This is a genomic window from Hymenobacter yonginensis (assembly GCF_027625995.1).
In the GTDB taxonomy this organism is placed as follows: Bacteria; Bacteroidota; Bacteroidia; order Cytophagales; family Hymenobacteraceae; genus Hymenobacter; species Hymenobacter yonginensis.
Map to the genome: position 1 here is coordinate 2,109,314 of NZ_CP115396.1, position 230,686 is coordinate 2,339,999.

Annotated in this window: 175 protein-coding genes, 4 tRNA genes and 1 riboswitch (2 of these 180 cut by a window edge); of the genes, 112 read left to right on the top strand and 67 right to left on the bottom strand. The window is 63.0% G+C overall.

Annotation, left to right across the window (positions count from 1 at the left end; translation table 11 throughout):
- The 6 genes from O9Z63_RS09255 to O9Z63_RS09280 form a co-directional block, all read left to right on the top strand.
- Positions 1 to 538 carry the 3' portion of a bacteriorhodopsin-like gene (locus O9Z63_RS09255; RefSeq protein WP_270129030.1) on the top strand. The gene continues 236 nt to the left of window position 1, outside the view, so the window shows 538 of its 774 coding nt (coding positions 237-774); the start codon falls outside the window, past its left edge; its stop codon occupies positions 536 to 538.
- A gap of 108 nt (positions 539 to 646) precedes the next feature.
- Complete coding sequence (locus O9Z63_RS09260; protein WP_270129031.1) at positions 647 to 1,672, top strand: Brp/Blh family beta-carotene 15,15'-dioxygenase; 1,026 nt, start codon at positions 647 to 649, stop codon at positions 1,670 to 1,672.
- A gap of 145 nt (positions 1,673 to 1,817) precedes the next feature.
- Entirely contained in the window at positions 1,818 to 2,846 is a 1,029-nt protein-coding gene (gene murB / locus O9Z63_RS09265) for a UDP-N-acetylmuramate dehydrogenase (protein ID WP_270129032.1), read from the top strand.
- Positions 2,847 to 2,940: 94 nt separating this feature from the next.
- The gene (locus O9Z63_RS09270; protein ID WP_270129033.1) at positions 2,941 to 3,963 is read left to right on the top strand and encodes a hypothetical protein; all 1,023 of its coding nucleotides are present in this window, start codon (positions 2,941 to 2,943) and stop codon (positions 3,961 to 3,963) included.
- 360 nt (positions 3,964 to 4,323) lie between these two features.
- The gene (locus O9Z63_RS09275; protein WP_270129035.1) at positions 4,324 to 5,307 is read left to right on the top strand and encodes a fibronectin type III domain-containing protein; all 984 of its coding nucleotides are present in this window, start codon (positions 4,324 to 4,326) and stop codon (positions 5,305 to 5,307) included.
- 118 nt (positions 5,308 to 5,425) lie between these two features.
- Positions 5,426 to 7,744, top strand: coding sequence for a phospholipase D-like domain-containing protein (locus O9Z63_RS09280; RefSeq protein ID WP_270129036.1), 2,319 nt, complete (start codon positions 5,426 to 5,428; stop codon positions 7,742 to 7,744).
- A 447-nt stretch (positions 7,745 to 8,191) separates the two neighbouring features.
- On the opposite strand, the gene rlmF is transcribed toward O9Z63_RS09280, so the two are convergent.
- The 3 genes from rlmF to O9Z63_RS09295 form a co-directional block, all read right to left on the bottom strand.
- Positions 8,192 to 9,115, bottom strand: a complete 924-nt coding sequence (gene rlmF / locus O9Z63_RS09285; protein WP_270129037.1) for a 23S rRNA (adenine(1618)-N(6))-methyltransferase RlmF — start codon at positions 9,113 to 9,115, stop codon at positions 8,192 to 8,194.
- 43 nt (positions 9,116 to 9,158) lie between these two features.
- Positions 9,159 to 9,797, bottom strand: coding sequence for a Pr6Pr family membrane protein (locus tag O9Z63_RS09290; protein WP_270129038.1), 639 nt, complete (start codon positions 9,795 to 9,797; stop codon positions 9,159 to 9,161).
- A 226-nt stretch (positions 9,798 to 10,023) separates the two neighbouring features.
- Entirely contained in the window at positions 10,024 to 12,441 is a 2,418-nt protein-coding gene (locus O9Z63_RS09295) for an endonuclease MutS2 (RefSeq protein WP_270129040.1), read from the bottom strand.
- A 470-nt stretch (positions 12,442 to 12,911) separates the two neighbouring features.
- On the opposite strand from O9Z63_RS09295, the gene O9Z63_RS09300 reads away from it, so the two are divergent.
- Positions 12,912 to 14,546 carry a S1C family serine protease gene (locus tag O9Z63_RS09300; RefSeq protein ID WP_270129041.1) on the top strand — a complete coding sequence of 545 codons (1,635 nt, stop codon included), beginning with the start codon at positions 12,912 to 12,914 and terminating at the stop codon, positions 14,544 to 14,546.
- Positions 14,547 to 14,648: 102 nt separating this feature from the next.
- Here O9Z63_RS09300 and O9Z63_RS09305 read toward each other — a convergent pair whose 3' ends face one another.
- Both O9Z63_RS09305 and O9Z63_RS09310 read right to left on the bottom strand, forming a co-directional pair.
- Positions 14,649 to 15,407 (bottom strand): TIGR02757 family protein, encoded by a 759-nt coding sequence (locus tag O9Z63_RS09305; RefSeq protein WP_408613894.1) that lies wholly within the window; start codon positions 15,405 to 15,407, stop codon positions 14,649 to 14,651.
- Positions 15,408 to 15,532: 125 nt separating this feature from the next.
- Positions 15,533 to 16,525, bottom strand: coding sequence for a LysM peptidoglycan-binding domain-containing protein (locus tag O9Z63_RS09310; RefSeq protein ID WP_270129043.1), 993 nt, complete (start codon positions 16,523 to 16,525; stop codon positions 15,533 to 15,535).
- 310 nt (positions 16,526 to 16,835) lie between these two features.
- Here O9Z63_RS09310 and kdsB point away from each other — a divergent pair, with 310 nt between their 5' ends.
- On the top strand, positions 16,836 to 17,585 hold the full coding sequence (gene kdsB, locus O9Z63_RS09315) for a 3-deoxy-manno-octulosonate cytidylyltransferase (protein ID WP_270129045.1): 750 nt from the start codon (positions 16,836 to 16,838) through the stop codon (positions 17,583 to 17,585).
- A gap of 158 nt (positions 17,586 to 17,743) precedes the next feature.
- On the opposite strand, the gene O9Z63_RS09320 is transcribed toward kdsB, so the two are convergent.
- Positions 17,744 to 19,879: a glycoside hydrolase family 97 protein gene (locus O9Z63_RS09320; RefSeq protein WP_270129046.1), complete on the bottom strand. Its 2,136-nt coding sequence runs from the start codon at positions 19,877 to 19,879 to the stop codon at positions 17,744 to 17,746.
- 275 nt (positions 19,880 to 20,154) lie between these two features.
- Here O9Z63_RS09320 and O9Z63_RS09325 point away from each other — a divergent pair, with 275 nt between their 5' ends.
- The 4 genes from O9Z63_RS09325 (at position 20,155) to O9Z63_RS09340 (ending at position 27,017) form a co-directional block, all read left to right on the top strand.
- Positions 20,155 to 21,057 carry an ADP-ribosylglycohydrolase family protein gene (locus O9Z63_RS09325; protein ID WP_270129047.1) on the top strand — a complete coding sequence of 301 codons (903 nt, stop codon included), beginning with the start codon at positions 20,155 to 20,157 and terminating at the stop codon, positions 21,055 to 21,057.
- A gap of 87 nt (positions 21,058 to 21,144) precedes the next feature.
- Positions 21,145 to 22,233, top strand: coding sequence for an efflux RND transporter periplasmic adaptor subunit (locus tag O9Z63_RS09330; protein WP_270129048.1), 1,089 nt, complete (start codon positions 21,145 to 21,147; stop codon positions 22,231 to 22,233).
- A gap of 157 nt (positions 22,234 to 22,390) precedes the next feature.
- Entirely contained in the window at positions 22,391 to 25,588 is a 3,198-nt protein-coding gene (locus O9Z63_RS09335; RefSeq protein ID WP_270129050.1) for an efflux RND transporter permease subunit, read from the top strand.
- Positions 25,581 to 27,017 carry a TolC family protein gene (locus O9Z63_RS09340; protein WP_270129051.1) on the top strand — a complete coding sequence of 479 codons (1,437 nt, stop codon included), beginning with the start codon at positions 25,581 to 25,583 and terminating at the stop codon, positions 27,015 to 27,017. Before O9Z63_RS09335 ends, O9Z63_RS09340 begins: the two co-directional genes overlap by 8 nt.
- Positions 27,018 to 27,475: 458 nt before the next feature.
- Here the strand turns inward: O9Z63_RS09340 and O9Z63_RS09345 are convergent, their stop codons facing one another.
- Positions 27,476 to 27,820, bottom strand: coding sequence for a translation initiation factor (locus O9Z63_RS09345; protein WP_269561443.1), 345 nt, complete (start codon positions 27,818 to 27,820; stop codon positions 27,476 to 27,478).
- A 263-nt stretch (positions 27,821 to 28,083) separates the two neighbouring features.
- Between O9Z63_RS09345 and O9Z63_RS09350 the strand changes: the two genes are divergently transcribed.
- Positions 28,084 to 29,487: a sensor histidine kinase gene (locus O9Z63_RS09350; RefSeq protein WP_270129052.1), complete on the top strand. Its 1,404-nt coding sequence runs from the start codon at positions 28,084 to 28,086 to the stop codon at positions 29,485 to 29,487.
- A 4-nt stretch (positions 29,488 to 29,491) separates the two neighbouring features.
- Here the strand turns inward: O9Z63_RS09350 and O9Z63_RS09355 are convergent, their stop codons facing one another.
- Both O9Z63_RS09355 and gap read right to left on the bottom strand, forming a co-directional pair.
- Positions 29,492 to 30,361, bottom strand: a complete 870-nt coding sequence (locus tag O9Z63_RS09355; RefSeq protein WP_270129054.1) for a diacylglycerol/lipid kinase family protein — start codon at positions 30,359 to 30,361, stop codon at positions 29,492 to 29,494.
- A 294-nt stretch (positions 30,362 to 30,655) separates the two neighbouring features.
- The gene (gene gap / locus O9Z63_RS09360; RefSeq protein ID WP_270129055.1) at positions 30,656 to 31,663 is read right to left on the bottom strand and encodes a type I glyceraldehyde-3-phosphate dehydrogenase; all 1,008 of its coding nucleotides are present in this window, start codon (positions 31,661 to 31,663) and stop codon (positions 30,656 to 30,658) included.
- Between the two features lie 251 nt (positions 31,664 to 31,914).
- Between gap and O9Z63_RS09365 the strand changes: the two genes are divergently transcribed.
- The 5 genes from O9Z63_RS09365 to O9Z63_RS09385 all read left to right on the top strand — a co-directional run bounded on the left by O9Z63_RS09365 (position 31,915) and on the right by O9Z63_RS09385 (position 36,370).
- Positions 31,915 to 31,986 (top strand) — tRNA-Glu (locus O9Z63_RS09365).
- Positions 31,987 to 32,070: 84 nt separating this feature from the next.
- Positions 32,071 to 32,664, top strand: a complete 594-nt coding sequence (locus O9Z63_RS09370; protein ID WP_270129056.1) for a Crp/Fnr family transcriptional regulator — start codon at positions 32,071 to 32,073, stop codon at positions 32,662 to 32,664.
- Positions 32,665 to 32,734: 70 nt separating this feature from the next.
- Complete coding sequence (locus O9Z63_RS09375) at positions 32,735 to 33,151, top strand: DUF4260 domain-containing protein (RefSeq protein ID WP_270129058.1); 417 nt, start codon at positions 32,735 to 32,737, stop codon at positions 33,149 to 33,151.
- 77 nt (positions 33,152 to 33,228) lie between these two features.
- Complete coding sequence (locus O9Z63_RS09380) at positions 33,229 to 35,403, top strand: bifunctional alpha,alpha-trehalose-phosphate synthase (UDP-forming)/trehalose-phosphatase (protein WP_270129059.1); 2,175 nt, start codon at positions 33,229 to 33,231, stop codon at positions 35,401 to 35,403.
- 250 nt (positions 35,404 to 35,653) lie between these two features.
- Positions 35,654 to 36,370, top strand: a complete 717-nt coding sequence (locus O9Z63_RS09385; protein ID WP_270129060.1) for a M48 family metallopeptidase — start codon at positions 35,654 to 35,656, stop codon at positions 36,368 to 36,370.
- 77 nt (positions 36,371 to 36,447) lie between these two features.
- Here the strand turns inward: O9Z63_RS09385 and O9Z63_RS09390 are convergent, their stop codons facing one another.
- The gene (locus O9Z63_RS09390; RefSeq protein ID WP_270129252.1) at positions 36,448 to 38,235 is read right to left on the bottom strand and encodes a glycoside hydrolase family 15 protein; all 1,788 of its coding nucleotides are present in this window, start codon (positions 38,233 to 38,235) and stop codon (positions 36,448 to 36,450) included.
- Between the two features lie 248 nt (positions 38,236 to 38,483).
- Between O9Z63_RS09390 and O9Z63_RS09395 the strand changes: the two genes are divergently transcribed.
- Together O9Z63_RS09395 and O9Z63_RS09400 are read left to right on the top strand one after the other, a co-directional pair.
- Positions 38,484 to 39,185: a TVP38/TMEM64 family protein gene (locus O9Z63_RS09395; RefSeq protein ID WP_270129061.1), complete on the top strand. Its 702-nt coding sequence runs from the start codon at positions 38,484 to 38,486 to the stop codon at positions 39,183 to 39,185.
- 78 nt (positions 39,186 to 39,263) lie between these two features.
- Positions 39,264 to 39,335 (top strand) — tRNA-Glu (locus tag O9Z63_RS09400).
- 139 nt (positions 39,336 to 39,474) lie between these two features.
- On the opposite strand, the gene O9Z63_RS09405 is transcribed toward O9Z63_RS09400, so the two are convergent.
- Positions 39,475 to 40,401: an alpha/beta fold hydrolase gene (locus O9Z63_RS09405; protein WP_270129063.1), complete on the bottom strand. Its 927-nt coding sequence runs from the start codon at positions 40,399 to 40,401 to the stop codon at positions 39,475 to 39,477.
- A gap of 333 nt (positions 40,402 to 40,734) precedes the next feature.
- Between O9Z63_RS09405 and O9Z63_RS09410 the strand changes: the two genes are divergently transcribed.
- The gene (locus tag O9Z63_RS09410; protein WP_270129064.1) at positions 40,735 to 42,906 is read left to right on the top strand and encodes a hypothetical protein; all 2,172 of its coding nucleotides are present in this window, start codon (positions 40,735 to 40,737) and stop codon (positions 42,904 to 42,906) included.
- 150 nt (positions 42,907 to 43,056) lie between these two features.
- Here the strand turns inward: O9Z63_RS09410 and O9Z63_RS09415 are convergent, their stop codons facing one another.
- The gene (locus tag O9Z63_RS09415; protein WP_270129065.1) at positions 43,057 to 44,598 is read right to left on the bottom strand and encodes a PAS domain-containing sensor histidine kinase; all 1,542 of its coding nucleotides are present in this window, start codon (positions 44,596 to 44,598) and stop codon (positions 43,057 to 43,059) included.
- A 220-nt stretch (positions 44,599 to 44,818) separates the two neighbouring features.
- Between O9Z63_RS09415 and O9Z63_RS09420 the strand changes: the two genes are divergently transcribed.
- From O9Z63_RS09420 to O9Z63_RS09445, 6 genes are all read left to right on the top strand, one after another.
- Positions 44,819 to 46,507 carry an MFS transporter gene (locus tag O9Z63_RS09420; protein ID WP_270129066.1) on the top strand — a complete coding sequence of 563 codons (1,689 nt, stop codon included), beginning with the start codon at positions 44,819 to 44,821 and terminating at the stop codon, positions 46,505 to 46,507.
- A gap of 96 nt (positions 46,508 to 46,603) precedes the next feature.
- Positions 46,604 to 48,394 carry an ABC transporter ATP-binding protein gene (locus tag O9Z63_RS09425; RefSeq protein WP_270129068.1) on the top strand — a complete coding sequence of 597 codons (1,791 nt, stop codon included), beginning with the start codon at positions 46,604 to 46,606 and terminating at the stop codon, positions 48,392 to 48,394.
- A 119-nt stretch (positions 48,395 to 48,513) separates the two neighbouring features.
- Positions 48,514 to 49,410, top strand: a complete 897-nt coding sequence (locus tag O9Z63_RS09430) for a M48 family metalloprotease (RefSeq protein ID WP_270129069.1) — start codon at positions 48,514 to 48,516, stop codon at positions 49,408 to 49,410.
- Positions 49,411 to 49,531: 121 nt separating this feature from the next.
- Positions 49,532 to 50,428 carry a PhzF family phenazine biosynthesis protein gene (locus O9Z63_RS09435; RefSeq protein ID WP_270129070.1) on the top strand — a complete coding sequence of 299 codons (897 nt, stop codon included), beginning with the start codon at positions 49,532 to 49,534 and terminating at the stop codon, positions 50,426 to 50,428.
- 99 nt (positions 50,429 to 50,527) lie between these two features.
- Positions 50,528 to 51,358: a DNA-formamidopyrimidine glycosylase gene (gene mutM, locus O9Z63_RS09440; RefSeq protein ID WP_270129071.1), complete on the top strand. Its 831-nt coding sequence runs from the start codon at positions 50,528 to 50,530 to the stop codon at positions 51,356 to 51,358.
- A gap of 319 nt (positions 51,359 to 51,677) precedes the next feature.
- The gene (locus tag O9Z63_RS09445) at positions 51,678 to 52,181 is read left to right on the top strand and encodes a hypothetical protein (RefSeq protein ID WP_270129073.1); all 504 of its coding nucleotides are present in this window, start codon (positions 51,678 to 51,680) and stop codon (positions 52,179 to 52,181) included.
- Positions 52,182 to 52,286: 105 nt separating this feature from the next.
- On the opposite strand, the gene O9Z63_RS09450 is transcribed toward O9Z63_RS09445, so the two are convergent.
- Positions 52,287 to 53,315 carry an SDR family NAD(P)-dependent oxidoreductase gene (locus tag O9Z63_RS09450; RefSeq protein ID WP_270129074.1) on the bottom strand — a complete coding sequence of 343 codons (1,029 nt, stop codon included), beginning with the start codon at positions 53,313 to 53,315 and terminating at the stop codon, positions 52,287 to 52,289.
- Positions 53,316 to 53,552: 237 nt separating this feature from the next.
- Here O9Z63_RS09450 and O9Z63_RS09455 point away from each other — a divergent pair, with 237 nt between their 5' ends.
- On the top strand, positions 53,553 to 54,071 hold the full coding sequence (locus tag O9Z63_RS09455) for a hypothetical protein (RefSeq protein ID WP_270129075.1): 519 nt from the start codon (positions 53,553 to 53,555) through the stop codon (positions 54,069 to 54,071).
- Between the two features lie 269 nt (positions 54,072 to 54,340).
- Here the strand turns inward: O9Z63_RS09455 and O9Z63_RS09460 are convergent, their stop codons facing one another.
- Positions 54,341 to 55,108, bottom strand: coding sequence for a sulfite exporter TauE/SafE family protein (locus O9Z63_RS09460; protein WP_333490340.1), 768 nt, complete (start codon positions 55,106 to 55,108; stop codon positions 54,341 to 54,343).
- Positions 55,109 to 55,207: 99 nt separating this feature from the next.
- Between O9Z63_RS09460 and O9Z63_RS09465 the strand changes: the two genes are divergently transcribed.
- The 6 genes from O9Z63_RS09465 (at position 55,208) to O9Z63_RS09490 (ending at position 62,769) form a co-directional block, all read left to right on the top strand.
- On the top strand, positions 55,208 to 55,849 hold the full coding sequence (locus O9Z63_RS09465) for a CatB-related O-acetyltransferase (RefSeq protein ID WP_270129077.1): 642 nt from the start codon (positions 55,208 to 55,210) through the stop codon (positions 55,847 to 55,849).
- A gap of 71 nt (positions 55,850 to 55,920) precedes the next feature.
- The gene (locus tag O9Z63_RS09470) at positions 55,921 to 56,994 is read left to right on the top strand and encodes an LLM class flavin-dependent oxidoreductase (protein WP_270129078.1); all 1,074 of its coding nucleotides are present in this window, start codon (positions 55,921 to 55,923) and stop codon (positions 56,992 to 56,994) included.
- A gap of 201 nt (positions 56,995 to 57,195) precedes the next feature.
- Positions 57,196 to 59,784: a TonB-dependent receptor gene (locus tag O9Z63_RS09475; protein ID WP_270129079.1), complete on the top strand. Its 2,589-nt coding sequence runs from the start codon at positions 57,196 to 57,198 to the stop codon at positions 59,782 to 59,784.
- A 164-nt stretch (positions 59,785 to 59,948) separates the two neighbouring features.
- A complete protein-coding gene (locus tag O9Z63_RS09480; protein ID WP_270129080.1) occupies positions 59,949 to 61,259 on the top strand; it encodes a PepSY-associated TM helix domain-containing protein in 1,311 nt (436 codons plus the stop codon).
- 95 nt (positions 61,260 to 61,354) lie between these two features.
- Entirely contained in the window at positions 61,355 to 62,425 is a 1,071-nt protein-coding gene (locus O9Z63_RS09485; RefSeq protein WP_270129082.1) for a bile acid:sodium symporter family protein, read from the top strand.
- Positions 62,426 to 62,532: 107 nt separating this feature from the next.
- Positions 62,533 to 62,769: a hypothetical protein gene (locus tag O9Z63_RS09490; protein WP_270129083.1), complete on the top strand. Its 237-nt coding sequence runs from the start codon at positions 62,533 to 62,535 to the stop codon at positions 62,767 to 62,769.
- A 119-nt stretch (positions 62,770 to 62,888) separates the two neighbouring features.
- Here the strand turns inward: O9Z63_RS09490 and O9Z63_RS09495 are convergent, their stop codons facing one another.
- From O9Z63_RS09495 to ygiD, 3 genes are all read right to left on the bottom strand, one after another.
- On the bottom strand, positions 62,889 to 65,534 hold the full coding sequence (locus O9Z63_RS09495) for an MGH1-like glycoside hydrolase domain-containing protein (RefSeq protein ID WP_270129084.1): 2,646 nt from the start codon (positions 65,532 to 65,534) through the stop codon (positions 62,889 to 62,891).
- 565 nt (positions 65,535 to 66,099) lie between these two features.
- Positions 66,100 to 68,571: a M1 family metallopeptidase gene (locus tag O9Z63_RS09500; protein WP_270129085.1), complete on the bottom strand. Its 2,472-nt coding sequence runs from the start codon at positions 68,569 to 68,571 to the stop codon at positions 66,100 to 66,102.
- Positions 68,572 to 68,682: 111 nt separating this feature from the next.
- Positions 68,683 to 69,516: a 4,5-DOPA-extradiol-dioxygenase gene (ygiD, locus tag O9Z63_RS09505; protein WP_270129087.1), complete on the bottom strand. Its 834-nt coding sequence runs from the start codon at positions 69,514 to 69,516 to the stop codon at positions 68,683 to 68,685.
- Between the two features lie 362 nt (positions 69,517 to 69,878).
- Between ygiD and O9Z63_RS09510 the strand changes: the two genes are divergently transcribed.
- From O9Z63_RS09510 to O9Z63_RS09535, 6 genes are all read left to right on the top strand, one after another.
- Positions 69,879 to 70,958: a hypothetical protein gene (locus O9Z63_RS09510; RefSeq protein ID WP_270129088.1), complete on the top strand. Its 1,080-nt coding sequence runs from the start codon at positions 69,879 to 69,881 to the stop codon at positions 70,956 to 70,958.
- A 45-nt stretch (positions 70,959 to 71,003) separates the two neighbouring features.
- Complete coding sequence (locus O9Z63_RS09515) at positions 71,004 to 74,765, top strand: T9SS type B sorting domain-containing protein (protein ID WP_270129089.1); 3,762 nt, start codon at positions 71,004 to 71,006, stop codon at positions 74,763 to 74,765.
- 77 nt (positions 74,766 to 74,842) lie between these two features.
- Positions 74,843 to 75,808: a PorP/SprF family type IX secretion system membrane protein gene (locus O9Z63_RS09520; RefSeq protein WP_270129090.1), complete on the top strand. Its 966-nt coding sequence runs from the start codon at positions 74,843 to 74,845 to the stop codon at positions 75,806 to 75,808.
- 341 nt (positions 75,809 to 76,149) lie between these two features.
- Entirely contained in the window at positions 76,150 to 77,319 is a 1,170-nt protein-coding gene (locus tag O9Z63_RS09525) for an MFS transporter (RefSeq protein WP_270129092.1), read from the top strand.
- Between the two features lie 142 nt (positions 77,320 to 77,461).
- The gene (locus O9Z63_RS09530) at positions 77,462 to 78,334 is read left to right on the top strand and encodes an SMODS domain-containing nucleotidyltransferase (protein WP_270129093.1); all 873 of its coding nucleotides are present in this window, start codon (positions 77,462 to 77,464) and stop codon (positions 78,332 to 78,334) included.
- On the top strand, positions 78,312 to 78,881 hold the full coding sequence (locus tag O9Z63_RS09535) for an SLATT domain-containing protein (RefSeq protein WP_270129094.1): 570 nt from the start codon (positions 78,312 to 78,314) through the stop codon (positions 78,879 to 78,881). Before O9Z63_RS09530 ends, O9Z63_RS09535 begins: the two co-directional genes overlap by 23 nt.
- Positions 78,882 to 79,106: 225 nt before the next feature.
- Here O9Z63_RS09535 and O9Z63_RS09540 read toward each other — a convergent pair whose 3' ends face one another.
- The 6 genes from O9Z63_RS09540 to dnaB all read right to left on the bottom strand — a co-directional run bounded on the left by O9Z63_RS09540 (position 79,107) and on the right by dnaB (position 89,357).
- Positions 79,107 to 81,338: a xanthine dehydrogenase family protein molybdopterin-binding subunit gene (locus O9Z63_RS09540; protein WP_044017341.1), complete on the bottom strand. Its 2,232-nt coding sequence runs from the start codon at positions 81,336 to 81,338 to the stop codon at positions 79,107 to 79,109.
- A gap of 5 nt (positions 81,339 to 81,343) precedes the next feature.
- Positions 81,344 to 82,366, bottom strand: a complete 1,023-nt coding sequence (locus O9Z63_RS09545; RefSeq protein WP_270129096.1) for an FAD binding domain-containing protein — start codon at positions 82,364 to 82,366, stop codon at positions 81,344 to 81,346.
- Positions 82,367 to 82,466: 100 nt separating this feature from the next.
- Positions 82,467 to 83,006 carry a (2Fe-2S)-binding protein gene (locus O9Z63_RS09550; RefSeq protein ID WP_270129097.1) on the bottom strand — a complete coding sequence of 180 codons (540 nt, stop codon included), beginning with the start codon at positions 83,004 to 83,006 and terminating at the stop codon, positions 82,467 to 82,469.
- 556 nt (positions 83,007 to 83,562) lie between these two features.
- Complete coding sequence (locus tag O9Z63_RS09555; protein WP_270129098.1) at positions 83,563 to 86,133, bottom strand: TonB-dependent receptor; 2,571 nt, start codon at positions 86,131 to 86,133, stop codon at positions 83,563 to 83,565.
- Between the two features lie 123 nt (positions 86,134 to 86,256).
- Positions 86,257 to 86,613 carry a winged helix-turn-helix domain-containing protein gene (locus O9Z63_RS09560; RefSeq protein WP_270129099.1) on the bottom strand — a complete coding sequence of 119 codons (357 nt, stop codon included), beginning with the start codon at positions 86,611 to 86,613 and terminating at the stop codon, positions 86,257 to 86,259.
- A 188-nt stretch (positions 86,614 to 86,801) separates the two neighbouring features.
- Positions 86,802 to 89,357, bottom strand: coding sequence for a replicative DNA helicase (gene dnaB, locus O9Z63_RS09565; RefSeq protein ID WP_270129254.1), 2,556 nt, complete (start codon positions 89,355 to 89,357; stop codon positions 86,802 to 86,804).
- Between the two features lie 420 nt (positions 89,358 to 89,777).
- Here dnaB and O9Z63_RS09570 point away from each other — a divergent pair, with 420 nt between their 5' ends.
- Complete coding sequence (locus O9Z63_RS09570; RefSeq protein ID WP_270129101.1) at positions 89,778 to 91,163, top strand: UDP-N-acetylmuramate--L-alanine ligase; 1,386 nt, start codon at positions 89,778 to 89,780, stop codon at positions 91,161 to 91,163.
- Positions 91,164 to 91,165: 2 nt separating this feature from the next.
- Positions 91,166 to 91,888, top strand: a complete 723-nt coding sequence (locus tag O9Z63_RS09575) for an alpha/beta fold hydrolase (protein WP_270129102.1) — start codon at positions 91,166 to 91,168, stop codon at positions 91,886 to 91,888.
- 188 nt (positions 91,889 to 92,076) lie between these two features.
- Here the strand turns inward: O9Z63_RS09575 and O9Z63_RS09580 are convergent, their stop codons facing one another.
- Entirely contained in the window at positions 92,077 to 92,649 is a 573-nt protein-coding gene (locus O9Z63_RS09580) for a hypothetical protein (protein ID WP_270129103.1), read from the bottom strand.
- 24 nt (positions 92,650 to 92,673) lie between these two features.
- The gene (locus O9Z63_RS09585; RefSeq protein WP_270129104.1) at positions 92,674 to 93,468 is read right to left on the bottom strand and encodes a M48 family metallopeptidase; all 795 of its coding nucleotides are present in this window, start codon (positions 93,466 to 93,468) and stop codon (positions 92,674 to 92,676) included.
- A gap of 286 nt (positions 93,469 to 93,754) precedes the next feature.
- Between O9Z63_RS09585 and O9Z63_RS09590 the strand changes: the two genes are divergently transcribed.
- From O9Z63_RS09590 to O9Z63_RS09625, 8 genes are all read left to right on the top strand, one after another.
- Positions 93,755 to 94,369, top strand: a complete 615-nt coding sequence (locus O9Z63_RS09590) for a fumarylacetoacetate hydrolase family protein (RefSeq protein ID WP_270129106.1) — start codon at positions 93,755 to 93,757, stop codon at positions 94,367 to 94,369.
- Positions 94,370 to 94,531: 162 nt separating this feature from the next.
- Positions 94,532 to 96,544: a M23 family metallopeptidase gene (locus O9Z63_RS09595; protein ID WP_270129107.1), complete on the top strand. Its 2,013-nt coding sequence runs from the start codon at positions 94,532 to 94,534 to the stop codon at positions 96,542 to 96,544.
- 188 nt (positions 96,545 to 96,732) lie between these two features.
- Positions 96,733 to 98,439: a T9SS type A sorting domain-containing protein gene (locus tag O9Z63_RS09600; RefSeq protein ID WP_270129108.1), complete on the top strand. Its 1,707-nt coding sequence runs from the start codon at positions 96,733 to 96,735 to the stop codon at positions 98,437 to 98,439.
- Positions 98,440 to 98,566: 127 nt separating this feature from the next.
- Positions 98,567 to 99,151 (top strand): lipocalin family protein, encoded by a 585-nt coding sequence (locus tag O9Z63_RS09605; protein ID WP_270129110.1) that lies wholly within the window; start codon positions 98,567 to 98,569, stop codon positions 99,149 to 99,151.
- Positions 99,152 to 99,201: 50 nt separating this feature from the next.
- Positions 99,202 to 99,651: a thioredoxin-dependent thiol peroxidase gene (gene bcp, locus O9Z63_RS09610; protein ID WP_270129111.1), complete on the top strand. Its 450-nt coding sequence runs from the start codon at positions 99,202 to 99,204 to the stop codon at positions 99,649 to 99,651.
- 91 nt (positions 99,652 to 99,742) lie between these two features.
- Positions 99,743 to 100,648 carry a transketolase gene (locus O9Z63_RS09615; protein ID WP_081910843.1) on the top strand — a complete coding sequence of 302 codons (906 nt, stop codon included), beginning with the start codon at positions 99,743 to 99,745 and terminating at the stop codon, positions 100,646 to 100,648.
- 212 nt (positions 100,649 to 100,860) lie between these two features.
- Positions 100,861 to 102,264, top strand: coding sequence for a vWA domain-containing protein (locus O9Z63_RS09620; RefSeq protein WP_270129112.1), 1,404 nt, complete (start codon positions 100,861 to 100,863; stop codon positions 102,262 to 102,264).
- 117 nt (positions 102,265 to 102,381) lie between these two features.
- Positions 102,382 to 103,338: a transketolase family protein gene (locus tag O9Z63_RS09625; RefSeq protein ID WP_270129114.1), complete on the top strand. Its 957-nt coding sequence runs from the start codon at positions 102,382 to 102,384 to the stop codon at positions 103,336 to 103,338.
- A 249-nt stretch (positions 103,339 to 103,587) separates the two neighbouring features.
- On the opposite strand, the gene O9Z63_RS09630 is transcribed toward O9Z63_RS09625, so the two are convergent.
- From O9Z63_RS09630 to O9Z63_RS09640, 3 genes are all read right to left on the bottom strand, one after another.
- Positions 103,588 to 104,055: a DinB family protein gene (locus tag O9Z63_RS09630; RefSeq protein WP_270129115.1), complete on the bottom strand. Its 468-nt coding sequence runs from the start codon at positions 104,053 to 104,055 to the stop codon at positions 103,588 to 103,590.
- 118 nt (positions 104,056 to 104,173) lie between these two features.
- A complete protein-coding gene (locus tag O9Z63_RS09635; protein ID WP_270129116.1) occupies positions 104,174 to 104,824 on the bottom strand; it encodes a zinc ribbon domain-containing protein in 651 nt (216 codons plus the stop codon).
- 96 nt (positions 104,825 to 104,920) lie between these two features.
- The gene (locus O9Z63_RS09640; protein WP_270129117.1) at positions 104,921 to 107,209 is read right to left on the bottom strand and encodes a DUF5060 domain-containing protein; all 2,289 of its coding nucleotides are present in this window, start codon (positions 107,207 to 107,209) and stop codon (positions 104,921 to 104,923) included.
- Between the two features lie 102 nt (positions 107,210 to 107,311).
- Here O9Z63_RS09640 and O9Z63_RS09645 point away from each other — a divergent pair, with 102 nt between their 5' ends.
- The 5 genes from O9Z63_RS09645 to O9Z63_RS09665 all read left to right on the top strand — a co-directional run bounded on the left by O9Z63_RS09645 (position 107,312) and on the right by O9Z63_RS09665 (position 111,103).
- Positions 107,312 to 108,052 (top strand): DUF481 domain-containing protein, encoded by a 741-nt coding sequence (locus O9Z63_RS09645; RefSeq protein ID WP_270129118.1) that lies wholly within the window; start codon positions 107,312 to 107,314, stop codon positions 108,050 to 108,052.
- Between the two features lie 136 nt (positions 108,053 to 108,188).
- Entirely contained in the window at positions 108,189 to 108,731 is a 543-nt protein-coding gene (locus O9Z63_RS09650; RefSeq protein ID WP_044017305.1) for an RNA polymerase sigma factor, read from the top strand.
- Between the two features lie 92 nt (positions 108,732 to 108,823).
- On the top strand, positions 108,824 to 109,288 hold the full coding sequence (locus O9Z63_RS09655) for a hypothetical protein (protein WP_270129120.1): 465 nt from the start codon (positions 108,824 to 108,826) through the stop codon (positions 109,286 to 109,288).
- Positions 109,289 to 109,321: 33 nt separating this feature from the next.
- Positions 109,322 to 109,801, top strand: a complete 480-nt coding sequence (locus O9Z63_RS09660; protein WP_270129121.1) for a hypothetical protein — start codon at positions 109,322 to 109,324, stop codon at positions 109,799 to 109,801.
- Positions 109,802 to 109,912: 111 nt separating this feature from the next.
- Positions 109,913 to 111,103 carry an aspartate aminotransferase family protein gene (locus O9Z63_RS09665; RefSeq protein ID WP_270129122.1) on the top strand — a complete coding sequence of 397 codons (1,191 nt, stop codon included), beginning with the start codon at positions 109,913 to 109,915 and terminating at the stop codon, positions 111,101 to 111,103.
- 86 nt (positions 111,104 to 111,189) lie between these two features.
- Here O9Z63_RS09665 and O9Z63_RS09670 read toward each other — a convergent pair whose 3' ends face one another.
- Entirely contained in the window at positions 111,190 to 111,615 is a 426-nt protein-coding gene (locus O9Z63_RS09670; RefSeq protein ID WP_044017299.1) for a tellurite resistance TerB family protein, read from the bottom strand.
- 260 nt (positions 111,616 to 111,875) lie between these two features.
- Between O9Z63_RS09670 and pfkA the strand changes: the two genes are divergently transcribed.
- Entirely contained in the window at positions 111,876 to 112,847 is a 972-nt protein-coding gene (gene pfkA, locus O9Z63_RS09675; RefSeq protein ID WP_044018907.1) for a 6-phosphofructokinase, read from the top strand.
- Positions 112,848 to 113,071: 224 nt separating this feature from the next.
- On the opposite strand, the gene miaA is transcribed toward pfkA, so the two are convergent.
- The gene (gene miaA / locus O9Z63_RS09680; RefSeq protein ID WP_270129124.1) at positions 113,072 to 113,995 is read right to left on the bottom strand and encodes a tRNA (adenosine(37)-N6)-dimethylallyltransferase MiaA; all 924 of its coding nucleotides are present in this window, start codon (positions 113,993 to 113,995) and stop codon (positions 113,072 to 113,074) included.
- Positions 113,992 to 115,134, bottom strand: coding sequence for a glycosyltransferase (locus O9Z63_RS09685; protein WP_270129125.1), 1,143 nt, complete (start codon positions 115,132 to 115,134; stop codon positions 113,992 to 113,994). Before O9Z63_RS09685 ends, miaA begins: the two co-directional genes overlap by 4 nt.
- A 140-nt stretch (positions 115,135 to 115,274) precedes the next feature.
- Between O9Z63_RS09685 and O9Z63_RS09690 the strand changes: the two genes are divergently transcribed.
- The 5 genes from O9Z63_RS09690 (at position 115,275) to O9Z63_RS09710 (ending at position 122,789) form a co-directional block, all read left to right on the top strand.
- Positions 115,275 to 119,363: a PAS domain S-box protein gene (locus tag O9Z63_RS09690; protein WP_270129126.1), complete on the top strand. Its 4,089-nt coding sequence runs from the start codon at positions 115,275 to 115,277 to the stop codon at positions 119,361 to 119,363.
- Positions 119,364 to 119,432: 69 nt separating this feature from the next.
- The gene (locus O9Z63_RS09695) at positions 119,433 to 119,810 is read left to right on the top strand and encodes a response regulator (protein ID WP_044017296.1); all 378 of its coding nucleotides are present in this window, start codon (positions 119,433 to 119,435) and stop codon (positions 119,808 to 119,810) included.
- Positions 119,811 to 119,903: 93 nt separating this feature from the next.
- Positions 119,904 to 120,677, top strand: a complete 774-nt coding sequence (locus O9Z63_RS09700) for an MBL fold metallo-hydrolase (protein WP_270129127.1) — start codon at positions 119,904 to 119,906, stop codon at positions 120,675 to 120,677.
- The gene (locus O9Z63_RS09705; protein WP_270129129.1) at positions 120,677 to 121,183 is read left to right on the top strand and encodes a hypothetical protein; all 507 of its coding nucleotides are present in this window, start codon (positions 120,677 to 120,679) and stop codon (positions 121,181 to 121,183) included. Before O9Z63_RS09700 ends, O9Z63_RS09705 begins: the two co-directional genes overlap by 1 nt.
- Positions 121,184 to 121,205: 22 nt before the next feature.
- Positions 121,206 to 122,789, top strand: coding sequence for an NFACT RNA binding domain-containing protein (locus O9Z63_RS09710; RefSeq protein WP_270129130.1), 1,584 nt, complete (start codon positions 121,206 to 121,208; stop codon positions 122,787 to 122,789).
- 75 nt (positions 122,790 to 122,864) lie between these two features.
- On the opposite strand, the gene O9Z63_RS09715 is transcribed toward O9Z63_RS09710, so the two are convergent.
- A tRNA-Leu gene (locus tag O9Z63_RS09715) sits at positions 122,865 to 122,946 on the bottom strand.
- A 280-nt stretch (positions 122,947 to 123,226) separates the two neighbouring features.
- Between O9Z63_RS09715 and O9Z63_RS09720 the strand changes: the two genes are divergently transcribed.
- The gene (locus O9Z63_RS09720) at positions 123,227 to 123,703 is read left to right on the top strand and encodes a low affinity iron permease family protein (protein WP_270129131.1); all 477 of its coding nucleotides are present in this window, start codon (positions 123,227 to 123,229) and stop codon (positions 123,701 to 123,703) included.
- A gap of 68 nt (positions 123,704 to 123,771) precedes the next feature.
- Here the strand turns inward: O9Z63_RS09720 and O9Z63_RS09725 are convergent, their stop codons facing one another.
- Positions 123,772 to 124,449: a Dps family protein gene (locus tag O9Z63_RS09725; RefSeq protein ID WP_270129132.1), complete on the bottom strand. Its 678-nt coding sequence runs from the start codon at positions 124,447 to 124,449 to the stop codon at positions 123,772 to 123,774.
- A gap of 117 nt (positions 124,450 to 124,566) precedes the next feature.
- Between O9Z63_RS09725 and O9Z63_RS09730 the strand changes: the two genes are divergently transcribed.
- Together O9Z63_RS09730 and O9Z63_RS09735 are read left to right on the top strand one after the other, a co-directional pair.
- Positions 124,567 to 125,274 (top strand): VIT1/CCC1 transporter family protein, encoded by a 708-nt coding sequence (locus O9Z63_RS09730; protein ID WP_270129133.1) that lies wholly within the window; start codon positions 124,567 to 124,569, stop codon positions 125,272 to 125,274.
- 129 nt (positions 125,275 to 125,403) lie between these two features.
- Entirely contained in the window at positions 125,404 to 125,946 is a 543-nt protein-coding gene (locus tag O9Z63_RS09735) for an MOSC domain-containing protein (RefSeq protein WP_270129135.1), read from the top strand.
- Between the two features lie 12 nt (positions 125,947 to 125,958).
- On the opposite strand, the gene O9Z63_RS09740 is transcribed toward O9Z63_RS09735, so the two are convergent.
- Positions 125,959 to 126,381 carry an OsmC family peroxiredoxin gene (locus O9Z63_RS09740; RefSeq protein WP_270129136.1) on the bottom strand — a complete coding sequence of 141 codons (423 nt, stop codon included), beginning with the start codon at positions 126,379 to 126,381 and terminating at the stop codon, positions 125,959 to 125,961.
- Between the two features lie 509 nt (positions 126,382 to 126,890).
- Here O9Z63_RS09740 and O9Z63_RS09745 point away from each other — a divergent pair.
- Complete coding sequence (locus O9Z63_RS09745; protein WP_270129137.1) at positions 126,891 to 131,243, top strand: DUF4394 domain-containing protein; 4,353 nt, start codon at positions 126,891 to 126,893, stop codon at positions 131,241 to 131,243.
- Positions 131,244 to 131,336: 93 nt separating this feature from the next.
- Positions 131,337 to 131,552, top strand: a complete 216-nt coding sequence (locus O9Z63_RS09750) for a PID-CTERM protein-sorting domain-containing protein (protein WP_270129138.1) — start codon at positions 131,337 to 131,339, stop codon at positions 131,550 to 131,552.
- Positions 131,553 to 132,382: 830 nt separating this feature from the next.
- On the opposite strand, the gene O9Z63_RS09755 is transcribed toward O9Z63_RS09750, so the two are convergent.
- Together O9Z63_RS09755 and O9Z63_RS09760 are read right to left on the bottom strand one after the other, a co-directional pair.
- Positions 132,383 to 133,783, bottom strand: coding sequence for an RtcB family protein (locus O9Z63_RS09755; protein ID WP_270129140.1), 1,401 nt, complete (start codon positions 133,781 to 133,783; stop codon positions 132,383 to 132,385).
- 1,066 nt (positions 133,784 to 134,849) lie between these two features.
- Positions 134,850 to 136,376: a TROVE domain-containing protein gene (locus tag O9Z63_RS09760; RefSeq protein WP_270129141.1), complete on the bottom strand. Its 1,527-nt coding sequence runs from the start codon at positions 136,374 to 136,376 to the stop codon at positions 134,850 to 134,852.
- 797 nt (positions 136,377 to 137,173) lie between these two features.
- Between O9Z63_RS09760 and O9Z63_RS09765 the strand changes: the two genes are divergently transcribed.
- Both O9Z63_RS09765 and O9Z63_RS09770 read left to right on the top strand, forming a co-directional pair.
- On the top strand, positions 137,174 to 138,079 hold the full coding sequence (locus tag O9Z63_RS09765; protein ID WP_270129142.1) for a histone deacetylase family protein: 906 nt from the start codon (positions 137,174 to 137,176) through the stop codon (positions 138,077 to 138,079).
- 226 nt (positions 138,080 to 138,305) lie between these two features.
- Positions 138,306 to 139,361 carry a hypothetical protein gene (locus O9Z63_RS09770; RefSeq protein ID WP_270129143.1) on the top strand — a complete coding sequence of 352 codons (1,056 nt, stop codon included), beginning with the start codon at positions 138,306 to 138,308 and terminating at the stop codon, positions 139,359 to 139,361.
- A gap of 117 nt (positions 139,362 to 139,478) precedes the next feature.
- On the opposite strand, the gene O9Z63_RS09775 is transcribed toward O9Z63_RS09770, so the two are convergent.
- The 3 genes from O9Z63_RS09775 to O9Z63_RS09785 are packed head-to-tail and all read right to left on the bottom strand — an operon-like array spanning position 139,479 to position 142,332.
- Positions 139,479 to 140,363 (bottom strand): alpha/beta hydrolase, encoded by an 885-nt coding sequence (locus O9Z63_RS09775; RefSeq protein ID WP_270129145.1) that lies wholly within the window; start codon positions 140,361 to 140,363, stop codon positions 139,479 to 139,481.
- A 29-nt stretch (positions 140,364 to 140,392) separates the two neighbouring features.
- A complete protein-coding gene (locus tag O9Z63_RS09780) occupies positions 140,393 to 141,535 on the bottom strand; it encodes a hypothetical protein (RefSeq protein ID WP_270129146.1) in 1,143 nt (380 codons plus the stop codon).
- A gap of 11 nt (positions 141,536 to 141,546) precedes the next feature.
- Positions 141,547 to 142,332, bottom strand: a complete 786-nt coding sequence (locus O9Z63_RS09785) for an XRE family transcriptional regulator (RefSeq protein ID WP_270129147.1) — start codon at positions 142,330 to 142,332, stop codon at positions 141,547 to 141,549.
- 213 nt (positions 142,333 to 142,545) lie between these two features.
- On the opposite strand from O9Z63_RS09785, the gene O9Z63_RS09790 reads away from it, so the two are divergent.
- From O9Z63_RS09790 to O9Z63_RS09820, 8 genes are all read left to right on the top strand, one after another.
- A complete protein-coding gene (locus tag O9Z63_RS09790; protein ID WP_270129149.1) occupies positions 142,546 to 142,959 on the top strand; it encodes a type III secretion system chaperone family protein in 414 nt (137 codons plus the stop codon).
- Positions 142,960 to 143,172: 213 nt separating this feature from the next.
- Positions 143,173 to 143,877 carry a PspA/IM30 family protein gene (locus O9Z63_RS09795; RefSeq protein WP_044017265.1) on the top strand — a complete coding sequence of 235 codons (705 nt, stop codon included), beginning with the start codon at positions 143,173 to 143,175 and terminating at the stop codon, positions 143,875 to 143,877.
- Positions 143,878 to 143,931: 54 nt separating this feature from the next.
- Complete coding sequence (locus tag O9Z63_RS09800; RefSeq protein ID WP_270129150.1) at positions 143,932 to 144,591, top strand: OB-fold-containig protein; 660 nt, start codon at positions 143,932 to 143,934, stop codon at positions 144,589 to 144,591.
- 224 nt (positions 144,592 to 144,815) lie between these two features.
- A complete protein-coding gene (locus tag O9Z63_RS09805) occupies positions 144,816 to 146,975 on the top strand; it encodes a flotillin family protein (protein WP_270129151.1) in 2,160 nt (719 codons plus the stop codon).
- A 109-nt stretch (positions 146,976 to 147,084) separates the two neighbouring features.
- A complete protein-coding gene (locus O9Z63_RS09810) occupies positions 147,085 to 147,483 on the top strand; it encodes a hypothetical protein (protein ID WP_270129153.1) in 399 nt (132 codons plus the stop codon).
- Positions 147,484 to 147,615: 132 nt separating this feature from the next.
- On the top strand, positions 147,616 to 147,960 hold the full coding sequence (locus tag O9Z63_RS21240; protein WP_456298821.1) for a DUF3592 domain-containing protein: 345 nt from the start codon (positions 147,616 to 147,618) through the stop codon (positions 147,958 to 147,960).
- Between the two features lie 44 nt (positions 147,961 to 148,004).
- The gene (locus O9Z63_RS09815; protein ID WP_270129154.1) at positions 148,005 to 153,026 is read left to right on the top strand and encodes a DNA repair ATPase; all 5,022 of its coding nucleotides are present in this window, start codon (positions 148,005 to 148,007) and stop codon (positions 153,024 to 153,026) included.
- A 239-nt stretch (positions 153,027 to 153,265) separates the two neighbouring features.
- Positions 153,266 to 153,562: a GIY-YIG nuclease family protein gene (locus tag O9Z63_RS09820; RefSeq protein WP_270129155.1), complete on the top strand. Its 297-nt coding sequence runs from the start codon at positions 153,266 to 153,268 to the stop codon at positions 153,560 to 153,562.
- Positions 153,563 to 153,832: 270 nt separating this feature from the next.
- Here the strand turns inward: O9Z63_RS09820 and O9Z63_RS09825 are convergent, their stop codons facing one another.
- Entirely contained in the window at positions 153,833 to 154,966 is a 1,134-nt protein-coding gene (locus O9Z63_RS09825) for a PAS domain-containing sensor histidine kinase (protein WP_270129156.1), read from the bottom strand.
- Between the two features lie 200 nt (positions 154,967 to 155,166).
- Between O9Z63_RS09825 and O9Z63_RS09830 the strand changes: the two genes are divergently transcribed.
- Positions 155,167 to 155,703, top strand: coding sequence for a pyridoxamine 5'-phosphate oxidase family protein (locus O9Z63_RS09830; RefSeq protein ID WP_270129158.1), 537 nt, complete (start codon positions 155,167 to 155,169; stop codon positions 155,701 to 155,703).
- Between the two features lie 234 nt (positions 155,704 to 155,937).
- Here O9Z63_RS09830 and O9Z63_RS09835 read toward each other — a convergent pair whose 3' ends face one another.
- The 3 genes from O9Z63_RS09835 to O9Z63_RS09845 all read right to left on the bottom strand — a co-directional run bounded on the left by O9Z63_RS09835 (position 155,938) and on the right by O9Z63_RS09845 (position 158,714).
- On the bottom strand, positions 155,938 to 157,269 hold the full coding sequence (locus O9Z63_RS09835; RefSeq protein WP_270129159.1) for a PIN domain-containing protein: 1,332 nt from the start codon (positions 157,267 to 157,269) through the stop codon (positions 155,938 to 155,940).
- A 334-nt stretch (positions 157,270 to 157,603) separates the two neighbouring features.
- A complete protein-coding gene (locus tag O9Z63_RS09840) occupies positions 157,604 to 158,392 on the bottom strand; it encodes a hypothetical protein (protein WP_270129160.1) in 789 nt (262 codons plus the stop codon).
- A gap of 157 nt (positions 158,393 to 158,549) precedes the next feature.
- Positions 158,550 to 158,714 carry a hypothetical protein gene (locus O9Z63_RS09845; RefSeq protein ID WP_270129161.1) on the bottom strand — a complete coding sequence of 55 codons (165 nt, stop codon included), beginning with the start codon at positions 158,712 to 158,714 and terminating at the stop codon, positions 158,550 to 158,552.
- 143 nt (positions 158,715 to 158,857) lie between these two features.
- On the opposite strand from O9Z63_RS09845, the gene O9Z63_RS09850 reads away from it, so the two are divergent.
- Complete coding sequence (locus O9Z63_RS09850) at positions 158,858 to 159,349, top strand: hypothetical protein (protein WP_270129162.1); 492 nt, start codon at positions 158,858 to 158,860, stop codon at positions 159,347 to 159,349.
- 228 nt (positions 159,350 to 159,577) lie between these two features.
- Here the strand turns inward: O9Z63_RS09850 and O9Z63_RS09855 are convergent, their stop codons facing one another.
- The gene (locus tag O9Z63_RS09855; RefSeq protein WP_270129163.1) at positions 159,578 to 159,847 is read right to left on the bottom strand and encodes a hypothetical protein; all 270 of its coding nucleotides are present in this window, start codon (positions 159,845 to 159,847) and stop codon (positions 159,578 to 159,580) included.
- 332 nt (positions 159,848 to 160,179) lie between these two features.
- Between O9Z63_RS09855 and purU the strand changes: the two genes are divergently transcribed.
- Both purU and O9Z63_RS09865 read left to right on the top strand, forming a co-directional pair.
- On the top strand, positions 160,180 to 161,010 hold the full coding sequence (gene purU, locus O9Z63_RS09860; protein WP_270129164.1) for a formyltetrahydrofolate deformylase: 831 nt from the start codon (positions 160,180 to 160,182) through the stop codon (positions 161,008 to 161,010).
- Positions 161,011 to 161,203: 193 nt separating this feature from the next.
- Entirely contained in the window at positions 161,204 to 161,554 is a 351-nt protein-coding gene (locus O9Z63_RS09865; protein ID WP_270129165.1) for a DUF3592 domain-containing protein, read from the top strand.
- 90 nt (positions 161,555 to 161,644) lie between these two features.
- On the opposite strand, the gene O9Z63_RS09870 is transcribed toward O9Z63_RS09865, so the two are convergent.
- Together O9Z63_RS09870 and O9Z63_RS09875 are read right to left on the bottom strand one after the other, a co-directional pair.
- On the bottom strand, positions 161,645 to 161,986 hold the full coding sequence (locus O9Z63_RS09870) for a hypothetical protein (RefSeq protein ID WP_270129166.1): 342 nt from the start codon (positions 161,984 to 161,986) through the stop codon (positions 161,645 to 161,647).
- 140 nt (positions 161,987 to 162,126) lie between these two features.
- Complete coding sequence (locus O9Z63_RS09875; protein ID WP_270129167.1) at positions 162,127 to 162,384, bottom strand: hypothetical protein; 258 nt, start codon at positions 162,382 to 162,384, stop codon at positions 162,127 to 162,129.
- Positions 162,385 to 162,732: 348 nt separating this feature from the next.
- Between O9Z63_RS09875 and O9Z63_RS09880 the strand changes: the two genes are divergently transcribed.
- The 3 genes from O9Z63_RS09880 to O9Z63_RS09890 all read left to right on the top strand — a co-directional run bounded on the left by O9Z63_RS09880 (position 162,733) and on the right by O9Z63_RS09890 (position 168,712).
- Complete coding sequence (locus O9Z63_RS09880) at positions 162,733 to 164,268, top strand: SulP family inorganic anion transporter (RefSeq protein ID WP_270129168.1); 1,536 nt, start codon at positions 162,733 to 162,735, stop codon at positions 164,266 to 164,268.
- An 86-nt stretch (positions 164,269 to 164,354) separates the two neighbouring features.
- Positions 164,355 to 166,400: a HelD family protein gene (locus O9Z63_RS09885; RefSeq protein ID WP_270129169.1), complete on the top strand. Its 2,046-nt coding sequence runs from the start codon at positions 164,355 to 164,357 to the stop codon at positions 166,398 to 166,400.
- Positions 166,401 to 166,627: 227 nt separating this feature from the next.
- Positions 166,628 to 168,712 carry an ExeM/NucH family extracellular endonuclease gene (locus O9Z63_RS09890; protein WP_270129170.1) on the top strand — a complete coding sequence of 695 codons (2,085 nt, stop codon included), beginning with the start codon at positions 166,628 to 166,630 and terminating at the stop codon, positions 168,710 to 168,712.
- Positions 168,713 to 168,834: 122 nt separating this feature from the next.
- Here the strand turns inward: O9Z63_RS09890 and O9Z63_RS09895 are convergent, their stop codons facing one another.
- The 14 genes from O9Z63_RS09895 to O9Z63_RS09960 all read right to left on the bottom strand — a co-directional run bounded on the left by O9Z63_RS09895 (position 168,835) and on the right by O9Z63_RS09960 (position 183,703).
- Positions 168,835 to 169,221, bottom strand: a complete 387-nt coding sequence (locus O9Z63_RS09895; protein WP_270129256.1) for a DUF3037 domain-containing protein — start codon at positions 169,219 to 169,221, stop codon at positions 168,835 to 168,837.
- Complete coding sequence (locus O9Z63_RS09900) at positions 169,199 to 169,993, bottom strand: HipA family kinase (protein ID WP_270129171.1); 795 nt, start codon at positions 169,991 to 169,993, stop codon at positions 169,199 to 169,201. The genes O9Z63_RS09895 and O9Z63_RS09900 overlap by 23 nt, the downstream gene beginning before the upstream one ends.
- Positions 169,994 to 170,068: 75 nt before the next feature.
- Positions 170,069 to 170,548 (bottom strand): peptide-methionine (R)-S-oxide reductase MsrB, encoded by a 480-nt coding sequence (gene msrB, locus O9Z63_RS09905; RefSeq protein WP_270129173.1) that lies wholly within the window; start codon positions 170,546 to 170,548, stop codon positions 170,069 to 170,071.
- Positions 170,549 to 170,860: 312 nt separating this feature from the next.
- Positions 170,861 to 172,189, bottom strand: a complete 1,329-nt coding sequence (locus O9Z63_RS09910) for a leucine-rich repeat-containing protein kinase family protein (protein WP_270129174.1) — start codon at positions 172,187 to 172,189, stop codon at positions 170,861 to 170,863.
- Between the two features lie 271 nt (positions 172,190 to 172,460).
- Positions 172,461 to 174,062: a protein adenylyltransferase SelO gene (locus tag O9Z63_RS09915; protein WP_456298820.1), complete on the bottom strand. Its 1,602-nt coding sequence runs from the start codon at positions 174,060 to 174,062 to the stop codon at positions 172,461 to 172,463.
- A 158-nt stretch (positions 174,063 to 174,220) separates the two neighbouring features.
- Entirely contained in the window at positions 174,221 to 174,565 is a 345-nt protein-coding gene (locus tag O9Z63_RS09920) for a DUF3140 domain-containing protein (protein ID WP_270129177.1), read from the bottom strand.
- 111 nt (positions 174,566 to 174,676) lie between these two features.
- Positions 174,677 to 175,033 carry a cupin domain-containing protein gene (locus O9Z63_RS09925; RefSeq protein WP_270129178.1) on the bottom strand — a complete coding sequence of 119 codons (357 nt, stop codon included), beginning with the start codon at positions 175,031 to 175,033 and terminating at the stop codon, positions 174,677 to 174,679.
- Between the two features lie 253 nt (positions 175,034 to 175,286).
- Entirely contained in the window at positions 175,287 to 175,610 is a 324-nt protein-coding gene (locus O9Z63_RS09930) for a hypothetical protein (protein ID WP_270129179.1), read from the bottom strand.
- A gap of 357 nt (positions 175,611 to 175,967) precedes the next feature.
- Positions 175,968 to 176,975 carry an aspartate--ammonia ligase gene (gene asnA / locus O9Z63_RS09935; protein WP_270129180.1) on the bottom strand — a complete coding sequence of 336 codons (1,008 nt, stop codon included), beginning with the start codon at positions 176,973 to 176,975 and terminating at the stop codon, positions 175,968 to 175,970.
- Between the two features lie 448 nt (positions 176,976 to 177,423).
- Positions 177,424 to 178,134, bottom strand: coding sequence for a PD-(D/E)XK nuclease-like domain-containing protein (locus O9Z63_RS09940; protein WP_052381605.1), 711 nt, complete (start codon positions 178,132 to 178,134; stop codon positions 177,424 to 177,426).
- Between the two features lie 213 nt (positions 178,135 to 178,347).
- Positions 178,348 to 179,331, bottom strand: a complete 984-nt coding sequence (locus O9Z63_RS09945) for an NADP-dependent phosphogluconate dehydrogenase (RefSeq protein WP_270129182.1) — start codon at positions 179,329 to 179,331, stop codon at positions 178,348 to 178,350.
- Positions 179,332 to 179,454: 123 nt separating this feature from the next.
- A complete protein-coding gene (locus tag O9Z63_RS09950) occupies positions 179,455 to 180,069 on the bottom strand; it encodes a cyclase family protein (RefSeq protein ID WP_270129183.1) in 615 nt (204 codons plus the stop codon).
- Positions 180,070 to 180,105: 36 nt separating this feature from the next.
- The gene (locus tag O9Z63_RS09955; protein WP_270129184.1) at positions 180,106 to 182,751 is read right to left on the bottom strand and encodes an MGH1-like glycoside hydrolase domain-containing protein; all 2,646 of its coding nucleotides are present in this window, start codon (positions 182,749 to 182,751) and stop codon (positions 180,106 to 180,108) included.
- Positions 182,752 to 182,884: 133 nt separating this feature from the next.
- Complete coding sequence (locus O9Z63_RS09960; RefSeq protein ID WP_270129185.1) at positions 182,885 to 183,703, bottom strand: SDR family oxidoreductase; 819 nt, start codon at positions 183,701 to 183,703, stop codon at positions 182,885 to 182,887.
- Positions 183,704 to 184,129: 426 nt separating this feature from the next.
- A riboswitch (SAM riboswitch) is annotated at positions 184,130 to 184,221 on the top strand.
- Between the two features lie 312 nt (positions 184,222 to 184,533).
- Here O9Z63_RS09960 and O9Z63_RS09965 point away from each other — a divergent pair.
- The 10 genes from O9Z63_RS09965 (at position 184,534) to O9Z63_RS10015 (ending at position 199,071) form a co-directional block, all read left to right on the top strand.
- Complete coding sequence (locus O9Z63_RS09965) at positions 184,534 to 185,310, top strand: phosphoadenylyl-sulfate reductase (protein WP_270129187.1); 777 nt, start codon at positions 184,534 to 184,536, stop codon at positions 185,308 to 185,310.
- Positions 185,311 to 185,446: 136 nt separating this feature from the next.
- The gene (gene cysD / locus O9Z63_RS09970) at positions 185,447 to 186,355 is read left to right on the top strand and encodes a sulfate adenylyltransferase subunit CysD (RefSeq protein WP_270129188.1); all 909 of its coding nucleotides are present in this window, start codon (positions 185,447 to 185,449) and stop codon (positions 186,353 to 186,355) included.
- Positions 186,356 to 186,473: 118 nt separating this feature from the next.
- The gene (locus O9Z63_RS09975) at positions 186,474 to 187,763 is read left to right on the top strand and encodes a sulfate adenylyltransferase subunit 1 (protein WP_270129189.1); all 1,290 of its coding nucleotides are present in this window, start codon (positions 186,474 to 186,476) and stop codon (positions 187,761 to 187,763) included.
- A gap of 84 nt (positions 187,764 to 187,847) precedes the next feature.
- On the top strand, positions 187,848 to 188,615 hold the full coding sequence (cobA, locus tag O9Z63_RS09980) for a uroporphyrinogen-III C-methyltransferase (protein WP_270129191.1): 768 nt from the start codon (positions 187,848 to 187,850) through the stop codon (positions 188,613 to 188,615).
- 216 nt (positions 188,616 to 188,831) lie between these two features.
- A complete protein-coding gene (locus O9Z63_RS09985; RefSeq protein WP_270129192.1) occupies positions 188,832 to 190,688 on the top strand; it encodes an assimilatory sulfite reductase (NADPH) flavoprotein subunit in 1,857 nt (618 codons plus the stop codon).
- Between the two features lie 289 nt (positions 190,689 to 190,977).
- Positions 190,978 to 193,881: a TonB-dependent receptor gene (locus O9Z63_RS09990; RefSeq protein ID WP_270129193.1), complete on the top strand. Its 2,904-nt coding sequence runs from the start codon at positions 190,978 to 190,980 to the stop codon at positions 193,879 to 193,881.
- A 32-nt stretch (positions 193,882 to 193,913) separates the two neighbouring features.
- Entirely contained in the window at positions 193,914 to 194,654 is a 741-nt protein-coding gene (locus tag O9Z63_RS09995) for a DUF2490 domain-containing protein (RefSeq protein WP_270129194.1), read from the top strand.
- A 5-nt stretch (positions 194,655 to 194,659) separates the two neighbouring features.
- Positions 194,660 to 196,378 carry an NADPH-dependent assimilatory sulfite reductase hemoprotein subunit gene (locus tag O9Z63_RS10000; RefSeq protein WP_270129195.1) on the top strand — a complete coding sequence of 573 codons (1,719 nt, stop codon included), beginning with the start codon at positions 194,660 to 194,662 and terminating at the stop codon, positions 196,376 to 196,378.
- Positions 196,379 to 196,568: 190 nt separating this feature from the next.
- Entirely contained in the window at positions 196,569 to 198,083 is a 1,515-nt protein-coding gene (locus tag O9Z63_RS21115; RefSeq protein ID WP_333490341.1) for a TSUP family transporter, read from the top strand.
- Positions 198,084 to 198,342: 259 nt separating this feature from the next.
- The gene (locus O9Z63_RS10015; protein ID WP_270129196.1) at positions 198,343 to 199,071 is read left to right on the top strand and encodes a hypothetical protein; all 729 of its coding nucleotides are present in this window, start codon (positions 198,343 to 198,345) and stop codon (positions 199,069 to 199,071) included.
- A gap of 25 nt (positions 199,072 to 199,096) precedes the next feature.
- On the opposite strand, the gene O9Z63_RS10020 is transcribed toward O9Z63_RS10015, so the two are convergent.
- On the bottom strand, positions 199,097 to 199,738 hold the full coding sequence (locus O9Z63_RS10020) for a DUF6134 family protein (RefSeq protein WP_270129197.1): 642 nt from the start codon (positions 199,736 to 199,738) through the stop codon (positions 199,097 to 199,099).
- A 33-nt stretch (positions 199,739 to 199,771) separates the two neighbouring features.
- Entirely contained in the window at positions 199,772 to 200,566 is a 795-nt protein-coding gene (locus O9Z63_RS10025; RefSeq protein ID WP_270129198.1) for a DUF547 domain-containing protein, read from the bottom strand.
- A 114-nt stretch (positions 200,567 to 200,680) separates the two neighbouring features.
- On the opposite strand from O9Z63_RS10025, the gene O9Z63_RS10030 reads away from it, so the two are divergent.
- The 11 genes from O9Z63_RS10030 to O9Z63_RS10080 all read left to right on the top strand — a co-directional run bounded on the left by O9Z63_RS10030 (position 200,681) and on the right by O9Z63_RS10080 (position 214,107).
- Positions 200,681 to 201,772 (top strand): BamA/TamA family outer membrane protein, encoded by a 1,092-nt coding sequence (locus tag O9Z63_RS10030; RefSeq protein ID WP_270129200.1) that lies wholly within the window; start codon positions 200,681 to 200,683, stop codon positions 201,770 to 201,772.
- A 223-nt stretch (positions 201,773 to 201,995) separates the two neighbouring features.
- A complete protein-coding gene (locus tag O9Z63_RS10035) occupies positions 201,996 to 202,688 on the top strand; it encodes a TIGR04283 family arsenosugar biosynthesis glycosyltransferase (RefSeq protein ID WP_270129201.1) in 693 nt (230 codons plus the stop codon).
- A complete protein-coding gene (locus O9Z63_RS10040) occupies positions 202,688 to 203,677 on the top strand; it encodes an NAD-dependent epimerase/dehydratase family protein (protein ID WP_270129202.1) in 990 nt (329 codons plus the stop codon). The genes O9Z63_RS10035 and O9Z63_RS10040 overlap by 1 nt, the downstream gene beginning before the upstream one ends.
- Positions 203,670 to 204,575 carry an SDR family oxidoreductase gene (locus O9Z63_RS10045; RefSeq protein WP_270129203.1) on the top strand — a complete coding sequence of 302 codons (906 nt, stop codon included), beginning with the start codon at positions 203,670 to 203,672 and terminating at the stop codon, positions 204,573 to 204,575. Before O9Z63_RS10040 ends, O9Z63_RS10045 begins: the two co-directional genes overlap by 8 nt.
- Positions 204,576 to 204,725: 150 nt before the next feature.
- The gene (locus O9Z63_RS10050; protein WP_270129205.1) at positions 204,726 to 205,418 is read left to right on the top strand and encodes a TIGR04282 family arsenosugar biosynthesis glycosyltransferase; all 693 of its coding nucleotides are present in this window, start codon (positions 204,726 to 204,728) and stop codon (positions 205,416 to 205,418) included.
- A gap of 105 nt (positions 205,419 to 205,523) precedes the next feature.
- A complete protein-coding gene (locus O9Z63_RS10055) occupies positions 205,524 to 208,550 on the top strand; it encodes a TonB-dependent receptor (protein ID WP_270129206.1) in 3,027 nt (1,008 codons plus the stop codon).
- A 138-nt stretch (positions 208,551 to 208,688) separates the two neighbouring features.
- A complete protein-coding gene (locus O9Z63_RS10060; protein ID WP_270129207.1) occupies positions 208,689 to 209,915 on the top strand; it encodes an ABC transporter substrate-binding protein in 1,227 nt (408 codons plus the stop codon).
- Between the two features lie 241 nt (positions 209,916 to 210,156).
- Positions 210,157 to 211,014, top strand: a complete 858-nt coding sequence (locus O9Z63_RS10065; protein WP_270129208.1) for an ABC transporter permease subunit — start codon at positions 210,157 to 210,159, stop codon at positions 211,012 to 211,014.
- A gap of 102 nt (positions 211,015 to 211,116) precedes the next feature.
- Positions 211,117 to 211,878 carry an ABC transporter permease gene (locus tag O9Z63_RS10070; protein ID WP_270129210.1) on the top strand — a complete coding sequence of 254 codons (762 nt, stop codon included), beginning with the start codon at positions 211,117 to 211,119 and terminating at the stop codon, positions 211,876 to 211,878.
- A 481-nt stretch (positions 211,879 to 212,359) separates the two neighbouring features.
- The gene (locus O9Z63_RS10075) at positions 212,360 to 213,094 is read left to right on the top strand and encodes an ABC transporter ATP-binding protein (protein ID WP_270129211.1); all 735 of its coding nucleotides are present in this window, start codon (positions 212,360 to 212,362) and stop codon (positions 213,092 to 213,094) included.
- Between the two features lie 77 nt (positions 213,095 to 213,171).
- Positions 213,172 to 214,107, top strand: a complete 936-nt coding sequence (locus O9Z63_RS10080) for a radical SAM protein (protein ID WP_044017187.1) — start codon at positions 213,172 to 213,174, stop codon at positions 214,105 to 214,107.
- Positions 214,108 to 214,390: 283 nt separating this feature from the next.
- On the opposite strand, the gene O9Z63_RS10085 is transcribed toward O9Z63_RS10080, so the two are convergent.
- Positions 214,391 to 214,466, bottom strand: a tRNA-Lys gene (locus tag O9Z63_RS10085).
- 80 nt (positions 214,467 to 214,546) lie between these two features.
- Here O9Z63_RS10085 and O9Z63_RS10090 point away from each other — a divergent pair.
- Complete coding sequence (locus O9Z63_RS10090; RefSeq protein ID WP_270129212.1) at positions 214,547 to 215,263, top strand: SH3 domain-containing protein; 717 nt, start codon at positions 214,547 to 214,549, stop codon at positions 215,261 to 215,263.
- A 201-nt stretch (positions 215,264 to 215,464) separates the two neighbouring features.
- On the opposite strand, the gene O9Z63_RS10095 is transcribed toward O9Z63_RS10090, so the two are convergent.
- The gene (locus tag O9Z63_RS10095; protein WP_270129214.1) at positions 215,465 to 216,271 is read right to left on the bottom strand and encodes an SDR family oxidoreductase; all 807 of its coding nucleotides are present in this window, start codon (positions 216,269 to 216,271) and stop codon (positions 215,465 to 215,467) included.
- Between the two features lie 217 nt (positions 216,272 to 216,488).
- Between O9Z63_RS10095 and O9Z63_RS10100 the strand changes: the two genes are divergently transcribed.
- The 6 genes from O9Z63_RS10100 to O9Z63_RS10125 all read left to right on the top strand — a co-directional run bounded on the left by O9Z63_RS10100 (position 216,489) and on the right by O9Z63_RS10125 (position 226,558).
- Positions 216,489 to 218,717, top strand: coding sequence for a GEVED domain-containing protein (locus O9Z63_RS10100; RefSeq protein WP_270129215.1), 2,229 nt, complete (start codon positions 216,489 to 216,491; stop codon positions 218,715 to 218,717).
- 245 nt (positions 218,718 to 218,962) lie between these two features.
- Positions 218,963 to 223,681: a T9SS type B sorting domain-containing protein gene (locus tag O9Z63_RS10105; RefSeq protein ID WP_270129216.1), complete on the top strand. Its 4,719-nt coding sequence runs from the start codon at positions 218,963 to 218,965 to the stop codon at positions 223,679 to 223,681.
- Between the two features lie 240 nt (positions 223,682 to 223,921).
- On the top strand, positions 223,922 to 225,331 hold the full coding sequence (gene rlmD, locus O9Z63_RS10110; RefSeq protein WP_333490342.1) for a 23S rRNA (uracil(1939)-C(5))-methyltransferase RlmD: 1,410 nt from the start codon (positions 223,922 to 223,924) through the stop codon (positions 225,329 to 225,331).
- 22 nt (positions 225,332 to 225,353) lie between these two features.
- Positions 225,354 to 225,716, top strand: a complete 363-nt coding sequence (locus O9Z63_RS10115; RefSeq protein ID WP_270129218.1) for a hypothetical protein — start codon at positions 225,354 to 225,356, stop codon at positions 225,714 to 225,716.
- Between the two features lie 72 nt (positions 225,717 to 225,788).
- Complete coding sequence (locus O9Z63_RS10120; RefSeq protein ID WP_270129219.1) at positions 225,789 to 226,172, top strand: hypothetical protein; 384 nt, start codon at positions 225,789 to 225,791, stop codon at positions 226,170 to 226,172.
- Between the two features lie 11 nt (positions 226,173 to 226,183).
- Positions 226,184 to 226,558 (top strand): hypothetical protein, encoded by a 375-nt coding sequence (locus tag O9Z63_RS10125; RefSeq protein WP_270129259.1) that lies wholly within the window; start codon positions 226,184 to 226,186, stop codon positions 226,556 to 226,558.
- 179 nt (positions 226,559 to 226,737) lie between these two features.
- On the opposite strand, the gene thiL is transcribed toward O9Z63_RS10125, so the two are convergent.
- Together thiL and O9Z63_RS10135 are read right to left on the bottom strand one after the other, a co-directional pair.
- Complete coding sequence (gene thiL, locus O9Z63_RS10130; protein ID WP_270129220.1) at positions 226,738 to 227,766, bottom strand: thiamine-phosphate kinase; 1,029 nt, start codon at positions 227,764 to 227,766, stop codon at positions 226,738 to 226,740.
- Positions 227,767 to 228,020: 254 nt separating this feature from the next.
- On the bottom strand, positions 228,021 to 229,121 hold the full coding sequence (locus O9Z63_RS10135; RefSeq protein ID WP_270129221.1) for a T9SS type A sorting domain-containing protein: 1,101 nt from the start codon (positions 229,119 to 229,121) through the stop codon (positions 228,021 to 228,023).
- Positions 229,122 to 229,431: 310 nt separating this feature from the next.
- On the opposite strand from O9Z63_RS10135, the gene O9Z63_RS10140 reads away from it, so the two are divergent.
- Complete coding sequence (locus tag O9Z63_RS10140) at positions 229,432 to 230,001, top strand: hypothetical protein (RefSeq protein ID WP_270129223.1); 570 nt, start codon at positions 229,432 to 229,434, stop codon at positions 229,999 to 230,001.
- A 341-nt stretch (positions 230,002 to 230,342) separates the two neighbouring features.
- Here O9Z63_RS10140 and O9Z63_RS10145 read toward each other — a convergent pair whose 3' ends face one another.
- Positions 230,343 to 230,686: the final stretch of a M3 family oligoendopeptidase gene (locus tag O9Z63_RS10145; RefSeq protein ID WP_270129224.1), read on the bottom strand. Its footprint extends 1,399 nt past the window's final position; 344 of the gene's 1,743 nt are visible here — the last part of the coding sequence; its start codon lies beyond the right edge, outside the window — the gene reads right to left on this strand; its stop codon occupies positions 230,343 to 230,345.

Consider the following 230,686-nt stretch of genomic DNA (forward strand, 5'->3'; position numbering starts at 1 on the left):
TGCCCTGCGCTACATCGACTGGACCCTGACCGTGCCGCTGATGGTGGTGGAATTCTACCTGCTGGTGCGGGCGGCGGGGGCCAAGGCGTCACTGCTCTGGAAGCTGATTCTGGCGGCCGTCATTATGCTGGTCTTCGGCTACATCGGCGAGGCCTTTACGGATGGCTCCATGGGCCACTCGGTGCTGTGGGGCTCCCTTTCCACGCTGGGCTACGTGTACATTCTGTACTCGGCCTGGATGGGCGAAGTAGCGCAGCTGGCGGCGGCCTCCAACTCGGTGGCCGTGCAGAAGGGCGTACGGGCGCTGGCCTGGTTTATCCTGGTCGGGTGGGCCATCTACCCCATCGGCTACATGGCCATGCCCGGCGGCTGGCTCGGTCCGGACGGAGCCGGCCTGCTCCGCCCCCACGACCTCGACCTGCTCTATAACATTGCCGATGCCATCAACAAAATCGGCTTCGGCTTGGTGGTCTACGGCATTGCCCGCAGCGAATCGGCGGTGAAAGTGGCGCCGGCCAACGCCGCTTCGGTGGTGTAGCTCCGGCAGGCCTTCCCGGCAAATCCCGCTTTTTGGAATTCACCGGCCGGCAGGCTGAGTTGCCCGACCCCGGCCAGCTCAGCCTGTTTGCCTTTCCACCCGTTTCCTATGCGTCCTTTCCTTCGTGCCAGCACCGCCGCCCCCGCCTGGCCTCCACGCTATTATTCCTACGCGGCCGTGCTGCTGTTCATTGCGCTGGGGCGGCTGTTTCCGGCGCACGCCGGGCTGGTGCTGGGTTTGCCGCTGGCCGTGGGCATGGTGGCGCTGGGCGTAGCCCACGGCGCCTGCGACCAGCTGGTGGTGCCGGCCCTCGTCCCAACTGGCAACGCCCTGCGCACCTGGCGCTACTGGGGGCGGTTTCTGGGCGGCTACTTGGGGCTGGCAGCGGTGGTAGGGCTGCTCTGGTGGCAATGGCCCGCCGCTACTGTGGCTCTGTTTTTCCTGCTGACTATGTGGCACTGGGGCTCGGCCGATGCGCCTGGCCCCACGCAGGTGCCCGTGGCCCAATGGCTGAGCCACAGCCTGCTGCGGGGCATGCTGCTGTTTGCCGTGCCCGCCATCTGGTGGCCCACCGAAACGGCCGGCATCGTAAATGATTTGCTGCGTTTCACGGGGGCGCGTCCCGTTGCCTTGCCACAGTTTGGAGCGGTAGCGGGCGTGCTGGGCACGGTGGTAGCGGTCGGGCACGGGCTGCTCTGGCTCTGGTATGCCCGGCACCGGCGCTGGGCGCTGCTGCAACGCGAGCTAACGGAGCTGCTGGTCCTGGGAATGTTGCTGCTGCTGCTGCCGCCGCGCTGGTCGGTGGTGGTGTACTTTGTGTTCTGGCACAGCTTGCAGCACGTGCTGCGCCTCACGGGCTGGCTGGGCTACGGCAGCTCCGCCCTCCGTTCCCGCCAAGCGCTGCTGTCGCAGCTCTGGTTTTTCCTGCGCCAAGCTGCGCCCCTGCTGCTGCTTAGCTGCGCCGCGCTGCTGGTAGTGGGCCGCCTGCTGGCCAGCCGCCTGCCCGACGCGCCGGCCTGGTTTAGTTTGGCGCTGGTAGTGGCCTCTATCGTGACACTGCCGCACGCGCTGCTCGTGACGCTGGTGATGGATGCCCCCCAGCGGATGCGCGCTGCGGCCCGCCCCGCCGCCTGATCTGCCCCGGGCTCCGCTGACGTGCCGCCCCCTTCCCACAAGGCCCCGCCGGGCCCCGAGGGAGTGGGGCGGCATTTGTGTGGGCAGGAGCCGGCCACAACCCGTTACCTTTGCCCGGCAACCCTTTCCGCTTACTGCTACCGCTATGGCCCCGGCTCCCGTTCTGGAACACCACGTTTCGCTTCGCCCCTACAACACGTTTGGCCTCGATGTGCAGGCGCGCCTGTTTGCCCGCTTCCACTCCGTAGACGAGCTGCGCGCGCTGCTGGCGCTACCCGAGGTGCAGGCCGCCGAAAAGCTGGTACTGGGCGGTGGCTCCAACCTGCTCTTCACCCAGGATTTCGACGGCGTAGTGCTCAAAAACGAAATCCGCGGCCTGGAAATCATCAGCCAGGACGATGAATCGGCATTGGTGCGCTCCGGGGCCGGCGAGAGCTGGCACGGCCTCGTGCAGTACGCCCTCGACCAGGATTTGAGCGGCATCGAAAACCTATCGTTGATTCCGGGTACGGTGGGCGCTGCGCCGCTGCAGAACATCGGGGCCTACGGGGCCGAGCTCAAGGACACGTTTGAGCAGCTAGAGGCGTTGGAAACGGCCACCGGCCAGTTGCGCACGTTTTCGGCCCAGGAGTGCGGCTTCGGCTACCGCGAAAGTGTGTTCAAGGGGGCGCTGAAAAACCAGTACATCGTGACCGGCGTGCTGCTGCGCCTGCACCGCCGCGCCCAGCCCAACGTGCGCTACGGCGACATTCAGACCACCCTGCAGGACATGGGCGTGGCCGACGAGCCCACGCCGCGCCAGGTGAGCGAGGCCGTGAGCAGCATCCGGCGCAGCAAGCTCCCCGACCCGGCCCAGATCGGCAATGCCGGCTCGTTCTTCAAAAACCCAGAAATCTCGCAGGCCCGCTTCGATGAGCTGAAAGCCCGCTACGAAGGCCTGCCCGGCTACCCCGTGCCCGGCGGCGTGAAAGTGCCGGCCGCCTGGCTAATAGAGCAATGCGGCTGGAAAGGCCTGCGCCGCGGCCCCCACGGCGTGCACGACCGGCAGGCGCTGGTGCTCGTCAACCACGGCGGCGCGCAGGGCCAGGACATCCGCGACCTGGCTTACGAAATCATTGCCTCAGTTCGGGAAAAGTTCGGCATCGAGCTGCATCCCGAAGTAAATATTATGTAAGCTTTATATAATCTATTGGCGACCTAGTCAGGAATTTGCAGCTTTGCGGCCAACGACGCACCTTGCGTCCCATTCTGCAACTCCCGCTTCCTGCATGTTTCTGCGCCGGCCCGCCCTGTTTCTTTGCTTCCTGCTTTTATCACTGACTGTTTCACCGGCCTGGGCGCAGGCGCCGCAGTTTCTGCGGCTGGGGCAGGCCCGGCGGGCCGCGCTGGGGTCGGTGCTCCTTGTGCGCGGCGTGGTGGCCAACGGGCCCGAACTGGGCGGCGTGCGTTACCTGCTCGACCAGACCGCCGGCCTAGCGGCCTATTCCAACGTCCCGGCCTTTGTGGCGCTGCAGCCCGGCGACAGTGTGGAGCTGCAGGGCACGCTGCGCAACTACAACGGGCTGCTGGAGCTCACCACCATCACCCGGGCCCGGCGGCTGGCCCAGCACCGCCCGCTGCCACTGCACGAGGTAGCCTTCGAAGACCTAGCCAGCGTCTACGACGAAGCCTTTGAGAGCCGCCTGGTGCGTATCACCGGCGTACCGTTTCTGACCACCATGGCCGGGGTAACGGCGCGCACCCTGACGGCCAGCACCAGCTACCTGCTGGGTGGCCAGCACGGGGCCGTGCTGCGGGTGCAGGCCACGGCCGGCGGGGTGCAGGGCCTGGTAGGGGCCCCAGCGCCCAGCGGCGAGTTTTCGGTGATGGGCCTGATGGGGCAGTACGCGCCCGGCGGGGGCCGTGGCTTCTACCAACTGCTGCCCCGCTCCTACGCCGATCTGGAAGTAGGCTTCGGCAAGCCGGTGGTGGTGGGTGTGCCCGTAGCCCTCGAAACCAGCCCGCAAACCGTGAAGCTGCAGTTCACCACCCTCAACCCCGGCGACACCCGCATCGATTTTGGCCGCACCGGCGAGCTGGAATCGGTGGTCACCAACGCGGCCCTCACCACCACGCACGTCATCACGCTCACGGGCCTGCGGCCGGGCACCACCTACCACGTACGGGCCTCCTCCACCAATGAGGCCGGCAACTCCCTGAGCCCGGTGGTACTCATTGCCACCGACTCGCGCCGCCGCAGTGCCGCCAGCGCCGGCGAGCCCACCGATCCGGCCCAGGCCCCCAAAGACTAGCCGCAGGTGCTTCGAGGTGTTGCCTCCGCCCGGCTTCCATCCGCCGCACATGCTGGCGGCGCCGATACGCAGCGGCAGCCAGCAAAATTGCATCCTAATGTTACCGTTATGTAATCATTCTGGACCAACCGGTACCATTCCGGCGTTGCTGGCGGCGGCACGAATGCTTTTAACTGAATCGTTTAGGCTTCTGCCCGCTTCTTCTGCCTGACTTCCGGGACGCAAAAAAGGCGCCGGCCGGGCATGAGGCTTTGCCGGGCTTATTGTATTTTTACCGAAACCTCTTTCCGGCATTTTTCCATCTGCCGGCCCGCTCTGCCGCTCTCCGCTCCTCCCCAACCCAACCGCTCACGCTCCCTCATGAAAATTCTGCTACTCCCTGCTCTGGTAATCAGCGCCTTGTCGTCGGCGCACGCCCAGCCCGGCCACGCGCCGGCGGCCTCCTCGCTCAGCACCATCCAGGCGGCTCGTCTGGCTGGGCCCGGCGCTACCGTTACCGTGCGCGGCATTGTCAGCAACGGCTCCGAACTGGGGCAGCTGCGCTTTGTGCAGGACAAGCACGCCGGCCTGGCGGCTTTCTCGCTCAACAACCCCAACTTTTCCGCTCTGCAGCCCGGCGACAGTGTGCTGCTGACGGGCACGCTCAAAAACTACAGCGGCCTGCTGGAAATGGACCCCGTGACGAGCGTGCAGAAGCTGGCCGGTGGCCGCCGCATCCCCATGCTGGAAACCACGGCTGCCGCAGCTACCACCCTGTTCACTGAAACCAACGAAGGCCGCCTGATCCGCATCAAAGGCCTGAGCAGCCTCACGGCCCCCGACGGCACCCCGGCCGAGGCCCTCAAAGGCAACACCAACTACCTGCTCGACGGGCAGAAGGCCACCCCAATCCGCGTCAACATTGCCTCTACCGGCGAAACCGGGCTGGTGGGCAAAACCATCCCGGCCGGCAGCTACGATCTGCTGGGCGTGCTCAGCCAGTTCACCAACACCGGTACCGGCGGCTACCAGCTGCTGCCCCGCCTCAGCACCGACTTTGTAGTGGGCGGCGGCCTGCCAATGATTGTGGCCGAGCCCATTCCCACGGCCATCAGCCGCTCGGGCTTCACGGTGCAGTTTGCCACCCGCAACCCCGCCACCGCCACCGTGGAGTATGGCAAAACCAGCGAGTTGGGCCAGAAAGTGCAGCTCAACACGCCCGGCCTCTCGCACGCCATCACCCTCACCGACCTGGAGCCCGGCACCGTGTACTACGTGCGGGTTTCGGCCACCAACGCCGTGGGCACCTCGGCGGCCCCGGCCGTGCCCATGATTACGGATACCAAGAAGCGCGCCATCCGGTAGCAGCACCGTTTTTTTGCGAGCTGCCGCCGCCCCGGCAAGCGGTTTTCTGCCTGAAAGTCAGGATATTTGCAGCCGCTTTTGGTTTCAGCCTTTCGCATTCCCTTTTCTTTTTTCCTGCATGAAGAAATTTACTCTGCTGGCCTTGCTTTGCGGCATGGCTGCTTTCCGGCCTGCCCAGGCCCAGACGGCCATTACGATTGCCGCAGCCCGGGCCCAGGCGCCGGCCTTCAACACGTCGGGTGCCACCGTCACGGTGCGCGGCATCGTCACGAACGGGCCCGAGCTGGGGGCCATCCGCTACATTCAGGACGGCACGGCCGGCATCGGGGTGTACTCCACCACGCTCACCACGGGCGTTGTGCCCGGCGACTCTATCATCGTGACGGGCACGCTCAAGGATTTCCGCGGTTTGCTGGAGCTGGACCCGGTGTCGTCGTTGACGGTGCTGGCCGGCAACCGGCCGCTGCCGGCGCCGGTGCAGTTTCCAGCCGGGGGCTTCACGGCCGCCTACGCTGAGCAATATGAAGGCCGCCTGGTGCAGCTCACCGGCGCCACGTCCATCAACACGTCCACTGGCGCGGCTGTCACGTCGTTCAGCAGCACCACGTTCCGCATCAACAACAACGCCGCTACGGTGCTGTATGTGAATGCGGCCTCCACCGGCCCGTACGGCCTCATCGGCAAACCCTCGCCTACCGGCACGTTTGATGCTGTGGGCATCATGAGCCAGTTCACGACCACGGCCCCGACGCCAACGGCCGCCGGCTATCAACTGCTGCCGCGCCTCTACGAGGACTTCCGCCAGGGCAACACGCCCAACGTGGTGAACACGCCCTTCCCGACCAACATCACCACCTCGGGCTTCACGGTGAACTTCCTCACCCAAAACGCCGGCAACACCAAGCTGGAGTACGCCACCAGCGCTACCGGCCCGTTCACGGCCGTGACCAGCGCCGCCAGCACCACCAGCCACAGCCTGGCCATCACGGGCCTGCAGCCTGCCACGGTGTACTTCGTGAAAGCCAGCTCCACCAACGCCACCGGCCTGTCGGAGTCGCGCGTGGTGCCCATGATTACGGCCTCGCTTTCCAGCGGCAAGATGCGCGCCTACTTCACCAACCCGGTGAACAACACGCTGGCCCTGCCCGGCAACAACGCCCTGTTCCTGCCCAGCGGCACCGTGGCCGACACGCTGGCCCGCTACATCGGCCGCGCCACTACCACGCTCGATATTGCCATCTACAACTGGAACAGCCCCACCATTCTGGCGGCCGTGAATGCCGCCCAGGCCCGCGGCGTGCGGGTGCGCGTGATTTATGAGGACGACAACGCCAACGTGAGCGTACCGGGCCTGAACGCCGGCGTAAACCGCACCGGCCGCACCCAGACCGGCACCGGCACCATCCAGGGCATCATGCACAACAAGTTTGTGATTATCGATGCCGAGGACCCCAACCCCAACGTACCGTGGGTGTGGACCGGCTCTACCAACTGGACCGGCGCGCAGCTGTCCACGGACCGCAACAACGTGATTGTGGTGCAGGACCAGGCCCTGGCCCGCGTGTACAAGATGGAGTTCGAGGAAATGTGGGGCGGCAGCGGCGCTGCCACGGGCGCCGTGAAATTCGGCTCGCGCAAAACCGACAACACCCCGCACTACCTCAACATCGGCGGCAAGCTGGTGGAGTCGTGGTTCTCGCCCACCGACAACGTGAACGGCCGCCTCATCGACGCCATCCGCACGGCCGACTTCGACCTGCACATTGCCACCATGCTCAACACCCAGACCGACATCGGGCGCGCCATCCGCGACCAGGTGCTGCTGCGTAACATGGCGGCCTGCACCGAGGTGCTCAACAACGACACCAGCTCCACCAACTCGGGTGCCGTGCTGCGCACCATCCGGCAGGCCATCGGGGCCCGCGGCATGGTGAAAAACACCAGCGGCATCATGCACCACAAGTATGCCATCATCGACGCCGGCGCCTCACAGTCGGACCCGCAGGTGTTTGTGGGCTCGCACAACTGGAGCCTCTCGGCCAACACCGAGAATGACGAAAACACGCTCATCGTGCACGAGCCGCGCATCGTGAACCAGTACTACCAGGAGTTCGCGGCCCGCATTGCCGAGCAGAACCGCGGCGTGCAGGTCTGCAACTTGGTGCTGAGCAACCGGAACGCCACCGTGCAGCAAAGCAGCGTGCAGGTGTACCCCAACCCGACGCGCGGCCAGTTTGCCGTGCGCCTGCAGGCTGGCAAGGCCCGCACCGCCACCATCACCCTGCGCGACGCCACCGGCCGCGTGGTGCTCAACCAAACCAGCACCCTCTCCGGCCAGGACGTGGCCGTGGACGCCTCGCAGCTGCCCGCCGGCCTATACATGGTGCAAATCGTGACGCCCGAAGCCACGCAGATGAGCCGCGTGGTGGTTGAGTAGGCTTCTCGCAGTACGCCCATAAAAAAAGGCGGCTCCCAGATTTGGGAGCCGCCTTTTTTTATGAAGCTATTGTGTTGTCTTTCTCTTCAAAACAGTCAATAGCTAGTCCTATACCATTTGCCCCCAATCGAAGCATTTCCTGCGCATTGAAGCCTATTCCGCATTGTAACGTGTAGCAGTAAGTGAGATTAAGGCTGATACTTTCTTTCCCAACACCGATTCTATGCAAGGCCTCGAACTTTGGTTCTAACAAGTCTAAAAAGACATTAATGAAGTCGAAGTTTGGATCCTCATCACTTGTGACAACCAAGTACGACCATGACTGAGGCTTATCTGTGTCAAGCAATATCCGCTTCCACGGTTCCGGGTTCACACCGATGATTTGTGTGATACTATCAAAGGTTTTGAAGCTAGGCTTATCGAAACTGATATGCAGCCGATGATATTTCATTTCCAGCGGCGCGTGGCCCAGGCCTGCTGCTGCTCGGGCGTCTGAAAGGTCCAGGCGACCACGCGGGTGGCTTTCTGGCCGTGGGTCATGTCGATGGTTTTCACCTCCAGCGCCCCCGCCTTCTTGAGGAAGTGGTAGATGCTGGGCAGGGTTTCCTTCTTGGAAATGAGCGTGCTGAACCACAGCACCCGCGGCCCCAGCGGCACGCTCTGCTCCACCAGGTTGCGCACGAAGGCTTCTTCGCCGCCCGTGTACCAGAGCTCGGTGTTGCGGCCGCCGAAGTTGAGGACCGGCTCGGCGGTGCGGGGCTGGCCCAGGTTGCGGGTTTTGCGCTGGTTGGCAGCCAGGGCCTCTTCCTCCGAAGCGTGGAATGGCGGGTTGCACACCGTCAGGTCGAACTCCTCGCGGGGCTTCACTATGCCGTCGAAGATGTAGTTGGCGTGGGTTTGCTGGCGCACTTCCACCCGGCCCGATAAGCCGGGGTTGGCCGCTACCAGCATCTTCACCGATTTCAGCGCCACCAAGTCAATATCGGAGCCGACGAAGCGCCAGCCGTAGTCGTGGGTGCCGATGATGGGATACACGCAGTTGGCCCCGATACCGATGTCGAGCACGTGCACCTGCTTGCCGCGGGGCACGGTGCCGCCGTGCAGGGTTGCCAGCAGGTCGGCGGCGTGGTGCAGGTAGTCGGCGCGGCCCGGGATGGGCGGGCATAGGTAGCCGGCCGGAATATCCCAGAGCTGAACGCCGTAGAACTGCTTCAGCAGGGCTTGGTTGAGGGCCTTCACCGCGGCCGGATTGGCGAAATCAATGGTTTGGTCGCCGTGGGGGCTAGCCGTTACGAACGGCGCCAGCGCCGGGCTGGCGGCAATCAGCTGCGGAAAATCGTAGCGGTCGGCGTGGGGGTTGCGGGGATGCAAAATGAGAAGGGGTAAAAAGGTAAAAGCCCAACGGCTTTAATAATCAGGCCAAGGAGCGGCGGTGCCGCCAGTTGGAAAACGTGGCCAGCAGCACCGAAATAGCCAGCATGACCACCAGCACCAGCAGGCAGTTGCACAGCACCGGCCCGTAGCCCAGCGCCGCCACATCCACGAACGGATACGGGTAGAAGCCGGCAGAAGGCCCGCGCAGCAGCGTGTAGGCCAAGTACGCGGCCGGATAAAGCAGCCAGTACGGCAACGTGCGCCAGCGCACCGGCTGCCCGGCAATGCGCAGCAGCCAGAAGTCCAGCATGTACAAAGGTACGAGGCCGTGGAGGATGTTGTCGGCGAGGATGCCCCAGCCGGCCAGTGGCACCAGCCCGCGCAGCACTGCCTGGTACACCACGCCCACCACCAGAATGTACACCGTGAGGGCCGTACCCACCTCCGCCCGGGCCGCCCAGCGCCCGGCCACCGACTTCGGCCGCAGGCTGCGCACCAGAAAATAGCCGGCTACGAGCGTGTTGGTCAGGATGGTGAAGAAGCTGAAGAAGCGCACGACGGTTTGCAGCGGCGGCAGCTGCCGGCTACTGAACGTGACGTAGATCTGCGCCAGCAGCCCCGTTAGCGCCAGCAGCGCCCCGGCTATTGCCGGCCAGAAAATTCGACGGGAATCTTGCATAGTGCTCAGCACGGAAAGCAGGTGCAACGGTGGCCGAAAAATCAATCCTGCCGAATATAGCACAATCGTTTCAGAGCCGGTGGACGGCCCGCGCATCCTGCCGGGCCTCGGCTCCCACACGAAAAAGGGTCTGGCGAAGCCGCTCACGCGTTTCGCCAGACCCTTTGTATTGCAGCCGTTCACAAAATCCGTGAAATCCGTGGACAATCCGGGCTAATCCGTGATCCTACTTCAGCACGGCGATGGTGGCGCCGTCGCCGCCGCGGTCGGCGTGCTCGTCGGCTACGCTGGCCACCTGGCGGGTGCGGTGCAGGTAGTCGCGCACCACCTGGCGCAGCACGCCATTGCCGCGGCCGTGTAGGATCTTGATTTCGGGCACGCCCAGCATCACGGCATCGTCCACGTAGGCCGTGATTTTGGTGAGGGCGTCCTCGGCCCGCTCGCCGCGCAAGTCCAGCGTGGGGCTGAAGCTCGACATCTTACCGGTGGTGTCGAAGCCGGCGTACTGGGCCGGGGCCCGGCGCGCCGATTCCTTTTCCCGCTCCCGGATTTCGGAGCGCGTCAGCTTTTCGAGCTGGCTGATCTTGACGATGGTTTTCATGCCGCCAAAGCTCACTTCGGCGGTTTTGCCCTTCACGCTCATCAGCTCGCCGTAGCCTTCCTGCCCAATCAGCGCCACTTTGTCGCCGGCTTTCAGCGTGCCGGCTTCGGCCAGCTCGCGGGTAGCTTTGGGCTTGGGCGGCTCAATCTGCAGCTTCTCGCGCACGAAGGTGTCGAGCTTGCCGCGGGCCTCCTTGGTGCGGTCCTTGTCGGCTTGGCCGAGGCGGATTTCCTGGATGGTGGCCTCAATCTGCTGGTTGGTGTCGCGCAGCAGCAGCTTGGCTTTCTGCTTGGCCTCGCGCAGCACCTCCAGCGTGGTATCGTCGAGGTACTTCTTGAGGTCCTGGTATTCCTGGGCGGCTTTTTTCAGGCGGCGCTCAGCTTTGGCGGCTTCGGCGGTACGGGCCTCCAGGTCCGACTTTTCCTTTTCCAGGCCTTCCAGCAACCGGTCGTAGCGGATTTTATCTTTGCCGACGAGCTGGGTGGCGCGCTCCACCAGCTGCTTGGGCAAACCGATTTTGCGGGCAATTTCGATGGCAAACGACGAGCCGGGCTTCCCGATTTCGAGGCGGTAGAGCGGCTGCAGCTGCTCGGGGTCGTAGCGCATGGCCCCGTTCACGATGCCGGGCGTGCGCTCGGCGTAGTTCTTGAGGTTGGTGTAGTGGGTGGTGATGACGCCGAAGCTGCGGGCCCGGTTGAGCTGCTCCAACACGGCCTCGGCAATGGCGCCGCCCAGCGCCGGCTCGGTGCCGGTGCCAAACTCGTCAATCAGCACCAGGCTGCGCTTGCCGGCCAGCGTCACGAACTGCTTCATGCTCAGCAAGTGCGACGAGTACGTGCTCAAATCGTTTTCCAGGCTCTGCTCGTCGCCGATGTCCAGGAAAATATCATCGAACATGCCGGCTTCCGAGCCCTCGCCGGCCGGAATCAGCAGGCCGCACTGCAGCATGTACTGCACCAGCCCCACCGTCTTCATACTCACCGACTTACCGCCGGCATTCGGCCCCGAAATCAGCAGGATGCGCTGCTCCGGCGTCAGCTCGATATCCAGCGGCACCACCTCGCGCGGGTCGTCTTTGGCGTGGCCCAAAAAGGTGAGATACAGCAGCGGGTGGCGCACCTGCTTCCAGAGCATCTGGGGGCGCGGGTGCAGGATGGGCAGCGTGGCCTCCAGGCGCAGCGCCAGGCGCGCCTTGGCCCGGATAAAGTCGATCAGGCCGAGGTACTGGTAGGCTTTGCGCAGATCCGGAATGTGGGGCCGGAGCTGGTCGGTGAGGGCCGTGAGGATGCGGATCAGCTCGCGCTGGTAGGCGTTTTCGAGGTCCTTGATGTCGTTGTTGAGCTCGAACACGGCTTCCGGCTCGATGTACACCGTCTGGCCCGAGGCCGACTCGTCGTGGATCAACCCTTTCACGCGGCGCTTGTGCTCGGCCACCACGGGCAGCACCAGGCGCCCGCCCCGGATGGTGGGCTCGGCGTCGCCGGGAATCCAGCCTTCGTGTTTGGCGTGGCGCAGGATGCCCGCAATCTGCTTGCGCAGCAAACCCTGGCGCGTAATTAGCTCCTGGCGCAGCTGGCGCAGCAGCGGCGAGGCGTCGTCGCGCACGAGGCCTTCGTCGTCCACCACCTTATCGAGGGCGGCCAGCAGGTTGCGGTCGACCTGCACGCCGATGCCGAGCAGGCGCAGCGTGGGGTACAGGTCTTCGGCGGCCTGGGTGAAGAAGGTGAGGGCCTGCCGGATGGTGCGCAAGCTCATCTTAACGGCGAAGAAGGCGGCCACGTCGAGGTAGGCGCCGGGCAGGCTGGCGCGCACCAGCTGCGGGTTTACGTCGTGGTAGTGCTGGCTGGGGAAGTCGGCCCCGCTATGCAGCAGGAAGCGGAACTCGTCGGTCTGGAGCAGCAGCTTGTGCAGCTGGTCGTGCTTGGTCTGGAACACCATTTTGGCCACAAACTGGCGGCCGAGCGGGCTCAGGCACATACTTTCCAGCATTTCACGCAGCTGCGCGAAGCCTATTTTCTGCTCGAAGTTCTGAGGTAAAATCAAATCGGGTGGTCTTGGAAATCGGGATGGAATGTAAAGGTAAACAGCATTTGCTGGCGGAAAGATTCAGGTTTTCAGCATCCTCGCCAGCGTCCGGGTTTTTGCATGATCTTTTAATAGTGAATATTGAATAAAAATAGGCGCGGGCCTTTTTTTCCAGCATCTGAACCCACTACTTTTGAAAGCTGCCGCTTCGGGCGCAGCGCCCTCCTATACTAATACTAGGCAATCTGACGCGTTATTTCGCTTCCATTCATTACCAGTGCCACCTACCATCCCGCTAGCCTATCCTACTCGGAAGCCGGAGCCCCGCTATAAGGGCTCAGTTGCACTCCCGGCCCGCCGCTACTTCGGCGCCTCCCCTTTGCTTTCTCTGTAATGCCGTCTACCTGCGCGCCACCTGCTGCCAGGTATGTGCGGGCATACGCCTATCTCCTTTGCCGTTTTTTCTTTCTTCTCACTTAGGTGCCTTTATGAAACAAAAGTCTACTCAGCTTATCAGCGGTTTACTGCTCAGCTCATTGCTGCTGCCCAGCTGCGCCACCATCATATCCGGCTCTCGCCAGACGGTACGCCTAACAGGGACACCGAGCGGCAGCACGTACTACATCAACGACAAGCCCGTAGAGGCAAAACCTGTAGACGGCCAGTCCAATGCCGTAAGCGTACGGGTGCCGCGCAAGCGCAGCTCCGAGCTGAAGGTGAAGCACGAGGGCTATAAAGAATATACTGAGGTGCTGTATCCGGAAAAATCCACCGGCTTGCAGTACCTGAACTACGTACCCTTCTTCTACGGCGCTGCCACCAGCCTGTCGATGTCGACGGACGACAACGGCGATATGAAGTACACGGGGCTGCCGGGGCTGATGATTATGACCGGCGGCCTGGCCGGCCTGCTGACCGACCGGATGACCGGCGCCAACAGCCGCCTCAATAAAAAAGAAGTGCAGGCTTCCATGACCAAGCTGCCCAAAGCCGTAGCCGGCAGCCAGTCGGTGCAGTGCACGCTCATGAACGTGCGGGTAAAAGGCGGCGACAAGCTGGGCAATTACTTTGTGGAGAAAGAGCCGACCGAGATTCTGTATTTCGGTAAATCCCTCGACACCGATGCCGAACACCTGAAATCGTCCATCAACGGAGCCCTCAAGGACATCGGCTACACAGTGCCCGATGGCGAATCAAAAAGCATTTTTTCGGCCGGCACAAACTCCCGCTACACGCTGCAGGGTGAAATGCGCGACGTGAAATACAACGTGCACGCGTCGTCACCCTACCGGTCGGCACACTACGAAACCGACTGCACGGTCGAGGTGACGTGGAAGCTGCTCAACCAGTCCCGCCAGACGGTGGTGGAGCAAAAAACGACCGGCGCGAGCGTCAAGTTTGAACAGGGCGGCAGCGCCGCCTTTGAGGATGCCTTCGAAAACTCGTTTTACGCCTTCTTCTCGAATCCGGAAGTAGCCAAAGCCCTGGCGAAAGGCCCCGACACCAAAATCGAAGCTGCCGCTGCTACCACGCCCGTGAGCATGCGGCGCGGCGCGCCCATGGCCGCCGACAAAGGCCTGAGCCTGGCGGCGCGCAGCGTGGTTATCGTGGAAACCAGCAACGGCCACGGCAGTGGCTGCATTGTATCGCCCGACGGCTACATCGTAACCAATGCGCACGTGGTAGACGAGCAGCAGGAAGTGAATATTCAGCTGGCCGATGGCATGAGCACCACAGCTAAAGTGGTGCGCCTGAACGCCGAAATGGACCTGGCTCTGCTGAAAGTGGACGCCGAGGGCCTGACGGCTTTCCAGCTGCCCACCAGCAGCCTGGCTGAAATCGGGGGAGATGTATTTGCCATTGGTACCCCGGCCGATAAAGAACTGGGCCAGACTGTTACGAAAGGCATCATCAGCGGCCGCCGCAAAGTGGATGGCCGGTCCTTCCTGCAAACCGACGTGAGCATCAACGGCGGCAACAGCGGCGGCGCACTGGTGGCCCGCAGCGGCCAGCTGCTGGGCATCGTGAATGCCAAGCTGGTCGGCCGCGGCATTGAAGGCATCGGCTTTGCCATTCCGGCCGAGCAGGTAGCCGAAGCGCTGAATCTCAAGTTCACCAACTAATTCAGCGGCGGTTAGCAAACCGTTCTGAACGCACAACGGCGGGCCGCTCTTGGTGAGTGGCCCGCCGTTGTGCGTTCAGAAAAGCCCCAAGGCTAGCCCGCGCTACATCTCCCCTTCCACGCCCAGCCCAAAGAGGGCAAAATCGTACTTCACGGGGTCCAGCGGGTCGAAGGTGCGCAGGTGGGCGGTGAGGTCTTCTGCGGCCAGCCAGTCCATCTGTTTGCGCTCCAGCAAACCCAGGCGGCGCGCCACGCGCTCCACGTGCACGTCGCAGGGGCAGACGAGGTCGGCCATGGGCAGGCGGGTCCAGAGGCCGAAGTCCACGCCGTGCGCGTCCTGGCGCACCATCCAGCGCAGGTACATGTTCACGCGCTTGCAGGCCGAGCCGCGGGCCGGCGTGGCCACGTGCTTGCGGGTGCGGTGGGGCGCATCCTCCAAGCTGAAGAACAGATTGTGGAAGTTTTCCAGTCGCTCCTTCTGGGTGTTGCCTACCAGAAACGCATCTTCCAGCGTGCTGTGGCGGGTGTAGAACCAGCGCAGCCAGTGCACAAAGTAGAGCAGGTCGGTGTCGCAGAAGGTGCGGTGGCAGAAACCCAGCAGGCGCTTCAGGTCCTCATCCTGATGCTGCAGGATGAACTGGTGGGGCGCGTTGTCCATGCGCTGCAGTAGCTCGGTTACTTTGCTGATGATGGTGGGCCGCCGCCCCCAGGCCAGCAGCGCCGCAAACAGCCCACTGATTTCCACATCCTGCCGCTGCGTGAAGCGGTGCGGAATCTGGATGGGGTCATTCTGGATAAACGCCGGCTGGTTGTAGCGGGCGTAATTCTCTTCGAGGATGGTGCGGACCTGGGCGTGGTTCATGGAGGAGGGGTTCACAAAACCGTCATGCAGAGCGGAGCGAAGCATCTCGCCAGTTTAGTATAATATACTACCCTGGCGAGATGCTTCGCTCCGCTCTGCATGACGTTCGACTATAGCAATGCCGCCTACGGCACGTAGCTGGTTTCCACGCGGAAGCGGGCGTCGGGGGTGGCCAAGCGCTGCACGGCGCGGGGCGAGAGGCGCACCAGGATGTTGCTGTTTTCGCCGGTATCCGGCAGCTTCCCGATAACGCGCACGTACACCGACTGCCCGTTCATGATGTTGCGCACCTGCATGATGGTGCCCACTTCGGCCGTTTTGTGCAGGGCCAGATACTTGTCGGTGGTGCTGTTGGGGATGCTGGTGGCCAGGCCGGCTTCCGTCACGCGGCGCACGATTTCGCTGGCCCGGGTGGGGGCGCGCTCCTCAGGCTTCTCACGGGTAGTGGTGGGCGCAGCAGTGGAAGTGGCCGAGTCGGCAGGGCGCGGCACGGCGGTTTCCGGGCGGGGGGCCGGGGCCGCGGGGGGCGTTTCGCGGACGGGCGCAGTAGCCACGGCCGGCTCACGCGTAGCCGGTTCGCGGGTGGCCGGGGCGGCGGGCGTTTCGCGGCGGGCGGGGGCGGCAGTGCCGGCCGCCACGATGAGCGTCTGGCCCTGACGCACGTTGTAGTTGGGCGCGAAGTTGTTTAGCTCGGCCAGAGCCTGGGGCGTGGTGTTGAACTTGCGGGCAATAGCAAACAGGGTCTGGCCGGCTTCCACTTTGTACACGCGGTTGCCGCGGGCATCGGTGGGCAGGCTGCGGGTAGCGGCGGCGGGCGCGGCGGGGCGGGGGTTGTCGGAGGCGTTCATCACCACGCGCTGGCGCGGCACCAGCACAATCTGGCCGGTGGTGAGGGCGCCTTTCTGGCCGTTGTTGGCTTCCACAATCTGCTCGACGGGCACGCGGTAGCGGCGGGCCAGGCCGTAGAGGGTTTCGCCGGGCGCTACGCGGTGCCGGATAAGCATTTTGCCGCTCCGGTATTCCACCCCGATGGAATCGGGCAGGGCCACCAGGCCGGCGGCGGAAGCAGTGAACCCAGAGAAAACCAGCGCGGCGGACAGCAACGAGAATCGGAACATAGAAACAACAGGCAAAAGCAGCTACGGCCGGTAAACGGCAAAAAGCCGGGGCCGTGCATAAATTCTGCCGAAAGTTAGGCATTCGGGCGTAGTAGCCGAGCTTTGCGGTATCAGTGCCGCATTTTATTGTTTGTTTTGAAGATGGAAGCGCCAGATTTCGGCTGTGTGCGTCGTTGCTGACTGCCGCCATGAGGCCTGCCCGCAATCCGCAAAGTCGACGCTGCGCGCTACTTCTGCCGTTGCCTGACGCGCAACGATACCTGTTCCACGATACGCGAAGCAAAGGCTTCGCGCTACACCTACTCGCCTAATGCTTGCCATCGGTATCATTCCCGCCCGTTTTGCCTCCACCCGCCTGCCCGGCAAACCCCTCGTGGACCTGGGCGGCCAGTCCATGATTGAGCGAGTGGTGCGCCGGGCGCAGCAGTCGGGCCTGAGCCGGGTGGTGGTAGCCACCGACGACCAGCGCATCCTAGAGCACGTGCGGGGCTTCGGCGGCGAGGCCGTGCTCACTCACCCCGACCACCCCAGCGGCACCGACCGAGTGCGCGACGCCTACGAGCAGCTGGGCGTGCAGGCCGACTGCATCGTCAACATCCAGGGCGACGAGCCCTTCATCTACCCCAGCCAGATTGACGCGCTGGTGCAGCTGTTTGCAGTGCCCGAGCCGCCGCAGCTGGCTACGTTGGTGAAGCCCGTAATCAGCGAGGAAGAGCTGTTCAGCCCCCACCTGCCCAAAGTGGTGCTCAACACCCAGGGCGAGGCGCTGTACTTCAGCCGCCATCCCCTGCCCTACCAGCGCCAGCATCCGCAGGCCGAGTGGCTGCAGCACCACCGCTACCTGCGCCACATCGGCCTCTACGCCTACCGCCCCGACGTGCTGCGCGAAATCACGCAGCTGCCGCCCTCGCCGTTGGAGCTGGCCGAGAGCCTGGAGCAGCTGCGCTGGCTGGAAGCCGGCTACCGCATCCAGACCGCCGAAACCACCCTGGAAACCATCGGCATCGACACGCCGGAAGACGTGGAGCGGGCGTTGCGGCATCTGGCAGAAGCGAAGTAAAAGGTCAAAGAGAAAAAGCAAAAGCCCCCTGTCATCCTGAGCGGAGCGAAGGACCTTGTCACGTCAAAACGAGTCGTTGTTACGATGGTCGTTCAACTGTATAAGGTCCTTCGCTCCGCTCAGGATGACAGGGGGCTTTTGCTTTTTCCTTTAGCTCCTTACTTGGCTTCCACCACGCTGATGGCGTAGCCGCCGCCTGGCGCGCAGTATTGCGTGAGCTTGGATTTGCGCGTCACGTTGACTTTGCGGATGGTGTAGGCTTTCGGGTTCTTCTCGTAGTGCGCGTCCTTGGCGTCGGCGTAGATGGTGGCTACGTACTTCTTGCCGGCATCCAGGAAGCTCAGGTCGATTTTGGAGGTGCGGCCCTGCTCGTCGCAGGTGCTGCCGATAAACCAGCTGCTTTTGCCTTTGGCCTTGCGGGCGTAGGTGATGTAGTCGCCGGGCTCGGCTTCCAGCACTTTGGTGTCGTCCCAGTCCACGGCCACGTCCTTGATGAACTGGAAGGCGTCGAGGTGCTGGTTGTAGTGCTCGGGCAGGTCGGCGGCCATCTGCAGCGGGCTGTACATGGTCACGTACAGGGCCAGCTGCCGGGCCAACGTGCTATGCACAAACGAATTGTTGCTGGGGTTGAGCTTGCTGACTTTCGTTTCGAAGATGCCCGGCGTGTAGTCCATCGGGCCGCCGATGAGGCGGGTGAAGGGCAGAATGGTGGTGTGGTCGGCGTTGTTGCCGCCAAACGACTCGTACTCGGTGCCGCGGGCGGCCTCGTTGCCGATGAGGTTGGGGAAGGTGCGCGCCAGGCCGGTGGGGCGCACGGCCTCGTGGCCGTTCACCATGATTTTGTGCTCGGCGGCTTTTTCCAGCACGTACTGGTAGTGGTTGATCAGCCACTGGCTGTAGTGATGCTCGCCCAGGGGCAGCACGTCGCCCACGTAGCCGGTTTTCACGGCGTTGTAGCCGTTGTCGTTCATGAACTGGAAGGCCTGCTCCAGGTGCCGCTCGTAATTGCGCACCGAGCCCGAGGTTTCGTGGTGCATCATCATCTTCACGCCCTTGCTCTCGGCGTAGCGGTGCAGCTCTTGCACGTCGAAGTCGGGGTACGGCGTCACGAAGTCGAACACGTAGTCTTTGTGCTTGCCGAACCAGTCTTCCCAGCCGGTGTTCCAGCCTTCCACCAGCACGGCGTCAAACCCGTGCTTGGCGGCAAAGTCGATGTACTCCTTCACGTGGGCCGTGTTGGCGCCATGGGTGCCGTTGGGCTTCACAGTTTTGTAGTCGATGGAGTCGAGCTTGATGTTGTCCTGGTTGGTGTACGACCACGTGCTTTTGCCCGTAATCATCTCCCACCACACGCCCACGTATTTCACGGGCTTGATCCAGGACACGTCCTTGAACTTGGTAGGCTCGTTGAGGTTGAGCACCAACTTAGACTGCAGGATGTCGGCCGCTTTGTCGCTCACAATCACCGTGCGCCACGGCGACTGGCAGGGCGTCTGCAGGTAGCCCTTGTTGCCCACTGCGTCGGGCGTCAGGTGCGACTCCAGCACAAACGTCTTGTCGTCGAGTTCCAGGTGCATGGCCGAGTAGTCGATCAGGCTGGCTTCGTGGATGTTCACGTAGAGGCCATCAGGGCGCTTGAGCATGAGCGGCGTCTGCAGGCCGGTGGGCGAAAACGTGGTCTGGGAGGCGTTGGGCGTGACAGCCGCCTTCATCAGCCCGCGCACCTGCGACAGGTTCGAGGTAACAGTGCTGTACTCCTGGGTGTCGTAGTCGCCGGGCAGCCAGAAGGCTTTGTGGTCGCCGTTGAGGGCAAACTGGGTTTTCTCTTCCTTCACTACGAAGTAGGCCAGCTCGGGCTGGCGCGGAAACTCGTAGCGGAAGCCCAGGCCATCGTCGAACAGGCGGAACCGCACGCGCATCTCGCGCTTGGTAGCGGGCTGGGTGAGCGTCACGGCCAGCTCATTGTAGTGGTTGCGGATGGTTTTCACCTCGCCCCACACCGGGTTCCAGCTCTCATCCACCGAGCGGCGGGTGGCAGCCGTCTGGGTGAAGCCGCTGGTGAGGGCCACCGCGTTTTGCAGCTCCAGGCCCAGCTTGCTGGTGTTGAGCACCGGCCGGCCTTTGTAGCTGAGGCTGTAGGTGGGCACGCCGTTGGCCTGCACGTTCACGCTCAGCGTCAGCTGCTTGTTCGGCGACTGGAGGTCTTCGGCCTGGGCCGTGGCGCCCCACGCCAGCAGCGCCAGCAGCAGGCCCCGGCGAGCGGCGGGCAAAAAGGGAATACGGGGTAGGTTCATGCAGAGGAGGAGATAATACGCGTGGGTTCGGCCCATCGGGCCAAGGGTCGGGGAATGAAGGCTGCAAGTTGCGTTGCTCTGTGGGGTTATGCTAGCGTTGTGTTGCCCGGTTTGCCTGCGGTATTGATTTTTGGCGCGCCCGACAGCTGGCCGTAGCGCGAACTTTGTAGTTCGCGCCCCTGCGCCGTTCAAACGATTCTATCGGCGCTGAGACGCGAACTACAAAGTTAGCGTTACTACTCGCCAGCCGGGCCGGAACAACTACTTTTACCTGTATGCTAAGTGAAAAATTCGAAGCCTGCCTGTTGGCCGGGGCCATTGGCGACGCCTGGGGCAGCAGCTTCGAAAACGAGCCCACTGCCCCAGCCGCCACTACCTTTTACCTCGGCGGCAAGCCGGCCCCTGTGCGGCGCTGGGCCATTACAGATGATACGCAGCTGACGCTGGCCACCTGCGAAGCGCTGGCGGCCGGCCCCTTCGACCCCACCCGGTTGGGGCAGCAGTTTGTGGCCTACTACCAGCAGGGCCGCCTTACCGGTCTTGGGGCCAGTACGCTGCAAGCCATTCGCAACGCAGAGGCGGGAATACACTGGACGCAAACCAGCCGCCGGGGGCAGTACGCGGCGGGCAACGGGGCCGCCATGCGCATCGCGCCTTTCGCTTTTTATCCCGCTACCACCCGGCATACCATTTACGACGCCTGCCGCCTTACTCACCAGAACGAAGATGCTTACGCCGGCGCATTAGCCGTGTACCTGGCCATTCGGGCAGCCTTGCGCCACACCTGGACCGGCCGCAACAACCTCCTGGCCCTGCTCCTGCCGGACCTGCCGGATACCAACCTCACGGACCGGCTGCGGGAGCTAAGCTCGTATCCGCCCGACGCCACTATTGCCGAGGCGGCCCGGCTTGGCAATAATGGGCACGTAGTCAACTCGGTGCCGTTTGCCCTGTTCTGCGCCACCAAAATCCGGAGCCTGGGTCTGGCGCGGTTGCTGCAGCAGCTCATTGCCACCGGCGGCGACACCGATACCAACGCCTCCCTGGCGGGTCAGGTGGCCGGGGCACTGATGGGGCCGTCGGGCCTGCCGCCGGAGCTGCTGCAACGATTGGCGCAACTACCGGAATATCCGTGGATCACAGAAATTATAGAGCGCACCAAGCGTACCGTTTTGTAGCACAATAGAATTTTCCGCTTCACACGGCCTTCATGAAGACGGCGGTTGCTTTGTCCCATTCAAATCAGGATGGCACGCAATACGCATATGAAAAGAAGGTTTTTGCTGACGCTCATGGGTGTGGGCGTACTGTACGGCGGCACCAGCTGCTCCAAGGAACATAAGGAGAAAGAGGAGAAAATCAAGTTCCTCGTCACCAGCCCGCTCCAGAAAGACACGACCATCACCAAGGAGTACGTGTCGCAGATTCATGCCTACCAGCACATTGAGGTGCGGGCGCTGGAAAAAGGCTACCTCCAGAAGATCTACGTGGATGAAGGCCAGCGCGTGCAGCAGGGGCAGCTGATGTTCCAGATCATGCCCATGGTGTATAAGGCTGAGCTGCAGAAGTCGAAGGCCGAGGCCAACTACGTGAGCCTGGAGTACCAGAACACCAAGAAGCTGGCCGACAAGAACATCGTATCGGGCAGTGAGCTGGCCCTGGCCCAGGCCAAGCTCGACAAGGCCAACGCCGAAGTCGGGCTGGCCAAAACCCACCTCGATTTCACCACCATCAAAGCCCCGTTCAGCGGCATGATGGACCATTTCCAGGCCCGACTGGGCAGCCTGGTGGATGAGGGCGACCTGCTGACCACCCTCTCCGACAACAGCAAGATGTGGGTGTACTTCAACGTGCCGGAGGCCGAGTACTTGGCCTACAAAGCCCACGCCCGCACCGAAGCCGAAACCAAGGTGAAGCTGCGCATGGCCGACAACGAGGAGTTCAAGTACCCCGGCGTGGTGCAGACCATCGAGGCCGACTTCAACAACGAAACCGGCAACATTGCCTTCCGGGCCACCTTCCCCAACCCCGATGGCCTGCTGCGCAACGGCGAAACCGGCTCGGTGCTGATGACCGTGCCGCTGAAAAACGCCGTCATCATCCCGCAGAAAGCCACCTTCGAGGTGCTGGAGAAGAAGTTCGTGTACGTGGTGGATGCCAAGAACAAGGTGCACCAGACCGAGGTAACCGTGGCCTCCGAAATGCCCGACCTCTACATCATCTCGGCCGGCCTGAAAGCCACCGACAAAATCATGCTCGAAGGCATCCGCAAGGTGAAGGAAGGCGACAAAATCCGCTTCACCTACGCGGAGCCGAAGTCGGTGATTTCGCACCTGAAAGTGTATTCGGAATAGAGCTTCATTCTAGAATAGACTGTCATGCTGAGCGAAGGCGCAGCCGCAGTCGAAGCATCTCGCGTGCAGTCGTTGCGCTACTAATCCAACGAAGCGGGCGAGATGCTTCGACAAGCTCAGCATGACGCCCCAATAGTCACGAACAGCTCCCTATTTCATGTTCAGTAAATTCATTCGCCGACCCGTGTTTGCCATCGTCATATCGGTGGTAATCATGTTCCTGGGCATTCTGGCAATTAATACGTTGCCGACGTCCCAGTTCCCCGAGATTTCGCCGCCGATGGTGATGGTGAGCACGGCCTACCCCGGCGCCAGCGCCAAGGTGCTCACCGAATCGGTGCTGATTCCGCTGGAGCAGGCCATCAACGGCGTGCCCGGCATGAAGTACATGACCTCCGACGCCGTATCGGCCGGTGAGGCCAACATCCAGATTGTGTTCAACCTGGGCACCGACCCCGAGCAGGCCGTGGTGAACGTGAACACCCGCATTGCGCAGGTACTCAACCGCCTGCCGGTGCTGGTGCAGCGCGAGGGCGTGGTGGTGAACCGCGTGGTGCCCAACATGCTTATGTACGTCAACCTCTACAGCAAAGACAAGAATACCGACATGCGGTACCTCTTCAACTTTGCCGGGGTGAACATGCTGCCCGAAATCCAGCGCATCGATGGCGTGGGCCGGGCTAGCATCCTGGGTTCCCGCCAGTACGCCATGCGCGTGTGGCTGAAGCCGGACCGTATGCGGGCCTACAACCTGTCGGTGGATGATGTGATGGAAGCCCTCAACGACCAGAGCGTGATTGGCTCGCCGGGCCGCATCGGCCGCTCCGACGGCAAGGAGGCCTCAGCGCTGGAGTACGTGCTCACCTACAAAGGCCGCTTCAACGACGTGGAGGAGTACAAGAACGTCATCATCAAGGCCAACGCCAACGGCGAAACCCTGCGTCTCAAGGACGTGGCCAACGTGGAGCTGGGCTCGGAATTCTACGACATCTACTCCAACCTCGACGGCTACCCCTCGGCGGCCATCATGCTCAAGCAGACCTACGGCTCCAACGCTCTGGACGTGATTAAGAGCGTGAAAACCAAGCTGGAGGAACTGAAGAAAACCATGCCCCCCGGCATGGACTACAAGATCAGCTACGACGTGTCGAACTTCCTCGACGCCTCCACCGAAAACGTGATTCACACCCTGCGCGACGCCTTTATTCTGGTGGCCCTGGTGGTGTTCCTGTTCCTCGGCGACTGGCGCAGCACGCTGATTCCGATTATTGCGGTGCCGGTGTCGTTGGTGGGCGCGTTCATGGCCATGCAGGCCTTTGGGCTCACCATCAACATGATAACGCTGTTTGCGCTGGTACTGGCCATCGGGATTGTGGTGGATGACGCCATTGTGGTGGTGGAAGCCGTGCACGCCAAGATGGAGGAAAAGCACCTCTCGCCCTACGGCGCGGTGCGCGAGGTTATCGGCGAAATCAGCGGGGCCATCATTGCCATTACCATCCTGATGACGGCGGTGTTCGTGCCGGTGGCTTTCATGAGCGGGCCGGTAGGCATTTTCTACCGCCAGTTCTCCATCACCATGGCCGCCAGCATCGTCATTTCGGGCATTGTGGCCCTGACCTTGACGCCGGTGCTCTGCGCCATGATTCTGAAGAACAACCACGGCCAGCCCCGCAAGAAAACGCCCATCAACCGGTTTATCGACTGGTTTAACCGTGGCTTCGAGCGCCTGACCGGCCGCTACACCAACCTGCTGGAGCGGGTGGTAGACCGCCGCGTGCTCACCTTCGCGGTGCTCATTGCCTTCGGGCTGGGCATCTTCGGCATCTCCACTACCCTGCCCTCGGGCTTTATTCCGGCCGAAGACCAGGGCATGATTTACGCCGTGCTCCAGACGCCGCCCGGCTCCACCCTGGAGCGCACCAACGACCTGTCGCAACGCCTCCAAAAGCTGGCCGAAAAAGTGCCCGGCATTGAGAGCATTTCCACGCTGGCCGGCTACGAGATTCTGACCGAAGGCCGCGGCTCCAACGCCGGTACCTGCATCATCAGCCTCAAACCCTGGAATGAGCGCAAGGAATCGGTGCACGACGTGATTATGGCCCTCGAAGAAAAGGCCAAGGAAATTCCCGGCGCGACCATCGAGTTCTTCGAGCCACCAGCAGTACCCGGCTACGGCGCGGCGGGCGGCTTCCAGCTGCAGCTGCTCGACAAAACCGCCACCGGCGACTACAAGGCCCTGGAAAAAGTGAACGAGGAATTCATGACCGAGCTCAAGAAGCGCAAGGAGCTGGCCGGCTTGTTTACCTTTTTCTCGGCCAACTATCCGCAGTACGAGCTACAGATTGACAACCAGCTGGCTATGCAGAAGGGCGTGAGCATCGGCAACGCCATGAACACGCTCAGCATTATGGTGGGCTCCACCTACGAGCTGGGCTTCATTAAGTACCAGCGCTTCTTCAAGGTGTTTGTGCAGGCTTCGCCCGAGTACCGCCGCCTGCCCAAGGACATTCTGGACATGTGGGTGAAGAACGACAAGGGCGAAATGGTGCCGATGTCGGCCTTCATGAAGATTGTGAAGGGCCAGGGCGCCAACGAAATCAACCGCTATAATATGTACCCCACGGCCTCCATCCGCGGCGACGCGGCCCAGGGCTACAGCTCCGGCGAGGCCATCAAAGCAGTGCAGGAAGTGGCCGCCAAAACCCTGCCCCGCGGCTATGATATCGACTGGGGCGGCCTCTCAAAGGACGAAGTGGGCCGTGGCAACGAGGCCATCTACATCTTCCTGGTCGTGATTGTATTCGTGTACCTGGTGCTGGCCGCGCAGTATGAGAGCTTCCTGCTGCCGCTGTCAGTGATTCTGAGCTTGCCGGCCGGTATTTTCGGCTCCTTCCTGCTCATCAAAACCATGGGCCTGGCCAACAACATCTACGCCCAGGTGGGCCTCGTGATGCTGGTGGGTTTGCTGGGCAAAAACGCCGTGCTGATTGTGGAGTTTGCGGTGCAGAAGCACGAGGAAGGCATGACGGTGCGCGAAGCCGCCATTGAGGGCGCGAAAGTGCGTTTCCGGCCCATTCTGATGACCTCCTTCGCCTTCATTGCCGGCCTGATTCCGCTGGTTATTGCCCACGGCGCGGGCGCCATCGGCAACCGCACCATTGGTACGGCGGCGCTGGGCGGCATGCTGTTCGGCACCGTGTTCGGGGTGATTATCGTGCCCGGCCTGTACTACATCTTCGGCACCATGGCCGCCGGCCGCAAGCTGATTGATGATGAGAATGAGAACCCGCTGTCGGAGTTTGAGCCGCACGTATTAGTTGATGAAGAAGTTCCGAGCCATAGTCATGCTTAACAAACGCATTTATCAGGGGCTGAGCGCCGCGGTGTTGGCCCTGGCGGTGGGCGCGTGCAAAATGCCCGAGTTGGCCACCAAGGCCGCCGGCCGGCCGGTACCCGCCACCTACGCCACCACCACCCCGGACAGCACCAACACTGCCCGCAACCAGTGGCGGCAGTTCTTCACCGACCCCAACCTGGTAGGCCTCATCGACACGGCCCTGCAGCGCAACCAGGAGCTGAATATCTCGCTGCAGGAAATCCAGATTGCCCGCAACGAGGTGCAGATCCGCAAGGGTGAGTACCTGCCCTTCGTGGGCCTGGGTGCTAAGGCCGAAACGGCGCGGGCCAGCAAAAACACGCTGCAGGGCGCCACCGAGGAAGCCATCAACATCCGGCCCGAGCACCGCAACCCCGACCCGCTGCAGAACTACCAGATCGGGGCGTTTGCGAGCTGGGAGGTGGATATCTGGCACAAGCTGCGCAACGCCCGCAAGTCGGCCGCGCTGCGCTACCTGGCCACGGTGGAAGGCCGCAACTTCACGGTCACGAACCTGATTGGCGAAATTGCCACCTCCTACTACGAGCTGCTGGCCCTGGACAACCAGCTGGCCATCGTGCGCCAGAACATCGAGCTGCAGACTAACGCCCTGGAGCTGGTGAAGCTGCAGAAGGAATCGGCGCGCACCACCGAGCTGGCGGTGCAGCGCTTCGAGGCCCAGCTGCACAACACTCGCAGCCTGCAGTACGGCATCCAGCAGCGCATTACGGAAACCGAAAACCGCCTCAACTTCCTGGCCGGCCGCTACCCCCAGCCCATTGCCCGCAACTCGGCCGCGTTCAATGAGCTGCTGCCCACACCGGTGCAGGCCGGCGTGCCGGCCCAGCTGCTGCAAAACCGCCCCGATATCCGGCAGGCCGAGCAGCAGCTGGCCGCCGCCAAGCTGGACATCCAGATTGCGCGGGCCAACTTCTATCCGGCGCTGCGCATCACGGGCGGGGCCGGTTTCGGGGCCTTCAAGCCCGGGCTGCTGTTCACCACGCCCGAGAGTATGCTGTACTCGCTGGCCGGTGACCTAGTGGCCCCGCTGGTAAACCGCAACGGCATCAAGGCCCTGTACGGCAACGCCAACGCCGTGCAGATTCAGGCCGCCTACAACTACGAGCGCACCATCCTGAACGCCTACGTGGAAGTGGCCAACCAGCTGGCCAGCATCAACAACCTGCAGCAGAGCTACAACGAAAAGGCCAAGGCCGTACTGGCCCTCAACCAGTCCACCAGCATTTCCAACAGCCTGTTCCGCTCCGCCCGCGCCGACTACACCGAAGTCCTCTTTACCCAGCGCGACGCCCTGGAATCCAAGTTCGACCTCATCGAAACCAAGATGCAGCAGCTCAACGCCTCCGTAAACGTGTACCGCGCCCTGGGCGGCGGCTGGAAGTAAGATGAACGTCCCGGTCCGACGGCTCCTTCAAGCCGTCGGACCGGTCGCCGTCAGAACGATGTAGAGACGCGACACTTCGCGTCTCGTCGTTGCTGAGATTGTTTTAACCGGCGCAGGCCCGGCCGTTCAACGACGAGACGCGAAGTGTCGCGTCTCTACACCGCTACCTGCTCTTGCCACCCCAACAGCACACGTTGTCACGCTGCCACCAAGCGTTGCCATGCCGTCACAACGCGTTGCCACCTCGTCACAACGCGTTGCCACCTCGCCACCAGGCGTTGTCACCCCGCCACTAGGCGTTGCCACCTCATCACGGACCGTTGTCACCTCGCCATAGCTTAGTGACGCCTTATCAATTCGACTTGTCACTCCGCCAGCCCCCATTGCCACCCCGGCAATGGGGGCTGTCACGTTAGCAACGGTCATTGACGCGCCGCCAGGGCTCATTGTCGTGCCGGCTACCCACCCGCCTTCTTGGCTTTGTAGCCCTTTTCCAGCAGCACGGCCATCACCTTGTCGCGGAAGTCGCCCTGGATGATGATTTCGCCGTCTTTGGCGTTGCCGCCCACGGCGCACTTGGTTTTGAGCAGCTTGCCCAGCGTCTGCAGGTCGGCATCCTGGCCCACGAAGCCGGTGATGAGCGTGACCTGCTTGCCGCCACGCGCTTTTTTGTCGAGCTGCACGCGCAGATTCTGCTGCTGCGGGGGCAGCGTGGCGGCGGCGGGCTCGGTATTGTCCTGGTATTCGAAATCGGGGTTGGTGGAGTACACCACGCCTTCCCGGCGGTTCTTATCGGCTTTCATGGCCGAAATGTAGCAGAATACGCCCGCACCACCGCCCGCCAGCCTGTGGCCGGCATGACAGTGCTGGTTTCAGTAGCGCAGGGCCAAGCATAGTAAAACCCATTTATAATTGCATCTTTATGTAGTGCATTACTTCCGTTGGCTTACGTGCCCGCCTGTCGGCCATCGGCCGCCGGCCCGGCTGGCACGGGGTTGGAAATGAAGAGCGCGGCGTTGTCAGTTCGGCACTTCTGCCCATGATGGCGGCTCTTCTACTTGACTTAGTGAACATTGCTATTCAGTCTGACGCCGTGAATGCCAGCCTTATCGTTACCGTATTGATGGCCCTGCTGGCCGTGCGGGCGTTGCGGCGCTTCCTCGACCTGCCCACGCGCGTGCCGCACCTGAACCTGCTGCTGGGCTGGATTTGGGTGCCGGGCGCGGCGCTGCTGGTGTTCGGGCTGCTGCTCCACATCCCCGACGGGCAAGCCGATAAGCTCTATTCCGCCTTCGTGTATGCGGTGCTGACTGCCACCCTGCTGCGCACCTACTACTACCGGCCGGCGCGCACGCTGCTGCTGGCCCTGGCCCCGTTGCTGCTGCTTTCCGCCGCCGAGCAGCTGCTGGCCATGCTCAGCACTGGTTGGGCGAAAAGCTACTCTAACCTGCTGGAATCGGCGCACGGCTTTGCCATTATCTGGCTTATCACGTTCATCATCATTGCCCGCAACCAGAAAAAGCGCCTGGAGCAGGAGCGCCTGCTGCATGAAGAGGAAGAGAAGGCGCGCCGGCTGGTAGAAGCCCAGAACGCCGAGCTGGAGCGGCTGGTAGCCGAGCGCACCGCCACGCTCCGGCAGCAGACCGAGGAGCTGCAACAGGCCCTCACCGACCTCAAAAACACCCAGGCCCAGCTGATTCAGAGCGAGAAAATGGCCTCGCTGGGCGAGCTGACGGCCGGCATTGCCCACGAAATTCAGAACCCGCTCAACTTCGTCACTAACTTCGCCGATGTCAGTGCCGAGCTGGTGCAGGAGCTGGAGGCCGAGCAGCGCAACCCCATTCGAAACCCCGAGCTGGAGCCCCTGCTGCTACAGGATCTGCGCCAGAATCTGGAGAAAATCAACCACCACGGCCACCGGGCCGCCAGCATCGTGCGGGGCATGCTGGAGCACTCCCGCGCCCAAAGCACCGAGCGCCAGCCCATCGACCTCAACACCCTGGCCGACGAATACCTGCGCCTGGCCTACCACGGCCTGCGCGCCAAAGACAAGACCTTCAACGCCTCCCTCCTGACCGAGCTGGACCCCGCCATCGGGCCGGTGGAGGCCGTGGGCCAGGACCTGGGCCGGGTGCTGCTCAACCTGTTCACCAACGCCTTCTACGCCGTGCAGAAGCGCCAGCTGCGGCAGCCCGTGGGCTTCGAGCCAACCGTGCGCGTGTGCACCCGGCGCCTACCCACCGGCGCCGTGCAAATCTGCGTGCACGACAACGGCGACGGAATCCCGGAGGCCGTGCGCCAGAAGGTGTTCCAGCCGTTTTTCACCACCAAGCCCACCGGCGAAGGCACCGGCCTGGGCCTCTCGCTCAGCTATGACATCATCACCAACGGCCACAACGGCACCCTCACGTTTGACACCGAGGAAGGCCAGGGTACCGAGTTTGTGGTGACACTGCCGGGCGCCGCCTGAAACGCTACACGGCCACTTCCAGTGCCAACGGATGCAGCAGCACCTCAAAGTCGGTGGCATCCTCCACGTAGTCGCCATCCACGTGGAAGCCCAGCGGCGTGGCCGACTGCACCCGCACCTGCTGCGTGGTGTGGTACACCGCCCCGCCCGAGGTGGCCAGCGTGCCCAGCGCCAAACCCAGCCCCACCCGCACCGCCCGCGGCAACGACAGCCCGTCGATCAAACACACGTCCAGCAACCCGTCCTGAATGTTGGCGCGGGGCGCGATGTAGGCGTTGTTGCCGTATTGGGCCGCGTTGGCGAAGGCCAGCACGTAGCAATGCGTGTCGAACAGCTCGTGGCCCTGCAGCGTCACCTGCACGGGCACGGGGCGGTAGCGCCGGTACTCACGCAAAGCCACTTTCACATAGGTGCTCAGGCCGCGGGTGCCGGCCCGTGCAAACATCTTGCTCACGTGGGCATCAAACCCCAGCCCGGCCGTGCAGAAAAAGGGCCGCCCGTTAATTTCGCCGGCGTCGATGCGCTGGAAGGTGGGCTGGCAGACGCGGCGCACGGCTCCCGGCAAGTCCAGCGGAATGTGCAGGTGGCGCGCCAGCCCATTGCCGGAACCGCGCGGCACAATGCCCAGCGCCGCCGCCGTGCCCAGCAGGCCGCGGGCCACTTCGTTCACGGTGCCGTCGCCACCCACGGCCACCACCACCCGGCACCCCGCCGCGGCCGCCTGCCGGGCCAGCTGCTCGGCGTGGCCGGCGTAGGCTGTGGGCTGAATCTCGAACTCGGCCCCGGCGGCCGTGGCGTAGCGCGTAAGCAAAGCCGGCACATCCTCGGTGCGGTTGGTGCCGGAAGTCGGGTTCAGGATAAAGCAGATGCGCACGGGCGAGTAGCTGAGTAGTGGAGTAACTGCGTAGCGGAGTATGATATGGCTTGCCCGGTAAAGGTAGTTGGCATTCCGCACAGCTTGTCAGCGGCCCGATTATCTGCCGTGGCTTTCCGGCCACTGTGGGTTCCTTTGGCCCCGCTACTCTCATCTATTGACAGCCCGGGAAGCTCCGAAAACCAAGTACGCCCCCTACTCAGCTACTCCCTTACTCAGTTCCTCGTTCTGCTTCGGCAACAAAAAAAGGGCTCCATTGCTGGAGCCCTTTTTTTGTTGCCGAAGCAGAACAGCTTAGCCGTTCATTTTCTCGCCCAGCTTCTGGATGAGGTCGGCGGTGCGGGTGGAGTAGCCGGTTTCGTTGTCGTACCAGCCTACCACTTTCACCAGCGTACCGTTGGCCGAGGTCAGCTCCGAGTCGAAGATGCACGAGTGCGGGTTGCCCACGATGTCGATGCTCACCAGCGGATCGGTGCTGTATTCCAGGATGCCTTTCAGCGGACCCTCAGCGGCAGCCTTCACGGCCGCGTTGATTTCCTCCTTAGTCACCTCGCGCTTCAGAATCACGGTGAGGTCCGTGGTCGAACCGTCCGGAATAGGCACGCGCATGGCAATACCGTCGAGTTTGCCCTTCAGCTGGGGCAACACCAGGCCTACGGCTTTGGCGGCACCGGTGCTGGTGGGGATGATGCTGTAGGCAGCAGCGCGGGCGCGGCGCAGATCTTTGTGCGGCGCGTCTTGCAGGTTCTGGTCGGAGGTGTAGGCGTGCACCGTGGTGATATAGCCTTTCTCGATGCCGAACGCATCATCCAGCACCTTAGCCATCGGGGCCAGGCAGTTGGTGGTGCACGAAGCGTTGGAGAGGATGGTTTCCTCGCCGGTCAGGATGTCTTCGTTCACGCCCAGCACTACCGTCGGGATGTTGCCGGTAGCGGGAGCCGAAATAACCACCTTCTTGGCACCAGCGGTGAGGTGCTGGCCAGCGCCGGCTTCGTCAACGAAGCGGCCGGTGCTTTCCAGTACCACGTCCACGCCCATCTCGCCCCAGGGCAGCAGCTTGGGGTCGCGCTCGGCCAGAGCAGCAATGTGCTTGCCGTTTACGGTCAGGCTATTCTCGTCGTAGGCCACGGTGCCGTTGAAGCGGCCGTGTACGGAGTCAAATTTGAGCAGGTGCGCCAGCGTCTTGTTATCGGTCAGGTCGTTGATGGCCACGACTTCCACGTTGTCGCGCTCGAGCAGCGCTTTGAACGTCAGGCGGCCAATCCGGCCGAAACCGTTGATGGCAACTTTGATTTTAGCCATAGTTGTATGGGGAATGGGGAGTGTATCGGCCCGAGAGGGGCCGGTGAAAACGCGCAGCGAAGGTAACGGGCTCCGGGTACTTCGCCAAATCGGGCGCCTTCTACAGACTGGCGCCGGTTTTTTGAAAAAATTTACCCCTGACAATCAGGCGGTTTTCCCTGCTGAGGTAAAAATTTTATTACCCACCCCCTTGCCTGCTGGCAGGCGGCTCCTATCTTTGCACCACCAAAACGGAAAACGCCGTTTGAAATGGTCCGTTCGTCTAGGGGTTAGGACAGTAGATTTTCATTCTACCAACAGGGGTTCGATTCCCCTACGGACTACAAAAACACCCGCTCTGATTCACTTCAGGGCGGGTGTTTTGCTTTTCGGGCCACTGAAGGCGGGCGGCGGCGTATCTTGCCGGCATGCATCCGCTCCGCGCCTACATTCACCGCTTTGTGCCACTCACCGATGCCGAGTGGGAGCCGCTGGCCGCCACTCTGGTAACGCGACACTTGCGGCGCCGGCAGGATTTTTCCACGCAGGGCGCGGTATCTTCTGAACTGGCACTGGTGCTGTCCGGGGCATGCCGCTTGTACTATACCCGCCTCAACGGCGAGGAGCGCACTACGTATTTCTTCTTCGAAAACCATCTGATGGGCAGCTACCAGAGCTGCCTCACGGGCCAGCCCAGCCAGTTCAGTATCCAAGCCCTGGTGCCTACCGAGCTGGTGGCGCTGCCCTACGCTGTATTGCGGAGCCTCTATGATAAGTTTCCGGTGTACGAGCGGTTTGGCCGGCTGCTGGCTGAATACCATTTGCTGGGTACCGACGCCCGGCTGGCCGAGCTGCTGCTGCTCAGCCCCGAGGAGCGCTACCGAGCGCTGCTACGCAGCCACAAAACCAAGATTCCGGCCCGCATTCCGCAGCAGTACATTGCTTCCTATCTGGGCGTAACGCCGGTTTCGCTGAGCCGCATCCGGGCGCGAGTGCTGGCCGAGGATGGGCGCGTTTCTTAGCGTTTGTTAAGGATTTTTGGCGGGCAAGTGGCAGACCTTTGGCAGGTTGTTTCATTTCACTATCTGCCTGATGAAAACCCTGCTCAAACTCGAAGAACTGGCCGAATTGCTGGCCGCTACCGTTGTATTCGCTCACCTGCCCTACGCTTGGTGGTGGCTGCCGGCCCTGTTCCTGGTGCCCGACCTAAGTATGCTGGGCTACTTAGCCGGGCCGCGCGCCGGCGCCTTCTGCTACAACCTTGCGCACAATAAAGCCGTGGCGCTGGCCGTATGCGCGGCTGGCTGGTGGGTGGCGCAGCCGCTCTTGCTGCTGGCCGGCACCGTGCTACTGTTTCACGCCGCCTTCGACCGGCTGCTGGGCTACGGCCTGAAATACGGTACCAGCTTCCACGACACGCACTTAGGTCGCACCAGGCACGCAGGCACCGGCTCCCAGCCGCACACCGGTTCGGCGACAACCGGCCATCCGGTAGTAGCGGCGCAGTAAGAAAACTGAGCAGAAAAAATAATGGCTGAGCGCCGTCTTCTCCCGTAAACCTAGGGGTTCACCATTCCACACGGCCCATGTCCCGTATCCTTATTGTCTCGAACCGCCTGCCCACGAAAATCCTGCGGACTGAAGAAAGCCTCACGTTTCAGCCCAGCGAAGGCGGGCTGGCTACCGGCCTCGGCTCCATCTATCAGCAGGACGACAACGTGTGGGTGGGCTGGCCGGGGCTGTATGTGGAGGATGCCGCCGAAGAAGCCTACGTCTGCGAGCAGCTGGCCCAGAACAGCATGGTACCGGTGTTTCTCACCGAAACCGAAATCCGCGACTTTTACGAGGGCTTCAGCAACTCCACGCTCTGGCCTACTTTCCACTACTTCACGCAGTACGCCACCTACGAGCAAAGCCATTGGGAGGCCTACGTGGCCGTGAACGAGAAATTCTGCCGCGCCGTGCTGGAGCTGGCCGGCCCCGACGACACCATCTGGATCCACGACTACCAGCTGCTGCTGCTGCCGGCCCTGCTGCGCCAGGCCCGTCCCGACTGCACCATCGGCTTCTTCCTGCACATTCCGTTTCCATCGTACGAGCTGATTCGGGTGCTGCCGTGGCGCCGGGAGCTGCTGCAGGGCATGCTGGGCGCCGACCTGATCGGCTTCCACACCTTCGGGTATATGCGCCACTTCCTGAGCGCCGTGTCGCAGCTGCTGGGCATGTCGTCGCAGAACGGGCAGATTGAAACCGGCACCCGTACGGTGCTGGTGGATGCCTTCCCGATGGGCATCGACTACGAGCGGTTTGTGGCGGCGGCAGCGTCGGAGGCAGCCATTCGGCACGAGGCCAACTACCGCGAGGCCCTGCGCGACGTGCGCGTGATTCTGAGCATCGACCGCCTCGACTATTCCAAAGGCATTGCCCAGCGGCTGCGGGCCTTCGAGCTACTGCTGCAGCGCTACCCCGAGTGGCGCGAGCAGGCCAGCCTGCTGATGATAGTGGTGCCCTCCCGCGACCAAGTGGCCCAGTATGCCAGCCTGAAAGAGGAAATCGACGAGCTGGTGGGCCGCATCAACTCGCGGTACCGCACCATCTCCTGGACCCCGATTCACTACTTCTACCGCTCCTTCCCGCTGGAAGAGCTGGCTTCCTTCTACCGCCTGGCTGAAGTGGCGCTGGTGACGCCCATGCGCGACGGTATGAACCTGGTAGCCAAGGAATTCGTGGCCAGCAAAGCCGACCAGCGCGGCGTGCTGATTCTGAGCGAGCGGGCCGGGGCGGCCCGGGAGCTGTCGGATGCCCTCATCATCAACCCCACCGACACCGGCCAGCTAGCTGAGGCCATGCACGACGCGCTGGTGATGCCGGAGGAAGAGCAGATTCAGCGCATGAGCGCCATGCAGGCCCTGGTGCGCCAGTACAACGTCTTTGCCTGGACCCAGCTGTTTATGGATCGGCTGGCCTACACCAAGATCAAGCAGCACACGCTGGCCACCGAAACCCTCACGCCCACGGCCACGGCGAAGCTGCTCAGCGAGTACCACGCGGCCCCCTCGCGCCTGCTGCTGCTCGACTACGACGGTACGCTGGCCCCCTTCCATCCCGACCCACAACGCGCCCGCCCCGACCAGGAGCTGCTGCTGCTGCTCAAGGCCCTGGCCGACGTGCCGCAGAACCGGGTGGTGGTCATCAGTGGCCGCGACCGAACCACACTGCAAACCTGGCTGGGCCATCTGCCCATCGACTTCATTGCCGAGCATGGCGTGTGGCTGCGGCCGGCCGGCGAGGACTGGCAGCTGTTCCAAACCCTCAGCAACGACTGGAAACCCGAAATCCGCTCGATTCTGGCGCTGTACGTGGCCCGCACGGCCGGCTCGTTTATCGAAGACAAGGAATACTCGCTGGTGTGGCACTACCGCCGCGCCGATGCCGAGCTGGGGGCCGTACGTGCCCGCGACCTGCTCAACCACCTCACCTTCATGACCTCCAACGGCGACCTGCAGGTGATGGAAGGCAACAAGGTCATCGAAATCAAGACGGCCGGCATCCACAAGGGCTCGGCCGCCGCCCGCTGGCTGGCCACCTACCAGCCCGCTTTCACGCTGGTCATCGGCGACGACCGCACCGACGAGGACACGTTTCGGGCCATGCCGCCCGAAGCCTACACCGTGAAAGTAGGCACCGCCTCCCGCTCGTTGGCCCGCTACCACGTATCCGGTACCCCCGACGTGCGCCGCCTGCTGCGGCAACTGTTGTAGTAGCGCGAACTTTGTAGTTCGCGTCCCCGCACCGTAAAAACGCAATCGTCCGAGCGGCGCGGGGGCGCGAACTACAAAGTTCGCGCCCCCACCAAGCCCCGGCGGAGCGCCACCTTGCCCAAGCGGCCAGGGTGGCGCTCCGCCGGGGCTTATTATTGCCCGCGCTTGTAGCTTTGCTGCCAATAGTTCGCCCCCGGCACTGGAAAACCTGTTACCCCTTACCTGTCACTTGGCCCCTATCACCTCAAACTTGCTGCTGATTGACGACCTCCCGGTGGAAGTCGTGCGCAAGAATATCCGGACGCTGCGCCTGAGCGTGCACATGCCCGACGGGCGGGTGCGGGTAGCCGCGCCGCTGCGCACACCCGATGCCACCATTCGGGAGCTAGTGCTGGCCCGCCGAGCCTGGATTGAGAAGCACCAGACCCGCTTTGCGGCACGCGAGGTGGCGCCGGCCCTCACCTACGTTTCGGGCGAGCTGCATGCGTACCAGGGCCAAGCGTACGTGCTGCAGGTACAGGAAGCGGAGGGCGCGCCGAAAGTAGCGCTGCTGCCCAACGCCGAGCCCCCTACCCTGACGCTGCACATCCGGGCCGGCAGCACCGTGGAGCAGCGCCGCAAGGCGCTGGATGGCTGGTACCGGCAGCAGCTCCGCCAGCAGCTACCGGCGCTGCTGGCTGCCTGGCAGCCCGTGGTGGGGGCGCAGGCCAGCAGCTGGGGCATCAAGCAGATGAAGACCCGCTGGGGCACCTGCAACATTCAGGCGCGCCGCATCTGGCTGAATTTGGAGCTGATCAAGCGGCCCCTGCCCTGCCTGGAATACGTAGTGGTGCACGAGCTGACCCACCTGCACGAGCGGTACCACAACGCCCGCTTCTGGGGCCTGATGGACCAGTTCATGCCCGACTGGCGCCAGCACAAAGCCGAGCTCAACCGCGTGCACCTACGCGCCGCCGACGCCGACTAAAAGACACCGAGCAAACGTAAAATGACCGGCTTTTCTAAGCGAGAAGCTGGCCATTTTACGTTTATCGACAACTGTTACTACACGAAAGTCGGGCGGTCCAGCTTTTTGGAGATGCGGTAGGCGGCATTCACAAGGCCCACATGGCTGTAGGCCTGCGGGAAGTTGCCCCACTGCGAGCCGGTTTTGGCGTCCACGTCCTCTGAGAGCAAACCCAGGTGGTTGGTGTAGGTGATGAGCTTTTCGAACTCGCGCACGGCATCGTCGAGGCGGCCGACGCAGGCCAGCGTCTCGACATACCAGAAGGAGCAGATCAGGAACGTGGTTTCGGGCGTGCCGAAATCGTCGGGGTGGCGGTAGCGGTAGAACAGGCCTTCGGGCGTCATCAGCTCTTTTTCCAGGGCCTGCAGGTGGCGGTGGGCGCGCTCGGTGGTCGGGTCGAGGTAGCCCATCATGATCAGCTGCAGGGTGCTGGCGTCGAGGTGGGGCGAGCCGATGGCGTTGGCGTAGGCCTGGTGCTCCTCGCTGAAGCACTGCTCAATCCGCTCTTCGGCGGCGTGCATCAGGCGGGTGGCCAGGGCCTCCATTTCGGGGTTCTGGAGCGCCTGGGCCACCTTGCGGGCGGCGTGGCTGCCGGCCCAGTGGAACAGGTAGGTGTAGCAGTGATACTGCGCAATGTGGCGAAACTCCCACAGGCCAGCGTCGGGCTGGTCCATGGTCTTCTCGATCATGCGCAGCGTGTCGAACACCAGCTTTTCGGGGCTGTTGCGCTCTGGGCTCAGGAAGCGAGCATCTACATAAAGCGGCAGCAAGGCCACCAGAATCTGGCCGTACACGTCGTTCTGGATGTGCGTGAAGGCGTCGTTGCCAATGCGCACGGGCTGGTTGCCGAGGTAGCCGGCCAGCGGCAGCTCGTGCTCGGTCAGCTCCGAAGCGCCGCTGATGCCGTAGAGCGGCTGGTACTTGTCGCCGCTGACCTTGCTGGTGATGTTGGCGATGTAGTGGAAATACCGCTCCATTTCCTCGAAATGCCCGATGTTGTTGAAGGCCGTGAGCGTGTAGAACGTGTCACGCATCCAGCAGTAGCGGTAGTCCCAGTTGCGGGTGCTGCCGGGCGCTTCGGGCAGGCTGGTGGTGCTGGCCGCAATGATGGCGCCCGTGTCCTCGTACTGGTGCACCTTCAAAGCCAGCGCCGACCGAATCACGGCCTGCTGGTGGAAGTTGCTGATGGTGGTGCTTTTCACCCACTGGCGCCAGTAGTCGGTGGTGGCGCGCAGGAACCGCTCGGCGGTGCTGCCCAGCGCGGCTTCCAGCGGCGCGCCGTAGGTGAGCACCAGGTAGCGGGTTTCGCTGAGCACGAAGTCCTCGCCGTCGGTGATGTAGGTGAGCGGAATGTCGGTGGTGAGGCGGATTTCCTCTTCCAGACCCAGGTAGGCAATGTGGTTGGAGCTGCGGCGGCGCGTGAGGCGGGTTTCGCCGTAGTTGCCCACCGGGTTGCAGGTGACGCGGATGCGGGGCGTGCCGGCCAGCGGCTCCAGCTTCCGGATCAGCATCAGCGGCTTGTAGTAGCGCTCATACTGCGGAAAGCGCGGCGCGAAGTCCGTGACGCGGTAGCGCCCGTCCTCACTCTCGATTTCGGTGCACAGCACGTTGGTGTTCTGCTCGTAGTACTGGTGCGACTCGAACCGGCCGGGCGCGGCCGGTTTCACGCTGAACTCGCCGCCCTTCTGGCCGTCGAGCAGGTCGCCGAACACAAAGCTGCTGTCGAACCGGGGCCAGCACATCCAGGCCACCGAAGTATCCTTGCGGATGAGAGCCAGGAAGGCGCAGTTGCCGATCAGGCCCATGTCGTAGGTATGTTTGATCATGCTGGTTTTCAGTTGCTGGTTGTTGGTTTCGGAGCCCTGCGGCGGGCCGGCGGGCCCTGCCCCCGGCCGTGGCCGGCCTGTGGTAGTACCCCACATGGGCGGCCGGGGTTGTCCTGGCCATAGCTGCCGGAGTTGCGTACAGGCATCCTGTGGCCGGGAGTTGGCGGGCCGGTCTAGCCCCGTTTCTGCTAACCGTCGCCGCTTCCTGCCCGCCTTCAGCCGCCTGATCAACTGCCTGTTACCTGCATATGCCTGAGTCTTCTGCGCCGCGCCGCGGCACCCACTGGCCGCTCTATCTTTCGTTGAGTTTCCTGGCAGCCCTGGTGGCCGCCTATTTTTTCTGGCCGGCTTTTCAGGAAGTAGCCCAAGAAGGATTTCGGGTGCTGAAAAGCGGCGAGCAACGCCAGATTGCCGACTGGATGGCCCAGTTCGGCAACTGGGGCCCGGTGGTGCTGGTGGGGCTGATGGTGGTGCAGATGTTTTTGTTTGTGGTGAACGTGGTGGCCCTGATTCTGGTAGCCATTCTGGCGTACGGGCCATGGTGGGGCTCGCTGCTGGCGCTGGCGGGCGTGGTGGCCGCCTCCACGGTTGGCTACGGCCTGGGCCGCGCCCTCGGCGAATCGTTTGTGAGCCGCCTGCTGGGCCGCTCCACCGAGAAAAAGGTTATCGACATCGTGCACCGCTACGGCGTGTGGGCCATCGTCATTGCCCGCCTCTCCCCGGCCCTTTCCGACGACGCCATCAGCTTTGTGGCGGGGGTGGCGCGCATGGGATACTGGAAATTTATGGCCGCTACCGTGGCCGGCGTAGTGCCGCTGATTGCCCTGCTGGCCTACCTCGGCGAAGAAAGCAACCGCCTGAAAACCGGACTGCTATGGGTGTCTGGGGTGAGCCTGCTGCTGTTCGGTGGGTACGTGTGGTGGGACCGGCGCCGACAAAAATCTCACTAAATCATTGCCTGGGACTTGCAGGATACATTTTTAGTGCCTTATCTTTGCATCACCAAAACGGAAAACGCCGTTTGAAATGGTCCGTTCGTCTAGGGGTTAGGACAGTAGATTTTCATTCTACCAACAGGGGTTCGATTCCCCTACGGACTACAAAAACACCCGCTCTGATTCACTTCAGGGCGGGTGTTTTGCTTTTTGCGGTATTGCTATTGGCCGAAACAATCAGGGCCGGCCTCCCATCGGAAGGCCGGCCCTGATTTATTTCGGAGGCCATGAAACCCCGAGCCGGCTACCTGCGGCGCGAAGCCAGCAGCCAAACGCCACCGGCCAGCAGCGCCAGAATACCGCCTACTACGGCGGCGGTGGGCACTTTGGGCTGCGAGGGCTGCAACTGCCGCTGGTCGGCCGCAAACGCCTCAGGCAGGCCGTGGCCGCTGGTGGCGGCCAGAATGAGCCGGGTGGCTTCTTCGGGCTGGTCCCATTGCGGAAAGTGGCCGCAGTTGTCGAACCAGTACAGGCGGGCATCCGGGAACTTGGCCAGCGCCAGCTTGGCCTGGCTGGGCAGGCACACCCGGTCCTGCCGGCCCCAGCCAATCACCAGCGGCTCCGAGATGCTGCCTTTGGGCGCGGCCTGCTGCTTTTCGCCGTGGGCCAGCCGGTCGAGCAGTTCGTCGAATACGGGCGTGTTGGCGAAGGTGCGCATCTCCTCCTGGGCCTGCCGGGCATCCACGGCCCAGGGCCGGGCCGAAAACTGGGGCAGCAGCAGCGTCCGGCCCACAACTGAGCCGGCCAAGGCGGGCATTACCGGCTGCAGCGCCTTCACCAGCTTCACAGAAACCGACACGGAGTGATAGAAAAACGGAATTTCCCAGCCCTGCCAGAAGCCGCCGGGGTCCAGCGACACCACCGCCCCTACCACACCGCCGCGCCGGGCCAGCTCCAGCACGAGGCGGGCCCCCATGGAGCTGCCCACGGCATCAATCCCGAGCAGGTTGTGCTGGGTGAGGAAGGACGTGAGGGCGTCGGCGAAGGTGCGGATGGAGTTTTCGCCGGCAAGCGGGGGCGTTTCGCCGTGGCCGGGCAGGTCGACGGCCACGACGTCGCGCTCGGCGGCCAGGGCATCGATGACGGTGTTCCAGGAGCGCCAGCTCCCCCCAATACCGTGCACCAGCAGCAGCGGCCGGCCGGCTCCGCGCCGGATGTAATTCAGATCCATAAAAAAAACGAAAACAGATAAGAGCCCAAAGCAGCCGGCGCAGAAAATGGCCCGGCCGCCGGGCCTTCTTTGGGTTTACTGCAGATTCCACTATTTGTTCGGAACGCGGCGCCAGTCAACGGCCGCACCGTGCGCCGCACAGGGCAGGGCCGGCCGAGGCAGCAGCCTCGCCAGCCGCCACACCCCGAAATCAGGCAACTTTTCCTATTCGGTTCGGGGTGCGGGGGCTTACCTTTGCGGGCTTACGGGCAGCCGGCCATTGCCGGCGGCCCCGCTGATTGCTCATCTCTTTTACGCCGACCACCCGTGCGCCTTTCTCCGGGATTCCGCCTCTTGCGCCACCTAGCGCTGCTGTTGCTGCTGCTGTTCACCCCTTTTGCAGCGGCCGTGGCGCAAAGCGGCGCCGCCGAGCCGGGCCTACTCGTGCGCGACCTGGCACTGCGCACCGATACCACCCGCTACCTGCTCAGCCGTCACACGGTGCTGGTGCAGAACGAGCCCAGCCTGTATTTCTACTACCGCCAGGAAGACGAAACCGCCGAGCTGGAGGTGTACCCCGCCGGCCGCGGCAGCCGCCCGCTGCGGCTGGTGCGCTCCGCCGATTTTCTGCTGCTCGACTCGCTGACGGCCGCTACCGGTCCTGCCGGCCCCTACTACCGCGCCAAAGTGCGGTTCAAGGAGCTGACGGCGGCGCGGTTTCTGCGCCTCACGTTCTCGCAGGCCGCCGACTCGGTGGGCGCTCCGGTGCGCACCCAGACCGTGAGCTTGCTGCCCGTGACGCGCACCACGCTGGAGCTGCGGGCCGCCGACCAGGAGCTGTTTGTGGGCGAGGAAAAGGTGTTCGAGCTGAGCTCCAACAACCTCAAGAACATCCGCACCACCGCCGACTGGACCAAGGGGCGCGACATCGACTACCGCATTACGCAGGAGCAGGGCGGGCTGCGGCTGCACGTGCTGCCTAACGCCACCGGCACCCGCCTGCTCACGGTGCAGCCCCAGACCGAGCGGCCCTTCCTCACCGACAACAACCGCCGCGTGAGCTACGCGCTGCCGCCCATCCGGCAGGAATTCACGGTGAAGGCCTCGCGGCTACGCTTTCTGAGCGTCGATAAAAAGGAAATTACGCTCGACGAGGTGTCGCGGCGCAAGGGTGTGGAGCTGATTCTCGACAACGGCCGCACGTTTGACCTGAAGCGCACCTACCGCATTGAGGAGCAGGAAGAAGCCGGTGGCTCGCTGGTGGCCGAGCTGTTTACGCGCCAGTACCTCACCAACGACCGGGTGCTGTGCTGGCTGCGCGTCTACAACACCCACCGCCAGACCGACAGCTACCTCTACATCAAGGAAAACGACCAGGCCAAGTACATCACCAATTTCAACATCTCGCCCAAAACCACCATCACGGCCGTGAGCGTGCGGCACCGCGGCGGCGACTGGACCAGCAGCCCCAACGTGAACCCGGGCGAGACGGTGGACGTGCGCCTGGAAGGCGAGTCGCTGGCGCGGGCGCGCTTCCACTTCGAGGACGTGCAGGTGATTCCGTCGGACTCCAGCGTGCGCTCCGACGCGGCCGTGGTGTACCGCGTGCAGGTGCCGGTCACCATCGACAAAAAGCGCATCACCATCTTCAACGCCGGGCAGGCCACGGGCTACAGTTTGGCCGTGCGCGAGTTTCAGCGCCCCCACCCGCTGGATTTCGTGAGCGTGACCTTCGGCGAAGCGCCGCGGCCCGTCACGCGCCTCAACGGCCCGGTGCTGTATGACCGTACGGTGAGCGACGTGGTGTTTGGCTTCAACAGCGGCGGCATCGACTCCGACAAGCAGCTGTTTGGCAAGCAGTACCTGATTTTCGACATCCGGACCCAGAACGCCAAGGGCGAGCTGATTGAGCTGCGCACCGTGGATAACGTGGTGGTGTGCCCCGACGACAACTCGGTGCGGGCCGCCTTCTACCAGGACAAGCAGTGCCAGGTGGGCAACATCAGCCTCAACAGTTTGCTGGGCGCACGCAAAACCTACGCCCTCGACGATTGGAGCACCATCATTGTGACGGTGCGCCACAACCCGGCCCAGTACCAGGAGGCGGGCTTTTCGCAGAAGCTGGAGCTGGTGCTGCAGCGCCGCGTGAAGTTCGACATCGACATCAGCTTCCCAGCCGGTTTGCTCACCAAGCAGCTCAACGCCAAAAGCGGCGAAAGCAACAACTACACGGCCTTCAGCGGCATCAGCCTGGCTACGCTGGCGCAGTTCAGCTTCTACCACCCCACCAAAATCAACAAGCTGCGGCCCTATAAGGTGGGCGCCGGCTTCGTGGCCCTGAACGCCTTCAACCTTAACCCCAACAGCACCGCCGGCCGCGACTTGGGCATTGTGGTGCTGGGCTCCGTCTACCCCACCCGCTCCGACGCCAAGCTCACGTTCCCGCTCTACCTGGGCGGCGGCTACCTCGTGAGTACCGGCCGCCTATTCTTCCTCTTCGGCCCCGGCATTGGGGTGAGGCTGTAGGAACGTCATTCCGAGCGAAGCGGAGCGTAGTCGAGGAATCTCGCTAGTGTAGTAATTACCATTACAATGTCAGCACGCGAGATTCCTCGGCTGCGGCTCCGCACACTGGCTTGATGCGCCACATGCCCGGAATGACGTTCTACCATAATTCTACCGCACGGGCAGCTCGATGCTGATGATGGTGCCCTGGCCGGGGCGGGAAGCAATGTTGAGGGTGCCGCCCAGCAAGCCTACCCGGCTCCGGATACCGGGCAGCCCGATGCCGGGCAGCGCGTCGGGCAGAGGCTCGGGGTTGAAGCCGTGGCCGTTGTCTTCCACCGAAATAGAGAGCTGGTCGGCTTCGCGCACCACGTGAATAAAGGCCTCCTGCGCGCTGGCGTGCTTGATGATGTTGTTGAACAGCTCCTGCACCATGCGGTACACGGCCACCTCCAGCAGCTTCGGCAGCGACGCTTCCAGCCCCGAAACGTGCAGCGAGGCCTTCAGGCTGGCCTGCGGAATACGCCGGATCAGCTCACCCAGAGCGTATTCCAGCCCGAAGTCCTCCAGAATCCCGGGGGTCAGCTCGAAGGAGATGGTGCGCGTCATCCGGATGGCGTCTTCGAGCAGGGTCAGGCTCTTGTCGCGGTTGGCGTCGGTGGAGCGCTGCAGATGCAGCTTGGTGGCGTAGAGCAGCTGGCCCACGCCGTTGTGCAGGGCCTCGGCAATGCGCTTGCGCTCGGCTTCCTGAGTGGTGAGAATGGCCGACAGCACCTCCTGCTGCCGGGTCAGATGCAGGCGCGTGGTTTCTTCCTGCATCCGGTTGCGCTCCGTAATGTCGCGGACCACCACCAGCACCCCCGTAATGGCGGCCGGGGCTTCGCTGCGCAGCGGCACCATGTAGGCGTCGTACTGCCCGGGGTGGTTGACGTAGGGCACGTTCGCCCGCAGATTGCGGGTGCCGGTTTCCAGCACCTGCCGGAAAGCAGCGCGCCCGGTCTGGTCGCCGAAGTGCGGAAAAAGCTCGAAAAGGCTTTGCCCCAGCACCTGGGCTTCTGTTAGGCCGGAGTAGCGCTCGGCTTCGCGGTTCCAGGCCGTGATGACGCCTTCCCGGTCGAGGGCCACCACCACATCCACACTGTTATCGAGCAGACTCTTGGTGAACTCCTTTTCCACCCGCAGCTGCTCGCGCGCCGCCCGCTGCCCGGTGATGTCGCGCCACACCACATAGACCAGCTGCTCGCCGCTCACGTTGATGTTGGTCAGCACGATTTCCAGCCACATAGCCTGCCCCCGCAGGTTGTAGCGGTACCACTCGAAGCGGTGCGTGCCCTGGTCGCGCAGCGTCTGGTAGTGGCGCCGGATGGCCTCCGCCGACTGTTCGCCATCAGGCTGAAAATCGGGCACCAGGTACGTGACGGGCTTGTGCAGCAGCTGCTCCTTGGCGGTGGCGCCCACCATCCGCAGGGCCGCTTCGTTGCAGTCCACGATGTGCAGGTCGTGCACCAGCAGCACGGCGTCGGCGCTTTGCTCGAACAGGCGCCGGAACCGGGTTTCGCTGGCCGGCGGCGGCAGGGCAGCCACCTGCTGCTCCAGCTCGGCCTGCCGCGCCAGCAGCGCCTGCACCTGCTGCTCCAGCTCGGTTACGCGCCGGGCGTCCGGCGCCGGCAGGCGGGACGGGGCGGACTGGTCGGGGTCGGAAAGCTGGCTCATGGGTATCAGGGAGCAAAAAGCTGGAAGCAGCCGCCGGGCAGCGGCCGTTGGGCAAACCAGCGTTGTGGTCGTTGGCCGCTGGTCTTTGAGGGAGGAACCGCACGCGAAGTACGGCCCGCAGGCCCGAACTATCAACGCCGGGCGGCACCGGCTTGTTGGGCGAAGTTTACGCCTGCCTGGCCGCAATTACGTAGTAGGCTGGTCTACCGCTTCCGTTCGTATGCCTGCCTCCGCTCCGCCGCTCCTGCCCGCCGCCTCTTCGCCGTTTACACCGCTGCGCATCCCTATTTTCCGGATGCTCTGGATTGCGTCGTTTGTGAGCAACATCGGCACCTGGATGCAGAACGTGGGCGCCGTGGGGCTGATGACGCAGCTCACGCCCTCGCCGGTGCTGGTGGCCCTGCTCCAGACGGCCTCGGCGCTGCCCGTGTTTCTGCTGAGTCTGCCCGCCGGCGCCCTCGCCGACCTCGTGGACCGGCGCAAGATGCTGCTCACCACCCAGACCTGGATGGCCACGGTGGCGCTACTGCTGGCGGCCATCACGCTGCTGGGCTTCAACAATCCGTGGTTGCTGCTGCTGCTCACGTTTCTGCTGGGGCTGGGCGGCGCCCTCAACAACCCGGTGTGGCAAACCGTAACGCCCGAGCTGGTGCCACGCGCTGAGCTGCCCCAGGCCATTGCCCTCAACAGCGTCAGCTTCAATCTGGCTCGCGCTTTTGGGCCGGCGCTGGGCGGGCTCGTGATTGGGTACTTCTCGGCGGGGGCGGCGTTTCTGCTGAATGGGCTGTCGTTTCTGGCCACCATCTACATGGTGTACAGCTGGAAGCGGGCGCCGCAGGCTACCTCTGCGCTGGCCACCGAGCGGGTGGTGGCCGCCATCCGGGGCGGGGTGCGCTACGCCCGGTTCTCGCCGCCGGTGCAGCACATTCTGGTGCGGGGCGTGAGCTTCACGTTTGGGGCCAGCGCCCTGCTGGCCCTGATGCCGGCCGTGGTGATCCGGCAGCTGCAGCTGCCCACTTCGTTCTACTCCATTCTGCTCTCGTGCATGGGCGCCGGGGCGGTGCTGGGGGCGCTGCTGCTGCCGCGCCTCAACCAGCGCCTCAGTATCGACTGGCGCGTGACGCTGGCTACGGCCGCCTTTGCGCTAGGGCTACTGGGCTTGGCTTATTCGGGCAGCAAGCCGCTGCTGATGGCGCTGCTGGTGCTGGTGGGGCTGGCCTGGATGCTGGTGCTCAACTCGTTCAGCGTGGGCGTGCAGACGGTGGTGCCGCGCTGGGTGCAGGCCCGCACCATCAGCCTGTATTTGCTTACCATTCAGGGCGGTATGGCGTTGGGTAGCGTGGTGTGGGGCGCGGTGGCCAGCCGCTGGGGGCTGCCGGCGGCATTGGCCGGGGCCGCCAGCTGGCTTACGCTCAGCACGTTGCTGGGCCTGCGCTTCTCGCTCTACAACGCGCCCGAAACCCTCGACCACACGCCCGCCCGCCCCCGTCCCGAGCCGCAGCTGGCAGAGGCCCCCGTCCCCACCGCCGGCCCGGTCATCATCACCACCACCTACCACGTCGCGCCCGAAAACCGCCCCACCTTCACCTACCTGATGGACCAGCTGGCCGACATCCGGCGGCGCGAAGGGGCCATCGGCTGGGGCCTGTACGTGGACCTGGCCGAGCCCACGCGCCTGGTGGAATACTTCATGACCGAGTCGTGGGAGGAACACGCCCAGCAGCACGAGCGGGGCGTAAGCCGCGACGAGGCAGCGCTGAAAGCCCAGCTCCGGGAGTTGCACCAGGGGCCCGAGCCGCCGGCAGTGGCGCACCTGCTGGCGCAGACGTACACCGCTGCCACGCCGCCCCCGGTGATGGTACCCGGCAGCACCCGCCTGGTAGCCAGCACCGCCGGCGAGGCCACGTAACCGCGCGGCCGAAGCCCGGGAAATGTGACCTTTGCCCGAACTGAACATTTCGCCGGTCTCAGTGCTTATGTTCGTTCTCTCTCCTCACACTGCCTCATGCAATTACTCTACCGCTACCTGCGCCACTACTGGGGCCTGCTGGCCCTGGCTCTGCTGTTAGCCGCCATCAACCAGATATTTTCCCTGCTCGACCCTTTCATTCTGGGGCAGATTATCGACCGGTACGTATCGCCGGCCCTGAAAATCACCCAGCGCCCCACGTTTTGGGCGTTTGTTTCGGGTGGGGCCGGGCTGCTGATTCTCAAGGCCCTGGGCGTAGCCATGGTGTCGCGCATCGCCAAAAACTTCCAGGACTACTACACCAACGTCATCACCCAGCGGCTGGGCGCTGAGCTGTACTCCGACGGCCTGCGCCACTCGCTGGAGCTTCCCTACCAGGTGTTTGAGGATCAGCGCTCGGGCGAAACGCTGGGCAAGCTCCAGAAGGTGCGTACCGACGTGGAGAAGCTGATTCAGAGCTTCATCAACATCCTATTCATCTCGTTGGTAGGTATCATTTTCGTGACGTGGTACGCCCTGAGCGTGTACTGGCCCATTGCCTTGGTGTACTTCCTCACCATTCCGCTGCTGGGCGCGCTGAGCTTTTTCCTGAGCAAGCGCATCAAGGTGATTCAGAAAACCATTGTGGCCGAAACCACGGCGCTGGCCGGCTCCACCACCGAGAGTTTGCGCAACATTGAGCTGATCAAGAGCCTGGGGCTGGCCCAGCAGGAAACCCAGCGCCTGAACGCCACCACCGGCAAAATTCTGAAGCTGGAGCTGAAAAAGGTGCGCTACCTCCGCTCCCTCTCGTTTGTGCAGGGCACGTTTGTGAACCTGATGCGCAACGTGATTCTGCTGATGCTGGTGTTTCTGGTGGTGCAGGGCGTGATTCAGCCGGGCAAGTTCATCACGTTCTTCTTCTACTCCTTCGCCATTTTCGGGCCATTGCAGGAAATGGGCACCCTCATCAACATCTACCGCGAAACCGAGGCCTCGCTGGCCAACTACCAGCAAATCCTCGACACGCCCAAGGAAGTCAAGCCGGCCCACCCCAAAACCATCGACCAGATCGAAACCCTGGCCTTCGACAACGTGCACTTTCAGCACCTGACGGCCAGCGCCCCCGCCCTCGACGGCATCAGCTTCCAGACCAAGCTGGGCGAAACCATTGCCTTCGTGGGCCCCTCGGGCTCGGGCAAAACCACGCTCGTGAAGCTGCTGGTGGGCCTCTACCCGCCCGCCCAGGGCCGGATTCTCTACAACGGCATCCCCGGCCCTGAGCTGGACCTGGACACCCTGCGCGAGCAAATCGGCTTCGTGACCCAGGACACCCAGCTGTTTGCCGGCACCATCCGCGAAAACCTGCGCTTCGTGGCCCCCAATGCTACCGACGAGCAGTGCCTGCACGCCATGCACCAGGCCGCCGCCGACACCCTGCTGGCCCGCGCCCCGCTGGGCCTGGATACGGTGATTGGCGAAGGCGGCGTGAAGGTTTCGGGCGGCGAAAAGCAGCGCCTGAGCATCGCCCGGGCGTTGTTGCGCCGCCCCACCCTGCTGGTATTCGATGAAGCTACCTCGGCCCTTGACTCACTTACGGAAGAGGAAATCAGCCAGACTGTACGCGAGCTGTCGGGCTCGCGCCAGCACATCACCATCCTCATTGCCCACCGCCTGAGCACCATCCTGCACGCCGACCGCATCTTCGTGCTGGAGCGCGGCCACGTAGCCGAAGCCGGCCGCCACGAGGAGTTGCTGGAGCAGCGCGGCCTCTACTACGCCATGTGGCGCCAGCAGATCGGCGAGCGGCCCCAGGCCTCCATCCGCCCCCAGCGCCAGCCGGCGTAAGGCAGTAGCGCGTTTCGGAAAAACGCACTAAAACCGGCGCCCTCGCGTTATAGAAGCAGCCATTTCGGCACGATTACTGACTTCTCCTTCCTGTTAGTTTCGCTTCTAAACGACTTCTCATGACGCTTCACCCTCGCCTTATTCGTCGCTTTGCCGGCTCGCTGCTGGCTGGGTGGCTGCTGCTGGCTGGCACGGCCGGTGCCCAATCCTACTCCGCTCCGCAGCGCGATGTACTGCGCGAAATCACCGAAGTGGTAGGCCTCAAGCCCCGCTTCGAGCTGCTGGCCACCTCGCAAGTGCAGAATGCCGCCGCTGTGGTGTACAGCGGCAAGCGCTACCTGCTTTACAACCCACGGTTTGTGACGGCCGTGAACCAGGCCGGCCGCACCGACTGGGCCGGCATCAGCATCCTGGCCCACGAGATGGGCCACCACCTCAACGGCCATACCCTGCGCCCCGGCGGCTCCAACCCCGCCGACGAGCTGGAAGCCGATGAGTTTTCGGGGTTTGTGCTGCGCAAGATGGGTGCCAGTCTGGCGCAGGCACAGGCCGGCATGGCCGTGGTGTCCGACGAGCAGGCCTCGCCCACGCACCCCGGCCGCAGCACCCGCCTGAGCGCCATCAATGAGGGCTGGCAGCGCGCCACCCAGCAGATTGTGGCCAGCACCCGCGGCACCGCGCCTTCGGCCTCACCGGCTATGGTCGTGAGCCGGCCCATGCCCGCGCCGGTCGCCACGGTGGCCAGCCGCATCAGCCAGCCCAGCAACACCATCGGCAGAATCACGTTCCGCAGCAACCCCGCCGAGCTGTACTACCTCACCAGCCACCTCAACATCGTGCGCCTCAATCAGGAGGCCCGCACCACGCAGGTGGTGGGCCGCCTCACCCGCTCCGATTCGGTGTCGTATCCTTATATCATCGTCGATGGGCAGCAGCGCCGCCTGTTCGTGAGTGCCGCCGGGGGCGTGTTCGACGCCAACGGCCGCCAGGTCGCCATGCTCTCCGACCCGTCCTGAGAGGCGTAGGCTCTCATTCTGGTTTCTCTTCGGCAACGGCTGGCTCCTGCGTGCAGGGGCCGGCCGTTATCTTTAGGGCCGCCGGTGCCGGCTGCTTCTCTTCTCCTTCTCTTTGCTTTCGATGCCCGTTTATCCTTTTCTGCTGGTCGATGCCTTCACCGAAACCGCACTGGGCGGCAACTCCTGCGCCGTGGTGCTCGACGCCGACAACCTGACCACCGACCAGATGCAGCGCCTGGCCCAGGAATTCAACCAGCCCGAAACCGCCTTCGTGCGCCGCTCCACCACCGCCGACTTTGCCGTGCGCTACTTCACGCCGGCCGAGGAAATTCCGCTGGCCGGCCACCCCACTATTGCCACGCTCACGGCGCTGCTGCACACTGGCCGCCTGCCCCGCCCTACGCACGCCACGCCCCTTACGCTGGAGCTGCTGCACGGGCCCATTGCGGTGGCCGTGGAGCCCGCCGAGTCCGGCCGCCCGCACCTGGTGCACATGACGCAGCGCCGCCCCGTGTTCGGGCAGGTGCACGACGCCGCCGAGGTGCTGCCGATGTTCGGCCTCACGCCCGCCGACCTGCTACCCGGCGCCGTGGTACAGACCGTGAGCACCGGCACCCCGCAGCTGATGGTGCCCCTGCGCGACGCCGCCACCCTGCGCCGGGCGCACCTGGCCCAGCCCGAGGCGCTACTTGCCTACCGGCAGGCCACCGGCTTTTTCAGCTCCCACCTGTTTTGCCTGGAAGGTGCCACGCCGGCGGGCCGCACGTTTGCGCGCCACATCTGCACCCCACCCGATGTGCTCGAAGACCCCGTCACGGGCTCGGCTACCGGCGGCATGGGAGCCTACCTCTGGCACTACGGCCTGCTCGACTCGCCGGCGTTTCTGGCCGAACAAGGCCACTGGCTGGGCCGCCCCGGCACGGTGCAGGTGCTGGTACAGGGCCCGCCCACTGACATCGAGGCGGTCCGCATCAGCGGGACGGGCGTGGTGGTGCTCGAAGGACGCCTTACGCTGTAGCGCGGCGGTACTGGCCCCGGGGGCGCAACCCCAGCGGCCGGTTGGCGGTTATATCCCGACGCGGCCACCAGGCCGCGCGTATCCTTTTTTGCGCTGCTTATGCCCGAATTACCCGAGGTAGAAACCTACCGCCGCTTCCTCGACGACCTGGTGGTCGACCAGACCATCACGGCGCTGGAAGTGAAAGACCCGAAAGTGCTGGCCACCGACGAAGACACCCTGCGCCGCGCCCTCACCGGCCGCACCATCACGCGCACCAGCCGCCTGGGCAAAAACTGCTTTCTGCACCTCGATGACGACCGGGTACTGGTGCTGCACTTCGGCATGACCGGCGACGTGGGCGCCTACCGCGACGAGCCAGACGCCCCGCGCTTCACCCGCGTGGCCCTGCACCTGGCCAGCGGCCTGCGCGTGGCCTTCGTGGATGCCCGCAAGTTCGGCCGCATCCGGCTAGCCGAAGGCGTGGCGCAGTACCAGAAAGCCAAGAAGCTGGGCCCCGATGCCCTGGATATCACGGCCGCTCAGTTGCAGCAAGCCCTGGGCACGCGCAAGCCCATGATCAAGCCGCTGCTGCTGGATCAGAGCATCACGGCCGGCCTCGGAAATTGGATTGTAGACGAAGTTCTGTTCCAAGCGCGGATTCATCCGGAGCGGCGGGCCCACACACTCAGCACCGCCGAGTTTGAGGCCCTGCACGCGGCTATTCAGTTGGTGCTCAGTACGGCCATCCGGCACGAGGCCACCTACCGGTATTTCCCGGCTTCGTTCCTGATTCATGCCCGTGAGTGGGACGATTCAGCTACCCCAGGCACGAATAACCATATTTACTGTCCGCGTCATCCTAAAACTGAAATAGCAAAAAGCTACGTAGGTGGCCGCGCTACCTATTACTGCCCGCGGTGCCAGCCGCCGCCGACCGCTGCTGCATAGTGCTATCCAGCAAAACCAGAAGGCCTCTGAATCTGATTCGGGGGCCTTTTTTACTTTTCAGGGAATGATTAATCACAAAATCAAGATAATCAACACTCTAATGCACTCTTCCGATATAAAGTGGTAAAAATTGACCTTTTCCTATACAGCCTGAACCAAGTTGATAAACAGTTAGTTAGATTTGCACTAACGAAGCCCATCTGGGTGATTCGTCGAGAGGAGAAGTTGGACGCCTAGTGGAGAAGTACCGGCCCGGAGTGGCCATGCCGAAGTAAGACGTGTTGTTGAAGTAACTCAAAAATCACCCAAATCCCGTTTCATGAAGAAAGTAACCTTGTTCCTGAGCCTAGCTGCCACCGTTCTAAGCATGGCTTCCTGCGAGAAAGAATTGGACAATGTGAACACGCCTGACCAGGCTGCCACTGCCGCCGCTGCGCCTGTCACGCAATCAGTAGAAGAGAAAACTAGCCTCCTGACTACCGGCGATTGGAAGCTAACCAGCAGCGTAGCCACTACCGGCCAACTGACCACCAATCTGCTGGTGATGGAGAAAGCCGACAAGCGCGACAACCTCACTCAGTTCCGGGCTGAAGGCAAGCTTTTCCTGGATGAGGGCACCCTTAAGCGCGATGCTGAAGTTGCCCAGCAGTCGGAAGGTAGCTGGTCCTTCACCGAAGACGGCCAGTCGCTGTCGGTTACGCACACCGGCACCACCACTACCTACTCTATTGCCGAGCTGACGGCCTCTAAGCTACGCTTGGTGCAAACTGTACCCGGTACCGATGGTAAAACCACCACGGTAACCTCGGTGTACGGCCGCTAGAATTTTCGCCAGCCGCGCACCCAAGCATTTACCACCGTTCACAAAAAAAGCGCCTGGCTAATCAGTCAGGCGCTTTTTTGTGCTGGTAGCTGTGGCGCAAGCAGCTTAGGGCCGCTCGTTGTTGTCCTTCTCGGCCTTACGGGTCAGCGTCGTCAGCCACGACTGCGACAGTTCCGACTCGCTTTCGTGGCCGAAGTGGCGGGCGTCGCCCTGCTCGCCGGTGGGGGCCGGGAGCGTCCGGTTCACCCAGCTCAGCAGGTCGGCGGTGGTGCCGGGGGCCAGGCCGTGGAAGGCCGAGAGCAGCTTGGCGGGCAGGCCAATGATGATTTCGGCGTCGCCGCGGCGGCAGGCGTTCCAGATCTGGCGGGCCGCCGAGTCGGCCGCCACGGTGAGGGCGGGCAGCGAGTCGGCAATGGTGAACCAGGCGTATTCCTTGCGGTGCTGGCCTTTCACAATGGCATTGCGCGGGCTGCCCGTGCGCAGCAAGCCGGGGCAGACGGTGGTCACCTGAATGCCGTACTGGCGCAGCTCGGCCCGAAAGCCTTCCGACAAGCCCACCAGCGCAAATTTGCTGGCACTGTAGGGCACCAAGTGCGGCACGGCCACCTTGCCGCCCACCGAGGCAATATTGACGATGCGTCCTTCGCCGCGGAGGCGCATATCGGGCAGTACAGCCTGCATGGCGTGCAGCGGAGCCCAGAAGTGCGTATCCATCGACTCCTCGTACTCGCGCAGCTCCATGTGGTCGAGGGGGCCAGCCGTGATGATGCCGGCGTTGTTGACCAGCACATCAATGGGCCCCAGCTGCTGCTGCACCTCGGCCACCAGCGTGCGGACTTCCACGGCGTTGGTCAGGTCGCGCACCAGCGCCATCACCTGCGCGCCGTCGGCGGCCAGCTCCTGGCGGGCCCGCTCCAGCTCGTCGGCGTCGCGGGCGCAGATGGCTACTTTGGCGCCTTCAGCTACGGCCTGGCGGGCCAGAATAAGGCCCAGGCCGCGCGAGCCACCGGTTACCAGCACCACGCGGCCGCGCAGGTCGTAGGTGCCGCGGCGGTTGCTCCAGAGCGTGGCGGCGGCCAGCGCTAGGCCGGCGCCAGCGGCGGCCAGCCAGTTGTTTCGGGTAGTTGAAGTCATGGCTAGAGAGGGTTGCGGAAGGTGAGCCTGCCGCTTACATACTGCCGCAGGCCGTGGGAAGTTTGCTGGCCAAGCACCTTTGCCGAAATTCTGGCGCCGGGCCGACCAAAAAGGGAAAAGCCGGCGTTATAGCCCTGCCTTTTCTGAATTGGCATCATCTTTACATATCGGTTGGGGCGGCGGCGGCACCACCTACATCAGCCAGTTGCCGCCAGCTCCCATTTTCTTTGCCATTCCATGAAAAAACCACTCTTAGCCACCTTGCTGGTGCTTGGCGCGCCCGGCCTGCTGCTAGCCCAGACCACTACCAAAGTCAAAACCAAGTCGGAAACGGCTGGCGTTGATGCCAAAACCAAGACGCGGACGCCCGCCGCTACAGCCCGCCCGGCCACTCCGGCCGCCGCGTTGCCAGCCGCCGAGCCGGATGCGGCCAAGGTAGACGCCCGCGCCGCCTCGCTCACGGCCAACATGCAGAAAGCGCTGGGCCTGAACCCGCAACAGGTGGAGAAAGTAAGCCAGATAAACCTGGTGAGCGTGCGAGGCGTGGAAACGGCCCGCCTCACCTACCGCCAGAACGTGCGCAAGATGGCCACCGTCATCGACGACATCGGGCAGGCCCGGATGGGCGCCCTGAAGGACGTGCTGACTCCCGCCCAGTTCGACCGGTATCAGCGCAAGCGCGAAGAGAAAATGGGCGTCCCGAATGCCCAGGGCGCCCAAGGCAACCCCGCACCCGGCCTGCCGGGCAATGAGTGATTTTGGGTGGTTTTGGTGATGAGGTGATGAGGTAAATCGTGATGAGGTGACAGGTTAAGAACGTCATTCCGAGCTTGCGAGGAATCTCGCCAGTGTGGAAATCACCAAAAACCACATCATCAAAAAACTCGTCTGGCTCCCCCTCTCCACGGGAGAGGGGGCCGGGGGGTGAGGCCCACGTCAGCACGCAAGATTCCTCGCTTCACTCGGAATGACGTTCTGCCTTTTTCACCTCATCACTTCATCACGATTCACCTCATCACCCCAACTCACCCAAACACCTGCAGGCTCAGCTTCACGATGAAGCCGCTGACCACCACCAGAAACAGCACCCGCACGAAGCCGGTGCCGTGGCGCAGCGCCAAGCGGGCGCCCAGCGTGGAGCCCAGGATGTTGCAGAGCGCCATGGGCAGGGCTACGGCCCACAGAATCTGGCCGGTGTAGGCGAAGTACAGCAACGCCGCCAGGTTGGTGGCCACGTTCACCAGCTTGGCCGACGCCGACGAGGTGATGAAATCGTAGCCGAACAAACCCACGAAGGCAAACAGCAGAAACGAGCCAGTACCTGGCCCAAAGAAGCCGTCGTAGAAGCCGATGATAAGGCCAACCAGCGCCCCGTAGAGCGGCTCGCGCTGCGCCGACAGCCGCGGGGCGTGCAGGCTTCCGAAATCCTTGCGCCAGAACGTGTAGATGGCAATGGCCACCAGCAGCCCCAGCACCAGCGGCGGCAGCAGCTCCTGCGGCAGCTGGCTCACCACCCGCGCCCCCAGAAACGAAAACACGCCCGCCACAGCCGCCGCCGTACCCACGGCCCGCCACCGGATGGGCACCTTGCCGGCGTAGCTGCGCAGCGCCGCCGCCGTGCCCATCAAGGATGACACCTTGCCCGTACCCAGAATGGTGGGCACCGGCGTGCCCTTGAGCAGCAGCAGCATGGCCGGCAGTTGAATCAGGCCGCCGCCGCCCACAATGGAATCAATGAAACCGGCCAAAAAGGCAAAAAAACACAGCAGGCCGAGCGCCACGGGAGTTACCATGCCGCGAAAGTAGTGCGCAACCCTCTTGGTTTAGCACGCACTATGCAATTGGCGCCCGGTAGGCCTTATTTTGCGGCGCACCTTCCTTGCTCGTTTATTATGCACGGCCCCGACCCCGCTACGCTGTACCCGCTGCCGCACCACCGCAAGCTTGTGTTCCTCAAAAACCTGGTTACCCGCCCCAACATCATCGTCGGCGACTACACCTATTATGATGACCTGGAAGACCCGGCCAACTTTGAGCGCAACGTGCTCTACCATTTCGACTTTTTGGGCGACAGGCTGATTATTGGCCGGTTCTGCGCCCTGGCATCCGGCGTGAAGTTCATTATGAACGGCGGCAACCACGAAACCACGCCGGTTTCCACGTTTCCGTTTGCCATTTTTGGGGGTGGCTGGGAGACGTTGATGGACGACCAATCGGTGCAGGAGAAATACCCCTCCAAGGGCGACACCGTGGTGGGGCACGACGTCTGGATTGGCTACGAGGCCACCATCATGCCCGGCGTGCACATCGGCAACGGCGCGGTACTGGCGGCCAAAGCTGTGGTAACGCGCGACGTGCCCGCCTACGCCATAGTAGCCGGCAACCCGGCCCAGGTGGTGCGCTACCGCTTCGACGAGGCTGCCATAGCGCGGCTGCAGGCGCTGGCGTGGTGGCACTGGCCCGCCGATAAAATCACGCGCCATCTGGCCCTGCTCAATGCTGCCGACCTCGATGCGCTGGAAGCTGCCGAGTAATGCCCCTTGCTGCACCGTGCGGCTTTAGCTCGTCCGTAAACTAACCGCCGCTGATTGGTGTTGTAGCAGCTATGAATTCCCTGAACCTGACTTCCTCTTCTGCTTCCGCCCCTCTGCGCCTGAGCGTGCTTGACCAGTCGCCGGTGCCGCTGGGGCGCACGCCGCGCGAGGCGCTGCAGCACTCCATCGAGCTGGCGCGCCTCACCGACCGGCTGGGCTTCACCCGCTTTTGGGTGAGCGAGCATCATAACACCAACACGCTGGCCGGCTCGGCGCCGGAAGTGCTGCTGGCTCGCCTGGGCGCCGAAACCAGCCGCATCCGGCTGGGCTCGGGCGGCGTGATGCTGCCCCATTACTCATCCCTGAAAGTGGCCGAGAACTTCCGGATGCTGGAGGCCCTCTACCCCGGCCGCATCGACCTGGGCATCGGGCGGGCGCCCGGCACCGACCGCATAACGGCCCACGCCCTCAACCCCCACAACCAGTTCCGCGACGAAGACTTCGCCGAGCAGCTCATGGACCTGCGGGCCTACCTGCGCGACGAAACCGTGCCCGACACCATCCATGCCCGCGTGAAAGCCGCCCCGTTTGTGGACACCGTACCGGAGCTGTGGCTGCTGAGCAGCAGCGGGCAAAGCGGCCTGTTTGCGGCGCACGTGGGGGCCGCGTTTTCGTTTGCCCACTTCATCAACCCCAACGGCGGGCCGAAGATGGTGCAGATGTATCGTGAACGGTTCCGGCCGTCGCCGGAGCTGGCGGAGCCACAGGCCAACGTGGCCATCTTCGTGGCCTGCGCCGACACCGCCGGCCACGCTCAGGCCCTAGCCGATAACCTGGCGCTGCAGATGCTGAAGCTGGAAACCGGCCAGTTTACGCCCATCGAAGCCGTGGAAAAGGTGAACGTAGCCAGCCTGTCGGCCGACCTGCGGGCGCGCCTGGCCTACCACCACCAGCGCATCATCAGCGGCACGCCCGACAAGGTGAAAGCCGAGCTGACGGCCCTGGCTGCCAGCTACGGCGTGGACGAGGTATCGGCCGTGACCATCACCCACGACTACGACGACCGGCTGCGCTCCTACGAGCTGCTGGCCGATACCTTCGCCCTGAACGCACCGGTGCCGGAGCCGGCCGCCCTGGCCGTATAGCCCGGCCGCATCGCCGAATTTGCCCCCTAAAAGCGCCGGACCCGATTGGGTCCGGCGCTTTTTTGTGCCCGGCATCCAACTAAAGATCATCGGGTTGGCGAAGGATTCGAAAACTTTCCTTCTACACTATTTTGAATCTATCTAAATAGCATCGTGCTTTGCATTGTTTTTAATCAATCTAAATAATCAAACCACCGCGCCATGTCCCGACTGCTACCGCTGCTACTGACCGCCGCCCTGCCCCTCACGGCGGCGGCCCTTCCTGTTTCTGCGTTTGTTGTGCCTACAGGGGAGCCGGTTTCCAACCCGGGTGCCGATGATCCGGCGCGGCGCGGCTGGGTGGTAGGCCGCGTGACGGATGCCAGCGGGCAGGGTGTGGAAGGCGTGACGGTGGCGCTAAAAGGCACTTCGTACGGCGCCAGCACCACCGCCGACGGCCATTTCCGGCTGGCGGCGCAGCCTGGAGCTTACCAGCTGGTAGCCAGCAGCATCGGGTATGCCGCGCAGGAAGTGGCGGTGAGCGTGGTGAGCGGCGAAACCACGTCATTGCCGCCATTCGTGCTGGCGGCCAGCAGCCAGGCGCTGACGGAAGTGACCGTAACGGGGGCCAAGTCGATGAACCAGCGGGCGCTGAGCGTGGGCAAGCTGCCCGTAGCGGCCCTCGACCTGCCGCAGAGCGCCGTGACCGTGGAGCGCGAGGTGCTGGAACAGCAGCAGGTGCTGCGCCTGAGCGACGCGCTGGCCAACGTGAGCGGCCTATACGTGACCAGCACCACCGGCGGCACGCAGGAAGAGCTGGGCAGCCGGGGCTTCGCCTACGGCTCCAACAACACCTTTAAGAATGGCGTCCGGTTCAATAACGGCGTGATGCCCGAAGCCAGCTCCCTGGAGCGCATGGAAGTGCTGAAGGGCAGCGCGGCCATCCTGTACGGCAACGTGGCCGCGGGCGGCGTGCTCAACCTCGTCACCAAAAAGCCGCAGTTTGAGCGCGGCGGCTCGGTGGGGTTGCGGGTGGGCAGCTTCGGGTTCTGGAAGCCCACGGTGGACGTGTACGGCGCCGTCGGCAACAGCCAGAAAGCGGCATTCCGGCTGAACGGCACTTACGAGAAAGCCAACAGCTTCCGCGATGAGGTGCAGTCCCGGCGGGTGTATGTAAATCCGTCGCTGCTGTTCGAGCTGAGCCCCAATACTTCCCTAGTGCTGGAAGGCGATATTCTGCGCGACAACCGCACGCCCGACTTTGGCATCGGCAGCATCGACTATCAGATTCCGGAGTCGCGCAGCCGCTTTCTGAACGTGGCCGGCGCCCGCAACGCCACGGCCCAGACCAGCACCACGGCCACCCTCACCACGCACCTCACCGACGCCTGGCAACTGCGCGGCGTAGCCGGCTTCCAGCGCTACGACAATGAGTTGCGCTCGGCCTCGCGCCCGGTGGCCAGCGCCGCGCCGGCCACCTACGGCAACCTGACCCGCAGCCTGCAGCGCACCGAAACCCACGAAAACTACTTCCTGGCCCAGCTCGACCTGACCGGCAAGCTCCGCACCGGCCGCCTGGAGCACACCGTGCTGGTGGGCGCCGACGCCGACCAGTACCTGACCAACACGCTGGCCTACACCGGCCCGAACTCGCTTTCCCGGCCCGCCACGGAGGTAGTTACGGCCTTCGACGCCATCAACATCCTAGACCGTAGCAAGGTGGTGGCGCAGCCTACGGAGCGCATTGCCGGGTTTGAGGCACTGGTGCGCAACGCCTACACCCAGGCCAACACCCGCCGCGCAGGTTTCTACGCCCAGGACCTGTTGAGCGTGACGGAGAAGGTGAAGGTGCTGGCCGGCCTGCGCTGGAGCTACCAGGAAACGCCCAGCGACATCTACTACTACAACACGGCCGCCAACCGCAAAGCCACCAACGCCAGCGGCCCGCTGGCCGGCCAGGCGGTAGACAACCGCCGCTACGACAACGCGTTTTCGCCGCGCCTGGGCGTGGTGTATCAGCCGCTGAAGACGATGGCGCTGTTTGCTTCCTACTCCAACTCCTTCACGCCCCAGGGCAACACCGTGACGGACAACCAAGGCGCGGCCCTGCCCCCTTCCATCATCGACCAGTATGAGGTGGGCCTGAAAAACGACCTGTTCAAGGGTGCGCTGTCGGCCAACGTGACGGCCTACCGCATCGTGAACAGCAACCAGGCGCAGGTGATTCAGCAGTTCGTTGGCGGCAACCCCAATACCCCGAACCCGGCCTACAACGCGGCCTACCCCAGCGCCCAGGAACTGGCCGGCCAGGTGACCAGCAAAGGCGTGGAAGTGGACGTGCAAAGCAAGCCGATGATGGGCTGGAGCTTCATCACGGGCTACAGCTACAACAACACCGCTTACACCCGCAGCACCCTTTACCAGACCGGCAGCCGCCTGCGCTACAACCCGGCCCACACCGCCAACCTGAGTTTGTTCTACAACTTCGGGAGCCTGGCCCCGGAGCAGCGCCTGCTGCGCGGCCTCACGGCGGGCGTCACGGCCTACTACGTGGGCGACAAGCTAGCCGGCCGCAACCCACGCCTGCTCTACGATACCAATGGCAACCCCATTACCGATGTCAATAAGCTCATCAGCATCCCCAACTACACGCAGTTCGATGCCTCGCTGGGTTACGCCTACGAGCGGTTTTCGGTGCGGGTGAAGATGGCCAACATCCTCAACGAGCTGAGCTACAACCTGCACGACGACAACAGCATCAACCCCATTGCGCCGCGCAACTTCGCCGCGACGCTGGGCTACAAGCTCTAAGCCCGCACCCGGGCCTTCCCAACACGAGTGAGTGAGGCGTGAGCCGAAAGCCCGGCCGGCACCAGCTGCAACTGGTGTCGGCCCGGGTTTTCATCTGCGCCGAAGTTTCTGCTATTCAACAAAACCCTGGCAATGCCGGCTGCCGGCAGCCCAACCTACGCTTTATGAAAATCTTCTTCCGCAACCTTCACCTCTACCTCAGCCTCGTGTCGGGGTTGGTTGTTGCCGTGGTGTGCTTCACAGGCGGCGTGCTGGTGTTCGAGAAAGAGCTGGAGCAGGCCTGGCACCCGGAGCGCTACTTTGTGGCGCCCACCACTACCCCGCGCCAGCCGCTAACCCAGCTCACGGCGGCCGTACGAGTCTACAAGCCCGACGCCAGGATTACCGGCCTGAAAGTCTACGCCGACCCCACCCGCACCGTGGAAATCAACCTGGCCGGAGCGCCCGGCGGTGAGCGGAAATCCGAGGCCGCCCGCGCTGAACGGGGCGGCCAGCCAAACGAAGGCGCGCGTGCAAAGAGCGGCGCAGGCCGGGGAAAAGAAGGCAAGGGTGGCAAGGAAGGCGGCAAAGGCGGCGGCGAAGGCGGCCGGGGGCCGGTGGTGTTCGTGAACCCCTACACGGCCGCCGTGACGGGCGAGCTGAACTACCGCGAAACCTTCTTTTTCTCGATGATGGCCCTGCACCGCGGTATGGTGGGCGGCGCCATAGGCAAGCTGGTGGTGGGCGTGAGCACGCTGCTGTTTCTGGTGATTATTGGGACCGGACTGGTGCTGTGGTGGCCGGCCTCGCGCAAGGCGGTGCGGCAGCGGCTGCAGGTGAAGTGGAGCGGCGGCTGGAAACGCCTTAACCACGACCTGCACGTGGTGCTGGGCTTCTACTCGGCGCTGCTGCTGTTCGTGTTTGCCTTCACGGGTCTGGCGTGGTCGTTTGAGTGGTTCAACAAAGGCATCTACGCCGTCACGAACTCACCGATGGACCGGCCCGAGCCGCCTGTATCGGTGGTGCCGGCCGGCGCGGCTGCCTTGATGCCCGCCGCATCAGCCGCTTCGGCAGAATCAACCCCAGCCACCGCCACCGGCCTCACGGCCGATGCCACGCTGGTCCAGGCCCGGCAGCTGGCCCCGATGGCCGTGTACTACTCGCTGCAGTTGCCGAAAGACGCTGCGGGAAGCATCAAAGTGGCCACGCTGCGGCCGAATGCGGTGTATGACAACGCTACCGACGAGGTATACCTGGACCAATACTCCGGCAGCGTGCTCAAAAGCCAGACCTACGAGCAGCGCAACCTGGGCCAGCGCGTGCGGGGTCTGTTCAAGCCGGTGCACACGGGCGCCATCTTCGGCTGGCCCTCCAAAATCGTGAGTCTGGTGGTGTGTCTGCTGGGCGTCACGTTCCCGATTACGGGTACCATCATGTGGCTGAACCGGCTGCGCAAAGGCCGTAAAAAGCAGCGCAAGCTGGCCACGGCGGCCTGATGCGCTGGTAGCGGGCCCAACCCCTGACCCGGCCTCTGCGTATTGCCAGCAAGCGTCAGACTACAGTAGTCTGACGCTTTTCTTTTGCTTTGCCCATGCTGCAGCCCACCCCTCCGCCCCTCTCTCCCGCGCCGACTGCGCCGCCTGAAAACCGGCTGCTGGCGCTGCTCCGCCGCGCCGGCCTGCTCGACTGGTTTCTACTGGGCCTGGTGGGGGCCGTGGCGCTGGCGTATCTGGTGCCCGGAGTCGGGAGCAAGAGCAGCCCCATTCCCTGGAAAATAATCACCACGGCCGGCGTGGCCCTGATTTTCTTTTTCTACGGCCTGCTCCTGAGCGCCGAAAAGCTCACAGCCGGCCTGCGCAACTGGCGGCTGCACGTGGTGGTGCAGGGCATTACGTTTCTGGCGTTTCCGCTGCTGGCGCTGCTGGCCCGGCCGCTGTTTGAGGGCCTGAAAGGCGAGCAACTCTGGCAAAGCATTTTCTTCCTATGCACGCTGCCCAGCACGGTGTCCACGTCCGTCGTGATGGTGAGCATTGCGCGGGGCAACCTGCCGGCGGCCATCTTCAACGCCAGCATCAGCAGTCTGCTGGGCATTGTGCTCACGCCGCTCTGGACCAGCCTGTTCCTGAACACCAGCGCCGACGGCGGCCACCTCTGGAGCCTGGCCCTGAGCCTGGTGTGGCAGGTAATTCTGCCAGTAGTGGCCGGGGTGCTGCTCAACCGCCGCTACGGTGCTTTTGCCGAGCGCCACAAGGGTACCTTACGCATCTCCGATCAGATTGTGATTCTGCTGATCGTGTTTACCGCTTTCTGCGAGTCGTTTGCAGAAGGCATCTTCCGCAGCTACGCGCCCGCCGATGTGGCGCTGCTGGCCCTGGGCATGGTAGGATTGTACGCGGCCATTTTCGGGCTGGTGTGGGGTTTGAGCCGGCTGTTGGGCTTCTCGCGCGAGGACCGGATTACGGCTTTGTTCTGCGGCTCCAAGAAGTCGTTGGTGCATGGCAGCGTAATGGCTAGCCTGCTGTTTCCGGGTATGGCCGCTACGGGCTTGCTGCTGCTGCCGCTCATGCTTTACCATGCCCTGCAAATCATTCTGGCCAGCATGATGGCCCAGCAGATGAGCCGCCAGCCCGACGGCAGCCCGGCAGTGGCCGCCGGCAGCTGAAGCCGCCAGTTGCCGGCGGCCACTGGCGGTTTTATAAAAATTCTTTCACCCGAATGAAACTATCCAACACAACTACGCATTGGGCCCATGAAACCCACTTAGCTGAAATGCTTGATAAACAACTTACTAACGCTGGATTTTACGAAATAGCCTCCCCCGACAACTCCCCTACCGGCATCACGCTCATCCGGCCCGGCCGGCGTGAGTCGGTGCGGGTGTTTCTGCCCCACGATTCCACGGAGGTAGAGGTGTACACCGGCTCGCTGCGCGACGGGCGCCTCGTGTACCAAGGCCCGGCCGAAATGGCCGCCCAGCTCACGCTTCTCACCGACCGCAGCAACTAGCGGCGCACTTATCACCTTTCCTACGCAAAACAGCGGTCCGTTTGCCGCTAAGCAGCCAGCACGTGCGCCGGGATGCTTAGCGGCAAATGGGCCGCTGTTTTGCTGTAAAACCGGTGGGCTTACTGGCCGCTGAGCTGCAACAGGCGCACCACTAGGCCGGTCCAGCCGGTTTGGTGGCTGGCGCCGAGGCCGTGGCCGGCGTCGCCGTGGAAGTATTCGTGGAAGAGCAGGTTGTCCCGGAAGTGCGGGTCAGTTTGCAGCAGCTCGTTGTCGCCGAAGGCGGGGCGGCGGCCGGTTTCATCTTTGAGCAGCAGCCGGGTGAGGCGGCCGGCCAGGGCCTCCGATACCTGCTGCAGGTTGAGCAGCTTGCCGGAGCCGGTGGGGTACTCAATCTTAAAATTGTCGCCGTAGTAGTGGTGGTAGCGCTGCAACGACTCGATGATGAGGAAGTTGATGGGCAGCCAGATGGGGCCGCGCCAGTTGCTGTTGCCCCCAAACATGCTGCTTTCGGCCTCGCCGGGCACGTACTGCACCGTGAAATCGGTTTCGGGGGTGCTGTAGATGTAGGGGTGCTCCAGATGGTAGCGCGACATGGCCCGGATGCCGTAGTCGGACAGGAACTCAGTTTCGTCGAGCATGCGGGTGAGCAGCTTCTTGAGGCGCGGGCGGCGCAGCAGCCCCAGCAGGTGGCGGGCGCCCTTGCCGGGCTCCTGCCAGCGCGTGACGAGCTGCGCCAGGTGCGGCCGGTGCCGGATCAGCCAGGTGGCGCGGGCCGTAAACTCGGGCAACGCGTCCAGAATATCCTGCTCCACCACTTCCACCGCAAACAGCGGAATCAACCCCACAATGGAGCGCACCTTGAGCTTGGTGCGCACGCCGTCGGGGGTGTGCAGCACGTCGTAGTAGAAGCCGTCGGCGTCGTCCCAGAGGTTGAACTGGCCGTCGCCGCCGCGGGTCATGGCGTCGGCGATGTAAAGGAAGTGCTCGAAGAACTTGCCGGCCATTTCCTGGTACACGCGGTTGGACTTGGCCAGCTCCATGGCCATGCGCATCATGTTGAGGGCAAACATGGCCATCCAGCTGGTGCCGTCGCTCTGCTCGATGAAGCCGCCGGTGGGCAGCGGCGCGCTCCGGTCGAACACGCCGATGTTGTCGAGGCCCAAAAAGCCGCCCTCAAAGATGTTCCGCTCGCTCTTGTCCTTGCGGTTCACCCACCACGCGAAGTTCAGGGCCAGCTTATGAAACATCACCTCCAGAAACACGGTGTCGCCGAGGCCGTGGTGGAGCTTTTTGTCCATCTGGTACACGCGCCAGGTGGCCCAGGCGTGCACGGGCGGGTTCACGTCGGAGAAGTTCCACTCGTAGGCCGGCAGCTGGCCGTTGGGGTGCATGTACCGGTCTTTGGTGAACAGACGCAGCTGCAGCTTGGCAAACTCGGCGTCGACCATGGCCAGCGGGATGCAGTGGAACGCGAGGTCCCAGGCCGCGTACCACGGATATTCCCACTTGTCGGGCATCGAGATGATGTCGGCGTTGTAGAGGTGGTGCCAGGTGCTGTTGCGGCCGGCGCGGCGGCTGGCCGGGGCCTTGCTCATGGCCGGGTCGCCCTTCAGCCACTGGTTCACGTCGTAGTAGTAGAACTGCTTGCTCCAGAGCATACCCGCGAAGGCCTGGCGCTGCACGTTGCGCACGTCGGGGTCGGCGGGCAGGCTTTCCTGCAGGCAGTTGTAGAACTCGTCGGCCTCGGTCTGGCGCAGGTAGAACTGGTGGTCGAAGTCGTGGAAGGGCGCGTCCTGCCAGGGCTGGCTCAGGCGCAGCCGCACGGTGCGGGCCTCGCCGGCGGGCACGGTCAGCTGATACTGGGCGGCCACTTTGGTGCCAGCCTGCTCGTCGTTGATGGCCGCCGCCTCACCGTTCACCACGTAGTCGTTGATGCCGTCCTTGAAGTGGCGGCCCTCGGCGGGCAGGCTGTAGAGGCGGGCGCCGTTGGTGTCGTTTTCGCAGAACAGCAGGCGGGGCGGCTCGGCCGTGCCGTGCGGCTCGCAATAGAGGTGGTAGTGGCCCAGCTCGGGGTGCTGGGCGTGCACCGCGCCGGGCTGCGACTCGCGCATACTGGGTCGGGTGGACTTGCCGTCCCAACTCCAGGTGTTGCGGAACCAGAGCTGCGGCAGCAGCTGCACGCTGGCCTTTTTGGGGCCGCGGTTGTGCACCGTGAGCTTGATGAGCACGTCTTCGGGGCCGGCCTTGGCGTACTCCACGTACACGTCGAAGTAGCGGCTCTGGTCGAAGATGCCGGTGTCGAGCAGCTCGTATTCGGGCTCTAGGCGGGTGCGGCGGCCGTTTTCGCGCACCAGCTTGCCGTACGGAAACTTGCCCTGCGGATACTTGTAGAGCATCCGCATGTAGGAGTGCGTGGGCGTACTGTCGAGGTAGTAGTACTGCTCCTTCACGTCCTCGCCGTGGTTGCCCTGGCCGTTGGTGAGGCCGAACAGGCGCTCCTTCAGCATCTCGTCTTTGCCGTTCCAGAGGGCCACCGCAAAGCACAGCAGCTGCTGGTCGTCGGAGATGCCGCCGATGCCTTCCTCGCCCCAGCGGTAGGCCTTGCTACGGGCCATGTCGTGGGTGATGTAGTCCCAGGCGTTGCCTTCGGCCGAGTAGTCTTCACGCACCGTGCCCCACTGGCGCTCCGTGAGGTAGGGTCCGAACTTCTTCCATGGGGCTCGCCCGGCGTTGGCCGCGGCTAAGCGTAGTTGTTCCTGCGTCATAAACTTCAAGCTCAGGCCTGGCTGAGTATACGCGTCAGCGCAACTTCAGGTAGCCACCGGTTGGGGGCGCGCCGGGTGGCGGTTTCCCAAAGGTCGGGCCATTTCTGTTGGCAGGCCCCGCATACTGGCTGGGTGAAGGTCAGGCGTACTGCGTATCCGGGGCCAGGGTTGCCGCCGGGCGGCGATATTCCGGGCGGTTACCCGGTCCCAAATGGCCCGTTCTTCTGCCCCCGCAGCCCTCAGCAGCAGCGCGCCGCATCAGGACCGAGGGTTTTGTGGCCGCCTGCCGAGTGCATTGAGGGTTCTGAAACGGTGTAGAGACGCGTATTCGCGTCTCGTTGTTGAACGATCCGGAAGTGTGCGGTTTGAACAATGTCAGCAACGACGAGACGATGTAGAGACGCGACACTTCGCGTCTCGGCGTTGAACGGTTCGGAAGTAGGCAGCCTGAACAACATCAGCAACGACGAGACGCGAAGTGTCGCGTCTCTACACCGGTCAGGCTTGTCGTTGCCGGCATTGTTTGGGTGCCGGTCGTTCAACGACGAGACGCGAATACGCGTCTCTACTTGGCGGCTTCGATTTCGGCTACGGCAGCGGTTACTTGTTGCGCCACCAGGGCCGCGTTGGGGCGGGTGGCTTGCTGCTGCTCGATCTGGCGGAGCAGGCCGATGAGGCGGGAGGCATCGATATAGGCTTTGTAGCGCACGGTCAGGTCCTTGATGCGGGCGATGCCTTCGGTGAGGGCCGCGGCATCGTCGGTGCGGCCCATCATGCTGCCGACGCTGGCCAGCAGACTGAAGCGGCTGGGTGGGTCGGCCGCGTCGTACTTGGTGCGCATCAGGGGCCACTGGGCGGGGCTGCCGGCCTGGCCGTACACCTGCACCAGCGCCACGGTGAGGGCCCCTCGGTTGTCGGCTTCGAAAGCGGCGGCGCGGGCCAGGGCCTGTTCTGGCCGCAGCGGCAGCAGCCCCAGCAGCGCTGCGCCCTGCACCCGATACGAGGGGTTGGCCAGGGCCTGCGTGAACAGCGGCAGGTACTGCTTGTTCTTCAGGGAGCCCAGGGCCGTGAGGGCGGCGGCCCGCACCTGCACTGAGGCATCGGTGGTGGCCAGCCGGGCCAGCGCGGGGGCGGCGGCTTTGCGCTGGACGGGGTTCTGCAGGTCGAGGGCTTCGATGGCGAACTGGCGCAGTACCGGCGACTTGTCGGTGAGGCCAGCCGTCAGCAGCTGGCGGGCCAGCGCGTCGGTGGGCTGGGCTTTGAGCTGGGTTTGGGCGGCGGCCAAGACTTCGCGCCGGTCAAGGTAGCGCGGGGCGAGGCGGAGCTGGGCGGCGTACTCGGGGAGGGGCTTGTTGTCAGATTTTTGCCAGAGCAACACCTTGTCGGCGTCCACGTTCACCAACTCGGGCCGGGTGGCAGCTGGGAATCGGAAGGTTTCGGCGGCCTGGCGCACGGTAATCTGGTGGCGCTGCGGCTTGCCATTCAGGTACACATCCACCGCCAGCGGCAGCTGGTACGCGGGGCCGGATTGGGTTTGTTTGATGGTCACGGTTTGCTCCCGGCGGGCGGCGTCGTAGGCGTAGTCGATGCTGACCACGGGGTGGCCGGGGCGGTAGTACCACTGGTCGAAAAACCAGTTCAGATCCTGCCCCGACGCCTGCTCCAGCGCCAGCCGCAGCTGATGCGGCTCCCCGGTCCCGAAGGCGTTCTGGGTCAGGTAGGTTTTCAGGCCATTGAAGAAAACCGCCTCGCCCAGGTAGGCGCGCAGCATGTTCAGGATGCTGCCGCCCTTCTGGTAGCTCACGTTATCGAACATGTCCTCCTTGTCGGCGTACTGATAGCGGGCCAGGGGCTTGGTGTGGTTGCTGGGGTCGGCGAGGTAGGTACGCAGGCTGCGGTAGGCCTGGGCAGCGCCGGCGTCGGGGCCGTACTCATGCTCGGCCCAGAGCACCTCCGAGAAGTTGGCGAAGCTCTCGTTCACGGTCAGGTTGCTCCAGCTTTCGGCCGTCACGTAGTCGCCGAACCACTGATGGAACAGCTCGTGGGCCACTTCGCGCTCCACACCGGCGTACTCCCAATCGAGCAGCTCGCGGGCCGAGCCCTGGGCCTGGGGCCCGAACAACGAGGCCGAAGTATTTTCCATGGCCCCGGCCACGTAGTCGCGCACCACCACCTGGGCGTACTTGTTCCACGGAAACTCCACCCCGAGCCGGTTGGAGAAAAACTCCAGCATCCGCGGCGTCTTGCCGAAAACGGCCCGCGCCTGCCCGGCGTACTGCGGCTCCAGGTAGTAGCTGACCTCCCGACCCCGCCAGGTGTCGGTGGTTTTGCGGAAGTCGCCCACGGCCAGCATGAACAGGTAGGGCGCGTGCGGCTGGTCCATCTTCCAGGTGTCCGTGCGCAGACCCGCGCCGGCCGGCTTCTGGCTGACGAGGGCCCCGTTGCTGAGCGTGACGTACTTGGCGGGCACCGTCAGGCTGATTTCGGAGGTAGATTTCTGGTTGGGCTTGTCGATGGTGGGAAACCAGGCCGAGTTGGATTCCGTCTCGCCCTGCGTCCAGATCTGCACCGGCTTGCCCGCCACGGCGCTGTCGGGGTTCACGAAGTACAGGCCCTTGGCGTCGCCGATGGCGGCGCTGCCCTTGGCTCCCAGCTCATCGGGCTTGGCCACGTACTCCACGTACACCGTGTAGGCCTCCCCTGCCGGCACCACGCGGCCCAGTTGCACCAGCAGCTGCTGCCGGTTGTAGGTGAATTTCAGCGGCTGCGGCGCGCCGTTCTGCACCAAAATCACCTGCTTAATATCCATGCCCTTGGCATCGAGCCGCAGCGAGTCGGTGGCGTAGCCGTGAGGCTTCAGCGTCACCCAGGCCTGCCCGTAGGCGTAGCGCTTGGCGTAGTCGAAGCGCAGATCCAGTCGGGTGTGCACCAGGTCGTTGACTTTGCGCTCGGCGGCGCGGTAGGTGGTGGCGGGCGTCTGGGCGGTAGTGGCCGTGGCGGCGGTCAGGCTGAGCAGCAGCGGGAGGAGTTGGCGCATATGGAGGACAAGGTAGAAAACCTGTGCTTCGCCAGATGCCGCCTGTGGCGCAGGCGTTGCCTGAGACCTGAAGAACGTCAACTACAGACCCAAATCAACGCCTCTCACCTTCTACCCTACCACAAACGTGCGCATGCTCAGGCCGCCGTATTCCACGGCTTCGTAGGCGTGGCGGATGTCGTCGTCGGGTTCGGCCAGGGCTAGGCTGTAAAGCAGCGGGATGTAGTGGTCGGGGGTGGGTACGGCGAGGGGGCCACTGGCGCCGGCCTGCTGGTAGTGGGCCAGCGCGTGCAAGTCGCGCTGGTCGATTTTGCGCTTGGCCCACTCGTCGAATTCCGCGGCCCAGGCGTAGGGCGTGGGGTCGTCGGCCATGAGCTTGGGCATGCTCTGGCGCAGGTTGTGCACGATGTTGCCGCTGCCCAGAATCAGTACGCCGCGGCGGCGCAGAAACTGCAGCTGCCGGGCCAGCTCGGCGTGGTAGGTCATCGGCTGGTGGTAGTCGATGCTAAGCTGGAACACCGGAATGTCGGCCTCCGGAAACACATGGTGCAGCACCGTCCAGGTGCCGTGGTCGAGGCCCCACTCGTCGGTGGGGTGCGCGTCGGGCAGGGCCTGCAGCACCTCCTGGGCCACGTCGGGGGCACCGGGCGCGGGGTACTGCATATCGAATAATTCCTGGGGGAAGCCGCCGAAGTCGTGGATGGTTTCGGGCCGCTCGTTTACGGCCACGAAGGTGCCCCGCGTGAGCCAGTGCGCCGATACCACCAGTACCGCCCGGGGCGGCTGCCGGTTGCGGATATCCAGGCCCAGCTGGTGAAGGGTTTGGGTGAAGGGGTTATCGGCCAGCGCGTTCATCGGCGAACCGTGGCCCACGAACAGCACGGGCATTTTGGCGGTGGTCTGGAAGCTGCGGGCGGTGTTGTGGAAGTCTTGCAGGGAGTTCATGGCGAGGGCGATGGGTAGCGTGGCGGGCAGTTGCCGAAACGGGTGGCGTTACTTGGTTAACAGTGCAAGGACCCCAAAAGTACCGAAAGGCGCAGGACAGCGCCAGGAGTGGCCAGACACGGCTGCGGCCCAGGTCTGTGGCAGCCTGCTTTGAGCTATGCCTTCTTCGTCGGTGCCTTACCGCTGCTGCAATCTGCACTATACATATATTGCTTTGCACAAACCTGACAGCCAGGGCGTAGCTTTGAGATAACGGCTTTTCGGCAATAGGTTGACTTACTGCTTCGTTTACTATTTGCAGCCAACCGGCACTTTTTGTTTTGTCCGGGACTTGTCTGACTAGCACCCTCCCTCGCTCCTCTATGCTCACAGAGCTACTGTCTCCCGCCCTGCCCACCTCTTCTGCTCCCAACCCGAACGTTTCTCCGCCGGACCAATGGCGCCGCTGGCGGGCCCGCCCGGTAGCCGGATGGCTGCTCACGCTCCTGCTGCTACTGCTGAGCGGCGCGGCCACTACGGCCCTGGCCCAGGGCACGCCCCCTCCCACCTCGCCCGAGTGCGCGGCCGACGAGAAGTTTGCCAACACGTGGTATTTCGGCTTTAAGGCGGGGCTGGACTTCAACCAGGCCTCGGCCGACTCCCTGCCGACAGTGCTTACGGATGGCGCCATGGACGCCCCCGCCGGCTCGGGGGTGATGTCGGACCGGGACGGCCGGATTCTCTTCTACAGCAACGGCGAAACCGTATGGAACGGCGACGGCACCGTGATGACCAACGGCACGGGGCTGGCGGGCAACCGCTTCACCACCGACGGGCCCCTGCCTATCCGGCTGCCGGGCATACCCGGCACGGGCCAGCCGACGCGCTACCTGCTCTTCACCCTGAACAGCACCGTAGGCCTGAGCTACTCCGAAATACAGATTCCCGCGGGTGGCGGGCCGGGCACAGTCATTGCCGCCACCAAAAACACGCCCCTGGCCCGCGGCACGGCCGAGAAGCTAACGGGCGTATTTCATAAAAACGGCTGCGACATCTGGGTCATCACCCACGGCTGGGGCACTGCCACGGCCGGCAACGACAACCGGGGCGACGCCTTTCTGGCCTACCGCGTGCGACCAGCCACCGGCGGCTACTTGGGGCCGGTTCTGATTGAAACGCCTGTTGTTTCGGCCATCGGCAGCCTGCACGCGCCGAGCGTGGCGGCCCTGGGCTATAAGGGTCAGATGAAGGTAACGCCCGATGGCCAGCGGCTGGCCCTGGCCCGCTACAGCGAAGTGGTAGCGGCAGGCGATAGCAGCAGCACTGTTGAGCTGTTTGGGTTTGATACCGGCACGGGCAATGTTACCGCCAACCCGCAGGTTCCGTTCATCGTGGCCCGCGGCGAAGGGAAGTACTACGGGGTGAGCTTTTCGCCCGGCAGCTACCTCTACGCCACCGTGTAAAACCCACCCAAGCTGCTGCAGTTCAATATCAGCGGCAACGGGCCGGTGACCCGGGAAGAAATCCCGCTCAATCAGCAAACGCCCGCCGACCTGGGCTCCATGCAGGCCGCCCCCGATGGCAAGATTTACGTGGCCCGCAACAACCAGCCCGCCCTGGGCTTCATTGCCTACCCCGACTCGCTGGGCGCGGCGGTGGGCTACGCCGATGACAGCCTGCAGCTGGGCGGCAGCCGCCTGAGTGGGCTGGGCCTGGTCAACTTCAACCAAAGCTCTTTGCTGCGCGTGGGACCCAGCGCGGAGATTACGGGTTGCCGGCAGATTTCCTTCAAGTCCCCGCCCATTGACTTCGACGGGAAGACGTATGCCTGGACTTTTGGCGACGGTACTACCTCGACGCTGGAGAACCCAGTACATACCTACGCGACGCCCGGCACCTATACCGTAACGCTGCGCATCACCACCGAATGCTTCTGCCGCGAAAGCACGGGCCGCATTTTGGTGCCGGATTTACCCGTGCCGGGCAGCATTGCGGCTTCCCAGACGGTGTGCGCCGGCACCGCCCCAGCCGCCCTTACCAGCACCGCCCCGGCCACGAGCGACGGCGGCCTGCCAGTCACTTACCAATGGGAAACCTCAACGGATAACACCACCTGGACGAACGTTGCGGGCGCTACGGCGGCCACATACCAGCCTTCCGGCACGCTGCCAGCGGGCATCACCTATTTCCGGCGGCGCGTTCAGCTCCTGCTGCCCAACGCATCAGGTCCTTACTGCACACCTACTTTCACGGATCCGGTGGAAATAACGGTGGTGCCCGCGCTAACGGCCGGCACCATTGCCGCCGACCAGACCGTGTGCGCCGGCAGCCCCGCCGCGCTCCTCAGTAGCAGTGCCCCCGCCACCGGCGGCACCGGCACGGTCGCCTACCAGTGGCAATCATCGCCGGATGGCACCACCTGGAGCAATATTGGCGGGGCCACCGCCGAAACCTATGCCCCGGGCGCACTGGCCGCTACTACCCTATTCCGCCGCCTGGCTAGCTCCGGGCCCTGCACGGCCGTCTCGAACGCCGTGACCATTACGGTAGCGCCGGCGCTGGCCGCCGGCACCATTGCCGCCAACCAGACGCTGTGCAACGGTGCCGTGCCCGCTGCGCTTACCAGCACCGCCGCCGTGGGTGGGCCGGGTCCGGTGACGTATCAGTGGGAGTCGTCCGGGGATAATGCCACCTGGACGGCCATTGCGGGAGCCACCAACCCCGAGTACACGCCCGGCCCGCTGACGGCTACCACCTACTTCCGCCGCCGCGTCAGCTCCGGCAGCTGCGGCCCGGTCTACTCCAATGTGGTGACGCTGACCGTGGCCCCGGTGCTCACGGCCGGCACCATTGCCGCCGACCAGACCCTGTGCCCGGGCGCCGCTCCGGCCCCACTCACCAGTACCGCCGAAGCCGCCGGAGGCACAGGCCCGGTAGCGTATCAGTGGGAATCCTCACCTGACAATGCCACCTGGGTTGCCGTGCCAGGTGCCACCAGCGCCACTTACGCGCCGGCTTCCCTGGCGGCTACCACCTACTTCCGGCGCGCCGCGACGGCCGGAGCCTGCGGACCGGTGTACTCCAACGTGGTGACGCTGACCGTACTGCCCACCCTCACGGCTGGCAGCATTGCCGCCGACCAGACCCTCTGCAACGGCGCCACGCCCGCGCCGCTGACCAGCAGCGCCGGGGCCGCGGGGGGGACGGGCACATTTGCGTATCAATGGGAAGCCTCGCCGGATAACGTCACCTGGACGGCTATCAGCGGCGCTACGGCTGACACCTACGCGCCCGGCCCACTGACCATCACTACCTACTTCCGCCGCCGCGTGACCTCCGGTAGCTGCGGCCCCGAGTACACCGCCTCCGTGCTGATTACCGTGGCCCCGGTGCTGACCGCCGGCAGCGTTGGCGCCGACCAGACGCTGTGCCCCGGCGCCACGCCGGCCCCGCTGACCAGCGGCCAGCCAGCCACTGGCGGCCTTGGCGCGGTTGCTTATCAATGGGAAGTTTCGGCCGATAACGCCACCTGGACGGTCATTCCTGGCGCCACCAGCGCCACCTACGCGCCGGGTCCGCTCACGGCCACCACCTATTTCCGCCGCCAGGCCACGGCCGGGGCCTGCGGGCCGGTATCGTCGAACGTGGTAACGCTGACCGTGCTGCCGGCCCTCACGGCGGGCACCATTGCCGCCAACCAGACGGTATGCCCGGGCGCGGCCCCGGCCCCGCTTTCCAGTGCGACCAATGCTATCGGCGGCACGGGCACGTTTACCTATCAGTGGGAAACCTCGCCGGATAACGCCACTTGGACGGCCATCGGCGGGGCCACCGGACCTACCTTATCCCCCGGCCCGCTGACGGCTACCACCTACTTCCGCCGCCGCGTCAGCTCCGGCAGCTGCGGCCCGGAATTCTCCAACGTGGTAACCCTGAACGTGCTGCCCGCCGTCACGGCCGGCACCATTGCCGCCGACCAGGACATTTGCGCCGGCACGGCACCCAGCCCCCTGAGCGGCGGCAGCGCCACCGGTGGCACGGGCTCCTATATATACCAGTGGGAAGCCTCGCCGGACAACGCCACCTGGGCGGCCATCGGCGGGGCTACCGGCGCCACCTACGCGCCAGGCCCGCTCACGACCACCACCTACTTCCGCCGCCGCGTTACTTCGGGCACCTGCGCCACGGAGGTTTCCAACGTGGTAACGGTGCGGGTGCAGCCCCGCGTGACGCCTACCGTTACGCTGGCGGCGCCGCCCGTGGAGTGCCCCGGCACTCCGCTCACCTTCACGGCCGTAGCCACCAACGCGGGACCCACGCCCACCTACCAGTGGTTCGTCAACAACGTGGCCGTGGCCAGCGGGCCCACTTTCACCAGCAGCACCCTCGTCACCGGCGACCTGGTGCGGGTGGAAGTAACGCCTTCGGCGGGCCTGTGCAGCACGGGCCCGGCCGTGGCCTCGGTCACCGTTACGCGCACTCCTACGCCTGCGCCTACTCTCACCATTGCAGTGCAGCCGGGCGGACCGGTGTGCTTGGGCGCCCCGCTCACGTTCAGTGTTGCCAGCGTAACCGGGGCCGGGCCCGCGCCTCAGTACCAGTGGCAGGTGAACGGGACCGACGTGGCGGGCGCTACGGGCCCGGTGTTCACCAGCACCACCCTGCGCGAGGGGCAGTTGGTAACGCTACGTCTGCGCACCACCAACACCTGCGCCCAGCCCGTGACGGCCGTTTCCAACGCCATTACCGTGCGCATTCAGCCACCCGTGGACGTGGACGCCGGCCCCGACAAGGAGATTCTGGCTGGTACTTCCGTGACGCTGGAGGGCCGCGCCGATGGCCGCTACTCTGTCCGCTGGACACCTTCCCAGACGCTACGTTTCGTGGGCGACTCACTGCAGCCCGCGGCCTCGCCCCTCGTCACTACCACCTACACGCTGTCGGCTGGCAGCGGGGGCTGCGCCGATTCCGACGAGGTGACGGTGGTGGTGCGCCCGCCCATCCGGATTCCGAACGCCTTTACGCCCAACGGCGACGGCCGCGACGATACCTGGCAGATTGAGTTCATCGAGCAGTTCCCCGACAACACCGTGACGATATTCAACCGCTGGGGCAGTAAGATCTTCTCGGCCAACAACTACAGCCGGGCCAACGAGTGGCGCGGCGACATCAACGGCCAGCCCGCCCCGGTAGGCACCTACTACTACGTTGTCGTCACGAGGGGCCCGCTGGGCAGGTCCTATAGTGGGTCGATTACGATTCTGTACTAACTCCGGAAGCCGGCCGCGCCTCTTGCGCGGCCGGCTTCCGGCCATCCATCACCCACCGCACCATCCTCATGACGGGTATGAAACGAGCTTTACCACTGCTGCTGCCGCTGTTGCTGCTGGCCGCTCTGCCGGCCCTGGCCCAGCAGCAGGCCCAGTACAGCCAGTACATGAACAATAACTACATCCTCAACCCCGGCGCTACGGGCGTGGAAGACTACATCGACGTGAAAGCCAGCTACCGCACCCAGTGGGCGGGGCTGGAGGGCGCGCCCAAAACCTACTACCTCAGCGCCAGTTCCTCGCTGGGCAAGTGGCGCACCACCAGCAAACGCACTCTCAATGACCGGCGCCGGCCCTTCCACGCCATCGGCGGGCTGGTCTACAGCGACCAGACCGGCCCCACCAGCCGCCGGGGCGCCTATCTGTCCTACGCCTACAACCTGGTGCTGCGGCCCAACCTGCGGGCGGCCCTGGGCGCGTCGGTGGGCATGCAGCAGTTTGCGGTGGATGGGCAGCAGCTCCGGTTTTTTGACCCCACCACCGTGGCCGCCAGCGACGCTTCCCGGGTCCCTGATGCCTCCGTGGGCCTGTGGGTGTACAGCTCCGATTTTTACGTGGGCGTGTCCGGGGCGCAGCTGCTGGCCAACAAGCTCAACTTCTCCTATGGCCCCACTCTGGCCGAGGGCGCGGGCAACTTCCTGAAGCGCCACTACTTCGCCACGGCCGGGGTGCGCGTGCCCCTTTCCGACGACTGGTCCCTGGTGCCTTCGGTGCTGGTGAAGGCCGTGCAGCCGGCCCCTCTGTCCGTCGACCTCAACGCCAAGCTCAAGTACCAGGACCTGCTGTGGGGCGGGGTGTCGTGGCGAGCGTTTGACTCGTTTGTGGCGTTGGTGGGCCTGAACTACGAACAGTTTACGTTTGGCTACTCCTACGATGCGGGTACCTCGGAGCTGGCCGGCTACAACAGCGGCAGCCACGAGATACTGGTCGGCCTACGCCTCAAGAAAAAGGCCCAGGTGGTCTGCACCAACCGGTTCTGGTAAGGGCTACTTTTGAGGCCATTATGCAGAGGCGCAGCCGAAGCATCTCGCATACTGACGTTGTGGAAAGTAACCGTCATGCAGAGGCGCAGCCGAAGCATCTCGCGTGCTGACGTTGTGGAAAGTAATCCAGACATCAGCACGCGAGATGCTTCGGCTGCGCCTCTGCATGACGTTCAGGGGTGTTTGGTTGGTTTTCAACAAATGCCCTCCGGCTAAACAACCTCAGCAACGACGAGACTCCAGCTACTGCGCCTCTACCTTGTGCACTAAGGGGCTGGGGGAGCCGGCCAACCGGCCGATTTGGGTACTTTCGCGGCTCTCCCACTCTCTCGCCCGCTCTCATGTCCCGTACTCTTCCCACCATTGTGGGGGCGCAGTTTTGCTGCACCTCGCTGTGGTTTGCCGGCAATGCCGTGGCGCCCGAGCTGGCGGCGCGGTTTCAGCTGCCGGCCGGCTTTGTGGCCTCGCTCACCAGTGCCGTGCAGCTGGGCTTTATCAGCGGCACGCTGCTGTTTGCGCTGCTGGCCCTGGCCGACCGGTTTTCGCCCTCGCGGGTGTTTTTTGTGAGTGCGCTGGCGGCGGCCACGGCCAACCTGGGAGTGCACCTGAGCGGCCTCGGGGCCGAAGGGCTGCTGGCCTGCCGCTTCCTGACGGGCTTTTTCCTGGCTGGCATCTACCCGGTGGGCATGAAAATAGCCGCCGACTACTACCAGGAAGGGCTGGGCCGCTCGTTGGGCTGGCTGGTGGGGGCGCTGGTGCTGGGCACGGCGTTTCCGCATTTGCTGCGCAGCGTTACGGGGCACTTGCCGTGGTACTACGTCACGGGCGCTACCTCGGCGCTGGCGGTGCTGGGCGGGGTGGCGCTGCTGCTGCTGGTGCCCGATGGCCCTTTCCGCCGCCCCGGGCAGCGGCCCCAACTCACGGTGTTTCTGGCGGGGTTCCGGCAGCCGCAGTTTCGGGCGGCGGCGCTGGGCTACTTCGGGCACATGTGGGAGCTGTACGCGTTCTGGGCGTTTGTGCCGGTGGTGCTGGCGGCGTTTCAGGCGCGGCACCCGGCGGCGGCGCTGCCGGTGCCGCTGCTCTCGTTCGGCATTATTGGCGGGGGCAGCCTGGCCTGCGTGGGCGCGGGGCTGCTGGCCCGGCGGCTGGGCCCGGCGCGGGTAGCCACCACGGCGCTGGCGCTGTCGGGGGCGTGCTGTGTGGCTTCGGGGCTGGTGCTGGGCGGCGGCTCGGTGGTGGGACTGGTGGCGTTTCTGGCATTCTGGGGGCTGGTGGTGGTGGCCGACTCGCCCATGTTTTCCACCCTGGTGGCCCGGCACGCCCCCGCCGAATCGCGCGGCGCGGCCCTAACCATCGTCAACTGCCTGGGGTTTGCCCTCACCATCGGGAGCGTGCAGCTCACCGGCTGGCTGGCCCCGCGCCTGCCGCCTCAGCTGCTGCTGCTGCCCCTGGCCATCGGCCCGGCGCTGGGGCTGTGGGCGTTGTGGCGGGGAAGTAGGGTGGCAGGCTAGGGAGTTTCGCTTATATTGCCTACCTACGGTAGATATAGAAGAAAACCCCCACTCGCGGGATAAGCAGATATATACAGAATAAAACCACTGTTGCCGATTACAGCAATAGTAATACTTCGCATCATACTAAATCTAAAACCTCATGAGCGTATCAAATTGGTTTGAAACTTTTAATAACAATATTCAAATCTCAAACCCAACTGTCGAGACTATAGCTTATAGGTATAAGCGCATGACGAGACAATTGAACAGAGACTTTTGGATTACAGAATCTGAAACTGCACATAGCCTTTATGTGGGTTCTTATGGACGAGATACAGATATCCATGTTAGTGATATAGATATGTTATTCCAACTACCTTATTCGGTTTACGAAAGATACAATGCCTATACTAACAATGGACAATCTGCATTATTACAAGCAGTTAAAAATTCAATAGAAAAGACCTACAAGTCATATATGAAAGCTGATGGACAAGTAATTGTCATAAGTTTTGATGACGGAATAGTATTCGAACTGGTGCCAACATTTATTAATAAAGATGACTCTTATACATTTGCTGACTCAAACAACGGGGGAAGTTGGAGAATAACAAATCCTAAACCCGAAATAACTGAAATTAGAAAAAAGAATGATGAATGGAATAAAAATTTAAAAAGACTTGCAAGAATGGCTAAATCATGGAAGGATAAGTGGAGTGTGCCGATGGGTGGTCTTTTAATCGACACAATGGCTTATAATTTTTTGAGCACTTGGCCTTATAGAGATAAATCATATATGTACTATGATTGGATGAGCAGAGATTTTTTCAAGTACCTTTCTGGGTTAAATGACCAACAAGATTATTGGCTGAGTCCAGGAGCGAGACAGTATGTTTGGCGAAAAGGAAATTTCACAAGCAAGGCTAAACAATGCTATAATCTTGCATTAGAAGCCATTGAAAAAGAAACAACATATCCAACAACATCTAAAAGCAAGTGGAAAGAAATATATGGAACAAAATTCCCCTCATAACGAACTTGAAATACTAGAATCTCAACTTCGTGAAAACTACGGAAAGATTGTCTACTCCCACAAAACACAAGAGAAATGTGCAGATATTCTAACCAGCAGAAATAACAAAATAAAAAATTCTCAAATTATACTATCTGCATTAGTCACGACAGGTTTATTAGTTAGGGTATTCAAAGGACATGACTGGGCGTTGATTGTTAGCACAATACTATCCGCATTACAATTTGGCCTAACAAGTTTCCTCAAAGAATACAACTTGGGTGAAACGATTCAAAAACACGCCACAGCTGCACTAGAGTTATTAGACATTAGAGAAAAATATCTATCCTTGTTAACTGATGTAAAAGCCAAAATTATTACACCAGCTGAAATAGTTGTCAAACGAGAAGAGCTACAAGACAGTCTTTCAAAAACTTATAAAGGCTCACCAAGAACATTTAGCAATGCTTATTCTTCAGCCCAGAAAGCATTACAAAAAAATGAAGAATTAACCTTTAGTGACAAAGAAATTGACAATTTTCTTCCAAAACCTTTACGCAAGACGTAAGCACAAACGCATAATTAATACTTTGTAATAGTGTCACTTACAAGCAAAGACTAGGTATTAGAATCATATTTTGTTTTTTTTGCACGAGGTTTGGGCTGACGGAATTTTATTAATCACCATCACAAACCTCTCACCTGCTGCCAGTAGTAGATTGACCCACCCACACAAAGACGCCCCGCAACCTCACGGTTACGGGGCGTTTTGCGTTACGGAAAGCGGCAGCGGTTACAGCAGCTTGTCAATCGTAATTGGCAGGTCGCGGACGCGCTTGCCGGTGGCGTGGTGGATGGCGTTGGCCACGGCGGCGGCTACCCCCAGCATGCCTACTTCCCCAATGCCTTTGGCGCCCAGCGGGTTCACCACATCGTCTTCCTCATCCACGAAGATGACGTCGATGTCGTGAATGTCGGCGTTGACGGGCACGTGGTACTCGGCAAAGTTGTGGTTCATGTAGCGCCCGAACTTGTGGTCCATCACGGTTTCCTCCATCAGAGCCGCCCCAATGCCCCACACGACCGAGCCCAACACCTGCGAGCGGGCCGTTTTGAGGTTGATGATGCGGCCGGCGGCAATGGCATTCACCACCCGCGTCACGTGCACCGTGCCCAGGTCCTCGTCTACCTTCACTTCCACAAACACGGCGTTGTGGGCGTGCAGCGAGTACTGCTTCTGCTTGAGCATGTTGGGCATCGTAGAGCCATCGGCTTCCACTTTGGCCTCACCGCTGGCCTGCAGCACGTCGCGGATTACCACCGACTGGTTGTGGTCGGCGCGGAGGCGAATCTGGCCGTTGAGAAATTCCACATCCTCGAACTTGGCATCCTTGAGCGGGGAGTCGTCCTGCTTCTGGGCCAGCTTCAGGATTTTACCGGCCAGGTCCTGGCACACGCTCTGGATGGCCGTGCCCACGGAGGCCGCCGTCCAGGAGCCGCCTTGCAGCGGCGCTTCGGGCTGGTCGGTGTCGCCGAGCTTGAACGATACGGCCTCCAGGGGCAGGCCCAGGGTTTCGGCCGCAATCTGCGTCATGATGGTGTAGGTGCCGGCGCCGTTTTCGCCGGCGCCGCTCAGCACCGTCAACTTGCCATCGGCCGTGATAGAGGCTTTGGCGGCCGATTTCTGCTGGGTGGCATCCCAGACACCGCCGGCCATGCCCCAGCCCACCAGCATCTTGCCGTCGCGCATGGAGCGCGGCTCCTGGCTGCGCTGGTCCCAGCCGAACTTGGCGGCAGCCTGGTGGTAGCATTCGCGCAGCTTCTTGCTGGAGAAGGGCTTATCTACGTTCTGGTCGCGGTCAGCGTAGTTGCGGAGGCGGAACTCCAGCGGGTCGAGGCCGGCGGCGTAGGCCATTTCGTCCATGGCCACTTCCAGCGCAATGCTGCCCGAGGCGGCGCCGGGGGCGCGCATATCGAGAGGCGTAAACACGTCGAGCTTGGCAATCTGGTAGCCCAGCTTCACGTTTTCGCACTGGTAGAGCATGCCGCTCCAGTTCACCACATTCTCGGTGTAGTCCTCGAAGTGGGAGGTTTCGTGGAGGGCATGGTGCTGCAGGGCGGCCAGCGTGCCATCGGGGTTGGTGGCCAGCTTCACAGTCTGGAGCACGTGGGGCCGGTGGCCGAAGCTGAACATCTGCTGGCGCGTGAGCGTGAGGCGCACCGAGCGGCGCAGCTCCAGCGAGGCCAGCACGGCTAGGTACACCGAGTACTGCGGCCGCAGGCCCGCGCCGAAGCCGCCGCCCATGTATTCGTTCACCACGCGCACGTCGTCCTTCTTCAGGCCGAACACGCCTACCAGGTAGTTTTTCACGTTGAAAACGCCCTGGGTTTTGTCGTAGGCCGTAATCTGGCCTTCGCCGCGCCACTCCACCGTGGTGCTGAACAGCTCCATGGGGTTGTGGTGCTGGGTGCCGTGCACGTACTCGGCCTCCATGCGGTGCTCGGCGGCACCCCAGGCTTTGTCGGGGTTGCCGCGGGGCGGTGGCGGTGGCTGGAAGCCGGTTTTGCCGCTGCCCGGCTCGTAGCCTTTGGCGCGCTGGGTTTCGAGGTTGGTTTCGTGCTTTTCTTCGTCGTACTCGATGCGCAGCACCGAGGCCGCGTAGCGGGCCAGCTCAAAGGAGTCGGCCACCACGAGGGCCACCGGCTGCTGGCTGAACTGAATTTCGGGGTCTTGCAGAGCCCGAAACGGCGAGCCGCCGGGTGCTACCAGATCCTTGTGCTTCTTGTCGAGCCAGGCCACGGAGGGCACGTTCTCGTGCGAAAACACCTGGATAACGCCGGGCAGCGCCAGCACCTCGTCGGCGTGGATCTTCGTGATTTTGCCCTTGGCAATGGGGCTGCTCACCACGTAGGCATACGCCATGTTGGGCAGGTGGTACTCGGCGGCGTAGGTGGCCGTTCCCGTCACCTTGGCCGGCCCGTCGACGCGGCTGGTGGCGGTGCCGATATAGTTAGTGGTGCTCATGCGGGTTAGGGATTGGAGTTCTGAAATACGTCGGAAGCCTTCTGCGAGCCGTCGGCGGCCTGCTTGAGAGCCCGCACGATGGCGCGCTGGGCCAGCGCAATCTTGAAGTCGTTGGAGCCCTGGCCTTTGGCGTCGGCCACAACTTGGGCGGCCACGCGGCGGAAGGTATCCTCGGTGGCGGGCTGGCCTTTCAGCATGGCTTCGGCCTTCTGGTCGCGCCAGGGCTTGTGGGCTACGCCGCCCAGCGCCAGGCGGGCATCCTTGATGGTGCCACCTTCCAGCTCCAGCCCTACCGCCACCGAAATCAGGGCGAAGGCGTAGCTGTTCCGGTCGCGCAGCTTCAGGTAGCTGAAGTTCTTCTCAAAGCCTTTCTCCGGCAGGTCGAGGCTGATAATCAGCTCGCCGGAAGCCAAGGTGTTGTCTTTCTCGGGCTGATTTTCGGGCAGGCGGTGGAAGTCGTCGAAAGCAATGCTCCGCTCGCCGTTGGGTCCGCTCACGCGTACCGTAGGAGCCAGCGCCGCCAGGGCCACACACATATCCGACGGGTGGGTGGCAATGCAATGCTCACTGGCCCCAAAAATGGCATGAATCCGGTTGAAGCCCCCGATGGCCGAGCAGCCGGTGCCCGGCTCGCGCTTGTTGCAGGGCGTGGCCAAGTCGTAGAAATACAGGCAGCGGGTGCGCTGCATGAGGTTGCCGCCGTTGGTGGCCGCATTGCGCAGCTGGGGCGAGGCGCCGGCCAGGATGGCTTGGTTGAGCAGCGGGTAGCGGCTTTTCACGTCCTCGTTCCAGGCCGTGTCGGCGTTGGTAGCCATGGCGCCCAGGCGCAGGCCGCCGTCGGGCAGGCTTTCGATGGCAGCCAGCGGCAGCTTGGCCACGTTCACGAGGTGGGTGGGGCGCTCCACGTTTTCCTTCATCAGGTCGATGAGGTTGGTGCCGCCCCCGATGTAGGCCGAGCCCTGGTGGCTGGCCTGGTCCCGCACGGCATCCTCAACGGCCGTCGCGCGGTGGTAGGTAAATGAGTTCATGGTGTAGGGTGATGAGGTGATGAAGTGACTTGTGATGAGGTAGTACAGGAGAAGCAGTTGCTGTTCGCCGGGAGCAAACAGGGCCTTACTTCATTCCCAGTTACTTCCTCACCTCATTACTGCCTTTATCCACCACTTCCTTCACGGCATTCAGGATGCCTACGTAAGCGCCGCAGCGGCAGAGATTGCCGCTCATGTGCTCCCGGATTTCGTCTTCGGTGTGGGCTTTGCCTTCGTTAATGAGGCCCTGGGCCGAGCAGATCTGGCCGGGCGTGCAGTAGCCGCACTGGAAGGCGTCGTGGTCGACGAAAGCTTGCTGCAGCGGGTGCATGGCCTCCGGGGTGCCCAGGCCCTCGATGGTGGTGATGTCGTCGTCGTCGTGCATCACGGCCAGGGTCAGGCAGCTATTCACGCGCTTGCCGTTTACCAGCACCGTGCAGGCGCCGCACTGGCCATGGTCGCAGCCCTTTTTGGTGCCCGTGAGGCCGGCGTACTCGCGCAGGGCGTCGAGCAGGGTGGTCCAGGGCGCAATCTGGAGGGTGTGCTGCTGCCCGTTGATAGTAAGATGCACCGGGCTGGTGGGCGGCGGCGCAGCTACCCCACCGGCGCTGGCGGCTGAGGGAATCGGTTGCTGGATCATAGAAAGAGCATTGTGGTGTTGGAGTGGAAACGCGGGCAAGCCCAGCCTGACCGAATTAGCAAGGCAGACTTATTGGGTTACGCGAGCTTCCGCACCAGCGTTATGCTTTCGGCCGTATTTCTCCTGTACAAAATCCTATCCTTTTCCTCAGCCCGCACCTACCACTTGGTTTTTCAGCGGATTAACTCCATATCAAGACTTAATCTAAACAAACCCGCTCCTCGGAATGCCAGCAGCAAGGTCAGGATCTATCTTTCCTTATATTTTACAAAACACAACGCTCGGGGCCGGCTTCCGATTCTGCATCTAGCTCCCCGTTAACTCCCCCCGCCCCCGCTCGGCCCGGATGCGGCTCAGAGACTCGGGCGTGATGCCCAGATAAGCCGCAATATGCCGCTGCGGCAGACGCCGGGCCAGCGTGGGCATTACCATTGCAACGAAGCGGTTGAGATGCTTCGGCAAGCGGACGCCAGATGAAGCATGACGTTCTGTATGTGGCAACTAACTTTCCGACAACTCCAACATCAGCAACGATGAGACGCAACATATTGCGTCTCTACAGCCCGTACGTAACCTGCAGGTAGTACAGCCCGCCTACGCTGGGGCCGCCGAGGTAGCTTGCGTAGTAATGGTTGAGCACGTTGCTGGCGCCTAGTTTGAAGCGCAGGTTGGGCTCGGACAGGCGGTAGCTGAGCTGGGCGTCGAGGGTGCCGTAGGCGGGCACGTAGCCGGTTACCAGGAAGGTTTGGGAGTAGTAGCGCTGCTGCCAGCGGTAGTTGAGGCCGAAACCGAAGTTCTTCACCACGTTTTCGTTGCCCAGGCTCACGTTGGCGGCCCAGCGCGGGGTGTTGAAGCCATCCTCCAGTCCGTCGCCCAACTCAGTGCGGCGCAGGCGGGCGTAGGTGGCGCTGGCCCCGGCCAGATAGCCGCCGGCCACTTCGTAGCGCAGGCCCAGGGAGCCGCCGTAGTTGTACACCCGGCTGCGGGAGTTGGTCCAGAGGCGGTAGCGGGCCTGGCCGGCTCGGGCGCTCAGGGCGGTGGCGACGGCGTTCAGGTCGGAGCCGGCATTCAGCGGCTGGCCGGTGGCATCCAGGGGCACGTAGGCTTCTACCTGAGCAATAAAGTCGCGGTAGGTGTTGGAGTAGAAATCCACGTCGGCCAGCAGCCGCCCGCCCGGCAGCAGGGCCGCTTTGTAGCCCAGCTCGATGGAGTTGATGTGCTCGGGCCGCAGGTAGGTGTAAGGATTTTTCTGCAGCAGGCCCTGGTTCTGGCTGATGGCCTGGCTGCGCGAGAGGCCGCCGGTGTTCACGCCCCGCGTCACGGCCGCGTTGAAGGCATCAATGGAGCTGCGCAGGTAGCTGTTCTCAAACACTCCGTCCGACATCACCCGGAGCCCGCCGATGCGCTTCACCTGCCCGCTGTTCACGTTGGAAAACCCCTCAAACAAGCTCGGAAACCGGTAGCCGCTCTGGTAGCTCACCCGAAAGTTGTGGCGCTGGATGGGCGAATACACGGCCGTGAGGCGCGGGTTGAAGCGGGTGCTGAAATAGTGGTTCTTATCGGCCCGCAGCGTGGCCGTCAGGCGCACTTTCTCCTGCCACAGCCGCGCCCCGGCCTGCACGAAGCCGCCGGTTTTGCCGTAGGTGAGCGTGCTGTAGGGGTCCTCCCCCGCTTCGGGGTTGATGAAGTAGTTGCCGTCGGGTTGGATGAAATAGGTGCGGTGGTCGAGGCCCAGCAGCACGTCGGTCCAGGCGGGCAGGCGTTTGCCGCCACCCCGGCGCAGGGCTTCGCCGAGGTTCAGTTGGCCTTCCAGATGCAGCAAATCGGCCTGCACGCGCAGGGCCGCGCCCTGGTCCCAGTTGTTGATATCGGCCAGTTCGTGCAAGCGCTGCTGGAACTCCGGCGCGCCGGGCTGCAGGCGGCCGGCATCGGCGGCGGCGCGGGCCGTGGCGTGCGCCTGAGCTACCGTCTGCCTGTCGGCCACGGCCTGGTTCCAGGCGGCGGTGTAGTCCTGGTTCCAGCGGGCATCAGGCTTGAAGCTGCGGTCCAGGTTTTCAGCCATGCTGCGCAGGTTGTAGCTGCGGCCGGTGTTTTCCTGGGTGAAATAGGCTCGGGCCTGCACCACGGGGCCGGTGAGCTGCAACGCGTGCTGCTGCAGGTGGTAGTTGTCGAGCCGGAACCGGTTGCTGCGCTGGTACACGTTGTCGAAGTTGGCCCCGCGGTAGGTGTAGGCCAGCTCCGTTTTGTCGGTGAGCTTGTAGTGCAGGGCCGCGTCGTACTTGAGGGTTTGCAGCTGGTAGTCGGTCACGTCCTGCTCCCGGTAACCGGTGCGGGCCACCTGGTAGCTTTTGCCCCCCAGCGTCAGCGTCGAGCGGTTCGACGATTCGTTGCCGTAGCTGCTCACCGGGTCGCGGGCGGGGTTATCGACCCCCAGCAGGCCGGTGGTGGCATTGCCGTTGGGGTTGATGTCGGTCGGGTCGCGGGCAATCCAGTCGTAGCCGCGCAGGTAGGTGCCGTTCACCTTCACCGCCCACTTCGGGCCCAGCACCCGGGCGTAGCGCACACTGGTTTCGGAAAAGGCGTGCGCGCCGGTGGCCGGGTCGTTGAGGTGATTGACGCCCGTCTTCTGCTGCACGCTCAGGCCGGGGCTGCGGAACGGGTTGCGGGTGCTGAAGTTGGCCAGCCCGTTGATGGCGTTGAGCCCGTATAGCGCCGCGGCCGTGCCCGGCACCAGTTCCACGGCCTGAATATCCAGGTCGCTCGGCCCCAGTACGTTCCCGATGGGCCCGCCAATGTGCGGAGCCTGGTTGTCGATGCCGTCCACGAGTTGGGCGAAGCGCACGTTGGTGGTGTTGCTGAAGCCCCGGGCATTCAGCACCCGAAACCCCAGGCTGGGCGTTATCATCTGCACGCCCTTCAGGTGCTCGATGGCATCGAAAAACGAGGCCGCGGGCGTGAGCCGCAGCTGCCGGGCGTTGAGCTTCTCCACCGTTACGGGCGACTGCAGGATGCTTTCCTCCACCTTCGAGGCCGTTACCACCACCTCCCCCAGCCGCGTGGTGTCGGCGGGGGCCTGGGCGTGGGCCAGTATCGGAAGCAGCAACAGAGCGGGCGTAACGTGTTTCATGCGTTATATTTTTTCAAACATAACGAATAACCGGGCGAGAGGTTTTCGCGCAGTGGTTCGGGGTGGCCGTTCACTGCGAGACCCTGCGCAAACCACCTCGAGCCACTGCGTGAGAAACCAACGCTAGAACAGCCGCGCCGCCTCCGCCGCCAGAAACGCCTGAAACCGCGCCTGCAAAGCCTCAAACTCCTGAATGAGCTTCTCCCCTTCTGCCGTTACCACGGTGCCGCCGCCGCGCTTGCCGCCGGTTTGGGTCAGCACCAGCGGCCGGGCGCTCTGGGCATTCAGAGACGACACCAAATCCCAGGCCCGCTTGTACGACATGCCCATTTCCTGCGCCGCCTTTGAGATGGAGCCGTGCTGCTGAATCTGGCACAGCAGCTCCAGCCGCCCGATGCCCATGAACCGGTCGTCCGCGGATTCCACCCACAGGCGGCCGGTGAGGCGGAAGGTCAGGTCGGGGCGCAGCAGGTCTTTCATACGGGCAATTTTACGCAAAAGCCGCCGTATGGCTGTGGCGCGGACTTCAGTCCGCAGCCCCTGCAAACCGCGCCGCTTGCCCTGTCAATCGGGCGGCGGACTGAAGTCCGCGCCACAGCCATACGAAGCAGCCGGGGCACAAAAAAAGCGTCAGCCGTTGCCGACTGACGCTTTTGAAGCTTGAAGTTTTAGAATGGCGGCGGGCCGTCGTCGAAGTTGCTGCGGGGGAAGGCCTGGGCGGGCGGCGGGCTGTCGTTGTTGAGGCGCGAGCCCAGCCGGATGGTGTTGGGCGTGAAGCCGGTCTGCTCGTCGAAGCTGCTGGGCGGGAAGGCGCTGGGGTTGAAGCCCGCGTCGCCGAAGCCGCCTGCGCCGTCGAGGTCGGCGAACTTGGTGAACTTGCCGATGAACTTGAGCTGCACGGTTTCCAGGGAGCCGTTCCGGTGCTTGGCAATGATAACCTCGCCGGTGCCCTGCGTGGGGTTGCCCATCTCGTCCTCCGTAATCTTGTAGTACTCGGGGCGGTACAGGAAGATAACCATGTCGGCGTCCTGCTCGATGGAGCCGGATTCACGAAGGTCACTCAGCTGCGGCTTCTTGTCGCCGCCGCGGGTTTCCACGGAGCGCGAAAGCTGCGACAGGGCCAGCACCGGCACGTTCAGCTCCTTGGCAATGCCTTTGAGCGCCCGCGAAATCGAGGCAATTTCCTGTTCGCGGTTGCCGCCGCCTTTGCCATCGGTGTTGCCGGTCATCAGCTGCAGATAGTCGATGATGATCATCGAAATATCGTGGTGAGCCTTGAGGCGGCGGCACTTGGTGCGCAGCTCCCGGATGCTGAGGCCGGGCGTGTCGTCGATGTAAATCGGGGCCGACGACAAACTGGAAATCTTGTGGTTGAGCTGGGCCCACTCGTGGTCGGCGAGGTTGCCCTTCTTGATCTTCTCGGAGTCCAGCTCCGCCTCCGCCGAAATCAGACGATTCACGAGCTGCAGCGAGGACATTTCCAGCGAGAAAATGGCCACCGGCTTCTTGAACTCCACCGCCGCGTTGCGCATGGCGGATACCACGAAAGCCGTGTTGTGGGTCACGGTCATGTCCTGGAGCAGAAACAGGCGGTTGCCGTCGATGCTGAAGCCGTAGTAATTGTCCTCGCCGTCAAACTCCACCGAAATGCCGGTCATGCGCCAATCCACGGGGCTGCGCCAAGGCTGGGCCTGCTTGCGGGCCACGCGCACCGGCACCCGGTTGATATCGCCGTAGATGCGCACCCGGTACACCTCGCTTTCGTAGCCGATGGCACTGATGGCGGCCCGCTTCTTCTTCAGGGAAGTGCGGAAGCCCAGCGAGTCGGCCAGAAACTTGATTTGCCGGGCTAGGCGGTGGTTTTTCTGGGTGATTTCGTAGCCGTTGGACACCGGGTCGAGGTGGCCGTCGGAGTCGATGAGGCCGGCCAGCAGGCGCAGGCGGTTGTCGGTGCTGTTGCTCAGGTACGACTGCGGAATGTGCTTGTCGCCGAGCACGCCCAGCTGGCGCAACTCGTCCTGCAGCGAGTACTGGGCGATGCTGCTGCCCTGCCGGCCGCGCGTGATGCCGTAGCTGTTGCAGCGGTCCGCCACTACGCCTACGGTCACCTGCATGTCCAGCTCGGCAGCGTACTGGTGCAGATACTCGATAATTTCCGGGTCCTGGCCCGTGATGCGGCAGTTGTCGGAAGCACCGTCGCCGAGCCACACGCCCAGGAAATACGGATCAACCGGCACTTCCTGCGCGGCAAACTCTACGGGCACCTTGTAGCCCTTATAGTTGGAGCGGAACTTGGCCGACTTGCCGAGCCAGTCCTTCACCGTGATGTTGAGCACGTCGCCGTGGCGGTGCGGGCCCTCGGTGCGGCTGCGCTTCAGCGAGAGGATGTGGCTTTCGTTGACGCGGTAGGCCTCGCCCTTGTTCTGACGCACCCAGTACATGTTTTCGCGGCCCCGGGCAATGCTGAGCACCCGGCGCGGGGTGGAGTCGTCGCCCATCAGCAGCTCGCCGGCCTGTACGTCTTCCACGTTGCGCAGCGTGCCGTCGTACATCAGCACCTTGGTGCCTTTGCCAAGGCACTTACCCATGCCGGGCCGCGCCGCAATAATCACCAGGTCAGATGGTTGCCAACCTGACGTTACACGGTCCAGGGCCGAGAAGCCGGAGGGCACGCCGGTGAGACCGTCCTTCTGGTCTTTCTTTTCTTCCAGCTCCTTGATGGCCTTGCCCATCAGGCTGCGCATGTCGTCGAAGTTCTTGCGGATGTTCGACTCCGATACCTCAAACAGGGCCTGCTCGGTGCTGTCGAGGAGGTTGAACACATCGGTGGTGTCCTCGAAGGCGTCGCGCTGGATGGTGCTGGCAATGTTGATCAGCTCCCGCTTGATGGCGTTTTCGGTGATGATGCGGGAGTGGTACTCGATGTTGGCCGCCGAGTTGACCTTGAACGTGAGGTTGGCCACGTAGTGCGCACCGCCGGCGGGCTCCAGCTCGCCCATCTCGCGCAACTCGTGCGTAACCGTCAGAATATCAATTGGCTCCGACTTATCAAACAGATTCAGGATAGCCTTGAAGATGCGCTGGTGGCCGTCCTTGTAGAAGCTTTGGGGCTTCAGGATGTCGATAACCGTGGTGAGGGCATCTTTTTCCAGCATGAGGGCGCCCAGCACGGCGGCTTCCAGCTCCAGGGCCTGGGGCGGCAGCTTACCCGCGGGCCCGCCCATAGGCAGCTGCGCGGGGCGGCTGCTCCAGGCGGCTTTGGCGCGCGAGGCCGAGAGTTTCAGGCGGTCATCCATCCGGTCGTTCATCAATAGGGGGGCACTACAAGGTAAGCAGGTTGAGCCGGTCTGGCCAGAATTTCTTCCGTAGCGGCCCGTTTTTCTGGAAAGGGGTACAAAGCTAACGGCTGGGCTTCACAAGTGAGGGCTGGGCAAAAAGGTTTCTTTTGCGTAGAATGAGCAGGGGTAGCATCCGCTTCCGCCCGTGCCGTTTTGCCGATGAGCTGCAGGCCGTAAGTTGCACGCAGCTAGCAAAATGGCAGGAGTGAAAAAGCTTGCGGCTTACGGCTCTCAGCTCTCCAGCCGGCACAAGCCAAAGCTTAGGCACCATGCCCTACCTTTGCCGCCTGCTTACTTATTCTGTAAATGGCCGCTACTCCTTCTTCGCTCCAACGCCTGCACCTGATTGCCATCGGGGGCAGCATCATGCACAACCTGGCCCTGGCCCTGCACAAAAGCGGCGCCCACGTCACGGGCTCCGACGACGAAATATTTGAGCCCGCCAAAGGCCGGCTGGCCAAAGCCGAGCTGCTGCCTGCCGCCGAGGGCTGGTTTCCGGAAAAAGTAACCGCCGACCTCGACGCCGTGATTGTGGGCATGCACGCCCGCGCCGACAACCCCGAGCTGCTGCGCGCCCAGGAGCTGGGCTTGCGGGTGTACTCGTTTCCGGAGTTCATCTACGAGGCTTCCAAGGACAAGCAGCGGGTGGTAATTGGCGGCTCGCACGGCAAAACCAGCATCACCTCGCTGATTCTGCACGTGCTGCGCTACCATGGCCGCAAGTTCGACTACGCCGTGGGGGCCCAGCTGGAAGGCTTCGACCTCATGGTGCAGCTCACCGACGACGCGCCCATCATCATTATTGAGGGAGACGAGTATTTGTCGTCGCCGATTGACCGGCGGCCTAAATTCCACCTGTACCAGCACCACATCGGCGTGATTTCCGGCATCAGCTGGGACCATATCAACGTGTTTCCTACCGAGGAAATCTACCGCGAGCAGTTCAAGATCTTCGCCGACATGACGCCCAAGGCCGGCACGCTCATCTACGACCGCGACGACGAGCAGGTGCAGCTCGTGACCGTGCCCAGCAGCCCCGACGTGGCCTACGTGGGCTACGGCCCGCACGAGCACGTCATCCGGGACGGCAAAACCTATCTGCTCAACAAGAAGGACGAGGAAGTGCCGGTGCAGGTGTTCGGCGAGCACAACCTGCGCAACATTTCGGCGGCCAAGGAAGTGTGCAAGTGCCTGGGCATTAAGGGCAAGGATTTTTACGAGGCGCTGGGTTCCTTCAAGGGCGCGGCGCGGCGGCTGGAACTGGTGCGCGAAGGCGCAGGCTCGGTGGTGTACAAAGACTTCGCCCACGCCCCTAGCAAGCTCAAAGCCACGGCTACTTCCTTTAAAAAGCAGTTCCCACAGCGCAAGCTGGTGGCCTGCCTGGAGCTGCACACCTTCAGCTCGCTCAACCCGGCCTTCCTGCCGCAGTACGCCCACACCTTCGACGCGCCCGATGTGGCCGTGGTGTACTTCAACCCCCACGTGCTGGAGCACAAGCGCCTGCCGGCCCTCCCGCCGGAAGCCGTGCAGCAGGCCTTCCAGCGCCCCGACCTGCGCGTGTTTACGGATAGCCGCGAGCTGGCCGCCTTCCTGCATGCCCAGGACTGGCACGAAGCCAACCTGCTGATGATGTCGTCGGGCACGTTCGACGGGCTGGATCTGGCCGAGCTGGCCGAAAAAGTGGTCCGCTAACCATGCAGGCTCCACTCAAACACCCGGTTCTGCTGCTGCACGGCGCACTGGCCAGCGAAAAACAGCTGCGCCCCTTAGCCCGCGAGCTGGCCGCGCACTACACGGTGCGCACCTTCAGCTTCGACGGGCACGGCGGCCAGCCGCTGGAAACGAACGTGTTTTCCATGCGCCATTTTGCGGGGCAGGTGACGCAGTTTCTGGATGCGCAGGACTGGGAGTCGGCGCACGTGTTTGGCTATAGCATGGGCGGCTACGCGGCGCTGGCGGCGGCGGTGGCCGCCCCACACCGGTTCCGCAGCATCACTACGCTGGGCACCAAGCTCGACTGGTCGCCGGCCACGGCCGCGCTGGAAACCCGGTTTCTGGACGTAGAGAAGATGCGGGAGAAGATTCCGCAGTTTGCCGCGCAGCTGGAGCAGCAGCACGCCCCCACGCCCCTGCCGGCGCTGCTGGCCGCCACAGCCGGCCTCATGCGCGGCCTCGGCGACGTGCCGCTGCTCACGCCCCAGAACCTGTCGGGGCTGGAAGTGCCGGTGCAGGTGCTGGTGGGCGAGCTGGACAAAACGGCCGGCGTGGATGCCTCCCGCCACTTCGCCGACTTCATGCCCCGCGCCACCTTCGAAATCATCTTCAACACCCCGCACCCGCTGGACAAGGTGAACCCGGACTTGCTGACGAGCCGCATTGCGCGCTTTGTGGAGCAGACGGAAGACCAGCGCCGCTAGCCTAGCTAGATTTCCGGCCACAAAAAAGGCCCGCCTTACGAGGCGGGCCTTTGCGGTTTATTCCGGTTTCATATCCGGCTCTGGCGGCACGGGTGGCGCGGCGGCTGGCCGTCTGCGCCGGTCGGTGGTGACCAATAGGGCCAGGCCGGTGAGGGCCAGACGCAGCATCCATTTACGGCTCAGCATGGCTAGCGGTTGAGAAGCAGGGTGTTGGTTTCCTCGACGCGCAGGTCGCAGCTGCTGCCGCCGGTGTTTTCCTCGCAGCTCGTGCCCACAATGTCGTTGTTTTCAAAATTGAAGAAGCAGAACGTGCAGCCCACGCCGTTGATGATGTAGCGCGAGGCGCTGGTGCTCAGGTACAGGTCGTTGTCGGTGGTCAGGTTCAGGGGGAGGGCCATGCCGCGGAACATGCCATTGCGCAGCCCTAGGCCCACCAGGTAGTACATGGCCGGGTCTTTGGGCTTGCCCTGCACCTTACGCACCATGGTTTTGTCGATGCTGGTGCCGTCGCCGAACTGCCGGCTGAAGGCCAACGCCAGTTGCTCGCGGGGCACCTCATACTTAATCAGGCCCCGGTCGCCGACGGAAGCTACCAGCTTGCTGGTTGGTTCGCGGCGGCGGCGGCTGGCCTCGCTGGTTTCGCCGTCGGGCGAACTCATTTCCGGAAAGCCACGCTTGGTGGTTTCGCAGGCAGGCAAGGAAGCAGTGAGCAAGCCTGCGGCCAGCAGCAGGCGCCAGAATGGCCGGGGGGAACCTATCATAGGAAACAGAATAAAACGAGGAGATTAACGAGCGGTATAGTACTTGCGGGCTTCGGGCAGGTCGCGCTGAATGTCGGCGATACGCGTGCCGTTGGAGGGGTGGGTGGAGAGGAACTCGGGGGGCGAGGCCTGGCCGTCACGGGCGTCCATGCGCTGCCAGAACTGCACGGCCCCATCGGGGTTGTAGCCCGCCATGGCCATAAAGATAAGGCCCAGGCGGTCGGCTTCCGACTCCTGGCTGCGGCCATACTTCAGCAACCCCAGCTGCGAGCCGGCCCCTACCACCTGCAGAAACACGTTCTGTGTAGCCGTGGGGTTCTGGCCGGCCGAGGCCGATAGCACGCCGCCCAGGCCCTGCGCCGCCATCTGCTGGCTCATGCGCTCCGAGCTGTGCTTGGCTACGGCGTGGGCAATTTCGTGGCCCATTACCACGGCTAGGCCGTTTTCATCCTGCGTGATGGGCAGGATGCCGGTGTACACGGCCACTTTGCCGCCGGGCATGCACCAGGCGTTTTCCTGCTTATCGTTGATCAGGTTGAACTCCCAGGCGTAGCCCTCCAGCTGAGTTTGGGCGTTCTGCTGGCGGAAGTAGGTGTCTACGGCCTGCTGAATGCGCTGGCCCACGCGCTTCACCATGGCGGCCTGCTCGCCGCTGCTCACCACCTGGCTGGAGGCCAGCACCTTCTGGTATTCGGTGGCGGCCATTTGGTTCATTTCCGTGTCGGAAACGAGGCTAAGCTGGCGGCGGCCCGTGATGGGCACCGTGGAGCAGGCGGCAGTAATTAACAGGCAGCTGGCGAGGGCGAGGTTGCGAAGCATGGGAAAGAGAGGCTTGGGGAATGAGAGAGGGCGCGGGCCCGGCCTGTCGACAGAGTCGGCCCGAGGCTTCTATACGTTGCCGGGCAACAAAAATGTTTATTTCACCCCGATTGGGCGGCGGCGTACCCGTTTTTTGCCGTTTCTTCGTTCTGCCGCTACGAATTAGCGGTAGTTTTGACTTTTGGGCGGCGGCCAGCCGGCAGCGCCCGCCTGTACGTATCCCCTGTTTCTGCGCTCCGGCCGCCACCCGCCGCCGGGCCCTTTCCTCTCCCCTGCTTTTTACGCTATGAAAATCCTCTGCATTGGCCGCAACTACACCGAGCACATTGCCGAACTCCAGAACGAAACGCCCGACGCCCCCGTCATCTTCGCCAAGCCCGACACGGCGCTGCTACAGCGCAACCAGCCGTTCTTCGTGCCTGATTTCTCGCAGGACATTCACCACGAGATAGAGCTGGTGCTGCGCATCTGCAAAAACGGCAAGAACATCGAGGAAAAGTTTGCGCCCACCTACTTCGACGCCATCGGCCTGGGCATCGATTTCACGGCCCGCGACCTGCAGAGCAAGCTCAAGAGCAAAGGCCTGCCCTGGGAGCTGGCCAAAGGCTTCGACGGCTCGGCCCCGATTTCGCAGGAGTTCAAGCCCGTGGCCGACTTCCCCGACCTGAAGAACATCAACTTCCGGCTGGAAGTGAACGGGCAGGTGCGCCAGCAGGGAAACTCCAGCCTGATGCTGCACGACTTCAACAAAATCATCAGCTACATCTCGCAGTTCATCACCCTGAAAATGGGCGACCTGATCTTCACGGGCACGCCCAGCGGCGTAGGCCCGGTGCAGCCCGGCGACCAGCTCACGGGCTATATCGAAGACCAGCAGCTGCTGAACCTGGCCGTGAAGTAGCCCCTGTAGTACGGACTGTAGTCCGTAGCTCGCAGCAACCACGCTACTCGGCGTTTGGTGTTAAGAATTGTGGCCCACGGGCTGCACTCCGGTATTGTGCCCGTATAGTAGGCTACGGACTGAAGTCCGTGCCACAGACTGCCGCCTACATTTCCTTTTTGAATGCCCAATACATTGTTTATCGGCTTTTCGCGTCGGCTGCTGAGTGTGGCGGCGCTGCCGCTGCTGCTCACCTGGCCGCCCACGTCCTGCGAAGGTCAGGCGCCTGATTCGTCGGCCCCGAAACCAGCCCCGACGGCCACTACCGTTACCCGGCATCCGGCCGTGGCGGATGGCTACTTTCTGTTTCCTATTAAGCCTGGTGTGCAGAACTACCTGGCCGGCAGCATGGGCGAGCTGCGCCCCAACCACTTCCACGGCGGCCTCGACATCAAAACCGACGGCCGCGTGGATTTGCCGGTGTACGCCGCCGCCGACGGCTACATCTCGCGCATGAAGCAGAGCAGCTACGGCTACGGCAACGTGCTCTACATCACCCACCCCAACGGCCTGACGACGGTATACGGCCACCTCAACCACTTCAAGGGGCCGGTGGCCGCCGAGCTGCTGCGCCGCCAGTACGAGAAGCAGACCTACGAGCTGGAGCTGTTCTTTGACAAGGGCCAGTTTCCGGTGAAGCGCGGCGAGGTGGTGGCGCTGTCGGGCAACACGGGCGGCTCGGCGGGCCCGCACCTGCACTGGGAAGTGCGCACCCCCGACGACCACCAGCTGAACCCGCTGCAGTTTGGGGGCTTCACCGAAATCCAGGACCACGTGGCGCCGCAGCTGCAGGCGTTTGCCGTGGAGGCCCTGGGCATTGAGGCCCGCGTGCAGGGGCGTTTCGGCAAGAGCATATTCGTGCCGAAAGCGCCGATGCTGCCCAACGGCGGCGGCTACGTGTGGGCCGATACCATTGCCGCCTTCGGGCAAGTGGGGCTGCTGGTGCAGGGCTTTGATAGGTTCGACGGCGTGTGGAACAAGAACGGCCTGCAGCGCGTGGACGTGCGCGTGAACGGCCAGCCGCTTTACACCCACGTCGTGGACGATATTCCGTTTCCGGAAGGCTCGCGCCAGATCAACCGGCACGTGGACTACGAGTGGCGCGCCACCCAGGGCCGGCAGCTGGAGCGCCTGTTCGTGGACGACGGCAACGACCTGAGCATGTACAAAACCGGCCCCGCCAAGGGTAAGCTGCGCGTGGAAGCCGGCAAGCTCTACGCCGTGGAAATCATGCTAGCCGACTCCTACGGCAACCGCACGCCGCTGCGCTTCGTGCTGCGCGGCGAGCAGCCGGTGTACTACAAAACCCGCTCGGCACTGGTGAAAAAGCCCACCCTGCGCTACGACATCAGCCGCAACCTGCTGGTGGCCACGGCCGCCGACCCCGACACGGCCTCTGTAGGCGGGCCGCTCACGCTGTACAAAGGCAACCGCCGCCTCACGCTACGGCCCAGCTACACGGTGCAGAGCGAAAACACCTACCTCTACGACCTGCGCGCCGGCCTGCCCGACTCGCTCAGCTTCCAGGGCGTCACGCGCCGCTTCGACCGGCAGGGCAGCATTCCATCGGGCCGGGACTTTGCCTTTTCCACCAGCCACCTGCAGCTGGGCTTCGCGCCCAAAACGCTGTTTGACACGCTGTATGTGCAAACCAGCTACGCCGCCGGCCTCTGGACGGTGCACCTGCCGCGCACGCCGCTCTACGAAACCCTGCGCCTCACGCTCCGGCCCGAAACGCCCGTAGCCGACCCGCGCCGCACCGCCATCTACAGCATAGCGCCCAACGGCGGCAAAGGCTACGTGGGCGGCAAGTGGGCCGCCGACAACACCACCGTGTCGGCCCCCATCAAAACCTTCGGCCGCTTCCGCCTGCTCACCGACACCATTCCACCTTCGGGCCGCCTGCTCAGCAAAGGGGCCGGCGGCGTAGTGTTTAAGGTCGGCGACGACCTGTCGGGGCTGGCCAGCTACCGGCTGGAAGTGAACGGGCAGTTCCACCTGCTGCGCTTCGAGCACAAAAACAGCACCCTGTTCTCGGAGCGCGCCGATACGCTGGGCCCGGCCCTGCGCGGCCCCGCCACGCTCCGCCTCACCGACCAAGCCGGCAACGAGAAGGTACTGAACGTGGTGTTGTAAAGCCTTCGTCTTCTTCCTTCACTGTCTGGCAAAAACGGCCGGCAGCCCCAACAGCAGCGCCCTTGTGTGCCGCTTTTCAGGGGCTGCCGGCCGTCTTTGCTGCCGGGCTGGCACAGTGCTTGTTAGTATGCCGGCCGGCTGCGGCCGGTCATTTCCTTTTATTCACCTTTTCCTTACTGCATGTTGCTATGATTACTCGATTTATGCGTGTCTGCCTGCGGCCGTCGGGGTTCCTGACGGGCGCGGCCCTACTGGTATCGGCCCTGCTGCCCCGGGCCGCCGCGGCTCAAACCTGGCAAAAGACCCTGGCGGCCGGGTCCGCCAGCACCGGCTTCTCGGTGGCCCTGGAAACGGCGTCCGCTCCTGGTGGCGACGTGTACGTGGCCGGCGAGTTTTCAGGCTCGCTGCAGCTGGGCGCTACCACTCTGGTCAGCGCGGGCCTCAAGGATGTATTTGTGGCCCGGTGGAGCGCGGCCGACAACCGCTTTGTGTGGGCCCAGAGGGCCGGCGGCCCCGAGGATGAATTTTTCGGCGGAGTGGCCGCGGCCGGCACCAGCGTGTATCTGGCCGGCACCTTCGGCAGCAGCACCGCCAGTTTCGGCACCATCAGCCTGCAGAACGCCGGCGCCTACAACCTGTTTGTGGCCAAGCTCACCGATGCCGGCAGCGCCGCCTCGTTCACCTGGGCCCAGCGCGCCGGCGGCCTCCGCGACGACGAGGCCTTTGACGTGGCCGTGAGCGGCACCAGCGTGTACGTGTCGGGGGCGTTCAGCAGCTCCAGCGTGGCTTTCGGCGCCTCGCAACTCAACCTCAGCAGCTTCTACGACCTGTTTGTGGCCAAACTAACGGACGCCGGTAGCACCGGCAGTTTCGTGTGGGCGCAGCAGGCCACGGGCACCGGCTCCGAAGAAGGCGTGAGCCTGGCCGCCGAAGGCTCCGACGTGTACGTGTCGGGCGTGTTCAACGGCCTCACGGCCCGCTTCGGCAACACCTTGCTGACTAACAGCGGCGACACCGACGGCTTTCTGGCCCGCCTGACTGACAACGGCCCCACCGGCTCGTTTGTGTGGGCCCAGTCGCTGAACGGTATCGGGTCGGACTTTGCCGATGCGGTGGCCGTGAGCGGCGACAACGTGTACGTGGCCGGCTCCTTCGCCAGCCCCACCCTGGCGGTGGGCGCCGCCACGCTGACTTCCGCCGGACTCAGCGACGCTTTCGTGGCCAAGTTCACCCGCGGCGGCACGTTCGGCTGGGCGCGGCGCGCCGGCGGCTCCGGCGACGACCAGGCCTCCGGGATGGCCGTGCAGGGAAGCCGCGTGTACGTGACCGGTGTTTTTGAAAGTATCGACGCCGACTTTGGCAGCGCCACGCTGGCCTCAATCGGCAGCTACGACGTATTTGTGACCCGGCTGCAGGACGCCGGCAGCAGCAGCAGCTTCCAGTGGACGCAGCGGGCCGGCGGGCCCGCCGAAGAGTTTGCCAGTGGCCTGACCGTAGACGGCGCCAACGTAAGCATCAGTGGCGGCATCGGCGGGCCCGCCACCTTTGGCAGCCAGAGCATGGCGCTGCCCGCCGCCTCCGTAGCCGCCGCGTTTGTGGCCCGCCTCACTGACGCCGGGGCGCTGGCTATGGCGGAACCTGCCTGGGCGGCTGGCCTGCAGCTCTACCCCAACCCTGCTCCCACACAGGCCACCGTGCGCCTGGCCGGCGCCACCGGCCCGGTGCAGGTGCAATTGCTCGATGCCGTGGGCCGGGTGGTGCACACGGCCGCAGCCAGCCCCGCCCAGGCCGCTCAGGGCCTGACGCTGCCTCTCACCCATCTGGTCCCAGCCCTCTACCGCCTGAGCGTGCGCGCTGGCGGGCAGCAGGTGTTCCGGCAGCTGGCCGTGCAGTAGCGGGCAACGCCCCGCACCGCCACAACGCTTCCTTATCACTCCCGTATTTGGTAGCCCTGCTCCTGCCCCGCCGGTACGCGCCGGGGCGTGGGCAGGGCTGCTCTTTTTCCGCTTTTCCCCTACTCTCATGCCCAACAACCTGCTCAAGCGCCGCAAGCCGGTGCTGCTGGCCTCCGTAGCCGCGGCCGTAGCTACCGGCGTGGCCGCCTACGCCTTCGCCCGCCGCAAGCTGCACCCGCCCCTGCCCACCGTGGCCCACGTGGATCTGCACAAGTACATGGGCCTCTGGTACGAGGTGGCCCGGCTGCCCACGCGCTTCGAGAAAGGCTGCCAGCACGTGACGGCCGAGTACACGCTGCGGCCCGACGGCAAAGTAACCGTACGCAACACCTGCCACAAAGACGGCCTGAACGGCCCCGTGGAAACCGTGACGGGCACGGCCCGCGTGGTGGATGCCGCCACCAACGCCAAGCTGAAAGTGAGCTTCTTCTGGCCGTTTGAAGGCGACTATTGGATCATTGCCCTCGACCACTCCGACTACCGCCACGCCCTGGTAGCCGGCGGCCCCGACCGCACCAACCTGTGGCTGCTGAGCCGCACGTCGCACATGGAGCGCAACCTGCGCGACCAGTATCTGGCCAAGGCCCGCGAGCTGGGTTTTGACGTGGACCGCATCCTGTTCACGCCCCAGCCCATTGCCGGCAAGCCGTAACCGTGCCCGGCACGCGGCGGCGCGCTATATTTGCCGCAAATCCCAGCCTTATGCCCATTCCCCAGATCGGCGACGCCGCCCCCGCTTTTGAAGCGCCCGACCAGCACGGCACCCTGCACCGCCTCCAGGACTACGCCGGCCGCAAAGTGGCCCTCTACTTCTACCCCAAAGACGACACCAGCGGCTGCACCGCCCAGGCCTGCGACCTGCGCGACAACTACCAGAGCCTGCAGGCCGCCGACATTCAGGTGCTGGGCGTGAGCATCGACAGCGAGAAGTCGCACAAGAAGTTCGCCGACAAGTATGAACTGCCGTTTCCGCTGCTCGTGGATGAAGACAAAAAGCTGGTGGAAGCCTACGGCGTTTGGCAGGAGAAATCCATGTACGGCCGCAAATACATGGGCACCATGCGCTACACCTTCTTGATCGACGCCGACGGCCGCATCGAGAAGGTCATCACCAAAGTCGACACCAAAAACCACGCGGCCCAGTTGCTGTAGGCCCTGTTAGCCCCGCCAGTTTGGCGGGGCTTTTTTTTCGCGCGCCTCGCCCAAGTTCCTACCTTTGCTTTCCCTCAACTTCATAGAATTCATGTCGCACGACGCCTCTTCCTTCGCCGCTTCTTCCGAAACCCACGCCCCCGAAGCCACCAAGTCGGTGGCCGAGCTGCAGCAGATTGCCGCGCAGGTGCGCCGCGACATTGTGCGCATGGTGCACGCCGTGAACTCCGGCCACCCCGGCGGCTCGCTGGGCTGCACCGACCTGCTGGTAGCCCTGTACTTCAAGGTGATGAAGCACACGCCCCAGCCCTTCGACATGAACGGCACCGGCCAGGACCTGTTTTTCCTTTCTAACGGCCACATTTCGCCGGTATTCTACTCGGTGCTGGCCCGTTCCGGCTACTTTCCGGTGAGCGAGCTGGCTACGTTCCGCAAGCTCAACTCGCGGCTGCAGGGCCACCCCGCCACCCACGAGCACCTGCCCGGTGTCCGCATTGCGTCGGGCTCACTGGGCCAGGGGCTGAGCGTGGCCACGGGCGCGGCCCAGGCCAAAAAGCTCAACGGCGACGACCGCACGGTGTTCGTGCTCATGGGCGACGGCGAGCTGCAGGAAGGCCAGATCTGGGAAGCGGCCCTCTACGCCCCGCACCATAAAGTCGACAACCTGATTGCCTTCGTGGACCGCAACGGCCAGCAGATCGACGGCCCCACCGACAAGATCGGCGGCCTAGGCGACCTGCGCGCCAAGTTCGAGAGCTTTAACTGGCAGGTGCTGGAAACCAACGGCAACGACCTGACCACGCTGCTGGCTACCATCGAGGAAGCCCAAAGCCTGCTCGGCCAGGGCCGCCCCGTGATGGTGCTGATGGATACCCAGATGGGCTTCGGCGTCGACTTCATGATGGGCTCGCACAAGTGGCACGGCGTAGCGCCCAACGATGAGCAGCTGGAAAAAGCGCTGCAGCAGTTGCTGGTAGAAGAAGCCGGCGACTACTAAACCGCAGATGTTGCAGATAAAAAGGGGATTTTGCTGATCAAACCGCCGGTTTAATGTCTGGCTTGTGTTTGTAAGCGGAGGCCTTTTTATACAGGCATTAGTCTGTTGAGCGTTGCTGCTATGGGCCTCGCGGCAGGTTGCTGCTGCTGGTGCCGTACCCGCTGACATTTGGCTTCCCCGCGTTTTGTGGGGGAGCTGCTGTTTCCTTTCTTATGCGCCGCTTGGCCGTTTTTGTATGCGTGCTTGTGAGTCTGGCTACTTGGCCGGGCGCGGGGCTGCGTGCCCAGAACGCGCCGCCGGCCAAGCCGCGTGTCACGCGTATCCTGTTTCTGCTGGATGCCTCGGGCTCGATGCTGGCGCCCTGGGAAGGGCGGGCGCGCATGGAGGTGGCCAAGGGCCTGCTGGCCCGCATGGTCGATTCGCTGAACGCCTACCCTAACCTGGAGCTGGGCTTGCGCGCCTACGGCCACCTGCACGACAAGTCGGAAAACAACTGCGAGGACTCCAAGCTGGAAGTGGCTTTCGCGCCCAAAAACGCGGCAGCCATCAAGGCCAAACTCAAAACCATTGAGCCCCGCGGCAACACGCCCATCACCTTCTCGCTGCTGCAGTCGGCCGGCGACTTCCCGACCGACAAAACGGCCCGCAACGTGCTGATTCTGATTACCGACGGGCTGGAATCGTGCAAGGGCGACCCGTGCGCCACCTCGCTGGCGCTGCAGCGGAAGCGGGTGTTTCTCAAGCCCTTCGTGATTGGCATCGGGGCCGAGCGGGAGTTTGGCAAGCAGCTCGAATGCCTGGGGCAGTACTACAACGCCGCCGACGTGAAGACCTTCCGCACCATCCTCAACGACGTGGTGGCCCAGACGCTGGCCAAAACCACCGTGGCCGTCAACCTCACCGACGAGGCCGGCCGGGGCGTGGAAACGAACGTGAACCTGACGTTTCTCAACAACGTCACGGGCCTGTCCGAGTACAACTACGTACACTACCGCGACGCCAAAGGCCAGCCCGACGCCCTCGACATCGACGCGCTGCAGAGCTACGACCTGGTGATAAACACCGTGCCGCCGGTGCGCCAGGAAAACCTGCAGATCCGGCCGGGCAAGGCCAATGTGCTGACCTACAAAACGCCGCAGGGCACGCTCTGGCTGCAGAATCCCAACGTGACGCCCAACCCCTACGGCACGGTGCAGACCGTTATCCGGCAGCCCGGCAAAGACGGCACGCTGCTGGCCCTGCCCTTCGGGGCGCGGCAGAAGCTGCTGGCCGGCACCTACGACGTGGAGCTGCTGACGCTGCCCCGGCAGGTGCGGCGCATCAGCATCCGGCAGGGCCAGGAAACCACCGTTACGTACCCGGCGCCCGGCATCCTCAACATCGTGTCGGACCTGAAAGGCTACGGCAGCATCTACCGCCTCAACGACGACGAAACCCAGACCTGGCTCTATAACCTGCCCGACGGCGGCAGCAGCAAGATCAACGTGCCGATGCAGCCCGGCGCCTACCGCCTCATCTTCCGCACCAAAACCGCCACCGGCAGCCAGTTCACCGACGTGCGCAACTTCACCATCCGCTCGGGCCAGACCAGCTCGGTTAGCATCTTCGGCCGATGATCAGCACAGCAACTACCATGAACGGCCAGCCCTGGCAGCAAGCGCGCTACTGCGGTAGCACCTTTGCCTGACGCTTTTCTTACTTCTTCGAAACCTTACTTCCCTCTACCATACAGCATGAAAGACTTTCCCTACACCGAATCGAAGGACACCCGCAGCGGCTTTGGGGCCGGCCTGCACGAGCTGGGCAAAACCAACGCCAACGTGGTAGCGCTGTGCGCTGACCTGATTGGCTCGCTCAAGATGGATGCCTTCGTGAAGGACTTCCCCGAGCGGTTTTTCCAAGTGGGCATTGCCGAGGCCAACATGATGGGCCTGGCCGCTGGCCTCACCATTGGCGGTAAAATCCCGTTCACGGGCACGTTCGCCAACTTCAGCACCGGCCGCGTCTACGACCAAATCCGGCAGAGCATTGCCTACTCGGGCAAGAACGTGAAAATCTGCGCCTCGCACGCCGGCCTCACGCTGGGCGAAGACGGCGCCACTCACCAGATTCTGGAGGATATCGGGCTGATGAAGATGCTGCCCCACATGTGCGTCATCAACCCCTGCGACTACAACCAGACCAAAGCCGCCACCCTGGCCATTGCCGACTACGAGGGCCCCGTGTACCTGCGTTTTGGCCGCCCCGTGGTGCCCAACTTCACCCCCGCCGACCAGGAGTTTGAAATCGGCAAGGGCGTGGTGCTGAACGAAGGCACCGACGTGAGCATCTTCGCTACGGGCCACCTGGTATGGAAGGCCATTCTGGCGGGCAAGCTGCTGGCCGAGAAAGGCATCAACGCCGAAATCATCAACATCCACACCATCAAGCCACTGGATGCGCAGCTTATTCTGGAGTCGGCGCGCAAGACGCGCTGCGTGGTGACGGCCGAAGAGCACCAGATGAACGGCGGCCTCGGCGACTCCGTGGCCCAGCTGCTGGCCCGCGAGGAGCCCCTGCCGCTGGAAATGGTAGCCGTGAACGACTCATTCGGCGAATCGGGCACGCCCGACCAGCTGATGGAGAAGTACGAGCTCAACGAAGCCGCCATCGTGCGCGCCGTGGAGAGGGTAATGGCCCGCCGGAAGTAGGTTTCTGGTAGCTGCCCCCAAATGTCCAACGCCCCGGCCGCACGTGTTGCAGCCGGGGCGTTGTGGCGTTTTATGGACTAAGGATAGTTCCCCTCTTTGGAAAGGAGGGGCTAGGGGTGGTTGATGGACGTCAGAACGGTTTTTAGAAACTAACTCTAGTATCGTTCCAATGCAAGGTCAACCACCCCTAGTCCCTCCTTTCCAAAGAGGGGAATTAGCTTTCTAGTTCTAATCTGCCGCTCAGACTATTTAAGCAACCGTCGGGGCCAGAATATCGGTGATGATGGCGACATGGTGGCGGGTGTGGATTTCCAGAAACTGCAGGGATTGGTCGCGCCGTAGGTTGCCGAAGTAGGGATGGTGGAAGTAGCTGTCCGCTGGCAGGGCGGCCAACTGGGGCAACATAGCACGCGTGCGGGCCAAGTGTGCCGTCAGCTTTTCGGCTGAGATGGGGCCTTTGGGCAGCACCACTTCCGGCGACTTGGCCCGGCCGCGCGGAATCCGCTTGAACGTGAAAAACACCAGCCGCCTCAGGCTGAACCGCCACCGGTAGCGGGCGGGGTCGGAGGCGGCCAGTACCTGCTGGATGCCGTTGAGCGTGAGCAGCGTGTGCTCGATGTGCCAGCCTACCGAGGCCTGGGAAACTGCATGGTTCAGGGTTTCGTGGCGGACAATGCTTTCCTCAAGCTGGTGCAGTAAGGTTTCGAGCTGGATCATCTGATTTGTTCCATTGGCACATTACCGTTGCAGAGTTAGGCGCCGTATGCGGGCACTGAAATTGGTTTTCGAGCCGGCCAACGTATTCCCTGCGCGGCACCGAGCGGTACGACAGCTGCTATTGCTTGGCCCCACACCCAGCGCAGAACTTCTGGCCGGGCTTTACGGAGGCGCCACAGTCGCCGCAGAATTTCTCTTTGGGCGCGGCGGCGGCGCTGGCGGTGCCGCACTCGGGGCAGAACTTCTGGCCGGGCTGCAGGCGGGCCTGGCAGTTGGGGCACTGCTCTACCTTGGCTTGGCCCAGAAAATCGAGGTCCTGGGTGTAGTTGTGCTCCCGGGTTTTGGCCTGGATCTGCTCGCGGGCGGCTTGGCGTTGCTGGGCGGCCAGCTCCTCGTGCTCGTCGGGGGCGCAGTCTTCGCAGAGGCCGGCGGTGTGGTTCCAGCACACATCGGGGCATACCCAGTGGCCGCAACGGGTGCATTGCTTGAAATAGGTTTTACCTTCCTGCACGGCCGTTTCCAAGGCATCGTCGTGGGCCTTGCCGCCGATGGCGCGCTGCACGTGGTAGGCGGCGGTGCCGGCATCGTAGAAGCGCCCGCCGAACAGGCTGCCGGCGGCCCGCATCAGCTCCCCGGCAATCCCGATTTTGTTGGGCAGGAAGCGCGACATATGGCCGTTGCGGCACTTGTCGCAGTAGAACTTGAACTGGAAGCCCTTGTCGGTGCTAAGGTCGTCGTGGTTAGCCACGAAGTGAATCATGCTGCTCATAGCGGTAGTGGTATGTGCGAGGGCTGAAATTAGCGTTTTACTATATCTGCACCGCTTTTTTCTGCTCTTACCTTTCTGCGCTAGCCGGGCCCTGGCCTACCGCCCGGCCGGTTTGCGCACCGCTGGTCGGGTGGCCGGCTTGCGCACTGTCGGCTTCCCGGCCGCTGGCTTGGCCGCCGCCGGCCGGCCCAGCGGTTTCGGGGCTTCGTCTGGCAGCCAAGTGGCCCGAAACCCATAGTCGGGCGCGAAGGGCGGGCGGCCCAGCGGACGCAGCGGCGGCACCGTGAACGTGAGCTGGCCGGCCGCATCGGTGCGCACCTCGGTGGTAAACTGCGTGATGCGCCCGCCCTGCGCCACCGGGCCGCCGGCGCTGAGGGCGTAGAACGGGTATGTGCTGAAAAACTCCAGGCGGTAGCGGCCCGGGCGGGCCATGCCGGGCAGGCTTACGGTCTGGCCTACCAAAGACGGAATGCTGTCGGGGGTGCTGGGCTGGTTGTCGTTGAAAAGCAGGCAGGAAGTATCGGTGAACGAGCCGGCTTGGTGGGGCAGCTGGTACCAGTAGCTAGCCCGGTTGTGCACCCAGCCCAACACCCGCGCCGGGCTGCGTAGGGCAAACACTTCCAGGCGCGCATCAGACGTGAAAGCCCCGCCGGGCTCCAGCGAAACAGTGTCCTTGACGGGGCCGCCGCCGGCCCACACCGGCACGCAGTTCCCGGGCGTAGTGGGCGTGTGCGGGGTGTCTTTGGGGCCGGCTGTGCCGGGGCAGGCGCTGGCCAGTACCTCGTAGTCTTCACTGAAAATAGGGCTACCGGCCAGAAATAGCTGCAGCGGCTTGAAATAGTGGTACTGCCCGCCGTAGCAGAGCCCGAAAACCTGGTTGGCCCACCAGTACAGCGCCGCCCCGCCCGAGCCGTTGAACGCCGACGACCAGAGCGTGTTGTGCATCTCAATCAGGTCGTGGTAGCGGACGCCGGGCGGGTAGCGCGGGGCCGTGAAGTTGGAGCTGCCGTACCAGCACTGCTTTTCGATTCCCAAGCCAAATTCGGCCAGCTGGTAGGGCTTGCCGGGGAAATGCACACCCGCCCGCCGGGCCAGGTAGGCGCGCTGGTGCTCCACGTTCAGGTCGGAGCTGTAGTAGTGGTCCTGCACGAAATCCAGCTCCGGGGCCTGGTAGAGCGGCTTGCCATCGGGGCCCGGGTAGTCGCCGCTGAAGGCGTAGCCCAGGGAACTGGTGTAAAGGTACTGCGGGGCCAGGGTACGGGCGTAGGCTATCATCTCGCGCACCCAGCTGCCCACGCGGGCCGAGTTGCCGGGGTTCCAGAAGTTGTCGGCGCTGCCTCCGAACAGGTCGGCCTCGTTCATCATTTCCAGCCCGAAAATGGCCGGCGAGTAGCCCCAGCGGGCCACCACGTAGCGAATCCGCTGCCGGAACAGCTGCCGGCTCACGGAGTCGGTGAAGAAGCGGATGGGCGGCGCGTCCGAGCCCAGCCGCTGCCGGTACGGGTGCCGCTCCCAGGCCTGGCCTACTTCCCCATTGTCCGATATATCCGTGACCGAGGACAGGGCAATCTGCAGGTACACGCGGCGGCGGGCGGCCTGCTCCACCAGCGCGTCGAGGTCGTAGGCGCGGTTTTGGCGGGTATCGTAGCGGCCGGCGGGGCCATCGGAGCCCTCGGGGCTGAACTGGCCGGGCATCAGCATCAGGCGGGCGAAGTTGCCGCCGTTGTCGGCTATTTTGCGGATACCGTCGCGCACGTCCTGGTACGGCAGGCGGGTGTAGCGGTCCTCCACCCCGTTGTTCACTACGTTCATGCCCAACGGAAAGAATATGCGGCCATCGGCAAACGCGAAGTTGCGGCCGTTGGGGTGCACCCGCACGAAGCCGGGGTTGTCGGCGGCGGCTACGGTGAAGTAGGTAGGCGCGCTGACGGTGCTGGAATCGAGGTGGCGCACCAGCAGGCGGTAGCTCCAGCGACCGGCCTCGGGCGGCGCAAACCGGATGCGCCAGGGCAGGCGTGTGGGCACGGGCACAAGGTAGCGCGGGTCTTCGGGGCAGGTGGTGCAGTAGGTGCAGGTGTCGGTGACGCTCTGGCGCGGAAACGGGGCGCAGGTGGTGCAGCGCCGGAAATCCTGGTACCAGAAGCCCACCGCCCGGTGCACCACGCCGCTTGGGCTGGTAAACTCGGCGCCCACCGTTATTTCGGCGGGGTCGTAGGGGTTTTGCACCGGGGCCGTGGCCAGCGCCAACCCCAGCTCCAGCTTCTGCAGCCGCGTCGGCGGCGGCGCGCCCACGCGGCGGTGCTCGGTGATGCGCAGGGCCAAGGCCGGGCCGCTTGCCAGGCCACTCAGCCATACACACAGGATAAAATACAGCAGCAGCTTCATAGGCACGAAGGACGGCCGTAAGTTTGGGGCCGCCGGCAAAACGGGAAGAAACGGGTTTTTCCGCGGTTTTACGGTTTGCCGGCTGTGCTATTTCCTTTGCTTATGCGCCTATCTTTCCTCCTGCTCCTGCTCGTTGCGCTGCTGCCCGCCCGCCGGGCCCAGACCCAGAACCAGCAGCAGCCCGACACCACGCTCATCGTCTACAACACCCAGCTGACGGGCGCCTACAGCCGCGGCGGCGTCAACCGCACGCTGCTGTCCACCACCCAGAGCCTCACGTTCACGCGCGGCCAGCACTTCGGGTTGCCCCTGACTGGCAGCTTCATCTTTGGCCGGCAAGATAAGCGGCTGCGCGAGCGGGAGCTGCTGCTCAACGCCACGCCCTACTACTACAAAGGCCGGTTCCGGGCCTACGCCCTTGGCGGGTTCGAGCAAAGCAACCTGCGCGGCATCACCAGCCGCACGCAGGTGGGCGCCGGGCCCGGCTGGGCCTTCTACTCCGATACGCTGGGCCGCGAAGTGTCGGTCAGCAACCTCATCATCCGGGAGCAAACCAGCTTCCTCGACGGCCGCCGCCAGATAACTGCCCGCAACTCGGTGCGCCTGAAGGCCGCCTGGTCGGTGCGGATTCTGACGCTGGCCTCCACCACGTTCTACCAGCCTTCCCTGGCTGATTTCGGCAACTACCGCTTCAGCAACCTCACCACCGCCGCCCTCAAGCTCACGCGCCAGCTGGCCGTCAGCTTCTCCTACAACTACTCCTTCGAAAGCCAGTTCAGCGAAGGCCGGGTGCCGGAAAACACCAACGTCACGGTGGGTTTGTCGTACAGCACGCGCCGGTAGCGGCGCCGGCCAGTCAGGTGCCGGGCGCCTAGTACGGCTCAATTATTTTCTTTCGTCCCTGATTAAACCCCGGCCAGCCCGGCCACTCTAATCGGCCAACCGCTCGCTCTCCGCCCCGCCTAACCCCATCTTCTGCTTGGAAGACCAGGACATCCTCCGCAAGTTCGCAGACCCGGCCTCCCGCAACGTGGCCTTCAACCAGCTGGTGCGCAAGTACCAGACCAAGGTGTATTGGCACGTGCGCAAGATGGTCATCGACCACGACGACGCCGACGACCTGACGCAGGACGTGTTTGTGAAAGTGTGGAAGCACCTGGAAAACTTCCGGCAGGATGCCTCGCTCTACACCTGGATTTACCGCATTGCCACCAACGAGTGCCTGAACTTCCTGCAAAGCAAGCGCCGCAAGTTCTTCCTGCCCATCCACGATGTAGCGGCCGAGCTCACGGCCAAAGTGGAAGCCGATCCGGGCCTGGCCGGCGACGAAATCGAGCTGCGCCTGCAGAAAGCCATCCTCACGCTCCCCGACAAGCAGCGCCTCGTGTTCAACCTGCGCTACTACGACGAAATGCCCTACGAGCAGATGGCCGAAGTAACCGGCACCAGCGTAGGCGCCCTGAAAGCCTCCTACCACCACGCCGCCAAGAAAATCGAAGCCTACATCACGAATGCTGAATGAGTGGAGTAGTTGTTCGTTGTCAGTGTCGATATCCACCAACGAACAAATAATATCACGATTAAACCTTACTGCCTGAGTTGCTTCTAAGTGCCATGAAAACTCCTTTTCGTCTGGATGAACATCCGCGCCGGCCGCAGCCGCTGGCACCGCCGCCGGACGGCTATTTCGATAAGCTGCCGATGCGCGTGATGCAGCGCGTGGAGCCGCATGCCGCGGCTGCTGCTGGTCCGCTGGCCGTGCCGAGCTGGCTGGCGGCCCTCTCGGCGCCGCTGCGCACGGCCCTGGCCTCTACAGTGGTGCTGGGCGGCTTCGCGGCGTCGTTTCTGCTGAGTGGGCCCGGCGCGGTGCCCTCCGCGCCGGCCGCCGGCACGCTGGCCAGCGTGCCGCGCACCGAACTGGTAGAGTACCTGCTGGCCAACGAGCAGCGCATCACCCTCACCGACCTGGCCGAGCTGCCCGCCACAGCCCAGGCCCTGCCCGAAAGCTACCTGCAGGCCTCTTCCGCCGAGTTGCAGGACGTGCTCGATGCCCAGCCTACCGACGAAACCTATCTATAATTCGCCTTGTCTTCTCTCCCGACTTTCACTCCCATGAACTACCTCTTCCGCACGCTGCTGCTGCTGTGCCTGCTGGCCGCCGTGCCGGCCGCGGCCCAGAAAGGCGCCCGCCCGGGTGGCCGCCTGAGCCAGCTCGAAAACGCTAAAATCGCCTACCTCACCGAAAAAATAGCGCTTACCCAGGACCAGGCCCAGCGCTTCTGGCCCGTCTACAACGAATTCACGCAGAAGCGCCGCGACCTGAACCGCCGCATGCGCCTGCTCCGCACCGACGAGCCCGACGGCCTTTCCGACGCCCAGATCAAGGACAACCTGACCCAGGCCTTGGCCTTGCGCCAGCAGGAAGTGAACCTGGAGAAAGAGTACTTCGATAAGTTTCAGAAGGTGCTCACCATCCGGCAGGTCGGCAAGCTGTTCGTGGCCGAGCGGCAATTCACCCGCGACGTGCTCAAGCGCGTGGCCGACCGGCGCGGCGGCCTGCCCCCCGGCGGCGGCCCCGGCCTCGACGACTAACTTCTCCCACAAAAAAGGCTGCCGCGGCAGCCTTTTTTGTTGCCCGTTTGTTGCCTGCTACCTACCCGGGGCCGGCCGTTGGCCGCGGCCGGTGCCGTACCTTTGCCGCATATGCTTACCACTCGCCAGCTTTTTCTGCGCCACCAGGCCCAAACCTCCGATTTTCCGCTGCTGCTGGAAATTGAGCGGGCCGAAGGCGTATACATGTACGGTCCCGACGGCCGCCGCTACCTCGACCTGATTTCCGGCATCGGCGTGAGCAACGTCGGCCACCGCCACCCCCGCGTCATCGAGGCCATCAAAAACCAGCTCGACAAGTACCTGCACCTGATGGTGTACGGCGAGTTGGTGCAGGCCCCGCCGGCCCTGCTGGCCGAGGCCCTGCACGCCACCCTGCCCGCCAACCTCGACGCGGTGTACTTCACCAATTCCGGCACCGAGGCCATCGAAGGCGCCCTGAAGCTGGCCAAGCGCCACACCGGCCGCACCGGCTTCATCAGCTGCCACAATGCCTACCATGGCTCCACGCACGGCGCGCTCAGCATCACCGGCTCCGAGGGCTTCAAGAACTCCTACCGCCCGCTGCTGCCCGACGTGCAGCACTTCCGCTACAACCACTTAGAGGATCTGGCCCTGATAACCGAGCACACGGCCGCTGTCATCGTGGAAACGGTGCAGGGCGAGGCCGGCGTGCGCGTGGCCGAGCCCGGCTACCTGCCCGCTTTGCGCCAGCGCTGCACCGAGGTAGGCGCTCTGCTCATTCTCGACGAAATTCAGTGCGGCTTCGGGCGCACCGGCACGCTCTGGGCCTTCGAGCAGTTCGGCATCACGCCCGATATTCTGGTGTGTGCCAAAGGCATGGGCGGCGGTATGCCCATCGGGGCGTTCATCTCGTCGCAGGAAATCATGGCGGGCTTCAAAACCAACCCCATCCTGGGCCATTGCACCACGTTTGGCGGGCACCCGGTGTCGTGCGCGGCCTCGCTGGCTACGTTGCAGGCCATTCAGGAGGAAGGCATGCTGGCCGGCGTGGCCGAAAAGGCCGCCCGTTTCCGGCGGCAGCTGGTGCACCCGGCCATCCGGGCGGTGCGCGGCTGCGGCCTGCTGATGGCGGTGGAGTTCGACTCGTTCGAGGTCCTCAAGCCCATCATCGACCACGCCCTGGAGCACGAAGGCATCCTCACCGACTGGTTCCTGTTCTGCGACAATTCCCTGCGCCTGGCCCCGCCCCTCATCATCACCAACGAGCAAATCGACGAGGCCTGCGCCGCCCTACTCCGGGCTGTTTCGGCCATTGTATAGTAAGAATCAGGCATAAAAAATTGGCCGTTCAACGATTCCCAAACGGGGCGTTGAACGGCCAATTTTTTATACCTGATTCTTACTTTCTAATTAAGTAAAGCCTGCGTGTCAGTTTTGATGCTGTCCCGGTCCATGCCGTCTTTCACGCCTTGCGAAATCTGCTTGATGAGCAGGCCGACCACGTCTTTGCGGAAGCCCAGCTTCTCGGCCATGATGGTGCAGAAGTCCATTTCGTTATCATCCACGATGCCATCGGCCAGCATCATGTCCACCATGTCAAAAATCTGGTCGAAGCGCTCAGAGTCGTTGTCGGGCACGATCATGCGGCTGTTGGCGCTGTTGGCTACCAGCGTCCGGATTTCGTCGGCTCGGATACCGTTTTTCTTGCCCACGGCCACGATAAAGCTCATCTCCCGCTCGTCGATGTGGCCATCGGCCTTGGCCAGCGCCGCCAGGTTCTGAATATGGCTCTTGACTTTGCGGGTTTGCTCGTTTTCAAAAAAACCAAACATAGGTGGGTGCGGCTTAGGAAGGGCAGACGGGAAAGAAACAAAAAAACCGCCCGGCCGGGGGCGGCAAGTGGAAGTTACTAGGCTTGGCACAGGTTTGCAACTGCTGGGCATACGCAGCCCGAAAAAAAACAGATAGCCGGCTTTGCCATAATTTTGTTGCTGTTCCCAAATTCGGAGCGGCTTTTCGCTATTGATTTGCCACCTTTGCCCGTTCTGCCCTCCCGGGGAGGGCGGAACGGGCATTTTTGACAAGAAGTATGATGAAGCGTATTGCAGTTTTCACCAGCGGCGGCGACGCACCGGGCATGAACGCCTGCATTCGGGCCGTGGTGCGCACGGCCGTTTACCACGGCATTGAGGTGTATGGCATCATGCGCGGCTACAGCGGCATGATCAAGGGCGAATTCGTGCGCCTCGACTCGGCCTCGGTGGCCAACACCATCCAGAAGGGCGGCACCATTCTCAAGTCGGCCCGCAGCCAGAAGTTCATGACCAAGGAAGGCCGCCAGCAGGCGTTCGACCAGTTGGTTAACAACGGCATCGAAGGCCTAGTGGCCATTGGCGGCAACGGCACCTTCACCGGCGCCACCCTCTTCGAGCAGGAGTTCGGCATCCCAACCGTGGGCGCGCCTGGCACCATCGACAACGACCTGTTTGGCACCGACTACACCATCGGCTACGACACGGCCGTGAACACGGCCCTGGAAGCCATCGACAAGATCCGGGACACGGCCGACTCGCACGACCGCTGCTTCTTTGTGGAAGTGATGGGCCGCGACTCCGGCTACATTGCCATTCCGTGCGCTATCGGTGGCGGGGCCGAAATTGTGATGATTCCGGAAACCCAGATGAGCACTGAGGCCGTGATTGACTCGCTGCAAAACAGCTGGCGCCGCTCCAAAACCTCGTTCATCGTGGTGGTGGCCGAAGGCGAGGAAGAAGGCAACGCCCACACCGTGGCCCAGCGCGTGAAGGAAGCCATTCCGGAGCTCGACACCCGCGTGACCATCATCGGGCACATCCAGCGCGGCGGCGCCCCTTCCGCTGCCGACCGCATGCTCGCCTCGCAGATCGGCATTGCTGCCGTGGAGGGCCTGCTCAACGGCATGCGCAACGTCATGGCCGGCATCGTGGACCGCAAGCTGGTCTACACGCCTTTCTCCGACACTATCAACAAGAAGAAACTCATCAACCAGAGCTTCATGCGCATGGTAGAGATTCTGAGTGTTTAATGGTTGAATAGTTAGTTGACTGGCCTAGCGTCTGGCCGTTCTTATAGCCCTGGAGGGGCGATATATCGGTAGGTAACAGCCGCTTCTACATAGAAAAAGCCCCAGCGGGGCGACACCTTGTCCACGCGGACAGGGTGTCGCCCCGCTGGGGCTTTTGTCATTTCGGGCGGGCCGGATGGCTAACAACGTGCCGCCCCTCCGGGGCTAACAGCATAGCTAGCCATTCAGCCATTCAACAATTCAACCCACTGATACTCCGCGTCGCGGCGGAGCCAGGTGAGCTGGCGCTTGGCGTAGTGCCGGGTGTTGCGCTTGAGCAGGCGCACGGCTTCTTCCCAGTCGTAGAGGCCGTCGAGGTAGCCAAAGATTTCCTGGTAGCCCACGGTTTGCAGGGCGTTGTGGTGGCGGAAGGGCAGCAGGCTTTCCACTTCGGCGAGCAGACCAGCAGCCAGCATCTCGTCGACGCGCTGGTTGATGCGCGCATACAGCACTTCCCGCTCGCGGGTGAGGGCCGTTTTGATGATGCGGAAGGGCCGGCTGGCCACCGTGCGCCCGGTCTGGAAGCTGCTGAACGGCTGCCCGGTGGCGCGGCACACTTCCACGGCCCGCAGCACGCGCTGGTGGTTTTGCCTGTCGATGCGGGCGTGGGCCACGGGATCGAGGCGGGCCAGCTCTGCTACCAGCGGCGCGAGGCCGGTGGTGGCCAGCTCCTGCTGCAGTTGGGCGCGCAAAGCCGGGTTGGAGGTTGGCAGCTCGTCGAGGCCATCGGTGAGGGCCTGCAGGTAGAGGCCGGAGCCGCCCGTGAGCACCACCACCTGGTGGCGGCCAAACAGCTCGCCCAGCACTTGCAGCGCATCGGCCTCGAAGCGGCCGGCGCTGTAGTCTTCCGTGATGCTGTGCGAGTCGATGAAGTGGTGCGGCACGTCCTGCATCTCGGCAGGCGTGGGCTTGGCCGTGCCGATGCTCATCTCCCGGAAAAACTGCCGCGAGTCGGCCGACACGATTTCGGTGCGGAAATGCTGGGCCAGCTGCACGCTGAGGGCCGTTTTGCCCACGGCGGTGGGGCCGGCCACCACCACCAGCGTAGGGCCGGGGGCGGCGGCCAACTGCAACTCCAGCGTGGCTATCAGATCAGAAAGAACACTCATGCGGAAACAGGTTGGGGAGGACCGACCAGCGCAGCATACAGCGCCAGCAGCCGGGTTTCTTCGTGCTGCCAGCTAAGCTGCGGGCGGGCCAGCCGGCAGTTTTCAGCCAGCTGGTGGTAGCGGGCAGCCTCGCCACCGGGCAGCAGGCGGTTGAGGGCGGCAGCCAGAGTGGCGGGCCGCAGGTCGGGCACCAGCTCGGCCACGTCGTACTGCTCGTTGAGGGCGCGGTACTCCGGAAAGTCGGTAACCACCTGCGGAATGCCGGCGTGCAGGTAGTCGAAGAACTTGTTGGCCAGCGAATAGTAGTAGCTCAGGCCCCTATTTTCAAGCAGGTTGAGGCCCAGGCCGGCGTAGCGCGTAATCTCGCGCAGCTCATCGGGCAGCACAAAGCCCCGGAACTCCACCTGCCCGCTCTGGGTGAGGCCCAGCGCCGCCGCCTGCGCCCGTAATGCCTCCGACAGGTCGCCTTCGCCGCAAATCACCAGCCGGCCCGCCACGGCAGGCATGGCCGCCAGCAGCTGCTCCAGCCCGCGCCCGGCGTTGAGGGCACCCTGATAGAGAATGTAGCCGCCCTCGGGCGCGGCGGCTGGTGCGGGCGGCAGCGGCGTGGCGTCTAGGCGGCTAATGTTGCGGATCACCTCAAACGGCCGGCCGTAGCGGCTCTCAAACAGCCGGGCCAGTGCCGGCCCCACGGTATAGGCCAGGGCGGCGCGCGGCACCACAAACCGCTCTACGGCGCGCCAGAGGCGCTGCACGGCCGGGCGCGCCACCACCTCGGGCACTTCCGTAAACAGCTCGTGGGCGTCGTACACCAGCGGCTGGCCCGCCAGGCGGGCCCGCAGCCACACGGGCAGCGCCGTATCCAAGTCGATGGCGCACCAGGCGGCGGCGCGCTGGCCCCACAGGTAGCCCAGCAGCCGCAGGTTGAACTCCAGATAAAACAGCTTGCCGCGCTGGAAGCGGCAGCGCAGCCGGTACTGCTCGTAAGGCTGCGGCGTGAGCGGCCGCGAAGTGCTCCACTCCCGCCCCACCAGCACCACCGCGTAGCCGGCCCGTGCCAGCGAGCCGCAGATGCGCTGCATCCGCTGGTCGTAGTTCAGGTCGGTGGTAACAGTGAAAAGCAGGCGCGGTGCAGCCATAGAGCGAGGCGCGGGGCCCGGCCGGCAAGGGCTCCAGGCGAAAAGCGCAGGGGTTTGGGATATTTTCGACAAATTTAACGGTTAAACCTGGCCCCGGCGGTAGTTTCTTGTCGTTGCCGCCGACGCCACTGCCTTCCCTCATGCCGCAATCCGCCATTCCGCTGGCTTCGTCTGCCGTGGCCTCGCCTCCTGATCTATACCGGGCCCTGTTTGACGAGGCCTACGATGCCCAGCTGCTCTACGACGAGCAGGGCCAGTTGCTCGACTGCAACAACACCGCGCAGCGCCTGTTGGGCACCACCCTGGCCCAGCTCCAGCAAACCGGCCTGATGGCGCTGGCGGTGCCCAATTCCGTGCGCCTGCCCGGGCAGACCGAGGAGTGGCGCGATGAAAATCACCTGCGCGAAGCCATCCGCCATACCGCCCACACCGGCGAGAAGGTTTCGGCCCGCTGGAACAGCCGTTACCCCGCCAGCCGAAGCCCCCTCACGGCCTGGGCCACCCTGCACCGCTTGGCCCTGCCCGATGGCCCGGTGCGCGTACAGCTCATGCTGCGCGACATCACCCAGGACAGCCAGCGCTACGAGCAAACCATCCAGCAGCGCCTAATCGACCACAGCCAACACCAGCTGCGCGACCTGCTTTCCCGCACCACCCTGAGCTACGTGCGGCTCGACCGCGAAGGCATCATTCTCGACGTCAACGACTTTTTCCTTGACTTCACCGAATATACCCGCGGCGAAGTGCTCGGGCACGACTACAACCAGCTGTTTGCGCCCGCTGCCACCCGCGCTGCGAGCGAGGACAACTACCGGCACATCATTCAGACAGAGCACCTGCAGGAATTCTACGAGCGGGCCCTCGTCACGAAAAGCGGCAAAACCCGCATGGTGTACTGGCACGCCGAATTCGCCCTCGACACGCGCGGGCAGATTACCGGCGTCTTTATGGTGGGGCGCGACTTCACGGAGCGCCATGTGGCCGCCCGCGCCCTCACCGATAACCGCAACCGGCTGCAGGACTTCCTCGACAACGCCCACGACCTGATTCAGAACCTGAGCATCGACAACCGGCTGCTGTTCGTGAACAAGGCCTGGAAGGAAAAGCTCGGCTACGACGACGACGACCTGCCCCACCTCACGCTCTCCGACGTGGTGCACCCTTACTATAAGGCCAAGTTGCTTTACCAGCTGCGCAACCTCTACAAGGGCGAAAAGGTGAACAAGCTGGAAACCGTGTTTCTCACCAAAACCGGCAAACCTGTCCACCTGATTGGCTCCATCTCTTGCTCCTGGCAGGACGACGAGCCGGTGAGCACCCGCGCCATTCTGCACGACATTACGGACCGCATCAAGGCCGAGCGGCTGCAGAAGGTGTACTACAGCATTGCCAACCTGGCCATCAGCTCCAAGGATCTGCACTCGCTCTACGGCGCCATTCACCGCGAGCTGAGCAAGATCATTGAAACCAACAACTTCTTTATTGCCCTCTGCGACGAGGCCCGCACCCAGCTGCAGTTTGCCTACTTCGTCGACCAGAACTCGCAGGGCGATACCGGCGCCGTGTCGCGGCCGTTTTCGTCGGGCATGTCGGAGTACATCATCCGCACGGGGCGGCCGCAGTATATGCTGCGCCACGAGCTGGAAGAGCTGATTGCCAACGGCACCATCACGGCCTACGGGCTGATGCCGGAGGTAATGCTGTGCTCGCCGCTGAGCATCGGCGAGCGGATTATCGGGGTGATTGCCGTGCAGGACTACTACAAGGCCGACGCCTACGCGCCCACCGACCTAGAAATCCTGCACTTCATCTCCAACCAGGTGGCGCTGGCCATTGAGCGCAAGCGCAACGAGGTGCAGATTCAGAAGCAGAACGCCCGCCTGAACGCCATCTTCGAAAGCGGCTCCCACCTGATGTGGAGCGTGGACACCCACTCGCGCCTGACCAGCTTCAACCGCAACTACGCCGCTTACTTCCTGCGGCGCAACGGCGTGTACCCCACGCCCAACGTGAACCTGTTCCAGGCCGACTTGGCCATGATGGACAAGGAGCCGCGCGAGCTGTTCCTGGACAACTACCGCAAGGCCTTCCAGGGCCATCCACAGCGGTTTGAGGTGCGCCTGCGCGACGCCCGCGGGGCCGACTCGTGGCGCGAAATCTTCCTCAACCCGATCTACCTCGACGATGGCTCGTTCGAGGAAATTTCGGGCATTGCTCACGACATCACGGAGAAGAAGCGCGGACAGCTGGAGCTGGCGGCCCAGGAAGAGAAGTTCCGCGCCATCTTCGAGTCGTTCCAGGACGTGTACTACCGCACCGACGGCCAGGGCATGCTAACGCTGGTCAGCCCCTCGGTGGAGGAAATGCTGGGCTACACCCCCGAGGAAGTGACGGGCACCTCCATCACCGACTACTACATGTACCCCACGGAGCGCGAAACGCTGTTGCGCTCCGTGCAGGAGTACGGCGAGGCCCGCAACTTCGAAATTGCCATGCGCCACAAGGCCGGCCACGCCGTGAGCGTGCTCGTGAATGCGCGCCGCGTGCTCGACGGCCCCGGCGGCACCGAGGGCATCGGGCGCGACATTACGGGCCTCAAGCAGATGCAGGACGACCTGCGCCGCGCCAAAGAGGCCGCCGAAACCGCGCTGGAAGCCAAAACGCTGTTCCTGGCCAACATGAGCCACGAGCTGCGCACGCCCATGAACGGCATCATCGGCATGATTGACCTGCTGCACCAGACCGTAAGCAGCGAGGAGCAGGAAGAGTACGTGGACACGCTGCGCAAGTCGTCCGACGCGCTGCTGGCCATCCTCAACGACATTCTGGATTTGTCCAAGATTCAGGCCGGCAAGCTCCAGCTCAACGAGGAGGGCATGGACCTGCACTACACGCTGGACAAGATTCACTCGCTGTTCTCGAACCGCGCCCAGCAGAAGCGCCTCACCTTCACCTACCACATTGCGCCCGGCACGCCGCGCTTCATCATCTCCGACGAAACGCGCCTGCTGCAGGTGCTGAGCAACCTCACCTCCAACGCCATCAAGTTCACGGCGCAGGGCACCGTCAGCATTGTGGTGTCCACCGTGTCGCGCACCGGCGACGAGTATATGCTGCGCATTGCCGTGCAAGATTCGGGCATTGGCATCTCCGAGGAAAACGCCAAACTGCTCTTCACCAACTTCACCCAACTGGACACCACGCCCACCAAATCGTTTGGCGGTACGGGCCTGGGGCTGGCCATCAGCAAGCAGCTGGCGGCGCTGCTGGGCGGCGAAATCGGGATGCTTTCCAACGAGGGCGACGGCAGCACGTTCTGGTTTACGCTGGTGTGCCGGGCTGCGCACAACGAAGAGGAAATCGTGCAGGAGCGCCTAGCTTCCCGCGAGCGGGGCCCCGATATTGCCCGCTTCGATACGCCTCCCCGCGTGCTGCTCGTCGACGACAACCCCATCAACCAGAAGGTGGCCACCCGGCTGCTCGACAAGCTGGGCTGCGAGATTGAAATGGCCGACAACGGCTTCGAGGCCATCAGCAAGGCCACCAGCAGCACTGCGCCTTTCGACCTGATTTTCATGGACATCCAGATGCCGGAGATGGACGGCGTCACGGCCATGCACGAAATTCGGCGGCGGCTGGGCAACGCCTGCCCACCCGTGGTGGCCATGACTGCCTACTCCATGAAGGAGGATGCGGAGCGCTTCGTGAACGAGGGCATGGACGACTACGTTTCGAAGCCCGTGAAAAGCCAGGACCTGCACGCCGTGCTGCGCCGCTGGGTGCTGGCGGGCCCGGCCCTGCTGCCACCCGGCGGCCAGGCCCCGCCCCCGCTTGCGGCGGCCCCATCCCCGGCCCCGGCAGTGCCGGCTCCGGCCTCCCAGCCCCCCCTGTTCATCGACCCCGAGGTGCTGGAGCAGCTGCGCCAGCTGGGCGGGGCCGAGTTTGCGGCCCAGCTCTACCAGGACTTTGAGGTGGAAGCCGGCCAGCTGCTGGAGGAAGCCGAAACTTTAGTCGGTGGCGGGCAGTACGCCGGGATTTTACCACATTTGCACCAGCTAAAGGGCACTGGTTTTACGTTAGGGCTTACAGCCTTGGCGGAATGCGCCAAACACCTGGAGCACGAGCTGAAACTGAACCCCACCCAAAACATAGAGAAGGATTTCCAGAATTTGTTGCGTTATTTCAACCAATTCAAGACGCAGTACCTCGCCTTAACCAGCGTGGATTGAGTTCCTTTTTGACTGCGCAGCGCCTGAGCCTTTTCTTTGCCCTACCAACTCTCCATTCTTCTTCCTCCCATGAGCGACACGAAAACAATACTGATTGCGGAAGACAGCTCTGTCATTCTGAATCTGACCAAGAAAATTCTCGAACTCCAGCAATACCGCATCGTGTCGGCCAAAAACGGTGGTGAAGTCATCAAGCAGGTGGAAAGCCAGCCCATTGACTGCGTACTAATGGACATCAACATTCCGGTGAAAGACGGCATGGAGTGCACCCGCGAAATCCGGGCGCACCAGGACGAGCGCATCTCCAAGATTCCGATTATTGCCATCACCGGCAACGCTAACAACTATTCCATGGAGCAGTTCCGCGAAGCTGGCGTCACCGACTATCTGCCCAAGCCGCTGGACTTCGACGCCCTAGTGCGCGTGGTGAAGCAGTATGTTGGCTAGATGCCAAATGGCTGAATTGTTAAATGGTTAGATGGTTGGCTGTTTTAACGACTTGTTGAACAACCAACCATTTAACAATTCAACCATTAAGCAATGCAGATTACCTTCCTTGGCACGGGCACGTCGCAGGGCGTGCCCGTGATTGGGTGCCACTGCGATGTATGCCGCTCGCTCGATTACCGCGACAAGCGGCTGCGGGTGTCGGTGCATCTGCAGGTGCAGGGCAAGAGCCTCATCATCGACTCCGGGCCCGATTTCCGGCAGCAGGCGCTGCGCGAGCAGATCGACCACCTCGATGCGCTGGTGTTCACGCACGAGCACAAAGACCATACGGCCGGCATGGACGACATCCGGGCCTACAATTTCAAGCAGCAGCAGGACATGCCGGTGTATGCCGAGCCGCGCGTGCTGGAGCAGCTGCGGCGCGAGTACGCCTACATCTTTTCGGAGCACAAGTACCCCGGCGTACCGCAGGTACAAACCATCCCCATCCTCAGCGACACCACCCCGTTCGACGTGCAGGGCGTGCCGTTTCAGCCGATCCGGGCGTTGCACTACAAGCTGCCGGTGCTGGGCTTTCGGGTGGGCAATTTCACCTACGTCACGGACGCCAACCATCTGTCGTCGGCCTCGCTGGACCTGATGCGCGGTTCCGACGTGATTGTGCTGAACGCCCTGCGGCAGGAAAAGCACATTTCGCACTTTTCGCTCTCGGAGGCCGTGGCCGTGCTGGAGGAGCTTTCCCCGCGCCGCGCCTACCTCACCCACATCAGCCACCTGCTGGGCCGCCACCGCGAGGTAGAAGCTACCCTGCCCGACTTCATCCGGCTGGCCTATGACGGGCTGCGGCTGGATATTCAAGCCTGATGCGCTTTTACCCTGACGTTACGGAGCAATTTCACTCGACTCTCTCACCAGACGAGATTTTGCAACGTGTACAGGCGAATCTGGCGCCCGGCTTCTCGTGGCGTGACCTTTTTAAGAGTAAATCAGCTGCCCCGTTTCAAGGAGCAGTGTATTCCGACTCTTTTGAGATACAACGTGTCATCAGCTCCCGTAATTCGTGGCTGCCACAAATCAAAGGCCGGGTGGAAGGTGCACCAACTGGGCAGGGCAGCGTTGTGACGATACGGCACAAATTGCATTCGTTCACGTTGGTGTTCAGCTCTATTTGGATACTTGGCGTGGGTGCGGCTTCAGTCGGTGCTGTCTGGAGCTCTTTGGCTACTGGCACTATCAACTTTGCCGGGCTGGTTCCGCTACTTATGCTGTTTTTTGGCTTGGCCTTGTTTACCGTGCCCTTCTGGCTTGAAGTAGCCCAATCGAGGCCCCTACTTACCAGAATTTTAGCACTCGAACAACCCAAGCCGTAGCCAGGTCTTCTGCCCCTCTTTCATGCACACCAACTACTATTTCCTGCGCCAGCTGGCCCCCGCCCTCACGCAGCAGCTGGCCGGCTACCGGGTGGTGGCGTGCTTTTCGCAGGAAAAGGATGAGCTGGTGCTGGGCCTGACCAACGGCACGGCCGAGTTCTGGCTGAAAGCCCAGCTGTCGGCCACCTTCACGGCGCTGGCCCTGCCCGAAACCTTCCACCGCGCCCGCGCCAACTCCGTAGACCTGCTGCCCGACCTGCTGGGCCAGCAGCTACGCGACGTGACGGCCGCGCCCCACGACCGGGTGCTGCAGCTGCGCTTCGAGAGTGGCGCCACGCTGCTGCTGAAACTCTATAGCTCCCGCCCCAACGCCGTGTTCCGCCTCCGGCCCGAGGGCCCGGCCGAGCTGTTCCACCAGCGCTACACCACCGACGCCGACCTGCAGCCGGTGTTCACAGCCGCCGCCGACCAGCCGGCCGGCCCCGCCGCTACGGCCCCGCACCCACTCAAGCGCTACCCCGCCCTGGCCGACCTGCCCGCCCGCTACCTGCGCGCCCACGGCTACGACCAGGCCACCGCAGCGCAACAGGAGCAATTGGTGCAGCAGGTGCTGCGGCAGCTCGAAAACCCGCCGGCCTTCTACCTGACCACGCTGGAAGGCCGCACCCGCCTGAGCTTGCTGCCCATCGGCGAGATGGAGCGGGAGCTGCCTGCCGCCGACCCTATAGCGGCCCTGCGCGCCTTCGTGCCGCTGGCCCTGAGTCGCCGCGCCCACGAGCTGGAGCTGCGGCAGCTGCGCCAGACGCTGGAGCGCCGGGCCGAGGAAGCCAGCACCAGCGCCAGCATGGCCCGCCGCCGGCTCTACGCCCTGGAGCATACCGTAGGCTACCGCCAGACGGCCGACCTCATCATGGCACACCTCAGCCAGATTCCGGCCGGCGCCAGCAGCGTGGACGTGGTGGATTTCTACCAGGACAACCAGCCCCGCACCATCAAGCTCAAGCCCAGCGAGACGCCCCAGCGCACGGCCCAGAACCTGTACCGCAAAGCCAAAAACCAGCAGCTGGAAACCCGCCAGCTCTCGGAGCGGGCCGAGCGCCGCGAAGCCGAAGCCTTCTGGTGCCTGGAGCGCCTGGAAGAGCTGCCCCTGCTCCCACCCGATCTGAAAACCCTGCGCGCTTGGCGCAAGCAGCACCAGCTGGAGCCCGAAACCAAAGCCAAGGCCGCCACCGAACTGCCGTTCAAAGTATTCGAGGACTCCGGCTTCACGATTCTGGTGGGCCGCAACGCCCAGAACAACGATTTGCTTACGCAGCGCTACGCCCATAAAGACGACCTCTGGCTGCACGCTAAGGATGTAAGCGGCTCGCATGTTGTTATCCGGCACCGGGCGGGCCAGCCGGTGCCGGAGCCCGTGGTGGAGCGCGCCGCCCAGCTGGCCGCGTGGTACTCGCGCCGCCAGAACGACTCGCTCTGTCCGGTGACGGTGACGCCCAAAAAATTCGTGCGCAAGCCCAAAGGCGCCCTGCCGGGCCAGGTGCTGGTCGAGCGTGAAAAGGTGGTGCTGGTAGTGCCGCTCAACCCGTTCGAGCGCAACGGCGGGTAAGCCCCCTGCCGGAGGGCGCCGCAAACGGACACAAAAAAGCCGCTCCAGCTAAGCTGAAGCGGCTTTTTATTGGAGTGCGCGCGGGGAGATTCGAACTCCCACACCCGAAGGCACCACCCCCTCAAGATGGCGTGTCTACCAGTTTCACCACGTGCGCAGATTGGCAAGCACTCCTTTCAAACTTGCTCAAGCCGAAGCCTGAGGCCTTACTGAGGTGGTAAAGCGAGAGCAAAAGTAGGGACTCTGACCGGGTGGCGCAAGCCCCATCCCGTATTTTTTGCTGATTTTGGCCGCCCCGCCCCCTAGTGCTTCCCGTTGTGCACTCAGGATCAGCGAAAAGCCGACTCATTAAAATTTCATACTACTGCACTCATTTTGCCGAAAAGCGGCTGCGCTGGCATGCTGGACAAGCGTTTCACCTCCACTTACTGATGCTTATGCACGACTTACTGCCTGCCGGCTCCTCGCACGGCAACTTTTTCGCTCGGTTTGCGGGCCGGGTTACGGCGTGGTCGGGCACGACGCTGGCCTTCTGCCTGGCGCTGGGCACGGTGGTCGTCTGGGCCCTAACCGGCCCTATTTTCCAGTATTCCGAAACCTGGCAGCTGGTCATTAATACCAGCACCACCATCATCACCTTTCTGATGGTGTTCCTGATTCAGCGGGCACAGAACAAGGACTCCCTGGTGCTGCACCTCAAGCTCAACGAGCTCATTGCCGCGCACAAAGGCGCCAGCAACCGGCTCATCAATGCCCAGGACTTTTCGGAAGAGGAAATCCATCTGCTCCACCGCTACTTCACTAAGCTGGCCGAAATGGCCCGGCAGGAGCACAATCTGGGCCGGACGCACAGCGTGGAGGAAGCCGAGGAAAACCACGAAACCAAGCTGCAGGCCGGCCATCAGCCCCGCTAGGGCACAAAAAAGCCGGCCCGCTTCAGGAAGCAGACCGGCTTTTCTTGGTGCCTTTAGCAGGCGGGCGCTTACTCGGCGCGGGCCAGTGGCGTGTCCACCACGTGCTCCGACACGAACCACACCTGCAGCTCGTTGAGGCGCATTACGTCGCTCACGGCCAGGTCATTCGTGCCGTCGTCGCCGGCGTCGTCGGCTTCTTTGGCAAACTTGTGGCAGTTCTTGAGAATGATCTGGTGGGCTTCCAGCAGGCGGCCTACCTGAATAGGAGCCTCTTCCCGGTCGCGGGGAGGGCGCGGAATGCTGGTCAGCTCGGCTACGTCGTGGGCCATTGCCACAGCCACGCCACCCAGAATCTGGATGCGCTCGGCAATGGTGTCGACCAGCGTGCTTTGCTCTTCATAATGCTTGTCGTAGAGCAGGTGCAGTTGGTAGAAGGTAGGGCCTACCACCTGCCAATGGTGCTTTTTGTACAGGTCGCGCAGCGTAATGGTGTCGGCCAGCAGCTGGTTGAGGTTGGTCACGCTCTGCTGACGGGTTTTCTCGTCGAGGCCGATGGGCAGGCGCTGGGATACGGTGCCGTATTTCTGCAGCGGCGCCGGGGCGTGGAACTGCTGGTTGAGGATGGGCTGCACGCTGGGAGCAGCTTGTTCTGAAGCGGAAGAGGTGCCGGCTTTGCGGGCAGACGAAGCCTTGGAAGTAGCTGGCGCAGCAGGGGCGGCAGGTTTCTTGGCGGGAGCTTTGGCCATGGGAAAAAGGAAGCGAGGTAAGGTCTGAAGAAAGTTGCCAGCCAGGGGCCGACAATGTGCATCCATACGCTTGAAATCAAATTTGGGTTAGCTTACATCCTATATTTACTCCATCTCATGCAGCACGCCCACACGCACCCCCACCCCGAAGACCATCTGACCAGCTCGGCCATGCTGCAGGACATCGTTATCGGCCTGTCCGATGGCCTGACGGTGCCTTTTGCGCTGGCGGCCGGCCTGAGCGGGGCGGTGCAGTCTTCGGAACTGGTGATTACGGCGGGCCTGGCAGAGATTGTGGCCGGCTCCATTGCCATGGGCCTGGGCGGCTACCTGGCGGGCCGCACCGAGGTGGAGCACTACGCCGCCGAGCTGGCGCGTGAGCACCAGGAGGTGCAGGAAGTACCGCACGTGGAGCGCGCCGAAGTAGACGAGCTGCTGGCCGAAATGGGCCTCTCGGCCGAAACCCGCGCCCTGGCCGTGCAGGAGCTCACCGCCGACCCGGAGCAGTGGGTGCGCTTCATGATGAAATACGAGCTGGGCCTAGAGCAGCCCGACCCGCGCCAAGCCCCCAAAAGCGCCTTTACCATTAGCTTGGCGTATGCGCTGGGCGGCCTGATTCCGCTGAGCGCCTACTTTCTCACCGACACTCCCACCGAGGGCCTGCTCTGGTCGGCGGTGATAACGCTGGTGTGTTTGCTGCTGTTCGGCTACCTGAAAAGCCGCCTGACGGGCCAGCCGCCCGTTATCGGGGCGCTGCGGATGGCGGGTATTGGGGCGCTGGCCGCCGGCGCGGCCTTCTTCGTGGCCCGCCTTATCAGTGCCTGACCTCTACGCGCCTGCCGCCGGGCGGCTCCTGCCGTAGTTGTTATGGCTGCGGCTGCGCTGTGTGCGTAGACGGAGTAGCCGGGGCGGTTCCAGGCTGCCCCCTTTTTCTTTCCATTCCAGCGTTCTGCCATGCCTTTTCCTTTCTTCGGCGATGACAAATCCACCATTGCTAAACTCCTTTCCACGCTGCCGCAGACTGGCCGCCTGGAATGGATCGGCCTGCGCCCGGCCCGGCGCGAGCCGCTGCTTTCGGTGCCGGAAGCTACCGTGGAAACCGACCGCCACCTAGCCGGCGACCACGCCCGGCCCAAGGCCGGCGGCAAGCGCCAGATTACGCTGGTGCAGCAGGAGCATCTGGCGGCCGTTGCCGGCTACCTGGGCCTGGAGGCACCGGTAGACCCCGGCCGGCTGCGCCGCAACCTGGTGGTGAGCGGCCTGAATCTGTTGGCCCTCAAAAACCGGCAGGTGCTTATCGGCGACACTGTCGTACTGGAAATTACGGGCGAGTGCCACCCCTGCTCCCGCATGGAGGAAGAGCTGGGCCCCGGCGGCTACAACGCCATGCGCGGCCACGGCGGCATCACGGCCCGCATTGTGCAGGGCGGCCTCATACGGGTGGGCGACGCGGTGCGCGTGGCACCAATGGCGGCTCCTGCCGCAAAGCCGGAGTAAACCGGAGACGGATCAGGCCAGTATGGCCTGATAGGTGATAGTAGCCTGCAGCACCTTCGAAACCGGACAGTTCTGGCTGGCATCGTTCACGAACCGCTCAAACTGCTCGGCCGACAGGCCAGGCACGGCCGCATCGACGGTCAGGTGGGAGCTGACAATGCAGCCTTCGTGCAGGGCTACCGCGCACTGGGCATGAATATGGTCGGCGGTGAAGCCCGCGGACTGCAGGTTGAAAGCCAGCTTCATGGCGAAGCAGCCGGCATGCGCCGCCGCCAGCAGCTCTTCCGGATTAGTGCCTACTCCTCCCTCTGCGAAGCGGGAGCGGTAGCTGTAACGGGCTTCCTGCAACACGGTGCTGCCCGTGCTGAGCTGGCCGGTACCATCGGTACCCCGGCCGTGCCATTGCGCGGCTGCGGATCGTTGAATAATAGACATGGCGGGAAGTGAGAGTATGACGAGCCTGCCGGCCAACAGGGCCCGGCGCGGCCAACCAGCCCGTAAGTTAGCAGACGTACGCAAGCCCACATATATCCGGATGCTTCCGTTTCGGGACTTACTGGCTCAAAAAGAGAAGTCGGGGCATTGGGCAGGCCGCCAGCTCTGGCTACCGTTGCGGCACCCGGCCTGCCGCGATGACTCATATTGGCAAAATACCACTTACCAGCCCAGTCTAACCGTTCATGCTGATAAGCTGTTTGGTGGGCGCAGGCATGGCTCCAAATTTGGGAAAAGCCTAAACGGTATAGTTTGTACAGTGTTTGCAAATAGCCGCAATTTTATACAGCATAATTTTTTAATGAATTTTTAATCCTTTTTACCAATCCATTCCGCTTACCGATGCCGTAAGGCTTGTGTCTACTTGGATAGGTGTATTGGCATAATACAACCATACGCCGTGGACCTTCAGCCTTATTTTCCCTTTCCACCTTACCCTGTTTCCTGTGATGAAAACACCCTTACGCTCTGCGTTTACGCCCTTCAACCGCCGTATGTTGGGCCTCACTGTAGGCCTGGGCCTGATGGGCACCGTGGCGGCACAGGCCCAGACGGTTTATGGCCTCAACCGGACAACCAGCCAGCTGATTGTATCGACCTTTGCGAGCGGTACGCCTTCGTTTCTGCCCATCACGGGCGTAACCGCCGGCCAGACCATCGTTGGACTGGATTCGCGGCCGGCAACCGGCGAGCTGTTTGCGCTGGGATACACGGGTAGCGGCACGGCGCAGCTCTACACCATTAGCAAAACTTCCGGCGCGGCTACGCCCATCGGCGGTACACTGGCCCTGGCGCTGGGCAACGGCTTCGAGGGCGTTGGTTTCGACTTCAATCCGACCGTGGACCGCATCCGGGTAACGAGCCTGACGGGCACCAACTACCGCCTCAATCCCAACAACGGCGCCCTGGCTTTCACAGACGGTGTGCTGAACCTGCCCAGCGGTACGCCGGCCGTAGGCTCGGTAGCGTATACCAACAGCTTTATCGGTACGGCTACTACCACGCTCTACGACGTGGACGAGAGCCGCTCGACGCTTTACATCCAGAATCCGCCCAACAACGGCACCCTGGCCTCGCCCGTGCCCATCACGCGCAACGCACTGCCGCTACTGGCGGCCGGCGACCAGACCGACCTCGACATCTATACTGATCCGGCCAGCCGCACCCAAATTGCGCTGCTGACCGTGACGCGGTTCACCAACAACATTCCGCAGACCATCTTTTATACCCTGGATCTGGCTACCGGCAACGCCTCGCTGCTGATGACTGGCCAGGCAGGGCTGGCAGTGGATGATATTGCGTTTGGCATCGACCGGACGGCGCCGGCCCCGAGCGGGCAGCTGCTCTACGCGCTGAACACCAACAACACGCTGGTATCGTTCTACTCTAACACGCCCGGCTACATTCTGGCCGCCACGGCTATTACGGGCGTTACCGCCGGCCAAACGCTGGTGGGCACCGACTTCCGGCCCAACAACGGCCAGTACATTGGCCTGGGCTACGATGCCACCACTACCGGTGCCAACACGCAGCTCTACAGCATTGTGCCGGCTACCGGCATAGCTACGCCTATCGGCGCGGCTATCCGGCTGGAGCTGGGCGGCCCGGCCGATAACATCGGCTTCGATTTCAACCCGACCGTGGACCGCATCCGGGTGGTGAGCACTAACCGCGCCGATTTCCGCCTCAATCCCAACAACGGCGCCCTGGCCGCCACCGATGGCCAGCTTACGTACGCCGCCGGCGACCCGAACGCCGGCACCGCGCCCCGCATCGGCACGGTGGGCTACACCAATAGCTACGTGGGCAGCACCAGCACAACGCTGTATGACATCGACGAGGCGCTCAGCATTCTGGCCATCCAGAACCCGCCGAATGCCGGCACCCTCAATACGGTAGGCAACAACACCGGGCTGACCCTGAATCCGAACAACGCTCTGGCCGACCTCGACATCTTCTTCGACCAGAGCACCTCCACCAACCGGGCGTTCCTGACGGCCAACCCCGGCGGCCAGGCCACCAGCAACCTTTACACGCTGGACCTGGGCACGGCCAACCCCACGCTGGTGGGCGCCATCGGGCTGGGCATTCCGGTGCGCGACGTAGCCGCCCTGATTGGGGGCGCCAATGCCTCAGCGGCCCTGACCGGGCGCCTGCTGTACGGTGTGGCCGGCGGCAACCTGGTGTCGTTTGACTCCGGCAACCCCGGCATTATCCGCACGGCTGTCAACATTACCGGCCTGCCTGCCAACGGCTCGCAGGTGCTGGTGGGCACCGACTTCCGCCCCGCCACTGGCATGCTGTATGCGCTCGGCTACGACGCCGCCAACCAGCAGGGCCAGCTCTACACCCTGAACCTGACCACCGGGGCCCTGGCGCCGGTCGGCAGCCTGCAGGCCATGCCGCTGGGCACCGTGGCCTCCAGCATCGGCTTCGATTTCAACCCGGTTCCGGACCGGATCCGCATCACGTCGGCTTCTACCCAGGCTAATCTGCGAATGAACCCGAACGATGGCACGTTCCTCACGGACGGCACCCTCTCCAACCCCAACGGCGCACCAGCGCTGTCGGCCGTGGGCTACACCAACAACGACAACAACACCGCCACCGGCACCACGCTCTACGGCTACGACCAGGCCCGCAACGTACTGCTGCGCTCCACCGATGCCAACGCCGGCACCTACGTAGACCAGGGCGCTACGGGTCTGACCATCACTCCGGGGGCTGATTTCGACATCTTCGCCGACCTAACTACGCCGGCCACGCCCGTCAACACGGCGTATTTGGTAGCCGCCCCAACGGGCAGCAGCGCCGACAACCTGTACACCGTCGACCTGACCAGCGGCAGCGCCACGGTGGTAGGCCGCATCGGCAGCGGCTCCAACCTCACCGGCCTGGCTGCCTTCCTGACGCCGGTACTCAACGGCATCACCTGGACCGGCGCTATCAGCAGTGACTGGACTAACCCGGGCAACTGGAACCCCATGCAGGTGCCTACTGCCACCGACAACGTCACGATTCCGGACGTCGCCAACGACCCGGTGGTAAGCACGCCCCAGCAAGTCAACAGCCTGCTGCTGGGCAGCGGCGCTACCCTCACCACGGCCGAGGGTAGCCAGCTCACCCTCAACGGCAACTTCACGAACACTGGCGGCTCGGTGCTAGGTACCGGCAATGGCGAATTCCGCTTCTCGGGCTCTACGGCCCAGACCATCAGCGGCACCAGCACAACCTTTAACAACCTGACGGCCGGACCAGCAGGCGTAGTAGCCAACGCCCCGGTACTGGTGCAGCGGGTGCTGCTGCTGAATGGCAACCTCACATCCAACGGCAACCTGACGCTGCTTTCTAATGCCACCGGCACGGCCCACGTCGTAAACAATGGCTCGGCCGTTGTGAGTGGTACGGCTACGGTGCAGCGCTACATTGATGCCACCCGCAACGGCGGTAGCGGCTACCGCCACTACTCGGCGCCGGTGTCCGTGTCCACGGTGGCTGATCTGGCTACCAGTGGCTTCTCGCTGGTGGTGAACCCGGCCTACAACACGGCTGCGGTACCAAGCGCCGTTACGCCCTTCCCCACGGTATTTGGGTATCGTGAAAGCCGGGTAACGACCAGCGGCAACCCTACCCCGCAGGATTTTGACCGCGGCTTTATATCGCCTAACGCTACCACCGATACGCTGGTGGTTACCCGCGGCTACACGGTGAACATCCCGGCCGCACAGACCGTGGACTTCGTGGGCACGCTCAACAATGGCACGTATACCGCCGGCGGCCTGACCCGCGGCACGCAGACCGAATCGGGCTGGCACCTGCGCGGCAACCCCTATCCATCGCCCATCGACTGGGAGCTGGTAGTGCGCAACAACGTCGACGCTACCGTGTACGTGTACCGCTCTACGGGCCAGTACGCCGGCACTTACTCCACTTACACAGTAAACGGCACCGGCACCAACGGCGGCGAGCGGCGCATTGCCTCGGGCCAGGGCTTCTTCGTGCGGGCCAGCGTGCCGGGCACCTCGAACGCCTCGCTCACATTCACCAACACGGCGCGCTACACCACGTACGAAAACCCCGTGTTCCAGCGCGGCGCAGCCGACTCGCCTCTCGTGCGGCTGGATCTGCGCAGTGCGGCCGGCGCGGCCGATGAAGCCGTAGTGTATTTCGAGGACGCAGCCACTGCCGGCTTCGACTCGCAGCTGGATGCCTACAAGCTGCAGGGCGGTGCCCCGCTACTGCTGGCCAGTGAAGCTGCTTCGGGCACGCTGCTCGCCGTAAACGCCCTGCCGCAGCTCGCCCAGCGCGACGTGCTGGTGCCGCTGCGGGTGCAGGCTGCCGCTGGCAGCTACACGCTGCGTGCCACGGAGCTGTTGCGGCTGCCCGCCGGCACCTACGCCTACCTCCGCGACGCCCAGACCGGTGCCCTCACCGACCTCACGAGCCAGGCAGAATATAGCTTCTCGCTGAATACCGGGGCCGCTGCTACCGGTCGGTTCTCGCTGCTGCTCACCCAGCAGCGCGTGCTGGCCAACGCGCCGGCGTCTTTGAGCCAGCAGGTGGCCGTGTTCCCGAACCCCGCCCGCGGTACGGTATCGGTTAGCCTGCCGGCTTCGCTGGCCCGTGAGGCCACGGCCGTGCAGCTGGTGAACTCGCTTGGCCAGGCCGTACGCAGCCTCACGCTGCCCGCCGGCTCTACCGATGCTCGTCAGGTTTCGCTGTCGGGCGTGGCCGCCGGGGTGTACACGCTGCGTCTGCAGACCACCCAGGGCACCATCAACAAGCGCCTGATCGTAGAATAGCCGTTACACTGCGGCCCGGCTGCCCAACCGTTGCTGGCAGCCGGGCCGCAGTGTACCGCACCTTGTCTTCCTCGTTTTGCTAGCCTTCTTCGTATGAAAATCCTTTCCTCTTCTCTTCGTTTCGTGCTAGCTACGGCTGGTATTGTTCTGGCGTCTGGTGGCCTCAGTTTGGTGCAGGCCCAGGGCCCCGGCTCTGGCGGCCCTACTCCTACGCCCACTGCCGTACCCATCGACGGCGGCGCCTCCCTGCTGCTGGCAGCTGGTGTAGGTTTTGGCCTCAAAAAACTGCGCGACCACCGCAAACGATAAGCTGCTCTGCTGTAAACGTACAAAAAGCCCGCTCCACCCCGTGGAGCGGGCTTTTTGCGTATTAGCATCCGACTGAACTGCTTGGTAGCTGCAGTACCGTTTGCAGACATCTGCCGCTACATGCGGCTAACGGTTGTAGTATAAAATTATGGCTTCACCGGATACTTTGCGTGTCCACAACCGTTCTCAAACCAATACTCACATTGTTTAACTGTAAAATATTTATCCCCTTTTAAACACATACACAACTGATTATTACAATATTCATAAATAACACAAGCATATTTTATCCCGAGTAAAATCCAAGATTTGCTCTCTTCTCGTATATATCTTTGAATACTATTTTTGCTACAATTATTAGCTGCGCTTTAGTGCAGCAGCCGCTCCGATTTACGCTTACTCCTGCGCATCACACCTGGCCCAGGTTCCATTGAGTCTGCTTCTCACCACGAATCCCCATTCGTATGGAACGTCATGTGCTTACCTCATCTTTGCCGACTACTGCCATAGCGGTGCTGCTGCTGGCCAGCGGTATCCTGTCGGCCAATACCCTATCGGGCTGTGTCGGGTCTGCTGGCTTATTGAATACCGACGCCGACCAGCGCCACACTGATCCGGCCGGCAAATCCAGATCCAGACACCGTGTGGCCCGCCACCGGCGCGTGCTTGCCTGAGTTGCGTGAACAGTAAACCAAAATGCCCGGCATGCTACTCTGCATACCGGGCATTTTGGTGGTCAGACCATTTCTAATCTTCCTCCTAGCAACTGCAAACGCCCAGACCTCGGCCTGGGCGTCATTTTTCTGCGCAGTAATTCAGCGCAGCGCCTGTCAACCGCCTTCCATCCGCACGATACGCGGCGTGAACGAGCCCAGCACATCCACCAGCTCGGTTTGGCTCTGCATCACGGCCCGAATGTCCTTGTAGGCCTGCGGGGCTTCGTCGAGGCCGCCGCCAATCAGCTCGATGCCGTGCTGCTGCAGGTAGCGCCGCACTTCCGCTTCGCCTAGCTCCTGCTTGGCCCGGGTCCGGGACATGGCCCGCCCCGCCCCGTGCGACGCCGACGACAGCGAGGCCGCCTCGCCCCGCCCCCGCACAATAAAGCCAGGAGCCGTCATGGAGCCGGGAATGATGCCAAGCACCCCGGCCCCGGCCGGCGTAGCGCCCTTGCGATGCACAATGGCCTCACGGCCATCGACTAGCCGTTCTTTCCAGGCGAAGTTATGGTGGTTTTCCACTTTCGCCAAGGGCCGCTCGCCTAAAGCTTTGGCCAGCCGCTGATGAATCTGGTGGTGGCAGGCCGAAGCGTAGTCACCGGCTAGGTTCATGGCGGCCCAGTATTCCTGGCCGGCCTCGCTATCCAGCGAAAGCCAGGCTAAGTGCTGCGCTTCGGCGGGCAGCTGGCAAACGTCTTTGGCGAGCTTGGTGTAGTGGTTGGCCACGCTGGCGCCCAGCCCCCGCGAGCCGCTGTGCGAGAGCAGCCCCAGGTACTGGCCTACCGGCACGTCCAGCTCATTGGTGGGGTCGAGGATATCGACCACGCCCCATTCCACGAAGTGGTTGCCGCCACCGGACGTGCCGATTTGCTCGGCAGCAGTGCCCTGCTTGTTACGCAGGAAGTTAATGTCGCGGAACTCGGGGCGCTCCAGCACGGCGTGGTCGAGCTTCTGGCCGCGCACAAAGCCCTGCTTGTTGCCGAACCGCGTGTGCTCCAGCAGCAGCTTGCGCAGCTCCTGCACCCGCTGCTCCAGAAACTTGGGCGGCAGCGCAAACACTGACAGCGCCATCCGGCACCCAATGTCCACGCCCACGGCGTAGGGAATCACGGCGTTGTCGGTGGCCAGCACCCCGCCGATGGGCAGGCCGTAGCCGTGGTGGGCATCGGGCATGAGGGCGCCGGCCATGGTCACGGGCAGTTTCATGGCCGTTTCCATCTGGTGGATGGCGCCCTGCTCAATGTGTTCGGCCCCGAAGACGGCGTAGCTTTTCCGCTCGGCGAGGGCAATATGGCGGCTGGGCGCAGGCAGCAGCGCGGCGGCCGTATGGCTCCAGTCGAGGTCGGTAAGGAAGTCAGTAGGGTTTGCCAGCAGCGCCGTGAGCAGAGCCAATTGGTCGGTTTGAGAGAGTTTTTTGAGGTGCTTGCGCTGCAGCTGGGCCAGCGCCAGACCAATTGCCCGGCCCTCGGGAAACCCGAGCTGGCGCAAGTCGTTGCCACGTAATTGTGAAGCCATGATGGAGGAATTCGTGAGTGAGAAGTAGTTAATATTGAGTAGCTGGTATTGAGTATTAAGTACCAATCGTTGCTTATCAAGCAATTAACTATGATCTGTGAATGATGGATAATGCGGATAACTGAGTAGAATTTTGTGTTGTATTTGCCGGATGAAAAAAGCTGGGCAACAAGCCGAACCGCCGCTTGGTAGTGACAGGACGAAGTATGGCGGCCCTACGGCACCAGCTTTTTTCCGCCAATTGGGCAACAGGGTGCAGGGCCCACATGCGTGCTCTAACCAACTGAGCTACTGCCTTGCGGCAGGTGGGACTTGAACCCACGACCCCACCGACCCCATCGAAGTAAGGCCCTGCTACGGCACCAATCAGCCGGCAATTTGTACGGGGCAACAGGCGCCCGGCCTCCAAAAACCTGCTCTACCAACTGAGCTACAGCCGCCGCCGAAGCAGCAGCCAGCGGGACTCGAACCCGCGACCTGGGCGTTAAAAGCGCGAAGTATGGCCCGGCTACGGCACCCGTACAGAGTTACGCTAAAGTAAATAGGCAATAGAAATAGAATAAGACCGGGGCAACAGGTGAGAAACAGTGGCTGATGCCACCTCTGCTCTACCAGCTGAGCTACTGCCCGCCCTGACGCGGCCGGCAGACACGACTCGAACGTGCGACCCGAAGAAACGCTTCTCCACGGCACCCGACTTATTATAACGTCCTGAAACCACGGCGCTGGGGCAACGGTCAGCCGGCGGATTGTGCCCCGGCCGTAGCCGCGGCATGGGACTCGAACCCGGCAGCACTTCCGAAGAAGCCTGCTTCACCAGCGAAGTACCGCCCGCTTACGGCACCCAACGGCCGTAGTTCAGGGGTTGGAACGGGCGCCCGAGGCCAAATTGCCCCGGCGCCGCGCCGTTCCGGCCGACGGCTGCCGAATAGTGGTCAGCCGCCTTCCCAAAGAGTTTACGATGTACTGGACATGATTATTGCGTGAGGCTTGTAGAAAATCGGGCAGAGGCCCGGGAGCAGCGGCAGCTTTTCTTGGCGGAATACCACTCCCGGGGTTGCGGGTATTAGAAGTCAATCGATTCGATTTCGGTGAGGGCGGAGCCACCGTTTTCCAGCGCCGCCAGCACGTCGAACACTTTGTCGGACCAGCCAGCAATCAGGGCCACTCCGTCCTCGGCGCGCACGTCGAGGGGGGCGGTGCCGTGGCCGGCCAGGTCGAAGAGGTACAGCCGCGCCTGGGGCGCCACCGTGCGGCGGTAGTCGGCCCACTCCTTGGCGATGCTAGTGCCAAAGGGGGCGGAGTTCCAGAGCTGGCAGTCGGTAAACACCAGCACCTTGTCTACCACCTCGCGGCGGCGCTTCAGGTCCTCGATAACGAGGTAGCCGTTGGTGCTGTAGCCGACCTCGCCTTCGCGCCGGTAGAACTCGTCGACGTTGCGCAAAACCGGGCCGCGGGGCAAGCTCAGCCGCTTCCAGGTGTTGCCGAACATGCCGGCCACCACGTGCTGGCAGCGGCTCTGCAGCAGCATACCCAGCACCAGGCCCACGTCGTAGAGCAGCACTTTGCTGCGCGGCGACACCGGCTGCTGCATCGAGCCCGACACGTCGCAGGCAATTACCACGCGGGTGTCGGGGCCGAAGCCGCGCAGGTTGGCGGCGCTGTGGCTGATGGCGTCTTCCAACGCCGCCAGCACCGCCGACACGTGGCCGCCGTGCAGGGCTTTCACCTCGCGGTAGGCCGCCAGAAACCGGAAGGGCAGCTGCTTGCTGCGCGCCACCGCAAACCGGTCGGCCAGGGCGGCGCACACCTCCACCATCGTTTCGGCCGACACGTCGGCTTCGAGGATATTGCGCAGGTTGCGCAGCAGGGCCATGTAGCCCAGCTTGCCGCTGCCAATCAGCTCGGTCCATTTCTGGCGGAAGGCCGCCGTGCGCTCCGCCGGCGTGGCGTAGGTCACCTGCCCCAGCGCCGACAGCTCGGTTTCCCAGGTGTAGGGCGTGGGCAGCGTGCCCGCCACCAGGTGGTTGAACAAGGCTTGCTGCTCGGCGTTTTTGGCGGCAGGGTGCACCAGAAACAGCGCGTCGCGGAGGCGAACGGCGCCGGCCCGGTCGTACTTGGCCAGCTGGTAGCCGTCGAAACGGTTGAAGCTTTGGGCCAGGCCTTTCTGCACCTGCTTGGAGAGGCGGTTGAGGGTTTTGCGGCCGGTGCGCTGGTTGGCCTGCGTGTAGAAGGCCAGCAGCTCCGTGATTTCGTCGGGGCGCTGCACGATGCGGGCTACCAGGCGGCTCACGAGGCTGTCGCCGCAGTGGCGACGGGTCAGCTCCACGGCCAGCACCAAAGGCACGGAGCGTAGGTGCATCCGCTCCCGGGCATACACCGCCAGCTGGGCCACAAAGCGAGGCTCGCACCGCGCCACCAGCTCCCGGAGTCGCGTCAGCCGCGTATCGGCCGTTTCGTAGAACTGGTCGGCGAGGGCCGTGGTGGCCACGGCGGCGTACAGCTCCAGCGCAGGCGACAAAGTGAAAGCGGCAGCCCCGGCGTGGTTTACGGTATCGGGCCGGGCTTTGCGGAAGGGTAAATTAAAACGCATAAAAATGGCGGTAAAAAGATGAGAATGACACGCATTTAATTGAGAAATAAGCCGGGTTTTTGCGCGCTATAATTCAGACATAGTTTTCCTGTTTCGAATAAAAATTAATTTATTCTATTGAAAAATTAGCATGAAAAAAGCCCGGCTTCTGGGGAGAGCCGGGCTTCTTCACGAAGGCATCAGACGGAAGTTATCCGCGTGAATCTTTCGATAAAAAGTCCCGGCCGCACATATCCCACTCGCGGCGATTTTGCCGTTTACTCGGGAAGGATAGCGCAACGTAAGCAGCTGGCTGGTGCATGGCCGAAGGGGATAAGGGGTTGAAAAACAAACAACCCGAACCTTCTGGGTTCGGGTTGCGGAAGTGTCAGAGGGAATCTGCTACTGCTTCAGCTATACCGAACCATGGACGATGCACTTGGCTTCATCCGGTCTTGCTCAAAGGTGTAGTTGATGTGGCGCAGCATGGGGTTGTTGTGTTTGGTGTCACAAATATGAAAGGACTTTTTATAGCCACCAAATTAATTTCAAAAATATTTTAATTATTTTTTTTCAATACATGACTCTATTCGTTCCATTTATCGGCTACCCTTTAATAAACGTCATGATTTTCTGCATCCCGTAGAGGCGCATATTTGCGTCTCGTCGTTGAACGAACGGCACCGTACTATTGGAACCGCGCCTTATAAACAACATCACCAACGACGAGACGCGAGTACGCGTCTCTACATGCGTTCTGAAATCCTGCCCCCCCTTGCCACCATCCTCCGGCCCTGGGTTACGTACTTGCGCAGCATATGCCGCGCCTCGCCACCTCCGAACGATACAGCATCAGCCTGCCTGATGGCCACCGCTTCCCGATTGCCAAGTACGAGCTGATTCGGGAGCAGCTGCTGTGGCAAGGCATTGCGCCCGCCGCCGACTTCTACGACCCCGGCCTGGCCAGCGAGGAAGACATCCTGCGGGTACACTCCGCCGATTACTGGCACCGCGTGCGCGACCTGCAGCTGACGGCCGCCGAGGTGCGCCGCCTGGGCTTGCCGCAAAGCCCGGAGCTGGTGCGCCGCTCGCTGAGCAGCGTGGCGGGCACGGTGCAGTCGGCGCAGGAAGCGCTGCGCACGGGCATCGGCATGAGCCTGGCCGGCGGCACCCACCACGCGTTCCGCGACCGGGGCGAGGGATTCTGTGTGCTCAACGACATTGCCGTGGCCGCCGCGCACCTGCTCCACCACGGCCTGGCCCGGCAGGTGCTGGTCGTGGACCTCGACGTGCATCAGGGCGACGGCACGGCCAGCATCTTCCGGGATGAGCCGCGCGTGTTCACCTTCAGCATGCACGCCGGCGCCAACTACCCGCTACGCAAGGAGCAGTCGGACCTGGACATTGCGCTGGATTTGGGCACCGACGACGCCACCTACCTACGCCTGCTCCACGACACGCTGCCCGGCCTGCTGGCGCGTGTGCAGCCCGATTTCGTGTTTTTCCAGGCCGGCGTAGACGTGCTGGCCACCGACAAGCTGGGCAAGCTGGCCCTCACGCTCTCCGGCTGCCGCCAGCGCGACGAGTACGTGCTGCGCCTCTGCCACCAGCACCGCCTGCCCGTAGCCGTAAGCATGGGCGGCGGCTACTCCGAACGCCTCTCCGACATTGTAGACGCCCATTGCAACACGTTTCGGGTAGCGTATGAGGTGTGTTTTTTGTAATGAGGTGATGGGGTTATGAGGGTATGAGGTGGCAGGTGACAGGTGACAGGTGACAGGTGACAGGTAAAGAAAGAACGTCATTCCGAGCGGAGCGAGGAATCTCGCCAGTGTGGTAGACAATGCCACTCCAACGTCAGCACGCGAGATTCCTCGCTCCGCTCGGAATGACGTTCTCATTTCACCACCCACCCCATCACCCCATCACCTCATAACCTACCTTTACACCATGAACCTGCACAACCCTGCCACCGACCTGCCTGCCGCTAATGCTTTGCCTGTGCCTTCTGCCGGCGAGCCGGTGGGCACGCCGGCGCAGCAGGCTTTTCGGGCGGCGGTAGCGCAGGTGGAGGGGCTGCGGCAGCGCCTGCGGGAGTTGCAGGAGGAGCAGAAGGACGCCCGGCGGCGCTACTGGCAGCAGGTAGGTCCCGCGGCCCGGGCGGTAGTGGAAGCGCGGCAGGCGCTATTTGCGCCGCTGGAAGAAGCGTTGCTGCTGAGCTACTTCAGCCGCCTGGAGGAGCAGCAGATTACGGCTCTGCTGGTGGGCAATGCCCGGGCCCTGCAGAACCGCTTCGGGGAAGATGCCGCCGACATCCTGCGCAAATACGCCCCCCGCCGCCGCGCCGCCGATGCCGACGACGACGATGCCGACGACGACGATGCCGACGACGACGATGAACAGCAGCCCCAGGAGCCGAAAGAAGCCGCCGAGCCGACAGACAGCAGTTTGCCGCCGCACGAGCAGGCCGCGGCGCAGGCACGCAACCGGCGCAAATCGAAGACCGAAAAAGCGCAGGAAGCAGCCGAAAAAGCTGCCCGTCAGGCCCAGCAGGAGCTGCTTTCCAACACCAAAACCCTGTACCGCCAGCTGGCCCGCACCCACCACCCCGACCTGCAGCGCGACCCGGAGGCCCAACAGGTCAAAACGGCCCTCATGCAGCGCATCACAGAGGCCTACGAAACCAATGACCTCTACACGCTGCTGCAGCTGCTCTCCGAAGCCGCCCCCACCGACTCCACCGACGACACCCTGCTTGCTCGCCACACCCAAGCCCTGCACCAGCAGCAACTGGAGCTCAAGCAGCAGCTCAACGAGCTGAAATTCGGCGACAACGGTTTCATGGGCAGCACCGGCAAGAAGCGCGAGCAGGAAATCCGCCAGCTCAAGCGCCAGCTGCGCGCCGAAACCGACTACCTGCACCATATCGGACAGCTGATACGGGAGCCTGAAGGCCTGCGCGACGTGCTGCGCGAGCTGGCCGCCGCCGGCCACGATACGGTGTAGCTTGGCTACACACAGCCAGTAGCGCGAACTTTGTAGTTCGCGCCCCAGAACGAAATCATCCAAACGGCGCGGGGACGCGAACTACAAAGTTCGCGCTACGGCCCGTTTGCGTGGCAGCTAACCCAGAAACTCCACCACCTGCTGCAGCACGGCCGGGTCGCGCATGATGCGGTTGTGGCCCAGGCCGGTGGTGGGGCGAAAATCCAGGGAGGGCCAGCTGGCGGCAATGGCTTCAGCCTCGGCGAACGGGATACTGGCGTCGGCGTGGTCGTGGAGCAGCAGGGCGCGGCCGACGGGCAGCTGGAGGCCCATGTGCAGCAAACTGAAGCTCTCCGCGTCGCGGCCGTGCTGCTCGCGCACGTGGCGGGCTATGCGGGCCATGACGGCCGGGCGCAGCTGTAGCAGCGCGGCAAACCGCTGGGCCACCGCCGTGGTGCTGGCTGGCACCGCCAACAGCACCAGCCGCGGCAGCTGCCCGCCGGTGGCCTGGTTGAAGCGCACCGGAATACCCGCCACGGCCGCCCCACCGAAGGAGTGCGCCACCACGCCGTACACCTCGCCCACCGCATCGGCTACGGCCTGCACCGCCGCCCCAAAGGCCGGCAGCGTGGTGCGCGTGCCCGACGAAGCACCGTGCGCCGGCCCATCCAGCGCCACCACCCGGAAGCCGGCCGCCACCAAGGGCCGCACCATGGCGCCCCAGAAGCTGGCCCGGTGCTCCCAGCCGTGCACCAGCAGCATCGTGCGCGTGCCGCCGGGGTTCCACTCGTAGGCTGCCACTTGGCTACTGCCCACGGGCACCCAGAATTGCCGGGCATCGGCCAATGCCGCCGCTTCCCACTTCTTGGTAGGCAGCGGGCGGGGCGTGGTGAACAGGCGCCACGCCTGCCGAAACGCCCACTCCGTGGACAGCGCCGACAGCAGCCGGAATTTCAAACGCATCAGCCCGATACCGGGCGGCAGAGACGGCGAAACGGCCGTAGCAGAAGAGGAAACAGGCATTGTAGGCATTCAGTCAAACTGGCGGCAAGCTAGCGAACCGCCGGGCATTCGGCGTAGAGCAGCAGGACCTCGGCCAGCGGGCTAACCGGCAAATCCAGGAACCGGACTCCGTAGCGCAGTTCCGTGGGGCTTTCCACCGAACGGCGGCCCAGCGCTATTAGGCGGTACAGCCGTTGGGCATTGCGCTGGTCGTGGAGCGCCACGGCGTCGGCGAAGGCAAAGGCGTTGGCAGGCATACTGTAGCCGAGCACCAGCGGGCCGCTGTCTATGTCGCCGGTGCTGGTGTTGTAGGCGCCGGCCCGCTCCCGGTACAGCCGCAGCACACCCAGGTTGGTGCTGAAATGCTGCTGGTACAGCTGATACTGCTGCCGGGCAAATTTGGGGTCGAAGCGAGCCAGAAACCAGATGCTCCAGCCCACCATCGAGCCCCGCGCTTCTTCCTGCGGCCGGCCCTGCGCATCCACCTGCGAGGCAAGCACGCCGGTTTTGGGGTCGAGGTAGTGCCGGCGGGCCCGCGCCACCCAGCGCTCAGCTGCCATGCGGTAGGGGCTCCCGCTAAGCTGGCTGTGCAGCGCCAACGACGCCAGCGCCACCGTGTTGTCGGGCACCCAGCGCCGCCCAACATACGACTCCAGGCAGCCACTTGGCGCCTGAGCGTAGCGCCGGTACAGCGCCCCCGAAAGCGTATCGTGCAGGCCGGCGTAGGTGGTAGTGGGGTCGAGTTGCCGAAGGCAGCCCAGCATCAGGTTGAGGTGGCCCAGGTACAGCACTGAGCCAGTTGTGTCGATGGGGCTGGCCGCGGTAGCTAGCGGCTCGAAGGTGCCGCGGATGGGTGGCTGCAGCACCTGCGCAACGGCCAGCGCCACATAGCGCGCTGCTTCTGGCCGCAGCGCCGGCTGCTGCTCTGCCCGGCTGGCCAGCGCATACGCTGTGAAAGAAAGAGAGAAGAGCGCCCATTCCGGGTTCTGGCTGTTGATACTGGCCAGGTCGGTGCCAACGCCCGCGCCCTCCTCAATAACTTGCTCCAGATACCGCACACGCTTGTTCAGCTCCGCGTCGGCGGGGGGCTGATAGTTCTGCCAGCTCAACAGCACGAAGCCGATCAGCAGCAGAAACCCCAGCAGCAGCCGGGGCCTTGTAGTTAAGTTCGTGAAGTAGTCTGAGAAGCGCATATATCTGCTGCCTACCCGTCCAGCCGTGCCAGCAGCTCCTCCACCTGCCGCTCAAGCCGCGTCACCCGGTCCTCAATGCGCGACGGCGGGCGCAGGTGCGTGGTAAACACCGCCTTCACTTCCCAGATTTCCAGCGCCTGCTCCAGGGCAAATTCCTGTGCGCCGTAGTCGGGGTTGTCGGCACGGAGCCGGAGCACGTTGGCGGGCAGCCGCTCGGAGAGGCGGCGCACCAGCAGGCTGTTTTGCGTAACGAAGGCGTAGATGCGGCCCGGCCGCAACGTGGCCGTGGCCTTGTCTACGCGGCAGCACAGCACCACGTCCTGGTGGCGCAGGCCCTGCTGCTGGTGCTGCATTTCGGCCCCCACAATCTCGAAGGCCCGGGTGGCCGGCCCCAGCTGGTGCGGAAACGTGAGTGGCGGCAGCGCGTCGATGAAAGCGGTGTTGTGGTGCTGCACGATGTACTCGAGCAGGCGGTCGGCGGGCACGAAGGGGGTGAGCCGGGCCAGCCGGTCGGCCGTGGCGGCAACTGGTGTGGCGGGTGCTTCGGGGGCCGCTTCCTGCCGGAAAATATCAAAGTGGTAGAGCTCGTTTACGGTCAGCTCTTTCGTAAGTAGCAAGTCTACGGACAAGCCAAAATGATGAGCAATCTGGATCAGCGTCTCCATTTTTGGCTCAGACCGGCCTTCCTCATACGCCCCCACGCTGGGCCGGGCCAAGCCAAACAGCTCGGCAAAAGCGGCCTGACTCAGCTTTTTGACGGTTCTGATCTTGCGAATGTTCTTCCCTACGTACGACATGAGGCAAAAATATTTTCTGCTCAAAACTTGAGCCTATCTCAAACTTTGAGTACACTTGTATCGTAAAGCTAGCACATATTCCCGATGACCGTTTTTCAGTCCGCTATTTTTTTGAGCCATTAGAATAACGCTCCTCCTGCACTGCGCGACAGGCTGCTTCCCGATACTGCTTACCTTCTGGCCGGTTTTCTCCTCCTTCCTTCTGCTTACGCTATGGCCAACTCCTACTTCTATACCATTCAGAATTACCTGCTGGAGCTTGACTTCGATATTCGCCACCAGGATGAGGCCAACAATCTGCTGGTAGTAAGCAAGCCGGAGCTGGGCATCGAGCATTTGGTGCTGGGCTGCGGCGAGCCGCTGCTGATTCTGGAGCAGTACCTGCTGGAGCTGCCCGCCCCCAGCTGCGACATCTACCAGCGGCTACTGCAGAAAAACCGCGACATCATCCACGGGGCTTTCGTGCTGGACGAAACGGGCCGCAAGGTCATCTTCCGCGACACGCTGCAGCTGGAGCACCTCGACCGGCCCGAGCTGGAGGCCGTTTTCAACTCGCTGGGGCTGCTGCTCAGCGAGTTCAGCGACGAGTTGATTGCGTTTTCGAAACCGGGTTCTGAGGACGCCTAACTGTCAGGCTAACCTGACTGTCATGCTGAGCGGAGCCGAAGCATCTCTACCGCTTCGTTGCAATGGTAGTTAGACAGTCAGAGGTAGAGATGCTTCGACTACGGCTGCGCACCCTGGCTCGATACGCCGCATGCTCAGCATGACGATCGGTGCGACGGTCCGCGCAGCATGACGTTCTGATGTTCCTCAACACCTTATAAACTCCCAACAGCCATGAACCTCTTCAACCGCATCTTCAAAATCGGGCAGGCCGAAGCGCATTCGGCGGTCAACCAGTTCGAGGACCCTATCAAAATGACCGAGCAAGGCCTGCGCGACCTACGCCAGGACTTGGACAAGGCCCTGCACGCGCTGGCGGAGGTGAAGGCTCTGGCCATCCGCAGCCGTAACGAGGCCGAAGCGGAGCGCAGCCGCGCCCTCGACTACGAAAACAAGGCCGTGTTGCTGCTCCAGAAGGCCCACCGCCAGGAGCTGGAAGCCGCCGAAGCCGACCGCCTCGCCACGGAAGCCCTGCTCAAGAAAACCCAGCACGAAGCCCAGGCCGCCCGCGCCACGCAGGAACAGCAGAAGTTTGAGGCCTCAGCCCAGCAGCTCGACCAGAACGTGCAGCAGCTCAAAAGCACCATCTCACAGTGGGACAACGAGCTGAAAACCCTGAAAGCCCGCGTGACGGTGAGCACGGCCACCAAAACCATCAACCAGCAGCTGGCCCAGCTGGATTCGTCGGGCACGGTGGCGCTGCTGGAGCGCATGAAGGACAAGGTGGCCACCGAGGAAGCCCTGGCCGAATCGTACGGGCAGATTGCACAGGAAAGCAAATCTATCGACCAGGAAATCGATAAGGCGCTGGGCAAGGACGGCAGCGGCCAAGCCTCCGCCGATTTGCAGGCTTTGAAGGCCAAACTGGGGCTGGGGTAAATTCCCATTCAACATCTTCGGCACTGGCGTCCTACCCCTCTTTCTATTCTGCCCATGACCGAACTTCTACACGCTGCCGTTTCGCCGCCCAACCTGCTGCCGACTGGCCTGCTGGTATTCGTGCTGCTCTATTGGCTGACGGTGCTGCTGGGGGTGCTCGACTTCAAGACCATCGACGTGGATACCGACCACGCCGGGCACCTGGGCACTGATGGCCACGCCGCGCCCGATACGGCCCATGCGGGCGTGAGCTGGCTGAACCACGCGCTGGCATTTTTCAACCTGGGCCGGGTGCCGCTAATGGTGTTCGTGAGCCTGGTGGCGCTGCCGTGGTGGGTGGGCAGCATCCTGCTGAATTACTACCTGGGCAACACATCGGGGCTGCTGGGGCTGGCACTGCTGATGCCGCTGCTGCTGGGCAGCCTGCTGGTGGGCAAGGTGCTGACCACGCCGTTTGTGCGGCTGTTTGCGGCCATGGAGCACAACCACGACAGCGGCGCGCAGCCGCTGGGCAAAGTCTGCACGCTGCTGCTGCCCGCCAGCCAGGAGCAACTGGGCCAGGCCAGCGTGCCGCAGCGCGCCGGCGCGCCGCTGGTGCTCAATGTGCGGGCCGCCTCAGCCGCCACCGAGCTAAAAAAAGGCGACACGGCCCTGATAATAGACTACGATGCCGCCCGCCGCTGCTACCTTGTGGAGCCCTATGACGCGCCCTGAACGCGGCTCAGAGTGGTGCCCAATGTAGAGACGCGACACTTCGCGTCTCGTCGCTGAACGACCCGGAACCACGCCACCAACCAACGTCAGCAACGACGAGACGCGAAGTGTCGCGTCTCTACATCGGTCAATACAAGCTCTTAACATCCTGCTCCTGCGCGGCAGCTACCCATATTTTTCTCTTTCTTTCTCTCGATTTGCCTCTACTCCTACTCCTTACCTCCATGCTGGAACAACTCTCTCTTGCGGTGCTGGTCATCGTCGCCGTTCTTATTCTGGGCTTTATTGCCATTGTGGCCCGCATGTATAAAAAGGCCGTGCAGGGCGAGGCCCTAGTGCGCACGGGCATGGGCGAAACTAAGGTATCGTTCAGCGGCATCTTCATTGTGCCGGTGTTGCACAAGTTGGAGGTGATGGACATCAAGCTCAAAACCATCATCATCCAGCGGGCCGGCTCCGAGGGGCTGGTGTGCAAAGACAACCTGCGGGCCGATGTGAAGGTGAACTTCTTCGTGCGCGTCAACAAAACCCACGACGACGTGCTGAACGTGGCCCAGAGCATCGGGGCACACCGCGCCTCCGACCCGCTGGCCCTGGAAAACCTCTTCGACGCCAAGTTTTCGGAAGCCCTCAAAACTGTGGGCAAGCACTTCGATTTTATTGAGCTGTACAACTCCCGCGAGCAGTTCAAGCAGGAAATCCTGCGCATCATCGGCACCGACCTCAACGGCTACGTGCTCGACGACTGCGCCATCGACTACCTGGAGCAAACCCCGCTCACGGCCCTGAACCAGGACAACATTCTGGACGCCGAGGGTATCAAGAAGATTATTGCCCTGACCTCGGAGCAGAAAATCCAGGCCAACTCCATCCAGCGCGAGCAGCAGAAAACCATCAAGAAGCAGGACGTAGAGGCCCAGGAAACCATTCTGCAGCTGGAAAAGCAGCTGATTGAAAACCAGGAAAAGCAGAAGCGGGAAATTGCCAACATCAAGGCTCGCGAAAACGCCGAGGCGGCCAAGGTGCAGCAGGAAGAAACCCTGAAATCGGAGAAGGCGCGCATTGCCACCGAGGAAGAAGTGGGCATTGCCGAGCAGAACCGCGACCGGCAGGTGCTGGTGGCCGAGCGCAACAAGCAGCGCACCGATGCCGTGGAAACCGAGCGTGTAGCCCAGGCCAAAGCCCTGGAAATAAACGAGCGGGAGCGGATTGTGGCCCTGGCCCAGATTGAAAAGGAGAAGGCCCTGGAAGAAGAGAAAAAGAACATCCAGACCATTATCCGCGAGCGAATCACGGTGGAAAAGGCCACGGTGCAGGAAGAAGAAAAAATCAAGGATACCCGCGCCCAAGCCCTGGCCGAGCGCGAAAAGCTGGTGGCCCTGACGGCCGCTAAGCAGCAGGCAGAAGCCGCTACCGTCACGCTGGTAGGCAACGCCGACATGGAGCGCCAAGCCGCCGAGTTCCGCGCCAAGCAGGCCCTCATTGATGCCGAAGCCGAGAAGGCCGCCGCCGAGTTCAAGGGCCAGGCCATCCGCACGCTGGCCGAAGCCGAAGCCAGCAAGGCCACGGCCGTAGGCCTGGCCGAAGCCCAGGTGATGCAGGCCAAAGCCACCGCCCGCCAGAAAGAAGGCGAAACCGAGGCCGCCGTACTCCAGCTCACCGCCGCCGCCGAGGCCCAGGCCATCCAGGCCAAAGCCGGTGCCCAGGCCGAAGCCGACGAGAAGCTGGGCTTAGTAGCCGCCAAAGTGAACCGCGAAAAAGGCCAGGCCGACGCCGACATCATCCAGTTCCGCGCCGACGCCGACCAGAAGAAGGGTCTGGCCGAAGCGGCCGTATCGGAGCAGAAATTCGCGGTGGAAGCCAAGGGCATCGAAGCCAAGGCCGACGCCATGAAGAAGCTCGACGGCGTGGGCAAAGACCACGAGGAATTCAAGCTGCGCCTCGACAAGGACAAGTCGGTGGAGCTGGCCCAGATCAACATCCAGAAGGACATTGCCGCCTCCCAGGCCGGCGTCATCGGCGAGGCCCTCAAGGCTGCCAAAATCGACATCGTGGGCGGCGAAACCATGTTCTTCGACCAGATCATCGGCTCCATCACCAAGGGCAAGATGATTGACCGCACGGTACACAACTCCGAAGTGCTGGGCACCGTGAAGGACGCCTTCTTCTCCCAGGACGGCGGCGGCGACTTCAAAGCCAACCTGCGCCGCTTCGTGGACCAGTTCGGCCTGAGCTCGGAGGACATGAAGAACCTGAGCGTCTCGGCCCTGCTGCTGAAGATGATGAACCAAGCCGGCGACGACACCACCCGCGCCACCATCACACAGCTGGCCAGCACGGCTGTGGCGCTGGGCATCGGAGACAAGCCGGCGCGGATGCTGTAACCTCTAGTCGCCTCACCCCCTAGCCCCCTCTCCGAAAAGGAGAGGGGGAACTAGCTTCTATTTTCTTGGAGCCACAGAATATTGGCCTATAAATCAGGCTCAACTTGGCGTGAAAAGTATCTACTTCCTCTGTGGCTCATTCTTCATAGGGCTTACTATTCTCCTTTTACCGCAGAAATTAAAAGAATGGGAAGTAGCGCGGGCTGACCATTTAGTACAGGTCAGAATACATCAGTTTCCTAGCGACTGTGGTATCACGAGCAAAGCAAAACGATGGATGCGTATCGAATATCGGAGTCGTATTTACTCAAAGCAAATAAGCCATGGTGACTGTATATCATTGGAAGGAAGGCAACATATCTTGATGAAGCATCTCTCTAAATACCCCGAAATATTCTTGTTTCAAAAAGATACTGGGGTTCTTGAGGTGATAAGCGGTGCCGCCCTATTTACGTTTGGACTTTTCTGCATTGGCACCGGCATTTGGGCCATTCTGACTAAGAAATAGCAGGTTTCACTCCATAGCTGCCGTTTTGCCATCATCAACCACCCCTAGCCCCTCCTCATCTGAGGAGGGGAACTAGTTTTTAGCGCTGGCTACCTGCTCATGCAAGCTCCCGATTCCACCACTCCCCCCAAAATGACCCGTCGGCAAGCTGTGGGTATCACAATTGCACTGGCTTTCTGTATTGCCCTTTTTGCCGGTCTTATTTACTTCATAAGAGCGGATAGAGCCGAAAAGCGCGCGGCTATCCTAAAAAATCCGGGGTACGCTACGGGCATCATTACCCGAGTCAGAAGGTACAAGAGCCGGCGTGTATCCGTGCGGTATACTGTGGGCGGCGTGGAGCATTTGCTTCGGGCACGGGTGTCCAGAAACTTTTTGCGCACCCACGCCAAAGGCGACACTACCGCCGTCATCTACGCTAAATCTGATCCAGCTAATGCTATCCTGAAGGCCCGGTTGCGGTCCTCCCGAAACTAATTAGCCGTTTTTTCTCCCTGCAAGGGTCTGTGCCTTGCCCTCCTATGGAAGCCCAAGCTACCCAACTCGAAACCGGCACCTACGAAATTCTGCGCAACCGCCTGCTCAAAAGCAGCACCGACCTGCGCCAGCGCCTCGATACCCTCAACGCGGAGCGCAAGCAGGTGTTCGGGGCCGTGGATACGCGCCTGCTAGGCACCGGCCGCATCAGCACCGAAAACAACTGCGTGGCCTGGGACATGGTGCCGGTGGGCCAGCGGTTCATTTTCGGCTACAACGTGGTGCTGGGGCTGAAGGCGGAGCCGGATCTGGCCGACGTGTTTGGGGTGTACGAGTACACCGGGCACGAATTTCATCCGCTGGGGCTGGAGCTGCTGCAGCACCCGCAGTTTCTGGAGGAGTTCCGCAACCTCTACCGCTACTACAAGAACACCCAGTTCGTGAAGTTCGCCGTCATTGGCGTGCACCTGTTCATGGTGTTTCGGGTGGGCAAGAGTGCGTCGGATGTAAAGACGTTTAAGTGGCTGATCCAGGGCGACACGCTCACCTACCTCGACAACCGCTCCGACCACGAGTACACCTTCCCGCCCCAGCACGAGTTCCAGTGGAAGCGCGCCACCCGCGACATGCAGCGCGGCGGCAAGCACCCCCACATCAGCATCGAGGACAAGGTGTTCGTGGAAACCGTAGGCGGGGATTTGACCATCAAAATCGAGGACAACACAAGCACTGGCCAGGGCATTCTGAGCGAGCCGGTCGATGACAAAGACCAGACCCTCGACGACTCGGAAATCTACTACGCGGTAGTCGGCAACCTGATTCTGCTCAAAATCCGGCCCTACCAGGAGCAGCAGTACCGCCACTTCATCTTCAACCACCGGCTCAAAACCGCCCAGCGCCTCGACGCCCTGGCCGATGCCTGCGTGCTGCTGCCCGACGGCCAGGGCCTGATTTTCCCGCACGGTTTCTACCTGCAAACCGGCGACAACAAGCTGTTCGACAACGGCCTGCGCGAGATGCTGTTTGAGAAGCGCGTGGTGTCGCCGAACGGGGAGGATTTCCTGTACGTGTTCTTCAACAAAGACCACGGCACCTACCTGCTGCTGAGCTATAACCGCATTGCCCAGCGCGTGGACAACCCCATTGTGTGCCACGGCTACGCTTTGTTTGAGAACGGCGAGCTGTGCTACTTCCGCGCCGACGACGAGCCCAAGAAGCACCACGCCGTGCAAATCTGGCAGACGCCCTACACCGCCCCCGATTTCCAGCTGCCCGTCACCTCCGACTCCTACCTCTACAAGCTGGGCAACAAGGAGATTGTGCGGGCCATGAGCGAGGTGCAGGAAGTGCTGACCCTCGCCGGCAAAGACGACAGCTACGCCGGCCTCTACCTCGACCTGATCCGCCAGACCACTGCCCTCACCGACGCCTACCACTGGCTGCGCGAGCCGGCGGCCCAGGCCCTGGCCGAGCCTCTGGCCGAAATACGCCAGACGGCCACGGCGGCCGTGGAGGAGTTCGAGAAGGTGCAGAGCATCCGCAAAAACACGGCCCAGCAAACGGCCGCCGTGTTTCAGAAAGCCGACGAGCTGACCGGCCGCATCCGCCGCTCAGCGCCCGATACCGTCACGGAGTTTGTGCAGCTGCTGGGCGAATTGCGCGGGGTGCGGGGCGAGGTTATTTCGCTGAAGGAGCTGCGCTACGTGGAGTTGCCGGCCGTGGAAAAGCACGCCCAGGACCTGGAAGCCCTGAGCAAGGAAGTGGCGCTGCAAACCGTGGACTTCCTGCTCCGGCCCGATGCCCTCCTGCCCTACTCCCAGCGCGTGCAGGCCATTGCCGACGGCGTAGAGCAGGTGCAGAAAACCATCGAGGCCGACCAGCGCGAGCAGGAAACCGCCGCCGTGGCCCAGGAGCTGGAGCTGCTGATTGAGGTGGTGAGCAACCTGCCCATCCCCGACCCCACCCAGACTACGGCCATCATCGACAACATCTCGACGGTGTACGCCCGCTTCAACCAGATTCGGGCGGCGCTGAAGAGGCGACGGCAGGCCCTGGCCGGCACCGAGGCCCAGGCCGAATTCACGGCCCAGCTCAAGCTGCTGGAACAGGCCCTCACCAACTACCTCGACCTGGCCGACACGCCCGCCAAGTGCGACGAGTACCTCACCAAGCTGATGGTGCAGCTGGAAGAGCTGGAAGGTAAATTCCCCGACTTCGACCAGTTCATCGAGCAGCTCACCACCCGCCGCGAGCAGGTGGTGGAAGCCTTTGAGTCGAAGAAAACGGCCCTGGTGGCGGCCCGCAACCAGCGCGCCACGGCCCTGCTGCAAAGCGCGGAGCGGCTGCTGAAAGCGGTGCAGAGCCGCGTCAGCCGGCTGGAATCAGTGGCCGACATCAACGGCTACTTTGCCGCCGACGTGATGGTGGAGAAAGTGCGCCAGACCGCGCAGGACCTGCTCAGCCTCGGCGACTCGGTGAAGGCCGACGACGTGCAGAGCCGCCTGAAAACCCTGCGCGAAAACGCCGTGCGCCAGCTCCGCGACCGGGCCGACCTGTTCGCCGACGGCGGCCAGACCCTGCGCTTCGGTACCCACGCCTTCACCGTGAACACCCAGCCCCTGGAACTGACTGTGGTGCTGCGCGACGGCGACCTGCACTATCACCTCACCGGCACCAACTTCTTCCAGAAGATAACCGACCCCGCCCTGTTGGCCTCCCGGTCCGTGTGGGAGCAAACCGTGGTATCAGAAAACCAGGACGTGTACCGGGCCGAGTTTCTGGCCTGGCGCATCCTGGAGGCCGCCCAGCACCCCGCCCCCGCCAACTCCGAGGCCGGCCGGCCCGCCGTGTTGTCGGTGCCCGAGCTAACCCACCTCAGCCCCGCCGAGCTGCTGGCTTACGCGCAGCAGTTCATGGCCGCGCGCTACCAGGAAGGCTACCTCAAAGGCGTGCACGACCACGACGCCGCCCTGCTGCTCACGGCCCTCGTCCGCCTCACCCGCACGGCAGACTTACTACGCTACCCGGCCGATACCCGCGCCGCAGCCGCCCTCTACTGGCTCCGCTTCGCCGACCCCGACCAGCGCGCCCACTGGGAGCGGCAGCTGCAGGGCATCGGCGTGCTGCTCCAGGTATTTCCCGATTCCCAGGAGTTCGACCAGCTGAAGGCCGAGCTGCAAACCGCCGTCGAAACCTTCGCTGCCCAAACTAACCTGTTCACGCCAGAACAGGTGCAGGAAGCCGGCGACTACCTGTTCCACGAGCTGACCCACACCGGCAGCTTCATCATCTCCCAAGAAGCCGCCGACCTGCACCAGCAGTTCCAGAAGCAGTTGCAGGACCGCCACGCCACCGACCTCTTCCAGCAGTCCATAGCCCAACTCCAGGACCAGCCCGTAGCGCAGTTCCAGCTGGTGCGGCAGTGGGTGCAGAGCTGCCTCACCCCCCGGCCCCCTCTCCTTCAGAGAGAGGGAGCCACAGCGACACGGGAAATTCTGCCCACTCCACAGGTAACATCGGACCTACAATCGTCAGGCTCCCCCTCTCTGAAGGAGAGGGGGCCGGGGGGTGGGGTCCTCGAAACCGCCGTCCTCCTGCTCACCCACACCTTCGACCCCGCCCGCGTCGTCCACACGCCCACCACCGAAACCCTCGAAGGCTTCCAGGGCACCCACCCGCGCATCATCACGAACAGCGAGAACCAAACAACGAAAAACGAATACCACCTCAACTTCCCCGAGTTCCGCCGCCGCCTGCTGCACTACGACCGCGCCACCGTGGCCCAGTTCGAGCAGTTTCAGGAGACGAAAAAGCAGCTGCTGGCCCGGGCGGCCGAAGACCTGCGCCTGGAGGATTTCCGGCCCCGCGTACTCACGTCATTCGTGCGCAATCAGCTGATTGACAAAGTGTACCTACCCATCATCGGGGCCAACCTGGCCAAGCAGATCGGGACGGCCGGCGAGGGCAAGCGCACCGACCTGATGGGCCTGCTGCTGCTGATTTCGCCGCCCGGCTACGGCAAAACCACCCTGATGGAGTACGTGGCCAACCGCCTGGGCCTCATCTTCATGAAAATCAACGGCCCGGCCATCGGGCACGCCGTCACCAGCGTCGACCCCGCCCAGGCCCCCAACGCCGGGGCGCGGCAGGAGCTGGAGAAGCTGAATCTGGCCTTCGAGATGGGCGACAACGTGATGATTTACGTCGACGACATTCAGCACTGCCACCCCGAGTTTCTGCAGAAGTTCATCTCGCTCTGCGACGCCCAGCGCAAGATTGAGGGCGTGTACCAGGGCCACGCCCGCACCTATGACTTCCGCGGCCGCAAGGTGGCCGTGGTGATGGCCGGCAACCCCTACACTGAAAGCGGCGACGTATTCCAGCTGCCCGACATGCTGGCCAACCGCGCCGACATCTACAACCTCGGCGACATCCTCACGGCCGGCTCCGAAGACGCCTTCCGCCTCTCCTACCTCGAAAACGCCCTCACCAGCAACACGGCCCTCGCCCGCCTCGCCACCCAAAGCCCCCAGGACGTGCCCGCCCTCATCCGCCTCGCCGAAACCGGCCAGCAGGACGGCCTCAGCTTCGAGGGCAACCACTCGCCCGAGGAGCTCAACGAGTACGTGGCCGTGCTCGGCCAGCTGCTGCGCCTGCGCGACGTGGTGGCCCAAGTAAACGCCGCCTACATTGCCAGCGCCGCCCAGGCCGACGCCTACCGCACCGAGCCGCCGTTCAAGCTGCAGGGCTCCTACCGCAACATGAACAAGCTGGCCGAGAAAGTCCGCCCCGTCATGAACGACCAGGAAATAACGGACCTGCTGGCCGCCCACTACGAAAGCGAAGCCCAAACCCTGACCAGCGCCACCGAAGCCAACCTGCTTAAGCTGCGCGAGCTACTCGGCTGGCTCACCCCCGAGCAAGCCGCCCGCTGGCAGCAAATCAAGCAAACCTACCTCGACAACCTCCGCCACTCCGGCCCCGCCCAGCTCCTGCAAATGCTCGAGAAACTGGAAAACATTGCCGGCGGCCTCAGTGGCATCCGGGAGGCGCTAAAACGCGAGTAAGAACGAACCCAGAACGTCATGCTGAGCCTGTCGAAGCATCTCGCGTGCTGACGTTGCCAAACTAACTGTCATGCTGAGCTTGCCGAAGCATCTCGCGTGCTGACGTTGCCAAACTAACTGTCATGCTGAGCTTGCCGAAGCATCTCGCGTGCTGACACTAGTTTAGTAATCAAACGTCAGCACGCGAGATGCTTCGGCAAGCTCAGCATGACGTTCAATAATTAATCAATTACGACCCTATGTATGTCTACATCCTCACCAATCCGGCGCACACTGTCCTCTACATCGGCATCACCAACGACTTGCCACGACGCCTGCACGAGCATAGCAATGGTCTGGGCGATGCGGGCAAATTCACGGGCCGCTATCAAACCAACCTACTGATCTATTTCGAACTATGCCCTGACCCCACCCAAGCCATAGCCCGCGAAAAGCAGCTAAAAGGTTGGACCCGGGCCAAAAAAGAAGCCCTGATAGCCGCCTTCAATCCGACCTGGACCACTATCGACCCCGCTACCTGGTCAGACGACTTATAGTCGCAGCCGCCTAAGCGGCATCCGCGAGTCCCTGAAACAGGAATAAGCACGAACCCAGCACGTCATGCTGAGCTTGCCGAAGCATCTCGCGTGCTGACGTTGCTAAACTAACTGTCATGCTGAGCCTGCCGAAGCATCTCGCGTGCTGACGTTGCCAAACTAACCGTCATGCTGAGGCGCAGCCGAAGCATCTCTACCGCTTCATACCATACGCCCCCATACTTGCATCAGCGGGCTGACCACCAGCTCCGCGCAACAACGCAGCACCTACTAAAAACCAGCAGCCTCTACCAATTCGTCAGGCAGCCGGCTCAGCGCCCCTTCAGCCAGCGGAATTTCCACGGTAAACACGCTGCCTTTGCCCTCCACGCTGCTCACCGACAGCGTGCCTTCGTGCCACTCCACGATAGTTTTGCAGAGCGACAGTCCCAGGCCAATGGTTTCCTCGCCCCGCAGGCCCAGCCGCCGGGCCCTGGTAAACCGCTCGAACACGTGCGGCAGCATGGCCGCCGGAATCCCGATACCGTCGTCGGCTACCTGCACCCGCGCCCGGTCCGGCAGCCCCGTTACGGTCACTTGCACGTAGCCTTCGTCGCGGGTGAACTTCATGGCGTTGCTCACCAGATTGATAACCACCTGCGTGAACTTGCTCACGTCCAGGTTCACGTACACCGCCTCGGCCGGCAGCGAATACGTGAAATGGTGCCCCAGCAGCTTATAGCCGAGTTGCAGCTGCGCCAACGGGCCGCGCATGATGTCGCCCAGGTCCACCCGATCCACCTTCAGGTTGGTGGCCACGGCCGCCGTAAATTCGAGGTTGATCAGGTCGCGAATCATTTTCACGCTCTCCCGGCTGGTGTTCTCCAGCATGGTAAGCATCTGCGCGACCTGGGGCTGGACCGCCTCCGGCAGCTCTTCGCGCAGGTATTGCGCCAGCTGTTCCACCATGATAAAGGCCCCGCTCGCGTCGTGCGAAAGCACCTCCAGCGTCACATTTTTGCGGCTGTTGAACAAGTCCGAATTGGCCTGGTGGTGCTTGGCCGCACTGATATCGTGCAGGGTACAAACCAGTAGCGGGCCACCGGCTTCGCCCACGTGGTAATAGGGAATGGCCGCAAACCACTGCGCCGACTCGCCCACGCGCTGCAACCGGACCTCGATTTCACTTAGCTGCTCGCCCCGCATCCACCGCGCCCAGTGCTCGGCCAGGTAGGCCTGGTCGTCGGGGTGAATGCGGGCCAGCAAAGCGGGGAGTTCGGCATTGACGCCGGCATTGGTGCCCAGCAGCACCGGCCCGTAGGCCGCATTCACGAAAACCACCTGCCCGGCGGCTATGTCGTACACGAACTGCACCTGGGTGCTGGCCTGCACCTGGGCCATGAAAAGGGAAGGAAAATCAAGCATGACACAGGATATAGAGAAACGTCACTATAGACTTGGTTAGAACGACAGCCAGCCGTAAACAACTGAACCTGAAGGCAGGATGCGGCTTGCTGGCCCAATTGAGCAGTTTATCCCCGGTGCCGTACTTCCATTACCGGCCCCGCCCTTGCCACTGGCGCCCAACCGCCCTACCTTGCTCACCCCGACAACTCCTCTTCCGCATGGGCAAGCACTACCCCGCCATCAGCGCCGACATTCAGGCCTTTATCGAGCAACAGCACCTGTTCTTCGTGGGCACCGCCGCCGCCGATGGGCGCGTCAACATCTCCCCCAAGGGCCAGGACACCCTGCGCGTGCTCGACGCCAACCGCGTGGCCTGGCTCAACCTGACCGGCAGCGGCAACGAAACCGCCGCCCACCTGCTGGCCCTCAACCGCACCACGCTCATGTGGTGCGCCTTCGAGGGCCGGCCCACCATCCTGCGCCTCTACGGCACCGCCACCACCTACCACCCCCGCGACGCCGAGTGGGCCACCCTGCTCCCGCTGTTCCCGCCCCTGCCCGGTGCCCGCCAGATTCTGGTCGTCGACGTAGACCTGGTGCAAACCTCCTGCGGCATGGCCGTCCCCTTCCTCGACTTTCAAGCCGAGCGCGACGAGCTAAACAACAGCATGGCCAAGCGCGGCCCCGAGCAGGTAGCGCAGTACTGGCACACCCGCAACACCCGCAGCCTCGACGGCAAGCCCACCGGCATCTGAGCCGGACCAGCGGCATGGGCCCGCAACCAGTGCGCCGCCCGCTAACAGCCAATCAAACACCCCTCCCCCAACCTCCTCCGCCACTCCGGCCCTGCCCAGCTCCTGCAAATGCTGGAGAAACTGGAAAACATAGCCGGCGGGTTGAGTTGCATTCGGGGGACGTTGAAACGGTCTTTGTCAAGGTGACTTAACTCCAAGCAGCCTCGCTATTTTCCATATTTCAGCTGAATATTATCACCGTTTTTTATTTTTATGCTTTTTTATTTTCAGTAATGATGCATTTGCATTTGGTATATACTTAGAATTTCCTTTACTAACACCCAAGTCAATTGACTTAGTATTCTTAATGCTTTTTTCGAAATCAAGCATTTCTATTTTAAATATATCATTGATATTAGAATCATAAAAATTGTCTATTATTTTCCATACAACAGAATCGGCACTACTAACAAATTTTCGTTTTTCTACATAAGACCCATTAAATTCCAGCTTAGATTCGGGCGCAACAACCATGGATTCAATTACTAAATTATTGAAACCAAGTGCATAGTCAGCCAATACTTTAACTTCGAATATTAAATTATTGTTTGACAAATAACTTTTAGCACCAATATCGGTTTTATACAGTATTCCTACACCAACAGCAACAAACAAGATACCAGAAACACTAATTATATCATTGCTATTTTTAAATAAAAAAAATTGCTGTATTTCAGAAAATAATAAATCACTCTCAATTGACACTTCACCTATAATATATCTTGGATTAGCAAAAGCTATTGCTTCGTTAATTTCTTTTATTTTTTCTTTAAAAATTAAATAAAACAAATTCCTAAACTCGTTTTTCTCTTTTAGGAATATTATTAATCCCTCAGGACTTATTCCTTTTATTGGAGCATAATGCTCAGACACAAAGCCACCTAGTGTACTGTAAAAAGAAAACTTTTTGTCTAAAACATTATACTCCATTAAATCTTCAATTAGATGTTCATGAAGATCATTCCTAGTAGCGTCTAAACTAATAGATTTTGTGGATTGAGTATTTTTCTTATCAAGCCCAAATGCTTTGCTATCGTTACTAATAAAGACAAGTTCAGTATCATTAGCACCAAGCACTCCTGACATAAAATCTAGAACTGTCTCCCATACTAAGCTATCCTTAAATTCTCTCTCACTTGTGCCATTAAACGGCCTTCTTTTAGCCATAGACCGTTTTGCAAGTCTAGCTGTAAACTCACCATGACTAATAACTTTAAAGTTATCATACCCAAACTGTCTTTGCAACCATGTCAAATAGCGTTGTCCTTCAGCATCATAATCAAGATTTACTATCTTTAGTACAGGTGTATCAACCAATATAGAACCAAACAACTTGCTATTGTCTTCGTAGTTTTTATGCTTTGTTTTTAAGGCATTTACATAATTATTCAATACTTCATCCCATACTATTTGAGGAACGTATATTCTTGCATTAGTTCGTCTTACATATTCTAAAAATGCTGTCGAATCAGCATTTCTAAACATCCAGTCGGAGTATACAATATTAGTATCTATTATTATTTCCATTTTATTCTTTCAAGGCTATACTATTGAGTTAGCCACTATAATACGAACAAGTTGCTTCTCTATCCTAAACTGTACTCGATAAGTTGTATCAAGTAGGTGTCTTACACACTAATAATGCTCAGCCTCTACATCACACTCCCCTTCTGGCGCGAATTTAGTTCGGCGTAACTTGTAACCAGCTAGAATGTTGCGCTTTCACTGCCGCCCCAGCAACAAACCGATACCGCCCCAAAACAAAGAAAGGCCCCGCCGCAACCGCGCCGGGGCCTTTCTCATGCCCAATAATCGTCAGGCTCCCCCTCTCCACGGGAGAGGGGGCCGGGGGGTGAGGCCCCTACCGCACCACCCAGCGCCCTTCCCCATCCAGCTGCTCCTGCACCACCAGCAGGTAGGGCGCATCGGCCGCCCCCAGCTTGCTGTAATCCGGCAGATGCACCTCCGCCTTGTTCTTCACCACCAGCCCCTGCCCCGCTTCCGGCAGCGCCGCCGGGGTGGCCGCCGTGTAGTAGCGCAGCGTCAGGCCCCGGCCACTGCGGTTGCCCAGCATGGGCGCCACCACGCCCGCCTCGCGCCGGTCGTACACCAGCGCCGGCTTGCCCGGCAGCGTCGCGCCCCGGTACTCCGGCACCCGCCGCGCCGCCGTCCGCACAATGCGCCGCACCGCTTCGTATTGCAGCACCAGCTCCGGCTGGGCCAGCTGCTGGGCCTTCACAAACGGGTCCAGTTGGGTTTCCAGCAGCTCCGAGGCCGCCAGCACCAGCTCCGGCAGCGTCTCGGTGGCCGCCTTGGTGCCCGTCTCAATCTGCCGCGCCTCGCCCTGCGTGGCCAGCAGCTCCGCTAGGTCGGTTTGCAGCGTCTGGCGCACCTGCGGGTCGTAGCCCGCATCGGCCAGCTCCGATTCGTCAATGGTGCCCACTGCCGCATCCACCTTCCGGTCCCGCGTCACGCCCGTCGTGGAGTGGTCTTGGGCCGCGGCCACCGCCTCAATGCGGGCCACCAGCGCCGCCAGCGCATCACGGCCCTGTGCAATTTTCTTAATTACCACCAGCGGCACGCCCGCTTCCGCAAAGAAGCGCAGCACCGCCGCATACATCGTCACCTGGTTTTGTTGTTTGGTAGTCATAAATAAGCGTAAAGGAGTAAATGAAGGATTTCCGGCCGGTCAGAGCCAGCGGCAAAATCTACTATTTTTTTATATAACAAAACATCTATACTACATTAGCCACCCTCTTATCTTACCATATCCTCGATTCCCCCAGCTGCCACTTGGCATCTGCCACTTACCAGACAGCATCCACCGCCTGCCAGGTAGCATCTTCTGCTTGCCAGACGTCATCCACCGCCTGCCAGACACCATCTTCTGCTTGCCAGACGTCATCCACTGCCTGCCAGATAGCATCCACCACTTGCCAGCTAGTATCCACTGCCTGCCAGTTATCATCCACTGCCTGCCAGATAGCACCTACCGATAAGCACAGGCCACTACCCAGGAAAACCACGCCGCCTCCAAATCCACTACCGCCGCCGTTACCGTACCTTGTAGCCCCTTTCTCTGCCAACACCGCACAACGCCTTTTTTCGGCGCTCTATGATTCTACGCTTACTCGATATCCGGGCCCAGTATGAGCCCGACCTCCACCTGCTCCGCTTTCAGTGGCACCCCACGCAACCCGGCCTCCGCCACTTCCGGGCCAGCATGAACCGTGTAGCCCAACTCGTGGAGCAGGGCACCGTCCACAGCGCTATCCTCGACCTGCACCAGCTCCCCAACCTCGGCCTGGAAGAGCAGTTCTGGCTCACTACTACCTGGCTGCCGCGCGTGTCCGTGCCCGCCATCCAGCAGATTGCCCTCGTGCTGCCCACCAGCAACATGTACAACCAGATGGTCGTGGAAAGCCTCATCCGCGTCAGCCGCCACTTCATCCACTACGACATCCAGTTCTTCGCCAACATCGAAAGCGCCCTCGACTGGTCGCTTGGCGACGCCCGCGCCTCCGCCCTGCCCCAGCTTCAGCACGCCTGGCACCACGCCCCCGCGCCGCCCCAGCTCCAGCCCGTTCCTGTTTCTATAGCGAGCTAAGCCCCCATGGAGACGCAATATCTTGCGTCTCGTAGTTGCTGACGTTGTTTAGCTCCCTCAGTTCGCCTCAGTCGCTCAACGCCAAGACGCGAAGTGTCGCGTCTCTACAACCGCCCACCGTCGTCTGGCTCCTCTCTCCACGGGAGAGGGGACCGGGGGGGTGAGGCCGCAAAATGCAGCGGCTCCTACCCGAGCGGACAGCGTGGATTCAACCGAACCCATCGATTCTTAGCCGGCAGCAAACGCCACGATGGCAATAAACACCGCCAGCAGCACCCCAAACACCACCTGACCCATCCGGCCGAGACGCTTGAAGAAGCGCACCACGGCCCCATCATCGGGCTTGGCCTCAAATAATTTCGGGGTTTCCAACGTGCGCTGCGAAGGCGCTTCCGCCTCTATCTCGGCGCGGCGAGTGCGCTTCTGCTGCCACTGATCAGCGCCCGTGTTGTGCGCCTCATCGGGGGTGAAATCTTCTTCCGGGATAGTATTTGCCATCCTTATCGTACGACCACCCAGCCTGTTTGAGTTGCATCTGCCCCCCACAGGCGTCCCCAGCCCCCATCTGACGCAGGTTTTGCGCCCCCTACTTCCCCCAAGCCTCCACACCCCTCCGAAACCCTTCCATCTTCCCTTATCCCGCTTCCCTAGTCATAGCCAACAAAACCCCGTCCCGCCCGCTGTCGTCTGGCTCCCCCTCTCCACCGGAGAGGGGGCCGGGGGGGTGAGGCCACTCGTTGCCCAACGTCATCAGAAGAAGACTAAGAGTGAGGCCCTATTCTCCCGATCTATTCCTATCCTTGCGGCCGCCTTTCCCCTGCTGATCCGCCATGACCCACTACCTCCTCATCAACTGCCCCGACGAGCCGGGCCTGGTGTACCGCATCACCGAAGTGCTCTACCGCCACGGCCTCAACATCCTGCGCAACGGCGAGTTCGTCGACCGCCACGACCACCATTTCTTCATGCGCACCGAGCTCGAAGGCCCCTGCGAGCCCGCCCGCCTGCTCGCCGACCTGCAAACCGCCCTGCCCCACGCCACCATCCGCCTCCGCGACGACCGGCCCCGCCGCATCGTGCTCATGGCCACCAAAGAGCACCACTGCCTCTCCGAGCTGCTGCTGCGCCACTTCTTCGGCCAGTTGCAGGCCCAGGTGCTGGCCGTCATCAGCAACCACGACAACCTGCGCAACCTCACCGAGCGCCTCGGCGTGCCCTACCACTACCTCAGCGCCGAAGGCCTCTCCCGCGAAGCCCACGAAGCCGCCGTGCTCCAGCAAATCGACGCCTACGACCCCGACTACGTGGTGCTGGCCCGCTACATGCGCATCCTCTCGCCCGAGTTTGTGGCCCACTTCCCGGCCCGCCTCATCAACATCCACCACAGCTTCCTGCCGGCTTTTGTGGGGGCCAGCCCCTACGCCCAGGCCTACGCCCGCGGCGTCAAAAGCATCGGCGCCACCGCCCACTTCGTCACCGACCAGCTCGACCAGGGCCCCATCATCACCCAGAGCGTCATCCCCACCGACCACACCCACAGCGCCCTCGACATGGCCCAGGCCGGCCGCGACGTCGAGAAAATCACCCTGGCCCGCGCCCTCACCTTGGTGTTCCGCGAGCAGGTCTTCGTCCACCGCAACCGCACCATCGTCTTCGAATAGACAGGCGAGAGCAGCACTGCCAATGGCTGCTATCCTTCCAAACGTCGTCAGGCTCCTCCTCTCCACGGGAGAGGGGGCCGGGGGGGGGGGTGAGGCCCTCGTAAAAGCCTAAAGGACAAGGCCCCAATTCTGTTATCTTGTAGCAGCATTGCTGCGCGCAGAATACCCCATTGGCCTCCAAGCTTTCTGCCCGATGACGACCTTCCCCCTTGTTTCCGGCGCCTTGGCGCTGGCGCACCTGGCCATTGCGGGCTGGGTGCTGCGCTGGCTCTGGCAACACTACCGCCCTGGCTCGGGAACCGCCCCCGCCAGCATCGTCGCCGAAGGCACCATTGTGGCCCTCGAAACCGACGCCCAGCGCTGGCTGGAAGAGTTTCCAGTAGTGCGTTTCCAGGGCCGGCAGGGCCAGTGGCTTACGCTGCGCTGCCACCGCAAGTGCCGCGCCGCCCGCTTCATCACCGGCCAGAAGGTAACCGTGCGCTACCCGGCCCCCGCCCCCGAGCAGTTCGTGATTCTGAGCCGGCTGGGCCTGCTGTTGCTGTAGCCTGACCCTATCACAAACAAGCCAGCCCGGCTCCCGCAGCCCACCCGAAGGCAGCAGCGGAAATCGGGCCGGCTCATGCGTGGCTCGCTGTTAGCGTTGGCGGCGGTAGGGCAGGTACTGGTGAGGCTCAAACACTTCGGCCGCAGCACCAATACCGCCGTGGGCGGCGTAGAAGGCAGCCATGGCCGTTTCCAGGGCTTGGCGGTCGTCCAGCGGCATATCTGCAAACACGTCTTGGGCATCCAGCGGGGCGGCCAGCGCGCTCAGGCGGCAGCGGCCCACTCCAAACGGGTGCTCAACGAACAGACTGGCGCCATCCTGCGCCAACTGGTCGTGCTGGTAGCGCCAAGCGTCGCTGAATGGGGGTCGGCTGGCGCCCTGCGCCGGGTCAGTGGGGGCAAAGCCGAGGCTTCGCAGATACAGGTCGTTCATGGTTCTTGGTGTTTAGTTGTTCATTGTTAGTTGTCAGTTGTCAGCAGCTATTGGCGCGAGCTGGCCATCAATGACGGAAGCACAGCTGGCCTCAGTCCCGTGAATCAGCCCTGGCAACGAGCAACTGACAACTACGCCCCCTACCCTTCCGCCGCCCAGTTCACCTGGCGCAGCAGCACCCGGAACTCGGCCTCCGAGGCCAGCCGGCCCTGGAAGCTGTAGAGCAGCTGGCTGTCCACGTTTTCAAGCAGCGTCAGCTCGCCGTCGTCGTAGAGCACGATGGTTTCGAGGCCGCAGGCGCTGGGGCGGCTGAAGCGGGCCTGCCGGGGCGGCGAGGCGTAGCGCGTGAAGCCCAGCGCGAGCAGCAGCTCGGTTGTGGGCTGGTAGAAGGCAGACATGAGGGAATCCCGTAGCTGGGGCGCCCCACCAGACAATGGAGCGAGAAGGTAGCGCCAACCCGCACAGCGCGGCAGACGGCAGCGGCCCAATGCCCCACCGGGGCTGGCCTTTCCTCCAAGGTACGCTTAATTATCCCGGCAGTGGGGCAGCGGCGGCCACTGGCCACCTTCGCGCTGGCGCGTACCCGCCTCCGTTCGTACCTTTGCCCCTGCTTATGCGCCTTACCCCACTCTATACGTTCAAGCTCACCCCACCCTGAGGACTGGCCTGCTTACCCTGCGCCGCCGCTTCCTGCCCGGAAGTGGGCGGCTTTTGTTTTGCCCAAACCCGTCAATTCTCAGCTGTTTATGTTTCAGGTTCTGCCCTATCTGGCTCAGTACAAAATCAACGTTAAAAACGAAATTCTCGCTGGTCTGACCACCGCACTGGCCCTGGTGCCGGAAGTGGTGGCCTTCGCCCTGCTGGCCCACATCAGCCCGCTGGTGGGCATCGGCTCGGCCTTTGTCATCTGCCTTATCACGAGCGTATTTGGCGGCCGGCCCGGCATGATTTCGGGCGCGGCCGGCTCGGTAGCCGTCGTGATTGTGGCCCTGGTGGCTCAGCACGGCGTGGAGTACCTGTTTCTGGCCGTGGCCCTGATGGGCGTGCTGCAGATTGCCGTGGGGCTGCTGCGCTTCGGCAAGTTTATCCGGCTGGTGCCGCAGCCGGTGGTGTACGGCTTCGTCAACGGACTCGCCGTTATCATCTTCATGGCCCAACTGGAGCAGTTCAAGGTGCCTGGCGCGGGCGGCGAAGAGCAGTGGCTGCAGGGCACCCCGCTCCTGCTGATGCTCGGGCTGGTGGCCCTCACCATGGCCATCGTCTACCTGCTACCCAAGCTCACGAAGGCCGTGCCGGCTTCGCTGGTGGCCATTATCGTGGTGTCGGCGCTGGTGATTGGGGGCAACCTCGACACCAAGTCGGTGGGCGATATTGCCTCCATCAAGGGCGTGCTGCCCACGCTGCACTGGCCACAGGTGCCCCTGACCTGGGCTACGCTGGCGCTGGTGCTGCCCTACTCCGTTATCATGGCGCTGGTGGGCCTCACCGAAAGTCTGCTGACCCTGACCGTGGTGGACGAAATGACCGACACACGCGGCCACGGCAACCAAGACTGCGTGGCCCAGGGCCTGGCCAACGTGGCCTCGGGCCTCACCGGTGGCATGGGCGGCTGCGCCATGATCGGGCAGACGATGGTGAACCTGGAATCCCGGGGGCGCGGGCGGCTGTCGGGCGTGGTGGCGGCCCTGGCGCTGGCGCTGTTTGTGGTGGCCGGCTCCTCCCTCATCGAGCAGCTGCCGCTGGCCGCGCTGGTGGGCGTGATGTTTATGGTGGTGATTGGCACCTTCGAGTGGGCCAGTTTGCGCATCCTGCGCCGCATGCCCCGCGCCGACGTGCTGGTGATGCTGCTCGTGACGCTGGTCACGGCCGTGTCGCAGAACCTGGCGCTGGCCGTGCTGCTGGGCGTGGTGATTTCGGCGCTGGTATTTGCCTGGGAAAACGCCAAGCGCATCCGGGCCCGCAAGCACACCGACGACGCCGGCACCCGCCACTACGAAATCTACGGCCCGCTGTTCTTCGGCTCGGTGCAGGCCTTCACCGATAAGTTCGACGTGCAGCAGGACCCCGCGCAGGTGGTCATCGACTTCCGCGAAAGCCGGGTGGCCGATATGTCGGGCATTGATGCGCTGCACAAGCTCACGGAGCGCTACCACCGCCTGGGCAAAACCCTGCACCTGCGCCACCTCAGCCCCGACTGCCGCCAGCTGCTGCGCAACGCCGGCGCCCTCATCGAAGTCAACATCCAGGAAGACCCCGAGTACCGCGTGGTAACGGCCGAGTAGCTACCGCCGCTCCGGCAAAATACGCCCGGCGCTTCGGCAGCCCGGCTTTTGATGGCACCTTTGAAGTCTATTTTCAGCAGCCCGTGATGAACGCCACCGAACAGGAAGAGAAAGAGTACCTGGAAGAAATCAAGGAGAAGCTCACGCTGGCCGTGCGCCGCGTGGACAATGCCGTGAAGCAGTTCTCCACCGAGCTGCGCCAGAAAAAGGAATACATCCACGAAAACCAGTCGGGCATGGACGAGGCCGATATGGTGGCCGCTGACCAGTCCATCAACCGCATGGCCCTCACGGGCGAAGGCGCCGTGGGCCGCAAGCGCCGGCTGCTCAAGCTGGTGCAGTCGCCCTATTTCGGCCGCCTCGATTTCGGTGCCAAGAACCAGCCGGCCGTGCCGGTGTACATTGGGGTGCATTCGTTTTTTGATGAGCAGCAGCGCCAGAACCTGATTTACGACTGGCGCGCGCCCATTTCCTCGCTGTTCTATGATTTCGAGCTGGGCGAGGCCTCGTACGCCACGCCGTCGGGCACGGTGCAGGGCCGCATCGAGCTGAAGCGGCAGTACAAAATCCGGGACGGCCGCCTGGAATTCCTGCTCGACAGCGACGTGAACATCCACGACGACGTGCTGCAGCAGGAGCTGGCCAAGTCCTCCGACGATAAGATGAAGAACATCGTCGCCACGATTCAGCGCGACCAGAACGCGGTAATCCGCAACGAGGAGGCCACGGTGATGGTGATTCAGGGGGTGGCCGGCTCGGGCAAAACCTCCATTGCCCTGCACCGCATTGCGTTTCTGCTGTACCGCTACCGCGAAACCATTGCCGCCAAGGACATCCTCATCATCTCGCCCAACAAGGTGTTTGCCGACTACATTTCCAACGTGCTGCCCGAGCTGGGCGAGGAGCACCTGCCGGAAATGGGCATGGAGGAGCTGGCCGCCGACCTTCTGGAAGGCCGCTACCAGTTCCAGACCTTCTTCGAGCAGGTGACGGCCCTGCTGGAGCACCACAACGCGGCCTTTATTGAGCGGATCCGGTTCAAGTCGTCGTTTGAGTTCCTGAGCCAGCTCAACCAGTACCTGCTCCACATCGAAAACAACTATCTCACCGTGACGGAGCTGCGCGTGGGCCGCACGGTGGTGCCCGCCGCTTTCATTCAGCAGAAGTTCCGAACCTACCACCGGGTGCCGCTGCTGAAGCGCTTTGCGCTGGTGGCCAACGACGTGCGGGCCCACGTGCGCGACGCCGTGGGCCGCAAGCTCACGGGCCAGGAGAAGGGCACCATCGGCGAGGCCCTGCCCCGTATGTTCCGGCTGCACCAGGTGCCGGAGCTTTACCGCGACTTTTACCGCTGGATCGGGCGGCCCGAGCTGCTGAATATGCACCCCAGCCAGCCGCTGGAATACGCCGACGTGTTTGCCCTGATTTACCTGCGCATCCGCCTGGAAGGCCTGCCCGGCTACGACCACGTCAAGCACCTGCTCATCGACGAAATGCAGGACTACACGCCCGTGCAGTACGCGGTACTATCGCGCCTGTTCCACTGCCGCAAAACCATCCTCGGCGACGTGAGCCAGACGGTGAACCCCTACAGCGCGTCGTCGGCCGAAACCATTGAGAGGGTTTTCCCGCAGGCCGATGTGATGCGCCTCTACCGCAGCTACCGCTCCACGCTTGAAATTACGTCCTTCGCCCAGCGCATCACCCCCAACCCGCACATCATCCCGCTGGAGCGGCACGGCCCCGCGCCTGCCGTGCTGCAGTTCGGTAGCCGCGACGAGGAAATGCAGGCCCTCCGGCAGCTTATCACGGACTTTCCTGGCGCCGGCCACCATTCCCTGGGCATCATCTGCAAGACGCTGCGGCAGGCGGAGCAGGCTTTCGAGGCGCTGGAAGCAGCGGGCGTGTATCTGCTCACCGATGAGTCCACGAAGTTCAAGGAAGGCATCATCATCACCACGGCCCACCTGGCCAAGGGGCTGGAGTTTGATGCGGTAGTGGTGCCGTTTGTATCGGCCCGCGTTTACAAAACGGAGGTGGACCGCAGCATGCTGTATGTGGCCTGCACCCGCGCCATGCACCAGCTCACGCTTACCTATTCAGGGGAGCTGACGGGCTTTTTGTCGGCCTGATGCAGCTTTTCGGCGCCTGTTAGCTGCCTCATGGTATCTCACTCAGCTGACGTATTTCCAGGCATTGCCATCGTCTGATTTGGGTGGCCGGGCAGAGCTTCATACTTAGCCTTGCCCGGCTACCCAGAACAGATTTTTTTTGTCTTCGGCCGGTTCGCAATTTTATGTAATTATCCCGCGCCTAAGTGATACTTTTAAAAACTGCTTACTTCTTCCCGCTCTTCTATATGCCCACCATTTCTACTCGCTTTGCTGCTCTCGCTCTGATCAGTGCTTTTCCCATCGGCAGCCGGCCCGCCGCTGCCCAGTCCACGCCGGCCATCACCCACATCGGCACCATTCAGGGCACCGGGCCGGCGGCCACGGCCGGCACCTACACTATTGAGGGCGTCGTGACGGGCGTGTATCCGGGGCTGAGCCCGGGCGGCTTCTACGTGCAGGAAGCCACCGCCGCCACCGACGGTAACCCCGCCACCTCCGACGCCCTCTACGTGGTGCAGCCCGAGGCCAAAGTGAAGATCGGCGACAACGTGCGCATCACAGGCACGGTGCTGGAAAGCGCCGATGCGCCCTCCTACACCCAGGCCGTGCTCACGCAGCCCACCGTGGAAGTGCTCTGGCCCAAAAACCAGCTCCCCGATTTCTCGGTGCTGCCCGCCGGCCAGTATTCCTCGGCCGATCTGGAGCGGTTTGAGGGCATGCGCGTGCAGTTTCCGGTGCCGCTCACGGTGGCCGATGTGTACAGCCTCAAGCAGCGCGGCGAGCTGATTCTGACCACCGGCGGCACGCTCTACCAGCCCACCCAGTTCATCGACCCCAACGACAACCCCGCCACCGGCACCGCCAGCACCGGCACCAGCAACGTGGCCGCCGTCAATGCCTACCAAACCGCCAACCTCGAACGGTCGTTGGTGCTCGACGATGGCACCGCCGCCAAGCCCACCACCATGCCCTTCGTTGATCCGGTGCTGGGCACCGTGCGGGTGGGCAGCACCGTGGCGCGGTTGCGCGGCATCATGGGCTTCAGCTACGGCAAGTGGCGCATCCAGCCTCTGCCCGGCTCCGATGCGCCCTCGTTCAACGTGCGCCGGCCGGCCGTGCCCACCTTCGGCCGCCTCGACCTGAAGATTGCTAGCTACAACGTGCTCAACTACTTCAACGGCGACGGCGCGGGCGGCGGCTTCCCCACTCCCCGCGGCGCCAAAACCGCCGAGGACTTCGCCCGCCAGCGCGCCAAAATCATTGCTGGCTTGGTGGCCATGAACGCCGACATCATCGGGCTGAGTGAGATGGAAAACGACGGTTTCGGGCCCGAGTCGGCGGTGCAGGACCTGGTGAACGGCCTCAACCAGGTGGCCGGCGCCGGCACCTACGCCTTCATCAACGACGGCGGCGCCAGCCAGCAGCCCAACAACACCGACGTTATCCGGTGCGCCATCCTCTACAAGCCAGCCACGGTAGCGCCCATGAAAGCCGCCATGGTGGCCGCCACGCCCGGTGTGTTCGAGCGCCCACCGCTGGCCCAGCTGTTCACCACCCGCCGCACCACCCGCCCCGACACGCTGGTGCTGGTCGTGAACCACTTCAAGTCTAAGAGCAGCGGCAAGGGCGTGGATGCCGACCAGAACGACGGCCAGGGCGGCTCCAACGACCGGCGCCGCACCCAGGCCCGCGAGCTGGTGCAGTTCCTGAACAAGACCGTGAAGCCGGCCGGCGCCCGCCGCGTGATCTGCATCGGCGACTATAACTCCAACTACGAAGAAGACCCGCTCGACATCCTGCGCGCCGCCGGCCTAGTGGTCGTGACGCCGCCCACCAGCGCCTCCTACGTGTTCAAGGGCCTCACTGGCTCCCTCGACCACTGCATCGTAACGCCCAACATGGTGGGGTTCATTGACGTGCACAAATGGAACATCAACTCCGGCGAGCCGAATTCTCTGCAGTATGACGCCGCCGGCCCCGACACCGACACCAAGAGCCCCTTCCGCTCCTCCGACCACGACCCGGTGCTGATTGGCGTGAACTTCAAGGGCCTCGCCCCGACCAGCATCAGCGCCTCGCGCCTCTACATGTACCCCAACCCCGAGGGCGGCGCCCGCGCCTTCGCCCTGCCGGAGCTACCCGCCACCACCGGCCCGATTTCGCTGGAAATGAGCCTGCCGCAGGGCGCTACCATGCTGCGCCTGCAGGGCCCGCAGGCGCTGCTGCAGGCGCAGCTCAACCGCGCCACCGCCCACCTGGCCCCCGGCCTCTACGTACTCCGCATCAAAGGCCAGGGCGTAGACGCCACCCAGCGCGTGATGAAGGAATAAGAAGGTATCTAAGCTGACTCCATAAGCCAACAGCCCGGTGTAGAAACGCAAGATCTTGCGTTTCTACACCGGGCTGATTTTGTTTAAGTTGTACGGTGCAGACCACCACGACCGGCGCCGCGCTACCCTACCAGCTGCTCGAACAGCCGGTCCAGGGTGGCGGCTGGGTCGAGGCAGAGGCCGGGGTGTACGGCGGAGGTTTGCAGCACAGTGCTGCGCGTGGCCGTGAGCCAGCGAAACCGCTCGGCCACCCCAAACTGCCCGATGGGCCCGCCGTGGCGGCGGCCTTCACAGATGCGCTGGAACGCGCCCAGCCGGGCCTGCAGCTCGTCCAGGTCGAGGGCAGGGCCACCGAAAGCGCGCAGACGGGCTTCGTCGAGGTGGAAGCGGCACTGCAGAAACCCCAGCGGGCGGCAGTAGAGCACCACGCCTACGTTGCAGAATTCTTCCCGCTCTACGCGCGGTACCACGCGCAGCACGGCATACTCAAATAAGTGCTTCTCGGGCAGCATTGGCTTCCTGAACAAAGGTTTCTGATGCGACCAGGCGGTTTTGCAGGAACTGCACATAGGCGTCGCGCTGCTGCTCGGGCGTGCGGTCGGGCTCCAGCAGCCACTCGTCGGGCACCAAGGCCACGATGGCGCGCAGCACGTCCGGCGTGAGGCGGGCGCGGCCTTCGGCGTCCACGGCGGCTAGCTCCGAGGCCAAGGGCAGCAGCACGTGGTCTTTCACCTGCGGAAACGCGCGCGGCTTGGTTTGCTCGGCCCAGTTGGGGGCGGTGTGGTGCACGTAGAGGGCCGCGCCGTGGTCGATCAGCCACAGCTCCTTATTCCAGAGCAGCAGGTTGGTGTTGCGGGCCGTGCGGTCTACGTTCAGCGTGAGGGCGTCGAGCCACACCACCTGCGAGGCCAGGCGGGCATCCACGGTGGTTACCAGCGGGTCGAAGGTGCTGGCGCGGGCCAGGTAGTGCAGGGCCAAGTTGAGGCCGGTGCTGGCGCGCAGCAAATCCTGGATTTCCTCGTCGGGCTCAGTGCGGCCAAACGCTTCGTTGAGGCGGATAAACACCAGCTCGGGCAGCTTCATGCCCAGCGCACGGGCCAGCTCGCCCACAATCAGCTCGGCCACCAGCGCCTTGGGGCCTTGGCCCGCCCCGCGGAATTTCACCACGTACAGAAAGCCGTCGTCGGCCTCCACCAACGCTGGCAGCGAGCCTCCTTCGCGCAGTGGGGCCACGTAGCGCGTCACGTCAACGGTTCTCAACGAAAGGTCACTTGCCAGCATACAGCGTCGGGGGTCTAAGCAGGTTGGGGCGCAAAGGACGCACAAAAGCCGCACAAAGCAGCCGGCGGCCGGCGGTTACGTAATGGCCGACCCATCGGCAGCAGCCCCGGGCTCCGAATCCAGCACCAGACTCACCGAGTTGATGCAGTAGCGCAACCCGGCCGGCGCCGGCCCGTCGGGGAAAACGTGGCCGAGGTGGCCGCCACACACATTGCAGCGGGCCTCGATGCGCTGCATGTGGTGGCTGTCGTCGGGGAGGTAGCAGATGGCGGCGGGCGTGGTGGGCTGGGTGAAGCTGGGCCAGCCGGAAATGGCGTGGTACTTGGTGGCCGAGTCGAACAGCAGGCTGTGGCAGCCCGCGCAGTGGTAGCGGCCGGGCTCGTAGGAGCGGCAGTAGGCGTTGCGGTAGGGCGGCTCAGTGCCGCGGCCGCGCAGCACGGCGTACTGAGCGGGCGTCAGGCGCTGCTGCCACTGCTCCTCGCTCAGCTCCACCCGCCGGGGTGGCTCAGGGTTGGCGTAGCGGGCAAAAATCAGCACGTCTTTCCAGCGCAGCATAAGGCGGGTTTGGGATTGATGCGGGTTAGTAGGATGCTCGTATCAAGGTGGAAACGCAATACCTGCAGCAGCTCCGGTCCGGCGGCTTTTTCCAGCCGTCGGGCCGGTCGTTGTCAGCTGACGTTGCAGCGACTGGCGTTGCCGCAGCATCGGCGTGCGGCCGCCTCGTTCATTCAGCGACCGGCCCGACGGCTGGAAAAAGCCGCCGGGCCGGGACCCGTCTTCGAACAACTCGGAACTGCGCCGGCTAAACAACATCAGCAACGACGAGACGCAAAATATTGCGTCTCTACACCGTTCTGATAGTCATTTCTACCCGGCTACTTCCGCCAATGCAGCCGCTATTTCTGCAAACAACGGCCGGCTGGCTACCTCCGGCTGCAGGCACTGGTCGCGGAGCTGCTGCAGGCGCGGCAGCAGCGGCTGTTCGGCGGCCGACGGGACGCAGTGCACCAGCAGCTCTTCCAGCAGGCAGCCAAAGGCCCGGGCTTCCAGCTGCTGCAGGGCCCGCGCCGTGGTGGCTTGCGGCGCAAAGAAGCAGGCCGCGCCAAAGTCGCTGAGCAGGGCCGCGCCGGTGCTGGTGTACAGAATGTTGTGGGCGTACAGGTCGCCGTGCAGGATGCCGCGGCGGTGCAGGTGCGCCACTGCTGATGCTATGCCGTGGGTGAGGCGCAGCACAGCTGGCAGCGCAAACGTGGTGCCGGGCGCGTACACGTCGCGGGTACAGGTGGCGAAGCTGGGCGGGCCGGCCAGGTTGACGAAATCGGGCGGAATCAGCTCCAGCACCAAGCCTTCGGCCCCGGTTGGGTGGCCGGTCAGACGCCCATCCACGGGCACCAGGCTGGGGTGGCGGCCGGCGCTGATGCAGGCCACCATTTCGGAGTGCGGCAGGCCGTCGCTGGTCACGGCGCCCTTGAACACCTTCACGGCCACCTCGCGCGCCGGCTGCAGGCCGCCGGGCTGCCAGCGAGCCTGCGAAATCACGCCCGACGCGCCTTCACCCAGCAGCCGGCCCGGCGTCAGGGTGTCCCAGGCAATCGTGCCGATGGGATGCTGCGCCAGCGCCGCATCTTCGGCGGCTTCGCTGAACGGGTTGCCGGCGTAGGCCAGCCACGACAGCCGCGGCAGCGCCAGCAACCACGCGGGCAGCTCCGCGAGGCGGTTGGCAGCCAGGCGCAGAAGCTCCAATTTGGTGCAGCGAGCCAGAGTTTCGGGCAGCTCGGTGAGGCGGTTGCCGGCCAACATCAGCTTCTGCAGGTGCTGGCAGTTGCCGATTTCGGGCGGCAGGGCTTCGAGCTGGTTGTCGGTGAGGATAAGCCACTGCAGGGCCGGGGGCAGCGCCGCGCCGGGCAGCGTCCGGATTTGGTTGGCCTTGAAGCCAATCATACTCAGCTGCGGGCACTCGCCCAGCACCTCGGGCACCGTGGTGAAGCGGTTATCGGAGCAAAACAGGATGCGCAGATGGCGCAGGCGGCCAAAATCCGGGGGTAGCGCCGCCAGCGCGTTGCCCGACAGGTTGAGAACTTCCAGCGTATCGGCCAGACTGAAAATCTCGCGGGGAAACTCGGTCAGGTTTTCGGATAGGTCGAGGCGCCGGGCGCCGGCCAGTTGGCCGCTACGCAGCTCTTCAAGGGTATGCATGCCCCAAAGGTCGGCAGCGAACCGCAAACCGGCAGCACACCGCCCTATTCCCGGCTTGCTACTTTATGTTGTGTACGACAAGAGCTAGAAAGCTAGTTCCCCTCTTTGGAAAGGAGGGGTTAGAGGTGGTTGATGATTGGTGGATGGTTCTAGAATCTACTTCTAGTTGACGTCCTGCCGAGTATCAACCACCCCTAGCCCCTCCTTTCCAAGGAGGGGAACTAGCTTTAGCTCTAGTTTTTGCTGTCCGCAACTTGCATTTGCCCCGCCCCTACGAGCTGCACGACAGTGTGGCGCTGCCGGGCTTGGTGCGCGCCCACTCCGGCCGCTTGGCGGCCAGGTCATCGTGGCCGGGCTGCTCGGTGAAGGGCGTCTTCAGCACCTGCTGCAGCCGGTGCAGCGGGGCCAGGTCGCCGGCTTCGACGGCTTCGATGGCCTGCTGGGCCAGGTAGTTGCGTAGCACGTACTTGGGGTTAACGGCCAGCATGCCTTCCTGTATGGCTTCGGGCGCTGCCGTTTCCTGGCGCAGCCGCCCGGCGTATTGCACCAGCCACGCCCGCAGCGGCACGTGGGCCGCGCTGCCCGGCTCGGTGTAGCAGGCCGCGGCCAGCAGCGTGTCCAGGGCGTCATCATCTTCCTGCAGCAGCGCCGGCACAGCTTCCGACAGGCCCCGGAAAAACAGCGTCATATCGGCCTCGGCGGTTTGCAGGGCGGCGGGCAGGGCTTCCAGCAGCGCGTGGTCGGGGGCGGCGAAAGTGGCCAAGCCAAGCTTGCGGGCCATCAACTGGCGGTAGGTGGCGTTGAAGGTGGCGGCGTACTCGTCGAGCAGCGGGCGTAGCGCCTGCGGGTCGAACAGCAGGGGGCCGAGGGCCTGGGCCAGCGCCATCAGGTTCCAGAGCCCTATGCGCGGCTGCTGCCCGAAGGCGTAGCGGCGGCCGCCGAAGTCGGTGGTGTTGGGCGTCCAGTCGGGGTCGTAGGGCTCCAGCCAGCCGTAGGGACCATAGTCGATGGTGAGGCCCAGGATGCTCATGTTGTCGGTGTTGAGCACGCCGTGCACGAAGCCCACCGACTGCCAGTGCGCTACCATCACGGCGGTGCGGCGGCTTATTTCGGCAAACCAGCGCACATACACTTCCGGCGAGGGCGCGCCCAGCTCCGGGAAGTACCGCGTAATCACGTAGTCGGCCAGGGCTTGCAGGTTGTCGATTTCGCCCAGCGCGGCCAGCAGTTGGAAGCTGCCGAAGCGCACGAATGTGGGCGCCACCCGCGCCACCACGGCGCCGGGCTCGGGCCGGGCGTTGCCGTCGTAGAACATGTCGCGCACCACCTGGTCGCCAGTGGCTGCCAAACTCAGGGCGCGGGTGGTGGGCACCCCGAGGTGGTACATGGCTTCGGAGCACAAAAACTCCCGCACCGAGGAGCGCAGCACGGCCCGGCCATCGGCGCGGCGCGAGTAGGGCGTGGGGCCGGCGCCTTTTAGCTGCAGCTCCCACGGGGTGCCGTCGGTGGCCGTCAGCTCGCCCAAACTCATGGCGCGGCCGTCGCCGAGCTGGCCGGCCCAGTTGCCGAACTGATGCCCGCCGTAGCGCGCCGCAAACGGCTTCATGGTTTCGGTTACGAGGTTGCCGGCCAGCACGGCGGCGCCGGGGCCGCGCTCGGCCGGTTTCGCCAAGCCCAGAAACGCCGCCATTTCCTCAGACCACGCCAGCAGGTGCGGATCGGCAACGGGCGTGGGCGCGGTGCGCGAATAGTGGTAGCCCGGCACCTGGCGGGGGCTGTTGTCCAAGGAGGCGTCGCCGCGCAGCGTGTCGACAAAAGAATTCTGAAAAGCGGCGCTTTCCAGCGACTGAAGAGGGTGAGGCATACGGAGCATACGAAAGAAGCGGCGGCAACGAAGCCGCAAGGTCGCCAAAAGCGGCCACCTGCATGCCGTGCAACGGCCGGCTGCTGCCTAAACCAGCTGAGGCCACCGGCAGTTCACGGATGCGGGCGGGCGCTAACGTCAGGCGCTGACCTTCTGCTCTTTGGCTTCTACCCTTTTTTCAGCGGATCGTGGCCCCAGTTCATCAGCGAATAGCGCCAGCGTGAGGTTTTCACGTCCTTTTGGTCGTGCGGGCCCTGTGCCAGGTGGCGGCTGATGTAGCTGTGCACCTTGTGCATGTGCTGCTCGTCGGCGGCGGTGAGGTCGGCCTTTTTCTTGTGCAGAATCTGCACGATACGCTCGCCGGAGTGGTGCCCAACGCTGGTGCCGTCGCCGCTGTCCTGTCCCACCGATTTCGATTCTTCGGTTTTCAGCCACTTTTCCAGCTCGGCGGCGGTCATGTTCACATCGTGTTTGAAGTCGGCGTAGATGTCGCCGGAAGCAGAAGTAGCCATAGGTACAAAACGGGTAGCAGTGAAAAGATACTCGGTTGTACTGCGAGCTGGGGCATGCAGGTTACCACACGATTTTGGCTTTTGCCGGTGAAGGGCTACCGGTGGCCGCGGCTAGCGCGTTGGCAGGCCCAGGCGCTGCACAGTTTCGCCTTCAAAGTCGAACTCAATCAGCACGGCCGGCTCCTCGCCTACCACCCAGCCGTCGTGGCCGGGCGCAATGGCCACGGCCTGCGGGGCTACAAACTGCTCCACCTGCCCGTCGGCGTACTGAATATGAAACTCACCCCGGGCCAGAAACCCCACGTGCGCGTGCTGGCACAGGGCCGTGCCCACCACCGGCTGCATGTCCTTCGACCACCGGAAGCCCACCGGATACACCACCCGCTTTACCCGCGCCGCGCCGGTGCGCACCACATCAATAGCAACGCCGCCCACTACCCGGTGGTCGGCTCCCTTCAGCGGGCCCATGAGAGAATCTGGCTGCGACATAACAAACAACTTTTAACTGGTGAGAAACGACACAGAAAGCACAGACGGCAGGCCCCCGGCCGGGCGCGACGGCGTTCCGTCCTTCCGGAATCAAAGTACTCAATCCCCTATAAATCAGCCGGCATTATTTCTCACGGAGCCCAGCCGCCCACATGGCCCAAACGGCGTCGGCCCCACCTCCAGAGGAAGCGGGGCCGACGTTATCGGGGCAAATTAGCGGCGGCCGGGCCGATTAGCGGCCGGGGAAGCGCTTTACCGGCTCGCGGCGGCCGTAGCCATATTGGTCGTTGCGGCGCTTCTGCTCGTCGCGGGAGTAGCGGCCGTCGCGTTGGCATTTGTCGTTGTCGCGGCGGTTGTCGTAGCCGCGGCGGTCCTGGTACTTCTTGTCTTTGCCTTTCTTGTCGTAGCGTTTATCGTCTCTGTGACCTCTGTCGTGGTCATGGTCGCGGTCAGATTTCCGCTCCCAGCGGTCATCAACACGGGAAGCAAGGGGCGCGGCAGCGGCGGAAGTGGCCAGCAATACAGCGGCGGCTAAGGACAGCAGGAGCGTTTTCATGGGAAGGGAGATTACAGGATGAATACCGTTTGGGCAAGGAAGCCGGGTGCGGGCCACAGCCTGCACCGAAGCGTCTGGCGGGGCATTTGCAAGCATGGTGCCAATGTGGCCGGCCGCGGCCGCGCCCCTGCCCTCGGCTTCCCTCCTTTCCGGCTGCTCTGGTGCACCTCCCAATGCTTCAAAGCGGCCTAAAAGCAGTCAGCAGACATAGAAAAAGCGGAGAAGCTCCGGCCGCCAAGCCTGCTTCTCCGCTTCGCTGTTGGAGGTAGCGAACCTATGCAAGTTTCCGGAACGATGCGCGCCTGACTCCGGCGGGCGCCGCTTGCGCATCGCCCCGAAAACCGTTTTCAGGGTGCCCTACAGCAGCCCCACCCCGGCCCCCGCCAGTTCGGTGCGCACAGCCTCGGGCCAGATGCTCACCTGTACTTCCCCGATATGGCCTTTGCGCAACATGAACATGCACACCCGGCTCTGCCCAATGCCGCCGCCGATGCTCTGCGGCAGCTCGTCCTTGAGCAAACGTGAGTGAAACGACAGCTCCTGCCGGTCTTCGCAGCCGCGCAACGCCAGCTGGCGTACCAGCGCGTGCTTATCCACCCGAATGCCCATCGATGATACCTCGAAGGAGGTTTGCAGAATGGGGTGCCAGAGCAGAATGTCGCCGTTGAGGCCGCGGTAGCCGGCGGCGGTTTCGGTGCTCCAGTCGTCGTAGTCGGGGGCGCGGCCGTCGTGGGCTTCGCCGTGGCTCAGCTCGCCGCCGATGCCCATCAGGAACACCGCGCCATACTGCTTCACTACCTCATGCTCGCGCTCCTTGGGCGTGAGGGTCGGGTACTGGCGCAGCAGGTCTTCGGCGTGCACAAACGTGATTTTAGCGGGCAGCACCGGCGTAATTTCCGGGTAGGCTTCGGCTATGCGGGCCTCGGTGGTACGTAGCGCCTCGTAGATGCGCTCCACGGTGGCCTGCAGAAACTCCGGCGTGCGCTGCTCGGCGCTGATGTGCTTTTCCCAGTCCCACTGGTCTACGTAGATGGAGTGGATGGGCGAGTAGTCCTCGTCGGGGCGCAGGGCGCGCATATCGGTGAGCAGGCCGCGGCCGGCCTCGATGCCGAGCTCCTGCAGGCGCACCCGCTTCCACTTGGCCAGCGAGTGCACCACCACGGCGCGGCGCTCGTCCAGGGCCTTCACAGGGAAGCCCACCGGCCGCTCAATCCCGTTCAGGTCGTCGTTGATGCCGGTGCCATCGAGCACGGCAATCGGCGAGGATACTTTCACCAGGTGCAGCTGCGACGACAATTCCCGGGAGAAGGTGTCTTTCACAAAGCTGATGGCTTCTTCGGTTTTGAGCATTTCGGGGGCAGTCATGATGCGTTTTTTATTTAAGTGACGTGAATGATTTTATTTAAAAAAGGCACGCGTTTTCCAGCCTCCCCATCGGGAGTTTTTAATTTTCAGAAATTAAGCGTGCCGAAAAAAGTACAACACAAGTTCGGCTGGCAAAATCAGGCAACCGGTTCGACAGGCACAAAAAAAAAGCCTTCCGGATGAGGGAAGGCTGCTTAAAAAATCAGTGGTTGATTTTTTATATCTCCAATGGAGCAATAGCCTTCCTGTCTCGAATCGGATTATTATTCGAGTTATTATTAGGAAGATTATTGCAGAAAAGGCGCATGGTCAGGAGCAGTTTTCGTCAGATGTATGCAAGTATAAAAATCAATTTTAGAAACTCCTAAAATAATCAGGTTTAATTTTCTATTTCCGTTGAATTACTTCTTAAAATACTATTGACCTTTCTCCTATTCTATGTATCGGCCTATTCCGTCCCAAGTAGCGCGTCGCGGACGTCGCGCACGGCCCCGGCCACCGAGGCCGGCACGGGTGTGTCGGGCTGCAGCTGCTTGAGCAGGCGCAGGTACTTGGCGCGGCCCTCCGAGAGCATGAAGCGCGGCACCTCGTACACGAACAGGCTGAAGGGCTCCACCTTCTGCACTCCTACCAGCACAAACCGGTCGGCGCGCAGGGCGTCGGCGTAGAAGGCGGCCTGCCGGTCGTAGTCGTAGCCGCTGCACTGGGCCACAAAGTGCTGATGGTCGCGGGCCAGGGTGGTTTTGAAGTCGATGATGGTGTAAGGCTGGCCGGGCTGATCCACGATAAGATCGGCGCGGAGCTTGCAGAGCGTGCCGGTTACGGCTTCGGTGAACACGCAGCTGGGCTCGGCAATGCCGGTTTTCAGCCACTCGCTTACCTGCGGGTTCAACTGCACGCCCTCCACCATCCACCACACCAGCGTGTCGTTGATGCCGGGCAGGCCGGGCTCGTAGAGGTCGGGCTCGAGCAACGCGGTGTGGAAGGCCGTGCCCAAACCCAGCGCGCCGCTGGACGTAGTGGGACGCGGCGGCCGGCCGTTCAGCGCGTCGCGCAGGCGGGACAGGTCGGAGTTGGCAATGGCGGGCAGGGCGCGGTAGTCGTCGTAGGGTACGCGCAGCAAATCGGGGCGCGGGGTGGTAGCAGCAGAATCAATCACGGGAACAGAACAGCTAAGCCAGAGAAAAGGCTCCGCATGGAGGAGTGTGGGAGGAAGCAGTATAGGTATTTTTCTGCTAGGGCGCCCCAAAAGCCAGCCGGCTGGTGGTATCCGCCCCACGGCGCAACGCGGCAAACCTAACTGACAGGCATGTTTTTAGGCAAGAGTTGGCCAGCTTGCCACGCCCACCGGCCACGCGCCGCCACTGCCGGGCTATTCGGCCTTGTTTTCGGCCGACGCGCCGGTTTGGGGAGGCATTTCGTACTCGCCCACGCGGCCATACTGGCGCTCCTCGCGGATACCGGCATCGGGGCCGTAGGGGTGGCCGCCGAATCCGTGGCGCATCATGGCCACGGCTTTGGCCCAAGTGGGGTCCTGGTCGCGGGAAGTGAAAAGCTGCATCACCGACTGCGTGATAACCGGAATGGGCACCTCCATGTGCAGGGCGTCGGCCACCAGCCAGTTTACTTCGCCAGTGTCCTCGATGTAGCTGGGCACCGTGAAGCCGGCTTCCTGGTCGTACATCTTCTGCATCAGCTCCACCAGCCAGGAGCGCACCACCGAGCCGTTGTTCCAGAGCTGCAGGATGGCGCTGATATCGAGCTTTTCGCGGAAGTGTGTGAGCAGGCCCATGCCCTCCCCGATGGCCTGCAGCATGCCAAACTCGATGCCGTTGTGCACCAGCTTCACGTAATGGCCGGTGCCGGCCAGGCCAGTATGCAGGAAGCCGCCCGGCACCGAGGTTTCCACGAAAAATTCTTTGAGCTGGCTCACGGCCGCTTCCTCGCCGCCCACCATGTAGCAGGCGCCGGCGCGGGCACCGCCCGGCCCGCCACTGGTCCCACAGTCGATAAAGTGCAGGCCCTGCTCCTTGAGGCGCGCCGCCCGCCGGATGGAGTCGCCCCAGTAGGAGTTGCCGCCATCCACGATAATGTCGCCGGGCTCGAGGTGAGGCTGCAGCTGCGCAATCAGGGCATCGACGGCGGCCCCGGCCGGCACGTAGAGAAACACCTTGCGCGGGCGCTCCAGCTGCTGCACCAGCTCGGGCAGGCTGCTGACCACGCGTAGGTTGTCGGTTTCCAGATCAGGGCGCGGATGCAGATCCAGACCGATGACGGGGTAACCTTTTTCGGCGGCCTGCCGGGCCAGGCCAGCGCCCATTTTGCCGAGGCCAATGATTCCAAGCTGCGTTTTCATGTGGTTTCAGGAAAAGTGTGGTGGTAGTAAGGAACGGGGGTTGTTAAGCGGCCTAGCCGGCCCGGCGTTCAACGAAGCAGCAAAGCCACTTCGGTAGCCGCAGCAAGCCGGTTTGGCAAAGCATCAGTCCACTTTGCGGGCCAGCACGCGGGCCGGAGCACCGTCGGCGCCGGCTATTTTCAGGGGTAGGCACAGTAGCTCGTAGCGGCCGGGCGTGGCGTGCTGCAGGGCCAGGCCCTCAATGATGTTGATACCGGCGTCGAGCAGCGCGTGGTGGGTATCGGCCGGGCCCACCGATATGTAGTCGACCCCGACACAGACGACGCCCTGGTCGCGGAGCCACTCGGCGGCATCGGCACGGATGCGCACAAAATCGGGGTCGAAAGGTTGGGTGGCCCAGTCGTGGCGGGAGTTGCGGGTTTTGAACAGCACCCGGTCGTGGGGCTGCAGCTGCAGGTGCTCCACAGCCGCCCGCGTGATAAACCGCTCGTCGTCTACCTCCACCAGCAGTGCCGGCCCCATGAGGGTGCTCAGGTCCAGCTGCGTGACGTCGGGGCCATCGGGCAGAAAATGGCGCGGGGCATCCACGTGGGTGCCGGTGTGCACGCTGAGGCTCATTTCCGTGACGTTGGCGGCGGCGCCATCGGCCATGCTCAGGGTTTTGCGGATGCGCACCGGGGCATTGTCGGGCCAGTAGGCCATGCCGTCGGAAATGGTGGTCGTGAAGTCAAGCCACATGATTTTGGGATTTAGGAAAGCACATCATGCTGAAATCTATTCTTCCAGCTGGCGATACTGCAGGAGCTTGGCGATGAGGCCAGTCCAACCGGTTTGGTGGCTGGCGCCGAGGCCGTGGCCGGTGTCGCCGTGGAAGTACTCGTGGAAGAGCAGATAGTCCTGAAAGTGCGGGTCGGTCTGGAGCTGGCGGTCGTCGCCGAAGGCGGGGCGGTGGCCCTGCTCATCGCGCAGAAACAGCTTGGTGAGGCGCTCGGTGAGGGCCTGGGCAATTTCCTGCAGCGTGTGCATGTGGCCGGAGTTAGTCGGGTACTCCACCTTGAAATCGGGCCCATAGTAGTGGTAGAAGCGCTGCAGCGACTCGATAATCAGGAAGTTCATGGGCATCCAGATGGGGCCGCGCCAGTTGCTGTTGCCCCCAAACAGCGACGTGCTGGACTCGCCCGGCTCGTAGGCCACCAGGGCATCCGGGCCATCTTCCACCTGCAGCCGAAACGGGTGCTGGAGGTGATAGCGCGACAGCGCCCGCACGCCATAATCCGACAGGAATTCGGCCTCGTCGAGCATGCGGCGCAGCAGCAGCTTCATGCGGTGGCCGCGCAGCAGCGAGAGCAGGTGCCGCTGGCCTTTGCCGGGCTCCTGCCAGCGGCTCACGAGGGCGGCCAGCTGCGGGCGGTGGTCGAGAAACCAGTTGAGGCGGCGCACAAACTGCGGCGCCCCGCGCAGAGCGTCCTCGTCCAGCACCTCCACCGCAAACAGCGGAATCAGGCCCACCATGGACCGGATGCGCAGGCTGATGCGGCCTTTGTCGGGCGTGTTGAGCACGTCGTAGTAGAACTCGTCCTGTTCGTCCCACATGTCAATTTCGCCCTCCGAGAAGCTGCTCATGGCATGGGCGATGTAGAGGAAGTGCTCGAAGAACTTGCTGGCCATGTCCTGGTACACCGGGTTGGTCTTGGACAGTTCCAATGCAATGCGCATCATGTTGAGCGCAAACATGGCCATCCAGCTGGTGCCGTCGGCCTGCTCGATGTGGCCGCCGGTGGGCAGCGGCGCGCTTCTATCAAACACGCCGATGTTGTCGAGGCCCAGGAAGCCGCCCTCGAATACGTTGCGGTTGTGGCGGTCTTTGCGGTTCACCCACCACGTGAAGTTGAGCAGCAGTCGATGAAACATTCCTTCCAGGAAAGCAGTGTCGGGGTTGCCGCTGTGCTTGAGGCACATTTTGTAGACCCGCCAAGTGGCGTAGGCGTGTACCGGCGGGTTCACGTCTTCCAGCTTCCACTCGTAGGCTGGCAGCTGGCCGCTGGGGTGCATGTACCAGTCTTGGCAGAGCAGCCGCAGCTGGTGCTTGGCAAACTCCACGTCCACCAAGGCCAGCGGGATGCAGTGAAACGCCAAATCCCAGGCCGCATACCACGGATACTCCCACTTGTCGGGCATCGAAATGATGTCGGCGTTGTTGAGGTGGCGCCAGGTACTGTTGCGGCCGTGCCGCCGCTCGGGTGGCGGGGGCGGCATGGCCGGGTCGCCGTCGAGCCACTCGGGCACGTCGTAGTAGTAGAACTGCTTGCTCCAGAGCATGCCAGCCAGGGCCTGGCGCTGCACGTTACGGGCGTCGGCGCTGGCCAGGTCGTGCTGCAGGTCGGCGTAGAACTGGTCGGCTTCGGCTTTACGCTGGCTCATCAGCGCCTCAAACTCCTCGAAGGGCGCCGCGAGGCCGGGCGCAGCCAGCCGCACGCGCACCGTGCGGCTCTCGCCGGGCGGTACGCTGAGGGAGTAGTGAGCGGCGGCCTTAGTGCCTTCCCGGACCGGGTTGATGGCCGTTTTCACGCCCTTGACCACGTACTCATGGATGCCGTCTTTGCAGTACGGGGCGGGGTTGGGGGCCTGGTAGAGGCGGGCGGTGTTGGTTTCGTTGTCGCAGAACAACAGCTCGCAGGGCTGGTCGGCGGGCTGGTCGCAGTAGAGCTCCAGGGCGGGCAGTTTGGCGTGGTCTACGCAGATGCGGCCGGTGTCGGTGGCGGCCAAGCGGGGCGTGTAGTCTTCGTTGCCCCAGCTCCAGGTGTTGCGAAACCAGATCTGCGGCAGCACGTGCAGCGGCGCCTCGTGCGGGCCGCGGTTGTGCACCGTAATCTGCATGAGCAGATCGGCGGGGCCGGCTTTGGCGTAGTCGAGGAAGACGTCGAAGTACCGGTCTTCGCGGAATATGCAGGTATCAGTAAGCTCAAACTCGGGCTTCTGGCGGTTGCGGCGGCCGTTTTCCTTCACCAGCCAGTCGTACGGGAAGGCATGCTGCGGATACTTGTAGAGCATCCGCATGTAGGAGTGGGTGGGCGTGTTGTCGAGATAATAATACAGCTCCTTCACATCCTCGCCATGGTTGCCTTCGGGCCCGCTGAGGCCAAACAATCGCTCTTTCAGGATGGCATCCTGCCCGTTCCAGAGGCCCAGGCCCAGGCACAGCAGCTGCTGGTCGTCGGAGACGCCGCCCAGCGCGTCCTCACCCCAGCGATAGGCCAAGCTGCGGGCCATGTCGTGGGTGGTGTAGTTCCAGGGCTGGGCATCGGCGCTGTAGTCTTCGCGCACAGTGCCCCACTGCCGGTCACTCACGTAGGGCCCGAACTGGTGCCAACGCTGCCGGCCCTCCCGCAGCTCCTGCTGCCGGCGCTGTTCCTCGTTCATTGGGGCGTCGTTTAGTGGTTGATTTACTTTGGGGTGATAGTTGTCAGTTGCTGGTTGTCAGTCGTTAGTACCGCTGGCCCTGAACTGACAATCGCGGCGCTAGAGGCACTGGCCCCGGTCTGCGGCCAGTGGCTCAGCCGTTGTCGGCGAAGCCGGGGTAGAGCGTCATGCCACCATCGGCAAAGAGCGTGATGCCGGTCACATAATCCGACTCATCGGAGGCCAGCCATACGGCCACGTTGCCGATGTCAGCCGGCTCGCCGATGCGGCCGTAGGGAATGAGCGTGAGCAGACTTTTCTCCTCCTGTGGCGTGTCGCGGGCCGAGAGGTTGATGGGCGTGGCAATGGCGCCGGGGCCGATGCTGTTCACCCGGATGCGGTGCGGAGCCAGCTCCTGAGCCATGGTTTTCATCAACTGCATGATGCCGCCCTTGCTGGTGGCGTAGTTGACATGGCCGGCCCACGGAATAACTTCGTGCACTGAGCTCATGCAGATGATTTTGCCAGTGGCTTTGGAAATCTCCGGCTGCGGGCCGCGCCGCACAAACTCGCGGGCGGCCTCGCGGGCGCAGAGAAACTGCCCAGTCAGGTTCACGCCAATAACTTTCTGCCACTGCTCCAGCGTCATATCCAGCAGCGGGGCATCGTCCTGAATGCCGGAGTTGTTGATGAGGATGTGCAGCGTGCCAGCCTGCTCGCGGATCTGGTCGAACATGTGCAGCACGTCTTCTTCCTTGCTCACATCGGCCTGCAGCACCGTAGCCTGGCCGCCGGCCTGCTCTATTTCGCGCACCACTTCGGCCGCGTCGTCGGCGCTGTGCGAGTAGTTGACGAACACCCGGGCACCCTCGGCGGCCAGGGCCCGGGCCACGCCGGCCCCAATGCCGGAACTGCCGCCCGTAACGAGGGCTACTTGGTTTTGAAGGCGCTTGGAAGAAGGAAGTGTAGGCATAGTTGACAGGCAAGGTGTATCCTGTAAGACTACGTTGCGCGGCTGTAGGTTACATGAAGTTTCCGCTACCACGGCCGGCCCCCGCCTGCAGATGGCCCATAATGGCCCAAAAATCCCAGCCTGATTTCCGGTGGATTGGGCCACGCCCCAGGCCCGGCCGGGGTGGGGCTTCGGAAGGCGCGGCTCTGGGGCGGAAAGGCACGGCACGATGCTACCTAGCCCTGCCGCGCCGTCCTGGCAGGTCGAAGCCAAGCTGCCGGCACCGTCTCACACAATCATTATAAACAACTACAATTCAAAATCTTACACCACAAACCATACATACCAGCCTCAGCCCGACAATCCTGTAAATGAAATATAATTTGGAAGTATAAAATTTCCGCTTCTACCTTTGTGCTACCAATTCTTTACCCCCCGAAAGGATTGTTTTTATACAGAGGCGTGGAGAGACAGGCTCGACGAAACGCCGGCAACCAGCGGATCTTCCGAAACGGTGCCAAGTCCTGACCATATAAAAACAACAAGCCGTGAAATCCTTGTTCAACACCGCCGCCGTTTCCGCTACCTTCTGTGCCGTACAGCATGGATGTTGTGGTATGCGAGGCATGGGCTGTTGTCAGGGCTAGGCACGCTCCCGTTTTCCTGGTTTGTGCGCCGCCTATTTCTGAGCTGACGCGCGCGTTTGCGTCGTCGGCCAGGGGAACCGTACACCCGTTTCTGTTTCGCTGAAATCCGCGCTGCGCTGCTGCGTATGCCGTTTTCGCCGAAATCATCTTCCGGCCGGAATGCCGCGCCCTAGGCGGGCCGCTTCCTCCTCCCCTCTTCCTGCTATGCCTGCAGCTGATGCTGCGCCGGCCGTCCACGCCTTGCTGGACCGTCTGCGCCCTCTCTTAGTGGCCGCCTCCGCCCTGGAGCGGCTGCGTCTGGTGGCCGACACCTTTCCCGGTCAGGCCGTTTTTTCCACCTCTTTCGGGCTGGAAGACCAGATTATCAGCCACCTGATCTTCGCCCACGACCTACCCATTGAGGTGTTCACCCTCGATACCGGCCGCAACTTCCAGGAAACTTATTCCACCTGGAACAAGACGCTGATCCGGTACCAGAAGCCCATTGCGGTGTACGCCCCGCAGCGCGAGGCGCTGGAAAACCTGCTCCTGCAGAAAGGCCCGAACTCGTTCTACGAGAGCGTGGACAACCGCAAGGAGTGCTGCCACATCCGCAAGGTGGAGCCTCTGAACCGGGCCCTGGCCGGCCGCGGGGCCTGGGTGACCGGTATCCGGGCCGAACAGTCGCAGAACCGGCAGACGATGGACCCCGTGGAGTGGGACGCGGCGCACCAGCTCGTGAAAATCCACCCGCTGTTCGACTGGACCTGGGAACAGGCGCTGGCCTTCGTGCAGCAGGAGGGCATTCCGGTGAACCCGCTGCACCAGCAGGGCTTCGTGAGCATCGGCTGCGCCCCCTGCACCCGCGCCATCAAGCCCGGCGAGGATTTCCGGGCCGGCCGCTGGTGGTGGGAAGACCTCTCAGCCAAGGAGTGCGGCCTGCACGCCTCCGCGCATCACGACGGGCCGGATCCGGTGGTGGAGCCGGTACCAGCCGGATAGCACGAGGTAGAGACGCAACATTTTGCGTCTCGTCGTCAGAACGGCCGGCACCGCGCCGCCTACCCAACATCAGCACGCGGGAGACGCAAAACATTGCGTCTCTACAGCCTTAAAAGCATTTGAATTCCAGACAACTATGAGTACCTCTTTCGATTACCTCGACCGGCTGGAAGCCGAAGCCATCCACATCCTGCGGGAGGTGGCGGGGCAGTTTGAGCGGCCGGCCCTGCTGTTCTCGGGCGGCAAGGATTCCATTGTGCTCACGCGCCTGGCCGAAAAGGCCTTCCGCCCCGGCCGCTTCCCCTTCCCGCTGGTGCACGTGGATACCGGCCACAACTTCCCCGAGGTGCTGCAGTACCGCGACGAGCTGGCCGCCCGCCTGGGCGAAAAGCTGGTGGTGCGCAAGGTGGAGGACACCATTAAGCGGCAGCGCCTGCGCGAGCCGGGCGGCAAGTACCCCAGCCGCAACCCGCTGCAGACCTACACGCTGCTGGAGGTAATCGAGGAGTTCGAGTTTGACGCCTGCATCGGCGGGGCCCGCCGCGACGAGGAGAAGGCCCGGGCCAAGGAGCGCATCTTCTCGGTGCGCGACGAGTTTGGCCAGTGGGACCCCAAGCGCCAGCGCCCCGAACTCTGGAACATCTACAACGGCCGCATCCAGAAGGGCGAAAACGTGCGCGTGTTCCCCATTTCCAACTGGACGGAACTGGACGTGTGGCGCTACATCCAGCGCGAAAATATTCCGCTGCCCGACATCTACTTCGGCCACGAGCGCACCTGCGTGGTGCTGCCCTCGGGCCAGCTGCTGGGCCTCACCGAGCATTTGCAGCTCGATGACGAAGATGAAATCGTGACCCGGCAGGTGCGCTTCCGCACCGTGGGCGACTCCACCTGCACCGCCGCCGTGGAAAGCGACGCCCGCACCGTGGAAGACATCATCCAGGACCTGCTGCTGGCCAAAGTAAGCGAGCGGGGCGCTACCCGCCTCGACGACAACATCTCCGAAGCCGGCATGGAAGACCGCAAGCGGAACGGATATTTCTAAGTGGGGTGATGAGGTGATGAAGTAATGAGGTGAAAGGAGCCGTCCGGTATCCGGTTCAACCTCATCACTCCATCACCACACACTTTTCACCTCATCACCTCATTACTTCATCACCAATATGGACTTACTTCGATTTATCACCTGCGGGAGCGTGGACGACGGCAAGAGCACCCTGATTGGGCGGCTGCTGTACGACTCCGAATCGGTGTCGCTGGACGTGCTGGCGGCGCTGGAGAAGCGGCAGGCTTCCAACGGCACCGTGGATTTGGCCTTGCTGACCGATGGGCTGCGGGCCGAGCGGGAACAGGGCATCACCATCGACGTGGCTTACAAGTACTTCACCACGCCGCGCCGCAAGTTCATCATTACCGATGCGCCTGGCCACGTGCAGTACACCCGCAACATGGTGACGGGTGCCAGCAACGCCGACTTGGCCATTGTGCTGGTGGATGCCCGCCAGGGCGTGATTGAGCAAACCCGCCGTCACACCCTCATTGCCGCGCTGCTGGGCATCCGGCACTTTGTGCTGGCCGTGAACAAGATGGACCTGGTGAACTACGACGAGGCCGTGTTTGCCCGCATTGCCACCGACTACGCCGAGCTGACCAACCACTTCCACCTGCCCGCCGCCACGGCCATTCCGCTGAGCGCCCTGCAGGGCGACAACGTGGTGAAGCCCAGCCAGCACCTGCCCTGGTACACCGGTCCCAGTCTGCTCCAGCACTTGGAAAGCGTGCCCGGCGCCCAGGAAACTGAGGCCGCGCCCCGCTTCCAGGTGCAGTACGTGATTCGGCCCCAGACGCCCGAGCTGCCTGACTACCGCGGCTACGCCGGCCAGATTCTGAGTGGCCAGTACCGCCGCGGCCAGCGCGTGCGGGTGCTGCCCTCGGGCCTGGAATCAGAAATTGAAGCCATTGAGGTAAACCAGCAGGAAGTGGAAACGGCGGCGGCCCCGCAGGCCGTGGTCATCCGCCTGCGCGACGACGTGGACGTGAGCCGCGGCGACGCCCTGGTGCCCGCCGGCCCCGAGGAGCCCACCCTCACCCGCGAGCTGGAAGCTACCCTATGCTGGATGAGCGAGCAGCCCCTGTGGCCCGGCCGCAAGCTGTTGGTGCAGCACCACTCGGCCCTCTCGAAAGCCGCCGTGTCGGCCATCCTCTACAAGGTGAACGTGCAGACTTTCGCCCGGGTGCACACCGAACAGGCCCAGCTCAACGACATTGTGCGCGTGCGCCTCAAAACCGCCCTGCCCCTGGCCGTGGACCACTACACCGACAACCGCACCACCGGCTCCTTCATCCTGGTCGACGAGCTGACCGGCGACACCCTGGCCGCCGGCCTGGTAGAAGCCGCCAACTCCGAGTACTTCACCGCCCCGGTAGCGCCACCAGTAGCCTTTTCAATTTAGTGCCTAGTGCTTAGCCTGTTCAACGAACAGATACTAACTACTAAGCACTAACAACTAAGCACCAAGCACCAAGCACTAACAACTATGCAAACGCCCCGCCTTACGGTACTGGGTGCCGGCCCCGGCGACCCGGAGCTGCTCACGCTCAAAGGGGCGCGGGTGCTGTCGGAAGCCGATGTGATTCTGTACGACGCGCTGGCTAACCGTGCTTTGCTCGGGCACGCCCGCCCCGAGGCCGTGCTGGTGCCCGTGGGCAAGCGGCGCGGCATGCGCAGCCACTCGCAGGACGACATCAACGCCCTGATTGTGGACTACGCCCGCCACTACGGCCACGTGGTGCGCCTCAAGGGTGGCGACCCGTTTGTGTTCGGGCGCGGCCGGGAGGAAATGCTCTACGCCGGAGCCCACGGCCTGCTCACGGACTATGTGCCCGGCATCAGCAGCGCGGTGGCCGCGGCCGGGGCAGCGGGCATTCCCGTCACGCATCGGGGCTTGAGTGAAGGATTCCGGGTAATTACGGCTACCACCGCCTCCGGCGAGCTGGCCGGCAGCATCCGGGAAGCTGCCCGCGACGCCCGGGGCACCACCGTCATTCTGATGGGCCTGGGCGAGCTGCCGCGCATTGTGCAGGCTTTCTGCGAGCAGGGCCACGCCGATACGCCGGCCGCCATCATCCAGAACGGCACCCTGCCCCACGCCCGGCTGGTAACCGGCCCGGTTGCCGAGCTGCCCGCCCGCGCCGCCGCCGCCGAAATCGGCGCGCCGGCCATCATCATCATCGGCGAAGTAACCCGCCTAGCCACCCCGGAGAAGCTGGCGCTGCTGCCTGAACTGTACGCGGCAGTAGCCTGATCAGAACACCACAAGCAGCACGTCATGCTGAGCGAAGCCGAAGCATCTCTACCGCTGGCTAATCAGATAGCAGCACCGATAACCGCTCCATAGCCCAGGATTTAAACCCTGGGCTACTGAACCGCCACAACGAAGCGGTAGAGATGCTTCGGCAAGCTCAGCATGACTTCTTCTTTCTCTGACGCGCCCAACCCACTGCCCCAACCACCACGTCCTATGTCTCTTCTTTCAGCTTCCCCCACGCTTCCCATTGGCCTCGACGACCAGGCGCTGCAGCAGCTGGCAGCGAGCCTCACCTCCCAGCAGCTGGTGTGGCTGAGCGGCTACTTGTACGGCCGCGCCGGCGCGGCAGCGCCCCCCATTGCGGCCGTGGCCCCGGCTCCGGCGGTGGTGGAAGCAGCCGCGGCTAGTCGGCTCACCATCCTGTTTGGCTCCCAGACCGGCAACAGCAAGAAAGCCGCCGGCCTAGTGGCCGAGGCGGCCCGCCGCCGGGGCCTGCAGCCGCAGGTGCGCGACATGAACGACTACCCCACCAAAGACCTCAAAACCGAGCAGTTGCTATTGGTGGTGGTGAGCACCCAGGGGGAAGGCGACCCACCCATTGCGGCCGAGGAGCTGCACCAGTTCCTGCTCAGCAGCCGCGCACCCAAGCTGCCCGACCTCCAGTACGCCGTGCTGGCCCTGGGCGACAAAAGCTACCTGCAGTTCTGCCAGACCGGCTTCGAGTTCGACCAGCGCCTGGCCGAGCTGGGTGGCCGCCGCCTTGTGGAGCGGCTGGACTGCGACGTGACCTTCGAGGACGAAACCCGCCAGTGGGCCGAGCAGGTGCTCAGCCGCATTGCCGAGCTGCAGCCCGCCCCGGCCCCCGTAACGGCCGGCGCAACCGTGGCCGCGCCGGTGGTGGCGGTAGTGGGTGCGGGCTACGCGCCGGAAGTGGCCCCGCTGCCCGCCGCCGTGGAGTACAACGCCCGCAACCCTTTCGGGGCGGAGCTGCTGGAAAAGATTCAGCTCAACGGCCGGGGCTCTACCAAGGAAACCTACCACCTGGAGTTTTCCTTGGCTGATTCGGGTCTGACCTACGAGCCCTGCGACGCCCTGATGGTGCAGCCCCGCAACCGCCCCACGCTGGTGCAGGAGGTGCTGCAGGCTGCCCGCCTAGCCGAAGCCGCCCCCGTGCGCCTCGAAGCTGAGGAGCTGGACCTGACCACCGTCCTCACCGAGCGGCTGGAGCTGTCGGTTATCACCCGCGACGTGCTGGAGCGCTACGCCGCCGTGGCCCCGCAGTACCCGCGCCTCCGCGAAATTCTGGCTGATACGGCCGGGCTGGGCACTTACCTCTACGGCCGCGACGTGGCCGATTTGCTGACCGAGTTTCCGGTGGAGCTGTCAGGGCAACAGCTGGCGGCGGTGCTGCGGCCGTTGCCGGCCCGGGCCTACTCTATTGCCTCGTCGCTGCTGGCGCACCCCGAGGAAGTGCACCTGACGGTGGGGGCCGTGCGCTACGAAACCCACGGCCGCGCCAAGCACGGGGCCTGCTCCGGCTACCAGGCCGACTACCTCAGCCTCGGCGACACGGCCCGGGTGTGGGTGGACCGCAACGAGTACTTCAAGCTGCCGCCGAACGCCGCCACTGACATTATAATGGTGGGCCCCGGCACCGGGGTAGCGCCCTTCCGGGCCTTTGTGGAAGAACGGGCCGAAACCGGCGCTACCGGCCGCAACTGGCTGGTGTTCGGCAACCCCCACTTCACCACCGACTTCCTGTACCAGACCGAGTGGCAGCAGCACCTCAAGCGCGGCACCCTCGACCGCCTCGACGTGGCCTTTTCCCGCGACCAGGCCCAGAAGCTCTACGTGCAGCACCGCCTGCTGGAACAGAGCCGCCGCGTGTACGAGCAGCTCGAAAACGGGGCCTGCTTCTACGTGTGCGGTGACAAATCCCGCATGGCCCACGACGTGCAGCAGGCCCTGCGCCAGATCATCCAGCAGGAAAGCGGCCACGATGCCGACTACGCCGCCGAGTACCTGCGCCAGCTCAAAAAGTCGCGCCGGTTTTTGGAGGATGTGTACTAAAAACTAGAGCTAAAAAACTAGCTCCCCTCCTTGGAAAGGAGGGGTTGGGGGTGGTTGATCCTCGTCAGGACGATATCTACTTCTAGTTCTTAGCTCTAAAACTCAACCACCCCTAACCCCTCCTTTCCAAGGAGGGGAGCTAGCCCTAAAACCCTTCTTCCGTTCCATGCCTGCCGTTTTTCCAAGACGATGTTGTAGCCGGTAACGGCCGCTGCGCCCCGGGCGCGGGGGCTGCGCCGGCCTGCCGTCTGCCCCGCCCCGGGTTCTTTCTCCCCTTGTAAAAACATACATGAAACATCTTCTTTCCTCTTCCTTACTAGTCCCGGCGCTGGTTGCAGCCAGCGCCACCGGCCTGCACGCCCAAGAGGCCCTGATTTCGGTGAGCGGCACCGTGCGCGAAAAAACTACCGGCGAGCCGCTGCCGGGCGTGAGCGTTATTGTGAAGGGCGGCACCACCGGCACGCTCAGCGACGGTAACGGCCAGTTTGCCCTGAAAGCCAAGCTTCGGTTCCCGTTTACGCTGGTGTTCAACACGCTGGGCTACGAGTCGCGGGAGCTGGAAATTGCCAGCGGCAGCCAGCCCATCAGCGTGCAGCTGGAGTCGAAGGCCGTGTCGATGAACGAGGTGGTGGTGTCAGCGTCGCGGGTGGAGGAAAGCCGGCTGACCTCGCCGGTGGCCATTGAGAAGCTCGACATCCGGGCCATCAAGGAAACACCGGCCCCCAGCTTTTATGACGCGCTGGAAAACGTGAAGGGCGTGCAGATGACCACCAGCTCGCTCACGTTCAAAGTGCCCAACACCCGCGGCTTCAACATCCCCAACAACTTCCGCTTTATGCAGCTGGTGGACGGGGTGGATATGCAGGCGGCCACGTTGGGCGTGCCGCTGGGCAACGCCATCGGGCCCACCGAGCTGGACGTGGCTTCGGTGGAAATTACGCCCGGCGCGGCCTCGGCCCTGTACGGTATGAACGCCATCAACGGCATGGCCAACCTCACCACCAAAAGCCCCTTCAACTACCAGGGCCTGAGCGTGTACCAGAAGGTGGGCGTCAACCACGTGGACGGCAAAGACCGGGACCCGAGCGTGCTGACGGAAACGGCCGTGCGCTGGGCCCAGAGCCTGGGCGCTTCGGGCCGCTGGGCCTATAAGGTGAACGGCAGCTTCCTGCGCGGCACCGACTGGCTGGCCAACACCCAAAACGACCAGAACCCGCAGAACCTGGCCTCGGCCAACCCGCGCTTCCCGGAGCTGAGCGGGGCCAACAACCCCGCCGCCGACCTCTGGAACCGCTACGGCGACGACAACGCCGGCAACGTGAGCATCACCATTCCCTACAACGGCCGCAACGAAACCTTCAACGTGCGCCGCACGGGCTACTACGAGCGGGACCTCACCAACCCCATCGTGCGCAACATCAAGGCCGATGCCAGCCTGCACTACAAGCTCACCGACAAGCTGGAGCTGAGCTACGGCTACCGGTTCGGGCTGATGGACGGCGTGTTTCAGCGCGGCAACAAGATTCAGCTCGACGGCGTGACGGTGCAGAACCACAAGGTGGAGCTGAAGGGTGAGAACTTCACGGCCCGGGCCTATATGCTGGTCGAAAACACCGGCAACTCCTACAACCTCAACCCGCTGGCCCTGAACCTGGACCTGCAGAACGGCTCCAACGCCGCCTGGGGCACGAAGTTCCGAACGGAGCTGCAAAGCCAGCTGAGCGGCGGCACCCCGCTGGCCCAGGCCATGCAGCAGGCCCGCACCGTGGCCGATGCCGGCCGCGCCGTGCCCGGTACACCTGCCTTCGACGCCCTGAAAGCCCAGATTGTGAAAACCAACAACTGGGACAGCGGCGTGAACGTGCCCGGCGCGCCCATCCCGGGCGGGGCCGCCCTCACCCAGCGCAGCCGCACCTACCACACCGACGCCATCTGGCACCTGGGCCCCCGGGTGAAATTTGCCGATGTGCTGCTGGGGGCCGATGCCCGCCTGTATGAGGTGATTCCGGACGGCAACAACTTCGTGGATTTCAGCCGCCCGCTCACCGAGCGCACCCAGCCCGGCGGCCAGAACCAGTACTACAAGAAAATCGGGGGCTTCGGGCAGGCCACCAAGCGCCTGCTGCAGGACCGCCTGAAGCTCACCGCCTCGCTGCGCCTGGACTATAACCCCGAGTTCAACCCCAAGCTGAACCCGCGGGTGGCGGCGGTGTACACGGCCGGCGGCCTGCACAACTTCCGGGCTTCGTACCAGAACGGCTGGCGCTTCCCGTCGCTGTTTGAGGCGCTGTCGTTTGTGAACAACGGCAATGTGCGCCGGGTGGGCGGTCTGGCCCGGGTGAACGAGGGCCTGAACTACCTCGACAATTCCTACACGCTGGCGTCTATTTCGCAGTTCAACGCCGCCGTGAATGCCTACGTGGCCGCCAACGCCGGCACCACCGCCAGCCAGGCCGCCCTGCGCCCCGAAATCCGGGGCGTGCTGCAAGTCGGCAACCTGCCCACCGAGCAGCCCGAGCAAATCAACGCCTACGAAGTAGGCTACCGCAGCGTGCTGCTGGATAACCGCCTCTCCATCGACGCCGACGCATACGTGAACATCTACTCCGGCTTCCTGGGCCAAGTGGAGGTGAGCGTGCCCAAAAACGCCGCCGGCCAGCAGGTGCAGGTGGGTTCCGACGATGCCGTGCTGGCCGCCCTCAACAGCAACCGCGCCGCCCGCCAGGACCGGTACCGGGTGTATACCAATGCCCGCAACAACTACCGCAGCTACGGCTCCACGCTGGGCGTTACCTACAACTTCTACCAGAAGTACACCCTGGGCGGCAACGTGAACTACAACGCCCTGTCGGCCAACAACGCCCCCGACATCTTCGTGACGGGCTTCAACACCCCGCACTGGGTCACCAACGTGAGCTTCGGCAACCGCGAAATTGTGCGCAACGTGGGCTTCAACGTGGTGTGGCGTCACCAGAGCACCTTCTACTGGGAAAGCCCCCTGGCCAACGGCCGCGTGCCCGCCTACCAAACCGTGGATGCCCAGGTGAACGTGCGTGTGCCCGCCCTCAAAACCACCATCAAGGCCGGCGGGGCCAACCTCTTCAACAACCGCTACTACCAGTACGCCGCCGGCCCCACCATCGGGGGCCTGTACTACGTGGCGTTGACTTTTGACAACACCGTGCTACGGTAAGTGTGATGAAACGGCTCCTTCTCTTTTGTGGCTTGCTGCTTCTGACCCGGCCTTTGCTGGCGCAGAAACAGTACGTGCGCGAGCAGCAGACGTGGCTGGGCATATTTAACCAAACCAGGTTTTCGCAACACTGGGGCAGCTGGACCGACCTGCACCTGCGCCTGCACGACCATTTCGTGCAGGCCAGCTACCAGACGGTGGCCCGCGTGGGCCTGACGTACTACCTCACCGATGACGTGCGCCTGACCGGGGGCTATGCCTACGTGCACCATTACCCCGACGGGGCCCGCACCGTGGGCCAGCCCGAGCACCGCCCCTGGCAGCAGGTGCAGTGGTTCACGAAGTTTCCGAAGGCCCGCCTGATGCAGTGGGTACGGCTGGAAGAACGATTCCGGCGCACTATTCGGCAGAATGAACGCACCGATGACTTTGATTTCAACTACCGCACCCGCTACAACGCGGCGCTGTTTCTGCCGCTTACCAAGCGGGGTTTTGAGCCCGGCGGCTGGCAGTTTCTGCTCAACAACGAGGTGATGATGAATTTCGGCAAGGAAATTCGGCTGAACTACTTCGACCAGAACCGGCTGTTTGCCGGCGTGGTGTACCCGCTCAACAAGCACGCACAAGTGCAGGCCGGCTACATGCATCTATTTCAGCAGCTGCCGGCCGGTAGCACCTACCGCAACCAGCACACCATCCGGGTTTTCTACTTCCACAACTTCGATTTACGCCCTGCGGCTCCGGCTGCTCCGGCACCCTCCCCAGCTCCCTGATTCTCATGGCTGATACCCCCAAACTTTCCGAAGTCGAGCACGTCAAGGCAGCCAGCAACTACCTGCGCGGCACCCTGGCCGAAAGCCTCGTGAACCCGCTCACCGGCGCCCTCTACCCCGACGACACTCACCTGATCAAGTTCCACGGCTCCTACCAGCAAACCGACCGGGACCTGGACTCGGAGCGCAAGCGTCAGAAGCTGGAGCCGCTGTATTCGCTCATGATTCGGGTGCGGGTGCCGGGCGGCATTGCCTCGCCCGCGCAGTGGCTGCGCATGGATGAGCTGGCCGATGAGTACGGCAACCACACGCTCAAACTCACCACCCGCCAGGCCTTCCAACTGCACGGCGTACTCAAGAGCGACCTGAAAAAGACCATCCAGGGCTTCAACGAGGCCCTGCTCGACAGCATTGCGGGCTGCGGCGACGTGAACCGCAACGTGATGTGCAACCCCAATCCGCACGAGAGCCCCCTGCACGCGGCCGTGTACGAGGTGTCGAAGCAGATCAGCGCCCATCTTACGCCCCGCACCTCGGCCTACTGGGATTTGTGGCTGAATGGGGAACCGCAGTTCACCAGCGCGCCCAACGAGGGCGAGCAGCAGGACGCCGAGCCCATTTACGGCAAAACCTACCTGCCCCGCAAGTTCAAGATTGCCCTGGCCATTCCGCCCTACAACGACACCGACATCTTCGCCAACGACCTGGGCCTGATTGCCATTGAGGAGCAAGGCCAGCTGGTAGGCTTCAACGTGGCCGTGGGCGGCGGCATGGGCATGACGTTCGGCATGCCCGACACCTACCCCCGCCTGGCCGACATCATCGGCTTCGTGCCTGCCGACAAGGTGGTGGACACCTGCGAGAAAATCGTGACGATTCAGCGCGACTGGGGCAACCGGGAAAACCGCAAGTTCTCCCGCCTCAAGTACACCGTGGACCGCGTGGGCCTCGACGTGTTCAAACAGGAGCTGGACCAGCGTCTGGGCTTCCCGGTGGAGCCCGCCCGCCCCTACCAGTTCCGCAGCTCCGGCGACGCCTACGGCTGGTCCATCCAGGCCGATGGCCGGGCCCACCTCACGCTGTTCGTGGAAGGCGGCCGCATCCTCGACCGGGACGGCTACGCGCTCAAAACCGCTTTGCGCGAAATTGCCGCCTTCCACACCGGCGACTTCCGCCTCACTGGCAACCAGAACCTGATCATCGCCAACATTGCCCCTGAGCACCGGCTAAGCGTGCAGGCGGTGCTGCAGCAGCACGGCGTAGCCATCGAGGCCGGCAAGGAATACACGGCCCTGCGGCGCGGGGCGCTGGCCTGCGTGGCCCTGCCCACCTGCACGCTGGCCTTCGCGGAGGCCGAGCGGTATCTTCCGGAATTATTGGATAGATTGGACCGGGTAATTCGCCAACAGGGTCTGGCTCAGGACGATATTCTGCTGCGGATGACGGGCTGCCCCAACGGCTGCGCCCGCCCCTACCTCGGCGAAATCGGGCTGGTTGGCCGGGCCGTGGGCCGCTACAACCTGTACCTCGGTGCCGCTTTCAACGGGGAGCGGATGAACAAGCTCTACAAGGAAATGCTGGACGAAGACGGCATCGTGCAGGAGCTCACGCCCCTGCTCGCCGACTACGCCCAGAACCGCCAGCCCCAGGAGCGGTTTGGTGATTTCGTCATCCGCCAGGGCTACGTGCAGCCCACCGAAAGCGGCCTGACGTTTCACGAGTAACCGATAGAACGAACAACATTAGCACGTCATTCCGAGCAGCGCGAGGAATCTCGCGTGCTGACGTTGTAGCAACCAATCCTAACAACAGGATTACCATTGCACGCGAGATTCCTCGGCTGCGCTCGGAATGACGTTCTGTTAGTGCTGTTCTGCCTTCCTTTCCATCCGACCCCAACCATCACCAACCACCATGTCCCTTTCCTCCAACAACGCCCTGCCCCAGCCCGAGCCGCCGCCCGCGGTGCCCGATGGCAACCGGCTGTTTCCGGTGTTTCTGAAGCTGGAACAGCTGCACGTGCTGCTGGTGGGCGGCGGGGCCGTGGGCTTCGAGAAGCTCTCGGCCATGCTGGCCAATAGCCCCAACGCGGCCATTACAGTGGTGGCTACCTGGTTCGGGCCCGAGCTGCGGGTGCTGGCCGGCCAGCACCCCGCCGTGCAGCTGCGCGAGCAGCCTTACGACCCCACTCATTTGGTGGGCCACGACCTGGTGATTGTGGCTACCAACGATAAGGCGCTCAACCTGCAGATCAAGGCCGACGCCACGCGCCAGCGCCTGCTCTGCAACGTGGCCGATACGCCCGCCGCCTGCGACTTTTACCTGGGCTCCATCGTGCAGAAAGGCGACCTGAAAATTGCCATCAGCACCAACGGCAAGTCGCCCACCATTGCCAAGCGCCTGCGCGAAATGCTCACCCACACCCTCCCCGACGAGCTGCACGACGTGCTCCAGCGCATGTCGCAGATCCGGGAGAAGGTGGGCGGCGACTTTGCCCACAAAGTAAAATCCCTGAACGCCGTGACGGCCGAGCTGACCGGCGGGCCGGCCTACGAGTCGCCGGCCGCAGCGCGGTGGCGCAAGATTGCCACCGGGGCGCTGCTGGCCTTTGCGGCCATGCTGGTGTTCAATATTCTGAGCTACTACTTCACCTGGCAGCAGGTGTGGGGCGCAGCCACCCACGCCGAAACGTTCTGGCTGTTCGTGGCCATCGGCTTCGGCGCGCAGCTCATTGACGGGCTGCTGGGCATGGGCTACGGCGTGGTCACGGCCATCAGTTTGATGAGCCTGAACATTGCCCCGGCCGCCGTGAGTGCCAGCATCCATACCGCCGAGATGTTTGCCAGCGGAGCCTCGGGTTACCACCACTACCGCTTCGGCAACGTGAACAAGCGCCTGTTTAAAGTGCTGCTGATTCCGGGCGTGCTGGGCGCTATTACGGGCGCGTACCTGCTGTCCACCTTCGGCGAGAAATACGGCAGCTACGTGAAGCCGTTCCTGGCCGCGTACCTGCTGCTGCTCGGCATCCGCATCATCAGCAAGGCCTTCGTGAAGCCCGGGCCCCGCAAGAAGCACAAGAAACTGGGGCTGCTGGCCGCGGCCGGCGGCTTCCTCGATTCGTTTGGCGGGGGCGGCTGGGGGCCGCTGGTCACCAGCACGCTCATTGCCGGGGGCCGCACGCCGCAGTACGTGATTGGCTCGGTGAGCGTCACGGAGTTTTTTGTCACGTTTGCCAGCGCCGTTACGTTCTTCGCCACGCTGGGCATCTCGCACTGGCAGATTATCCTGGGCCTCATCATCGGGGGCGTGGCCGCCGCGCCGCTGGCCGCCCGCCTGGCCGGCCGCCTGCCCGTGCGCTGGATGTTCGTGGGCGTGGGCCTGATGGTGATTGTGTGGAGCCTGTGGGCGTTGCGCAAGGTGTTCATGTAACACACGCTTTAGCTTGTGCCGCTTGAATAAACGGCCCCGCTGACACCTGTTCAGCGGGGCCGTTTCGCATGGAAACCGACCCGCTGCAAACTATTAAAAAACACTAACAACCAATATCCTTTATATCATGTATAAATTATTGATTATCAGAATATTAACCATAAAAAATACTACGGCGCAAAGCCTGAAAGAAGTCAATTCTGGACATGGGACAGGAGATATTCACTGCTACTTTTAGCGTACCAACCATCCTACTCCTATGCTATCCTCCCTACGTCTGACTTACTGGCTTTCCTGCTGTATCCTCCTGACAGCTTCAGCATGTAAAAAAGATTCTGAATCAGGTCCTGGGCTGTGCATCGTTAATAAAGTCCCTTATTACCATTTCACGGAAGATGACCAACCGTGGCTGACGATGCGGCAAGGAGATACTTGGCAGTTTGAGAATGTGCGCGGCTACAGACGAACTTATCAGATCAGCCAGGTAATCGACTACCTCCAGGCAGAAAAAAAGGAAGTTCAGCCTCCTGGCCCAAACTTTTCTTCCCCTAAGCTGCTGAATTACTTCGACCAAAAGACGGTACGCCTGACCCGTACTGATAGTATGCGTGGTGGTGGAGAATTTCGTTTCTATCGGGGTGCGTCCCAGTTAACCAGCCGTAGTTCCGATGGCTACGACAAAAACAAGAGTAGCTTATATGCGAAAGGAGAATGGTCGGATTTTGTTGGTAACACCGATCTTATCAGCGACTACTATTCCTGCAGGGGCCTGAAATTTCCGCGTGAGTCTGCCTTGAAAGGGCCGTTCGAGCAACTCACCATTCGGGGTCGGCAGTACACTGACGTTATAGTCTTTACTGGGACTTCTCGTGGCTCTACTTGCGCATCTACCTCAGCCTCTTTTATACAGGAGCTGTATTATGACCGGCGGGCAGGCATCGTGCGAATGGTGAGCCTTGGTGGTGAAGTGTGGGACCGGCTTCCGTAGACCGAAACAGCGCGGCGCTACCGTGCTATTTCGGCACAAACCGGATAATGAAGTTCTTCAGCGGGTTCTTCTTGATGAGCATGACCAGCTCGCCATTCGCGTACTGATACTCGTCTTCGCGGCCGTCGCGCTCCGCCTTATACTTGCCGCTGGCCGTGCGCTGCACCGCGAAAAAGTCGCCGAAGTACTCTGCGAAGGCGCGCGTCTGCCCTTGCGGCTCTCCGAAAAACATATCCGTGACGGTGTAGCGGATCGGCTGCTTTTCGGTGGCGCGGTAGTGGTGCTTGTACTGGTCGGCCACGATGTCGTAATGGTCGCCCTTCCACTCGGTGCGCGAGGCAAAGTCGCCCTGGTTGGTGTGGGCTTCCACCGTGGAAAGCAGCAACTGGCCGTTGCGCACCCGGTTCACCACCTGGTAGTAGATCTTCAGGTTATAGACCAGAAAATTCACCTTCACGTCGCTCGTGAGCGTGAATACGGCGTCGGTAGTGGCGGTTTGCGGGGCGCGGGTGGCCGTCATGGTGCCTACGCGTACGCCGGCCACCTCAATAGCGTAGCGCCGTGTTTCCGGCGGCGCGGGTCGCGCCGCCGGAGTTTGCGCCCGGGCAGCTCCAGCCAGACTGAACAACGCACCTAGCAGGCTCAGTTGAAAACCACGCCCACTCATGCGGCACGGCCAGTTAACCGGTGGCATGCCGGCCTACTGCTCATTCAGGTTCCAGTTGTAGTCCAGGAAGTCGATTTTGGCGTTGGCGTCGAGCTTGGTGGTGGAGTATTTGTTCACCCACTTTACCACCGACTGCCCGTTCTCGCTCCAGTCACCTTTGTACCAGTCGAAGTACTTGGAAAGCTGGGCGCTGCTCTTGCTGATCTTGTTTTTGGCGGGGTTGTTCACAAAGTCCCGGCCCTGGTCGTCAAGCTGGCTGTCAAGCTTGGCGGCGGTGTAGGCCTCGTTGCGCAAACTGGGGCACGAGACGGAGGCACACACCAGCGCAAAGTGAATGCGCGGGTCGTTGTATTTCTTGCGCAGCGTGCCGTGCTCGATTTCGTCGAGGCTCATCTTCTTGCCGCCAATGCTGAAGAACTTGGCCGCCCAGGGCGTCGTCACGAACGGAATCTTGATTTTCGAGCCGATGTCCTTGATGCTCTGCACCGGATAGTGGTCCAGGATCAGGCGGATGGTGTAGGCGTTGTAGGCGTTGATCCAGTAGGCCATCTGCTCCTGCTTGCTCCACGAAGCAGCCGGGGCATTCTTACTCAGCAGCGCCAGGTACTGGTTGAACTCCTTTTCGTCGGCTTTGAAGCCCTTGTAGTTCACCTGGCCTTTGCCGTTGACGTGCTTTTTGAGCAGCTTATCGAAGGCCGCATGGCCGGGGGCGGTGGCAGCTGGTGCCACGGCGGTAGCGGCCAGGGTAGGCAGCGGTGCGGTGGTGGCAGTGCCGAGGGCCATGCTGAATGCCAGCAAGGTGCGGGCGGGTAAGAGAGGAAGTTTCATGAGGAAAGGGCAGTTTGGCTCCCATATACGTGGCAGCGGCCAAAAAAAGATTTGAGCGGCGGCAAACTCAACTCTTCCCATCTTACGTACGCCTGTTTCACCCCTTCCTCCTGCATGCTGCTGACCTCCGTGCTGCTGGCCCTGGCCACGCAGGCCCCACCGCCCGACAGCACCACCCGCCGGTTGTCGGTGCTACCGCTCCCGCTCGTCTACTACACCCCGGAAACCCGGCTGGCCTACGGGGCCGCGCTGGTGTTCACCGTGCGTTTCCGCCAGGATTCCGCCTTCACCGATGCCCGGCCCTCACAGTTCACGCTGGGTGCCGCCTACACCCAGAACCGGCAGCTGCTGCTGTACCTGCCGTTTCAGGTGTTCTACCGCCACAACACCTACTACGCCTACGGCGAGGCCGGCTACTACCGCTACAACTACTATTTCTACGGCGTAGGCGAGCAGGCCGTGCCGCGCGAGCTGTACGGTGTCAATTTCCCACGGGTGCGCCTCAACGCCTTCCGCCGCGTGGCCCCAGCCCTGGCCGCCGGCAAGCTCTACGCCGGGCTGCGCTACCAGTTGGAAAACTACGACGTGACGACCACCGAAGCCGGCGGGCAGCTGGCCAGCGGCCGCGTGCCGGGCGGCCTGGGCAGCCGGCTGCACGGCGGCGGCCTGGGCGTGTTCTTCGACTCGCGCGACAACCTGTTCTTCCCTACCAAAGGCGTGGTGGCCGACCTGACCGGCATGATTCGCAACAGCGCCGACAACGCCGGCCCACTGGGCACCACCCACTTCAGCCGCTACTCGGCCGACGTGTCGTCGTACCACAGCCTGAACCGGCGGGCAGTGCTGGCCCTGAACTACTTCGCCAGCTTCACGGCCGGCACGGCGCCGTTCAATGCGCTGTCGTTGCTGGGCGGCACGCGCCGGATGCGGGGCTACTATGAGGGCCGATTCCGCGACCAGCATGCAGCCCTACTGCAAACCGAACTGCGCCTCGCCGTATATAAACGGCTGGGTGCCGTAGCTTTCGGCTCCGTAGGCACCCTGGGCGACGCCACCGACGGCTTGCGCCTGCGCCAGCCCAAAGGCGCGTACGGCGCCGGCCTGCGTTTCACCCTCAACCGCCGCGACCACCTCAACCTGCGCCTCGACTACGGCCTCGGCAAAGAATCGAGCGGGTTCTACCTGACCGTTGGAGAAGCGTTTTGATGGGCAGTAGCGCTACAGCTAGCAAGCTAGTTCCCCTCCTTAAAAAGGAGGGGTTAGGGGTGGTTGACAATCGTTGGTCGATATGTAAGATTAGCTCTAAAATCGTCCTGAATGCATCAACCATCCCTAGCCCCTCCTTTCCAAGGAGAGGAACTAGCTTGCTAGCCGTAGCGCTACTAACTACAACACACCGCCCCGCTTCCGCTGCGTACATCTGCTTTCCATGACCATCAGCATCATCATTCCTACCTATAATGAGGCCGCCAATATTGGCCGGCTGGTGCAGGAGCTGCGCCACTACGGCTCCGCCGAAGCCCCCGAAATCCTAGTCGTAGACGCTAAAAGCGCTGACGGTACCGCCGAAGTGGCGCGGCAGGCCGGCGCCACCGTGCTGCCGGCCCCCAAGCCCGGCCGCGCCGCCCAGATGAACCACGGCGCCGCCCATGCCACCGGCGACATTCTTTACTTCGTGCACGCCGACGTGCAGATTCACCCCGACTTTGTAGCCACCATCCGGCAGGCAGTGGCCGAGGGCTATCCCGCCGGCTGCTACCGGTTCCGCTTCGATTCCAAGCACCCGCTGCTGCGTTTCAACAGCTACGGCACCCGGTTCAAGGGCATTATGAGCCGCGGCGGCGACCAGACGCTGTTTGTCACGCGGGAGCTGTTTGGGCAGCTGGGGGGCTTCCGGGAGCAGTTTGTGGTGATGGAGGACTTCGACATTATCCAGCGCATCCGGCGGGTGGCGCGTTTCCTGATTGTGCCGCAGGATGTGGTGGTGTCGGCCCGCAAGTACGAGCACAACAGCTGGCTGCGGGTGCAGCTGGCCAACCTGACGGCGTTTTCGCTGTACTTTCTGAAGGTGTCGCCGGTCCGGATTGCGCGCACTTACAAGGCCATGATCAACCACCGCTGATGCCGGCGCCCGTTCTCGTAACCGGGGCCAATGGCTTCCTGGGCCGCCATCTGGTAACCGAGCTGCACCGGCGCGGCCTGCCCGTGCGGGCGCTGGTGCGGCCTGGCACGCCCCCGCCCTTCCCGGCCGCTTGGGCCGTGGACTACCGCTTCGCCGACCTCACCCAGCCCGCCACTCTCGCCGGCCTCGCCGACGGCTGCGCGGCCATCGTGCACGCTGCGGCCCTGGCCCAGGTGAACCCCGCCCGCAACCTCGCCGTGTGGGCCGTGAACGACGGCGGCACGGCCGCTATGCTGGACTTGGCCCGGCAGGCCGGCGTGGCGCGCTTCGTGTACGTAGGCACGGCCAACGTCTTCGGCTTCGGGACCCTAACAGACCCCGGCGACGAAACGCGCCCCTACGCCGGCGCCCACTACGGCCTCGACTACATGGACAGCAAGCGCGCCGCCACCGACCGGGTGCTGCGCGCCGTGGCCGAGTGGCAGCTGCCGGCCGTGCTGGTACACCCCACCTTCATGCTGGGCCCACAGGACGCCCGGCCCACCTCCAACGCCCTGCTGCTGGAGCTGTACCGCGGCCGGGTGCCTGGCTATCCGCCCGGCGGCAAAAACTACGTGCACGTCCACGACGTGGCCGTGGCCACCATCAACGCCCTGATCATGGGCCGCATAGGCGAATCCTACATTCTCGGCAACCAGAACCTGAGCTACCGCGACGCCTTCCGGCAGCTGGCCGGCGTGTTGGGCGTGGCGCCGCCGCGCTGGCCCATTCCGGGCGGGCTGGCGCGTCTATACGGGGCGTTTGCCGAAATGCAGGCCCGCCTCACGGGCCGGCCGGGTCAGCTCAACGCCGCCATGGCCGCCGTCGCCAACGACGGCCATTATTTCAGCGTGCAGAAAGCCCGGCGCGAGCTGGCGCTGCCGCAAACGCCTATCGGGCAGGCCGCCGGCGAGGCCTTCGCGTGGTTTAAAGCCCATCAGTATGTTTGATTCTCAACCGGCTTCTGCCGACTTACCACCTGCTCCTTCCTCTCCTGCCGCCGCACTGCCGCAGTTGCCCCAGCCGCTACCGCGCACCGGGCAGTTTGCGGGCCGGGTGGCCATCGTCACGGGCTCGGAGTCGGGCATTGGGCGCGAAACGGCGCGGGCCTTGTGCGCCGCCGGAGCCGCGGTGGTGCTCAACGGGCGCCAGGCCGAGCGCCTGGAACTCACACGCCAGCAGCTGGCCGCCGCCGGCTACCTGGTGGCCGCCTGCGTGGCCGACGTAACCGACTACGCCGCCTGCGAGACGCTCGTAGCTACGGCCCTGCGGGAGTTTGGCCGGCTGGATATCCTGGTGGCCAACGCCAGCATTTCGCAGCGCGCCTACTTCGCCGATATGCAGCCCGATGTGTTCCGGCAGGTGCTCGACAGCAACGTGTACGGGGCCGTGTTTCCGCTGAAAGCCGCTTTGCCACACCTGCTGGCCAGCCGCGGCAGCGTCACGTTCATTTCCTCGATTTCGGCCCTGAACGGCATGCCCAGCGGCTCGGCCTACTGCGCCGGCAAAGCGGCCCTCACCAACCTGGCCCACACCCTGCGCCTGGAGCTGGACGGCACCGGCATACACTTCGGCGTGGTGCACATCGGCTTCACCCAAAACGACGACGACAAGCGCGTGCTCGACGCCCAGGGCCAGCCGGTGCCCATTGCGCACCGCCCGCCGCGCTGGCAGAAAACCCAGGCCGAAGTAGCGGCCATCATCGTAAAGCACATCCGGCGGCGGCGGCAGCGCACCGTTATTTCGGCGCTGGGCTGGCTGATTGCCATCGTGCACACCTACGCGCCCCGCCTCGGCGACTGGGTGGTACTCACCACGATGCGCCGGATGCGCAATTTCTACGAGTGAGCAACTAAACCGAACCCGCCGCCGGCTGCGTACGTGCGTCAGCAAACAGGCCACCCGGCCTTGGCTGCCACTGACTGCCGCTGACTGCCGGCTACCGCCTAACTTGCCAGTGCCCCGCCCCGCTTTACCACCCACGCTACTACCTCTCTCTTGCCCGCTACGCCCGCCCGTGCCGCCATTCTGCTTTTCACCCGCCCGGCGGGTGAGGAAGCCGCGCACAAATCGTTTGGGCGCGGGCGACGGGCGGCGGCGGCTATTGCGGCGCAGCTGATTGCGCGCGCCAGCGCCACCGCCCGGCAGGCCGGCGTCGATTTTGTGTGCGTGGAGTCGGATGAGCAGCGCGGGCGCACCTTCGGGCAGCGGCTGGCGTCGGCGCTGGTGTATGGGTTTGAACTGGGCTACGAGCAGCTGGTGGTTATCGGCAACGACTGCCCGCAGCTGACGCCCGCCCTGGTGCGGCAGGCTGTGCGCGCCCTGCACACCACCGACGCCGTGCTGGGCCCGGCCCTCGATGGCGGCGTGTACCTGCTGGGGCTGCATCGGCGCTTTTTCGAGGCCGAAGCCTGGGCAACGCTGCCCTGGCAGACGGCCACCCTGGGGCACGCGCTGCGCCGCTACTTGCACCGGGCCGGCGCGGCCGTGGCCACCCTGCGCCCCCTCGCCGACGTGGATACCGCCCACGATTTTGCCGGCCTGCTGGCCTGGCTACCGGCCGGTTCTTTCCGCAACCATCTGCATACCATTCTGGCCGCCGAGCGGCCGCTCCGGCCCGTGCTCCGGCTTCGGCGGAGCCTACTGGCCGCAGCGGCCACGCTGCCGCAGCGCGGCCCACCAACTCTCTGAAATCTGCCGAAAGTTGCCGGCCAGCCAGCTGCAAGCGCCCTGCAAGGGGCGCCTTGTGGGGGCTGGTGCGGCTGGGTTTTGTTTTTCAGATTGTTGACTTCGTAGATGAAAAATCTTTTCTATTTGTTGCTTTTCCTGCTGCTGGGCGGGCCGGTTTCCGGTGCCCTGGCGCAGTCAGTTGATCTGGTGGTGTCCATCGTGGACGTCTCGACGCGCAAGCCCGTGGCGGGCCAGCTGGTACACCTCGATAACGCCGCCGTGGGCTTCAGCGCCCAGCAAACCACCAACGCCCAGGGCCAGACCCGCTTTCGGGGGCTGAGCACGGCCGGCACCTACGCCGTGAGCACCGAGGTATCGGACCGGTTTCAGGCCGTGCGCGAAACGGGCCTCACGCTGCGCGCCAACTCCAGCCCCAGCGTGACGCTGGTGCTGCCACTGGCCAGCGCCCAAACCCTGGAAGGCGTGACGGTGCGGGCCCCCAACAACGCCACCACACTCAACACCCAGAACGCCGAAGTAGCCTCGCAGCTGTCGGCGCGGGAGCTGCGCGAGATTCCCATTGAGGCCCGCGACATCACGCGCGCCCTCTACCGCCTGCCCAACGTGACGCAGGCTACGGGCTTCTTTGCGGAAGCGCCCAACGTGAGCATCAACGGCGCCAACGGCCTCTACACCAACTACCTCATCGACGGCCTCGACAACAACGAGAACTTCCTGGGCGGGCAGCGTTTTGCCATGCCGGTGGGCTTCGCCCAGAACCTGAACGTGCTGACCAACAACTTCAGCACCGAGTTCGGCAACTCGGCCAACGGCATCGTCAACATCACCACCAAATCGGGCTCCAACGACCTGACGGCGGAAGCTTTCTACCTGACCCGCCCCGGCCCGAGCATCGACGGCAAGACTGATTTCGCGCAGCGCGACCTGTCGGGCAATCAGGTGAAGGGCGGCTTCCAGCGCCAGCAGTTCGGCTTCGGTGTGGGCGGGGCGCTGGTGAAGGACAAGACGTTCTTCTACTTGAACGCCGAGCAGACCTTCGATTTCAAGGACAACGTGCTGACCTCGCCCGACCTGGGCGTGGCGGCCACCGTGCGCGGCCAGAACCGCTTCACCTACCTCTCCGGCAAGCTCGACCAGCGCTGGACCGAGCGGTTCCGCTCGTCGCTGCGCGCCAATGTGGGCCTCGTGAACATTGAGCGCCAAGGCGGCGGCCTTGATGGCGGTGTGGCCTTCCCGTCGACCGGCAACCGCCAGGACCGTAACTCCATCAACATCGCCTCGCAGAACGTGTACGTGGGCAACAACTTCACCTCGCAGACCGACGTGCAGTACGCCCGCTTCCGCTGGAACTACGCCAGCGCCGACAACCCCGACAGCCCCGACGTGACGGTGCTCGGCCCGGCGCGGCAGGTGCTGGCGGTGCTCGGCCACCCCGGCTATCTGTTCGACTCGCACCAGAGCACCTGGCAGGCCCAGCAGAAGTTCACGCTGTTGCGCGGCCGCAACACCTTCAAGGGCGGCTTCGGAGTTATCAGCACCGAACACTCGCTGTTCGGCGGCGGCAACCCCAATGGCAGCTACACCGTGCAGCTCACCCAGGCCCAGCTCGATGCGCTGCGGGCCCGCAACCTCGGGCCTGGCCTGGGCATCAACGAAATTCCGGCCAACGTGCAGGTAAACAACTACAACGTGGAGCTGCGCCCGGCCTCGTTCGGCACCACGCAGAACCTGTACAACATCTACGTGGAAGACCTGTATGCCGTGACGGACCGCCTGAACGTGACGCTGGGCGTGCGCTACGACTACGACAACCTCTCGAAGGGCGGCGCCGCCAACGGCGACCGGAACAACGTGGCCCCGCGCGCCAACTTCAACCTGCAGCTCACCGACCGCAGCAGCCTGCGCGGCGGCTACGGCCTGTTCTACGACAAGATCCTGTACACCGTGTACAGCGACGCGCTGCAGCAAAACACCACCTCTGCCGACTACAAAACCCAGCTGCGCGAGCTGGTGCGGGTGGGCGCGCTGCCCGCCAGCACCAACGTCGACCGGATTACGTTCGATGGCAACCAGAGCGGCAGTGTGGCCGGCGTAACATATCTGCAGGGCCCCTCGGGCGCAACGCTGCAAGGCCAGCGGGCCGGCGTTTCGAGCGTGGAGCGGCGGATTCTCAACCCCAACGGCTACCAGAACCCGTATTCGCACCAGAGCACGCTGGGCTACCAGTATCAGGTGAACACCAAGACCCTGTTTTTCGTGGATCTGGTGTACAACCGCAGCTACGACCTGTTCCGGCTGCGCAACGTCAACAGCGTGTCGGAGTACCCGCAGACCGACCCCAACAACGTGACCGTACGCACCGAAGCCCAGGCCAACGCCACCCGCCCCGTGCCGATTCTGGCTGACGGCAGCGCCGTGATTGGCGGCCAGCGCGTAACGGGCGTGGCCCGCAACGTGGTGATGACTGAGTCGGAGGGCCGCTCGCGCTACATGGGCGCCAGCTTCAACCTGCAGAAGGATGCCGCCGAAGACAAGTACGGTTACCGCGTGTCCTACACGCTGTCGAACCTGAAAAACGACACCGAAGACGTGAACTTCCGCGCCGCCGACGCCAACAACTACGGCCAGGAATTCGCCAACTCCATCAACGACCGCACGCACGTCATCAACGCCATCGGCAGCTACTACCCGGTGCGGGCGCTGCGCCTCACGGTAGCCTCGCTGCTGCAAAGCGGCCAGCCCGTAAACCGCGTGACGGGCGGCTACCCGGTGCCGGGCAGCAACCCCACGGTACTCACCAACGACCTGAACGGCGACGGCAGCTCGTTCAGCACCGCCTACCAGGGCAACGCCGACCGGTTCCCCGGCGAAGGCCGCAACTCCGACCGTTTGCCCTGGTCGAAGACGTTTGACGTGGGCGCGCAGTACTCGCTGCATTTCGGCGAGAAAACCAGCCGCCTGGAACTGACCGCCGACGTGTTCAACGTGCTCAACACCCAGAACCTGAGCGGCTACGCCAACAACGCCACCCAAAGCAACCAGATTCAGGTGGGCGCGGCTGGCTCGGGCATCGTGCGCCGCAACGCCAGCGCCCCGCGCCAGTTCCAGTTCGGGCTGCGGTATGCGCTGTAGTCAGGCAAAACATGTGTGCGTGTCATGCTGAGCTTGCCGAAGCATCTCTACTGCTTCGTTGAATTCATGCAGGCGAAGCGGTAGAGATGCTTCGGCAAGCTCAGCATGACACGTTCTTTGACATTACCTTCCCAACGAATGAAAAAATACTTTTTCCCTATCCTCGCCCTGCTCTCCGCCTGCAACCCCACCGATAAGGCACGGGAGCCGCAGCAGGTGCTCACCCAAACTTGGCCGCAGATAGAAGCGGCCGCCAAAGGCCAGACCGTGAGCATGCTGATGTGGATGGGCGACCCGCTCATCAACCGCTACATGAGCACCTACGTGAAGCCCGAGCTGCAGCGCCGCTACGGCATCGAGCTGGAAATTGCGGCCGGCCAGGGCGCGCAGCTGGTCCAGACGCTGGCTGCCGAGCTGCAGGCCGGGCAGCCCAGCGAGGCCGATATGGTCTGGATCAACGGCGAGACGTTTTACCAGCTGCGGCAGGTGGATGCCCTGCTGGGGCCCTTCGTGGACAAGCTGCCGAACGCCCGGCTGCTGGATATGCAGAACCCGTTCATCAACACCGATTTTCAGCAGCCGGTGGCGGGCATGGAAGCGCCCTGGGGCAACGTGCAGTTCAACTTCATCTACGACTCGGCGCGGGTGGCGCGGCCGCCCCGCTCGTTTGCCGAGCTGCCGGCCTTCGTGCAGGCCCACCCCGGCCAGTTCACCATCCCAAACGAATTTACGGGCATGACGCTGCTCAAGTCGTGGATGATAGCGCTGTCGGGCAAGCCGGAGCTGTTCCGGGGCAAGTTTGATGAGGCTGTGTATCGGAAATGGTCGGGCGCGCTGTGGCGGCAGATCAATGCCAGCCGGCCGTATTTCTGGAAGCAGGGCCAGACGTTTCCGGAGCAACTGGCGCCGCTGCACCAGCTGTTTGCCAACGGCGAAGTGGCCTTCACGTTTTCCAACAACGACGCCGAGGTGGACAATAAGGTCAACCAGAAGGTATTTCCGGCCACGGCCCGCGCCTACGTGCCGCTACCGGGCACCATCCAGAACTCGCACTACCTGGGCGTGGTGCGCGGCGCCCGCCACCCCGCGGCGGCGCTGGTGGCCATCAACTTCCTGCTTTCGCCGGAAGCGCAGCTGCGCAAAATGGACCCCAACGTGTGGGGCGACCATACCGTGCTGAACCTGCAGGCGCTGCCCGCGGCGCAGCGGCAGCAGTTTGAGCAGCTACCTTCGCGCCGCTACGCGCCCCGCCGCCAGAACATCCAGGGCCAGGCCCTCATGGAGCCCGACCCAGAGTACATGACCCGCCTGTTCAAGGATTTCCGCACCTACGTTATCGAAAAGCAGCCCGTCCCAGCCGAATAGAACGATAACAGAACGTCATGCTGAGCGAAGCGAAGCATCTCTACCGCCAAACCACCCGATTCGTCCGGCTCCCCCTCTCCTTTTCGGAGAGGGGGCCGGGGGGTGAGGCGCACCACCAGAACGAAGCGGTAGAGATGCTTCGACAAGCTCAGCATGACGGTTCCTTCGGCAACGTCAGCACGCGATATTCCTCGGCTATGCTCGGAATGACCCTCTCTTATATCTGAAACTCTCCTCTTTTTTGATACCCACTAACCGCTCTTGGATCCTGCTGCTGTATGCTTTGCTGGTAGCTGGACTGCCGCTGGCCGGGCTCGGCTACGCGGCCTTGGGCAGCGTGGGCGTGGTGGGGCCGCTGGCTACGGGCTTCACCGGCCAGCACTGGCAGGCGCTCCTGCACGATACCGGCCTGCTCTACGCGGCGTTGTACAGCCTGTGGATTGCCACGGCGGCGGTGGGCGTTTCGGTGGCGCTGGCGCTGGGGCTGGTGCTGCACGCGCAGCCCACGGTGCGGCGGTGGCCGCTGCCGGGCCTGCTCTACGTGCCCCTGATTATGCCGGCGCTGGTGGTGGCGTTCTACCTATTTCAGCTGCTGAGCGGGGCCGGCTGGCTTTCCCGGCTCAGCTTCCGGCTGGGTTTGACGGCCAGCCCCGAGGCGTTTCCGGAGCTGGTGCAGGACGCCGCCGGGCTGGGCATCATCCTGGCCCATGTGCTGCTGCTGTTCCCGTTCCTGACGCTGCTGCTCCAAACCATCTACCAAGAAAGCCGCCTCGACGACTACCGCCAGCTCACCCTCACGCTGGGCGCCCGCCCGGGGCAGTTTCGGTGGCGGGTGGCGGTGCCGGTGCTGCTGCGCCGGGCGGCGCCCACGCTGCTGCTCAGCTTCATTGCTACGCTCGGCGCCTACGACATTCCGCTGCTGCTGGGCCGCCCTTACCCCCAGATGCTGAGCGTGTACATCGCCACCCGCCTCCAGCGCTTCGACCTCAGCGAGCTGCCCGCCGCCTACCTGGCGGGTTTTCTGGTGGCGGTGGGCCTGCTACTGCTGATTGCCCTGCTGCTCCGGGTGCTGCGGGTAGCCCAGGCCGAAGAAACCTGACACAGCCAGCCACGCGCTGCATCTGAGGTCCAAAGAGTCAGCAAACTCAGACGGCCAGCCCGCTCCCTTCGTCACCTCATCACCTCATCACTAAATAAAAAAATGCGCTCCAGACTGCTCGTTTTCCTATTAGCCACCCTGTTCCTGCTGCCGTTTGGGCTGCTGGGGCTGCTGGCCGTAGGCGAAGGCTGGCGGTTTCCCGACGCGCTGCCGCCCGCCTACTCGCTGGCGGCTTTGCGCGGCCTGCTCTCCGCCGACAACGACCTGCTGGCTGGGCTGGGCCGCAGCCTGCTGCTGGCGGGCTCGGTGGCGGTGGTGGCTACGGCCGGGGGCTTCGGGGTGGCGCGTGCCGTGGCGCGCACTGGCGGTGGGCAACGCTGGCTGTTGCTCAGCTATCTACCCTACGCCCTGCCGCCGGTGCTGCTGGCGGTGCTGGTGCAGCCGTTTATCATCCGGATGCACCTTTCGGGCTCGGTGGGCGGCGTGCTGCTGGGGCTGCTGCTGGTGGCGCTGCCGTTTGCCACGTTGCTGCTGGGTAGCTTCTGGACCCGCCAGGCCACCGAGTACGAGCAATTGGCCCGCACCCTGGGCTGCACGCCCCGGCAGGCGCTGCGGCTGGTGCTGCTGCCGCTGGCCTGGCCGCTGCTGCGCACCACCCTGGTCCAGACATTTCTGCTCAGCTGGTTTGACTTCGGCCTGACCAACCTACTGAGTGTGGGCAAAGTGCGCACCCTCACGGTGCAGGTGTTCACCTACGTGGGCGAGGCCAACGCCCCGCTGGCGGCTGTGGCCTCGCTGCTGCTGCTGCTACCTCCGGCGCTGCTGCTGTTGGCCAACAAATCTGCCCTGCTCCGTAAGCCGTAGCTTAAGGCCGGAAGGCAGGCTTCAACCATCAGCAAAGCACGATTAGCCACTGCGCGGCAACTTCCCCGCACTGAATTAACCTGCTTTCAACTCTCAGATTACAGTGAAACAATGGAGGAAATACCGGAAATAAAGATGGTGCCGCAGCCCGAGTCTGAGGCAGCGAAACAAGCGGTTGGCTACCAGTGGAACGACGTTGCGGGAACCAGGCACAAGCTGGGAGGCAAGCCTGATTCGGCCGGTGAGGTGGTGTATCCGACTTGCCCGGAGTGCTCGGACACCATGACATTCTACGCGCAGGTGGATTCCATTGGGGATGCGTACGACCTGATGGATTGTTGCGTGATCCACGTATTCGTATGCCTGGATTGCGGCACAACGACCAGTATGATCAATCAGTGCCCGGCTTAGCCCGCCCACTATATCCTCTCCGACTGCTTGCGGCGGGACTTCCGCACCAACCTCTTCCATTACCAACTCCATGCTCAGCGTTTCCCAGCTATCCAAACAGTTCAACGGCCAGCCCGTCTTGCGCGACATTTCCCTGGAGCTGCGCGAGGGCGAGGTGCTGGCGGTGCTGGGCCGCTCGGGCTGCGGCAAAACCACGCTCCTCAAGATTCTGGCGGGCCTCGAAACGCCCGACACCGGCACGCTCGCCCTACACGGGCACGACCTGCGCCCGGTGCCGCCCAACGAGCGGCAGATGGTGTACCTCTACCAGGAGCCGCTGTTGTTTCCGCACCTCACGGTGTTCGAGAACGTGGCATTCGGGCTGCGTATCCGCCACGTGAAGGAAGCCGAAATCAACGCCCAGGTGACGGCCCTGCTGGCTGAGCTGGAGCTGAGTGAGCACGCCCGTAAGACACCGCACCAGCTGTCGGGCGGGCAGCGGCAGCGCGTGTCGTTTGGGCGGGCCCTCATCATCCGGCCGCGCCTGCTGCTACTCGATGAGCCCTTCGGAAACCTCGATGCCCAGACCCGCGCCGCCATGCAGGAGCTGTTTCGGCGCGTCAGTGAGCAGCACCAGATTACCTCGCTCTTCGTCACGCACGACAGCCGCGAGGCCCTCACCGTCGGCACCCGCTTCGCCTACCTCGACCGCGGAACGCTAAGCAGCTTCGCCTCCGTCGCCGACTTTATCCAGGACCCACGCACCAATATTGCCGCCGAACTGTCTTTCTGGGACACTATCCAGCGCACCGCATTTAGTGCGTAGTTGTTCGTGCCTAGTGCTTAGATCAAACGACCTAGGCACCAAGCACGAACAACTTGGCGCTAACAACTAAGCCCTACATGAAAACCGACTTCACGCACTGCGAATCCATTTATTGGGTGTTCACCCAGCTCTGCAACGACAAGTGCGACCATTGCTACAACGACTCGGGCCCGCAAGGCACGCGCATCAGCGTACAGGACTGCTTCCGCATCATCGACAACCTGCCCGAGCGGGTTGACCGCCTGATTCTATCAGGCGGGGAGCCGCTGGCCGACCGGGTGAAGCTGTATTCGATTCTGGAGGCGCTGCAGGCCAAGTACCAGGGCCGCACCCAGATTATGCTCCAGACTAACGGCGACCTGCTCACGCCCGAAATCCTGGATCTGCTGATTGCCAAAGGCGTCACCCGCTTCGACATTGCCAGCATCGACCGGTACCACAAAGCCGCCGGAGCCCGCCTAATGACGCTGGCCGACCTGTTTGAGAGCCGCGGCGTCAACGGCGACGACCACGACCCGCTCATCGACAAAGAGCACCTGCTGGTGGAAGGCCACCGCCTGAGCTGGGGCTATTGGGGCGCCACTGAGGAAATGTGGCTGGGCGGCAACTGGGCCCGCGGCCGGGCCATGGAGAAAAACATCTGGCTGCGCGACCCCAGCCATAACTTCTGCGCCATCCTGTCGGGGGCCAAGGGCTTTTTGGGCGGCACCGACTTGCCGCAGGAAATCAGCATTCAGCTCTGGAAAATCAACCCCTGCTGCCCCGGCACCAAGTTCCCGCTCGGCGACGCCCGCCGCGAGAAGGTAGCCGACGTGCTGCTGCGCGCCTCTCAGTCTGAAATCATGCAGCGCCTCAACCAGGGCGAGCCCTGGAAGATGGGTGAATCCATCGGCGTATCGGAAGCCCACGCCTTGGCCCGCACCGAGGACCTGCAGAACGTGTGCCGCTGGTGCGACGAGTTTTTCGAGCAGCACGTGGACGAGGTGGTAGCCGCCACCCCGCTTCCGGCCTGATTTTCTTTTGATTCCTTAGCAAAAAGCCCCGCACAGCTACTCCAGCGTTGCGGGGCTTTTTGCTGCGTCACTCACAGGCCCGAAAACAGGCTTGTAGAACGGATATCAGGTTGGTGTACGGCTGGCCGGAAACCGCAAGCGCGAAGCAAAGGCTTCGCGCTACTGCCCGGATACCAACCCGAGCATTGTGCTATACTATCCGTTTCACGCCAACGCCTCCCCGGCCAGACCTCCATTCCGGAGCACGAAAAAGCCCTCACCTGCGCAGTGCAGATGAGGGCTTTGGTGATCCCGCTGGGATTCGAACCCAGGACCCATACATTAAAAGTGTATTGCTCTACCAGCTGAGCTACAGAATCAGTTACTTTGCACGCAAATCGTGGCTTATTTGCTGATTGTGGCACAAAAGTAGTCGGCCGCCTTTTACCCTCCAAATGTTTTGCTGAAAAAACTCTTCCTTTTTTTTACCGCCTCGCTGCTGACTGCCGGCTCAGCCATGGCGCAGCCGGGGGCGCAGGAGCTCCAGAAAGCCGATTCGGCGTTTGTTGCCGGCGCTTATACACCTGCTTATCAGCTATATCGACAGGTACTACGCCAACACAAGGTAGCCTCGCCCCAGATGCTGCTGCGCATGGCCTACGTGCAGGATGGTTTGGGCCACTATCCGGCCGCCCTTTACTACCTGAGCATGGCCTACAAGCGCCAGCCCAGCCTCGCCACGTGGCGCAAGATGGCCGCCCTGGCCCGCGACCGGCGCCTGACCGGCTACCCCGACACTTGGCGCCAGGACCTGCGCCTGCTGGTGCAGCGCTATTATTACCCGGGTTTGCAAGTGCTGCTGATTGGGGCCGTGGTGGGGGGTATGCTGCTGATTCTGCGCCGCCGCCGGCTTAGCCGTGGCTGGTGGGTATCGTACGGCACGTATCTGCTGCTGGCGGGCGTGTACCTGCTGCGGCTGGCGCCCGAGCGGGCGGCACTGGTGGCTCGCCCCCGCGCCGCGCTGATGAGCGGCCCCAGCGCCGGCGCCTCCTGGCTCACCACCGCCGCCGCCGGCGACCGGCTCCTGGTGCAGGGCCGCCAGGACACCTGGTACCGCGTGCAATGGCAAGGTCAGGATGCATACATCCGCACCCAGGATTTGCTGCTGGTGCAGTGAGTTTTTGGGTGATGAGGTGATGAGGTGATGAGGTGACAGGTAAAGAAAGAACGTCATTCCGAGCGGAGCGAGGAATCTCGCATGCTGGTGTTGAATTACCACTCCAACATCAGCACGCGAGATTCCTCGCTCCGCTCGGAATGACGTTCTTTCCTCATCACCTAATCACCTCATCCCTTCATCACCTAATCACCCAAAAACTCACTTCATCTCCCCTTCTTCCTCTTTGCGGAAGTGGCTTAGGACCAGTTTATCGGTGAGGGCGGGGAGCCATTTGTTGAGGAAGACGGTGAGTTTGCCCTGGCTGGTGAGTACTAGGTCGCGGCGGCGGTGCTGCACGGCGTGCAGGATGTGCTGGGCCACTTCCTCGCTGCTCATCATCTTCTGCTCGTCGCGCGGCGACTCGCCCTGCTGCGAGCCGTCGGCGGCCAGCGCTACTTGTCGGATGTTGGAGGCCGTGAAGCCCGGGCAGGCCAGCAGCACATGTACGCCCTGCGGCAGCAACTCGGTGCGCAGGGCTTCCAGGAAACCATGCATGGCAAATTTGGAAGCCGAGTAGCCGGTGCGGCCCGGCAGCCCGCGGTAGCCGGCAATGCTGCTGATGCCCACCACCGAGCCCTTGCTGGCCAGCAGGTGCGGCAGCGCGCCTTTGGTGGTGTACACCGTCCCGAAAAAGTTGGTCTGCATCAGGCGCTCAATCACGCTCAGGTCTACGTCCTGAAACCGGGCGCGCATGCTGATGCCGGCGTTGTTGAGCAGCACATCGAGGCGGCCGAAGGTGCTGATGGTTTCGGCGACGGCGCGCAGGGCGTCGGCGGCCACGCCCACGTCGGCGCGCACGGTGTGGTGGCGGATGCCCAGGCGGGCCAGCTCCTGCGCGGTTTCCTGGAGGCGGGCTTCGTCGCGGCCCGTGACGACCACCTGCGCGCCGGCCTGGCCAAAGGCCACGGCGCAAGCCCGGCCGATGCCGGAAGTACCGCCGGTAATCAATACTACTTTGTCTTTCATCTGGAAGCGCCGCGGTGAAATCTGCCGGGGCAGGCGGCGGGCAAAACTACCGATTTTCGCGCCTACTTGCCCGAACAAACCGGCTTTCTGCCAGCTACCGACCCGGCCAGAATTAATCCTCCGCTATATTGGATTGTCGGTGTGAGAAATTGTATTTTGTCTCCGCAATGTACCTACATTTACCTGCCTCTTCCTTAGCCTTTTCCAGCTGCTTTTTATGATTGCAACTTTACGTATTCGGCGCAGTGCGCCTCTTTTGCTGGTCAGTCTGCTGGGGTTGCTGCCGCTGGGCAGCACGGCCTGGGCGCAATGCCCGGCGGCGGCCAGCGCCTGCACGCCCGGCGCGGCTCCGGCCTCCAACGTGCCCTTTGGGATGGGCATTTTCAACGTGACGCTGGGCACCATCAACAGCACCACCGGCGGCATACAGGACGGCTTTCAGGACTACTCCTGCACGGTGGGCACCACGCTCACGGCGGGCCAGAGCTACCCCATCAGCATCCGCACCAACGCCAACGCCAACGAGAACGTGCGCGTGTGGCTGGACCTCAACAACGACGGCACGCTCAACCCCACCACCGAGCTGATATTCAGCTCCACTTCGGCGCGGGTACACACCGGCACCATCTCGCTGCCCGCCTCGGCGGTGCTGGGCACCCGCCTGCGCCTGCGCGTGGCCGCCGACTACGTGAATGCGCCCATTCCAGGCCCGTGCAGCACGCCCCAGTATTCGCAGACCGAAGACTACGCCGTGACGGTACAGGCCAACGTGGCGGCTCCCATGGCCGAGTTCGTGGCCAACCAGACGCTGACCTGCTCGGGCTGCGTGCAGTTCACGGACCAGAGCCAGAACGCGCCCACCAGCTGGCTCTGGAACTTCGGCGACAACACCACCAGCACCCAGCAAAGCCCCAACCACTGCTACTCCACGCCGGGCACCTACACCGTCACGCTCACGGCCACCAACGCGGCCGGCAGCAACGTGCGCACCCGCGCCAGCTACATCGTGTATGACAACGCCGTGCCGGTGGCCGCTTCCTGCACCCCCGCCACGGCGGCCTACTGCTGCGGCTACGGCATCACGCAGTTTACGCTGGGCCCGCTCAGCAAGGCCTCCCAGGATGGCCAGGCCAGCTACGAAGACTTCACCTGCACCAGCCGGGTGCAGCTGACCGAAGGCAACTCCTACCCCATCAGCCTGGGCACCGGCACCAACCCACAAGATGTACGGGTGTGGCTGGACCTTAATAATGACGGCATCTTCACGAGCAATGAGCTGCTCTACACGGCCCTGAACCGCACCAACCCGGCCGGCACGGTGCTGATTCCGGCCACGGCCCTCAAGAACGTGCCGCTGCGCCTGCGGGTGCTGGCCGACTTCGTGGGCGGGGCCGCCACGGCCTGCGCCACGCCACAGCTGGGCCAGATTGAGGACTACACCGTGACGGTGCGCGCCAACACCACCCCGCCGGTGGCGGCGTTCAGTTCCAACCACGTGCCCGGCAACTGCCAGAACCCCGTGCAGTTCACGGACCAGAGCCAGAACGCGCCCACCAGCTGGCTCTGGAACTTCGGCGACAACACCACCAGCACCCAGCAGAACCCCAGCCACCAGTACACCACTGGCGGCGCCTTCACCGTCACGCTCACCACCACCAATGCGTACGGCTCCAACACGCTCAGCAAAACCAACGCCGTGGTGCTGATGGTGCCCTGTGTGCGCTACTGCGAGGCCACCGGCACTACCCCCAACATCTGGCTGACCAACGTAACCATGCGCCGCGACGGTGCCATCGACTTCACGAATGCCTCCGGCGCCAACGCCAGCGGCTACGGCAACTTCGTGGACAAGGTGGTGCCGCTGTATCAGGGCACCAACACCTTCCTGGACATGAGCGTGAATGCCAACTTCCAGCACCTGCTCTGGGCCTGGGTTGACTGGAACCGCAACGGCACGTTTGAGGCCTCGGAGCTGCTGGCCAACACCGCCACCTCGGCCACCACGCTCACGGCGGGCTTCACAGTGCCCACCAACCCGGCTTTCCGGGGCCTGACGCGCATGCGGGTGATGGTGCGCCTCAACAACCTGCCCACGCCCAACCCCTGCCAGGTAAACCAGAACAACTCGGAAACCGAGGACTACTCGGTGCTGGTCAGCCAGCCGCAGGCCTCAGCCGAAGCCCGCACGCTGCCGGCCTTGAGCGTGTTCCCGAACCCCACCACCGATGGCCGCCTGCACCTGCGCCTGCCCGACCCGGCGGCGGCCGGCACCTACGCGGTGCGGGTAGAAAACCTGCTGGGCGCCCTGGTGCAGGAAACCAGCCTGCGGCTGAGCCCCAGCCAGGAGGCCGAGCTGAACTTAGCCGGCCTGCCCCGCGGCCTGTATGTGCTGCGCCTACAGAACGCCGACGGCCAGACTGCCGTGCGCCGCGTGCAAGTACAGTAAGCTAGTTGGTTTTGGGTGATGGGGTGATGAAGGAATGAGGTGAACGTCATTCCGGGCATATGGCGCATCAAGCCCGCGACGAGGAATCTCGCGGGCTGATGTTGCCGCGGTGCTCAGGCATCATCCTGCGAACTGCTTCGGCTGCGCCTCTGCATGATGTTCTTTCTCCTTTACCCCCATCCCTCCTTTACCTCATCACCTCGTTACCTCATCCCCCCAAAACACTCATCACCTCACCACTTTATATGCGCCAAACTTTACTCCGCGCCTTATGCTTCCTGTTGCTGCTGGCAGGGCTAAGCCCCGGGCGGGCCGTTGCCTCTCACCTGCTGGGCGGCGAGATGCGCTATCAGTATGTGGATGCCAACGGCCCGGCCAATGCCCGCTACCGGTACCGCATCACCGTGCTCGTGTATCTCAACTGGGAGTGCCCGCCGGCCGGCGGCTCGTCCAGCACCCAGTCCAACGTGCCCGACGGACGCTGCAACATCTTCCTCAACATCTACGACAAAACCACCCGGCAGCGCATTGCCAGCAACGAAGGCGCCAACACCTTCCCCTGCACGCAGGTCAGCTGCTCGACGCTGCAGAACCCCATCCAGAACGACCAGCAGCAGGCCGGCACCTACCGGCTGCCGCGCATTTCCAACCCCAGCATTACGCCGCCGCAGCCCGGCGGCTGCAGCATCCCGCCCGGCTCGGTGCCACCAGTGCGTCTGGCCCGCTACGAGGCCATCGTGAACCTGCCCGTGTCGTTTGATGGCTACTACGCCGTGTACACCGACGGCACGCGCAATTTCAACATCGACAACCTGCAGAACCCCAGCAACCAGAACCAGACGCTGTTTGTGGAAATGGCGCCGCCGCTGCTGCCCAACTCCTCGCCCACCTTCTCCGATACGGCCGTCGTCGTTATTTGCCAGGGCGACACCAGCATCCTGGTCAACAACGCCGTTGACCCCGACGGCGACCGGCTGATTTACTCGTTCAGCACGCCCTACAACGGCAATCAGGGCGCGGCGGCTTCCTTCGTGGCCCCGCCCAGCGTCACGTATGCCAACACCGGCGGCTTCTCGGCCACCACACCGTTTGGCACGGGGGCCGGCAACTACGCATTTCTCAATGCCAGCAACGGCATCAGCCGCTACGCCACCTCACGCGTGGGGCGCTACGTGGTGGCCGTGGAAGTCAAGGAATACCGCACTATTAATGGCGCGGAGGTTTTGATTGGCTCGACGAGGCGCGAAATTCAGCTGGTGTCGCGCACCTGCTCGCCCAACAACTCGCCGCAATTTACGGCCGCCACCACCGCACAGCCGCGGCTGTTTACCGTGGAGGAAGGCCAGCCGGTCAGCTTCAACCTGGGCGCTACTGATGCCGATGGCAACCCCATCAACCTGCGCGTCAACAGCGTGCTGCTTGATGGCAGCGGCCCGTTCAATGCCACCTTTGCCGGCAGCCAGGGCACCGTGCTGCCGGGCGCCGTGACCGGCAGCGCCACCATCCAGGGGTCGGGTACCGTCAACGGCCAATTTGTGTTCAACACCCAGTGCGGCAACGGCCGCGCCACGCCCTACGACGTGGTGGTAACCGCCACCGACGTAGCCTGCGGCGCGAAAAGCGTGGCCGACGTGTTCCAGATTCAGGTAACGAAGGCCCTGGGCCCGACCAGCATCAGCGGCAACGACGTTATCTGCGACCGGTCCGTAGCCCAGCAGTACACGGCGGGCGGCCCCACGGCCAGCTCCTACCGCTGGACGGTGCGGGGCGGCACCATTCAGGGCCCGGCCACCAACAACACCGTGCAGGTGCTCTGGACCGGCACCGGCGCCGGCCGCCTGGTTTTGCGCGGCGTATCGGCGTTCGGCTGCCCTACTGATTCGGTGGTGCGCATCATTGACGTGCGGCCGGCCGGCGCTTTGGCTGTCACGCCAACCGCCACCGCCATCTGCCCCGGCGGCTCCACCTCCCTCACGGCTACCGGCGGCACCACCTACCAGTGGACTTCCAGCACCGGCCAGACGTTCACGGGCAGCACCATCACCGTTTCGCCGGCCGTAACGACCACCTATACGGTATCGACGTTCGACGGCGTCTGCACCACCACCCGCCAGGCCACCGTAACCGTCAACCCGGCGGCCGTGGCCAACGCCGGCGCCGATGTGGCCACCTGCTCCGGCGTATCTACGTCGATTGGCACGGCCGCCCTGGCTGGCTACACCTATCAGTGGAGCCCCGCTACCGGCCTGAGCAACACCAGCGCCGCGCAGCCCACCTTTGTGCTGAGCAACACCACCAACACGGCGCAGACCTTCACCTACATCGTGACGGCCACCACGGCCCAGGGCTGCGTGGCCCGCGACTCCGTGCGCATCACGCTGAATCCTGCGGCCGTAGCCAATGCCGGTGCCGACCGCGCTGTGTGCTCTGGTACGCCTACTTCGATTGGCTCGGCCTCTCTAGTGGGCTATACTTACCAGTGGAGCCCGGCCACCGGCCTGAGCAGCGCCACCGCCGCCAACCCAACCCTCACGCTCACCAATACCGGCAGCACGCCGCAAACGTTCACCTACATCGTGACGGCCACTACCGCCAACAGCTGCGTGAGCCGCGACACGGTGCGCGTCACCATCAACCCGGCCGCCGTGGCCACGGCCGGCACCGACCGAGCCGTGTGCTCGGGCGAAACCACCACGCTGGGTGCGGCCTCATTGGTGGGCTACACCTACCAGTGGAGCCCGGCCACCGGCCTGAGCAGCGCTACGGCTGCCAACCCAACTTTCAGCCTGACCAACACCGGCACTACGGCGCAGGTGCTCACCTACACGGTCACGGCTACTACGGCTGAGGGCTGCGTAGCCCAGAGCACGGTGCGCATCACGCTCAACCCAGCCGCCATTGCCAACGCCGGCCCCGACGCCACGCTCTGCGACCGGCAGTCGACGACGCTGGGCAGCGCGGCTCTCACCGGCTACCGCTACCAGTGGAGCCCGGCCGCCAACCTGAGCAGCGCCACCACGGCCCGCCCGGTATTCACGGGCGTGAACACCACCCAAACCCCGCTCACGCTCACCTATGTTGTGACGGCCACCACGGCCCAAAACTGCGTAGCCCGCGACACGGTACGCATCCTCGTCAACCCGCGGCCGCTGCCCGACAGCATCCAGGGCTCGGCTTCGGTGTGCCCCACGGTGCAGGGCATTGCCTACAGCATCCGGGCGCCGCGCTCCACGGCCTACCAGTGGCTCGTGACGGGCGGCACCATTGCCAGCGGCCAGGGCACGGCGGCCATCACTGTGAACTGGGGCGGGGCTTCCGCCACGGCCAGCGTGCAGGCGTTCCGGCGGAATGCTGAAGGCTGCTCGTCGGATACCGTACGGTTCCCGGTGCGCATCAACCAGCAGCTCGTGACGCAGCGGCCCACCGGCCCGCTGCGTGTGTGCCTCGCCGATGGCCCCTTCACCTACCAGACCCAGCTCACCAACGGCTCCACCTACGGCTGGCAGATTGTGGGCGGCACCCAGCTTAGCACCAGCCAGAACACGGTGCAGGTGAACTTCACCCGGCCCGGCATTGCCAAGCTGGTCGTGACGGAATCCAGCAACCCGGCCGGCGGCCGCTGCCTGGGCCAGAGCGACACGCTTTATGTGACGGTGCTGCCGTCGCCGGCCGCTAACCTGGCCATCAACGGCCCGGCCCGGTCCTGCGCCAGCCAGACGGCAGCGCAGTTTACCTTGGCCGGCACCGCCGGCTCCACCTACGCTTGGACTGTGAATGGCGCGCCCCAGACGGTTACGGCCGGTACCCTGAGCGTACCGACTGCCGTGGGCACTTACACCATCACGGCCCGCGAAACCAACGCCAGCCTGTGCGCCGGGCCGGTGTTCACCAAAACCTTCGTGGTAGTGCCGCCGCTAGCTATTGCCGGTCCGGCCAGCTATTGCCCCGCCAGCCGCACCGGTTTGCGCTACAGCACCGCGGCCCTCAGCGGCGGCCAGTATCAGTGGACGATAACGGGCGGCACCATCACCAGCGGCCAGGGCACGGCCACCGTGACAGTTGACGTGCCAGCCGGTTCGGCCAACGCCACGCTCAGCGTGTCGGAAACCACCAGCCCCGCCTGCGCCGCCACCTTCACCATCCGCCCCGACAACGCGACGGTGGCGCTGAACGTGGCCTCGGTGGACCTGCAGGATGACCGCAAAATCAACCTCGCGCTCAACGTGCCCAACAACTCCGGCAACACCAACCGCGTGCAGATTCTGCGCCGCGTGGCGGGCAGTACCTCGGCCTTCGCCACCGTGGGCAACGTGCCGAACACCGCTACCACCTTCACCGATACCAGCGTGGATGCCGATGCCGCCGCCTACGAGTACCGCGTGGAGTTGACCAACGCCTGCGGCGACCTGCTGGCCAGCACCCAGCACACCACCATCCGGACCCTGGCCACGGCCACAGAGGGCGGTGTGGGCCGCGACGAAGGCAAAGTTAACGTGAGCTGGAACGCCTACCAGGGCTTTGCCGTGCAGCAGTACCGGCTCTACCGCCGGGCCGCCAACGGCACGGCCGAGTTGGTACAGACCGTGGCCGGCACCGCCACCAGCGTGCAGCTCACCACGGGCAGCGCCGGCTTCGACCAGTGCTTCCGGATTGAGGCCGTGGGCCCGGGCACGCTCACGTCCACGTCCAACGAGGCCTGCGTGCAGTTCGCCAACGACCTGGTGTTCTACAACGTGGTGACGCCCAACGGCGACAACCTCAACGACCAGTTCATCATCAAAAACGTGGAGCTCTACCCCGGCAACTCACTCACCATCTTCAATCGTTGGGGCAAGGAAGTCTACAAAGCCAGCAGCTACCGCAACACCTTCGACGCCAGCTCCAGCCCGGCCGGCGTCTACTACTACCTGCTCACCCTGCCCGACGGCCGCTCCTTCAAAGGCTGGTTCGACGTGGTGAAATAGGAACGCGGATTTTGCTGATTAGGGCGGATTGGTCGGATTTCGAGGCCGATTAAAATTCACCTTCACGTGAATGCAAAGAGGCTTGCCGATTGGCAAGCCTCTTTTTTGTAGTCTGATTGAAGAAGCCAGGCGAGTATCGACCACAAAATCTGACCAATCCGCTAAATCCGCCTGAATCCGTGATCCACAAAATCCGACCAATCCGACTCAATCTGCAAAATCAGCGTTTACCTTTGTCCGGTGAGAAAATCCGTTAAAAACATCCCGGCGGAGCTGCTCCGCGAAGTCGAAATTACCGACATGGTGGCCGAGGGCAAGTGCCTGGTGCGCCGCGAGAATCTGGTCATCTTTGTGACGCAAGTGGCCCCCGGCGACGTGGTGGATTTGCGCGTGACCAAGGCCAAAAAGAACTTCCTGGAAGCCGTGCCCACGCACTTCCATAAGTACTCCGAGCTGCGCGTGCAGCCGTTCTGTGAGCATTTCGGCACCTGCGGCGGCTGCAAGTGGCAGCACCTGGGCTACGAAACCCAGCTGCAGTTCAAGCATCAGCAAGTGGCCGACACGTTGCAGCGCATCGGTAAAGTGGCCCTGCCCGAAATCCTGCCGATTCAGGCCTCCCCCGACCAGACCTACTACCGCAACAAGCTGGAGTATACCTTCAGCCACAACGGCTGGCTCACCAACGAGCAGATTGCCAGCGGCCACAACTACGAGCGGCGCGTGCTGGGCTTCCACACCCCCGGCCGCTTCGACAAGATTCTCGACATCAACCACTGCTGGCTGCAGCCCGACCCCAGCAACCAGATCCGGCTGGCCGTGCGCGATTACGCCCTGGAGCACGACCTGCCCTTCAACAACCTCGTGACCCAGGAGGGCTTCCTGCGCAACCTCATCATCCGGACGGCCAATACCGGCGACCTGATGGTGATTCTGCAATGCTACTACGCCCACGACGCGCTGTTTCCGCTGCTGGATTTCCTGCAAGAGCGGTTCCCGCAAATCACCTCCCTCAACTACGTGCTCAACGACAAGGGCAACGAAACCTTCCACGACCTGGAGGTGGTGTGCTACAAGGGCGAGCCGCACATTCACGAGGAAATGGAAGGCCTGCGCTTCCGCGTCGGCCCGAAATCCTTCTACCAGACCAACTCCGACGGGGCCTTCAACCTCTACAAAATCACCCGCGACTTCGCCCAGCTCACCGGCTCGGAGCTGGTCTATGACCTCTACACCGGTGCCGGCACCATCGCCAACTTCGTGGCCCGGCAGGCCAGGCACGTAGTGGGCGTGGAGTATGTGGAATCAGCGGTGAAGGACGCCTACATCAACTCCGAAATCAACGGCACCACCAACACCGAGTTCTACGCCGGCGACATGAAGGACGTGCTCAACGCCGAGTTTATCCAGAAGCACGGCCGCCCTGATGTGGTCATCACCGACCCGCCCCGCGCCGGCATGCACCCCGACGTAGTGGCCCGCCTCCTCGAAATGCGCGCCCCCCGCATCGTGTACGTTAGCTGCAACCCCGGCACCCAGGCGCGGGATTTAGAGCTACTGGACGAGGCGTATAAAGTGGTGAAGGTGCAGCCGGTGGATATGTTCCCGCACACCCACCACGTGGAGAATGTGGTGCTGCTGGAGTTGAAGTAGCATACCTGTCATCCTGAGCGCCATGCTGACCCACGAAAAACTGGATGTTTATGCGCGCTACAAAGGCAACTGGGAAAACTGGCTACGTAGCTCAGAAGGAATCCGTAGCCTGCAAGCAGGCAAGCCCAGCATATTGAGGGGTGAAGATTGGTCTTTAATCGACAGGAGCGTACAGGACTTGTACCTTATTCAAAACGGACTGGCCTCAAGTTCCTATGTACAGGAATTTGAGGCCAACTTATCGGCCCTTTGCGAGGACTCCACAGTTGTGCAAAGGCTGCGAGAACTGGTTTCTTACCGGTATGGTCTCTGGAACCAAAAAATGTCGCCAGAACAGTCTTCGCCGAAACGATTTGGTGATTGGCTATTTCGTCTGTTTGCCTAGTACCTTCAGCCTACAAAACATGAACTGTACTAACGTCCTCGAAATGAACGCTAAGTAGCGTATTGTCACTAAATGGATGATTTGAATCTGCTGGACCTAAACAATCCTCTATTTCTGGAAGAATTATTGGCTTGGATGGATGGCGGCTCAGTCACGCTCAAGCTCATTGATAGTAGTGGCAGAGCATTCAATGTAGAGTTCGGCCAGACGATGTTCCTTGAGAAGCAGCCGTATGGTAATACACCGGGGAGCTTCCTACTCAATGGGCAGGACGTACCTATCAGATCTGATAGCGAAAACACACTATTGAAGGCTTTGCGTAATATCAGTTTCAAGGCTACTCTGCCCGCAGACCAGCAAAAAGCCACTAATGACCTGATTCAGGAATCACTGGATTTCGTTGAATCCGAAGAGTATTTGCGCATAGCAACTCTCATGGGCAGATTGCCCAGTTGAAGACAGAACATATGGACTACACCAACGACCCCGAACTGAACGGCAAATACCTCGGCACCATCACCAAGGATTTTGCTACCGTTTCCGATACGCTGAGCGAGGCTTCCTCGCAGATCCGCAAGCGGGATATTTCCAAGTATCCCATTTTCGTGTTTGCCCGCCAGGAGGTGCCGCTGGGCGGCCTGCTCATCAACGCCGACGAGCTGAACCTGGAGTGGCACGTCTTCGCCAGCTACCTGGAGCTGTTCGTGCAGCAGGGCATCGTGGGCCAGGACGGCATCGAAGCCTTCCGAAACACCTACCGCGACGCTGACGAGTACTGCTGCCTGTTCGTGCTGGATGAGGAATTCACCAACTTCGTCTACATCCCCTATCCGGAAGACTGAATCGCGGATTTTGTGGATTAAGCGGATTCGTCGGATTTTGGTGACGATTCGCCTACTCTCGCTTTACTCTCTTCCACGGGTTGTTGTGCATAAAAAGAGGCTTGCCAGTTGGCAAGCCTCTTTCTTTTTCAATCGTTACCGAAATCCGACGAATCCGCTTAATCCACAAAATCCGCGATTTAGAAGTGGTTGAACCCTTGCGCCCGCAGCGGGATGGGCTGGCCGGCTTTGGTGATGAGGTTTGCGCCTTCGTTCTTGTCTACCATGTGGCCGATGATGGTGATATCGGGGTGGTTCTTGATTTTATCGTGGGCCGACAAGGGCACGGTGAAGAGCAGCTCGTAGTCCTCGCCACCGTTGAGCATGCACATAATGGGGTCGAGGTTGAACTCCTCGGCCACTTCCAGCGTGGGGTTGGCGATGGGCAGGTTCTCCGTAAACACGCGGGCCCCGGTGCCGCTGGCGGCGCACAGGTGTAGCACCTCGGAGGCCAGCCCGTCGGAAATGTCAATCATGCTGGTGGGCACCACGCCCAGGTCGCGCAGCTCGTGCACCACGTCCATGCGGGCCTCAGGGCGGAGCTGGCGCTGGAGCACGTAGGGGTATTTGCCGAGCTCAGGCTGGGTTTCGGGGTCGGCCTGCCAGGCTTGCTTTTCGCGCTCCAGCACCTGCAGGCCCAGGTAGGCCCCGCCCAGGTCGCCGGTCACGCAGAGCAGGTCGTTGGGGCCGGCCCCGCTACGGCGCACGGCTTTGCCCGTTTCGGCCAGGCCCAGGGCCGTGATGCCGATGGTCAGGCCGCTGCGGCTGCCGGTGGTGTCGCCGCCCACCAGGTCTACGTTGTAGGCCTCGCAGGCCAGCCGGATGCCTTCGTAGAGTTCCTCCACGGCTTCCACCGAAAAACGGGAAGGCACGCTCAGAGCCACTACAATCTGGGTGGGCAGGGCATTCATGGCCGCCACATCCGATACGTTTACGGCCACAGCTTTGTAGCCTAGGTGCTTGAGGGGGCAGAACGTGAGGTCGAAGTGCACGCCTTCCACCAGCAGGTCGGTGCTGATAACCACTTCCTGCCCGGCCGGGGGCGAGAGGATGGCCGCGTCGTCGCCGATGCCGAGGATGGTGCTGGGCTGCTGCAGGTGTACGGTTTCCTGAATCCGGCGAATCAACCCGAATTCGCCTACTTTATCAAGGGGAGTTACGTCGCTCATTAGAATCGCTGATTTGCGCTGATTGTGTTGATTTCGCTGATTGGCTGGCCTGTTTATCAAGTAATGCCCGGTTGCCCGGCTACTATAAGGCGCCAAGAGCAAAGGTACGACAGGAAGTCGGCGGCCCGTATTCCGGCCAGACCGCCAGCGCGTCCCTGTATGAGCTTATAAAACAACGAGGCCCACGACTTATCGTGGGCCTCGTTGTTCTTCAATGAATCTGCGCAATCAATACAGCAGCGCAAATCGGCTATTTATTTCACCATCAGCTCCTTGTAGAGCTTGGTCTGGCCGTCTTTCGAGATGAACTGCACGAAGTACAGACCGGCTTTCAGGCCCGAGATGTCCAGCGTGATTTTCTCCGTCGACAGGCCTTGCGGCTGCGCCGTGATGGACTGGCCGAGGTTGTTCATCACCACGATGGAGCCCACCTTCACGTCCTTCAGCTCCACGATAGCCGTGCCGCTGGCGGGGTTAGGATACACGCTGATGCCGTTGTTGAACTTCTCCAGCACCTTCAGCGGGCCGTAGGTACCGAACGGGCCGGTGTAGTCGTTGTGCTCGCCGAGGCGGGAGTAGCTCTGGGCAGCCGGGTCAGAAGTGCCTCCGGGAGGGAAGGCATAGCTGTACGCCTGCCACTGATCGGCAATGTTGTAGGTGGCCGAAGCCGGGTTCACGCGCGTACCGCTCGACACGGTGGCGCGGCGAATCAGCGACTGGTTGGCCGAAGCTACCAGTGGCGCCGAGGTCTGGCCGTTTACCGGTGGATCGAGGGGGTTGGTGCCGCTCCACTGGCCGGTGCCGGTGCCACCGCCCGCGGGCAGAGGCTGGAAGCCGATAACGCCAAAAATGTCAACCAGCACCGGGGTGCCGACGCCAGCCGTGCCGCTGGTCCAGCGCACGAGGCCCAGGGCGTCGTCGCCGTTGTGGTAGGCCACGCCGCCACGCACCAGCGTGTTGGGGCCAACGGTAGCAACCGGGGCGGCCGCCAGCTGGTTGGCTTTGCTCAGGATAGACGTGAGGGTGGCTTCGCCGTTGGCGTATACGAAGGCAGCAGCAGAATTAAGGGTGTTGGCCCCGGTGGTGCGCTGCAGCTTCTCTTCTTCGGTTACGGTAGCGCTGCCGTTGGAATAGCGGCGAATGGAGTAAGCATTCAGGCTAACCGACGAAGACGTGGGGTTGAAAATCTCCAGGGCGCGCTCGTTGCCGGTGGAGTTGGAAACGCCGCCGTTGTAGCTGATACCCGACTGGTGAGCACCCTCGGTGTATTCCGACAGGAACAGTTCGGTGCCCTGGCCGCGGGAAGTAGCCGCTGCCAGCAGCAGCGCCGACACTAATACGTAATGTTTTTTCATGAAGAAGGTTGGTGAGAGGTTCACTAAACTGCCATCAAAGATAGGCACTTTGCGCCGGGTTTATACGTTATCAGCGCGTAAAACGCATATTCCCTATATACCCGAACCACTTGATTATCAATTGATGGCCCTCTAAATAAACCTTGGGTTCATTGTGCGATTTCTGGCCTGCTGTGGCGCCTCCACCTGCTTTCGGTCGGTGCCGCGCCCCAGCCTACGCCACGCCCCAGCCTTGCTACCTTTGCCCCTGTGCCGGCTTTACCGGCTGCTAGGTGCTTTCTTCGCTTATCTCCCCCTGCTCTTTTGCCCTATGAAAAACACCGTTTGGCTGGCGCTGCTGCTGGCTGCCTTCACCGCGTGCAACCGCACGCCCAAAGCCGTCGATCCGGCCTCGGCCTCGGCCGCTAAAGCCCAGCTGAGTGTCCTGCGCGACTCCGTGGATGTGCGCTGGACACAGATGATGGCCAGCGACGACGCCAAGTTGGTAGCCACCGCCCAAATTCTGAACGAGCTGGAGCGCAGCCCCGGCGCCAACCAGCCGCAGCTGCAACAACTGAGCCGCGCCAACGACCGCCTCAAGGCCCTGCGCTACCAGCAGCTCACCATGCAGTCGGCTCAGATTGACCGCTACGATTCCGCCCAAGACTCGCTGCTGACGGCCCTGCGCGGCCTCGCGACGGCGCCCGGTGCCAGCACCACCGTGCAGAACACGCTCGAAACCATTGGCCAATACGATGGGCAGGTGGTCGGTTACCGCGTCCAGTACGACCGGGCGGCCAAGCAGTTCAACAACTATCTGAAGCTGCACGAGAACCAGCTCCGCAGCCAGACGGCCAGTGGCACCCTGGCGCCACTCCCCTTATTCGAGCTGCAGGAATAATCTACTGCTTCCGCGCTTGGCCGGGTCAGACAGGTGAGCTCAGCCAGCACTACAAAAAAAAGCCGGAGGCCATGCAACCAATTGCCCTGGCCGTGGCTCCTTGATCAAACCGCTGGCTGGCGCGCTTTGCGCCCGGCCATGCTGGTTGAGTTGGTTGTGGAAAAGGCGACCGGTACTTACCGGCCGCTTTTTTACAGTTTAACGGCTATGCATTAGGCTATTGCTGACAGAAGAATGGTTACCCGGCTAGCGTATTGGCAGTGGTATATCAGTTCAACTACAACGCCCCGCTTTCTCACGAAAACGGGGCGTTTTACTTTTCCGGCAACCGGGCAGGCGGCTTACAGCTTCGCCATTTCGTCGCGTACGAAGTCGGCCAGGGTGCGCAGGTACTCGGTGCTGAAGTCGAAGCGGATGCCGGCGGCGGCGTAAATCTCGCCGATGGGCGCAGTGTAACCCAGCGCCAAAGCGCGCTTGTAGGCGGCCAAACCCTGCTGCGGATTCTGGCGGAAGTTGCGCCACACGGCAATAGCTCCGAGCTGCGCCATGGCGTACTCGATGTAGTAGAAAGGCACCTCATAAAGGTGCAGCTGCTTCTGCCACAGATACGGCTTGATGCCTTCCAAGCCCTTCCAGCTCACGGTACGCTGGTTGAACTCGTCGAACACCTGCTGCCACTGCTGGT

Excerpts from the sequence above, each read along its gene's own strand:
- O9Z63_RS09260 (WP_270129031.1), top strand. The coding sequence starts at position 647 with ATGCGTCCTTTCCTTCGTGCCAGCACCGCCGCCCCCGCCTGGCCTCCA.
- murB (WP_270129032.1), top strand. The coding sequence starts at position 1,818 with ATGGCCCCGGCTCCCGTTCTGGAACACCACGTTTCGCTTCGCCCCTAC.
- O9Z63_RS09270 (WP_270129033.1), top strand. The coding sequence starts at position 2,941 with ATGTTTCTGCGCCGGCCCGCCCTGTTTCTTTGCTTCCTGCTTTTATCA.
- O9Z63_RS09275 (WP_270129035.1), top strand. The coding sequence starts at position 4,324 with ATGAAAATTCTGCTACTCCCTGCTCTGGTAATCAGCGCCTTGTCGTCG.
- O9Z63_RS09280 (WP_270129036.1), top strand. The coding sequence starts at position 5,426 with ATGAAGAAATTTACTCTGCTGGCCTTGCTTTGCGGCATGGCTGCTTTC.
- O9Z63_RS09290 (WP_270129038.1), bottom strand. The coding sequence starts at position 9,797 with ATGCAAGATTCCCGTCGAATTTTCTGGCCGGCAATAGCCGGGGCGCTG.
- O9Z63_RS09300 (WP_270129041.1), top strand. The coding sequence starts at position 12,912 with ATGAAACAAAAGTCTACTCAGCTTATCAGCGGTTTACTGCTCAGCTCA.
- O9Z63_RS09305 (WP_408613894.1), bottom strand. The coding sequence starts at position 15,407 with ATGAACCACGCCCAGGTCCGCACCATCCTCGAAGAGAATTACGCCCGC.
- O9Z63_RS09310 (WP_270129043.1), bottom strand. The coding sequence starts at position 16,525 with ATGTTCCGATTCTCGTTGCTGTCCGCCGCGCTGGTTTTCTCTGGGTTC.
- kdsB (WP_270129045.1), top strand. The coding sequence starts at position 16,836 with ATGCTTGCCATCGGTATCATTCCCGCCCGTTTTGCCTCCACCCGCCTG.
- O9Z63_RS09320 (WP_270129046.1), bottom strand. The coding sequence starts at position 19,879 with ATGAACCTACCCCGTATTCCCTTTTTGCCCGCCGCTCGCCGGGGCCTG.
- O9Z63_RS09325 (WP_270129047.1), top strand. The coding sequence starts at position 20,155 with ATGCTAAGTGAAAAATTCGAAGCCTGCCTGTTGGCCGGGGCCATTGGC.
- O9Z63_RS09330 (WP_270129048.1), top strand. The coding sequence starts at position 21,145 with ATGAAAAGAAGGTTTTTGCTGACGCTCATGGGTGTGGGCGTACTGTAC.
- O9Z63_RS09335 (WP_270129050.1), top strand. The coding sequence starts at position 22,391 with ATGTTCAGTAAATTCATTCGCCGACCCGTGTTTGCCATCGTCATATCG.
- O9Z63_RS09340 (WP_270129051.1), top strand. The coding sequence starts at position 25,581 with ATGCTTAACAAACGCATTTATCAGGGGCTGAGCGCCGCGGTGTTGGCC.
- O9Z63_RS09345 (WP_269561443.1), bottom strand. The coding sequence starts at position 27,820 with ATGAAAGCCGATAAGAACCGCCGGGAAGGCGTGGTGTACTCCACCAAC.
- gap (WP_270129055.1), bottom strand. The coding sequence starts at position 31,663 with ATGGCTAAAATCAAAGTTGCCATCAACGGTTTCGGCCGGATTGGCCGC.
- O9Z63_RS09370 (WP_270129056.1), top strand. The coding sequence starts at position 32,071 with ATGCATCCGCTCCGCGCCTACATTCACCGCTTTGTGCCACTCACCGAT.
- O9Z63_RS09375 (WP_270129058.1), top strand. The coding sequence starts at position 32,735 with ATGAAAACCCTGCTCAAACTCGAAGAACTGGCCGAATTGCTGGCCGCT.
- O9Z63_RS09380 (WP_270129059.1), top strand. The coding sequence starts at position 33,229 with ATGTCCCGTATCCTTATTGTCTCGAACCGCCTGCCCACGAAAATCCTG.
- O9Z63_RS09390 (WP_270129252.1), bottom strand. The coding sequence starts at position 38,235 with ATGATCAAACATACCTACGACATGGGCCTGATCGGCAACTGCGCCTTC.
- O9Z63_RS09395 (WP_270129061.1), top strand. The coding sequence starts at position 38,484 with ATGCCTGAGTCTTCTGCGCCGCGCCGCGGCACCCACTGGCCGCTCTAT.
- O9Z63_RS09405 (WP_270129063.1), bottom strand. The coding sequence starts at position 40,401 with ATGGATCTGAATTACATCCGGCGCGGAGCCGGCCGGCCGCTGCTGCTG.
- O9Z63_RS09415 (WP_270129065.1), bottom strand. The coding sequence starts at position 44,598 with ATGAGCCAGCTTTCCGACCCCGACCAGTCCGCCCCGTCCCGCCTGCCG.
- O9Z63_RS09420 (WP_270129066.1), top strand. The coding sequence starts at position 44,819 with ATGCCTGCCTCCGCTCCGCCGCTCCTGCCCGCCGCCTCTTCGCCGTTT.
- O9Z63_RS09425 (WP_270129068.1), top strand. The coding sequence starts at position 46,604 with ATGCAATTACTCTACCGCTACCTGCGCCACTACTGGGGCCTGCTGGCC.
- O9Z63_RS09430 (WP_270129069.1), top strand. The coding sequence starts at position 48,514 with ATGACGCTTCACCCTCGCCTTATTCGTCGCTTTGCCGGCTCGCTGCTG.
- O9Z63_RS09435 (WP_270129070.1), top strand. The coding sequence starts at position 49,532 with ATGCCCGTTTATCCTTTTCTGCTGGTCGATGCCTTCACCGAAACCGCA.
- mutM (WP_270129071.1), top strand. The coding sequence starts at position 50,528 with ATGCCCGAATTACCCGAGGTAGAAACCTACCGCCGCTTCCTCGACGAC.
- O9Z63_RS09445 (WP_270129073.1), top strand. The coding sequence starts at position 51,678 with ATGAAGAAAGTAACCTTGTTCCTGAGCCTAGCTGCCACCGTTCTAAGC.
- O9Z63_RS09450 (WP_270129074.1), bottom strand. The coding sequence starts at position 53,315 with ATGACTTCAACTACCCGAAACAACTGGCTGGCCGCCGCTGGCGCCGGC.
- O9Z63_RS09455 (WP_270129075.1), top strand. The coding sequence starts at position 53,553 with ATGAAAAAACCACTCTTAGCCACCTTGCTGGTGCTTGGCGCGCCCGGC.
- O9Z63_RS09460 (WP_333490340.1), bottom strand. The coding sequence starts at position 55,108 with ATGGTAACTCCCGTGGCGCTCGGCCTGCTGTGTTTTTTTGCCTTTTTG.
- O9Z63_RS09465 (WP_270129077.1), top strand. The coding sequence starts at position 55,208 with ATGCACGGCCCCGACCCCGCTACGCTGTACCCGCTGCCGCACCACCGC.
- O9Z63_RS09470 (WP_270129078.1), top strand. The coding sequence starts at position 55,921 with ATGAATTCCCTGAACCTGACTTCCTCTTCTGCTTCCGCCCCTCTGCGC.
- O9Z63_RS09475 (WP_270129079.1), top strand. The coding sequence starts at position 57,196 with ATGTCCCGACTGCTACCGCTGCTACTGACCGCCGCCCTGCCCCTCACG.
- O9Z63_RS09480 (WP_270129080.1), top strand. The coding sequence starts at position 59,949 with ATGAAAATCTTCTTCCGCAACCTTCACCTCTACCTCAGCCTCGTGTCG.
- O9Z63_RS09485 (WP_270129082.1), top strand. The coding sequence starts at position 61,355 with ATGCTGCAGCCCACCCCTCCGCCCCTCTCTCCCGCGCCGACTGCGCCG.
- O9Z63_RS09490 (WP_270129083.1), top strand. The coding sequence starts at position 62,533 with ATGCTTGATAAACAACTTACTAACGCTGGATTTTACGAAATAGCCTCC.
- O9Z63_RS09495 (WP_270129084.1), bottom strand. The coding sequence starts at position 65,534 with ATGACGCAGGAACAACTACGCTTAGCCGCGGCCAACGCCGGGCGAGCC.
- O9Z63_RS09500 (WP_270129085.1), bottom strand. The coding sequence starts at position 68,571 with ATGCGCCAACTCCTCCCGCTGCTGCTCAGCCTGACCGCCGCCACGGCC.
- ygiD (WP_270129087.1), bottom strand. The coding sequence starts at position 69,516 with ATGAACTCCCTGCAAGACTTCCACAACACCGCCCGCAGCTTCCAGACC.
- O9Z63_RS09510 (WP_270129088.1), top strand. The coding sequence starts at position 69,879 with ATGCTCACAGAGCTACTGTCTCCCGCCCTGCCCACCTCTTCTGCTCCC.
- O9Z63_RS09520 (WP_270129090.1), top strand. The coding sequence starts at position 74,843 with ATGAAACGAGCTTTACCACTGCTGCTGCCGCTGTTGCTGCTGGCCGCT.
- O9Z63_RS09525 (WP_270129092.1), top strand. The coding sequence starts at position 76,150 with ATGTCCCGTACTCTTCCCACCATTGTGGGGGCGCAGTTTTGCTGCACC.
- O9Z63_RS09530 (WP_270129093.1), top strand. The coding sequence starts at position 77,462 with ATGAGCGTATCAAATTGGTTTGAAACTTTTAATAACAATATTCAAATC.
- O9Z63_RS09535 (WP_270129094.1), top strand. The coding sequence starts at position 78,312 with ATGGAACAAAATTCCCCTCATAACGAACTTGAAATACTAGAATCTCAA.
- O9Z63_RS09540 (WP_044017341.1), bottom strand. The coding sequence starts at position 81,338 with ATGAGCACCACTAACTATATCGGCACCGCCACCAGCCGCGTCGACGGG.
- O9Z63_RS09545 (WP_270129096.1), bottom strand. The coding sequence starts at position 82,366 with ATGAACTCATTTACCTACCACCGCGCGACGGCCGTTGAGGATGCCGTG.
- O9Z63_RS09550 (WP_270129097.1), bottom strand. The coding sequence starts at position 83,006 with ATGATCCAGCAACCGATTCCCTCAGCCGCCAGCGCCGGTGGGGTAGCT.
- O9Z63_RS09555 (WP_270129098.1), bottom strand. The coding sequence starts at position 86,133 with ATGAAACACGTTACGCCCGCTCTGTTGCTGCTTCCGATACTGGCCCAC.
- O9Z63_RS09560 (WP_270129099.1), bottom strand. The coding sequence starts at position 86,613 with ATGAAAGACCTGCTGCGCCCCGACCTGACCTTCCGCCTCACCGGCCGC.
- dnaB (WP_270129254.1), bottom strand. The coding sequence starts at position 89,357 with ATGGGCGGGCCCGCGGGTAAGCTGCCGCCCCAGGCCCTGGAGCTGGAA.
- O9Z63_RS09570 (WP_270129101.1), top strand. The coding sequence starts at position 89,778 with ATGGCCGCTACTCCTTCTTCGCTCCAACGCCTGCACCTGATTGCCATC.
- O9Z63_RS09575 (WP_270129102.1), top strand. The coding sequence starts at position 91,166 with ATGCAGGCTCCACTCAAACACCCGGTTCTGCTGCTGCACGGCGCACTG.
- O9Z63_RS09580 (WP_270129103.1), bottom strand. The coding sequence starts at position 92,649 with ATGATAGGTTCCCCCCGGCCATTCTGGCGCCTGCTGCTGGCCGCAGGC.
- O9Z63_RS09585 (WP_270129104.1), bottom strand. The coding sequence starts at position 93,468 with ATGCTTCGCAACCTCGCCCTCGCCAGCTGCCTGTTAATTACTGCCGCC.
- O9Z63_RS09590 (WP_270129106.1), top strand. The coding sequence starts at position 93,755 with ATGAAAATCCTCTGCATTGGCCGCAACTACACCGAGCACATTGCCGAA.
- O9Z63_RS09595 (WP_270129107.1), top strand. The coding sequence starts at position 94,532 with ATGCCCAATACATTGTTTATCGGCTTTTCGCGTCGGCTGCTGAGTGTG.
- O9Z63_RS09600 (WP_270129108.1), top strand. The coding sequence starts at position 96,733 with ATGATTACTCGATTTATGCGTGTCTGCCTGCGGCCGTCGGGGTTCCTG.
- O9Z63_RS09605 (WP_270129110.1), top strand. The coding sequence starts at position 98,567 with ATGCCCAACAACCTGCTCAAGCGCCGCAAGCCGGTGCTGCTGGCCTCC.
- bcp (WP_270129111.1), top strand. The coding sequence starts at position 99,202 with ATGCCCATTCCCCAGATCGGCGACGCCGCCCCCGCTTTTGAAGCGCCC.
- O9Z63_RS09615 (WP_081910843.1), top strand. The coding sequence starts at position 99,743 with ATGTCGCACGACGCCTCTTCCTTCGCCGCTTCTTCCGAAACCCACGCC.
- O9Z63_RS09620 (WP_270129112.1), top strand. The coding sequence starts at position 100,861 with ATGCGCCGCTTGGCCGTTTTTGTATGCGTGCTTGTGAGTCTGGCTACT.
- O9Z63_RS09625 (WP_270129114.1), top strand. The coding sequence starts at position 102,382 with ATGAAAGACTTTCCCTACACCGAATCGAAGGACACCCGCAGCGGCTTT.
- O9Z63_RS09630 (WP_270129115.1), bottom strand. The coding sequence starts at position 104,055 with ATGATCCAGCTCGAAACCTTACTGCACCAGCTTGAGGAAAGCATTGTC.
- O9Z63_RS09635 (WP_270129116.1), bottom strand. The coding sequence starts at position 104,824 with ATGAGCAGCATGATTCACTTCGTGGCTAACCACGACGACCTTAGCACC.
- O9Z63_RS09640 (WP_270129117.1), bottom strand. The coding sequence starts at position 107,209 with ATGAAGCTGCTGCTGTATTTTATCCTGTGTGTATGGCTGAGTGGCCTG.
- O9Z63_RS09645 (WP_270129118.1), top strand. The coding sequence starts at position 107,312 with ATGCGCCTATCTTTCCTCCTGCTCCTGCTCGTTGCGCTGCTGCCCGCC.
- O9Z63_RS09655 (WP_270129120.1), top strand. The coding sequence starts at position 108,824 with ATGAAAACTCCTTTTCGTCTGGATGAACATCCGCGCCGGCCGCAGCCG.
- O9Z63_RS09660 (WP_270129121.1), top strand. The coding sequence starts at position 109,322 with ATGAACTACCTCTTCCGCACGCTGCTGCTGCTGTGCCTGCTGGCCGCC.
- O9Z63_RS09665 (WP_270129122.1), top strand. The coding sequence starts at position 109,913 with ATGCTTACCACTCGCCAGCTTTTTCTGCGCCACCAGGCCCAAACCTCC.
- O9Z63_RS09670 (WP_044017299.1), bottom strand. The coding sequence starts at position 111,615 with ATGTTTGGTTTTTTTGAAAACGAGCAAACCCGCAAAGTCAAGAGCCAT.
- pfkA (WP_044018907.1), top strand. The coding sequence starts at position 111,876 with ATGAAGCGTATTGCAGTTTTCACCAGCGGCGGCGACGCACCGGGCATG.
- miaA (WP_270129124.1), bottom strand. The coding sequence starts at position 113,995 with ATGAGTGTTCTTTCTGATCTGATAGCCACGCTGGAGTTGCAGTTGGCC.
- O9Z63_RS09685 (WP_270129125.1), bottom strand. The coding sequence starts at position 115,134 with ATGGCTGCACCGCGCCTGCTTTTCACTGTTACCACCGACCTGAACTAC.
- O9Z63_RS09690 (WP_270129126.1), top strand. The coding sequence starts at position 115,275 with ATGCCGCAATCCGCCATTCCGCTGGCTTCGTCTGCCGTGGCCTCGCCT.
- O9Z63_RS09695 (WP_044017296.1), top strand. The coding sequence starts at position 119,433 with ATGAGCGACACGAAAACAATACTGATTGCGGAAGACAGCTCTGTCATT.
- O9Z63_RS09700 (WP_270129127.1), top strand. The coding sequence starts at position 119,904 with ATGCAGATTACCTTCCTTGGCACGGGCACGTCGCAGGGCGTGCCCGTG.
- O9Z63_RS09705 (WP_270129129.1), top strand. The coding sequence starts at position 120,677 with ATGCGCTTTTACCCTGACGTTACGGAGCAATTTCACTCGACTCTCTCA.
- O9Z63_RS09710 (WP_270129130.1), top strand. The coding sequence starts at position 121,206 with ATGCACACCAACTACTATTTCCTGCGCCAGCTGGCCCCCGCCCTCACG.
- O9Z63_RS09720 (WP_270129131.1), top strand. The coding sequence starts at position 123,227 with ATGCACGACTTACTGCCTGCCGGCTCCTCGCACGGCAACTTTTTCGCT.
- O9Z63_RS09725 (WP_270129132.1), bottom strand. The coding sequence starts at position 124,449 with ATGGCCAAAGCTCCCGCCAAGAAACCTGCCGCCCCTGCTGCGCCAGCT.
- O9Z63_RS09730 (WP_270129133.1), top strand. The coding sequence starts at position 124,567 with ATGCAGCACGCCCACACGCACCCCCACCCCGAAGACCATCTGACCAGC.
- O9Z63_RS09735 (WP_270129135.1), top strand. The coding sequence starts at position 125,404 with ATGCCTTTTCCTTTCTTCGGCGATGACAAATCCACCATTGCTAAACTC.
- O9Z63_RS09740 (WP_270129136.1), bottom strand. The coding sequence starts at position 126,381 with ATGTCTATTATTCAACGATCCGCAGCCGCGCAATGGCACGGCCGGGGT.
- O9Z63_RS09745 (WP_270129137.1), top strand. The coding sequence starts at position 126,891 with ATGAAAACACCCTTACGCTCTGCGTTTACGCCCTTCAACCGCCGTATG.
- O9Z63_RS09750 (WP_270129138.1), top strand. The coding sequence starts at position 131,337 with ATGAAAATCCTTTCCTCTTCTCTTCGTTTCGTGCTAGCTACGGCTGGT.
- O9Z63_RS09755 (WP_270129140.1), bottom strand. The coding sequence starts at position 133,783 with ATGGCTTCACAATTACGTGGCAACGACTTGCGCCAGCTCGGGTTTCCC.
- O9Z63_RS09760 (WP_270129141.1), bottom strand. The coding sequence starts at position 136,376 with ATGCGTTTTAATTTACCCTTCCGCAAAGCCCGGCCCGATACCGTAAAC.
- O9Z63_RS09765 (WP_270129142.1), top strand. The coding sequence starts at position 137,174 with ATGCCGCGCCTCGCCACCTCCGAACGATACAGCATCAGCCTGCCTGAT.
- O9Z63_RS09770 (WP_270129143.1), top strand. The coding sequence starts at position 138,306 with ATGAACCTGCACAACCCTGCCACCGACCTGCCTGCCGCTAATGCTTTG.
- O9Z63_RS09775 (WP_270129145.1), bottom strand. The coding sequence starts at position 140,363 with ATGCCTGTTTCCTCTTCTGCTACGGCCGTTTCGCCGTCTCTGCCGCCC.
- O9Z63_RS09780 (WP_270129146.1), bottom strand. The coding sequence starts at position 141,535 with ATGCGCTTCTCAGACTACTTCACGAACTTAACTACAAGGCCCCGGCTG.
- O9Z63_RS09785 (WP_270129147.1), bottom strand. The coding sequence starts at position 142,332 with ATGTCGTACGTAGGGAAGAACATTCGCAAGATCAGAACCGTCAAAAAG.
- O9Z63_RS09790 (WP_270129149.1), top strand. The coding sequence starts at position 142,546 with ATGGCCAACTCCTACTTCTATACCATTCAGAATTACCTGCTGGAGCTT.
- O9Z63_RS09795 (WP_044017265.1), top strand. The coding sequence starts at position 143,173 with ATGAACCTCTTCAACCGCATCTTCAAAATCGGGCAGGCCGAAGCGCAT.
- O9Z63_RS09800 (WP_270129150.1), top strand. The coding sequence starts at position 143,932 with ATGACCGAACTTCTACACGCTGCCGTTTCGCCGCCCAACCTGCTGCCG.
- O9Z63_RS09805 (WP_270129151.1), top strand. The coding sequence starts at position 144,816 with ATGCTGGAACAACTCTCTCTTGCGGTGCTGGTCATCGTCGCCGTTCTT.
- O9Z63_RS21240 (WP_456298821.1), top strand. The coding sequence starts at position 147,616 with ATGACCCGTCGGCAAGCTGTGGGTATCACAATTGCACTGGCTTTCTGT.
- O9Z63_RS09815 (WP_270129154.1), top strand. The coding sequence starts at position 148,005 with ATGGAAGCCCAAGCTACCCAACTCGAAACCGGCACCTACGAAATTCTG.
- O9Z63_RS09820 (WP_270129155.1), top strand. The coding sequence starts at position 153,266 with ATGTATGTCTACATCCTCACCAATCCGGCGCACACTGTCCTCTACATC.
- O9Z63_RS09825 (WP_270129156.1), bottom strand. The coding sequence starts at position 154,966 with ATGCTTGATTTTCCTTCCCTTTTCATGGCCCAGGTGCAGGCCAGCACC.
- O9Z63_RS09830 (WP_270129158.1), top strand. The coding sequence starts at position 155,167 with ATGGGCAAGCACTACCCCGCCATCAGCGCCGACATTCAGGCCTTTATC.
- O9Z63_RS09835 (WP_270129159.1), bottom strand. The coding sequence starts at position 157,269 with ATGGAAATAATAATAGATACTAATATTGTATACTCCGACTGGATGTTT.
- O9Z63_RS09840 (WP_270129160.1), bottom strand. The coding sequence starts at position 158,392 with ATGACTACCAAACAACAAAACCAGGTGACGATGTATGCGGCGGTGCTG.
- O9Z63_RS09850 (WP_270129162.1), top strand. The coding sequence starts at position 158,858 with ATGATTCTACGCTTACTCGATATCCGGGCCCAGTATGAGCCCGACCTC.
- O9Z63_RS09855 (WP_270129163.1), bottom strand. The coding sequence starts at position 159,847 with ATGGCAAATACTATCCCGGAAGAAGATTTCACCCCCGATGAGGCGCAC.
- purU (WP_270129164.1), top strand. The coding sequence starts at position 160,180 with ATGACCCACTACCTCCTCATCAACTGCCCCGACGAGCCGGGCCTGGTG.
- O9Z63_RS09865 (WP_270129165.1), top strand. The coding sequence starts at position 161,204 with ATGACGACCTTCCCCCTTGTTTCCGGCGCCTTGGCGCTGGCGCACCTG.
- O9Z63_RS09870 (WP_270129166.1), bottom strand. The coding sequence starts at position 161,986 with ATGAACGACCTGTATCTGCGAAGCCTCGGCTTTGCCCCCACTGACCCG.
- O9Z63_RS09875 (WP_270129167.1), bottom strand. The coding sequence starts at position 162,384 with ATGTCTGCCTTCTACCAGCCCACAACCGAGCTGCTGCTCGCGCTGGGC.
- O9Z63_RS09880 (WP_270129168.1), top strand. The coding sequence starts at position 162,733 with ATGTTTCAGGTTCTGCCCTATCTGGCTCAGTACAAAATCAACGTTAAA.
- O9Z63_RS09885 (WP_270129169.1), top strand. The coding sequence starts at position 164,355 with ATGAACGCCACCGAACAGGAAGAGAAAGAGTACCTGGAAGAAATCAAG.
- O9Z63_RS09890 (WP_270129170.1), top strand. The coding sequence starts at position 166,628 with ATGCCCACCATTTCTACTCGCTTTGCTGCTCTCGCTCTGATCAGTGCT.
- O9Z63_RS09900 (WP_270129171.1), bottom strand. The coding sequence starts at position 169,993 with ATGCTGGCAAGTGACCTTTCGTTGAGAACCGTTGACGTGACGCGCTAC.
- msrB (WP_270129173.1), bottom strand. The coding sequence starts at position 170,548 with ATGCTGCGCTGGAAAGACGTGCTGATTTTTGCCCGCTACGCCAACCCT.
- O9Z63_RS09910 (WP_270129174.1), bottom strand. The coding sequence starts at position 172,189 with ATGCATACCCTTGAAGAGCTGCGTAGCGGCCAACTGGCCGGCGCCCGG.
- O9Z63_RS09915 (WP_456298820.1), bottom strand. The coding sequence starts at position 174,062 with ATGCTCCGTATGCCTCACCCTCTTCAGTCGCTGGAAAGCGCCGCTTTT.
- O9Z63_RS09920 (WP_270129177.1), bottom strand. The coding sequence starts at position 174,565 with ATGGCTACTTCTGCTTCCGGCGACATCTACGCCGACTTCAAACACGAT.
- O9Z63_RS09925 (WP_270129178.1), bottom strand. The coding sequence starts at position 175,033 with ATGGGCCCGCTGAAGGGAGCCGACCACCGGGTAGTGGGCGGCGTTGCT.
- O9Z63_RS09930 (WP_270129179.1), bottom strand. The coding sequence starts at position 175,610 with ATGAAAACGCTCCTGCTGTCCTTAGCCGCCGCTGTATTGCTGGCCACT.
- asnA (WP_270129180.1), bottom strand. The coding sequence starts at position 176,975 with ATGACTGCCCCCGAAATGCTCAAAACCGAAGAAGCCATCAGCTTTGTG.
- O9Z63_RS09945 (WP_270129182.1), bottom strand. The coding sequence starts at position 179,331 with ATGAAAACGCAGCTTGGAATCATTGGCCTCGGCAAAATGGGCGCTGGC.
- O9Z63_RS09950 (WP_270129183.1), bottom strand. The coding sequence starts at position 180,069 with ATGTGGCTTGACTTCACGACCACCATTTCCGACGGCATGGCCTACTGG.
- O9Z63_RS09955 (WP_270129184.1), bottom strand. The coding sequence starts at position 182,751 with ATGAACGAGGAACAGCGCCGGCAGCAGGAGCTGCGGGAGGGCCGGCAG.
- O9Z63_RS09960 (WP_270129185.1), bottom strand. The coding sequence starts at position 183,703 with ATGCCTACACTTCCTTCTTCCAAGCGCCTTCAAAACCAAGTAGCCCTC.
- O9Z63_RS09965 (WP_270129187.1), top strand. The coding sequence starts at position 184,534 with ATGCCTGCAGCTGATGCTGCGCCGGCCGTCCACGCCTTGCTGGACCGT.
- cysD (WP_270129188.1), top strand. The coding sequence starts at position 185,447 with ATGAGTACCTCTTTCGATTACCTCGACCGGCTGGAAGCCGAAGCCATC.
- O9Z63_RS09975 (WP_270129189.1), top strand. The coding sequence starts at position 186,474 with ATGGACTTACTTCGATTTATCACCTGCGGGAGCGTGGACGACGGCAAG.
- cobA (WP_270129191.1), top strand. The coding sequence starts at position 187,848 with ATGCAAACGCCCCGCCTTACGGTACTGGGTGCCGGCCCCGGCGACCCG.
- O9Z63_RS09985 (WP_270129192.1), top strand. The coding sequence starts at position 188,832 with ATGTCTCTTCTTTCAGCTTCCCCCACGCTTCCCATTGGCCTCGACGAC.
- O9Z63_RS09990 (WP_270129193.1), top strand. The coding sequence starts at position 190,978 with ATGAAACATCTTCTTTCCTCTTCCTTACTAGTCCCGGCGCTGGTTGCA.
- O9Z63_RS10000 (WP_270129195.1), top strand. The coding sequence starts at position 194,660 with ATGGCTGATACCCCCAAACTTTCCGAAGTCGAGCACGTCAAGGCAGCC.
- O9Z63_RS21115 (WP_333490341.1), top strand. The coding sequence starts at position 196,569 with ATGTCCCTTTCCTCCAACAACGCCCTGCCCCAGCCCGAGCCGCCGCCC.
- O9Z63_RS10015 (WP_270129196.1), top strand. The coding sequence starts at position 198,343 with ATGCTATCCTCCCTACGTCTGACTTACTGGCTTTCCTGCTGTATCCTC.
- O9Z63_RS10020 (WP_270129197.1), bottom strand. The coding sequence starts at position 199,738 with ATGAGTGGGCGTGGTTTTCAACTGAGCCTGCTAGGTGCGTTGTTCAGT.
- O9Z63_RS10025 (WP_270129198.1), bottom strand. The coding sequence starts at position 200,566 with ATGAAACTTCCTCTCTTACCCGCCCGCACCTTGCTGGCATTCAGCATG.
- O9Z63_RS10030 (WP_270129200.1), top strand. The coding sequence starts at position 200,681 with ATGCTGCTGACCTCCGTGCTGCTGGCCCTGGCCACGCAGGCCCCACCG.
- O9Z63_RS10035 (WP_270129201.1), top strand. The coding sequence starts at position 201,996 with ATGACCATCAGCATCATCATTCCTACCTATAATGAGGCCGCCAATATT.
- O9Z63_RS10040 (WP_270129202.1), top strand. The coding sequence starts at position 202,688 with ATGCCGGCGCCCGTTCTCGTAACCGGGGCCAATGGCTTCCTGGGCCGC.
- O9Z63_RS10045 (WP_270129203.1), top strand. The coding sequence starts at position 203,670 with ATGTTTGATTCTCAACCGGCTTCTGCCGACTTACCACCTGCTCCTTCC.
- O9Z63_RS10055 (WP_270129206.1), top strand. The coding sequence starts at position 205,524 with ATGAAAAATCTTTTCTATTTGTTGCTTTTCCTGCTGCTGGGCGGGCCG.
- O9Z63_RS10060 (WP_270129207.1), top strand. The coding sequence starts at position 208,689 with ATGAAAAAATACTTTTTCCCTATCCTCGCCCTGCTCTCCGCCTGCAAC.
- O9Z63_RS10070 (WP_270129210.1), top strand. The coding sequence starts at position 211,117 with ATGCGCTCCAGACTGCTCGTTTTCCTATTAGCCACCCTGTTCCTGCTG.
- O9Z63_RS10075 (WP_270129211.1), top strand. The coding sequence starts at position 212,360 with ATGCTCAGCGTTTCCCAGCTATCCAAACAGTTCAACGGCCAGCCCGTC.
- O9Z63_RS10080 (WP_044017187.1), top strand. The coding sequence starts at position 213,172 with ATGAAAACCGACTTCACGCACTGCGAATCCATTTATTGGGTGTTCACC.
- O9Z63_RS10095 (WP_270129214.1), bottom strand. The coding sequence starts at position 216,271 with ATGAAAGACAAAGTAGTATTGATTACCGGCGGTACTTCCGGCATCGGC.
- O9Z63_RS10100 (WP_270129215.1), top strand. The coding sequence starts at position 216,489 with ATGATTGCAACTTTACGTATTCGGCGCAGTGCGCCTCTTTTGCTGGTC.
- O9Z63_RS10105 (WP_270129216.1), top strand. The coding sequence starts at position 218,963 with ATGCGCCAAACTTTACTCCGCGCCTTATGCTTCCTGTTGCTGCTGGCA.
- O9Z63_RS10115 (WP_270129218.1), top strand. The coding sequence starts at position 225,354 with ATGCTGACCCACGAAAAACTGGATGTTTATGCGCGCTACAAAGGCAAC.
- O9Z63_RS10120 (WP_270129219.1), top strand. The coding sequence starts at position 225,789 with ATGGATGATTTGAATCTGCTGGACCTAAACAATCCTCTATTTCTGGAA.
- O9Z63_RS10125 (WP_270129259.1), top strand. The coding sequence starts at position 226,184 with ATGGACTACACCAACGACCCCGAACTGAACGGCAAATACCTCGGCACC.
- thiL (WP_270129220.1), bottom strand. The coding sequence starts at position 227,766 with ATGAGCGACGTAACTCCCCTTGATAAAGTAGGCGAATTCGGGTTGATT.
- O9Z63_RS10135 (WP_270129221.1), bottom strand. The coding sequence starts at position 229,121 with ATGAAAAAACATTACGTATTAGTGTCGGCGCTGCTGCTGGCAGCGGCT.
- O9Z63_RS10140 (WP_270129223.1), top strand. The coding sequence starts at position 229,432 with ATGAAAAACACCGTTTGGCTGGCGCTGCTGCTGGCTGCCTTCACCGCG.